Raw genomic sequence first — 181,341 nt, 5'->3', positions numbered from 1 at the left:
GGATAGTCAGCCCGTCCGGCGTTTGAGGACAAAGGGGGGTCTGGGGGCGCAGCCCCCAGGGATGGGAACGGGTAGGGGCGGCGGGGGCGAGAAACACCCCCGGGAATAAAACGGAGCCTCCCTCCTGTTCCCGTCCGGAGGACAGTGCACGGCATCAAAACAGCAGCAGGAGGCCCCACCGTGACCGCAGACGCGACCACAGACGAGATCCGAGGCGCCACACAGGGCACCGCCCCCACCCCCCTCTCCGTCCTGGACCTGGTCACAGTCGGCTCCGGCCACACCGCCACCCAAGCCCTCCAGACCAGCGTCGCCCTCTCCCGCCTCACGGAATCCCGCGGCTTCCACCGCTACTGGGTGGCCGAACACCACTCCATGCCCGGCGTAGCCTCCTCCTCACCCGCCGTGATCCTCGCCCACCTCGCCGCCCACACCCACCGCATCCGCCTCGGCTCCGGCGGAGTCATGCTCCCCAACCACGCCCCCCTGGTCATCGCGGAACAGTTCGGCACCCTGGAGGCCATGGCCCCGGGCCGCATCGACCTGGGCCTAGGCCGCGCCCCGGGCACGGACGGCGCCACCGCAGCGGCCCTCCGCCGCACGGACCGCCTCAACGAAGGCGCAGACGACTTCCCCCAGCAACTGGCGGAGCTGACCCGCTTCCTGGACGACGACTTCCCGTCCGGCCACCCCTACCACCGCATCCACGCGATCCCGGGCCCGATCCAGTCGACGACCCCGGGCGGAGTCCAGTCGCCCCACCGCCCGCCCATCTGGCTGCTCGGCTCCTCGGGCTTCAGCGCCCGCCTGGCCGGCGTCCTGGGCCTCCCCTTCGCCTTCGCGCACCACTTCTCCGCGCAGAACACCGTCCCGGCCCTGGACCTCTACCGCGAGTCCTTCCAGCCCTCCGAGGTCCTCGACGCCCCGTACGCCCTCATCGGCGTCTCGACCCTCGCGACGGACGACGAGAACGAGGCCCGCCGCCAGGTCCTGGCGATGGGCCTCAACATGGCGCGCCTGCGCTCCGGCCGACCGGGCCTGTTCCCGACCCCGGAGGAGGCGGAGGCCTACGAATTCAGCCCGATGGAACGGGAGTTCATCAGCTCCTGGATGACGAACATCATCCACGGCACGGCGGACGAGGTCCGCACAGGCCTGGACGACCTCCAGAAGCGCACAGGGGCGGACGAGTTGATGCTGACGGCCCACGCCCACCGGGGCGACCTGCGCCTGCGCTCGTACGAACTGATCGCGGACGCGTACGGCCTGCCCACGGCCTGACGCAGTCGTGTGTGGGGGAATGCAGTCGACGAAGTGACGGCCAACGGCCAACTCACCCCTGCCGACAGGCACTTCCCCCCATCAGCACCGAGATCCGATCCGCCGCCACCGGCCGCGAATACAGCCACCCCTGTCCCGTGTCGCACCCGATACGCCGCAACCGAGCCGCCTGCGCGGCCGTCTCCACGCACTCGGCGGTGACCGTCAGCCCCAGCCGGTGCGCGAGCTGGATCATCGCCTCGACGACGATCTCGTCGGCCGGATTCGGCGCGACGCCCTCGCCCTCGTACATGAACCCGCGAACGAAGGATCCGTCCAGTTTCAGTACTGACACGGGCAGCCGGCTGAGGTAGGCCAGGTTCGAGTACCCCGTGCCGAAGTCGTCGATCGCGATGCCGACACCCATGTCGCTGAGTGCCTGAAGCGCCTGCAAGGGTCGGCCGGCCGAACCCATGACCGCCGACTCCGTCAGCTCCAGCTGGAGCAGACGCGCGGGCAGGCCCGTCTCCGCGAGGATCTCCGCCACGTCCGCGACGAGATCCGAGTCCCAGACCTGACGTACCGCCACGTTCACGCTCACGAAGATCGGCGGCTCGTCCGGGCGTTCGAGCTGCCAGCGGCGGGCCTGACGGCAGGCCGTGGCGAGGACCCAGCGCCCCAGCTGCACGATCGAACCGTCCTCCTCGGCCAGTCCGATGAACCGGTTCGGCGTCAGTGTGCCGAACTGGGGGTGGTGCCAGCGCACCAGCGCCTCGACACCGTGCACCCGGCCGTCCTCCATGCCCACCAACGGCTGGTAGTCCAGGGCGAATTCACCCCGCTCGATGGCCGGCCGGAGCGTGGAGGACAGGGCCTGGCGGGTCATGCGGTGGGCGTTGCGCTCGGGGTCGAAGAGCGTCCAGCGGGACTTGCCGTCGGCCTTCGCCCAGTACAGCGTGGTGTCCGCGGCCTGCATCAGGCCCGTGGGGGTCGTGCCCGCCGCGTGCCGTTCCACGACACCGATCGAGGCGGATACGGACACCCGCTGACCGGCGAGGTCGAAGGGCAGCTGGAGCGCCTTCAGCACCGACTCGGCCAGATCCGCGAGTTGGTCGGTGCCCGTCGAGTCCTCGACGAGCAGCGCGAACTCGTCACCGCCCAGTCTCGCCACCAGCGGCGCGACGGCCCCCGGGTTCCCCCGGGCAAGCCCCGCTTCCTCCGCGCAGCGTGTGAGGCGTTCGGCCACGGCGGCGAGCAGCCGGTCGCCGACCCGATGGCCGAGGGTGTCGTTGACGGCCTTGAACCCGTCGAGGTCCAGGTAGCACAGCCCGATCCGGCCCGTCCCGCTCTGCTCGTACGACTCCGCCTCCAGCGCCGCCGACAGCCGCTCGAAGAACAGCGCGCGGTTGGGCAGCCGGGTCACCGGATCGTGCATCTGCAAGTGCCGCAGCCGCGCCTGGAGTTCACGGCGCGCACTGATGTCGGCGACGGACAGCAGGACACCCTGGCCCCCGTACGACTGGGTTCCCGACCCCGCGCCCTCCGGCGGCAGCGGTGCGACCGTGACCTGGGCCCAGAGGGAGTGCCCGTCGGGGTGTTTGAGACGGCGTGTGCAGCGCAGTCGTGCCTGCCGGCCGCGCAGGACCTCGCGGTACGCGTGCCACGCGCGCGTGTCCGACGCCAGGTCCACCAGATCGGCGGCCGCCCGCCCGGTCAGCGCTTCCGGGGCGATGCCCAGCAGCGTGCCCAGCGACTCGTTCGCCTCCGCGATCAGGCCCTCGCGGTCGACGACGGCCATCGCCAGCGGAGCCGCCGCGAACGCCGCACGCAGCAGGTTCGTACCCCCGGCCGCGCGGGAGGATGACGTAGAGGACGTGGTGAAGTTACTCAGTGTGACGGCCGGCCGGACGAGTTCTACCGCGGGCGCCGGCCCTTCGGACGTTCCGCTCACCGCTCGCTCCCGCAGTGCACTCGGTCTTCATATGGATCCCGTCGGGCGGCCGACCGGGCGGCAAACCGCCGCCCTGGCCAGGTCCGTGCAGGAAAGTGTCAGGGAAGTGCCAGGAAAGTGTGCCGATCATAGAGGCTGGCCCCAAGCCCTTCCAGCCACTGTCCAGTGTCCATGAACGACCGCCGGTTCTGACAGATCGTTTCTGCCCGCGCCTGGACGGGTTCCTTCGCCCTCGATCGGTTGTGACGTTCCGTGAGTGTTTCGGGGTGTCGCTCCACAACGGGTGAGTCCTCACATGCTTGTCAGCATGCCCGGTCGGCCCCCGTTCGACGCCCAATCACCCTTCTGGTGCAGACAAACAGGGCATATAAACACAAGATCACACAGGCTGGGTTGCGGTGTCCCCGAACCGCATCCGGAGGTCTGCGTGCTGCGTCAGCTCCCCCTCAAGGGGCTCACCCGTGACGCCCTGACGGGACTCAAGGGGCTCGCGTGCGACGGACCGCGCCCCCGGCTGCGCAGCACCGCCGCCGTCCTCACCACCATGACGGCCCTCGCCGCCACCTCCCTCGTCGCGGACCCCTCGGTCGCCGAACCCTTCTCGGCGCAGCCCTGCGCCCTGCAACGCACCGACGCCCACCACTCGGAGGGGCTGGACACCTGGAACGCGGCCTATCCACGCCCGTCCCGCGCCCTCGACGCCGTGATGGTCTTCCTCTCCTTCCCGGACGCGCCCCCGCGCACCACCCCCGCCGAACTGGCCGCCGACCACTTCCCGGCCACCAGCGACTTCTTCGCCCGTGCCTCGTACGGCCGATTCACGCTGCGCCCGCACCCGCTCCGGCGCTGGCTCCGGATGCCGAAGCCGTCCACCGCGTACGCCATACAGCGGGACTGGAGCGCCGCCCATCGCGCCGCCTATCTGCGCGACGCGCTCGCCACCGCCGACCGCGAGGTCGACTTCTCGCGCTACGACATCGTCTACTTCGTGGCCGACCCGGACGCGCCCGGCGTCGACTCCGACGCGACGAAGGTCGTCAACCTGGACGTCCCGCTGCGGGCCGACGGCAGGGACATCCGCCGCGTCGTCACCGTCTTCGAGAACCACCCGCCCGACCGGCTCGTCCTCGCCCACGAGACCGGCCATGTCTTCGACCTGCCCGACCTCTACCACCGGCCCATGGACGGCAAGGGCGACTGGGACACGTACGTCGGCGACTGGGACCTGATGGGCAGCCAGTTCGGACTGGCGCCGGATCTGTTCGCCTGGCACAAGTGGAAACTCGGGTGGCTGGAACCGCGCCAGGTGGTGTGCGTACGCGGGGGAGGTTCGACCCGGCTGACCCTGGAATCGCTGGGGGCGCATCCGGCTGCGACCGCGTACGCGGGTGCTGAAGGGGGCGCGGCGGGTGCGCCGGTCTTCGGACAGGGGGACGGGGTGAAACTGGCCGTCGTACGGACCGGGGTCGACCGGGCGCTCGCCTTCGAGGCGCGGGGGACGACCGGCAACGACAGCGCGACGTGCACACAGGGGGTGCTCGTCTACCGGGTGCAGAGCGGGGCCGAGTCGGGCGGCGGCCCGGTCGAGGTGGTCGACGCCCACCCGCGCACCGAGGCCTGCTGGGAGGACTCGGTCTACCCACCCCTCGCGGACGCACCCGTCGCCCTCGGCGAGAGCTTCACGGTGCCAGGCGAGAAGGTCCGCGTGGAGGTGGAGGGCCGTACGGCATCGGGGGCGTGGACGGTGGAGATCACGTCCGGCTGAGAGGTGTGGAAACGACGTTGGCTCAACATCGAAGGCCCCCCGCTTCGGCAGGAGGCCTTCGATCGTCTGTGCGCCGCCAGGGACTCGAACCCCGGACCCGCTGATTAAGAGTCAGCTGCTCTAACCAACTGAGCTAGCGGCGCCTGCTGACGTCGTAGACCTTAGCACCCTGATCGGCGGGAGGAAAAATCGATATCCGCAGGCCACCGGAGACGGCGGCACGGGCCGCTCGTACGGCCGCCCAGAGCAGGATCTCCGGCCCCGGGAGCCAGGGACGGCAGGTGTCGGGGGCGACGACCCAGCGGGATTCGGGGCGGGGCTCCGCCTCGGCGCCGTCGTGCACGAGCGCGGGGACGGTCACCGCGTCGCCGCGGCCGTGACAGAGGAGCGGCGGGACCGAGTGCCGGCGCCCGATGTCGAGGTCGTCCTCGTCGCCGTACTCGCCGGCGGAGCCCCACTCCTCCCACCGCAGAAGTGAGGGCAGTCGCTGGGCGGTCCCCAGTGCCGCGAACAGGAGGATCCGGCCCCGGTAGGCGGCCACCGGGCCCGAGCCGGGTCCCTCGTCCCAGAGGCGGTCGAGCATTCTGCGGCCGAAGACGGCGGGCGCGTTGACGACGTCGAACGCGGTGCCGCAGGGCAGGACGAGCGGGGCGGTGGGCCGCTCCCCCCAGAGCGAGAGCGTGCTGCGCGGATACGTTCCTGCGGAGGCGAGCCAGGCGGCGCCCTCCGAGGTGACTCCCGAGACGTCTGAGTAAGTGCTGCTCATGACGTCCAGGTCTACCGGCAGTGAGCGCACGATCTCCGAGGGTTGCCGGAAACCGGGACAGGAGGGGGCGAGCTGGAGTACCTTGCCCTCCTGAATATGCCGCACGGGCTTTCGAGGCCGAGCCGGTACGAGAGTGTCCGACCAGGTCGGAGGTCAGACGGGGTCGACGTGACCGTGACCGTGGCCACCGCCCGTACCGCCATTCGCGTTCTCCCCGCCGCCGCGCAGCAGCTCACGGCCGTACTCGACCATCTTCTTCGCGTAGTCCTCGGTCCACTCGGCGCGCTCCGCGATGTCGGCGGTCGTCAGCCGGTCGAAGCGGCGCGGGTCGGCGAGCTGGGCCGCCGCCATCGCCTGGTACTCGACCGCGCGGTCGGTCGCGGCGCGGAACGCCTGGGTCAGCTCCGTGGCGCGGGTCAGCAGCGCACGGGGGTCGTCGATCGACTCCAGGTCGAAGAAGTGCTCCGGGTCGTCGGCCACTTGCGTGGGCTCGAAGAGCAGGGGCGCGGGGCGTAGCCGCGGTTCGTTGCGACGCGGCGTGGGCTCCGCCATGTCTTCTCCTCCTCGTACGGTTCCGCACCGTTCGGACGTACCGCTCACGCACCAGCGCGTGTACGGCACACGGTCGACAGGCCCCGCCGGTCGAGCCGGGCCACCGTCCATTGTCCCCCGCCCGCGCAAGTGGGCCACGGCTCCACCCGACAGGGCACCTGACCTGCGGCTAGGGCTGCCAGGGCACCCGGTGCTCGGCGAGATGCGACAGCACCGCGTGGTTGGCCTCCCAGCCGTCCGGGGCTGTATCCGTCGGCCGCCTCCGGCGGCGTGCCGGACTCCGTCCGGCGGTTGGGCGGCGCGGTGGGCGGCGTCTGCCCGGTCCGTCGGCGGAGTGCGGGTCACGGCCGCCACGGCACTCGGTGCTCGGCAAGATGCGACAGCACCGCGTGGTTGGCCTCCCAACCGTCCGGGAACTTCACCGTCACCCCCAGCTGTACCGGTTCCGTCGACGGATGGTCGTCCAGGAGGTCGGTCACGCCCTCCCGGCACACCACCACGCACGCGTGCCGGTGTCTGGAGGCCAGGACGCAGAGGCGGCCCGTCTCCAGGTGGAAGGCGGTCGCGTCGGGGCGGCCCGAGAGGGGGTGCAGGACGACCGTCACGTCGAACTCCCGGCCCTGGAGCCGGTTCGCCGTGTCGACGGTGACGTCCGCGACGCCCAGCTCGGCGAGCGCCGCCCGGACCGCCGCCGCCTGGTCCCGGTGCGCGGTGCCGACCGCGATCCGGTCGGCGGTCAGGGGCGTCGGGTCCGGCCCGCGCTCCGAGGTGGCCGCGCCGCCCCGGTCCAGCATGCGGCGTACGACCATGGCGACCGCGCGGACCGCCTCCGGGTCCGTACGAGGGGTGTGCCGGGCGGGGAGTTCCAGCAGGCCCCAGCCTGTCTCGGCGGCCTCGTCGAGGACCCGGTCCGGGCCCGAGCCGTCCGACGGGACCGCGAAGGCGAGCCGCCGGTCGCCGTGGCCGGTGCCGCTGCGGAACGGGGTGTACGGGTAGAACGCGGCCGAGACGAGCGGCGCCGCCGAGGCCGGGAGCCGCCAGGACACCGGCAGCCGGTGCTGGGGCAGCTCGGGGTTGTGGGCCAGGAGAGTCGTCACCGCCGAGGCCGACGGGTCGTACGACAGGCCCGCCCACTGCTCCGCGCCGACGATCGAGAAGGGGTCCAACTGCCCCGGGTCACCCACGAACAGCGCCCGCTCGAACAGCCCCGCGACGGCGAGCAGCGCGTCCGAGCGCATCTGGTACGCCTCGTCCACGATCGCGTGCCGCCACGGCTCGTCGACCTTGACGTGGGCCCACTTGGCGGCCGTGGAGATGACCACGTCCAGGCCCGCCAGCTCGGCCGCCTTCGCGGACTTCCGTACGTTCGGCAGGTCGTCCAGCGCCTTGTCGTACGGGTCGGCGTCACTGCTGTGCAGGCGCCCCACCGGCAGCTCGGGGTTCTTCTCGGCGAGCCGCACGACGAGGTCGTCGACCTGGGCGTTCGTCTGCGCGATGACCATCAACGGCCGCCCCGCATCGGCCAGTTCGAGCGCCGCCCGAACCACGAGCGTCGACTTCCCGGCCCCGGGCGGCGAGTCGACGACGACCCCGCGGTGGGCGCCGTGCAGCGTGTCGCGAAGGATCGCGTCGGTGGCCCGGCCGGCGGCGGCCCCGGGGTCGAAGACGGCCTGCGGGGTACGGACGGCGCTCACAGGGTGCCTTCCTCGGGGGTGGGGTGACAGTGAGGGGCGAGACAGGGCCGACGGGTGCCGGGGGCGGAGGCCGTGCTCCGCGCGGGGACAGCGGCCGCCGGGACATCCACCTCGGCACAGCGCCCGACACGTCGCGCACCGGTGACCGAACCGCCCCTCCACGACCCGGCGTTCACAGCACGTCCTCCTCGGTCACCGCGTCGGGTTCCGGCACTGTTGTCGCCGGCCCCTCGCCCGGAGGGCCGCCGTGGGTCCACGGGGTCTGGTCCGCGTCGGGGAGCTTCGCGCCGCCCCGCTGTTCGTGTTCGAAGAGCGTGAAGCAGACCAGGTCCCCCTTCTCGGGGACCGACCCCGCCTCCGGCTCCTTGCCCCGGCCCATCTTGTCGACCACCCGCAGGACGATCACCGAACCCTCTGCCCCGGGACCGTCCTCGTGGCCCACGAACTCCGCCGCCTGTGGCTTGCCGCCCAGTGAGCGGAACACCTTCGCGCGCTCCCCGAGCTGCGGGCGGTCGTCCGTGCGGACGGTGACCAGTGGGCGCGGGCTCGGGCGCTTGCCCTCGCTGTACGTCATGACGACATCGGTGACCTCGCCCGCGAACGCCTCCCCGGACAGCCGCCGCCCCGCCATCACCAGCGGGTCGTCCAGGGCCTCCTGGGCCTCCAGACGGGCCTGTTCGCGCTCGCGCGTGGCCAGTTTGTTCGCCGCCGTCACCGCGTCGTCGCGGCGCGGCTGCGGGGGCTCGCCCGCGGTGACCCGGTCGCGGTGGCCGGTGAACGACCAGCGGTCGCGCGTCCACCGGTCGGCCGAGTGGGCACCCTCCGGCAGGGTCCGCAGCAGATCGAGGCCGCGCCACACCGCGTCCCAGGTGGGCCGCGTACGGCTCTCCACGAGGGCGTACAACTCCTGCTCGGCCGTGGTGAGTTCCCCCAGTCGGTCGTCCGCCGCCTCGCCGTCCTCGGCCGTGGCGTGTGCCGTCCGCGCGCGGTGGTAGCGCTCGATCGCGGGGGCCAGCAGCTTGTTGTCGAACGCCGGGTCCGTCGCCGGACCGGCCGGCGGGCACAGCAACTGCCCCTTCGCGTCCCGCGCCAACTCGGCCCGCAGCGCGGCCTCGGCGCCCGACTCGCCGTCCGGCGGGTCGATCCAGGCGAGCAACGCGCCCAGATGCTGGTCCTCCAGCGTGGACTGCCCGGTGGCCCAGTGCCGCGACAGCACGTCCGTCAGCGCCAGGAGGAGCGCGGAGCCGGGGACCCTGGCCCGCTCCCCGTAGTGCGTGAACCAGCGGCCGAGCAACGGCACCCGGGGCGGGGCGGGATGCGGCGTCTCCGGGTCCTGTTCCGCCGTACGCCGGAAACGCATCGAGCGCCCCAGCAGACGGACGAAGTCGATGCCGGCGCGGCTCGGGACGATCAACTGGGGTGCGTCCGCGCACAGTTCGACCTCGACCTTGACCCGTTTGCCGGTCTCCGGGTCGGTCTCGTTGCGCTCGGCCGCCTCCACGGCGTCGGCGTAGGAGTCGATGAACGGCAGGACCACGTCCGCCAGTTCGGCGAGGAACGCGAACCTGAGGTCGCGGTCGCGCGGCTGCGGTACGACGAGCAGACGCGGCGCGTTCCGGTCGTCGCCGACCAGCGCGCCCAGCGGGGCCCCGGCCTCACCGGCGGTGGTGAGCGGTACGAGGACCAGGGGCCGCTCTGAGAGGTGGCGGTGCCGGACGGTGGCTGCGGGCTGGGCGCGGCCGGTGCTGACGGCTTCCAGACGGGCGAGGGTGGCGATCAACGACATGCGGCTCCCTCCGGAGAAGGCAGTTCCGGAGAGGGCAGTTCCGGAGAAGGCAGGGACACGCTCTGGGTGTTCAGCGCCTCCGCGCGCAGGGCCGCCGCTCTGCGCAGCGCGGCCACCGTCGGGTCCGCCGGATCGCCGGAGTGGCCGTGGGCCGCCGCCAGGACGTCGTCGACCGTGGTCAGGGCGCCCAGTTCGGCCCGTACGGAACGGCCCAGGGACGTGACCGCGCCCTGCGCGCGTGAGCGGCCCCGGCAGTGGAAGGCCAGTTCGCACGCGGACAGGCACTCCGGCGCGTACTCCGCGGGGACCGACTCGACCGCGGCCGTCAGTTCGGCGGTGGGCAGGTCGGGGGCGAAGCAGGTGCCCTCGGGGAGCGTGTCGGCGATGTCCTCGATCCGGGTCAGCCGGGACAGCTGGCGGCCGGTCACCGCGCGCTGCTTGCGGACGTCCACCGCGGACGCCGCCGGGAGGTTGGAGAAGTCCTTCGGGCAGACCAGCAGCACGCGGTGGTTCACGGTCGGCTTCGGGACGGTGCCGTCCTGGGTGAGCCGGGCGGCGACCTCCTCCAGTGCCAGCACGTACACCGCGGCCTGGCGGGCCGCCGCGCCGACCTTCGCGGGGTCCGCCGAACCGTCCAGCATCGGGAAGGACTTGATCTCCACGACCGTCCAGCCGCCGTCCGGGTGCACGACCACCGCGTCCGGCTCCAGGAAGGCGGGGGAGCCCGCGACGTCCAGGGCGAGCATCGGATGGTCGAGAAGCGTCCAGCCACCGGTACCCCGGGCCCCTGCCTGTGCGGCGTCCCGCAGGGCCAGTGCCGTCCGCGCGGTGCGGCCCTCAGGGCCGGTCGCCGTGAGGTCGGGGACCTCGGCCTTCGTCGGCGGTACGGCGCCCGGGTCCAGCTTCTCGTGCACCAGCCGGAGCAGTTCCGCGCCGCCGTCGGCCTTCACCCGGGCCTCGAAGGTGTTGCCCCGCACCAGCGCGAACTGGGACTGCCCGAAGCCGGACGGCGCGCCCAGCGCGCTCGCCAGCGCCGTCTTGTTCACCCCCGCGCCGTCCAGGATCGCGCGCCGCTTGCACCCGGGGTTGGCGGCGAGGGCCGCGAGGGCACGCGCGTCCAGCGCCTTCGGCGGTACCTGGGGACCGCGCAGCTCAGCGAGCCGCTGCCGCAGCGCCGTCCCCGGCGTCCGCGGAAGCGGCACCGGGCTCGGCCCCTGGCCCGAAGACGGACTCGCGCTGCCTTGGAATTCGCTCACGCGGGGCAGTCTGGCATCCACCACTGACAATTGAGGCCCCTGCGCCGTGAGAGCGCGCTGAGCCGGGCGCGACGCGAGCCCTGATCCGTACCGTGATCCACACCTTCGCCCGGTCCGCGTTCCGCATGACGTACGGGGCGAGGAGGAACCCGAGGCCCATCACGGCGGCGCCCGCGACGGCGTCGAGGAGGTAGTGGTTCGCGGTGCCCATCACCACGATCGTGGTGATCAGCGGGTACGCGACGCCCAGGACCTTGGTGGTGCGCGTACCGCCGTACCGCCACAGCATCACCCCGCACCACAGCGACCAGCCGACGTGCAGGCTCGGCATCGCCGCGTACTGGTTCGTCATGCTGCCGAGCCCGCGCGGGGCGCTGGCCTGGCCGCCCCACCAGCCCCACGAGCTGTACTGGGCCATCGTGTCCACGAAGCCGTGGCCGGGGTCGAGGAGCCGGGGCGGGCAGGTGGGGAGCAGGGTGAAGCCGATCAGCCCGATGAAGGTCGAGGTCATCAGCCAGGTGCGGGCCGCCCGGTAGCGGACGGCACGGGACCGGAAGAGCCAGATCAGGATGGCGGGGGTGACGATGTAGTGCAGCGACGCGTACCAGAAGTCGGCGGGTATGCCGATCCAGGGTTCGCGGGTGAACAGGCGGTTGAGCGGGTGCTCGGCGTTCAGCCGGAGGTCCTTCTCGAACCTCAGGATCGCCAGGCCGTGCCCGACGGCGGTCGACTCGTCGCCCCTCACCAGCAGGCGTCCGGCGGAGTAGCACGCGTAGACCAGCAGGATCAGTGGCAGCTCGGTCCACCAGCGGAGCCGGGTGGGAGCGAGGCTCCCCGTCGATGCAGTATCGGTCCGCGGCATCCGATCTCTCTCCCACTCTCTGTCCCCGTCGAGCTGCGCCTCCGGTCGTCGGTGGCCTGCGGTTCGTCCGATTTTACGGTGTACGTGAACGCCCCATGCGGCGCCCCTGTCACACAGGACGCAAAGATCGACCCCCGGGTTGCCCCCGCACAGCGTGCGCGATGATGGAGGGGTTCCGCCTTGCTTTTCCGCCTTTCGGTACCCCTGATTCGCTTGATCGCCCCCTGACGTTCGCCTCTTGCCTCGTCCGCCACGCTCACCGTCTCCCCCCGGAAGGGTCTCTCATGGCACCGCGCATCCTGCTGGCCCGGCACGGACAGACGGAGTGGTCGCTGGCCGGCAAGCACACAGGCAGGACCGACGTCCCCCTCCTGGAGGAGGGCCGACGCGGCGCCAAACTGCTCGGCGAACGACTGCACCGGCCGCCCTTCGACGGCCTCTCCGGGGTCGAGGTGCGCACGAGTCCGCTGGCACGCGCGCGGGAGACGTGCGAGATAGCGGGGTTCGCTGAGCGGGCGTCCGAGTGGGACGCGCTGATGGAGTGGGACTACGGGACGTACGAGGGCATGACCCCGGCGGAGATCCAGGCCGTCCGGCCGGGGTGGCTGATCTGGCGGGACGGGGTCCCCGGGGGCGAGAGCCTGGAGGCGGTGACCGCGCGCGCGGACGAGGTGGTGGAGTGGGCGCGATCAATGGACCGAGACGTACTGGTGTTCGCCCACGGCCACATACTCCGCGCGATCGGCGCCCGCTGGCTGGACCTCCCACTCGACTTCGCATCCCGCATCAGACTCAACCCGACATCGCTGTCGGTACTGGGCTGGGCCTACGACGCCCCAGCAATCGAAACCTGGAACGACCTGGGCCACCTGTCCGTCTGAGCGGGCTGGGGCGGGGGTGGGTCGCGCAGCCCGGCGCTGGACGGGGTGCCGCTGCGCCCACCCGTGCCGCCCCTAGCGGCACGCATGCCCGCAGCTGGGTGGGTCGGGCGGGAGCCGTCAGGATGGGCACCGCCCAACGGCACGCGCGCCCGCAGCCAGCCGGATTGACGAACGCGGCCAAGCTGGGCGCGCCCAGCGGCACACGCGCCCGCAGCACGGTGCCTGCGAACTCCGCCCCGCTGGGGCGCGCCCCTCAGGGGCGCGGGGAACGGCGCGACGAGCCCCCACCGACCCGCAGCCGAACGACTCGGGATGGGCGGGCTTTTAGGGGCGCGGGGAACGGCGCGATCAGCCCCCACCGACCCGCAGCCGAACGACTCGGGATGGGCGGGCTTTTAGGGGCGCGGGGAACTGCGCGATCAACCCCCACCCACCCGCAGCCGAACGACTCGGCACGGACAGGTCTCCCAGGGGCGCGGGGAACTGCGCGACCACCCCCCACCCACCCCAGCCAAGTCGCTCAAGCCGTGCGCGGCGCGCTCGCGTGGCGTTCCAGGAACGTCGACACCCCTGCTGCCCGGCGATGGGGCAACAACACCCGAGCCGTCGCCGCCAGCATCGTCTGGATGCGCGACGACTGGACCTCGTCCAGCAGGTCCAGCACCCGCATCCCCGCCGCCGCCGCCTCGTCCGGGTGCCCCCCACGGGCGAGGTCATCCGTCAACTCGGCCGTGTACAACGCGATGTTCCGCGTGAAGTGCGGGTTCTGAAGGTGCGCCGCCCGCCGCGCGTGCCGAGCCGCCCGCGGCCAGTCACCCAACGTCGACCAGCACTGTGCCTCAAGACCCTCCAGCTCCGCCTCGCCATAGAAACTCATCCACTCGGGATCGGCCTCCGAAGGCCCCCGCTCGTACAACGCCTGGGCCCGCGCCAGCGCCTGCTCGCACCCCGCGCGATCGGCAAGCCCCGCCCACCCGCCCGCCTCGCGCAGCGCCAGCAGCGACATCAGCCGCGGCGAGCCCAGGGGCCGAGCCACGCGCTGAGCCGCCTGCGCCGCTCTGACCGCCTCGCGCGGACGCCCCGCATCGCGCGCGAGGAACGCCGTGTTGCAGAAGGCGTGCGCCTCCAGGGCCGCGTCCCCGGCCACCCGGGCCGTCGCCAGCGCCTCCGCGTAGTGCGAGCGCGCGTCGTCGAAGCGGCCCGAGTCGTGGGCCAGCCAGCCGACGGAGATGGCGAGTTCACCGGCGCCCGCGTGCAGCCGGTCGGCGGTGGTCTGCCGTACCGCGCCCGCGTCGAGCAGTTCGTAGGCCGCCCGCAGCGGAGCCGCCGCGCGCCGGTAGAGCCCGTCGGCGCCGTGCCGGTCGTCGAGCAGCCTGATCCGGCGTACGGCCTCTTCCAGGGCCCCCGCCTCACCGGCGCCGACGCGGCGCATGGGACGGCCCGCGGCCGAAGCCTCGTACGTGAGCCCGAAGGGGCTCAGGGAGGCGGCTGCCACAGTGGCACCGCCCGCCATGAATGCGCGACGCAGCACGTCGCTCTCCTCGTAGTTGTCGTGCGTTTCGTACGGGTACTGCGTGTCGTGTGTTTCTTGTGCGTCCTGCGTGTCATACGGCTCGTGCACCCCCGCCGTCTCATCGGTGCCGGACGTCGGGATCGCGACGTGCACAGGGGGCGCGTCCCCCGTTTCGCGCGCCCCACGCCCACGTACCGACGCGCGGGGCGCGAACCCCAGGTCGGCCAGTGTCCGACCGGGGAACATGTGCAGGAACACCCGCTCGTACGCGTAGTTGGGACAGCGGATCTCGCCCGCCTCGACCCGACCGATGTAACGCGCGTCACAGCTCACCCGCTCCCCGATCTCGCGGGCGGCCCGCCGTACCGCCGCGGCGAACTCGCCCGGAGAGCGCTGCCCGCGCAACTGCCGAAAGGCGAGGTTCGGCCGTGGCGGCCGGGGGAACTGCGACGAGGTCACCGTTGACGACGTCATGGCCGGGCCCTCTCTGCGAACCGTCGAACCGTGCCGGATTCCTGACGAGTTGGAACAGTTATCCATCGGACGCCCTGTTTCCGGCGGGCAAGAACGTACCCGCTGTGCACGACCCACCACGCGGGGTTTGGCTACAAACCGGATATCTCATCCACGATCTGCCATGAACTGCCATCCTTTGCGGCGGTCTTGTGCCGTAGCCGTTGACGTTCTGGCGCGTTGAACCTGGTGGACCGGGAGCCGCCCGAACTCCCGACCCACTCGCACTAGGAGGGGTTCCGTGGTGGAGGCCGGGATGGAGATCAGCAAGAGCACCGATCCGTGTACGCCGTTCAGAACGCGTACAGCACCCGCGTTGCCCGACTGCGATCTGGTGACGGTCCCGGCCCGGCAGGGGCTGGAAGCGGTCGACATCCTGCGCCGGGGTGCCGGCGACGCGGTCGGCCCCGTACTGCACGACGACGGCTGCGACACCCTCGCCTTCCTGGTGCCGCCGGGCACCGCCGCCGCCTGGGACGTCCCCGGAAGCACCTGCACGGAGACCAATGGGCGTGGCCTGAGCCTCGCGGTCCCCGATCCCGAACCCCCGGTCGAGGGCTCGGACTGGCTGCTCCCGCCCGGCGACGCGGACCTGGCCACCGACCCGGCGGTGCTGCGCGCGGCCCTCGGCGAGGCGGCCCGGCTCATCGAGGCCGCCGACAACCGCCACTGACCCGGCGGCCCCGATAATGGGGGAATGGGAAAGTCCAGAAACGCGCGGCGCGGACAGTCGGCCGCCGAGGCCGTCGTCGAGACGGTCGACGGCGGGCTCGCCGAGCTGATCCCCGACCGGGACCGGGCACGCGCCTGGACACTGCTCCTCGACGGCGCCCCGCAGTCCCATGTCGACCTCGATGACCCGGCGTACCTCTCCTTCGAGTACCAGCGCCGCCTCGGTCATGTGATCGACCTCGTCTCCCCGCCCGGCAAACCCGTGCAGGTCGTGCACCTCGGCGGCGGCGCCCTGACCCTCGCCCGGTACGTCGCCGCGACCCGCCCCCGGTCCACCCAGCAGGCCGTCGAGCGGGACGCGGCCCTCGTCCAACTGGTCCGCCGCGAGCTGCCGTTGGACCCCAACGCCCGCATCCGGGTGCGCTCCACCGACGCCCGCGAAGGACTGGCCAAGGTCCCCGACGGCTGGGCCGACCTCGTCATCGCGGACGTGTTCAGCGGCGCCCGCACCCCGGCCCATCTGACGTCGGTCGAGTTCCTGACGGACGTACGCAGGGTCGTGAACGACACCGGCTGTTACGCCGCGAACCTCGCCGACGGGCCGCCGCTCGCCCACCTGCGCGGCCAGATCGCCACCGCGGGAGTCGTCTTCGCCGAGCTCGCCCTGATCGCCGATCCGACCGTGCTGCGGGGGAAACGGTTCGGCAACGCGGTGCTCGTCGCCTCCGCGCACCCGCTGCCCATCGCCGAACTGACCCGCCGCGCCGCCTCCGACCCGCACCCCGCCCGCCTCGAACACGGGCGCGCCCTCACCGACTTCACCGGCGGCGCCGTACCGGTCACGGACGCGGCGGCCGTCGCCTCACCGGCACCACCACCGTCGGTGTTCCGCTGAGCCGGCCGGTCAGTAGGTGAGGATCTGGACGTGCGGTGGGCCGTCGTGCCAGGTGCAGAACACCGACACCCGGTCCGCGCCCGCGCTGAACTCCACCCGGATCCAGGTCTCCGTCTTGAACACCTGCATCGACCAGCCCGCTCCCGGCGTCGCCGACACGAGCGTCGCGTAGTCCGTCCCGAGGTCGAACACCGCCCGCCCGCCGTCGGTGTCGTACGCCTTCACCGTGGACGGGGTCTTCGACGCGGTCGCGCTCGGGGTGGGTGTGGGGGACCGACTGGGTTCCGGAGTCGCAGTCGGAGTTGGGGTCGGTGTCGGGCTCGTCGCCGTGGGCGGCGGCTTGGGCGTCTGCGCCGCCGACTCCTGCACGATCGACTTCTGCCGCACCGCGTCCGCCGCCGTGATGGGGAGCGCGCGGGGCGGGTCGTACGCCGTCCCCGCCATCACCGTGTGCACACCCCACCACGTCATCGTGGCCGCCGCGCCCGTGGCCAGCGTCCACGCCAGAAGGTGTACGAGTCCTCTGCGCATCGCCGGTCATACTGCCTCACGCGCCCCACCGCTGTCGCCCGTTGCCCTGTGCGAGCAGCTGCTGGGCAGTTATCCACAGGCCCCGACCCGGCTCGCCGGATTGGCGTACGGTGCGGCGCATGGCAAGTGTGCTCGTGGTCGAGGACGACCAGTTCGTGCGCTCCGCCCTCATCCGGCATCTGACCGATGCCGCGCACCTCGTGCGCAGTGTCGGCACCGCCCTTGAGGCGCTGCGCGAGGTCGCCCACTTCCGTTTCGACGTGGTGATCCTGGATCTCGGTCTGCCCGATCTCGACGGGTCCGAGGCCCTCAAGATGCTGCGCGGAATCACGGACGTGCCCGTGATCGTGGCCACAGCGCGCGACGAGGAGACGGAGATCGTCCGGCTGCTCAACGCGGGCGCGGACGACTACCTCACCAAACCGTTCTCGGTCGAACACCTGTCGGCCCGTATGGCCGCCGTACTGCGCCGCGCCCGCACAGCGCCCGCGGACACTCCTCCCTCCTCCGTGATCCGCGTCGGCGGCCTGGCCATCGACCCGCTGCGCCGACAGGCCGAACTGGACGGCGTACGACTGGACCTGACCCGCCGAGAGTTCGACCTGCTCGCCTTTCTCGCCGGCCGGCCCGGTGTCGTCGTCGCGCGCAGGGAGCTGCTCGCGGAGGTGTGGCAGCAGTCGTACGGCGACGACCAGACGATCGACGTCCATCTGTCTTGGCTGCGGCGGAAGTTGGGCGAGACGGCGGCCCAGCCCCGCTATCTGCACACCCTGCGGGGCGTCGGCGTGAAGCTGGCGCCGCCAGGAGCGGAGCCCCCGCTATGAGGTGGGCGCTGGTGAAGGTCTGTGTGGCGGTCACGACGATGGTCGTGGTGGCCTTCGCCGTGCCGCTCGGGCTGGTCATCCGGGAGATGGCCCGCGACCGTGCCTTCTCCAACGCCGAGCGGGAGGCCGCGGCCGTCGCCCCCGCCCTCTCCATCACCACCGACCGCGACCAGCTGGAACGGGTCGTCGCCTCCGCGGGGTCGGACGCGGGCCTGGCCGTGCACATCCCCGCGAGCGGGGGCACGGGCGCGGTCGATCTCGGGCGACAGCGCGCCACTGGCACCGACATCGAGGCCGTCCGGAGACTCGGCCGCGCCTCCACCACCGAGGTGTCCGGCGGGTCCACGCTGCTCCAGCCCGTCGCGATCGGCTCCGGCGCGATAGCCGTCGTCGAGGTGTACGTCCCCGAGGCCGAGGTCAGCAACGGCGTCGGCCTGGCCTGGGCGGTGCTAGCCGGTGTCGGGGCCGTCCTCGTCGTCGGTTCGGTGGCCGTCGCCGACCGGCTCGGCGTGCGCATGGTGCAGCCCGCCCAGCGCCTCGTCGAGGGCGCGCACGAACTGGGGGAGGGGAAGCTGGGCGCCAGAGTGCCCGAGGAAGGACCGGCCGAACTGCGCCTCGCGGCGGTCGCGTTCAACTCGATGGCCGACCAGGTCGTACAACTGCTGGCGAACGAAAGGGAGTTGGCGGCGGACCTCTCCCACCGCCTCCGCACGCCGCTGACCGTGCTGCGGCTGAACGCCGCCTCGCTGGGCGAGGGGCCCGCCGCCGACCACACGCGCGCCGCGGTCGCCCAGCTGGAGCACGAGGTCGACACGATCATCCGTACCGCCCGCGAGGCCAAACCGCAGACGACGGTCGCCGGACCGGGCGCGGGCTGTGACGCGGCCGAGGTCGTGCGCGAGCGGATGGCCTTCTGGTCGGCGCTTGCGGAGGACGAGGGGAGGAAGGTGAGGGTGGCCGGCGTCGACCGGCCGGTACGCATACCCGTGGCCCGCGCCGACCTGGCCGCCGCCCTCGACGCCCTCCTCGGCAACGTCTTCCGGCACACCCCGGAGGGCACCGCCTTCGCGGTCGACGTCCACAACGGCGACGACGCGGTGATTGTCCTGGTCTCGGACGCGGGCCCCGGCATCACCGACCCCGAGGCCGCCATGGCCAGGGGACGCGGCTCGGGCAGCGCCGGTTCGACCGGCCTGGGCCTGGACATCGTGCGCCGACTCGCGGAGTCGACGGGCGGAGACGTACGCATCGGCTCGTCGGTGCTCGGCGGCACGGAGATACGGATCTGGATCCAACTGGACGGCAGAGCGCCGGTACGCCGAGGACACCGGGACCGGAAATCGGGGACACCTTGGCGCCGCCGGCACTCCGGAACCTGATGTCTCGAGTTCGCTGTCGGGTGCGGGCCGGTGGGGGCTGGTCGCGCAGTTCCCCGCGCCCCTAAAAGCAAAAGCCCCGGCCCTGCGGGCCTGAAAAGCACGGGGCGTAGCCCCTGCTTTTCAGGGGCGCGGGGAACTGCGCGACCAGCCCCCACCGGGCCCGCACCCGACAACGAAACCGCCCAACCAGCGGAGCTGACCCGCCGGGGCACGGCACCCCCCCTCCAGTGCCGCGCCCCGACCCCCGGTCGACCCCCGTCAGCCGAGGTCGCTCACTCCGCGTTAGCCGGCGGCAGCGTCCCGCTCCGTGCCGCGCGGCCGTACCAGAGGGCGCTCGACTTCGGCGTACGGGCGAGGGTCGCGTAGTCGACGTACACCGCGCCGAAGCGCTTGCTGTAGCCGTAGGCCCATTCGAAGTTGTCTAGGAGGGACCACAGGTAGTAGCCGCGGACGTCCGCGCCCTCGGCGATCGCGCGGCGGACCGCGCGGAGATGGCCGTGGAGGTAGGCGATGCGCTCCGGGTCGTGGACGCGGCCGTCGGAGTCCGGCTTGTCGTCGTAGGCGGCGCCGTTCTCCGTGATGTAGATCGGCAGGCCCGGGGCCTCCTTCGTGTAGCGCATGATCAGGTCGTGCAGGCCGGTCGGGTCGATCGACCAGCCCATCTCCGTACGCTCGCCCGGCGACTGGTGGAAGAGGACCTCGTCCGCCCCCGGCCACGGCGAGAAGTCGCTCGCGCCGTGGCCGTCGGCGCGCGGGCCCGTCGGCTGCTCCTCGGCCGCCGAGACCAGCGTGGGCGTGTAGTAGTTGAGGCCCAGCGCGTCCAGCGGCTGGTTGATCAGCGCGAGGTCGCCGTCCAGGACGTACGACCAGTCCGTGATCGACGAGGTCGCGGCGAACAGGGTCTGCGGGTAGGCGCCGTGCAGCATCGGGCCGTGGAAGACACCGTTCGCGAGGTCGTCGATCTTCCGGACCGCCGCCAGGTCCTCCGGGGACGGTGAAAGCGGCCTCACCACCGACGAGTTGAGGCTCACCGCGACCGTGTTGCGGGCCGGCATCGCCGCGCGCAGGGCCGAAGTGCCCAGCCCGTGCGCCAGGTTGAGGTGATGGGCGGCCCGGAGGGAGGCCAGCGGCTCGGTACGGCCGGGGGCGTGCACACCCGAGCCGTAGCCCAGGAACGCGCTGCACCAGGGCTCGTTGAGCGTGATCCACTGCTCGACGCGGTCGCCCAGCGCCTCGCCCATGATCTGGGCGTAGTCGGCGAACCGCAGCGCGGTCTCCCGCTCCGGCCAGCCGCCCGCGTCCTCCAGCTCCTGCGGGAGGTCCCAGTGGTAGAGGGTGACCGCCGGCTTGATGCCGTGCGCGAGGAGTTCGTCGACCAGCCGCCGGTAGAAGTCCAGGCCGCGCTGGACCGCGGGCCCTCGTCCGGTCGGCTGGACCCGGGACCAGGAGACGGAGAAGCGGTACGCGGTCAGGCCGAGGTCGGCCATCAGCGCCACGTCGTCGCGGTAGCGGTGGTAGTGGTCGACAGCGATGTCACCGTGCTCGCCGCCGGCCGTCCTGCCCGGTGTATGGCTGAACGTGTCCCAGATCGAGGGGGTGCGGCCGTCCTCCCGCACCGCCCCCTCGATCTGGTACGCGGAAGTCGCTGCGCCCCAGAGGAAGGCGGGAGGAAAGGTCACCGGGGTAACGGGCTCAGTCATGGAAGCGCTCCCATAGGAGGTCGTGGAGACCGACGGGTAGGAGAAGAGGGAAGTGGGGGGAGAGTGCGAGGGGGCCGAGGCGGCGGTGACCCGGCCCCCAGAGAGTTCCCGTACGACAGTCGATGCGCGGGTCAGCCCTTCACCGCACCCTGCATGATCCCGCCCACGATCTGCTTGCCGAAGATCGCGAAGACGATCAGCAGCGGCAGCGTGCCGAGCAGCGCGCCCGCCATGATCAGTGACTGGTCGGGAGTGAAACCGCGCCCCAGACCCGCGACCGCCACCTGCACGGTCGGACTGCCGGTCTGGGTCAGGACCAGGAACGGCCACAGGAAGTCGTTCCACGTCTGGACGAACATCAGCATGCCCAGGACGGCCATCGCGGGCCGCGCCGCCGGGAACACCACGTGCCAGACCACACGCCAGCTGCTCGCGCCGTCCACCCGGGCCGCCTCGATGATCTCGTCCGGCAGCGCCTGGATCAGGTACTGCCGCATGAAGAACACCCCGAAGGCGTTCACCAGCGACGGCAGGATCACGGCCTGGAGCTGGTCGGTCCAGCCCAGCTCGGCGACCAGCATGTAGAGCGGGATGATCATGAGCTGGGGCGGCACCATCATCGTGCCGATCACGATCAGGATCAGCGCGCCCCGCCCTCTGAAGCGCAGCTTGGCGAAGGCGAACCCGGCGATCGTGGACAGGAACACGATGGTGACCGCCGAAGTCCCGGCCACCAGCGTGGTGTTGATCATCGCCTCGCCCATGTTGGCGTTTTCCCAGGCGAGTTCGAGCTTGTCGAAAAGACCACCGCCGAACCAGAACGGCGGCGGGGTCTGCGCGAGCCGGTTGTTGTCGCGCGAGGCGGCGATCGCCGTCCACACCAGGGGGAACAGCGAGCCGATGGTGAACAGGACGAGGATGATGTACGCGATCGGTCCGGCGTGCATGTGCCCGCCGGCGCGCCTGGCCTTGGGGCGCCGCTGCCCGGGGGACGTGTCGTCCGGGGCGGGCGGTTTCGTCAGTGTCGTCGTCACGGCCGGTTCTCCTTAGCTACTGGCGCGCAGCCGGCGCGAGATGACGTAGTTGATGACTCCGATCACGATGAGGATCAGGAACATCGTCCAGGCGATGGCGGAGGCCCGGCCCAGGTGCAGGTTGACCCAGCCCTGCTCGTACAGATACAGCCCGAGCGTCTGGAACTCGTGCTCGGGGCCGCCGGACGCCCCCTTGTTCGGGTCGAACAGCAGTGGCTCACCGAAGAGTTGGGTCGCACCGATGGTCGAGACGACCACGGTGAAGAGGATCGTGGGGCGCAGCGAGGGCAGCGTCACATGGATGAACTGCCGCCAGCGCGAGGCGCCGTCGAGGGCCGCGGACTCGTACAGGTCCTGCGGGATGGCCTGCATCGCGGCCAGGTAGATCAGCGTGTTGTAGCCGGTCCAGCGCCAGATGACGATGGTCGAGACGGCGAACTGCGAGGGCCACTTGTCGTTCTGCCAGTCGATGTTGTCGATACCGACGGCGTTCAGCGCCCAGTTGATCATGCCGTAGTCGCGGCCGAAGAGCAGCACGAAGACGAGGGAGGCGGCGGCGATCGACGTCGCGTACGGCGCGAGCATCGCGACCCGGTAGAAGGTCGAAGCCCGCAACTTGTAGTTGAGGATGTGGGCCAGGCCCATCGCCATCAGCAGCTGCGGGACCGTCGAGATGATGCCGATCGTCAGGGTGTTCTGCGCCGCGTTCCAGAAGAACTCGTCGTCGAACAGGCGGGTGTAGTTGCGCAGCCCCACCCACTCCATGTCGTTGGGCGCCGTCAGCTCCACCGAGTGCAGCGAGGCCCAGCCCGTGTAGATCAGCGGGAAGAGGCCGAAGGCGAGGAAGAGCAGGAAGAACGGCGAGACGAACGCGTACGGGCTCCAGCGCAGGTCCCGCTGCCAACGGCGCGAGAGCCGGTCCCGGCGGCGCTTGTCCACCTCGGGCGCGACGTCTGCGGGCGGACGGGCCGGGGCCGCGCCCCCCTCCTTCGCGGGGGGCGCGGCGGTGTCGTGCCGGGCGGTCATACCGGTCACTTCTCCAGGTTGTTGTCGATGGTCTTGGTGGCCGTTTCCCAGGCTTCCTTGGCCGACTTGCCCTTGGTCACCAGGATCACGCCGTTGTCGCTCAGACCCTGCATGATGATCTGGTCCTTCGGGCCGATGACCTGGACCGGAATCGCCTTGGCCGCCTCGCCGAAGATCGTGCCGATCGGGGCGTCACCCGTCATCTCGTTCTTCGCGCCGGTGACTTCGGGCAGGGTGTACGCGGCCGGCGTGCTCGGGAAGTTGCCCTGCACGCTGAAGAGCTTCGCCTGCTGCTCGGGGGCGGTCAGCCAGGTGATCAGCTTCGTCGCCTCCGCCACGTGCTTGCCGGACTTGGGGACGGTGAGGAAGGTGCCGCCCCAGTTGCCGGCCTTGGGCGGCACGGCCACGTCCCACTTGCCCGAGGACTCCGGCTTCGACTTGCCCTTGATGGTGCCGAGCATCCACGGCGGGCAGGAGATCGCGGCGAACTTGCTGTTGGCGATCGTCGTGTCCCAGGCGGGCTGGAACTGCGTCTGCTTGCCGAGCAGTCCTTCCGCGGCGGCCTTGGCGGTCAGGTCGAAGCCGGCCTTGATGGCCGGGTTCGTCTTGTAGATGACCTCGCCGGAGGAGTCGTAGAACTTCTCGCTCTCACTGCCGAGGACGGCGTTCAGCAGACCGCCGGGCGAGTCCATGAAAGTGGTGCCCGCGGGGGCCTTCTTCTGGTAGTCCCGGCCGACGTCGACGAACTTCTCCCAGCTGCCCGCCCACAGTTTGCCCACCTCGTCGCGGTCGGTGGGCAGACCGGCCTGCTCGAAGAGGTCCTTGCGGTAGCAGATGGCCATCGGGCCGACGTCGGTGCCGAGCCCGATCGTCTGACCGTCGTCGGTGGTGGCCTGCTTCCACTTCCAGTCCAGCCAGGTGCTCTCCTCCACGCCCGGGGCCTTGGACAGGTCCGTCAGTTTCGAGGCCTGGGTGTCCACGATCTCGGCGATGTTGGCCACTTCGACGGCCTGGACGTCCTGGAGGCCGCTGTTGGTGGCGAGGTGGTTGAGGAGCGGCGGGTAGTAGTTCTCGTTCCGCTCGATGACGTTCTCGGCGATCTTGATCTTCGGGTTGAGCTTCTCGTACTCGGCGTAGAGACCGGCCTCCTTGAAGCCCATGGTGCCGAAGAGACCAAGAGTGATGGTGGTCCTGTCGCCGGCGCCGTCGCCCGACGACGAACTGCCGTTGTCGTCGCCGCCGTCGTCGGCACAGCCGGCCAGCAGCCCGGCGCCCAGCGATGCTACGGCCGCGAGGACGACCGCCCTGTTGCGGGCGGATCGGGTACGTGCTCGCATTGCGTCCTCCTGTTGCCCTGACGTGCCGACCCCCCGGCCAACTGCATTGTTGGGCCCGTTAGTTCGTCTTGAATCGTCGCTGCGGCTCGGGCGGGGAACGTGCGGGATGTGTATGTGTCAGGTACCGTGGGAGCGCTCCCATCGGTGATGTGTTGAAGGTTCGTCGGTCCGGGCGGGGGTGTCAAGGGTGGTGACGGGAGGAGCTGTCTTCAGTTATCGGCCTGTTAACTAACTCGGCGGACCGGTACGGAGGAGACGCGGACCGGTGAAGATCGGCCAGTGCGGGGGTCGGGCTGATGTCCCGGCACCGCGCTGCCGACGGGGCGACCGGGTCCTCCCCGTCGGCACCGGCGGCCGCTCACGGACAGGACTGTTAGATTCCAGGCCAGGGCGATGACAGGGGAAGGGCGGAGCCAGATGGCAAGCCACGGAGCGCGGGGCCGCAGCGGTGGCCGGCCGACCTTGGAAGAGGTCGCCGCGCGCGCCGGAGTGGGCCGTGGCACGGTCTCCCGGGTGATCAACGGCTCCCCGAGGGTCAGTGACGCGACCCGCGCGGCGGTCGAGGCGGCGGTCGCGGAACTGGGCTACGTCCCGAACACGGCGGCCCGCGCCCTCGCGGCGAACCGCACGGACGCGATCGCACTCGTCGTCCCCGAGCCGGAGACCCGCTTCTTCGCCGAGCCGTACTTCTCGGACATGCTGCGTGGCGTCGGGGCCGCGATCTCGGACACGGAGATGCAGCTCCTGCTGATCTTCGCGGGCAGCGACAGGGAACGCCAGCGCCTGGCTCAATACCTGGCCGCGCACAGAGTGGACGGCGTCCTCCTGGTCTCGGTCCACGCGGACGACCCGCTCCCCGACCTGCTGGCCCAGTTGGAGATCCCGGCGGTGATCAGCGGCCCGAGGTCGGCGGCGGAGACGCTCACGTCGGTGGACTCGGACAACTACGGCGGCGGCCGCCAGGCAGCCGAACACCTCCTCTCCCGAGGCCGGCGCAGGATAGCCCACATCACGGGCCGCCTGGACGTGTACGGCGCCCAGCGCCGCGTCGACGGCTACCGCGAGGCCCTGGAGGCGGCGGGCCACGAGGTGGACGAGGACCTGATCGAACCGGGCGACTTCACCGAGGAGGGCGGCCGCCGTGCGATGACCCGCCTCCTGGCCCGCTGCCCCGACCTGGACGCGGTCTTCGCGGGCTCGGACGTGACGGCGGCGGGCGCCCGCCAGGTCCTGCGCGAACAGGGCCGCCGTATACCCGACGACGTTGCCCTCGTCGGCTACGACGACTCGGCCATAGCCCGCCACATGGACCCGCCCCTGACGAGCGTCCGCCAGCCGATCGTGGAAATGGGCCGCGCGATGATCGACCTCCTCCTGGAGGAGGTGGCGGACCGCCGCCCGACGGCGTCGCGGGTACTGGAGCGACGCAGGGTGGTGCTCCCTACGGAGCTGATGACGCGTACGTCGTCGTGAGAAGGAGGAAGAAAGTACGGGGTACGAAGAAGGGCTGACCCGCTTTCACGGGTCAGCCCTTGATCAATCAGGGTGAGTGACGGGACTTGAACCCGCGGCATCCTGGACCACAACCAGGTGCTCTACCAGCTGAGCTACACCCACCATGACCGGGTGAGGATTTCCGAGTGGTCTTCCTGACCGGCCGAGAAAAAGTGTACAGGGTCCGAAGGGGTGCTCGCGCCCGGCTTTCCCGGGGCTGTCGCAGGGGCTGTCGTACGGGTTACCGCGCCGCCGGCAGCACGTGCTTCGCCGCGATCGTGCGGGCCGTGTCCGAGTCCGGGCCGGGCTGCGGTACGAAGATCGCCTCGCGGTAGTAGCGCAGTTCGGCGATCGACTCGCGGATGTCGGCGAGGGCGCGGTGGTTGCCGTTCTTGGGCGGGCTGTTGAAGTACGCCCTGGGGAACCAGCGCCGGGCCAGCTCCTTCACCGAACTGACGTCCACGATCCGGTAGTGGAGGTACGCCTCCAGGGTGCCCATGTCGCGGAGCAGGAAGCCGCGGTCCGTGCCGACGGAGTTGCCGCACAGCGGGGCCTTGCCCGGCTCCTTGACGTGCTCGCGCACATACGCCAGGACCTGGGCCTCGGCGTCGGCCAGCGTCGTGCCGCCGGCCAGCTCGTCGAGGAGTCCGGACGCGGTGTGCATCTGGCGCACCACCTCCGGCATCGTCTCCAGCGCCGAGTCGGGCGGACGGATGACGATGTCCACCCCCTCGCCGAGTACGTTCAGCTCGGAGTCGGTGACCAGTGCGGCCACCTCGATGAGCGCGTCGTCGGACAACGAGAGACCGGTCATCTCGCAGTCGATCCACACCATGCGATCGTTCATGCGTCTCACCTTACGGGGAGGTGGCGCGGCCTGAACCCGGCGGTGCAGTGGGTTCGCCCCCGCCGCCCCTACCCGTCCCATCCTTCTGGGGGCTGCGCCCCCAGACCCCCCTTCGTCCTCAAACGCCGGACGGGCTGGATAGTCAGCCCGTCCGGCGTTTGAGGACAAGGCCCGTTCAGGGCCGTAGCGGGGGTCTGGGGGCGCAGCCCCCAGGGGACGGGAATGGGTAGGGGCGGCGGGGGCGAGAACACCCCGGTGAACGCCGGATGGGCCGGGGGACATCCCCCGGCCCACCCCACGTTCACACGTCACGCACCCTCTACGTCCCGCTCCGCTGCCCCGGCAGACTCGCCCGGCTCCCGACATACGGATCCCGCGCATGCTCCGCCGAGAGCCCGACCGCGGCCGCCGTACGACGCGCCTGGATCGGGACCGGACTGTCCGAGTGCGGGGCGCGGTCGTGGCCGTGCCCCGGGCCGTGCCCGTGACCCTGGCCGGCCGTGGTCGGCGTACCCATGCCACCGCCGGGGCCACCCTGCGCCCCACCCACCGCACCGTCCGGATCCTGCACCCGCTCCCCCTGCGGCCTGCGCGCCCGGTACGCCGCGCGGTACGCGGCCGGGGACGAGCCCAGCTGGCGGCGGAAGTGCCCACGCAGGGCCACCGGCGAACGGAAGCCGCAGCGGCCCGCGACCTCGTCCACCGAGTAGTCCGACGTCTCCAGCAGACGCTGAGCCTGCAACACCCGCTGCGTGATCAGCCACTGCAACGGCGCGCTGCCTGTCAGCGAGCGGAACCGGCGGTCGAACGTACGACGGCTCATGTACGCCCGCGCCGCCAGCGTCTCCACGTCGAACTGTTCGTGGAGGTGCTCCAGCGCCCAGGCGACGACCTCGGCGAGCGGGTCGGCGCCGATCTCCTCTGGTAAAGACCGATCGAGGTAGCGCTCCTGGCCGCCCGATCGGCGCGGCGGGACCACCAGTCGGCGGGCCAGCGCACCGGCCGCCTCGTTGCCGTGGTCCGTCCGCACTATGTGGAGACAGAGGTCGATGCCCGCCGCCGTACCCGCGCTTGTCAGTACGTCGCCGTCGTCCACGAAGAGTTCCCGTGGGTCGACGTGCACGGACGGGTAGCGCTTCGCCAGCGTCGGCGCGTACATCCAGTGTGTCGTCGCCGGGCGGCCGTCCAGCAGGCCCGCCGCCGCGAGGACGAACGCACCTGTGCACAGGCCTACGATCCGCGCACCCTCCTCGTGGGCCCGGCGCAGTGCGTCGAGCGCCTCCTCCGGTGGCGGCGCGGTGATCGAACGCCAGGCGGGCACGACGACCGTGCCTGCCCGTGCGATCGCCTCCAGGCCGTTCGGCGCGGTGAGTTCAAGCCCGCCGGTCGTCCGCAGCGGGCCCTCTTCTCCGGCGCACACCAGCAGTCGGTAGCGCGGCACTCCGGCGTCCTGGCGGTCGATCCCGAACACCGAAAGTGGTATGGAACTCTCGAAGATGGGGCCGCCGCTGAACAGCAGCACCGCGACGATCTCCTTGCGGCGTCGCCCGGAAAGTTTCCGGGCCGCGGCTTCCGGCGCGGCAGTGGAGTCGTGGCTCATACTGCTAAGCCCCCCTCGGTGGTCGCGGCTCCTCGGTTGTGTCGCTCCTGCACGTTTCCCCTCGGTCCTGCACGAGTCCCCCGCCGTAGACAGTCAAGATCGAATCTACTGTGTCGCATGATGCCGGGGTGACCAGTTCGGTACCCGGCGGATTGTCGACTTGGCAACTTGGCGTAAAGCATTCGATCACGAAGCGTTGCACTCGTGGGCCGCACAGGGAAGTGCGCCTCGTCGTAGTGGCCAATCCGCGTAGGGTGCGCGGGCCCGTCTGGACCCTTTCAGTGCAGGTGGAACAGGGGTTTGGGGGTTGTTCGGCCAAGGGATGTACGGTGGCCGGAAGTTGGCTGAAAAGCATCGGGCGCGTGCGCGAAAACAGGTCAGTCGACCGGTGTAGTTCCGCCGGAGTGGCGGCCGCCTCGCGGGGTACCCGAATGGGTTCGGCTGTGCCGCCCCCGGTGCGCGGCGCTCTCCTCGGCCGGCATCCGGGCCGCGACGCGCTCGGACTGCCGCAGCAGCACCCGGCACACCCCTGTCACGGCTGCCAGCCCCAGTGCCGTACCGGCCGCGCCGCCCAGCGAGGTGCCGTAGAGGACGAGCACCACGGGGACCAGGACGCAGCTGAAGGCCGCCCAGCGGACGAGGTCGCTCGAGGAGTCGTGCGTCGGTGAGTTCATGGCCGCTCCCTGTCTGGTTGCTCCCTGTGACGGTGGGTCACCGGGTTCAACGCTTGTTCGAGCGGTCGGTCACTGGCCGATCACTGGTCGATCACTGGCCAAGGGTGTCCGGAAGACGTGCGCGATCGTGATCGACGTAGGCGAGATGTACGCGAACCCTGTGGAAACAGCCTGTACGTGACAGCAACCATTGCGTTACGGGCACCCCCTCGTGCATGCTCCCTGGAACCCCGACCGGGGCCTGTGCGGGCTATGGGCTAAGGAGGCGTGCCGCCGTACTCTTGGGGGTATGGGGTTGGGAAGATGATTCCCGGACACAGCTCCGCCGCACTCTGTCGTCCCACATCACGTCGTCCCATCACGAGGATCAAAACGCCGAGACACCCATGGCCGGTCACGAATTCCTGGATCCCGCGGACCGCAAGCGCCCCGTCGCCGATCACACGGCGGCCGAGCCCTTGGCGGCGGAAGAATCACGTCAGTCCTGCGACCCCGCGTTCAAGCACGGTGTCGTCGTCGGTTTCGACGGCTCGACGTCGAGTGAGCGCGCCCTCGCGTACTCCATCGGTATGGCCCACCGTTCCGGTTCGGGCCTGATCATCGTGCACGTCGCCAACCGGCTGCCCACCACGGTGTGGGCCGGCTGCGAGCCACCCGTCTTCGTCGACGTGCCGGACCACCGGACCGAGGTCCTCGGGCTCGAACTCGCCTGCGCGGACTATCTGGCCGAAGTGCCCTGGATCCTCGTCGAGCGCGGCGGCGACATCTGCCACGAACTCGAAGAGGTGGGGCGGGAGTACGAGGCGGACGCGATCGTCGTCGGCTCGACCCACGGCATCGTCGGACGCATCTTCGGGTCGGTGGCGGGGCGGTTGGCCAAGCGTGCCCAGCGCCCGGTCGTCGTCATCCCGTGACTCCATGTCCGTGACTCCCCGTCCGCAACTCCACGTTCTCCCAGGTGGGATGCGCGAATCTACTCGTGCGTAGATGTGTTTGTGCGCTTGTGAAGGGCATATAGCGGTCACCGCACATGCTGTACGGGCACATGCACGAAGGGAGCCCGCCGTGGACAATGACGTCTCCGGGGGAAGCACCACCACGATCCTCGGCCAACTCGCGCTCGGACTCACCCTGTTGGCCTTCGGCCTCGGGCACACCGAGGTGATCGACGGCGTGACGGCCGCGGACGCGGTCTCGCTCGCCACCTACGTCGGCGGCCTCGCGCTCTTCGTCGCCGGGCTGCTCGCCTTCCGCGACCGTGACACGTTCACCGGTACGGCGTTCGCCGCGCTCGGGGCGTTCTGGTTCACGTGGGGCGTCGGCGCCGACTCCCAAGTCTCCGCCAACGCGGGTGGGTTGTTCCTGTTGCTGTTCGCGCTTGTCGCGTTGAGCCTGACGCTGGGGGCGTCCGCGTCGGCTCCGCTGGTCCGGGGTGCGTACGGGCTGTTGTTCGTGGCGATGTTGCTGCTTGCCGTCGCGCGGTTCGGGTCAAGTGACGGGCTGGCCAAGGTCGGTGGGTGGTTCGCTGCGGCGGGTGGGGTTGTTGCCTGGTACGCCGCGACTGCGGCGTTGGCTCACTGGCCGACTGTTCTTCCACGGCGTGCTGCCGGCCGGGGTGTGACGGCCACCGGTTAGCTGCGCAGGCTGGGGGTTTGGGCGGCCCCCGGCTATCTGGCGAACCCCCCGTGGTTGGTGGCAACACGGGGGGTTCGTTCTGGTTGTTCGGCCTCTGCGGGCCGGTGGGGGCTGGTCGCGCAGTTCCCCGCGCCCCTAAAGGCAGGCTCGTCGCGCCCTTGGAAGCAAGCTCCCCGCGCGGCCCGCAGCCAAAAACAGGCGTCTTACTCCACCGTTACCGACTTTGCGAGGTTCCTCGGCTTGTCGATGTCTCGGCCGAGGGCCAAGGCCGTGTGGTACGCGAGGAGTTGGAGGGGGATGCCCATCAGGATCGGGTCCAGTTCGTCCTCGTTCTTCGGGACGACGATCGTCTGGTCGGCCTTCTCCTGGTGCTGGTGGGCCACCGCCAGGATGGGGCCGCTGCGGGCCTTGATCTCCTCCAGGGCGGCGCGGTTCTTCTCCAGGAGGTCGTCGTTCGGGACGATCGCGACCGTGGGGAGGGCCGGCTCGATGAGGGCCAGCGGACCGTGCTTCAACTCCGAGGCGGGGTAGGCCTCGGCGTGGATGTACGAGACCTCCTTGAGCTTCAGGGAGGCCTCGCGGGCCACCGGATAGCCCCGTACACGGCCGATGAAGAGCATCGAGCGGGCCTCGGCGTACTGCTCGGCCAGCTTCTTGATCTCCTCCTCCTGGTCCAGGATCTCGGAGATCTGCGCGGGCAGCCTGCGCAGGCCCTCGATGATCCGCTTGCCGTCGCGGACGGAGAGGTCGCGGGTGCGGCCCAGGTGCAGGGCGAGGAGGGCGAAGGCGACCGTCGTGTTCGTGAAGCACTTCGTCGAGACGACGCAGACCTCGGGGCCCGCGTGGACGTACATGCCGCCGTCCGCCTCGCGGGCGATCGCCGAGCCGACCACGTTGACGATGCCCAGCACCCGCGCGCCCTTGCGCTTCAGCTCCTGTACGGCGGCCAGTACGTCGTACGTCTCACCGGACTGGGAGACGGCGACGTAGAGGGTGTCGGGGTCGACGACCGCGTTGCGGTACCGGAACTCGGAGGCCGGCTCGGCGTCGGCGGGGATGCGGGCCAGCTCCTCGATCATCTGGGCGCCGATCATGCCCGCGTGGTACGAGGTGCCGCAGCCGAGGATCTTCACGCGCCGCACGGCACGCGCCTCGCGGGCGTCCAGGTTGAGGCCGCCGAGGTGGACCGTGGAGAAGCGGTCGTCGATCCGGCCGCGCAGGACGCGGTCGACGGCGTCGGCCTGCTCGTGGATCTCCTTGTGCATGTAGGTGTCGTGGCCGCCCATGTCGTACGAGGCGGCCTCCCACTCCACGGTGGTGGGCTCCGCCGTGGTGCTGGTGCCCTCCGTTGTGTACGTGCGGAAGTCGTCGGCCTTCAGCGTGGCCATCTCGCCGTCGTCCAACGTCACTATCTGCCGCGTGTGGGTGACCAGCGCGGCGATGTCCGAGGCGACGAACATCTCCTTCTCGCCGATGCCCAGGACGACCGGCGAGCCGTTGCGGGCGACCACGATCCGGTCGGTGAAGTCGGCGTGCATGACGGCGATGCCGTACGTGCCCTCGACGATCCGCAGGGCCTGGCGGACCTTCTCCTCCAGGGTCTCCGCCTGGGAGCGGGCGATGAGGTGGGTGAGGACCTCGGTGTCCGTCTCGGAGAGGAACTCCACGCCGTCGGCTTCGAGCTTCTTGCGCAGGTCGGAGGCGTTGTCGATGATCCCGTTGTGGACCACGGCGACCTTGTTGTCGGCCGACATGTGCGGGTGCGCGTTGTGGTCGGAGGGGGCGCCGTGCGTGGCCCAGCGGGTGTGGGCGATGCCGGTGGTGCCGGCGAAGCGCTTGGGGACCTTGGCCTCCAGGTCCCGGACCCGGCCCTTGGCCTTGACCATCTTCAGGCCCGCCGCCTTCGGCGAGGTCACGACGATGCCCGCCGAGTCGTAGCCGCGGTACTCCAGGCGCTGCAGGCCTTCGAGGAGCAGCGGCGCCACGTCACGCCTGCCGATGTATCCGACAATTCCGCACATATATAAGAGTCCCTGTCCCTGTACGTGGATGATCTAGCCGTAGACGATGCGGCGCAGCTGGCGGAGGGTCAGCTCCGGTGGTGCGACCGCGCGGTATTTCAGGTCCGCCTCGATCCGGTCGAAGATCGTCGCGTTCACCAGTCCCTGGCCCTGGAGTTCGCGGTGGCGGCGACGGACATAATCCTCGGTCGTCTCGTCGAAGTAGGCGAGAACGTCCTGAATCACCCGTAGCGCCTCACCCCGTGAGAGGGGTGTGGTACGCGTCAGATGATCAACGAGTTCGTCGTGCACCCGATGATCCTGAGGTAAAGCGCTGGCAATCGCAAGAATCCTGCCCGATTTCGGGCAACGGTCTGTTGAAACTCTTATGGGACCCTGTTCGGGGCCTGTTCATCCTGTGTCCTGCGTACCGATGGCTGCCCAGAGCACCTTTTTCAGCCATGGACACTCCTCGCATGGGCGTACCGGAGCAGCTCGCCGCGCGCATGAGCATGGCCGAGCAGCACGAGTACCTTCGCGCCAAGTTCTCGCGGCGCACGATGATCAGAAGCGGCGCCGTCACCGTGGGCGCCGTCGCGGGCGGTGCGTTCGTGCCGGGCGCCGCCCAGGCCGCGACGCGGACCTCCGCACCGACCCAGACGTACAAGCAGCCCGAGAAGGTCGACGGCGCGCTCGTCGCCCCCTTCGGCCGTCACCTCGCCTGGGGCAACGACCCCCGCACGGAGATCACCGTCTCCTGGCAGGTCCCGGTCGCGGTGAAGAAGCCCTTCATCCGGATCGGCGCACACCCCTGGGACCTCTCCCACAAGATCGACGCCGAGATCCGCACCCTCTACACCCCGGCCGGCGTCGGTGTCAGCGCCGACCACACCCAGTACTACGTCCACGCCAAGCTGACCCACCTGCGCCCGGGCAAGACGTACTACTACGGTGTCGGCCACGCGGGCTTCGACCCGGCCGAGGCACACCTGCTCGGCACGCTCGGCACCTTCACCACCGCCCCCGCGCACAAGGAGCCGTTCACCTTCACGGCCTTCGGCGACGAGGGTGTCGGCTACCACGGCCTCGCCAACAACAGCCTGCTGCTCGGCCAGAACCCGGCCTTCCACCTGCACGCGGGCGACATCTGCTACGCCGACCCGGCCGGTGCGGGCAAGACCGCCGACACCGGCTTCGACTCGCGCGTCTGGGACCAGTTCCTCGCGCAGACCGAGTCGGTCGCCAAGTCCGTCCCGTGGATGCCGGCCTACGGCAACCACGACATGGAGGCCTGGTACTCGCCCAACGGCTACGGCGGCGAGGACGCCCGCTGGAACCTCCCCGACAACGGCCCGGACCCCGAGAACCTCCCGGGCGTCTACTCCTTCGTCTACGGCAACACGGCGGTCATCTCGCTGGACGCCAACGACATCTCCTTCGAGATCCCGGCCAATCTGGGGATCTCCGGCGGTACCCAGACCACATGGCTGGAGGGGCAGCTCAAGAAGTTCCGCGCCTCCAAGGACGTCGACTTCGTCGTGATCTTCTTCCACCACTGCGCGTACTGCACCTCCACCGCGCACGCCTCGGAGGGGGGCGTGCGCCAGGAGTGGGTGCCGCTGTTCGAGAAGTACACGGTCGACCTGGTCATCAACGGCCACAACCACCAGTACGAGCGCACCGACGTCATCAAGGCGGGCAAGGTCACCAAGAAGCTCCCGATCGGCGGGACTTCGTACCCGGAGACCGACGGTGTCGTCTACGTGACGGCGGGCGCGGCGGGCCGCAGCCTGTACGCGTTCACCGCCCCGCAGTCCTACGAGGGCCACGAGAACGAGGTCGACTCGGTGGCCTCCTTCATCAACACCAAGGACGGCAAGGTCAACGAGACGGTCACCTGGTCGCGCGTGCGCTACCTCGACTACTCGTTCCTGCGCGTCGACGTCACCCCCGCCTCCCGGGGCCGTCTCGCCACGCTGACGGTGCGCGGCATCGCGGAGACGGGCGAGGAGGTCGACCGCTTCACGGTTGCGCGCCGCGTAGGCTGAGCGTGCGCGTATGCCCCGAAGGCAGGGCGTACGAGTGAGTAAGTGAGTCCAACAGGCGGTTCTCCGGCGCGAGTTGCTACATGCGCCTGAGGACCGCCTGTTTGGCGAGGGCGAACTCCTCGTCCGTGAGTACGCCCGTCCGGTGCAGGTCGCCGAGTTCGCGGAGTCGGCGTAGCTGGGCGTCGTGGTCGTGTTCGGCGGGCAGTGTGTTGTCGGGTGCTGCTGGTGCCGCTGCGGCAAGTTCCTTCGGTGGTACGTCCGTTGCGGGCGCCGTCGGATGCGGCAGCCTGGCCTGGACGGCCGCCGCGACCAGTGCCATCAGCGGGTCCTTCTTGAACCCCCACAGCTCGACGGAGTTGGGGTCGTACTTCGGCGGGGCCTTGGTCGGCGCGTGCCGTACGCCGAAGCGCAGATAGCCGTTCTCCAGGCCCACCGCCGGATGCCACTCGACGGCCGCGATGTCGGCGACGGCCAGGGAACGGGGGCCGGCGGCGGCCTTCGCGTCCTCCGTCTTCCAGTTCCACTCCAGCCGGACGTGCTCACCGTCGAAGGTCGCGGTGCCGTCCCCGGCCGACACGGACACCGGTACGGCGGGCCCGGGCAGCAGATAGCGGTCGACGGCACCGGACGGCACCTCGTCGAGCAGCAGGGCGTTGCGGACCTCGTCCACGAAGTACTCGGCGACGCCGTACCGGTCGGACTCGACGTTCAGCAGATACGGGTCGTTGGGCTCCGCCAGCTTGCCGCCGGTCGCCTGGAGCAGCGGGTCGGCGCCGTCGCGCAGCCGGAGCCTCAACCGCCCCGACTTTCTGCCCTGTTCGAAGGAGACACCGGCCAACGAGTGGAGGGGGACGGCGAGTTCGCCCAGGGTCTTGCGGAGCAGGCTGACGTTCTTGTCGCGTCCAGGGGTGAGCCGGAGGGCGTCGCCGTCGAAGACCCACGTGCCGTCCTTCTGGATGATTTCCGCCATGACGGAGATTGTTCCCGATACGTAGAGCGACGGGCACCTCGGAGGACCGTACTCCGAGGTGCCCGTCTGTATGGGGGCGCGGCTGCCTGGGTGTTGCTACAGGCCCGCGATCGGGTTCTTCAGGTTGCCGACGAGCTGGAGCGCGCCGGCCGGGTCCGCGAGGTCCACCATCTGCTTGTTGTCGCGGAGTTGGAGCCGGTTGAGGCAGGACAGCGAGAACTCGGGCGCGAACATGTCGTACTGCTCGAACTTGTCGGCGAGTTCCGGGGTGGCCGCCTGATAGTCGCGGACCGTGTCGGCGACCGTCCGCCAGAAGTCGTCCTCCCCCAGGACACCCTCGGTGGCGAGGTTGGCGGCCAGGAAGCGGAAGAAGCAGTCGAAGACGTCCGTGAAGATGGACAGGAGCTTCTTCTCCTCCGGGACGTCCACGCGCAGCCGCTCGACCGTCGGCGGCAGTACCGCGTCCGGGTCCATGACGGCGATCTCCTCGGCGATGTCCTTGTAGATCGCGCGCCGGACCGTGCCGTCCTTGAGGACGAGGATGACGTTCTCGCCGTGCGGCATGTAGACGAGGTCGTAGGCGTAGAAGCTGTGCAGGAGCGGGGTGAAGTAGGCGCGGAGGTAACCGCGCAGCCACTCCTTCGGGGGCAGGCCCGACTGCTCGATGAGCGCGGAGGCGAAGGAGCGGCCCTCGTGGTCGACATGGACGAGCGATGCCATGGTGGCCAGCGATTCGCCGTCCCCGAGGGACGACACCGGGCTCTCGCGCCACAGCGCCGCCAGCATTTTGCGGTACGGCGAGTAGCGGTCGGTGGCGGCCTCGTACTCCAGATGGCGGTAGCCGACGGCCGCGCGCTCGCGGATGATCGACAGGCCCGTCGACTTCAACACCGGGTCGTTGTCGATGAGTTGGGCCAGCCAGTCGTTGATGGCCGGGGTCGCCTCCATGTAGGCGGCCGAAAGCCCGCGCATGAAGCCCATGTTGAGGACCGAGAGAGCCGTTTTTACGTAGTGCTTCTCGGGGTCGGACTTGTTGAAGAAGGTCCGGATGGACTGCTGGGCGAGATACTCGTCGTCGCCCTCGCCCAGGCAGACCAGGTTCTTCTGGGCGACCTCGGCGGCGAAGGTGACGGTGAGCTTGTTCCACCACTGCCAGGGGTGCACCGGGATGAAGAGGTACTGGGCTGGGTCGAGGCCCTGGTCGCTGAGCTTCGTACGGAAGCGGACGACCGTCTCCTGCCCCAACTCCGCGCGCAGGAAGGCCTCGTACTCGATGCCGACGCCCGCCGTGAACGCGGCGCGTGAGCGGTGCGCGGCCAGCCAGACCAGCCGGACCGGCGACGCGGTCTCGGGGGCGTACGAGAGGTACTCGTGCACACCGAAGCCGAGCCGCCCGTTGTTGGCGACGAAGCAGGGGTGGCCCTCGGTCATCCCGGTCTCGATCGCCTGGAAGCCGCTCTTGACGAGTTCGGCGACGGGGATCTGCGGCTTGGTGAGTTTGTAGCAGGTGCCGGAGAGGGTGGAGGAGATCTCCTCCAGATAGACGGGCAGGACCTCGTCGCTCAGGCCGAGTGATTTCTTCAGCTCGATGAAGAAGTCCAGGGCGGAGAGCGGGAGTTCGGCCCCGTCGCGGTGCCGGGAGATGGAGTCGGCGTCGACCTGCCAGTGGTCGAGGGCGTGACGTACGGCGGTGAAGCGGTAGCGGGTCAGGCCGTCGTCGCCGAGTACGGCGTAGCTGTCCTCCCGGCCCTTCTCGGGCTCGGGGGCGATGAGCCGCTCGTGGGCGAACTCGGCGAGGGCTTTGCGGATCAGGAGGCGGTTGGCCTGTGCCCAGCGCTCGGGGGACAGGTGCGCCACGGCGTCGGACAGGGTCATATCGCTACTCCTCGGGCTGCCAGGTACTGCTGACGCGTGCAGAAGCTCAAGAGGGCCTTTTTCTCCGGCTTCTGGATCTCGCGCTCGGGCACGAAGCCGACGGCCTCGTTCAGCGCGTGGACGGCCTTGTTGGTGACGTCGGGCTCGACGACGACCCGGCGGGTGCGCGGGTCGGCGAACAGCTCGTCCATCACGGCCGTGATGACGGCCCGGGTGAAGCCGTGCACGGGCGTGTCGGTCGCCGGTACCAGGAAGTGCATGCCGACGTCACCGGGCTGCGGCTCGTACAGGCCGACCAGTTCGCGGTGGACGGGGTCGTACTTCTCCATCAGGAAGGCGGGTACGCCGTCCCGGAGGCCGAGGAGAGCGTGGTGGTGCTCGTCGGCGGCGACGTCCATGTAGGCACGCTCGACGTCTTCGAGTTTCGCGTCCTGCATCATCCAGAAGGCCGCTTTGGGGTGGGTGATCCAGGAGTGCAGCAACTCGGCGTCCTGGAGCGGATCCAGTGGACGGAGAGACAGGGTCATGGAGGTCATACGGCGAACTCCTGGAAGGCGATGGTCTTCTCGACCGGGTAGTACTCGCTGCCGAGCAGCTCGCCGATGACGACGCTGTTGCGGTACGCGCCCATGCCCAGGTCGGGCGAGGTGATCGAGTGGGTGTGGACACCGGCGTTCTGGAGGAAGACCCCGCGTCCGGTCGTGTCGATCGCGTAGTTGCGGCCGATGTCGAAGTTGCCCTGGGTGTCGTAGCGCAGCCGGTCGCGCACCGGCTTCAGGAACTCCGGCTCGGCGTACTTGTATCCGGTGGCCAGGATCAGGCCCTGGGTGTCCAGGGTGTACTCCTTCTCCTGCTCCTCCTGACGCAGACCGAGCGTGTACGTCCCGCTCGTGTTCTCGTAACTCACGCTGTCGAGCGCGGAGTTGGTGAGGAGTCGAGTGGGGACGGGCCCGCCGAGGTTCTTCTGGTAGAGCAGGTCGAAGATCTCGTTGATCAGCTCGCCGTCGATCCCCTTGAACAGGCCCTTCTGGTCCTGGGTGAGGCGGTAACGGGTCCGCTCGGGCAGCGCGCGGAAGTAGTCGATGTACTCCGGGGAGGTCATCTCCAGCGTCAGCTTGGTGTATTCGAGCGGGAAGAAGCGGGGGGAGCGCGTCACCCAGTTGAGCCGGTAGCCGTGGACGTCGATCTCGGCGAGGAGGTCGTAGTAGATCTCGGCGGCCGACTGGCCGGAGCCGACGATCGTGATCGAGTCCTTCTTCTGGAGCTCCGCCTTGTTCTGCATGTAGCGGGAGTTGTGGAAGAAGTCGCCGCCGAGGCCCTGGACGGCGTCCGGGAAGTGAGGGGAGGTGCCGGTACCGAGGACGAGCCGGCGGGCGCGGTAGACATCGTCGGCGGTCGTCCTCACCACGTAGAGATCGTCCTCGTACGTGACTTCCGCGACCGTCGTGCTGAAACGCACGCTGCTCAGCTGATGGGCGGCCCAGCGGCAGTAGTCGTCGTACTCCACCCGCAGCGGATAGAAGTTCTCGCGGATGTAGAACGAGTACAGCCGGCCCTTGTCCTTCAGGTAGTTCAGGAAGGAGTACGGCGAGGTCGGGTCGGCCAGCGTGACCAGGTCCGACATGAACGGCGTCTGGAGGTGGGCGCCTTCGAGGAACATGCCGGCGTGCCACTCGAAGTCGGGCTTCGACTCCAGGAAGACACCGTCCAGTTCGTCGATGGGCTCGGTCAGGCAGGCGAGACCGAGGTTGAACGGGCCGAGCCCGATGCCTACGAAGTCGTAGGTCTTGGTCGGATTCTCAGGACGCGCGGTCAAGGGACTCTCCCAGGTACTGCTCGGCATGGCCGGCGATCAGATCGAGTACGGCGGCGATGTCGTCCGTCGTGGTCTCGGGGTTGAGCAGGGTGAACTTGAGGTAGTGGCGACCGCCGACCTTCGTCCCCGCGACCACGGCCGCACCGGAGGCGAACAGGGCCTTGCGGGCGTACAGGTTGGCGCGGTCGATCTCCGAGGGGTCGGTGACGGCGGCGGGGATGTAGCGGAAGACGAGGGTGGAGAGCGACGGTTCGACGACGACGTCGTAGCGAGGGTCGGAGGCCAGGATTTCCCAGCCCTCCTGGGCCAGGTCGCACACCTCGTCGAAGAGCTGGCCGATGCCGTCGGCGCCCATCACCCGCAGGGTCATCCACAGCTTGAGGGCGTCGAAGCGGCGGGTCGTCTGGAGGGACTTGTCGACCTGGTTGGGGATGCGCTCCTGCACCATGCGGCGCGGATTGAGGTACTCCGCGTGGTAGGTGGCGTGCCGGAGCGTGGCCGAGTCGCGGACCAGCAGGGCGCTCGAACTCACCGGCTGGAAGAAGGACTTGTGGTAGTCGACGGTGACCGAGTCGGCGCGCTCGATGCCGGTGAGGAGGTCACGGCGCCTGACCGAGGCGAGCAGTCCGCAGCCGTAGGCGGCGTCGACGTGCATCCAAGTGCCGTACTGGGAGCAGAGTTCGGCGATCTCGGGCAGCGGGTCGATGGACCCGAAGTCGGTCGTACCGGCGGTGGCGACGACGGCCATGGGGACCAGCCCGGCACGCTTGCAGCGCTCCAACTCGCGGGCGAGCGCCACGGTTTGCATCCGCTTGTCGTGGTCGACGGGGATGGAGACGACCGAGTCGGCGCTCAGCCCGAGGAGCTTCGCGGACTTCTTCACGCTGAAGTGGCTGACGTCGGAGGCGAAGATCCGCAGTTTGGCGAACGAGGCTGGATACTCCCACCCAGCCCGCCCTGGCTTCGCCTCCTCGCGGGCCAGCAGCAGGGCCTGGAGGTTGGACTGGCTGCCGCCGCTGGTGAAGACGCCGTCGGCGGCGGGGCCGAGGCCGATGCGCTCGTTCGTCCAGTCGATCAGTTTGCGCTCGATGAGGGTGCCGCCGGCCGACTGGTCCCAGGTGTCCAGGGAGGAGTTGACGGCGGAGAGGATCGCCTCGCCGAGCACCGCCGGTATGACGACCGGGCAGTTGAGGTGGGCGAGGTAGCGCGGGTGGTGGAAGTAGACCGCGTCGCGCAGATAGACCTCTTCGAGCTCGTCGAGGGCGGCGGCCTCGTCGAGCAGGGGCCGGTCCAGGTCGATCCGGTCGATGTGGGGGGCGAGGGCGTCGACCGTGACGCCGGTGAACGGACGGTCCGTGGTGGCGAGTTTGGCCGCCACCCGCTCGACTCCTTCGGTCACGGAGCGGCGGTACCGCTCCGCGGTCGTGTCATTGAGCAGGTGCGAGCGCATCGGGGGAGCCTCCGGGGGGACAGAGAGGGCGGGTGCAGGTTCGCCATGTCGAACGATTCCATCGCGTGGAACTTAGGTAAGCCTAACCTAAGTTGGATTTGGGTACGATCCTGCCCCACCCGTAACAGCTGTGATCTGGGCCTCTGCCGTCATTCGGACTGCTCGCGCAGCTGCTCCTCGCTGAGCCCGCGCCGCCAGTAACCGACGAAGGTGACGGCCCGACGGTCGATGCCACGCTCCCGAACGAGATGCCGGCGCAGCTCCTTCACGGCGGACGACTCACCCGCGATCCAGGCGTACGGCCGCTCGGCGGAGGGGAGTTGGGCGCCTCGGATCGCCTCCAGGGCCGAGGGCGCACCTGCGCCTCCGCCCGCGCCGCGCACGAGCCAGGTGATCTCGGCGTCGGCGGCGGTCACCAGATCCTGGATGTCCCCGGCGTGCCCGGCCTCCAGCCAGACCTGCGCCCGGGTGCCGGCGGGCAGCGATTCGAGGATCGCGGAGGCGGCCGGTACGGCGGTCTCGTCGGCCCAGATGACGACCAGATCGGTGCCGGTCGGTGGCCGGAACCGGATCGCGCGGTTGTCGGCGATCGCCGGTCCGAGCAGCAGGACGCGGTCACCGGCGCCGGCCCGTGAAGCCCAGAGGGAGGCCGGTCCGGCGGGGGCGGCGGCGCCCGGTTCGACGCCGTGCAGCACGAAGTCGATGTCGATCTCCGTCGTACGCCCGTGGGAGTCGGCGCGCAGCGCGCGGAGTGTGTACGAGCGCATCACGGCCCGTACGTCGTCGGGGAGTTCACGCCACCCCTGCCACCACCCGTCCCCCAGCTCGACGGGTACGGCGGGGGCGTCCTGCCCCGGATGCGGAAGAAAGAGGGAGAGGCTCTGGTCGCACCCGTCGGAGAGGAAGGCGGCGAGATCGTCCCCGGCGAAGGTGACGCGTACGAGGGAGGGCCCGAGGCGAGCGGTCCGCGCGACGTGGAGAGCGAAGAACCGGAAGGGGGCGGTGACGGTGGTCGTCATGCGAACTCCTGATGTGATGTCAGGGGACGCGATGACGCGCCCCGAAAGGGGCGCGGGGAACTGCGCGATCAGCCACGACGGGCCCGCAGTTCCCCACGACCGAGCACACGGTTTCAGGCGCCGGCGTCAGCTGACCTTCTTCGCGTTCTCGATGGCCTCCGCGAGGCTCGTGACCAGCGGCGTGCACTTCTCGTACGACAGAATCGGCTCGGCATTGCGCGCGATCACCTGATCCGCCTTCACCGCGGGCAACTGCTTCCAGGTGGCCTCGGTGATGTCGGCGGGCTGGATCGCCGCAGTCCGGCTGTCCATCATGATGATGTCGGCCTTGTACTTGTCGACGTTCTCCCAGCTCAGGCTCTCGTACCAGCCACCGCTCGCCTTGAGGACATCGGCCGAGGGCTCGACGAAGTTCACGCCGAGGGCCTTGAAGTACTCCAGGTCGATGGAGAGGTTGGAGCCGGAGACGTAGAAGATGTCCTGGCTCGCGGAACCGGCCAGCACCTTGATGTCCGGGTTGGCCTTGGCGGCCGCGCGCAGTCGGGCGGAGGCGTCCTCGAAGGCCTTCTTCGCGGCGGTCACCTTGGCGGAAGTGGTGTCCGCGCCAAGGGACTTGGCCAGCTCCAGCATGCGCTGCAGCGGCTTGTCCAGCTGGATGTCGACCACGGAGATACCGACGGTCGGGGCGCCGACGCCGAGGATCTTCTCCTTGGACTCCTCCGGGACGTACCAGAGGGTGCTCGCGTCGAACATCGTGGTGGCGAGGAGGTCCGGGGCGAGGGCCGCGTACTTCTCGATGTTGAACTGGCCCCACTCGTTGCCGAGGACGGTCACCTTGGTGACGTCGAGGTCGCCGGCCTGGACGTCGGCCTTGCCGTCCTTGGTCGTGGTCGGGCCGAACACGCCCTTGACCTCGACGCCGTAGTCGTGGAGCGCGGCGGCGACACCGATGAAGGCGACGATGCTGGAGGGCACCTTGTCGGCCTTGACGGTCGTGCCGCGGTCGTCCTTGAACGTCCAGGGACCGGCTGCGGGAGTCGCGACGGCCTTCGACGCGTCCGCGTCCGAGCCACTGCTTTTCGCGTCGTCGTCCCCACAGGCGGCGAGGACGGCCCCGAGGCCGAGGGCGCCGCCTGCGGCGAGCATGCCGCGGCGGGAGAAGTGGGTGGCACGGGCGTTGGACATGAGATGGCTGCTTTCGAACAGGGCGGTTCGGCCCGCCGGACAATTCGAAAGGTAGGTTAGCCTAACCTCAGCTGTTGTCCAGGGGGCGGTTCCGGGAAGTGGAACGCTCGGGGTGGCGTGTGCCCGCTTCTGTGGGTGGCCTGTGGATCGAAGGTGCACTGCTCGCCCGGGTGATTATTCATACGACGGGGAGGTTGCCCATGCCATGAAGTGAAGGAAGCGCGGGTGGTCGACGGCGGGCCGGCCGAACGCCCGCTGAACGGCCGCAAGGCCCGACCCGAACGGGGCCGAGCCTTGCGAGAGCATGTTGGGCGGTCACCGGCAGCGCGGTTTCCAGCCAGGATGACCAGGGCTACGACAGGACGACAGCGGCCCCCTTCTGGAAGACCGTGTTGCCGCCGTCGTCGTGCCAGTCGATCTCCACGCCGTCGACGAAGCCCGAACTCACGACGGTGCAGGCCGAGTTGCCGGCGGACACCCCACGGGCCGGGGAGGCCCCCAGCGAACCGTCGTCGTCGTTCCCGGCGGTGACGAGCAGACCGTCGGCGAAGACCTTGGCGGCGGTGTTCCGCACCTTCAGACCGGCATAACCGCCCCCGCCCGTACCGCCGTTGCGGCCGTCACGGGTCAGCCGACAGCCGCTGAGCTGGAGGATGCCCTTGCTGTCGGTGTTCTGCACGTTGATGCCGTCGTAGCCGTTGCGGTCGGTGGAGCAGCCGCTGAACTGGATGACCCCCTGCCAGGTCCGCAGCACGAAGCCCTCCTTGGCCGACCACTCGGCCCGGCAACTGGTGAACGTCGAGTTGCCGGCCCCCGCGATCCACCAGCCGGAGCCGTTCCCGCCGAGCACGTACACGTCGTGCAGGACGGAGTCCGTGGAGTTGTTGAGCGCGATGCCGTAGGTCCCCGGCCAGAGGACGGAGACCCGGTCGAAGTGCAGACAGAACGGCGCCTGCGGGCCCGTGGGCACGGCCTCGTTGTAGGTGGTGTTGATGCCGTGTCCGGTGACCTTCCGTACCTGTACGTCCCGCAGTTGGAGGTGCTGGACCTGCCCGACGGCCCGGATCCCGTCGACCTCGGCGCCGCCCGTAGGCAACGCGCTGCCGTCGATGGTCAGTTGAAGAATCCGCACCTCGACGGACTTGGTGGCGTAGCCGCCACGGAGCTGGTCGAGCACGAGCACAACGGCCTCACCGGTGAACCCCGGCAACGGCTTCAGCCCGAACGAGGGGTCGGCCGCGCCCCATTCGTTCTCGCCGCCGCCGTGGGTGCCCTGGAGGGTGACGTACGGCGGTATCCGCACCGGCGCGCTCGTACGGTACTGACCCGCCGGCAGATACACCGTGTTGCCGGGCTCGCAGGCGTCGAGGGCCGCCTGGATGGCGAGGGTGTCGTCGGTGCTGCCGTCACCGGTGGCACCGTAGCCGCGTACGTCGTGCCACCCCAGGCCGTTGACCTCGGGCACGTCTCCCTCCGCGGCGGTCGCGGTCGTCGCCCCGATTCCGGTGAGGGCGGTGGCGGTGACGCCGACCGCGGCTCCGCCGAGGAACAGTCTTCGGGTGCGGGGATCGCCGTGCCCCGCACCCGGAGTGCTCTGCGTGTTTCCCATGTGGTGAATCCCCCTGAAGCTCAGTCACGGATGAGTAGGTGTACTCATGCCGAGGCGGCCGCGCGCGGGCCATCGTGAACGCACTGCATCACACGACGCACCACTCGCACCGGAGATCATCATGAACGGCAACCGCCGCATCCTGCTCACCCTGGCCACGGACAACTGGCTCTCCCGCGCCTACCTGGCCGTGGTCGTCGCGGCGACGGGCTTCTTCCTCGTCGACACCTTCTTCGTCTCCCACGCCGACGCCTCGATGGCGGGCGCGGTCCCATGGCTCCTGACGGCCCCGCTGAGCCTCCTGTACACACTCCTCCCGGAGGGCACGCTGAACGGCACGAGCGACTGGGCGTTCCTGGCGCTCTATCTGGTGGGGATCGGGGTGGCGGCTGTGGTGAACGCGGCTTTCATGGGGTTTGCGCTGCGGAAGATCCGTCCTGCTTCGGGGCGTGCGACTGCTGGTGCGTGAGCGCTGAAACGGGGCGCGGTGGTGGAGAAAGGGCCTCACGGGGCCCTTTTCTTGTTGTTCGAGGCCAAGTGACGTGCGGGCTGAATGGCGGGAGATTTCAAGCCACTCATGCTCGTCACACACTGAGATCGGGGCTTTGCCTGCCGGGCTGCTGCGCGTCGACCGCGCGGGATTCGACGAGGTTGGGTCCTCCGAGATGGCGTTCAAGCTCGCAGGGGATCTACTGCGGTGTGTGGTCGCCGCTCAGGTGTATGACCCACCTCGGAGCTGATGATGTCGTTGCCCCCGTGTCCTGGTGCGAGGTTTTGTCCGGCAGGATGTAGAGGGTTGTTCCGTGTCCGTCTCGTGGGGTGAGGATGAGCGGATGACCGATCGCTGCTGTACGGAGATGGCCCGCCGCGTGGCGTGTAGGGGGATCGCGTGATCGTTCTCATCGGGGTGCCGCTTACTGTCTATCTCGTGCTGGTGACGTGGTTGTGCGTTGCCGTCGGGGATCGGACGTCGTGGCGGGTGGGGTGGCTGATGGCCGCCGGCGGGGTGTTTCTGCCGCTCGCCCTTTTCGTCGCCATGCTTGTCCCATGACCTGAGCTGACTCCTGAACCCCGGCCCATGAAACGGGACGAGCCGCGCCGCCGGTGAACTGCGGTGGCGCGGCCTTGCCGGTACCCGGGGCTATGCCTGGACGAACAACTCGTCCGCGTCGGTGGCCGTGAGCGACCGGTCGAACCACGTGCCGAGCGTTTCCAGGTCGGTGCAGTCGGTGATGCGTTCGCGGGCGGCTTCGGGGATGTCGATGCCGCGGAGGTCGAGGATGCGGAGGATGTCCTTGGCGCGGGCCTTGGCTTCGCCCTTGGCCCGTCCTTCGGCTTCGCCCCTGGCCCGTCCTTCGGCTTCGCCCCTGGCTTTGCCTTCGGCTTCGCCCTGTGTGAAGCCCTTGATGCGGTATTCCTCCACGATGGTGCCGCTGCCCGGAAAGCGGCTGGGACGCATGGCCACGAGGTTCCTCCAGAGTGCGCGGGCCGGGGTGTCACCCAGGCCGATTTCGGTGTATTCCGCCCAGTCGTCCAAGACATTGCCGCCGACATTGGCCAGCGCCGTCGCCAGTGCTTCCAGTATCGCAGGGAGGGCTGGGTCCTTGGCGTGGGCGAGTGCGGACAGGACCGCCAGGGGGATGTCCTGTTCCGCCTCGTCCGGGTCGATGATCGTGGGCAGGTTGTCGGGCCCCAGAACCAGGGGGAAGACCGCGATGCTGGTGTGGATCGGCAGGCCGATACGGATCGGGTTCGCGGCCCAGGACGCGGTGTTCTTGTCCCGGCAGAGCACCAGCAGGATCGGGGGCACCTTGTACTTGGCGTAGAGATACGCCAAGTAGTACGTCCAACTGCTGTGCTTGTCCTGGTCCGGCTTGCCCTGGGACTCGATGGCCAGCAGATAGCCGTCGTCGTTCGCCGTGCTGATCCGTAACAGGGTGTCCACACGACGTGCCAGTGGCTTGATCTCGGTGAGATCGGTGTCCAGGAACTGGGTCGACGTGGGTTTGGGGAAGGTAATGCCGGCCTTCGGGAGGGCCCGGGCAAACAGGTCCGGGTCCTCCCTGAAGATCTGGTGCATCGCCTCGTGCGGTGAGCTGACCATGCGAGGGAACGTAATGGGTTGAATGCGTTGCGGCGGTGACAAGGCGACGCGTTCAGCCGTACGAGTGACTTGCCCTTGGAATCCGCCAGAGGGATATGCACTTGAGTCGCCATAGTCCCGCGTAGCCCGCTTAGCGGCTGGATTTCGCCATATCAGCCACCGCGCTGTCCTCGAACTCCCTTGCGAAACTCCCCAGTTGCGATCACGCTTCTGCGTGTCGACGGGGGTCGGGGGTGGGAGCAGGAAGCGGAGGCTGGGGCGGGTATGGGTGCCACGGAGAAGGTCGCTGATGCGGCGGCGCAGGCGAGGGAAGTGGTCGCGGATGTCGTGCGGAGCGACGCCGCTCTGCTGGAGGACGATCTGGCCGAGTTTCTCGGCTCGCTGACCGCCCCGGCGGCGGTCGCCTCGCAGTCCGTGTACGAGGCCGCCCTGCGGCGCTCCCTCTACGAACCCGTCGCCGACGCCGTCGGATCCAAGGTCGGCCAGGAGGCGCTGCCCCCGACCGCCGGGGCGCCCGGCGGCAACCGGGCCCCGTTGCGACCCTCGATGGTCTACTGGGCCTACCGCAACTACCGGGGTTTCCCCGATGAGTTGGGGGACGGTGGCGCCGAGGCGGACCTGGCCCTCGTCCGGCGGGCCGCCGTCTCCGTACGGGTCATGCTCAAGGCCTTCGTCGCCATCGACGACATCCAGGATGGCAGCGACGTCCGCTACGGCGAACCCGCGCTCCACGTCACCCATGGCGTACCGCTCGCCCTCAACACCGGGTCCTGGCTGATCGCCGCCGTTCTGCGGCACGCGGACGATCCCGCCGTCGTGGACAGTCTCGTACGGGCCGTCGAGAGCGGCTTCACCGGGCAGGCCGTCGACCTGTCCACCCGTACGGCCGAGACCCGCGCCGAACTCATCGCCGCGCCCCTCGAAGAGCGCGTCGCCTACTGGGAGTCCCTCGCCGCCCTCAAGACCGGCACCCTCTTCCGGATGCCGCTGGACTCGGCGCTCGCCGGTCTGCGCGTCGTCGAGGACGAGCAGGACATCCTGGACGTCGCCATGCGCCAACTCGGCCTGGCCAGCCAGCTGTTCAACGACCTCACCGACTTCGTACCCGAGTTCGGCGGTGGCCGGATCCACGAGGACTACGACGGGCTCAGCAACCGGGTCTTCCTCGAACTGCTCGACTCCGAAGCACCCGTCCTGGCTGGGGAGCAGCTCAAGGCCTACGTTCTCGGTCATCCCAAGCTGGAGCCGACCCTCCTCGAACTCGCCGCCGAAGCCGTCCAGTTGAAGCGCGACGCCAAGGAGAGCGTGTACCGCGTGTGCCGTTCCGACCGCAGCGCCGCCTACTTCGACCTCACCATCGAACGCAAGGGCCACCTCATCGACCGTCTCCACGAGACGCTCCAGCAGCGGAGCGGTACGTGACGGCCGCCACCGTCGTTGAGCGGCTGCGCGCCAGTACCCGCGACTGGCACGACGCCCTGGAGGCCACCCCCTTCGCGAGCGCGATGACCGCCGGGACCCTTCCCGTCGAGCGGTACGTCGGCCAACTCGCCGCCTATCGGGTGGTGTTGGAGGCGCTTGAGGGCGAACTCGGTCGTGTCCCGGATCCCTCCTCCGATGCCGGCGACGCCGTGTGGTCACCGGACCTCGTCAAACTCCCGCTCATCGAGCGCGACTTGGCCTACTTCGCCGGCCTCGGGACCGTCCCCGGCCCCTGGGCGGCCGAGGAAGCGGACGCCTTCGTCGCCGATATCCGGCAGCGCGCCGCCGACTCCGACCTCCCCGCCCTCCTCGGGTACCTGTACGTGATGGAGGGCTCCACGCTCGGCGCTCTCTTCCTCCACCCGTACGTCACCGCCGCCTACCGCCTCCCCGGCACCGACGGCGTCGCCTACTACACGAGCGGCGACCGTGACCGGTGGGCCCGCTTCACATCCCGTATGAACCAGGCTTTCGCCGCCCCGGAGGCGCAGGAGCAGGTCATCGCGGCGGCCCGGATCGCCTACCGGCACACCGCCGCGATCACCGGGGCGCTGTCCGTCGGGCTCAGCCCGCCATCTCCAGCCCCAGCCCCAACTCCCTCGCGATAAGCATCCGTTGCACCTCGCTCGTGCCCTCCCCGATCTCCAGGATCTTCGAGTCGCGCCACATCCGGGCCACCGGGTACTCGTTCATGAAGCCGTAGCCGCCGTGGATCTGCGTCGCCTCGCGGGCGTTGTCCACGGCGATCGTGGACGAGTACAGCTTCGCCAGCGCCGCTTCCTTCTTGAACGGTTCGCCCGATACGAGGCGTGAGGCCGCGTCCCGCCAGGCCAGGCGGGACGTGTGGGCCTTCATCTCCATGTCCGCGATCTTGAACTGGATCGCCTGGTTCGCGCCGATCGGGCGCCCGAACGCGTGCCGTTCCTTCGCGTACTTCACCGACTCGTCGACGCAGCCCTGGGCAAGTCCGGTCGCCAGGGCCGCGATCGCGATCCGCCCCTCGTCGAGGATGCGCAGGAACTGGGCGTACCCGCGCCCCTCCTCGCCGATCAGGTTCGCCGCCGGGACCCGTACGTCCGCGAAGGACAGCTCCCGGGTGTCCGACGCGTTCCAGCCGACCTTCGAGTACGGTGCCGCCACCGTGAACCCGGCCGTGCCCGACGGCACGAGGATCGCGGAGATGTGCGGCCTGCCGTCCGGCTTGCGGCCTGTCACCGCCGTCACCGTCACGAAGCCCGTGATGTCCGTGCCCGAGTTGGTGATGAAGCACTTCGTGCCGTTGATCACCCATTCGTCGGTGTCGGGGTCCAGGCGGGCCGTCGTCCGGGTCGCGCCCGCGTCCGAGCCGCCGTCCGGTTCCGTCAGGCCGAACGCGCCCAGGATCTCCCCGGCGCAGAGGCGCGGCAGCCACTCCCGCTTCTGCTCCTCCGTGCCGAACAGATGGATGGGCATCGCGCCCAGCGACACCCCCGCCTCCAGGGTGATCGCCACCGACGAGTCCACCCGCGCCAGCTCCTCCAGCGCGATGCCAAGCGCCAGATAGTCGCCGCCCATACCGCCGTACTCCTCGGGGAACGGCAGCCCGAACAGGCCCATCCGGCCCATCTCACGGACGATCTCGTACGGGAACTCGTGCCGCTCGTAGAAGTCGCCGATCTTCGGAGCCACGACATCGTGCGCGAACTGCTCGACCGTACGGCGGAGTTCTTCCAGTTCGGGGGAGAGCTTGTGGTCCATGGTCGTTCACTGCTCCTGGGATTCCGTGGGGTCCGTGGGTTGCAGGGATTCCGTGGATTCCTCGGGATCCTTGTGGGACAGGGCTCGTACGGTGCGGGACGGGCTCGGGCGGCCCAGCTGGTCGGCCATCCAGGTGCTCGTGGCGACGAGACCGGCGAGGTCGACCCCGGTCTCGATGCCGAGGCCCTGGAGCATCCACACCAGGTCCTCGGTGGCCAGGTTGCCGGTCGCTGACTTCGCGAACGGGCAGCCGCCGAGGCCGCCCGCGGAGGCGTCCACGGTGGTGACGCCGTGCTGGAGGGCGGCCAGGGTGTTGGCGAGCGCCTGCCCGTAGGTGTCGTGGAAGTGCACGCCGAGCACGTTCGTCGGCACGCGCTGTTCGTTGAGGGAGGAGAGCAGCTCCAGGACATGGCCGGGGGTGGCGACGCCGATCGTGTCGCCGAGGCTCAGCTCGTCGCAGCCCATGTCCAGCAGCGCCCCGCACACCCGTACGACCTGGTGGATCGGGACCGCCCCCTCCCAGGGGTCGCCGAAGCACATGGACACATAGCCGCGTACGTGCGCGCCCTCGTCCTTCGCCCGCCGCACCACCGGCTCGAACACCGCGAGCGACTCGTCGAGCGTGCGGTTGAGGTTGGCCTTCGCGAAGGACTCCGTGGCACTGGCGAAGACGGCTACCTGCCGTGCGCCGAGCGCCAGCGCGCGGTCCAGGCCGCGTCCGTTCGGGACGAGCACCGGCAGCCGTACGGGGAGATCGCTGATCTGGGGGAACAGGTCTTCCGCATCCGCGAGTTGGGGCACCCACTTGGGGTGGACGAAGCTCGTCGCCTCGATCGTCGTCAGGCCCGCGTCGGCCAGGCGTCGGATGAACTCCGCCTTCACCGCCGTCGGAACGGTCGTCTTCTCGTTCTGGAGGCCGTCCCGTGCGCCGACCTCGTGGATTCTGACCCGCGCGGGCAGATCCGGGGCCGGTACGACCATGGGGAGCGTCATTTCTCCTCCTCCGCAGGGGTGATCACGGCGAGCACCTGGTCCATGGCGACCGTCGTCCCAGGAGTGACGTCCAGTTCGGCGACCGTGCCCGCGTGCGGGGCGGCGATGACGTGCTCCATCTTCATCGCCTCGACCACCAGCAGGCTCTGCCCGGCCGTCACCTCGTCGCCGACGGCGACCTTCACGACCGTCACCGTCCCCGGCATGGGCGCCGTGAGCGAGTCGGCGCCGGAGTGCGCGGAGCCGGTCAGGGCGGCGGCCACCGGATCGTGGTCGCGCACCTGCCACGCGTCACCGTCCCGGCCCAGCCAGTCGCCGGCGCGGTGGAAGGTGTGGCGGACGCCGTCCAGGACCACGGACACCCGGTCGTCGGTGACGGTGTGGGTGCCGTGGGGGGCGTACTCCACGGGGTCCTGCACCCGCAGCCAGAACGCCGGCGGCTTCGGCGTACCACCCAGCCGCCAACCGCTGGGCACGGAGAAGGGATCCGTCCAGACACCCTCCCCCTGCTTCGGCCGCAGTGCCTCCATCCGTACGGCCGCCGCCGCCTCGTACACCTCCTCCGGTACCCCGTCCGGTACGAGGGAGTCCACCTCGCGCTCGACCAGCCCCGTGTCCAATTCGCCCGCCACGACCGCCGGATGGGCGAGGAGCCGGCGCAGGAACCCCGCGTTGGTCGGCACGCCCAGCGTGACCGTCTCCGCGAGGGCGGCGCGGAGCTTCCGGAGCGCGGTAGGACGATCCGGACCGTATGCGATCACCTTGGACAGCATCGGGTCGTACAGCGAACCGACCTCCGCGCCCTCGGTCAGCCCCGAGTCGGTGCGTACGCCGTCACCGGAGGGTTCGCGCAGGGCGAGCACCGTGCCGCCGGACGGCAGGAAGCCGCGGGAGGGGTCCTCCGCGCAGACCCGGGCCTCCACGGCGTGCCCGGTCAGCCGTACGTCCTCCTGTCCGAAGGACAGTGGCTCGCCCGCCGCGACCCGCAGCTGCCACTCCACCAGGTCGAGGCCCGTGACCAGTTCCGTCACCGGGTGCTCCACCTGGAGGCGGGTGTTCATCTCCATGAAGTAGTACGAGGCGGGGTCGCTGCCCGGGACGATGAACTCGACCGTCCCCGCGCCGACGTAGCCGCAGGAGCGGGCCGCCTGGACGGCCGCCTCGCCCATGGACGCGCGCGTGCCCTCGTCGAGGAGGACGGAGGGCGCCTCCTCGATGATCTTCTGGTGCCGCCGCTGGAGCGAGCACTCGCGCTCGCCCAGGTGTACGACGTTCCCGTGGCCGTCGGCCAGGACCTGGATCTCGATGTGCCGGGGCCGGTCCACCCACCGTTCGACGAGGAGCGTGTCGTCGCCGAAGGAGGCGCGGGCCTCGCGGCGGGCGGCGGCGATCTCCTCCGCCAGCGCGCCCGCCTCCCGCACCAGCCGCATGCCCTTCCCGCCCCCGCCCGCGCTGGGCTTGAGGAGCACCGGCATGCCGATCTCCCGTGCCGCGTCGGCCAGTTCGGCGTCGGTGAGGCCGCTGCCGCTCGACCCGGGGACCACCGGGACCCCGGCCGCGCGGACCGTCTCCTTGGCGCTGATCTTGTCGCCCATCAGGGAGATCGCGTCGGCGGGCGGCCCGATGAAGACGAGCCCGGCGTCGACGCACGCGCGCGCGAAGGCCGCGTTCTCCGCGAGGAAGCCGTACCCCGGGTGCACGGCCTGGGCGCCGGTGCGGGCGGCGGCTTCGAGGAGGCGGGGGACGGACAGATAGCTCTCCGCCGCTGCCGCCGGTCCGATCCGTACCGCCGTGTCGGCCTCCCGGACGTGCCGCGCGTCGGCGTCCGCGTCGGAGAAGACGGCCACCGAACGCACACCCAGCGCGCGCAGGGTGCGGACGACCCGGACCGCGATCTCGCCCCGGTTGGCGACAAGCACTGTGTCAAACATGGTCAGAGATCCCCTCACGTCTCACATCCGGAAGACGCCGAACTGGGGGTCGCCCAGTGGCGCGTTGGCGCAGGCGGTGAGCGCGAGCCCCAGTACCTGGCGGGTTTCGAGGGGGTCGATGACGCCGTCGTCCCAGAGCCGGGCCGTCGCGTAGTAGGCGCTGCCCTGGCGCTCGTACTGCGCGCGGATCGGGTCCTTGAAGGCTTCCTCCGCCTCGGTCGGCCAGGACTCGCCCCGCCCCTCCAACTGGTCCCGCTTGACGGTCGCGAGGACGGACGCGGCCTGCTCGCCGCCCATGACCGAGATCTTGGCGCCGGGCCACATCCACAGGAAGCGCGGTGAATACGCCCGGCCGCACATCGAGTAGTTCCCGGCCCCGTACGACCCGCCGACCACCACGGTCAGCTTGGGCACGCGCGCGCACGCCACGGCCGTGACCATCTTGGCGCCGTGCTTGGCGATGCCGCCCGCTTCGTACGACCGCCCCACCATGAACCCGGAGATGTTCTGGAGGAAGAGAAGCGGGATGCCGCGCTGGTCGCAGAGTTCGATGAAGTGGGCGCCCTTCTGGGCGGATTCGGAGAACAGGATGCCGTTGTTGGCGATCACCCCGACCGGGTGGCCGTGGATGTGCGCGAACCCGGTGACGAGGGTCTGCCCGAACTCGGCCTTGAACTCCGCGAACCGGGAACCGTCGACCACGCGCGCGATGATCTCCCGTACGTCATAGGGGGTGCGGGAGTCGACGGGCACGGCGCCGTACAGCCCGTGCGGGTCCACCTTGGGTTCGACGGACTGCCGGACGTCCCAGGGCAGCGCCCCGCGCGCGGGAAGGGTCGCGGCGATGTTCCGCACGATCCTGAGCGCGTGCGCGTCGTCCTCGGCGAGATGGTCCGTAACGCCCGACACGCGCGCGTGGACGTCTCCTCCGCCCAGTTCCTCGGCGGTCACGACCTCGCCGGTGGCGGCCTTCACCAATGGGGGCCCGCCAAGGAAGATCGTCCCCTGATTGCGGACGATGACGGCCTCGTCGCTCATCGCCGGGACGTAGGCCCCACCGGCCGTGCACGATCCGAGCACGGCGGCGATCTGCGGAATGCCGGCGCCGGACATCCGGGCCTGGTTGAAGAAGATCCGCCCGAAGTGGTCACGGTCGGGGAAGACCTCGTCCTGCATGGGGAGGAAGGCCCCGCCGGAGTCCACCAGGTAGATGCACGGGAGGCGGTTGTCGAGGGCGACCTCCTGCGCGCGGAGGTGCTTCTTGACGGTCATCGGGTAGTACGTGCCGCCTTTGACGGTGGCGTCGTTGGCGACGATCACGCACTCGCGCCCGCTGACCCGCCCGATACCGGCGATCACCCCGGCGGCCGGTGCCTGGCCCTCGTACATCCCGTCGGCGGCGAGCGGCGCCAGCTCCAGGAAGGGCGACCCGGGATCGAGGAGGCCGTCGATCCGGTCCCGCGGAAGCAGCTTCCCGCGCGCGGTGTGCCGGGCCCGGGCCTTCTCGCCCCCGCCGAGCCGGGCCACGGCCAGCTTGCCGTGCAGCTCCTCGACCAGCGCACGGTGAGCCGCCTCGTTGGCCCGCCAGGCCTCCGACGCGGGGTCCGCCGCGCTGTGCAGCTCCGGTGCCTCCTGCATCCTGCGGTCCCCTCACCCAGTGGTCGGCCAGTTAATGAGCGTTAACGCATTTCCTCCAGGTTAACGACCGCTAACCTCCGTGTCTAGAATCATTTGCATGGCCATCAGAACCGACGCCCCGACCCGTCGCGAGCAGATCCTCAAGGAGGCCGCCCGGCTCTTCGCCGAGCGCGGTTTCCATGGTGTGGGCGTGGACGAGATAGGGGCCGCGGTGGGCATCAGCGGCCCCGGTCTCTACCGCCACTTCCCGGGCAAGGACGCGATGCTCGCCGAACTGCTGGTGGGCATCAGCGGCCAGCTCCTGACGGGCGGCAAACGGCGGGTGGCGGAGTCCGACGGGGACCCCGAGGCGCTCCTCGACTCCCTCATCGAGGGTCATATCGACTTCGCCCTGGACGACCGCCCCCTGATCACCCTCCACGACCGCGAACTGGACCGCCTGCGCGACAGCGACCGCAAGCTGGTGCGCCAGCTCCAGCGGCAGTACGTCGAGCTGTGGGTGGAGGTCGTGCGGGAGGTGTACCCGGAGCTGACCGAACCGACGGCCCGCTCGGCGGTCCACTCGGTCTTCGGCCTCCTGAACTCGACCCCGCACCTGGGCCGCCCGGGAGCCCTCCCGGGCCGGGGTGTCACGGCGGCACTGCTGCACCGGATGGCCAGGGGGGCGTTCGCGGCGGCGGAGGGGGCGAGGGCGGCGGCGGAGTGACGAGCGTTACGGCCCGACTCCTCTGGACGGGGCTTCGTACTCGCGGGTACGGTTGATCTGAGCAAGCGCTTAGCCGTTTGGAACCGCAGCCATCAATTGAGCAACCCCTACGGCGGGCAACCACATACGCGAGAGCGGCGCCGGCTTAGGCGCAGAGAGGTGTCGGCGGTGCGCCGTACTGTGTTCAACGAGGATCACGAGGCGTTCCGGGAGACCCTTCGCGCCTTCATCGAGGCCGAGGTCGTGCCCGTCTACGACGAGTGGTTCGCCGCGGGCCAGGCGCCGCGCGAGTTCTACTACAAGCTCGCCGAACTGGGCGTCTTCGGCATCCGCGTCGACGAGGAGTACGGCGGCGCCGGAATCGACTCGTACAAGTTCGAGGCCGTCCTGTACGAGGAGACCGCGCGCGCGGGTGTGTCCTTCGGCGGCTCCGGCGTGCACGTGCTGCTCGGTCTGCCGTACATCAAGCTGCTCGCCAACGACGAGCAGAAGAAGCGCTTCCTGCCGAAGTTCGTCTCCGGCGAGGAGATGTGGGCGATCGCGATGACCGAGCCGGGCACCGGCTCCGACCTCGCGGGCATGAAGAGCACCGCCAAGCTCTCCGAGGACGGCACGCACTACGTCCTCAACGGCTCCAAGACCTTCATCACCGGTGGAGTCCACGCCGACCGCATGATCGTCTGCGCCCGTACGGACGCGCCCAGCGCCGAGGACCGCCGCCACGGCATCTCCCTCTTCGTGGTCGACACCAAGGCCGAGGGCTACTCCGTCGGCCGCAAGCTGGACAAGCTCGGCCTGAAGACCTCCGACACCGCCGAGCTGGCGTTCGTCGACGTCAAGGTGCCCGTCGAGGACCTCCTCGGCGAGGAGAACAAGGGCTTCTACTACCTCGGCCACAACCTCGCCTCGGAGCGCTGGGGCATCGCCTACGGCGCGTACGCGCAGGCCAAGGCCGCCGTCCGGTTCGCCACCCAGTACGTGCGGGAGCGTGTCGTCTTCGGCAAGCCCGTCGCGCACTTCCAGAACACCAAGTTCGAGCTGGCCGCCTGTCAGGCCGAGGTGGACGCGGCCGAGGCCGTCGCCGACCGTGCGACCGAGGCCCTGGACCTGGGCGAGCTGACCCCGGCCGAGGCCGCCAGCGCCAAGCTGTTCTGCACCGAGGTCGCCCACCGCGTGATCGACCGCTGCCTCCAGCTGCACGGCGGCTACGGCTTCATGAACGAGTACCCGATCGCCCGCCTGTACGCCGACAACCGCGTCAACCGCATCTACGGCGGCACCAGCGAGATCATGAAGTCGATCATCGCGAAGGACATGGGCCTGTAAGGACATAGTCCCGCAGGACACGGACCCGTAAGGTTCCGGAAATTACTTGCCAGTAGAAATGACTGCATGAGTCAGGCACTTCAGTCTCTCCTCGATCTGCTCGACCTTGAGCAGATCGAGGAGAACATCTTCCGCGGCCGGTCCCGGCCCGCCATCGTCCCCCGCGTCTTCGGCGGGCAGGTGGCGGCCCAGGCACTCGTCGCCGCCGGGCGTACGGTCCCCGCCGACCGTCCCGCCCACTCGCTCCACTCGTACTTCCTGCGCCCCGGCGACCCCGGCGTACCGATCGTCTACACCGTCGACCGCATCCGCGACGGCCGTTCCTTCACCACCCGCAGGGTTGTCGCGATCCAGCACGGGCAGCCGATCTTCCATCTCTCCGCGAGCTTCCAGCAGCACGAGGACGGCCTCGACCACCAGGCCCCGATGCCCGCCGCCCCCGACCCGGCGACCCTTCCCACGGCCGAGGAACAGCTTCCCCGGTACGCCCATCTGGACCCGGCGGTCGTCGAGAAGTTCCTGGAGTCCCGCGAGGCCGTCGACATCCGCTACGTCGACGACCCGCCCTACGGCAGGTTCGGCGAGCCCCGTGAACCGCGCTCACAGGTCTGGTTCCGTACGAACGGCAAGCTGGGTGGTGCGGTGGACGAACCACTGCTCCACGTCTGCCTCGCCACCTACGTCTCCGACTACACGCTGCTCGACTCGATCCTGCTGGCGCACGGCCGCGGCGGCTGGGCGGTGAACGACGTGGTAGGCGCCTCGCTGGACCACGCGATGTGGTTCCACCGCCCGTTCCGCGCCGACGAATGGCTGCTGTACGACCAGGAGTCACCGTCCGCGTCCGGCGGCCGTGGCCTCGGCCAGGGCCGCATCTACACGCAGGACGGGCAGCTGGCGATCACGGTCATCCAGGAGGGCGTGATCCGGGTCCCACGCACCTCCTGACTAGCCGTTTCTACTCGCTGTCGCTGTCGGTTTCGTTCTCGCCGAGCAGCCCGGCCTCGCCCAGCAGGAACGCTGTCAGCGGGTCGTAGAAGCGCGGGCTCGTCACATGGTCGTCGAGCGGAACGGCCACCTGGAGGGTGCCTTCCGACTCGGCCAGGAACAGCGCGGGGTCGTTGCAGTCGGCGTACCCGACGGAGTCGATGCCGTGCTGTCCGGCGTACCCCGCCCAGCCGTGGTCGGCGACGACCAGGTCGGGCAGCGGACGGCCCTCGCGCTCAAGTCCCGTAAGGATCGCGCGCATCGGCTCGCCGGAGTGGGTGTGCCACAGCGTGGCCCCGTGCTCCAGCACCGCGACGCCCGCGAACTGGAAGACGTACCCCTCGTCCGTCGTCAGACCGTCCGGGATGACGACGATCTCGCAGCCGGCGGCCCGCAGCGCGTCGGCCGTGGCGCGGTGCACGTCGAGCAGGCCGCCCGGGTGGCCGGTGGCGAACAGCACCCGCTGTCGGCTGTCGGCCGCCTTGCGCAGCCGGGCCGCGAGCCGTTCAAGGGCGGCGACCGTCAGCTCGGGGTCGATGGTGTCCTGGCCGTACCGGTGTTCGGGATCGTCGTTCACACCGACGCGCTCGGCCATCACCGCGAGCACGTCCTGCTCGTCGGTCCAGCGGTCGCCCAGCTCCAGCCCGAGCCAGTAGTGCCGTTCGCCGTTCGCCAGCTTGCGGTAATGGGAGAGGTTGTTCTCGCGGGGCGTGGCGACATCACCCGCGATACGGGTTTTCACAAGATGATCGACAAGCTCGGCGCGGCTGGGAATCCCGGGTATCGGCATGCCTCCCATTGTGAGGCAGACAACAGCCCGCGTGCCCGGCGTCCCGATCGCTGGGACGCAGGTCACGCCACGTCAGTAGTGCCTCAGTACTGCTTCAGCGCGAACCACAATTCCATGCGTACGTCGGGATCGTCGAGGTCCGTGCCGAGGAGGGCCGTGCAGCGCGCGATCCGCTGCCGGACGGTGTTGCGGTGCACGGCCAGCGCGACCGCCGTACGGTCCCAACTCCCGTGCAGGGAGAGCCAGGTGCGCAATGTCTCGACCAGCGCCGGGGCCGCGGCGATCGGCGCGAGGAGGATACCGGCGTGGGCCGCCGCGTCGGCTTCGGGGACGAGGTCCGACAGCGCGGCCCGCTCGCCGTGGCGGATCAGGGGGCTGCGGGTGGCTCGGGCGCGGGCGAGCGCGCGGGCCGCCTGGGTGTCGGCGGCCGGCCAGTCGCGCGGCCCGGCCGGGGCGCTCACCCCGCAGGTCCAACCGGGCTGCGGAGTGACCTCGTGACCGGCGGGCAGCAGGACCCGTACGACATCCCCGTCGACGTCGACCAGCGGCGAGCCGAGCGCTGTACCGAGCGCCGAGGCGGTCACCGGATCGGGGGCCGCTGCTTCGGGCTGCGCGTGTACGACCGTCCAGCGGTCGTCGGGGCCCAGCAGCGGGGCCACGGTCTCCGGGGTCGCCCCCAGCAGCAGCCGTACGAGGGCCGAGGAGCGGGCGGCGCCGGTGCCGCTCTGGTGTTCGCCGGTGAGGAGGGCGAGGAGTACGGCGGCCACGGAGACGATCGTGTGGTCGCCGGACGTACGTTCGGGTGCCGCGACGGCGAGCACGAAGCCCTGGCCGGTGCCGAGGGCGTAGGCGGCGAGATGGGTGCCGGCGGTGGGGTCGGTGTCCGTGGCGGAGGCGGGCCCACGGGCGGGCCGGACCACGGCCGCGAGCCCGGCCAGGGACGGGTCCGCGCCGGTCTCCCGCCCCGCCGCCGCGATCTGCGCTCCGTCCGGCCCGTACAGCACCGCCCGGCCGCCCACCCGCTGGGCCAGCTGGCGCAGGACGGAGGGCACCGGGTCCGGGCGGGACGCGGCGGCGGCCAGGCTCTGCTGGGCCTCCGTCACGCGGCGGAGTTCGGCCAGCCGGGCCTGCGCCATGAGCTGCCAGACGGCGCGGGCCACGCCCGAGAAGGTCGTCCGTGGCGGGACCTCGACGAGCGGCAGCTCGTACGCGTCGCAGGCCTCGACCAGCGCCCGCGGCACGCTGTCGTGCACCGGCGCGACGCCGAACCCGAGCGCGGCGCCACCGGCCGCCACGATCCTGGCCACGTAATCGTCGAAGTACGTCCCCGAGCCGGCCGCCTCCGGGATGTGCACCCCGGCCGTCAGCAGCAGCTCACCGCCGAGCAGATACGGGTACGGGTCCGCCATCTCCGACGCGTGCGCCCAGTGGATCGCCGGGTCGGGGGCGGTCGGGCCGGCGATCTGGCGCAGGGCGAGGTCGTCGCGGGCGAGGAGGGCGGAGAGGGGGACGGGGGTGGTGGGCGGTGCGGGTACGGAGGGGTCCGGCAGGGTGGACATGGTGGATGTTCCATCCGTACGAGAGGGTGGGAGTGGATGAAACGTACACTTCCTGGCTCTGTCCCGGCCACCTAGTCTGGCGCCAGCGGCTTGCCGGCGACGCCCGGCGCGGAGAGAAGGCAGAACGGTATGACCAGCAGCCACCAGACGCCCCGTGGCCCCGTCGACTCGTCCCGCATCCCGAGATTCGCCGGTCCCGCGACCTTCGCGCGGCTGCCGCGCCTCGACGAGGTCGGCGGGCGCGCGGATGTCGCCGTGGTCGGGGTGCCCTTCGACTCGGGGGTCTCGTACCGGCCGGGCGCGCGCTTCGGCGGCAACGCGATCCGCGAGGCGTCGCGGCTGCTGCGCCCGTACAACCCGGCGCAGGACGCGTCCCCGTTCGCGCTGGCGCAGGTGGCGGACGCCGGGGACATCGCCGCCAACCCGTTCAACATCAACGAGGCCGTGGAGACGGTGGAGGCGGCGGCGGACGAGTTGCTGGGGACGGGCGCGCGCCTGATGACCCTGGGCGGCGACCACACGATCGCGCTGCCGTTGCTGAGGTCGGTGGCGAAGAAGCACGGCCCGGTCGCGCTGCTCCACTTCGACGCCCATCTCGACACCTGGGACACCTACTTCGGGGCCGAGTACACACACGGGACGCCGTTCCGGCGGGCGGTGGAGGAGGGCATCCTGGACACCTCCGCCCTCTCGCACGTCGGCACGCGCGGCCCGCTGTACGGCAAGCAGGACCTGGACGACGACGCGAAGATGGGCTTCGGCATCGTGACGTCGGCGGACGTGATGCGGCGGGGCGTGGACGAGGTAGCGGACCAGCTGCGCCAGCGCATCGGGGACCGCCCGCTGTACATCTCCATCGACATCGACTGCCTCGATCCGGCGTTCGCACCCGGCACGGGTACGCCGGAGGCGGGCGGTATGACGTCGAGGGAGCTGCTGGAGATCCTGCGGGGCCTGGCGTCCTGCAACCTGGTCTCGGCGGACGTGGTGGAGGTGGCCCCCGCGTACGATCACGCCGAGATCACGTCGGTCGCGGCGTCGCACACGGCGTACGAGCTGACGACGATCATGTCCCGCCAGATTGCCCGACAGAACGCACAGGCCCGCGGGGACAAGGGCGAGAACGAGGACGGCGTAGCGAAATGACCCACGACCACGACCTGGTGCTGAAGCCGACCGCCGCTCAGACGGAGGCCGCGCTCAATCCGCCCCCCGGCCGCAACGGCGGAGACCTGGTCGTGGAGACGCTGGCCGGCCTCGGCACGACGACGGTCTTCGGCCTGCCCGGCCAGCACGCCCTGGGCATGTTCGACGCGCTGCGCCGCTCGGACCTGCGGTACATCGGTCTACGGGTGGAGAACAACGCGGGTTTCGCGGCGGACGCGTACGGGAGGATCACGGGAGAGGCGGCGCCGCTGCTGCTGTCGACGGGCCCGGGCGCGCTGACGTCACTGGCGGCGTTGCAAGAGGCCGCGGCGGCATCGGCCCCGGTGCTCGCGATCAGCAGCCAGATCCCAACTGCCGGGCTGGGCGGGGGCCGACACGGCTACCTCCACGAACTCCCGGACCAGCAGGCGTCGTTCAGGGGTGTGGTGAAGTCGGTTCACACGGTGCGTACGCAGTCCCAGATCCCGTCGGCGATCGAGGCGGCCTGGAAGTCGGCGCTGACGGTCCCGCACGGCCCGGTGTGGGTGGAGATCCCGCAGGACGTGTTGTTGTCGGAGACAGCGATCCCGGTGGTGACGGGCGGAGACGCGTTCCCCGAGGAACTTCCCCCGCGCCCCGAACTGACGGCCCTGGCAGCCCACTTGCTGTCCAACGCCGAGCGCCCGGCGATCATCGCGGGCGGCGGAGTCGTACGGGCGGACGCGTCGGGCAAGTTGAGGGCGCTGGCGGAGCGACTCCAGGCGCCGGTGGTGACGACGTACGGCGGAAAGGGCGCGTTCCCGTGGACGCACCCGCTGTCGCTCCAGTCCTGGATCGAGGACCGGCACACGACGGACTTCCTTGAGGACGCCGACGTGTTGCTGGTGGTGGGCTCGGGGTTGGGTGAACTGTCCTCGAACTACCACACGTTCAAGCCGCGCGGCCGGGTCATCCAAGTCGAGGCGGACCTGGGCAAGTTGGAGTCCAATCACCCGGCGCTGGGGATTCACGCGGATGCGCGGTTGGCGTTGCAGGCGCTGCTGGAGACGGTGGTGGTGGCACGGGAGGACGAGTCGGCGGGGGCGGCGGCAGGGGAGCGGGTTCGGGGGGTGCTGGATCGGGTGGGTGAGCGGATCGCCGCTCAGGAACTCACCCTGGAGCAGGGCTTGTTGGCGTCGATCAGGGCGGCGTTGCCGTCTCGGTCCGCTTCGTTTTGGGACATGACGATTCTGTCGTACTGGGCCTGGGCGGGTTTCGACCCGCGCGGTGCGAACACGATGCACTCGGCGCAGGGCGCGGGTGGGCTGGGCTATGCCTTCCCGGCGGCGCTGGGAGCTGCGGTGGCGGATCCGACGTATCCGGTGCTGGCGGTTTCGGGGGATGGGGGTGCGTTGTACGGGATCGCGGAGTTGGCGACGGCTCGGCAGTACGACCTGAATGTGACGTGGCTGATCGTGGATGACGGTGGCTACGGCATTCTGCGCGAGTACATGACGGACGCGTTCGGGGAGGCGACGGGGACGGAGTTGTCGCGGCCGGATTATGTGGCGTTGGCGGAGTCGTTCGGGGTGCCGGGGGTGCGGACGTCGGTGGAGACGCTGGAGACGGACCTCGCGAAGGCGTTGGGGGAGGCGGGGCCTTCGGTGGTGGTGCTTCCGGCGGTGTTGCGGATGTTCGCGGCGACGCATTTGGGTGGCTGACGGCGCTCTGCGGGGCAGGCGGTCATCCGGTGCCGGGGATCACCTGGTTCCTGCGGCGCCCGTCGCGACGAGGTCCAACAGGTTGTCGTGGATCTCGGTGAACCGGGCCCGTACCGCTTCCGCGGCCTTGGCGACGTCGGATGTGGCCGGGTCGTGAGGCCGTTCGAGCAGCAGGTGGACGGTGTCGGCGAGGGCGGTGTCGGGATCGTCGATGGTGAACGGGCCCGCGTCATCGGCGTTGCTCATGACGGTGACGAACCCGACCAGCACGGCGTGCAGGGCGTACATCTGCCGGGGCAGCGGGAGATCGTCGCGCACGATCCCGTGGTCGCGGAGGATCGTCAGGACCGCGTTGCCCATCGCGCTCGTGGTGGCCTCGGTGAAGCGCTGCTGGTCGGCGGGGCGGTGGAGCAGCTGGCGCATGGCGCTGTCGTCGCTCTGGAGCCACCGTAGCCACGGGTTGCTGAGTGTCGTACGGATGAGCAGCGGAGCGAGACGGCGGGGCAGGACGGACTGCGGGTCCTGGGCGATCCGGTCGTTGACGGTCTCGATCCAGGTCAGCACCTCACGTGCGGCCAGCCCCACGAACAGGTCTTCCTTGGTCTCCCAGTACAGGTAGACCGTGCCCTTGCCCACGGCCGCGGCTGCGGCGATCTCGGCGATGGTCACCTTGCGGACGCCGTGTTCGAGGGCCAGCTCGCGGGCGCTGTCGAGGATTCTGGCCGCCTTGACGGAGTCGTGTTCGATCAGCCGGCTCACCGTCGTGTTTCCTCCCGTTCGCTCTTCGCAGCATGATGTCACGGAGATTCTGAGGGGTTCAGGGAGGTGAGCAGGCCAGTCCGGTCAGGTCACGACAGGCCGATGTCGACCGTCTTCATCCGGGAAGCCTTGCTGCGGTGCTCCAGCTTCGAGATGACCGTACGGCCGACCGTCGTCCCCACCACGTGGTCGAAGAGGGACCGGATCTGGTACTCGGTGTGGTCGGCGGGGACGAAGAGCTTGCGCATGGCGATGCCGGTCTCCTGGTGGAACTCGATGAAGGGGCGGAGTTTCTCCTCCCAGGCCCGCAGCGCCCGCGGCACGTCTGAGGGATACCGCTCCAGCATCGCGCCCAGCATGTCGGCCCCGGCGAGGCCGCTGGAGGCTCCCATCCCGGAGTAGAGGGTCAGGCACCAGGCCGAGTCGCCGACGAGCACCACCCTGCCCTGGTGCCAGGTGTCGAGCCGTACCTGCTCGGCGGTGTCGAACAGGTGGTCCGGGGCCTGCTCGAACTGGTCGAGCAGCCAGCCGAGCGTCGAGCCGGTGGGCTCCGGTCCGAACACCGCCCGCAGCGAGTCGATGGCGGGCTGGGTGAACTCGCCGTCCACATCGTCGGTGCGGTAGTTGAACAGCACCGTCGGTGGCCGGTCGGCGAAGGCGAACACCCATGCGGACCGGCCCAGTTCGGACATGACGATGCCGTCCGTGCCCCGGAAACCGGGGACCGAGCTGGGCAGGGCGCAGGCCGCGAGCATGTAGCCGAGCCGGTGGATATGGCCGTCGTCGGGCCCGAAGGCCAGCCGCCGCACGGTCGAGCGCAGACCGTCGGCCCCGACCACGAGGTCGAACCGTTCGGTGGTCACCGTCCCCGAGGCCCGGTCCTCGATGTCGACGTGCACGCCGTCCTCGTCCTGGCGCAGCGCCACAGGCACGGACGAGTAGCGGATCTCGACGTCCTCGGGCAGGGCGTCGAACGCGGCCTGCTCGACATCACCGCGCACGACCGGGCGTGACTCGCCGGCCACGGCCTCGGCGAAGCCCATGCCGCGCCGTCGCCGGCCCGCGCGATCGACGTTGTAGTAGGCGATGTCCTCCGAGAACCGGTCCGGCACCTCGATGCCCAGACGCTCGGCCGCGGTGATCCCGGTGCCGAAGAGAGTGAGGAAGTACCCGCCGCGGCGCCGTTCGGCCGCCTTCTCCAGGACGGTGACGTCCCATCCCGCCTTGTGGAGCCGCAGCGCGGAGGCGGTTCCGCTGACGCCGAGTCCGACTATGAGGGCTCGCTGGCGCGGAGCGGTGTTCGGGCTGGTGCTTGAGGTGGTGTTCGTCTTCATGCCCCCAGACTATACTCACTGACCAGATTGGTCATTTGGTCAGTCGTTGATCGGCTGTCTGATCAGTCACTGCTTGAGCCACTGCTTGGCCGTCCGGTCGGTCATCTGATCGGTCGCGACCAACACGAAGAACGGAGTTCCCGCCATGTCAACCGTTTTCGTCCACGGCTTCCCCGAGACGCAGGACGTCTGGGAGCCGCTGCTCGTCGAGCTGGAACGCGTCGCTCCCGCCCGCCCCGCCCCGATTCGCCTCTCCCCGCCCGGTTTCGGGGCACCCTTGCCGACAGGGTTCGGCGCGACCGTCGGTGACTACCGGGACTGGCTCATCGGCGAGTTGGAGCGTTTCGCCGAGCCCGTCGACCTGGTCGGGCACGACTGGGGCGGCGCACACGCCCTCAACGCGGTGATGACCCGCCCGGACCTCGTACGCAGCTGGGTCAGCGATGTGATCGGCCTGTTCGACCCGGACTACGTGTGGCACGACTTCGCCCAGAGCCAGCAGACGCCGGAGAACACGGGCCCGGCCTCCGCCGTACCGCTCGGCCCAGACCCCGAGATGCGGGCCGCGATGCTCGTACAGCTCGGCATGAGCGAGCCGGTGGCGAAGCGGGTCGCGTTGGGCCAGGACGAGGCGATGGGCCGAGCGGCGTACGCCCTCTACCGATCGGCCGCCCAGCCGGTGATGGCCGAACTGGGCCGCGACCTCGAACGCGCGGCGCAACGCCCGGGCCTGGCCCTGCTCGCCACCGAGGACCACCTGGTCGGCACGGACGAACAACGCTCCCGCACGGCACGCCGGGCCGGCGCCCGTACGGTGACACTCGACGGCCTGGGTCACTGGTGGATGACTCAGGACCCGGTACGGGGCGCCCAGGTACTCACCGATTTCTGGAACTCGTTGGACCGCTGACGTGCGGCTCTCATGAGAAACTGCGCCGCATGGGCGGCATGGGCGGAGGAGCTTCGGACGACCAGGCTTGCCGGGATTTCCTGGAGGCGCTCCGAGTAGGCGACCTCTGCACCGGAACCGTGACTGAGGCCGCGCGGTCCGGCGGCGGGGTGACGGTGACTCTGGACGGTTTCCCCGCGCGTCCGTTGGGGACGGTCGGGCCGCTGGACCTGTCCTGGCGCCGCTTCCCGGCTGCGGAGGTGGAGGTGGGCCAACGGATCAGGGCGGAGGTGCTGGCCGTCGATCCGAACGAGGGCCGAGTCGAACTGTCCATGGCAGCCGCCGAGAACCCGGAACTCTGGGCGTTCCTCAGCTCACTTCGCTACGGCGAGATCCTCACGGGCATGATCGCGTCGATCGAACGTTATGGGGTCTTCGTCGCCCTGGACGAGGGCCCAGACCACTCGGTGTTCCCCGGCGTCGGGTTCATCAGCTTCCCCGAACTGTCCTGGCGGCGCTTCGAATCGGCCTCGGAGGTCGTCGAGGTCGGACAGCGGGTCTCGTGCGAGTTCCTCCAGTTCGACACGTGGAACGGCGAGGCCAGACTGTCCCTGCGGGCGACGGAGCAGGACCCGTTCCAGACATTCGCCGACGCCATCCCGGTGGGCCGGACCCTGGAAGGACGGGTCACCAGGCTGATCCCGTTCGGAGCGTTCGTCCAGGTCGCCGACGGGATAGAGGGCCTGGTCCCTCTCCGGGAACTCGCATGGACACCGGTGGCAGCTCCGGAGGAGGCCGTCGGGGTGGGCGACGCGGTCAAGGTGACGGTCACAGAGCTCGACCGAGCCCGACGCAGGCTGACCCTTTCTCGGCGACAGGTCTCTCCTGACCTCGGATGACTCTCGTGTCGTTCGCTCGTGTCGTTCGGTGGTGAGGAGAGGCGGTTGCTCGTCAGAGCGTCAGGTCAGCGGGCGGGCGGTGACTGTGAGGGCGTCGTCAGCGCCAGTTCCGCCCACGTCGCCTTTCCGATGCCGTGCAGTCGGGGGCAGCAGCCCCAGCGTTCTGCGAGGGCCTGTACGAGGGTGAGGCCGCGGCCTCCTTCGTCGTCGGGGCTGGTTTGTCGGGGCGTGGGGCGGCGGTTGTTCGCGTCGGCGACCTCCAGGCGCAGGCGTCCGTCGTACGTGGCGAACCGGATGCCGATCTCGCGGCCGGGTGGGGTGGAGGCGTGGCGGAGGGAGTTGGTGACCAGCTCCGAGAGCAACAGCTCGGCGGTTTCAGCGACTTCGTCGTCGATCTTCCAGTCGGTGAGTTGGGTGCGGAGGAGTTCGCGGGCGTGGGGGGCGCTGCGGGGGGTGTGGGGGAGTTGCCAGGTGGCCTCCGACATGCCGGTTGCGGGTCACTGAGGCGCGGTGTGGGTCGGCATGAAGACCTCCGAGGCTCGGGGCGAGAGAGGACTCGAATCCTCTCTAGAGATGGCGTTCGATGCCGAGGGCGTGGCCGTCGAGGTGAACGAGATGGTACTGGACTCGGCCGCGTATGTGCTGGAGTACGGCTTTGAGGCCTGAAGGTGAACGCCGCGACTGCCCAATAGCGCTGGGCGGCGCCTTCGATCGCCTCCGTGCCGCAGCCCTCGGCGCGATGGAATCCGAGTCCCGGATCATTGAGATCGCCGAAGGGCTGACCGACTCATAAGGAAGAGCAGCACATGTCGTCGCAGCGGACCACTTGGTTCAAGAGCAGCTACAGCGGCCAGAACGGCGAATGCATAGAAGTCCGTCTCCGGACGGCCGGTATCGACGTCCGTGACTCGAAGAACCTGCCTGGCCCTGTCGTTGTAGTCGGGGTGGTGGCATGGCTGTCGTTTCTCGCTGGGATGGAACGGGGTGCGGCCGGGATCTTGTAGCCCCGGTTGAAGCACGGGCTTGTCACTCGACGGAGCAATACCGGGTGCTGTCGCGAAAGGATGTGGTTGCCCTGGCTGCGACGGCGGGTACGTACCGGCGTGCCCTCAGCTTGGGAAGCTGCGGCACTTTGGGGCTGGTTGGAGCGCTGACCTGGGCGAACGGCTGGGCTGCGGTCTCTGCGGGTTGGTCTGCTTTCACCCTGGTTTCCCGCTGTTCCCTGTTGGATCTGGTGCGGTTGTGGTGCGGGCTTCCGAGCGTCGTCTTCTGGGGGCCACCACTCCCAGACCAACTGCAATGATGGCTGGCGCAAGGCTCAACAGGTCGGACATGACCACGACCGGGAATGAGGCGTCCAAGGCTCGGGGGAGCTTGCCCAGTGCTGCCACACCGATGACAAGGGGTACCCACACCCTGAAGAAGCGGAAGCGGAGGGGATCTGCTCCCAGACGTAACCGTTCTTGCTCCACGAGGCGCCAGTATCCAGCGGCTACGACAAGTAGGGCTCCTATGCCCACGACGCCCCAGGTCAGTGCTGGCACGATTCCCCCACTACGCCGCACGTGCCGCGAAGCTCATCGCGGGCCCTCCACCCGATGGTGACACGCGATGCCCCTGCCTGTGGCCAATGCCTCGCCTTTCAGGTCAGCGCAGCGCTTGGAGTCAGTCGCGCCAACTGTGCTCAAGGACACAGGAGTTGGGCGCTGTCGAGTCCGGTTTCCCACCTCTGGGTGCCCTGCCTTCCGACATCATGGGACGCGTGTTTCAGCCCAGCACGTGGAGTTTGTATGGCAACCGGAACGACAAGCGCCCTCAGCAGCAACGGCCCTGGCGCGCCGGACCACGGAACTTCAGACTCCGCACCCTCTGAGCCTGCCCGGCCGACACTTCAAGCCTCGGCAGATCACCGCCGCAGTGGGCTGAGGCAGAGCTTGGAGGCAACGTCCATAGCGACCGCTTTGATAGGGGCGGTCGGTGGGCTGCTTGCCGCACTGATCACAGGAATGTTCACTCTCGCCGGGGCCGATCCTCACCAGCCTGAAGCACCTCCCAAAATCAGCCTCGACTCCTGGACTGAGCGGCCTGGTACCGGCCCGTCAAGCAAGATCTACGAGTTCTCAGGAACTGTGACCCAGGTCCCGCAGGGCATGGTGGTTCACGTCATCGCCGAGGCACCGCAACCGGACGTCGAAGCGATATCTCCTTCGGGAAGGTCTTATGAGTGGCTGGTCTCTCCTAGGGCAGACATCCTTCAGAACGGTCAGTGGAAGGTCACTTGGACCGTCAAGAACCCACCGGAAAGTGCGCGCTGGAGGGCCGTTCTCGTCAACCCCGAAATCCAGCAGCCCACGTCATGCAGCGACTGCATGATCGATATCCCGTCGTACCTCGATGATCTCAAGACTGAAGGCGTCTACTCCCAACGCGTGCTGGTAGCGGCGCGGTCAGGGCAGCTAAGCAAGAGTGAAAAATAACGGCTCGGAGCAGATATCGCTTTCGGCTGGCAAGCTGGGGCTCAGGACCAGCTAAGTCGCCAAGAGTCGGCCGATGCCGCCACCTCGGCTTGGGAAGCTGCGTCCTTCTATGGTCGGTTGAGGCGCCGACCTGGACAAGCAGTTGGTATCCAGCCTCATCAGACTCGGCGATCTTCACCATGATTCCCTGCTGCTCCCGCTCGTTCTGGTGTGATTGTGATGCGATGTGCTCAAGACTTGAGGATGGATTTCGGCTCGGTGACGTCGCTCCAGACACGGTCGCTCCGTGGGTTGTCTTTACCCTGAGCGGCCTCCTGGTCCGTATCCTTCACTACACAATCACCAGGAACAGAGTCCACATGATCCCGGCCACAACCGGCATGAGATACGCCAGGAGGAGTTTGGACTCCAAACCTGGCGAACTCGCGTAAGAGACTGATTCTGCATAGTCGGACATTCGGGACTTGGCGCGATCTTCCAATCGTTGGGCGAACTGCAGTTGCCGGTGAGCCATGTAGCACCAAGCGGCTGACGTGGTAAGGCCGAACGTCGCGAGCGCGCGCAGTACTGCCAGCATTTCGCTGGTGCGGTTGGTGTCGCTTGACGCCAGTAGGGCTGAGTAGGCGACAACGAGGAGTGACTCGGCCAACAGGAAGATGTTGCCGATCTGGAACACCATTCCGCCTTCGTGTATGAGCTGTTCCCATAGGCGAGTTTCTTCGACTCGTCTCTGCTCGTCATTCCCTGAGGCCGACATGCGCTGGGTTTGCCCACCTCGGCGAGGAATAGTCTCCTCCATATATGGTCATGCTGCGCCTCTTGCTCTGCCAGCATCAATCGCCTAGTCAACGTCCCCTCAGACTGGCTGGGGCTTGCACCCTGACTCGGTGTCAAGCGTGCATGGCGGCTGTAAGTGCCGTTGATGCCAGTTTGTCCCGCCGGACATGCCGCGTGGACGTTTCGAAGGGGCCCGGCGGGTCCGTCGGTCATCGTCCTCGTACTCGGACCTCGCCTACTCTTTGGTCCATTCCCGACACTCGGTGATGCGCACCTTTGAATCCCGGCAGTGCTTTTGCTCTGCCCGAGGGCGATGAGGCTCCTTGACATTGGCCAGCCCCGCTCGACCCCGTCACTCGATCGCATGCTCAACCAGAGGTCGGCGGCTCACCGGGGAGGTCGGTACCGAGTTCGCGCGCCGGGTACATCTGCAGACTGCTCAGCCGGTGTGGTGGTTCGGTCTCGGTCGTTGCCTCGATGCGTAGGTCGGCGAGGTGTGCGCGAAGGTACAGCGGTTCGGTCTCTACGTCGGTGAGGCCCTCGCGCAGTCGCGCGGCGAGTGTGTTGAACAGGTGGGTCACCCAGTCCGTCGGTACGAGGCTCAGGTAGCGATCGTCGAAGTGTCGGCGCAGTTCCTCCTCGTCGGGGGGTGTCCATCCCGGGGTGCCGGCTGCCGCGAAGCGCGACATCACCCACCGCACGTGCGTCAGGGCGTGGCTCGCCGGGTTCTCGGCCTCGATGCGTTCCTTGAGTGCGGTCCAGCTCGGCAGCCCGTGTTCGCGGGCGATGGCCAGCTGGGCTTCGTGAAGTGTCGCGAACTCCCCTGTGGAGAGGCGGCGTTTCGCCTCGATCTTCAGGTGGCGGAGGCTGGGCCGGTCGGGGAGACGGCGCGGTTGATCGGACAAGGCAGTCCTTCCTCGGCGCCCGCGGGTCCGCGACATCGGGCTGGAAGATCTGCCAGTGATCTTCATACGCAACCGGTGAGCTTGCAGCTCTGCCCGCGGACCCAGAGGCGGCCGGGAAACCACCAGGGCACGACCGTACACCGCCATCCCGGGGCCGCGGCAACGGATTTCGCACTGTCCCACGGCACTGAATAGGGAGAACGCCCCGTGCGTCACGGGGCGTTCAGGGTATGGCGTACGTCCGTCCGTTGGCGGGCCGTCTACCAGATCGCCTCGACCCACTCCGGGTGGTCGATGAACGGGTTCCGGTTGCCCTGGTAGTTGGTGTAGATGAGGTCGTTGCGGCGCTCCTCGAAGGCGTTGGGCGGGTCCGCCTCGTTCCATGCCTTGAGGACGGCGAGCTTGCCCATGTACGGGTTGCTGCCGTTGCCCACCTTCTCGTTGGGCTCCAGGTCCGCCCAGCCGTCGTCGCCCTCGTAGCGCACGGTCATGTAGAGGATCATGCGGGCCACGTCGCCCCTGTCCGCGGCGCGCGGGGCGAAGGAGTCGGAGTCGACGGTGCTGCCGCCGCCGTTGGTGACGGTGCTGCCGCCGTTGTCGAAGTCCAGGTTGCCGCGGGTGCTGTTGACCTGGACGTCGCAGGCGCGCAGGTGGTGCAGGTCCGTGCCGGGGCCGATCGCCTCGCCGAAGTCGCCGTGGGACTTGGCCCAGGTGTGCTCGCGGTTCCAGTCGCCGACGTCGCCGCCGTTGAGGGACTTGCTGCGCGAGACGCCGCTGTACAGCAGGATCACGTTGCTGCTGTTGTTCGGGTCCTGGTCGGTCACCTTCAGCGCGTTCCAGACGGCGGAGTACGAGATCTTCGTCTGGCTGCTGATGATCGTGTGCAGCGAGGACTTGAGGCTCGTGCCGGTCTTGCCGATCGCGTTCTTGTAGTACGTCGAGTCGTACGCGGTCGTCGTCGCGCCGGCCGGGGTCGCCGTCATCGTGGGGATGGCGAGGGCGGCCAGAACCGTCGATGTGGCGAGCGCCACGGCCTTCCAACGGCGGGTGCGTATCTGCGTCGCGGGCATCGGGGGTGTCCGTTCTACGCGTGTCGAATGAGCGAGACATCCGGGAGCGTGACATGGACATGCGTTTCAGGCAATGAACTGCGCGTGTCCGTTGCGTGACTTAAAGCGGCAACTCGGTTGATTCCGGCCCGATTTGACGCGCGTAGAGCCGTAGAGCAAGGAAAAAAGGGGTGGCCCCTGACCGGAACTCCGGTCAGGGGCCACATGGTTCACCCGGCGTCATTCGGTCGGTCTCAGCTGACGTCCGACGCGTCCAGGCGGTAGATCGACGACGTGGATTGAGTGCTCGTCTGCGTGCTGCCCGACTCGCTCTCCTCCGTCGACGAGTTCGACGTCGAGTTCGACGACGTGCTGTACTCGCTCTCCTTCACCGCCGTGCCGTGCTCCTGCACCCACGCCGTGACCTCCGAGCTGAGGCTGGAGCCGCCCATGCCGCCCCCTCCGCCCATGCCGCCGCCGAGCTGGATGTAGTGCAACTCGCCCTTTTTCACCAGCTCCTTGAGCTTGGCCAGGGTCATCGCCTTGTCGGTGCCGGTCCAGCCCCACATGGAGATCACCGGCTCGCCGCTGCTCATGATCAGCTGTGCCGCACCCTGCGAATTGGACACCGCCAGCAGCCACTTGGCGCCGTCCTGGTGCTTCTTCAGGTAGGTGATCAGCTCGGTGCTGGCGCCGCCACCCATGCCGCCGCCCATGCCTCCGCCGCCACCGCCCATACCGCCGGGCTGTCCGCCCTGCTGCTGGCCGCCGGCCTCGCCGGTCTCCCCGCCGGTGCCGCTCGTGCCGCCCGGAGGCGTACCCATACCGCCGCCCTGCTGACCGGTGCCGCCGGGCGCCCCGCTGGGCATCCCGCCACTGGGCGGCGTACCCATCTGACCGCCCTGCTGACCACCCTCGGCCTGGCCGCCACCCTGCTGCTGACCGTTCTGCTGGCCCTGGCCGCCACCGCCGGGGAAGCCGCCGCCCGCACGATTGCCACCGCCCCCGCCGCCACCCGGACCACCCATACCGCCACCCGTCGACGGGCCCGCCGTCGGGTTCGTACCGCCCATGCCGCCGCCCGTCGCCGACGTCTCCGCGAAGGAGTACGCGGCCGGGCCGGCCACCGCCGCGACGATTGCCGCGACCACCGAGGCGGCCAACAATTGCACGCGCCGCCCGGTGCGGAAGACCAGCAGGCCCGTGATCGCCAACGCCATCAGCACCGCGATCGTCGGCCACAGCCACGCGTTCCAGTCGGACGTCCGGCGGAGGAGGACTATCGACCAGACCCCCGTGATGCCGAGCGCCAGCGGGAGCACCCACACCCAGCGCTTGTCGGTGCGGAACGCGCGCAGCAGCAGCACTCCGCCGCCACCGCACAGCGCCGCGATGCCGGGCGCGAGGGCGGTTGTGTAATACGGGTGCATCGTGCCCTCGGCCATGGCGAAGGTCAGGTAGTGGAGCAGCGTCCAGCCGCCCCACATCAGCAGTGCGGCGCGAGTCGCGTCTGTACGCGGGGCCTTGCCGATCAACACCAGGCCGCCCACCAGCGCGATGCCCGCGAAGGGGATCAGCCACGAGATCTGGCCGCCCAGGATCTCGTTGAACATCCGGCCGATGCCCGCGGTCCCGGAGAAGCCGCCGCCTCCGCCCCCGCCGCCCCCGCCGTTGCCCTCGCCGCCGAAGACGCGGCCGAGGCCGTTGTAGCCCATGATCAGGTTCCAGGCGCTGCCGTCCGTCGAACCGCCGATGTACGGACGTTCGTCGGCCGGGACCAGGGAGACCGCCGTCGCCCACCAGAAGCTGGCCACCGCGAGCGCGACGCCCGCGAGGAGCAGGTTCACGATCCGCTTCACGAGGCCCAGGTTGGCCGCGAAGAGGTACACCGCGAAGACGGCCGGGAGGGCGATGTAGCCCTGGAGCATCTTCGTGTTGAAGGCGAGACCGAAGCACACCGCCGAGCCGAGCAGCGGCAGCAGCCTGCCGTCACGCGTGGCGCGCAGGGCGAGGGCCGCGCCCGCCACCATCAGGCAGACCAGCAGCGTGTCGGGGTTGTTGTCCCGGTTGATGGCCACGGTGATCGGGGTGAGGGCCAGGACGAGTGCGGCCACGGTCGCCGCCGCGTGTCCGAACACCCGCTTCACGGAGGAGTGCAGGATCCAGATGGTGCCGAGCGCGGACGCGATCAGCGGCGCCATCATCTGCCAGGTGCCGAAGCCGAACACCCGGCAGGACAGGCCCATGACCATGAGGACGAAGGGCGGCTTGTCGACGGTGAGGAAGTTCCCCGCGTCGAGCGAGCCGAAGAACCACGCCTTCCAGCTCTGTGTGCCGCTCAGCACGGCCGCGCTGTAGAAGCTGTTGAGGCCGGAGGAGGAGAGGTTCCAGGAGTACAGGACTCCGGCCAGCACCATGATCGCGAGCAGCGCGGGCAGCGACCAGCGCGGCGCCTTCTCGAGAGTGCCGGGCGTGCCTGGCGCGGTGGGGGCCGGTGGAGCCGCGGGGGCCGCGGGATCGGCGGCCGCGGGGGTCTCCGGGGCGTGGGGGTGTGGGTCGGTGGCAGATGTCACCAGCGAATCGTCTGGACGGGGGGTGGGTGAGGGCTGTGGCGCACCTGGGGGCCACCTGTGAATACGGGCAACAGTGCGTTACGTGCGGTGCATGCTTTACCCAAAGGAAATCGGGCAGGCGTACAACCATTCGTACGTGCATGTGAGTCAAAGGAGACCAGCGTGCCGGGGGGCCGCTGACGTCTTTCACGGGGATGGGGAACCTCCATGACTCACCACATAGCCAGATCCGCGACATCCAGATCCGCGCGTGCCCGCGCACTCGGTGTCGTCGTCGGCGCCGCCACCGCGATCTCGCTGCTGGCCACCGCGACACCCGCCAACGCGGCCACTGCGGCGGTCAGTTGTACGTCCGCCAAGCCCGCCCTCGCCACCAAGCTGAAGCGGGACATCACCTCCGCCCTCGCCGGGCGCCAGGGTTCGATCGGCGTCGGCGTCTTCGACCGCTCCACCAAGACCACCTGCGTCTACCGGGCGCAGACCGCCTTCGACTCCGCCAGTGTCGTCAAGGTGACCGTCCTCGCGACCCTGCTCTGGGACGCCCAGAAGACCGGCCGCGCCCTGACCGCCACGGAGAAGAGCCGCGCCACGGCCATGATCACCAAGTCGGACAACGCCGCCACCACCAAGCTGTGGAGCCAGCTCGGCGTGACGAAGATCAAGGGCTTCCTCGCCGCCGCCGACATGACCCAGACCAGGCCCGGCGCCAACGGCTACTGGGGGCTCACCCAGATCACCGCCCGCGACGAACAGAAGCTTCTCGCGCTCACGACCATCCACAACGCGGTCCTGACCGACAACTCCCGTGCGTACATCCTGAAGTTGATGAACCAGGTCATCGCGTCCCAGCGCTGGGGTACGCCGAAGGGCGTGCCCTCCGGAGTCTCCGTGCACGTCAAGAACGGCTGGCTGCAGCGCGCCTCGCACGGCTGGCGGGTGCACAGCGTCGGCTCGTTCAAGGGCGGCGGCCACGACTACATGATCTCGGTGCTCACGCACGGCAACAGCACCTGGAACTACGGCATCACGACCATCGAACGCGTCGCCAAGGTCGTTCACAGGGACCTCGCAGCGAGCTGATCACAGAGCCGATCACAGAGCTGATCACAGGCCGACTTCACCGCAGCGCCTCCCGGCCGTCACCGACCCGACCTACGGTGACGGCCATGCGCCTGCGACCTCAGCGATCTCTGCGAACCGTACTCACCACCGTCACCGCCGGCCTGGCGGCGGCCACCTGCCTGACCGCCGCCGGACCGGCGAACGCCAACTCGTACATCAGTAACGCCTGTTCGCCCACCGTCTCGATCGACCGCTTCTCCGACGCCCTCGACAAGACGACGTACGACGGCACCTTCGTCGGCAACTTCTCCGCGCTCGCCGTCGACCGGAACGGCGACCTCGCCGCCCTCTCCGACCGCTCGTCCCTCTTCACCCTCGACCGGAAGACCCTGAGCCCGACGAGCGTCGTCCCCCTCGCCGACGAGACCGGCGCCGCGCTCGACTCCGAGGGTCTGGTCGTCGACCGGGACGGCACCCGGCTCGTCTCCTCCGAGACAGAACCCTCCGTACGCCGCTACTCCCGCGACGGCCGCATCCTCAACCGGCTCCCGGTGCCGGCCGCGCTCCAGGTCGCCCCGGCCGGTCGCGCCACCACCAACCAGACCTTCGAGGGGCTCACCCTCCTCCCCGGCGGCCGTACGCTCCTCGCCTCCATGGAGTACGCGATCTCCGGCGACTCCACGGGCATCGTCCGCTGGCAGACGTGGGAGCGGAAGGGCGCCCACTTCGTCCTCGGCGCCCAGTACGCCTACCGCACCGACACCGGCCTGGGCGTCCCCGAGGTCGCGGCCACCCCCGACGGACGCCTCCTCGTCCTGGAGCGCGGTTTCACCTCCGGCGTCGGCAACACCGTCCGCCTCTACCTGGCCGACCCGCGCCGCGCCAGCGACACGAGCGGCGTCGAGAACCTCACCGGGCAGGACGGCGTACGCCTGGTCAAGAAGACCCTCCTCGCCGACATCGTGAACTGCCCGTCACTGGGAGCGACCGCCAAGCAGCCCCAGCCCAACCCCCTCCTCGACAACATCGAGGGCATGGTCGTCACCGGCCGTACCCACGGCGGCCTGCGCGTCCTCCTGGTCAGCGACGACAACCAGAACGCCGTACAGACGACCCGTTTCTACTTCCTGCGGGTCCGTACGGCATAAGCCGTGTTTGTTGCGGAGGGATGAAATCCGCTTCCGCCCGCGTTGGTGCCTACCGGCGGAGTATGGACGTGTGGATCTACGAAAGGCACCGGAGTGACAGACCAGCGGGGGCGGGAGCCGGTAGCAGAGGGATGGGCGCGGCGGCTGGTCGGATACGCCTGGCGGTATCCGAAGGACGTCGTGCTCTCCCTGGGCGCCTCCCTCGGCGGTATGGCCCTCATGGCGATCGTCCCGCTGATCACCAAGGTGATCATCGACGACGTCATCGGTGACAAGACCCGCTCGATGGCCCCCTGGGCGGGCGCGCTCGTCGTCGCCGCCGTCCTCGTCTACGTCTTCACCTACATCCGCCGCTACTACGGCGGCCGGCTCGCCCTCGACGTCCAGCACGATCTGCGGACGGAGATGTTCGGGACGATCACCCGGCTCGACGGGCGCCGCCAGGACGAGCTGTCGACCGGGCAGATCGTCGGGCGGGCCACCAGTGACCTCCAGCTGATCCAGAGCCTCTTCTACATGCTCCCGATGACCATCGGGAACCTGCTCCTCTTCCTGATGTCCCTCGCGATCATGGCCTGGCTGTCGATCCCGCTGACCCTGGTCGCCCTCGCCGTCGCCCCCGCGCTGTGGATCATCGCCAAGCGCAGCCGTACGAAGCTCCACCCGGCCACCTGGTACGCGCAGGCCCAGGCCGCCGCCGTCGCCGGTGTCGTCGACGGCGCCGTGACCGGCGTACGCGTGGTGAAGGGGTTCGGGCAGGAGGACCAGGAGACCGGGAAGCTCCGGGAGGTCGGGCGGCGGCTCTTCGCGGGGCGGCTGCGGACGATCCGCTTCAACTCCGTCTACACCCCGGCCCTCCAGGCCGTGCCCGTGCTCGGGCAGGTCGCGATGCTCGCCGTGGGCGGCTGGCTGGCCGTGGGCGGGCACATCACGCTCGGTACGTTCGTCGCGTTCTCCACCTATCTCGCCCAGCTCGTCGGGCCGGTGCGCATGCTCGCCATGGTGCTGACCGTCGGGCAGCAGGCGCGGGCCGGCACCGAACGCGTCCTCGAACTGATCGACACCAAGCCCTCCATCTCCGACGGCCACAAGGACCTGCCCGCCGACGCCCCGGCCACCGTCGAGTTCGACGACGTGTCCTTCGGGTACGACCCCGAGCGCCCGGTCCTCGACGGGCTCAGCCTGGAGATCCGGGCCGGCGAGACCCTCGCCGTCGTCGGGTCGTCGGGCTCCGGCAAGTCGACCGTCTCCCTCCTCCTCCCGCGCTTCTACGACGTGACGCGCGGCGCGGTCCTCGTCGGCGGCCACGATGTCCGCGAGCTGACCAGCGACTCGCTGCGGGCCGCGATCGGGCTCGTCCCCGAGGACTCCTTCCTCTTCTCCGACACCGTCCGCAACAACATCGCGTACGGCCGTCCGGACGCCACCGAGGAGCAGATCCTCACCGCCGCGCGCGCCGCACAGGCCGACCGGTTCATCGCCGAGCTGCCCCACGGCTACGACACCAAGGTCGGCGAGCACGGCCTCACCCTCTCCGGCGGCCAGCGCCAGCGCGTCGCACTGGCCCGCGCGATCCTCACCGACCCCCGCCTCCTCGTCCTCGACGACGCCACCTCCGCCGTGGACGCCCGCGTGGAGCACGAGATCCACGAGGCCCTGAAGCACGTCATGGAGGGCCGGACGACCCTCCTCATCGCCCACCGCCGCTCCACCCTCGGCCTCGCCGACCGCATCGCCGTCCTCGACGCCGGACGCCTCGCCGACATCGGCACCCACGAGGAACTCCAGGCCCGTTCCGCCCTGTACCGGCGGCTGCTCACCGACCCGGACGAGCTGGGCGGAGTCTCGCCAGGCCGCGCGCTTCCCTCCCTGCCGCCCGAGGACACCTCCGTACGGGACGAGCTGGACGCCGAGTTCGACGCCGAGCGTGGGGTCACCCCCAGGCTGTGGAGCGGTGACCGGGAGCGCAAGGACACGGCGTTCGACGGGATGCCGGCCACGCCCGAACTCCTCGCCCAGGTCGAGGCGTTGCCCCCGGCCGACGGCACCCCGGCCATCGACGAGGCCCGCGCGGTCACACCCGAGGACTCGTACGGGCTGAGGCGGCTGCTGCGTGGCTTCGGCATGCCGTTGCTGGTGAGCCTCGGGCTCGTCGCCATGGACGCGGGCATGGGCCTGCTCCTGCCGATCCTGATCCGGCACGGCATCGACTCGGGCGTCTCCCAACTCGCCCTGGGCGCCGTGTGGGTGGCCTCAGCGCTCGCCCTGGTCTCCGTCGTAGTCCAGTGGGCGGCGCAGATCGGCGAGATGCGGATGACGGGCCGTACCGGCGAACGCGTGCTGTACGCCCTCCGGTTGAAGATCTTCGCCCAGCTGCAACGCCTCGGACTCGACTACTACGAACGGGAGTTGACCGGGCGGATCATGACGAGGATGACGACCGACGTCGACGCCCTCTCCACGTTCCTCCAGACGGGCCTGGTCACCGCGTTCGTCTCCGTCGTCACCTTCTTCGGCATCATGGTCGTCCTGGTCGTGATCGACGTACAGCTGGCCCTCGTCGTGTTCGTGACCATCCCGGTGCTGGTCGTCGGCACGTTCTACTTCCGCCGGGCCAGCGTCAAGGCGTACGAACTCGCCCGTGAGCGTGTGTCGTTGGTCAACGCCGACCTCCAGGAGTCGGTGTCCGGGCTGCGGATCGTGCAGGCCTTCCGGCGTGAGCGGGCGGGTGGCGAGCGGTTCGCCGAGGGCAGCGACAGCTACCGCCGGGCGCGTGTCCGGGGCCAGTGGCTGATCTCCGTGTACTTCCCCTTCGTACAGCTGCTGGCCTCGGTCGCGGCTGCGGCGGTGCTGATCGTCGGCGCGGGGCGGATCGAGAACGGCACGCTGACGACGGGTGCGCTGGTCGCGTACCTGCTCTACATCGACCTGTTCTTCGCCCCCGTGCAGCAGCTCTCGCAGGTCTTCGACGGGTACCAGCAGGCGACGGTGTCGCTGGGCCGCATCCAGGAACTCCTCCAGGAGCGGACCTCCACCGAGGCCGCCGAGGAGCCGCTGGAGGTGCTGTCCCTGCGCGGTGACATCGCCTTCGAGGGCGTGGACTTCGCGTACGGCGACGACGAAGAGGCCCTGAGCGAGGTCCAGTTGACGATTCCGGCGGGGCAGACCGTCGCCTTCGTCGGGGAGACGGGCGCGGGCAAGTCGACGCTCGTGAAGCTGGTCGCCCGCTTCTACGACCCGACCGGCGGCCGGGTCACCGTAGACGGCACCGATCTGCGCGACCTCGACATCACCTCGTACCGGCATCGCCTCGGGGTCGTGCCGCAGGAGGCGTACCTGTTCCAGGGGACCGTGCGGGACGCCATCGCGTACGGGCGTCCGGACGCCACCGACGCCCAGGTGGAGGCGGCGGCGCGCGCGGTCGGCGCCCACGAGATGATCGCCACCCTCGACGGCGGCTACCTCCACGAGGTCGCCGAACGCGGACGCAACCTCTCGGCGGGCCAACGCCAGCTGATCGCACTGGCCCGCGCCGAACTGGTCGACCCGGACATCCTCCTCCTCGACGAGGCGACGGCGGCACTGGACCTGGCCACCGAGGCCCAGGTCAACCAGGCCACCGACCGCTTGGCAGGCCGCCGTACAACCCTGGTGGTAGCCCACCGCCTGACCACGGCGGCCCGCGCCGACCGAGTCGTGGTCATGTCCGACGGCCGGGTGGCGGAGGACGGCACCCACGAAGAACTCCTCCAACTCGACGGCCAATACGCCGAGTTGTGGCGAACCTTCGTGGGAGCACCGGAGCAGGAGGAACCGGTCACGTCGCCATCCCGCTGACTGAACACTGAACGCCCCGCAGGGGCGCGGGGAACTGCGCGACCAGCCACAGCGGACCGGCAGCCGAAAGACCACGCAACCGTTCGACACACCCTCTGCGTCCGTACATCAGTACGGTAGAGCGCGGCGGCGACGGGAGAGGCGACGGTGACTGGTGGTTCTGTACGGCGACGGATGGCCCTCGGCTTGGCCGTGCTGACCGCGGCCGGCATGCTCGCCCTGGCCAGCCCCGGAACCGCCGAAGCGGCAGCGCCCTGCTCCGGCCGCAAGGCACGCACACTCACCTTCTCCACCGGCGAGGTACACATATACCGGCGCAGCGGCTACGTCTGCGCAGTCACCCTCTCCAAGCGCCCCGGCGTCCGCCAGTGGATGTCGGTGAGCGTGAAGGCGCGCGGCGGACGCCCGGTCGTCGACGAGGGCGTGTTCTCGAAACGGGCCGGCCCGGTCACCGTGCACGCGGGACGGCGGCAGGTGTGGGTGAAGGGGACGGTTGGGCGAGGATCGGTCAGTTCTGGCTGGATTCGGTGTTGAGCCCCTCCCGACACTCTGCTCGCACCCTATTTACCGATCCCCTGCCCGAGGGATTTCCCTATCTCCCCTGGTGCGTCCGGCAGTTGCTCCGATAGCTTCCGGCGCACAGATGTTTCATAGGGGAGGGTGCATGCGCAAGGCGCTCAGATGGCTGCTGGCGCTCACCGTGCTCATAGGCACGTTGAGTACGGCCGGAGCGGCGACCGCCGCTCAGCCGGAGGCCACCGGCACCACGCGAACGACCAGTACCGCGGACATCAAGGACCAGCTCCTCGCGATCCCGGGCATGAGCCTGATCCAGGAGAAGCCGTACACCGGCTACCGGTACTTCGTCCTCAACTACACCCAGCCGATCGACCACCGGCACCCGTCCAAGGGCACGTTCCAGCAGCGGATCACCGTCCTGCACAAGGACGTCTCGCGCCCGACGGTCTTCTTCACCAGCGGGTACTTCGTCAACACGAACCCCAGTCGCAGCGAGCCGACGCGGATCGTCGACGGCAACCAGGTCTCCCTGGAGTACCGCTTCTTCACGCCGTCCCGGCCCGACCCGGCCAACTGGTCCAAGCTGGACATCTGGCAGGCGGCCAGCGACCAGCACCGCGTCTTCACGGCGCTGAAGAAGATCTACACCAAGAAGTGGCTGTCCACGGGCGGTTCGAAGGGCGGTATGACCGCCACGTACTACGAGCGCTTCTACCCGCGTGACATGGACGGCGTCGTCGCGTACGTCGCCCCCAACGACGTGGTGAACAACGAGGACTCGGCCTACGACCGGTTCTTCGCCACCGTCGGCACCAAGGAGTGCCGCGACCGGCTGAACGGCGTGCAGCGCGAGGCGCTCGTCCGTCGGGAGCCGCTGGAGAAGCGGTACGCGGAGGTCGCCGCCGCCGAGGGCTTCACCTTCGACACCATCGGCAGCCTGGACCGCGCGTACGAGGCCGTAGTCCTCGACTACGTCTGGGGCTTCTGGCAGTACAGCCTGCTCGCCGACTGCGAGTCCATCCCGGCGGACGCGAAGAACGCGACCGACGACGACATCTGGACCTCGATCGACACGATCTCCGGGTTCTCCTTCTACACCGACCAGGGCCTGGAGCCGTACACGCCGTACTACTACCAGGCGGGCACCCAACTCGGCGCGCCCACCATCAAGTTCCCGCACATCGAGAAGAAGTACATTCGCTACGGCTACCAGCCGCCGCGCAACTTCGTCCCCCGGGACATCTCGATGAAGTTCCAGCCGCGGGCGATGCGTGACGTCGACAACTGGGTCAAGCACCGCGCGAACCAGATGCTGTTCGTGTACGGGCAGAACGACCCGTGGGGCGCCGAGCAGTTCCGCCTGGGCAAGGGCGCGAAGGACTCGTACGTCTTCACCGCCCCCGGCCTGAACCACGGCGCGAACGTCGCGGCTCTGGTCCCCGAGCAGAAGGCGTTCGCCACGGCCCGCATCCTGGAGTGGGCCGGCGTCGCCTCGACCGCCGTCCAGTCGAACCCGTCGGTGGCCAAGCCGCTGGCGACGTACGACGCCAGGCTCGACAAGCGGAACATCGAGCGCGAGCCCACGCTGCGGCCGTAACGGCTGTGGAAAGCATGGGTAGTTGAATGCGACACGGGCTCGACGGCGGCTGCCGTCGAGCCCGTGCTCGTGTCAGCCGCCGATCGCCGCCGGCGGCCGACCCGCCATCAGCAGATTGACCAGGGCCAGCAACAGGTCCCGGCTGTCCAGCCGCTCCCGGAGGTCACCCATGACGACCGGGACCCCCGGGTCCAGGTCGAGCGCGTCCCGTACCTCCTCCACCGTGCGGTCCCGCATCCCGTGGAAGCAGTTGACGCCGACCACGAACGGAACGCCACGGCTCTCGAAGAAGTCGATCGACGCGAAACTGCTCTCCAGCCGCCGGGTGTCCGCGAGGACGACCGCGCCGAGCGCCCCGTGCACCAGGTCGTTCCACATGAACCAGAAGCGTTCCTGGCCGGGCGTCCCGAACAGATAGAGGACCAGCTGGCTGCTCACCGTGATCCGGCCGAAGTCCAGCGCCACGGTGGTCGTGGTCTTCCGCTCCACCCCGTCGAGGTCGTCGACCCCGAGCCCCGCGACGGTCAGCTGCTCCTCGGTGTGCAGCGGCGGGATCTCGCTCACGGAGCCGACCATGGTGGTCTTGCCGACGCCGAAGCCGCCCGCGATCAGTATTTTCACCGCGGCGGGCGCGGTGGGCGTCCCGGCCGCGGACGCCTGTGACCCGGCCTGTTCGTCAGAGTCTGAGTAGGGCATCCTTCACCGCCTGAAGAAGAGTCATGTCCGGTTCCTGGCCGACGGCCACCGCGAGCGGCGGCCGGGCAGTCACCCGGTCCAGCGTGATGAGGTCGCCGACGAGGATCTTCGTAACCGCCACGGGCAGATTCAGCTCGGCGGCGACCTCGGCGAGCGCCACCGGCGTACGGCACTGCCGCAGGATCACCCGGTGCTCGGGTTGCAGCCCCCGGTCGGCGGGCCGCTCGGCCGGCGAGACGGTGGCGATCACCGTGATGAGGGTGAGGTCGTCACGTACCGAGGCCGTACGCCCATGGGTGATCGTGTACGGCCGGACGAGACTCTCCTCGGCATCGTCGTCGTCCGGCGACGCGTCCGCCCAGTGGCTCACTCACGCCCCCCGCCCTCCAGGCGCTGGACCCGCACCTCGGTCCCCAGCCGCTGCCCGACCTGCTGTACGAGGGTGTCCATCGCCACGGCCATGATCTCGGCGTCGACCTCCTGGTCCGCCACGACCGCGAGGTGGGTGCCCCGCCCGGCCGAGCTGATGAACAGCCAGATGTCGTCCAGCTCGATGATGACCTGGTGGACGGCACCGCCGCCGAAGACCTCACCGACACCGCGGGCCAGGCTCTGCTGACCGGTGGCGATGGCGGCCAGGCGTTCCGCGTCGACCCGGGCGATGCTGTTGGACTGGCTCACCACCAGCCCGTCGTCGGACAGCACGATGGCGTTCCGGGTGCCCGGAACCTGGTCGACCAGACGGTCGAGCAGCCAGTCGAGGTCGGAGTTGGTGGCAGTGGTTCGCAGAGTCATCGTCCGTCTTCCTTCCGGGCCCGGTCGGGTCCCGGTGAGGGGTGCGTGGGCTGGTGGTCGGTCTGGTATGCGGGCTGGTTGTCCGCGTCGGGCCTGAGCCGCGAGGCCCGGGACTGGCGCTGGAAGGCACCGACGGTGGCGCCGGACCTGGCTCCCTTCCGCCGGGGCAGGGGCGGCACGGAAGCGCCGGCGGGGTCGGTGCGCGGCTGTTCGGCGGCGGGGTACGAGGGATACGAGGGAGGCGGCTCCCGGAGTTCGGTGACGAGGCTCGCCTGCCGGACGCGCCGGGGGAGGGGGTTCTGACTGCCGTTGGACGCCTGGGCGGGGGCCTGCGAGGGGCGGGCCGACGGCGCCGCCGACCCGGACGCCGACCCGGACGGTGCCGACGGTGCGATCCAGGGGCCGATCAGCGGACGGGCGTACCCCTCCTGCTCACCGGCGTGCGCACCGCGCGTCCGGGGTGCGGGGCGGGCGGGGGAGTCCGCCGGTCCGGGGCGGTCGGGGGCTCCGCGGGGCGTGAGCTGGTCCGGGAAGGGGGCTGTCGGGGTGCCGGGATGGTCGGAGGTTCCGTGGAGTGGGAAGGGGGCTGCCGAGGTGCCGGGGCGGTCGGAGGTTCCGCGGGGCGTGAGCTGGTCCGGGGAGGGGGCCGCCGGGGTGCCGGGACGGTCGTGGGTTCCGCGGAGCGTGAGTGGGTCCGGGAAGGGGGCCGCCGACGGTGCGGGCGCGTCCGTCTGCCCGGGATACGCGGGCGCGCCGTGGAGCGTGAGCGGGTCCGAGGCAGCCGGGTGTGTAGGGCGGGCGGTCGACGCGCGGAGCGCTGGGCGGTCCGGGACCGGTGCCGACGGTGAGGCCGGGAGCGAGGCGGGCCGCGCCGGGATCTGCTGGCCGCCCGTGATCAGCTCCGCGGGGACCAGCACGACGACCCGGGTGCCCCCGAACGACGAGGGCCGCAGCTCCACCTGGAGGCCCAGGTTGGCGGCGAGCCGGGCCACGACGTACAGGCCGAGCCGGGCGTCGTCGGCGCGGGACATCACGTCCATCCGGGGCGGGCTGGCCATCAGCTCGTTCGCCTCGGCGTACTGCTCCGGGTCCATGCCCATGCCGCGGTCCTCGATCTCGATCGCGATCCCGCGCCCCACCTGGGAGGCGGTCACCTCGACCGGGGTCGGCGGCCGGGAGAACGACACCGCGTTCTCCATCAGCTCCGCGAGGAGATGGACCATCGGACCGACGGCACGCTCCGTCAGCCAGGTCTCGCCGTCTGTGTCGATCCGGATGCGCCGGTAGTCCTGCACCTCGCCCTGGGCCGAGCGCAGGATGTCCAGCAGCAGAACGGGCCGGCGCCAGCGTCGCTGCGGGGTGCCGCTGCCGAGGATGACCAGGTTCTCCTCGTAGCGGCGCAGCCGGGCCGCCAGGTGGTCGAGGTCGAACAGGCCTTCGAGGACCTCGGGGTCCTCGTGCCGCCGCTGCATCTCGCCGAGACGTTTCAGCTGCATGCCGATCAGCAACTGGGTGCGCCGGGCGATGCGTTGCAGCAGCCGCTCGAAGCCGCGGTACAGCTCGATCTCCCGCACGGCGGTGTCCAGGGACGAGGTGCGGGCCTGGTTGAGGGCCTGGCCGAGCTGGCCGAGTTCGTCGTCGCCGTGCCGGATCTCGGGCAGTTCGGCGTCGGTGTCGACCTTCTCGCCGTTGCGCAGCCGCTCCACGATGTCGGGCAGCCGCTCCTGGAGCCGGAGGGCCTCGGCGCGCAGCCCGAAGATCCGGCGGCGCAGCATGCCGGTGAGGCGCAGCGAGATGAACAGCATCAGCAGCACGGCCGCCGTGCTCACCGCGCTGTTGACCATCATGTCGGTCATCAGACCGCCGAGTTCGTCCTCGGTGGCGGCGACGAGGTCGTCGGAGTAGTCGTTGCTCGCCTTCATCAGCGCGGGGGTCATCCCGGCGAGGCTCCGCTGCCACTCCTTGCCCTGTGCGGCGGAGACGGCGGTCCGGCCGCTGTTGTCGGCGTCCTCGGTGTTCAACAGGCGCTGCTCGACCGAGGTCTTGCGCTTCCAGTCGGCGCCGGACAGCACGGCCCGGTAGGCCTTGGCCCGGTCGGCGGGCAGCTGCGGGACGACCTTGTCGCTGTAGATGTGCTGCTCGCTGCCGATCGTCTCGGCCAGCTGGAAGCGCTCCTCGGCGGTGAGCCGGCCGCTCGCCGCTCCGGCGGCGATGATCGCGTCCTCGCGCGAGAGCATCTCCAGGCCCCACTGCGCGTCGAGCGCCGGCCGGACGAGGACCGACGTCTCACCGAAGCCGACGTTGCTGAAGTCCTCCAGCAGATGCATGCTCGACGCGATCACGCTCGTGTAGGCGTCGAAGGTCTGCTGCCGGCCGGTGGACCGCCGGTCCACGGCGTCCCGGTAGTCGGGCAGTTTCTTCAGACCGAGGGTGACCTCCTGGAAGGCCTCGGTGAGAGAGGACGGGGCGGTGCCGACCGCTTCGAGGCTCTGTACGGACTTGTCGGTGCGCGTGCGCTGCCGGGTCAGCTCGGTCCGGCCGGCCTTGGGGTCCGCGAGCGCCGCCGTGCTCAGCCGCCGCTCCGCCTGGAGGTTGAAGAAGACGGTGACGAGCGGGGTGCCGAAGCGTTTCCCCTCCTCGTTGCGGTCATGGACGGTCCGCCAGTCGCCGTAGAGCTGGGCCGAGTTCATCGCGCCCAGGGCCACCAGGGCGAGACAGGGCACCAGGGCCAGGACGAGCAGGATCGTCCGGAGCGACAACTGGCGCTTCGGAGCCGCCTGAGCCTTCGGAGCCCGGTCCTGCTGCTGTTGTGCCGTGCGTGCGTGGAGTGCCACAGAGGTTCCCGGCATGTGAGTGGTGGCGGACTGTCCGAAAAGAAGGGGTCCGCGCCATGACAGGGGGAGCCTATCGATTCACGAATTCACCACAACAGTTGTTCCAGTGAATGGGAGCGACTCGTTATTCGCCCGACATTCGCCCAACCTTGCCCGAAAAAATGGAATCTCTCACACCGCTTTCGCGCAGCCCACCGGCCGTTCCCCGCCCAGTTGCACGTAAAGGGCGGTGGAGGCAGGGCAGTTGACGCGTTTCACCACGGCCTCGGTCACCTTGTACTCCGGCTTCTTCTCGCCGGTCCCGTCGCACGCCGTCTCGCGCACCTCCCCCTGCCCGGCGCCGTACACGCAGTCGCCGACGATCGTGCGCGGGCCTCCGCCGCCGCCCGGGTCGCCGGGGTGCGGGGCCTGGAGGTTGCGCATGCAGGAGTAGCCCTGCGGGACGGTCCCGTCGCCGTCCTCGTCGGCGGCGGGCCGCTGTTCGCTGATGTGCAGCACGAAGTCGGTCGTCGCCGGGCATGCAGGACCGGCGCTCACCTTGCCGTCGTACCGGGCCACGACCCGGGCCGCCGCCCGCTCACTGGTGCAGGGCACCTCGGTGAAGCTGGTGGTGCCGAAGGAGCTGCACTCGTCGACGGAGAGGAAGACGGTGCCGTATCCGGTGGGCCGGGGCGGCACCGGCCGCTGGTCGACCGCCGTACCGTCGGCGGCACCGGAGGTCCCCGCCGCGGAGTCGTCCGACGCGCCACCATCCGACGCCAGTTGGCACCCCGTCCCCATGAACAGCGCGACCACAGCCAGCAGCGCGCAGGCGAACACCCGCACGCGCACCACTCCCACAGAACGCCTCTTGCGCATCGCATCCCCCCGAGTACCCCCGCTCAGCGTGGCCCTCACCGTGTGGGCCACGCCAGATGTCCAGAGGATTTGCGCCTATTGGGGGTGGTGCGCCGGTTGTGCGGCGTACGGCGTGTACGCCGCATTGCTTCCCGTTCCCGAGCGGGTTCGGCGAGATCAACTACGGTTCGGCTGCGGGCTGAAGGGGGGTGGTGCGTTGTCGGCTGCGGGCCCGGCGGGGGCTGGTCGCGCAGTTCCCCGCGCCCCTGAAAACCGTCGGCGCCCCTCTGGACGAGGGGCGCCGACCACCCACCTAGGGGCGCGGGGAACTGCGCGACCAGCCCCCACGGCGCCGCAGTGCACCGACAACCGTCAGTACGACAGCCCGTGGCCGATCGGATACAGCACCCGCGTCGGATCCTCCGCGTCCAGCACCGGCACCGGCAGCTTGCCGCGCGGTCGGACCCGCCCCGCGATCACCCTTGCGGCGGCCCGGAGTTCGACGTCGGTCCAGGAGTACGAGGCCAGATAGGCCTGTACAGCGGGCAGTTGGGCCACGTCGTAGGGGTTGCGGACGGCGACACACACCACCGGCCGCCCGGTGGCGAGGAGTTGGGCGACCAGGGTCCGCTGGCTGCTCGTGGCACTGACGTTGTACGTCCCGACGACCACCGCGTCCACCTCCCCGGCGGCGGCGACGGCTCGCGCGATGACGGCGGCGGAGGGTGCGGTGCCGGTCGAGAGGGCGGTCGCGGTGAAGCCCAGCTCGGTGAGGGCGCCCGCGAGAACGGTGGTCGGCGGGCCGGTCGTACCGGACGGCGAGGCGGGATCGGCCCCGACGACGAGCACGTTCTTCTGCGTGACCCTCGAAAGGGGCAGCAGCTTCCGCTCGTTGACGAGAAGGGTGGTGGTCCGCTCGGCGATCCGGTCGGCGGCGCCGAGATGGCCGGTGACCCCGACGGCCCGGTCGACGCCGGCGTGGGTGACGTACGGCCGGTCGAGCAGCCCGAGCCGGTTCTTGAGCCGCAGGACGCGCAGGATCGACGCGTCGAGCCGCGCCTCGGTCAACTCGCCCTGCCGTACGGCCGTGAGGACGGCGTTCCAGGCGATGTCGAGCGAGGGCGGGTTCAGGAGTTGATCGACCCCGGCCTTGAGCGCCAGCACCGGAACCCGGTCGTCCCCGTACTTCTCCCGTACGCCCTGCATGCCCAGCGAGTCCGTCACCACGACCCCGTCGTAACCGAGTTCCTCGCGGAGGATGCCGGTGAGGATCGGGCGGGAGAGGGTCGCGGGGTCGCCGGAGGCGTCGAGGGCCGGGACCATGATGTGCGCGGTCATGATCGAGTCGATGCCGGCGCGGATCGCGGCGCGGAACGGCGGAGCGTCGATGGTGTTCCACTGTTCGCGCGTGTGCTCGATGACGGGGAAGCCGTAGTGGCTGTCGACGGCGGTGTCCCCGTGCCCCGGGAAGTGCTTGGCGGTGGCGGCGACGGAGGCCCGCTGGTACCCGGTGACCTGTGCGGCGACCAGCCCCGCGACGGCGTTCGGATCGGCGCCGAACGACCGTACGCCGATCACCGGATTGGCCGGGTTGACGTTCACGTCGGCGACGGGCGCGTAGTCCTGGCGGATGCCGAGGGCGCGCAGTTCGGCGCCGCTGATGCTGCCCGCCGTACGGGCGTCGGTGCGCGAGGCGTTCGCGCCGAGGGCCATGGCGCCGGGGAGGAGGGTGGCGGGCTTGCCGACGCGGCCGACGATCCCGTGCTCCTGGTCGGTGGAGATGAGCACGGGCAGTCCGCGGGGAAGGCCGAGCGAGGCCTGCTGGATCCCGTTGCTGAGGTCGGCGATCTGATGCGGATCGCGGGTGTTGTGCGCCCAGGAGAAGTAGATGATCCCGCCGACCCGGTACCTGGCGATCAGCTCGGCGGCCGTCCGGACGCCGATCTCCTTGAGGTTGGCGTCGATGTCGGCCTGGTCGGGCGCGGTGGCGGAGTGTCCGTACACCCGCATGACGAACAGCTGACCGACCTTCTCCTCCAGGGTCATCCCGGCGACGATCCGCCGGAGCCGCGCGTCACTGTCGTACGGCTGTGCCTCACCCCCGAGGGCGAGCGCGGCGCCGGTGCCGGCGGTCGCGGCGAGAAGAGCACGTCTGGTGGTGCCGGAGTCGCGCACGGGGGCGCTCCTTCCCTCGTGAAGGAAACTTCCGAGAAGTCACGAATAACCGGGAAGTTTCTTCCAGTCAAGGGTGCGCACACTAACGGGAGATGGCCGCTTTTCCCCGGAAAGGGGCCGTCACCGGCGCATCGGAGGGGGGCGCGCCGGTGACGGCTCGCTGCCGGCCGCAGGCGGCTGGAGAGGGTAGGTCAGCGATCGCAGCCAGCAGCGAGGCCGACACCGCGCCACGGTGACTCATCCGGCAGTCGTGTCGGTTGGACGGGGGCGGGGCGAGGTGGGTTCCCGGAATCCGGCCGAAATCGGAAAGTTGGTACGGGGGTGGACGGCGGGGCGGGTGCGATACCCACGCGGGGCGATTCGTAACCGGACCGACACGCCGGAATCCCGCCAACCCTCTTACATTCCTGGCTAGTTGGGCGATGATCCCACCAATGCCCTGCGTGTTCTCACCGCAGCAGCGCCTGTCGGGGGACCGGCCCAGGGGAAGCCGAGACACAGGAGGCAAGGGATGACAACGAAGACAGGACCTCAGAGATACCCGGGCGCCAGCCGGGCGAACTGGTACCAGGACGACTATCCGGGCGACCCGATGCAGGTCAACGTCGTCGTCCTGCACACCACCGAGGGGCGCAGCCTGCCCACGTACAGCGGTGGTTCGATCGCGCCGAACCTGACGGCGGTGCCGGACCTCACCGCGAAGAAGCTGAAGTGGTACCAGCACTTCGACATAGAGACCTCGTCCCGGGCCCTCGCCAACAAGCGCGGCGGTGTCGAGACCAACACGCTCAACGTCACCCAGGTGGAGCTGGTCGGCACCTGCGACCCCAAGACGCACAAGAAGTGGACGACGGCGGGCCAGGCGCACATCTACTGGCCCGAGGCCCCCGACTGGGCGCTGAAGTCGGTCGCGCTGTTCCTGGCCTGGATGCACGAGGAGCACGGCGTGGCACTGGCCGGCCCGAAGCTGTGGCCGGACTACCCGACCTCGTACGCCGACGCCGGCGGCCAGCGGCTGTCCTTCACGGAGTGGAAGGCCTTCAAGGGCGTCTGCGGACACATGCACGTCCCGGAGAACGACCACGGCGACCCGGGCGGGATCGACTTCTCCGCGATCGTCAAGTACGCCAAGGCCGAACTGGACGTCGACGACGAGGACACCCCGACGCCGACCGTGCCCAAGCCGGTCGTGGTGCCCGCCTACCCGGGCCGCAAGTACTTCAAGGAGGGCGCCGTGAACGACCACGTCCTCAAGCTCGGCAAGCAGCTCGTCAAGCGCGGCTTCGGCGACCACTACAAGGTCGGCCCGAGCCGCAGCTGGGGCGAGGCCGACCGCCTCAACGTCCGCGACTTCCAGAAGTCCCGCAAGGAACTCCGCGGCGACGCGGACGGCTACCCGGGCCCACTGACGTGGCGCCTGCTGTTCTCGTGACTTGTAGGGGGCGCGGGGAACTGCGCGACAAGCCACGACGGCGCGGCAGCGACCCGACAACCCCTCACGTACGGCCCTTCCTGCGGAGCAAACCGTTCATGGTCCATTTCGCGGACGTTCCGACGCGCGAGCCCCGGGCCGGGCCAGCATAGGGACCATGGCCGTCGTACAGATCCCCGGTTCCAAGTCCATCACCGCGCGAGCCCTCTTCCTCGCCGCCGCAGCCGACGGAGTCACCACCCTCGTACGCCCCCTGCGCTCCGACGACACCGAGGGCTTCGCCGAGGGCCTGGTCGGCCTCGGCTACCGGGTCGGCCGGACCCCGGGCGCCTGGCAGATCGACGGCCGCCCGCAGGGCCCGGCGGCCGGCGAGGCGGACGTCTACTGCCGCGACGGCGCCACGACCGCCCGCTTCCTCCCGACCCTCGCCGCCGCCGGCCACGGCACCTACCGCTTCGACGCCTCCCCCCAGATGCGCCGCCGCCCCCTGGCCCCCCTCACCCGCGCCCTGCGCGACCTGGGCGTGGACCTGCGGCACGAGGAGGCGGAGGGCCACCATCCGCTGACCGTCGCGGCGGCGGGCGTGGAGGGCGGGGACGTCACCCTGGACGCGGGCGAGTCGTCCCAGTACCTCACCGCGCTCCTGCTCCTCGGCCCCCTGACCCGCAAGGGCCTGCGCATCCACGTCACGGACCTCGTCTCGGCGCCGTACGTGGAGATCACCGTCGCGATGATGCGGGCGTTCGGAGTGGAGGTCCGCAGGGAGGGCAAGGGCGAGGTGTTCGTGGTCCCGCCCGGCGGCTACCGGGCCACGACCTACGCCGTCGAGCCCGACGCCTCCACCGCCAGCTACTTCTTCGCGGCGGCGGCCCTCACCGGCGGCGAGGTGACCGTCCCCGGTCTCGGCACCGGCGCGCTCCAGGGCGACCTGGCCTTCGTCGACGTACTGCGCCGGATGGGCGCGCGGGTGGAGACCACCGCCGACCGTACGACCGTCACCGGCACGGGCGAACTGCGCGGCCTGACGGTCAACATGCGGGACATCTCCGACACCATGCCGACCCTGGCGGCCCTCGCCCCCTTCGCCTCCGGCCCCGTACGCATCGAGGACGTGGCCAACACGCGAGTGAAGGAGTGCGACCGCCTGGAGGCCTGCGCGGAGAACCTCCGGCGGCTGGGGGTACGGGTGGAGACCGGGCCGGACTGGATCGAGATCCACCCCTGTCCGCCCGGTACGGCTCCCGCCCAGGGCACGGACATCAAGACGTACGGCGACCACCGCATCGTCATGTCCTTCGCGGTGACCGCCCTGCGCACCCCCGGGCTCACCTTCGACGACCCGGGCTGCGTACGGAAGACGTTCCCCGGCTTCCACGAGGCGTTCGCGGAACTGAGCACCGGGCTGCCCCGCTAGGGCCCTGCCCGGGGTCGCCCCTGGGGTCTTCCCCGAGGCGTACCCCGAGGCGCGGCGGCCCGTGCTGTCCCTAATGTCCCCGACGAGGGATGCGGAGAGCGCCCGGCAGGGGGCCGGGCGACACGCCTCCCGAACGAGGGAGATGATCGCTGTGGGACCGAACGACGTCGAGATCGTCCGGGTGTTCGCCCGGAACACGACCAGCCCGAACGCCGACCCGACCCTGGACCCGGACAAGAACGCCGAGATCGCCCTGGAGGCGGAGGCGGGCGACGCCATCTTCCGGATCGGGGCGCCGTACGAGGTCGAGGTCGTCGTCAAGGACCTCTTCGACGGCACGAACATTCCGACGACGACGGCCAACGTGGTCAGCGGGCTGCTCAGCAAGGCCCCCTGGGACAAGCAGGCGGCCGTGTTCGTCTTCGGCATCGCCGCGGCCGAACTGGCCAAGCACCGGGGGCACCAGTGCGAGGTCTACGCCTCCGTGTACATGGGGCTGCAGGACCCGGACGCGAGCTTCGCGACCAGCCCGCGCTTCCTCATCCAGCGCTGACGCGTAGTCCAGCGCTGACGCGTCATCCGTTGCCGACCGGGCCGGGCGGGAGTCTCGTCGCCAGCCCGACCCGGGAGGAGATGCCGAGCTTCGTGTAGGCATGGCCCAGGTGGTACTCGACCGTCTTCACGCTGAGCAGCAGTTCCCGGGCGACCTGGCGGTTGGTGAGACCGGAGGCGGCGAGCCGGGCGACGGCCAGTTCCTGCGAGGTCAGCACGGGGCCGCGGTCGGGTGGCGACGGGGGACCACCTGCCGCGCGGGCCGTTCCGCAGGCGGCGAGTTCGCGGGCGCAGCGCTCCAGGAGGGGAACCGCACCGAGTCCCGTCAGGGTCTTGTGCGCGGCCTGGAGCGCCTGCGCGGCGGCGGCCCTGCGACCGGTCCGGCGCAGCAGTTCGCCCGACGCGAGCTGGAGCCGGGCCCGTTCGTACGGCGCGGTGACCCGGGCGGCGTGCGCGAGTCCGGTGCCGAACATGTCCTCGGCGGCCCCGGGTTCGTGCCGGGCCGCGAGCAGCTCGCCCCGGATCCGGCAGCCGGTGGCGAGGGCGGCCGCGTGTCCACGGTCGGCGGCCAGCGTCTCGAAGACGGTCAGCGCGTGGTCCGCCTCGTCGAGGCGCCCGAGCCCGATGAGCGCCTCGGCCAGCAGATCGCGCCACGGCCCGGTCATCGGCTCACAGAGCCCCTCGGCGGCGTCCGCCTCCAGAAGCGGCAGCAACTCCGCCGCGGCGGCGTCCGGTTGCCCCCGCAGGAGGGCGAGGAAGGCACGAGCCCGCCGGGACTCGATCATGATCATCCCCGGCGTGACCGGTATGTCGGGCACCTGGCGCAGATGCCACTCCGCCCGGTCGTGGTCCCCGCGGGCGGCGAGGACCCACGCGGCCGCCGCGTGCACCGTCGGGTGCAGTTCGTTGCCGGTGTCGTCGGTGAGGGACGCGGCCGAGTCCAGGAGCTGTGCGGCCTCCTCCCAGGCGCCCAGCGCGTACTGCGTGAGGCCCAGCTGGAACATCGCGATGATCCGCAGCATCATCGGCCCGTCCCGGCAGATGAACACCGCTTCCCGCAAGTCCCGTTCGGCGCCCGCCAGTTCGCCCGACCACAGCCGCAGCAGACCGCGTCCGCAGAGCAGATCCACGTCGGCGGCGGTGACGAGGGAGGCGTCGGGCAGCTCCGCGACCACGGCGAGCCCGCGCCCGATGTCACCGCTGAGACCGTAACCGGTCATCCGGACGTAGCGCAGCATCGTGCTGGAGGCCCGCCGGGCACACAGTCGCAGGGACCGTCCGGCCCATTCTGCGGCGTCCAGGCCCTGGTTGAGGGACAGCGCCATGAAGCTGAGCATTCCGGCGATGTACGAGGCCGGCTCCGGGTCCGTCGTGGGGTCACAGTCGTTCCAGGCCTCGCGCAGCAGGGGCTCGGCCTGCCTGAGGTCGCCGTCGAAGGGCAGCATCATCGCCCGCGCGTACCGATGCGCGGCCGAACAGGCGTCCCCCGGCAGCTCGTCGAACACCGCCTGCGCCTCGTCGCGCCGCCCCTCCCACAGCAGCGCCTCGATCGCCTCGACGCCGTACCGCTCGCGGTCCCGCTCCGTACGGGCCAGCCTGCCGGCGTCGCGCAGCAGCGGGGCGGCGCTGCCCCAGCGCCGGGCGGCGGCCTCGGTCCGGGCGGCGTCGGCGAGCTGTCCGGCCAGCGCCTCGTCCGGGCCCTGCGCGGCGTGCACCAGGTGCTGGAGGCTGCCGTACGCCGAGTCCGACTGCCCGGCGGCGGCCCGGTGCAGCGCGTGCCGTCGTACGGGCCCGAGCGTTCGGTAGACGGTGGCGCGCAGCATGGGATGGGGAAAGGACACGCGGGGGCCGCCCGGCTCCGGTGTCTCGTCGAGCAGCCCGGCGCCGACCGCCTCGTCCAGCGCGGGCAGCGGATCCTTCAGCTCCGCGAGCCGGGCGGCCCTGTGCAGCGGGCAGGACATGCCGAGCACGCTCGCGGCGGCGGTCAGGGCCTGCGCCTCGGCGGTGCGGTCCGCCAGCCGCTGTTCGATCAGCCGCGCGTACCCGAGCGGCGCGGGCAGCGGGAACGCCGTGGACATCAGCCGGGCGGCCGGCACCTGTTCAAGCAGCGCTTTCACGTGCAGCGGGTTGCCGTCGGTGTGATCGAGCAGCCGTACGACAGCGGTAGGCGGCAGCGAACCGCCGCGGGCGGCGGCGAGCTCACCGACCTCACCCGCACTCAGCCCGCTCAACGACACCCGCAACGTCCCCTCACCGGTGAGCAGCCGCCGCAACCCCTCGGGCAGCGCCGGATCATCGGCCTCCCGCACGACGACGACCGTGAGCACCCGGTCGGCGCGCAGCCGGCGCAGGGCGAAGGCCAGCGCCTGGAGGGACGAGGAGTCCGCCCAGTGCGCGTCGTCCACGACGAGGATCAACGGCCCGGCGGTACGGGTCTGGAGTTCACCGAGTACGTCGAGCAGCCGGGCGCCGGCCGTCGGCGCGTCGGCTGCCGGGGGCCGGGGGAGGACCTGCTCGTCCTTCTCGGCGGGGGAGAGGAGCTGGTCGAGCAGCCCGAGCGGAAGCCCGGTCTCGTTCTCCTCCCCGCAAGCCCTGAGCACCTCGGCGTCAGGATGCGCGGCGACGAAACGCCCGATCAGCGCGGTCTTCCCGATCCCGGCGGGCCCGTCGACCAGCACGATCCGGGACGCCCCGGCGACAACGTGCGCCAACTGCCCGTCCAGAGCCGAGAGATGACTGCCCCGCCCGACGAACGGACTGCCCTGATCCCCCATACCGGCCACTCCCCCAAGCTGCCGCCGCGGGCCCCGTCGCCCTCTGCCACCCTCGCGTACGGGGGAGCACCGCTCAAGGGGCCACCTGGACCAATCCGGGGCGCCGCGGACATGGAGAACACGGTCGGGCAGCAGACGTACCCCACACGGAGGACTCCGACGCGTGCCCCTGCCCGGCGCCCGAGGACCAGGCCACTCAGCGCCGACTGCCCACCCACTCGCCCCCGCCGCCCCTACCCGTTCCCATCCCTGGGGGCTGCGCCCCCAGACCCCCTTTGTCCTCAAACGCCGGACGGGCTGACTATCCAGCCCGTCCGGCGTTTGAGGACAAGGCCCGTTCAGGGCCGTAGCGGGGGTTCGGGGGCGGCAGCCCCCGAGGATGGGAACGGGTAGGGGCGGCGGGGGCGAAAAAAGGTCCCGGAGCACACCACGACACGCTGCACCGGTGTCTGGCCCGGCCGAGGTGGACCAGGCAGCTCAGGCCGACTCGTTGAGCAGCCGCGCGAGGTGGTCATGGCCGGCGCCCAGCAGCCCCTCCAGCGGCACGACCCCCTCGTACCACCGCTTCTCGTACTCCCAGCACAGCCACCCGTCCCACCCATGCCGGGAGAGAACCTCGACACACTCGGCGAGCGGCAGAACACCCGCGCCCAGCGCCAGCGGGGTGGTGTCCTCGGCCGAGGCGATGTCCTTGACCTGGACGTATCCGAGATGCGGGGCGAGCGCCGCGTAGCTCTCCGAGGGCTGCTCCCCGCCGAGCCAGGTGTGCATGACGTCCCAGAGCGAGCCCACCTGCCGATGACCGACCGGACCCAGGACGCGGATCGCGGCGGCGCCCGTGCGATGCGAGTCGTGGGTCTCCAGGAGGATGCGTACGCCGAGATCGGCCGCGTACTCGGCGGCCGTGCCGAGTCTGCGGGCCGCCGCCGCGTCGGCCTCCTCGGGGGTCTGTTCGGTGCCGCCGCCCGGGAACACCCGGACGAAGGGGGCGCCGATGTCACGGGCGAGTTCGAGGAGCGTGCGGAGATCGGCCAGCACGGGCTCGTCGTCACCGGGGGCCGCGACCCGGACGTACCCGGCGAGACCGAGGATCTCGACGCCGGACGCCTTGAACTCGGCGGCCACATCGGCCCGTTCGGCCAGGGTGAGCCCGAGGTTGACGGGCTCTTCGGGGTGGGTGCGCAGCTCGACGCCGTGGTAGCCGTGGGCGGTCGCGAGCCGCAGGACATCGGGGAGGGGGAGACCGGGGACGCCGAGGGTGGAGAACGCCAGTTTCATGTCCACGGACCCTACCCGTCGCTCCGCCACTTCACCGGTCTGTCGTCCCGTGCAGGTCGAGGCGCCAGTCCTGGCCCACCAGATCCTTGCCGAAGGAACGGTGGGGCTTCTCGGTGGTGAGGACGAAGCCGTGGCGCTGGTAGACGTGGCGGGCGGCGGTGAGTACGTCGTTGGTCCACAGGACGACATCGCGGTAGCCGACCTCGCGGGCGAAGCCGACGACGGCCGCGACGAGCCGGTCGCCGATACCGAGTCCGCGCGCGTCCGGCTCGACGAGCAGCAGCCGCAGCCGGGCCGTCCCGGGCGCCTCGTCCCGTACGCACATCACGCACCCGACCGGCCGCCCGTCCAGCTCGGCGATCCACACCCGCTCCAGATGCGGGTCGTGGTCCTCGGCGAAGTCGGCGACGATCCGGGCGACCAGACCCTCGTAGTCGGTGTTGAAGCCGTACTCGGACGCGTACAGCGCCGCGTTGCGCTGCACGATCCAGCCGAGGTCGCCGGGGACGGGCTCGCGCAGCAGGACGTCCTCGCGGCGCGGCGGCCGGCCGTCGGAGAGGAGCGAGCGGACCGTGTGCAGTGCCTCCGCGAGCCGGGGCCGGTCGGCGGCGGGCACGGTGGCCAGCAGCGAGGCGATGGCCTCCGTGGAGCGCTCGTTCAGCAGGTTGGCGGTCTCGCGCCCGCTCACGGTGAGCGTCACGCGCCGCCGCCGGGGATCACGCTCCGAGGGAGCCCGCTCGATCAGCCCGTTCTCCTCGAACTTGTTGAGGATCCGGCTCAAGTACCCGGCGTCCAGGGTGAGTTCGGCACGGAGATCGGCGGCGTCGGTACGGGTGGAGTGCGCGAGTTCGTACAGGACGCGGGCCTCGGTGAGGGTGTACGGGGCGTAGAGGCTGCTGCTGTAGTCGAGCGCGCCGATGACGTTCGTGTAGAAGCGGTTGAAGGAGCGGATGTCCTGGACGGTCATGGACCACCTCGCGGGCGACGGGATAATCGATATCTGACTCAGTCAGAGATATTGCCGCTTCGAGGGTAGGGCGCGGGCGAGGTGTTCCTCAAGGCCCGGCAACGGAGCGGCAATGCCCGTCTTCGGCATCCCACGGCTTGGCCAACCCCATGCCACTCGTTGCTCACTTGTTCATCCGCCGCCCCTGACGCCTCTCGCCGCCCGAGGCGAAGAGTGAAAGGCCTGACCGGCCCAACAGGCTCAACAGGCTCAAGAAGGGGCAATCATGGCCGAGTTGACCCGTCGTAGACTCCTTGGCTCCGCCGCAGGCACGCTCGGCGGCGCCGCGGCACTCTCCCTCCTCCCGCCCAGCGTCCAGCAGGCCGTCGCGGCCGGACCGCCGCGGCACGGCTCGCTCGACGACATCGAGCACGTAGTGATGCTCATGCAGGAAAACAGGTCCTTCGACCACTACTTCGGCACCCTGTCGGGCGTACGGGGCTTCGCCGACCCGCACGCGCTGAAGCTCCCGAACGGCCGCTCGGTCTTCTACCAGCCGGACACCGTGAACCCGAAGGGCTACCTGCTCCCCTTCCACCTCGACACCCACACGTCGAGCGCGCAGGCGATCCCGTCCACGAGCCACGCCTGGTCGGTGCAGCACCAGGCGTGGAACGGCGGCAGGATGGACCAGTGGCTGCCGGCCCACCGCAAGGCGGACGGCGTCAACGGCCCCTACGTGATGGGCTATTACACGCGCGAGGACATCCCGTTCCAGTTCGCGCTCGCCGAGACGTTCACGATCTGCGACAACTACTACTGCTCGGTGTTCGGCCCGACCTGGCCGAACCGCCTGATGTGGATGACGGGGACGATCGACCCCGGCGGCAAGCAGGGCGGCCCGATCACCAGCAACGTGGCACCAACTCCGTACCGCTGGACGACGTACGCCGAGCGCCTCCAGGCGGCGGGCGTCAGCTGGAAGGTGTACCAGCAGGACGACGACTACGGCTGCAACATGCTGGAGCAGTTCGCCACGTTCAAGCAGGCGGCGCCGGGGTCGGAGCTGTACGAGCGGGGCGTACGTCCGCAGCCGGAGGGCACGTTCGAGGACGACGCCCGCAACGACCGTCTCCCGACGGTGAGTTGGATCATGCCGACGAGCTTCCAGTCGGAGCACCCCGACTATCTCCCGGCGGCGGGCGCGGACTTCGTGGCGTCGAAGATCGAGGCGATAGCGTCGAACCCGAAGGTATGGAGGAAGACGGCCTTCATCCTCAACTACGACGAGAACGACGGCCTGTTCGACCACGTGGCCCCGCCGACCCCGCCGGAGGGCACGGCGAACGAGTTCATCGGCGGCCTGCCGATCGGCGGCGGCTTCCGCGTCCCCGCGATCATCATCTCGCCCTGGACGGTGGGCGGTTGGGTGGCCTCGGAAGCCTTCGACCACACCTCGGCGCTCCAGTTCCTGGAGCGCTTCACGGGAGTCGAGGAACCGAACATCACCGACTGGCGCCGCGAGACCTTCGGCGACTTCACCTCGGCCTTCCGCTTCCGCGACTCCCGCCCCCGCCCGCCGCGCCTGCCGCACGACACGGCGGAGCAGCTGGAACGGGCGAAGGAGGAGGTGGCAACGTTGCCGAAGCCGACGCTTCCCGGGGCCGCGCAGTCGTTCCCGAGGCAGGAACGGGGGCACCGGCCGCACGTGTGAGGTGAGTTGAGGTGAGGTGACGGGCGGGGCGTCCGAGTCGTCGTCGGGGCGCCCCGTCCCACTTCGGCGAGAGTGGGGCGAAGGCGGTCCGGCGGAGTCACGTGGCCGTGCGGGTTCGCCGGGCCGTGGTGATCCGGACGAGGTGTTCGGTCTGGGCGTCGACGGCCTGGGGTCCGTTGCCGGTCAGCAGAGTGTGCTCGTCGTCCCAGACGACCTTGGCGGCGGCGGGGTTCAGGGTGAGGCCGACGTCGTACCCGGCCGCGTCCAGGGCGACATCGACGTAGTAGGGCAGACGGGTGGCTTCGCCGGGCACCTTGGGGTACTGCACCTCCAGCATCATCCGCTCGCCGTGGCGGGGGACCGTGGTGACGCGTGCGCCCTTGTACAGGTGCTGTTCGTCGGTGGTGACGGCGCCTTCGTCGTCGACGCGGTAGCGGGCGGAGGTCAGCGCGACGGGCGCGTGGCAGATGAGGGAGACCGGCACGGCACTCTCCCGGAGGGTGCCCAGCAGCTCGCCCATCCACGGGTTGTCGTGGAAGTCGACCATCGGCGCGTGTCCGCCGGGCATGTGGACGAACGCGAGGTCGTCGAGGGAGAAGTCGTCGCCCGAGTCGCGGTGCCGGCGGATCAGTTCGGGGATCGAGTGGTACTTGCGCTCCGGCAGGGATGCGAAGCCCGCGACGACCTCGTCCCTGATGGAGGCGGCCTCACGGTCGGTCCTGGGCAGGGCCTCGGAGACCGGGATACGTCCGAGATGCCGCCGGGCGAGGGCCAGTTCGGCGTTACGGCGTTCCAGCAGGGCGGGGTTCTTGGCGCGCAGCGTCTCGGGTCCGGAGTGCTTCGCCGCGCTCTGGATGGTCGTACGAGCGGTGGCACTGCCCAGGCTGCCGGCCGCGTGGAAGTTGAGGGCGAGGCCGTTGATGTCGAGCTGGGGCGGGTTGCCGTCGGGAGTGGCGAGGACGAAGTCGTAGTCGTTCTCGAACTCGGCCATGACCGCGGCGAGTTCAACCAGGAAGAAGCCGGTGGGGAGACCTGGGTGGCCGGCCGGCCTGCTCAGCGGCAGGGTCCGGGCGGAGGACAGGACGAACAGGGCCTGGGGGCGGGGCTCGACGGGACTGGACACCAGGGTTCCTTTTCCTTGTGGTCGGTGTGGGTCGGCGTGGGTCGGGGGTCAGGCGGGTACGCCGGAGCCGCGCTTGATGAGGGCGTCGAAGGAGCGGGCGGGCAGGAGCCGGCTGAGCAGGATCAGGGGGCGGGCGCCGAAGCCGACGCGGTAGCGGATGTGCGGACGGCGGCTCGTGGCGGCCTTGACCACCGCGTCCGCGATCACGGAAGGGGGAGAGGTCATCCGGGCCCCGTCCCGGGAGCTGCTCGCCAGGGACTTGGCCATGGCCTCGGCCTGCTCGGCGTACGGTCCGTGACCGGAGGTGACGCGCAGCTTGTCGGCCGCGATGGCACCCCACTCGGTGTGGATCGAACCGGGCTCGACGAGGACGACGTCGACGCCGAACCGCTTCAGTTCGAGGCGGAGCGCGTCGCTGAGCCCTTCCACGGCGAACTTGCTGGCGTGGTACCAGACCCCCATCGGCGTGGCGAAACGCCCGCCCATGGAGCTGATGTTGACGATCGTGCCGCTGCGCCGGGTGCGCATGTGGGGCAGCACGAGCTGGGTGAGGTGGGCCAGACCGAAGAGGTTGACGTCGATCTGGGCCCGTGCCTCGTCCAGGGGTACGTCCTCCAGGGCGCCGTAGGAGCCGTAGCCGGCGTTGTTGACCAGGACGTCGATACGCCCCTCGTCCTCGATGATCCTGTCGATCGCGGCCTTCGCCGAGGCGTCGTCGGTGACGTCCAGGGCCAGGGTGCGTACGCCGGCGGCGGTGAGGGCGCCCATCCGGTCGACGCGCCGCGCGGCGCCGTAGACGACGAACCCGGCCTTCTGCAGCCGGAGTGCGGTGGCTTCACCGATACCGGAGGAGGCGCCGGTGACCAGTGCGACTTTGTTCGACATGAGAGTTCCCTTGTTCGTGGCAGGCCCGCTGTGCGGGCCGTCGGCCGGGTCGGCTTCGCGTTGCCACAAACATAAGAGACCGCCGGTCTAAAAACAAGAGACCGCCGGTCTGAAATTCGAAGACTGCTGGAGGCTGCAAGAGACTGCCAGTCTGTAGACTCCGGACATGACCACGTTCCAGCGGGCGAGGAGTGAGGAACAGCGCCTGGCGCGCAGGCAGACGATCCTGCAGACCGCCGCGGCGATGCTCGTCGAGATGCCGGTCTCCGCGATGAGCCTCAATGAGCTGAGCCGCCGTGTCGGGCTCGCCAAGTCCAACGTGCTGCGCTACTTCGAATCGCGCGAAGCCGTGCTGCTCGACCTGCTCGACCAGAGCGCCCGCGACTTCCTGACGGAAGCGGGCGGACAACTCCGCTCACTGGTCGACGAGCGCGACCCTCTGGACGTCAGGACCGAGGCGGTGGCATCCGGGCTGGCCGCGTCCTTCGCCGCCCGGCCGATGCTGTGCGAACTGCTCAGCGCGCAGGCCGGCGTACTGGAGCACAACATCTCCGTCGAGGTCGCGACCCGATACAAGGAGGGTGCCCGCGACAGCCTGCTGGGCCTGGCCGGGTTGCTTCGCGACCTCTTCCCCGAGCTGGACCGACCACGTTCCGAGCAGGGCGCCAACCTGATCATCGTCCTGATCAGCGGCCTGTGGACCCACACCCACCCCGCGCCCGCGGTACGCGCGGTCTACGACGCCGACCCGAGCTTCGCGTTCATGGACTCGACTTTCGCGGACGCCCTGCACCAGGCGTTGTACGTACTGCTCACGGGCCTGCTGGCCCGTAGCTGACTGCCCCCGGTGGCCCGGTGGCCCGGTGGCCCGGTGGCCCGGTGGCCCGGAGGCCCGGAGGTCCGGAGGTCCGGAGGGTTCGGTGGGTTCGGTGGGTTCGGAAGGCGGGCCTCAGGCCCAGAACTCGTTGCTGCGGTCGATGTCCTCAAGGCACTCGTCGAGGTCGGTGATCCTGTCCCCGACGACCCGGAAGACGATGGAGGCGATCTCGTCGATCCGCCTGCCCTGGCGCTCGGCGGTGAAGCGGTGCACGGAGACCGCGTGCCCGCGCCCGTCGACAAGGACGTTCAGCAGTACGGCGCGCAGGGTGCCGTCCGTCTCCTCGGCGAGCCGCCGGTACAGCTCGATGATCGCGTCCTGCCCCTTGAAGTCCCCGGAGAGCGGGTGACTGCCAGGAACGTGCTGAGCGGCGTCCGCCGCGAGCAGGGTCCGCATGGTGTCCATGTCCCCGCGCGAGAAGGCGTCGTAACCTTTGCGCACGAGGGCTGCGTGCGGGTGCTCAGCCATGGTGATCGCCACCTTTCGGTGTGTGGGCGATGTCCGACTGACGGGGACCATTCTCCTCGGGTTGGGGGTGGTGTGCAGGTCAGGGTCGGAACCCGCCCCGGAGGGGGGAACCAGGGCAAGGCCGGGCGCGGCTTGCGGCACACGGAATCTCGCCCTGGACGACTATCCGTTCGTTCGGTCCGGGCGCGTGGATCAGCGAGTACGGAACATGTTCAAGCTGATCCGTCCGCACAGGGGTAATTCGGCGGCACGGGAACTCTGCGAACGCGCACGGCTGGTGACTCCCTGCGGCAAGTGCATGCCGGCCGACCAGCTCAGTTGGGGAATCGGTCGAGACACACTAGAGCGATTCGTGCAGCGCCGCTACAGTTGCCGGGTGGCTGAATCCGAGCGGACAACGGACACCAGCGACCTCGGTGAAAACGCACTGGTCGCGGCAGAATACGTGAGTCTACGTTCTGAAATCGTCAAACTCATCGAGCTGCAAGCGCAGTTGGTTTCCCTCACGGTGATCTCAGTGGGTGCCGTGCTCGGCGTCGCGGTCCAGGTCAACAACGCCAGTCTTGCCTTCGTCTATCCAGTACTGGCGCTCATACTGGGCATAGCCTGGCTCAACCATGCGCTCGCCATCCACCGATGCGCCAGATATCTCTCCCAGGATTTCGAACCACGCTGGGGCGACGGCGTGTTGGGGTGGGAGAGGTTTGTCCGCAGGAACCCACTGAGGTTCGGCATGTTCGGTTACTGGGGCATACGGTCGGTATTCATGGGTAGCTCGGTGGTGGCCACCATGATTGGCTGGAGCATGATCGAGGCGGATGCCCTGCAGTTGACCATCGGGGTCATCTCTACTCTTGTGACCGTTGCTACATTGGTCATGTTTGTGATCTGGCGAGAGGATTCACCTCAGGATCTGCTCGCCCAAGAGATCGATGTAACCGGTCTGGACACCCCAGTCACACGTGACGATCTGGAACTCGACAATGGTTGAGAATTGATGTGATCGGCTACTACGTTCACCACCTCGGTTCCGGGCATGTGAATCGCGCTGCCGCGATCGCCGCAAGAACCGAGACCACCGTGGCCGCGTTCTCGACCAGCCCGCCGCCGGTGGATTGGGCGGGCCCGTGGATCGGCCTTCCCGACGACGCCACCGTCCCGGACCAGTTGCTGTCCGACGTCACCGCAGGTGGCACGTTGCACTGGGCTCCCCGGCGGCATGAGGGTCTTCGAGCCCGGATGGGGATTCTGGGCGACCACCTTGCCCGTGGCGAAATTCGGCTCATGGTCGTCGATGTCTCGGTAGAAGTTTCCATGTTTGCTCGGTTGTACGGAATTCCCGTCATCGTGGTGGGCCAACCCGGCGATCGAAGCGACAGGCCGCATCGAGTGGCCTACGACATGGCCGAGCGACTGCTCGCCCCGTGGCCCGAGTTCGTCGCATCGAACTGGCCCAAGAGATGGCAGGAGAAGACCGTCCATCTGGGCGCCTTCTCCCGCTTCGACGACAGGGCTGCTGTGCGGACGGGGAGTGGTCGCCGGATCGTGGTGATGTGGGGTTCCGGAGGTTTGGACATCGGGATCGATGACATTCGCCGTGCCGCCAAGGCCAACCCCGACTGGCAGTGGGACGTCCTCGGCCCAGCTGTCACCCGCGCCGATCTGCCAAACCTTGTCTGGCATGGCTGGGTGGACGACGTCTGGTCGCGCCTCGGCGCAGCCGACATCGTCGTTACCCACGCGGGCCAGAACGCGATCGCCGAAGTCGCCGCCGCCCGGCGTCCAGCCATCGTGGTCCCGCAGAATCGCCCCCACGACGAGCAGCACGCCACCGCTGCCGCGCTTCACGACAGCGGAATCGGAGTTGTCGCCACAACGTGGCCGCAGCCGGAGGAGTGGCCGAGCCTGCTGGATCGAGCAATTGCCGTGGGAGGCGCCGGGTGGAGCCGGTGGTCACCCGGTGACGGCGCCCAGCGGGCGGCCACCGTGCTCGACGAACTGGCCGCGTAGCTTTGGAATGGTCGGCCGTACGAGGCCGACCCCGGCTTCCTCGGCCAGGGCACCGACCCTGCCGACCCCGAGGTCGAGAGGTCGCGAAGTCCGGCCGAGCGCCGAAAGGCCGGCCAGGGAAACAGCGTCAGAGGGCGGGTGGCAGCCAGGCTGGTTCCAACTTGTCGGCTGTCAGCGAGGCTGTCTCGCGGAGTTGGCCGGCCTCGGCTCCGGGGGAACAGTCCGCCATCCTGATCGGTCGGCAAGCGTGATCCCTTAATGCAGATGCCCCTGACTCCGGGGAGTTGTAGCGTCAGGCGCCGTGAGTACGGACATCTATGGCGCTATCGAGTTCCGCCATCCCGGGGTCGGCACGGACTATTACGAGGGCGAGCCCTGGGTCTGCGCAATGGATCTTTGGCCTCTGTACGACGAGACCGACTACGCGTCCTTCGGATGCCTCTTCGGGGTGCGCAACTACGCGGGTTACCGGCCGCTGGCCGCGGAACGTGGCCTGCCCGACGACTTGTCGAGCGGACTGCGCGAGCGACTCCAGCCCTGGGTGGCAGACGGTCACATGTCAGATGCCACCTGGGTCATCTGGGCCGAGATCGCGGGTCTGGATCCCGCAACTGCTCCAAAGCACTACACCGGCCGGCTCACTTGGTCGTCCCTGGCCAAGCCGTCAATTCTCCACCAGCAACTCGTCCCGGCTGAATGGCCCCCTGAGCTGATCGCCACGGTGGGGCCACGACCGGAACAACTCGAAGGAAGCGACCACTACGGCGAGTGGACCAGCGGAGACCTGCTCTGCCGGTACGAGTCGTTGGCAGCCGGTTCCGTCCTGGGGCCCAGGTCTCACTGGCCGCATGTGTTTGCCGTCATGAAGGCTCTGGCGGATCGCTTCGGTGAGGACGCCGTTCGACTTGTCGCGGCCTTCGACTGACCGAAAGCTCGTGACGGTGCGCAGTAGCACCGCAAGCGCCCTTGAGTGTCTCGTGGCAGTGGAGCGTGCAGTCGGGGTCTGTCGGTTTTCGAAGTCGCCGACGCGGATTTCAGGCTCGGCCGCACCCCTGTCCGATGTCCGAGCGAGCTACGCACCCTCGCTCTCACCGCGCAGGGAATGGATCATGCTCTGCAGGATCCGGAACGCGTCCGACTGCTCGGGCTCGGTCAGGCCGGACAGCATTCCGGCCTCGACGGACCGGACGGCCGCGCTCGCCTTCTCCAGGCTTCGTCGGCCGCGCGGTGTGAGCCGCGTGGGAAGCACCTTCCCGACGGGTGCCTCCGCGGGCCTGGTCACGTAGCCGTCTCGTTCCAGGGCCTGGAGCAGCACGTTCATCGTCTGCCGTGTCACGAACGCGCCCCGCGCCAGCTCGGAGTTCGACAAGCCCGGCCGCTGCGCCAGCAGTTCGAGGCAGGAGTAGTGCGTCACGCTCATCCCGAGTGGCCGCAGCACCTCCTCCATGGCCGTGCGGAGGGCGCTCGACGCTTCTTTCAGCAGGTAGCCCAGTGACGTCTCCAGGTCGACGCCGACACCTTCTTGACTCATGTCAGTATTCTGACATAGCTTGCGGCGTGTCAGTAAACTGACATGAAGAGAAGGAGTGTCATCATGCCCGCCACCGGTCCCGACTTCATCTCGCTCCAAGTGCGCGACCTCGACGATTCGCAGGCGTTCTACGAGCGGTACCTGGGCCTCGTCCGCTCGCCGGCCGGACCTCCGCACGCCGTCGTCTTCGAGACGAAGCCGATCGCGTTCGCACTCCGTGACGTCATCCCCGGCACCGACCTGGCGTCCGTCGCCCAGCCCGGCATCGGTGCCGCGATCTGGCTCCACGCCACCGACGTCCAGGCCATCCACGACGCGCTCGTCGCCGACGGCCACACCATCGCCTCCGCACCGATCGACGGCCCCTTCGGCCGGACCTTCACCTTCGCCGACCCCGACGGCTACCAGGTCACACTCCACGACCGAGCTTGATCGACCCAACGCCACCGGACGATCATCGGCGGTTGGGCCTGCGACAGGTCGACGCGCTTCACGGTGGGCGCGCGATGAACCGTCCGACGAGCGAGGCGCCGGAAGCACGGCTCGGGTCCGGGCGCCCACCCGGACAGTCCGGAAGCCGGAAGAGAGCGGAGGGGGTCTCAGGCCCAGAACTCGTTGGCCCGGTCGATGTCCTCGACACACTCGTCGAGGTCGGTGACCTTGTCCCCGACGATCCGGAACACGATGGCGCCGGGCTCGTCGATCCGCCTGCCCTGACGCTCGGCGGTGAAGCGGTGCACGGAGACCGCGTGCCCCCGGCCGTCGACGAGGATGTTCATCAGCACGACACGCATACTCCCGGCCGTCTCCTCGGCGAGCCGACGGTACATGTCGATGATCGCGTCCTGCCCCTTGAAGTCCCCGGAGAGGGGATGACTTCCGGGTACGTGCTGGGTACAGTCCGCCGCCATCAGTCCGCGCAGTGTGTCCATGTCCCCGCGCGAGAAGGCGTCGTAACCCTTGCGTACGAGGGCTGCGTGCGGGTGCTCAGTCATGGTGATCGCCACCTTTCGGTGTGTGGGCGATGTCCGACTGACGGGGACCATTCTCCTCGGGTTGGGGGTGGTGCGCAGGTCATCCCTCACGAACGGCCGGCGGTGCACCGTACAGAGGAGCGACGAATTCCGCGAGATCGCGGAGATACGACAGACCTGGGCGCCCCGAGAGCTGCCTCTCGCCGACGACCGCGAACCCCGAACGGGCCAGCACGGCCCGCGATGCCGCGTTGTCGAGCGTGGTCGCGGCACGCAGGGTGGCCAGCCCGTAGCGATTGGCGGCGAGACCGCACAGCTCCCGTACGGCCCAGGTGGCCAGCCCCCGGCCCGCGGCGCGCTCCGCGATCCGGTACCCGAGATCGGCACCGCCGTCCGCCACATCCACGAGATTGATCCGCCCCAGCACCTCACCCTCGGCGCCGACGAGCACGTGGAAGTAACAGACCCCGGCCTCCTGCTCGGCGAGCAGCGCACGATGCCGCTCGTCGAACCGGGCGAAGTAGTCGTCCCCTCGGTCGGGGATGGACGCGGCGAAATAGCCCCGGTTCTCCTGCTCGAAGGCGAGCAGCGCGGGGGCGTGACCGGGTCGGAGCAACTGGATCTCGGGCATGGACACGCTCAGGAATATAGGCACCCTGACCACCAGCCGGCCTTCGCTTTTTTTCCCGGCACTCCCTCCAGCGCCGACCGCCACCATCCAGCCGGTCCGGCGTCTGGGGACGAGGGAGTTCGGCCCGCCTTTTCCCGCTCACCCGGGCGGGCCGCGCTTCAGGACGGGCTTGGGCATTCCGGCCGGTCCGGCGTCTGGGGACGAGGGAGTTCGGCCCGCCTTTTCCCGCTCACCCGGGCGGGCCGCGCTTCAGGACGGGCTTGGGCATTCCGGCCGGTCCGGCGTCTGGGGACGAGGGAGTTCGGCCCGCCTCTTCCCGCCCGCCCGCGGGGGCCGCACTTCAGGACCGGCCAGCACCCTCCAGCCCGTCCGGCGTCTGAGGGCGAGCGAGTTCAGCCCACCTCTTCCCACCCACCCCCCACCGCACTTCAGCACCGGCCGCCACCCCCCCAGCCCGTCCGGCGTTTGAGGACGAGCGCGTTCAGCGCGAAAGGGGGGTCTGGGGGCGCAGCCCCCAGGGATGGGACGGGTAGGGGCGGCGGGGGCGAAAAACCCACCCCTTACCCCCGAGGCACCCCCGAAGACCCCCGAACCATCAACTCCCCCCGAACCGTCGCGATCCCCCCAGGCGGCGGCTCCTCCCGCCCCATCGCGATCCGCCCCGCCCGAGCCCCCGCCTCCGACAACGGCAACCGCACCGTCGTCAACGAAGGCACCGCATCCACACTGAACGGCAGATCATCGAACCCGGCGACGGACACGTCGTCCGGAATCCGCCGCCCCGACTCCCGCAGCGCCGCACACGCCCCGATCGCGACGGAGTCGTTCGCGGCGACGACAGCCGTGAGCGACGGATCCCGCCGCAACAGCTCCAGCGTGGCCTCGTACCCCGACCGACGGTCGTACCGCCCATGAACAGTCCACCGGGGATCTTCAGCAATCCCATGACCGGCCAGCGCCGCCCGATGCCCCTCCAGCCGATGCCGAGTCGTCGTCCGCTCCTCCGGCCCCGCGATGTACCCCAGCCGCCGATGCCCGAGCCCGATCAGGTGCTCAGTCAGCTCCTGACCACCACCCCGGTTGTCGAACGTCAGCGCGATCGCCGACGTGTCCGGCGCCGGCGGACGCCCGCACAGCACCACCTTCGTGCCCGCCTCCTCCAGCCGCCGCAGCTTCGCCGAGACCGCCGCGAGATGCGGCGGGTTCTCCACCGCGCCCCCGGTCAGCACGACCGCCGCCGCACGCTGCCGCTGCAGCAAGGTCAGATACGTCAGCTCACGCTCCGGCGAGCCGCCTGTGTTGCACACCACAGCCAGCCGCTCGCCACCCGCGCGCCCGCCGGGGCCCGACACCTCCGACTGGATCGCGCTCGCCATGATCCCGAAGAAGGGGTCGGCGATGTCGTTGACCAGAATCCCGACCAGGTCGGACGTGGCCGCGGCGAGCGCGCTCGCGGGCCCGTTGAGCACGTAGTCCAGCTCGTCCACGGCCCGCAGCACCCGCTCACGGGTGGTTGCGGCCACGGGATAGTTCCCGTTCAGTACGCGCGACACCGTCGCGGGCGAGACCTGCGCGCGGGCCGCCACGTCCGCCAGGGTCACCGTCATCTCGTCGTCCTCCGGTCGCGCATCTTGTCGTCTATCGCGTCGCTGTGAGTTGTCGTATTTTGCGTCTTCGCGTCCATACAGATGCAGACCCTATGACCTTCGAAGGACCGCCGACGGACCTTCGGTGGAGCCTCGACCGGCCGTCGAGGAACCTGCGGCCCCCGACTGTTCGCACCCCCGAACAATTCGGCCTCTCTGTGCTCTTGTCCAGACCGCTGCACAGAGGCTAGCTTCTCCCTAGATAGAAAGCGCTTGCTGTAACGCTTGCCAGTTGGGCTGCCGGGGGCGGCTCTCCCACCGGGCGTACGCGGCGCGTCGGCGCGTACAACCGCGTAACCCCGCCCCCTGTGGCACCTACGAAGGGAAAGACGTGACACGCAAGACGGTGCGTATCGCCATGAACGGCGTGACCGGGCGCATGGGCTACCGCCAGCACCTGGTCCGCTCGATTCTCGCACTGCGCGAGCAGGGTGGTCTAGACCTTGGTGACGGAACAGTGCTGTGGCCGGAACCGATCCTGGTCGGCCGCCGCGAGCACGTACTCAAGGGCCTCGCCGAGCAGCACGGCCTGGACCCCGAGAACGTCTCCACGGACGTCGACGCGGTCCTCGCCGACCCGACCGTCGACATCTACTTCGACGCCCAGGTCACCTCCGCCCGCGAGGAGTCGATCAAGAAGGCGATCGCCGCGGGCAAGCACATCTACACGGAGAAGCCCACCGCCACCGGCCTCGACGGCGCCCTGGAGCTGGCCCGCCTGGCGAACGCGGCCGGTGTCCGCCACGGCGTCGTCCAGGACAAGCTGTTCCTCCCGGGCCTGCTGAAGCTCAAGCGCCTCATCGACGGCGGCTTCTTCGGCCGCATCCTCTCCATCCGGGGCGAGTTCGGCTACTGGGTCTTCGAGGGCGACTGGCAGAGCGCCCAGCGCCCCAGCTGGAACTACCGCTCCGAGGACGGCGGCGGCATCGTCGTCGACATGTTCCCGCACTGGGAGTACGTCCTCCACGAGCTGTTCGGCCGGGTCAAGTCCGTCCAGGCGCTCACCGCCACCCACATCCCGCAGCGCTGGGACGAGAACGACAAGCCGTACGACGCCACAGCCGACGACGCCGCCTACGGCATCTTCGAACTCGAAGGCGGCGCGATCGCCCAGATCAACTCCTCCTGGACGGTACGGGTCAACCGCGACGAACTCGTCGAGTTCCAGGTCGACGGGACCGAGGGCTCGGCCGTCGCCGGTCTGCGCAACTGCCGTGTCCAGCACCGCAGTTCCACGCCCAAGCCGGTCTGGAACCCCGACATCCCGGCCACCTACTCCTTCCGCGACCAGTGGCAGGAGATCCCGGACAACGCCGAGTTCGACAACGGCTTCAAGGCCCAGTGGGAGCTGTTCCTCAAGCACGTCTACGCCGACGCCCCTTACCAGTGGGACCTGCTGGCCGGCGCCCGTGGTGTCCAGCTCGCCGAACTGGGCCTGAAGTCCTCGGCGGAGGGCGTCCGTCTCGACGTACCGGAGATCGCGCTGTGACCATCCAACTCCCGGACGCCAGCGGTGCGTTGAGCGCGTACGAACCGCGCTCCACCCCGCTCGCCCTCACCCCCGGCACCCCCTTCACCTCTCGTACGGTCTACTCGGCGGCCCACGTCGTCGCCGACCCGTACGCCGACGTGTCCCCGGACTCCCCGGCCGCCGTCGACTGGGACGCGACCCTCGCCTTCCGCCGCCACCTCTGGTCCCACGGCCTCGGCGTCGCGGAGGCCATGGACACCGCCCAGCGCGGCATGGGCCTGGACTGGGCGGGCGCGGCCGAGCTGATCCGCCGGTCCGCCGCCGAGGCGAAGACGGTCGGCGGGCTCATCGCCTGTGGCGTCGGGACCGACCAACTCACCACCCCCGGCGCCTCCTTGGCGGACATCCGCAAGGCGTACGAGGAGCAGCTCGCCCTCGTCGAGGAGGCGGGCGCCAAGACGATCCTGATGGCGTCCCGGGCTCTCGCCGCCGCTGCGAAGGGGCCCGAGGACTACCTCGACATCTACGGCCACCTGCTCCGCCAGTCCGCCGAGCCGGTGATCCTGCACTGGCTCGGCCCGATGTTCGACCCGGCCCTGGAGGGCTACTGGGGGTCGAGCGACCTCGACGCGGCCACCGACACCTTCCTGGACGTCATCGCCGCCCACCCCGACAAGGTCGACGGCATCAAGGTGTCGCTGCTCGACGCCCAGCGCGAGATCGACATCCGCCGCCGCCTCCCGCAGGGCGTGCGCTGCTACACGGGCGACGACTTCAACTACCCCGAGCTGATCGCGGGCGACGAGAAGGGCTTCAGTCACGCCCTGCTGGGGATCTTCGACCCGTTGGGGCCGTTGGCGGCGGAGGCGGTGCACGTCCTCGACACCGGGAACACGGCCGGCTTCCGCGAACTCCTCGACCCCACGGTCGAGTTGTCCCGCCATCTCTTCCAGACGCCGACCCGCTTCTACAAGACGGGGGTCGTGTTCCTGGCCTGGCTCGCGGGCCACCAGTCGCACTTCACCATGGTCGGCGGATTGCAGTCCGCCCGCTCCCTCCCGCACTTCGCCCGCGCCTATCAACTCGCCGACGGACTGGGCCTGTTCCCCGACCCGAAGCTGGCGGAGGAGCGGATGAAGAACCTGCTGTCCCTGTACGGAGTGACCCAGTGAGCACCGACGACCTCGCCCGCTTCAGCATCAACCAGATGACGGTCAAGCAGCTGTCGATGCCCGAACTGGTCGACGCCTGCGGTCAGTTGGGCATCGGCAACGTCGGCCTGTGGCGGGAGCCCGTCCAGTCGTACGGTCTGGAGGCGACGGCCAAGCTGGTCCGCGACGCGGGTCTGACCGTCACCACCCTCTGCCGCGGCGGCTTCTTCACGGCCATCGACCCGGAGGAGCGGGCCAGGGCGCTGGACGACAACCGCCGCGCCGTCGACGAGGCGGCGACGCTCGGCACGGACACCCTGGTTCTGGTCTCGGGCGGCCTCCCGGCCGGCTCCAAGGACCTGTACGGCGCCCGCGAGCGCATCGCGGACGCCCTGGCGGTCCTGGGCCCCTACGCCGAGACCCATGGCGTGAAGCTGGCCATCGAGCCCCTCCATCCGATGTTCGCCTCGGACCGCTGCGTCGTCTCGACGCTCACCCAGGCCCTCGACCTCGCGGAGCGCTTCCCCGCCCACCAGGTCGGCGTCACGGTGGACACGTACCACATCTGGTGGGACGACAACGCGCCCGCGCAGATCGCCCGCGCCGGCGCCGGTGGCCGTATCCACACCTTCCAACTCGCCGACTGGACAACCCCGTTGCCCGAGGGTGTCCTCAACGGCCGGGGTCAGATCGGCGACGGCTCGATCGACATGCGGGAGTGGAGGACGTACGTCGAGGCGGCCGGTTACACCGGTGCCATCGAGGTCGAGCTGTTCAACGACGCGCTGTGGGCCCGGGACGGGCGCGAGGTGCTCGCGGAGACCGCGGCGCGGTTCGTGGAGCACGCGGCGTAATGCATACGGCCGTCCGCGCCCGGTGAACAGGCGGATCACCGGGCACGGACGGTTCCCTCCCCTAATAACGACTTCAGGCGCGGATCTCGATGCCGTGGGAGCGGTCGTCGGTGAGGATCTCCATCAGGGCGCGGTGTTCGGTGCGCAGCCGGTCGACCTTGCCGGTGACCTTGTTGCGGACCTCCAGCTCACAGCTGGTGATCTTGGTGTTGAGGCAGTGCTTGATGCCCCCGGGCGGGTTGTAGTAGTTGAGCCCGACGAACTGCTCCTTCGTGGCGAGGAAGCGGCCGTTGACCGTCACGGTGTCGTCGCCCGTGCTGAAGTCCCAGTGGAAATAGCCGAATTGGGCCTTTGCGGTCAACGCCCGCCGCATCGAGACGAGTTGGTACTCGCGGTCGTCGTGCCGCAGGACGAGGAAGGTCGCCAGCGGGGTCCGTACCGGGCCGATCTTCGCCCGCGCTGTGACGATCTCCAGGAAGCTGTCGGGGGCGTCGTCGAACCCGGCGACCTGCCCGAAGGCGTAGTAATCCGTGTGCTGACTGCCCCAGTTGTGGTTCTGGCTGCCCGTCCAGCCGTCCACCTCGACCGTCTCGCCGTCGACCGTCAGTGAACCGTCGAAGCGGGCCAGCGGCATCCCGACCAGGCTCTTGGCCTTGGGGAAGCCGCCCGCGTACATCTTCTGCGGCAGCAGGAACAGCGGCGGCTCGGTGCCCTCGTACGTCAGGTCCCAGCCGATGCCGCCGTTCGGTCCCGTCGCCTCGCCCTTGAGCCGGCCCGGTTCCAGGACCCGGTCGGCGACGCGCGCGCCGAACACCCCGCGCCGGAAGTCGCATTCGGCGATCGGGTGCTCCTCCTTGGCGACCACGTGCCGGCCCGTCACCCCGTCGAAGTACACCGCCCACAGCTCACCGATGGCCGCCTCCGGCATCCCGGCCGGGCTGAAGACGGTGTAGCGGATCCAGAAGGCGCGCGGCTCGGTGGGATGGTTTCCGCGCTGGTAGAAGCTCTCGTAGTGGCCCTGCGGGCGGGCCGGGTCGTACTGGACCGTGTTGAGCGGCAGGGTGTGCGGATCGTCCTGGCGCGTCACCATCAGAGGCTCCAAATGCGTTGTCGTGGACGGAGGTTGGGGTTCTTCTTGGCGAGGCGCACTAATGAACGGGATGGCGTGGGCGGCGGTCGTGGAGTGTCATCACCATGCCGTAGCGGGGGCGCAGGGTGATCGTCGCGTGGTCGACGACCCGGTGGGACGGGACGTGCCGGAACTCGTAGCGCTGCAGCAGCGCGGCGAGCAGCAGGTGCGCCTCCATGAGCGCGAAGTGCTTGCCGATGCAGAGGTGCGGGCCCGCGCCGAAGGGCATGTAGGCGAACCGGTGCCGTTTCGGACCGGAGTTCTCCCGGGCCCGGAAGCGGCCAGGGTCGAAGCGTTCCGCGTCCGGCCAGTGCGCCGGATGGCGGTGGATGTTGTGCAGGTTGACCAGGACGCGCGAGCCCGCCGGCATCCGGTGGCCGCCCAACTCGGTGTCCTTGAGGGTCAGTCGGGGCACGATCGGCGCCGACGGATACATCCGCAGCGACTCCTCGAAGACCTGGAGCGTGTACGGCATGGCGCGCAGGTCCTCGACGGTGGGCAGACGTCCGCCGAGGGCGTCGTCGACCTCGCGCTGCACGGCCGTCAGGACGTCACGGTGGCGGGAGAGGAGGTAGAAGGTCCAGCTGAGGGTGACCGCGGTCGTCTCGTGACCGGCGGCGAAGGTGGTGATCACCTCGTCGCGCAGCTGGCGGTCGTCCATGCCCTTGCCGGTGTCCTCGTCCCGGGCGGCGAGGAGCATGTCCAGCAGATCGTCGGACCGGACGTCCGCGCTCTCCGACTCCGCCTCGGCCCGGCGTTCGCGGATGATGCGGCGGATCAGCGCGTCGATGCCGTCCATGACCTCCCGGAACCGCCGGTTGCGCGGGGTCGGCCAGTGCGTGGGCGGGCTGAAGGGGTTCTGGAGGCGGTCGAAGGCGAAGTTGATCGCCACGTCCACGGCGTCCGGCCCGAGTTCGCCGGAGCCCTCGGTGATATCGGTGCTGAACATGCACCGGCTGACGATGTCGAGCGTCACCCGCATCAGCTCGGTGTGCAGATCGACGGCGTCCCCGGTGCGGTAGGTGGCCGCCATGTGGGTCAGCTGGTCCTCGACCGAGGCGGACATCGTACGGAACATCGAGGCGAGGGCCTGTTTGCTGTAGATCGGCTGCATCATGCGCCGGTTGGTCATCCAGCTCTCGTGGTCGCTGCTGGTCAGCAGGCCCTCGCCGAGCACCAGGCGCAGCGGGTTGTCGGGGCCGAGCTTGCCGTAGGCGGCGCTGTCGGTCAGCACCTCGCCGGCCAGCTCCGGGCTGGACACCCCGTGCACGGAGACCGGCCCGAGCCGGTACCGGACGAGGTCACCACCCTCGCGCCAGCCTTCGCGCATCGCGGCGAGGATGTCCCGCCGGAAGGCCGGCACACTGCCGAGCAGGGGCAGTCCGCGCACCTCGGGAGCGAGTTGGTACTTCACCTGCTGGTTCACGTGGCCGCTCATTTGCTGCCCAGGGCGCAGACCCAGCCCAGCGAACGGCGGGGCTCGGCGACGAACCGGGTGTCCTTGAAACCGGCGACATCGAGCAGCGCCACGAGTTCGGCGCCGGACAGGATGCGCAGCCCGTCCTGCTCGGACCGCTCGGTGAAGCGCCGCCCGAACAGCCGCTGGGTGAGCGTCGGTACGGTCGCTGCCTCCCGGCTCATCTCCAGAGTGATCGCCAACTGCCCACCGGGCTTGAGGACTCGGTACGCCTCGGCGAGTCCACGCAGCGGGTCCGGCCAGAAGTAGAACGTCTCGATCGCGCTGACCCGGTCGAACACACCGTCCTCGTACGGCAGTTGCCCCACATCCCCCTGCCGGATCGCCACCCGGCCCTGCCCGACGGCGGCGGCGTTGCGCCGTACGGCCTGCCGGACCATGGTGGCCGAGTAGTCGAGCCCCGCGACGAACCCCAACTCGGCCCGCCGGGCGAGCAGTTCGACGGCCATCCCGCTGCCGCAGCCGAGGTCGAGCACATGATGGGTGCGGCGGACGTCCAGATGCTCCGCCGACCACCGGGTGAGCCCGCGGTGCTGCACGGTCATCAGATGCCCGACCAGGGCACCCGGCGTACCTGCCGGGCGCCGGAAGTTCTCCTGCAGCAGACGGTAGGGACCTCTGGTCAGTGTGTTCGTGCCGGGCATGGGGCTCCCCCTCGTTTCTCTCGGTCTCCACCAGGTTTTACGATCTCTCGCCGTGACGTCCCTCGCGAGGATTTGCGGGGAATTGGGGGCGAGTGTCAGAGATACGCGAGTGTCAGTGCTCGCGCCGCACGTTCCGGTCCAGCCGGTCGAGGTACCGGCGCAGCACCACCCGCCCCGCTCCACCGAACGGCAGCGTCGGAGCGGCCGACCGATGCCAGGGCAGAGACAGGCCCCCACCCACCCCACCCCCGACCAACTGCCGTGCCACATAAGCCCCGTGGGCGATGGACAGCGCCAGCCCGTGCCCGCAGCACCCCCCGATGAACCACATCCCGGGAACTCCGGCGAGCGGCCCGACAACGGGCAGATCGTCGAGGGTGACGCCGATCCGGCCGGTCCACCGATGCGTGACGGCGGTGTCCGCGAGCAGCGGATGCAGGCCGCGCATGCGCTCGGCGAGCCACCGCCAGGTCGCAAGGCGGGCCCTGTCGTCCTTCCGTGCCCCGGCAGTGCCAGGAGGCCGCCCCGGCAGCGAGGCCCGTCCGCCCCCCACCACCAGCCGCCCGTCAGGCGTCAGCCGGAAGTACGGTGCCAGCCGCCCCGCATCGACCAGCGCCGCCCCCGACGCCTCCCCGAGCACCTCGCGCACCGTCGGCTTCAACGGCTCGGTGGCGATGGCGTGCACCTCGAGCGGGGCGACCGTGCCGACCGGGAGCCCGAGGGCACCGGCCCCGCCGTTGACCGCGAACACCCCGGCGCCCGTACGGAGTTCACCGCGCGGAAAGACCAGCCGGGTGCCGCCGCTGCCGGTGCCGGACCGGCCGACGACCGGTGAACGCCCGTACAGCCGGGCGCCGTTGGCCACGCAGGCCCGCGCGAGCGCGGCGGTGAGAAGCGCGGGGTCGAGGGTGGCCGTCTGCCGGTACAACAGCCCCGCCTGGCACGGCACGTCGATGCGCTCGCGCACTCCGGCCGCTGACAGCGGCGGTACGTCCAGGCCGAGGGCGCGACAGGCCGCCGACTGTCCGGACAGCCGGGCAAGTCCCTCCGGTGAGCGGGCGACGACCAGTTGTTCGCCGGTGCGCACGGGCACGTCGAGGGTGCGGCACAGCTCCAGGGCGTCGGCCACCGCGTCCTCGCTGGCCCGGTGCATACGACGGGCCGTGTCCGGGCCGAAGCGGCGGATCGCGCTGTCGACGGGCGGGCCTGCCCGGGGCCCGAGGAGCCCGGTGCCGTGGCCGCTGGCACCGGCCGCCGGATGGCCCGCGTCGACGACGGCGACATCGGTGCCGGGTGCGTACCGCAGCAGGTGGTACGCGGTGGAGAGGCCGGCCAGACCGGCACCGACGACGGTGAAGTCGGCGCTCACCAGGCCTCGTACGGAAGGGAGTTGATGATCCTCGGGACGCCCGCCCCGCCACGGCGGAGCCACCACCACAGGCACCCCCGGGTACGACCGCCGCTCACCCATGTCGCGCCCCGCTCCGCCCATGGAAGCCCCGGTCGTACCAGAGCAGCGGATGCCCGGTGCCGGTGTGGGCGGCGATGACCTCGCCGACGACCAGGTGGTGGTCGCCGTACGCCCGTACGTCCGTCACCGCGCACACGGACCAGGCGAGGGCGTCGGCGCGGACGGGCACCCCATGGACGTACTCCGCCTGTTCCTCGCCGAAGCGTTCGGCGGCGGTGGCGAGGGGGTCGGCGCAGCGCTCGGCCCAGGGGCGGTGCCGTTCGTCGAGGACGTGCAGGGCGAAGGAGCCGTGGTCGCGGAGGGCGGCGAGGGTGCGGGAGGCGTTGGCCAGACAGAGGGACATCAGGGCCGGTGCCGCCGAGACGGCCGCCGCCGAGGAGACCGTCGCGCAGGCCGGGCGCCCGTCGGCACCCCGGGTGGTCACGACGCACACGCCGGACGCCAACTTGGCGTACATGTCGAGGCATTGGGTGACACCGGGCCGCGTCGCCAGGGACGGCAAGGAGGACAGGGACGACACCGGGTCAGCCATGCCGGGACGCGGTGAGGTCCAGGGGGCTCATCGGGGTCACCCGGCCCATGAGCCCTTCGAGGATGCGCAGGATGTTGTCCCGCAGCGTGCTCTCGGCGACGGGGTCGAGGATCTCCGCGAGGGAGGGGATGCCGAGGTCGAAACCGGACCGGAAGGTGACCACCGTGCCCTCCTCCTCCCGCTCCTCGCACACCCAGGAGCCCTGGAAGACCTCGAAGTCGCCCTTGATCTGGTCGAACTCGACGGTCAGCGTCTCCGGGACGAACCGGTCGCGTTCGCTCCACCGCATCAGCCCGTTGCGGAAGATGACACTCCAGTCCGACCTGAGCGACCCGTCGGCCTCCGGCGGATGGACCACGACCTCGTCCACCTTGTCGGTCAGCTCGGGATAGCGCCGGAAGTCACAGATCAGTTCGTACGCCTGACGGGCCGTGCGCTCCTCGACGACCACCTGGACGATTACTTCGCGCATGCGAGATGTACTCCTTTTCTGATGGCTGCCGGGATGATCAGAGTGCGTTGGTCTCCCGTCCGAGCCGCCATAACGCACTCGGCCGCACTCCACCCTGAAAGGCGATGTACTCGGGCAGCACGACATGCGGCGCCCATTTCTCCTTGTATTCGAGCTGCGCGGCGGCCGGATAGACCCGCTCACCACGCTCGCCGAGAAAACGCACGACACGCGCCACCATGCCACTTGCACCTGGTGCCTCAAGGGATGGCTCAAGCCCGACGAAGGGAGTGAATCCGAAATGCAGCCACTCGCCGCCCTCCCCGCGGAATCGCTCGATGGCGGTCGAGTTGAGGAGTTCCATGGTGCCGGGCGGGGCGTCGGCGCGACGGCGACTGAGATCGTGCAGCCAGCCCGGGCGGCTGCCGAAGGCGGGGGAGTAGCTGATGTACCCCACGACGCGTCCGTCGACGGTACCGGTGAAGACCCTCTGATGTTTCTGCTCGGGTCCGTCACGTTCCCCGACGAGAAACCGGAGTTCCTTGGCGTGCTTCCCCTTCCCCAGCAGCCATTCGCGGTCGATGAGATCAAGCACGTCCGAAGATTCCCCGGGCGGGACCTGGGCGACCTCCACCCCCGCCCGCCGGGCCCGGGAGATCTTGTTCCGCAGCCGCACGAACGGCGACCCCCGCAGGGTGAACCGCGCCAGATCGACGGCGTACGAGGCCCCGATCTGGTTCACGGTGAACCCGTGGTCCGCGTACAACTGAGCGTCATCGGCCTGGAGTTGTACGGCGATGACGCGCCGCTGCCCGCCCGCCGCCCGGTCGAGAAAGGCGTCCAGCAGCCCGGCACGGTCACCGGGGGCGGCGAAGGGGCCGCCGAGCTGCAGCAGATGCCGTCCCGCCGGACGAAAGGCGCAGACGCCGTCGTACCGGTCGTCGACAAAGAACTCGTTCCCGCTGTTGAGGGCGAGAAAAGCACTGGGATTGTCGGCGTGCGCCGACACCAGATCAAACGCGGACGGCATCGCTCCCCTTCCCGTCGTAGGCCCGCTGGAATGCTGCGAAGTCCGGATGGGTGCACGGCTCGAAGGGCACCCCGAAGGGTTTGAGGGAGTTCCCGAAGAGGGCCCGGTCGCCCATGAGATGGATCGGCAAAGCGAGCAACGTCCATTCCGCGCCCACCAGCCAGCTCCACAGCCCCGCGAAAACGGCCCAGGTGACCAATGAGTGCATGAGGTTGTAGGCGACGTAGTACCCGCGCCCGACCCGCCCGTCCGGACTTCTTCGATAGGCGATGGCGCCCGGGATGTACCCGATGAGATCGATGACGAGAAACAGGGAGACGAAAAGCCACCAGCGGATCTCGGAAAGATGCGTCAGGGCGGCGGCGGAGGAAACGGCGAGAGCGACCGACCACTCAAGCCGGGCGAGCCGAGACGTGGTTCTGGTGTAGAAGAGATTCCTGGCATCCACAAAAGCCCCCGTACACCCGGAGTGAGACATTCTCACCTGTCTTACGGCCCGGGTGCGGGGCGTCCCTCGCGGGAATATCGGACCGGGGTCAGTTCCCCGGCGGAGGCCCGTAGAACTCGGCGGGATCGCCCCCGAGGGCGGCCTTCACGAAGCGGCTGGGGTCGTCGACCAGGACCTCGATGGTGCCGGCCTGTACGCCGTCGAGGCTGGCTCGGGCGACGTCGGCCGGGTCGATCATGGGAGCGTCGCGTCCCGCCATCATGTCGGTGTCCGCGGCGCCCAGATGCACACCCTGGACAAGGGTCCGCTGACCGGCGAGCTCAAGGCGTACGCCGTTGGTCATGTTCCACTCCGCGGCCTTGGCCACGGCGTAGGACCCCGTCCCCTCGGTGGCGACCCACGACAGCACGGACAGGATGTTCACGACCGCTCCTCCACCGCCCGCGGCGAGGGCCGGCGCGAAGGCGCGAATGACCCGGAGCGTGCCGAAGAGGTGGGTCTCCAGGTCCTCCCGGATGGTGTCCAGGTCGTCGGTCATGAGGTTGGCCCCGGTCGCGATGCCGGCGTTGTTGACCAGCAACGTGACGTCCTGTGCCGCCTCGGCGGCGTTCACGATCGACTTCTTGTCCAGCAGGTCCAGGTACAGCGGCGTGACCCGCGGGTCGGTCGGGTCGATCAGCTCCGGGCGCCGGGCGGTGGCGTAGACCTTCCTGGCTCCCCGGGCCAGCAGTTGATCGACGAAGCGTCGACCGATCCCGCGATTGGCTCCTGTCACGAGCGCGGTGGAACCGGCGATGTCCATGTTCGTTCCTTTCGGCGGGCGGTGGGAGATCGCGTCCGCCCGGTGCCGCCTACGCTAAAACCTGACGTCAACGTGAAGGGCAAGTCGTGACGGGCGACAGCGCGAGCAGCACGAGCAGCGGGAGGGGCCGGATGCGTATCGGTGGACTGGCCCAGAAGGCCGGAGTCAGCACGCGTGCCCTGCGCTACTACGAGGAGCAGGGCCTTCTGTGTCCCCAGCGCACGGCCAGTGGTCAGCGCGTCTACCCGGAGTCGGCCGTGGACCGCGTGGGGCTCATCCAGGAGCTCTACACGGCCGGACTCGGCAGCCGTCTGATCGCGACCCTGCTGCCCGCCATCGACGCCCAGCACGTCGGCCCCGAGTTGCTGGAGCGGCTGCTCGACGAACGTGCCCGTATCGGGGCCAAGGTCACCGAACTGCAGGCGGCAGGCCGTCGACTCGACCTGCTGATCACTCTCGCCACGAGTCCGGGCGCACAGTCGTGCCCGGCCTCACTGGACCAGGCGCCCACCAGGGACTCCGCCCCATCCTGAAGGCGATGAAAAAACTTTGGTCCGCCGTACAACCCTCCCCCCACCTCGCCGGTCGTACATGGCATCAGGACTTCTGGAGGGGGATCTGGGGGGATCGCTGGGGTTCTGATGTGGAGGGGAAGCCGAGGGGGCCCGGTCGACGGACCGGGCCCCCTCGAAGCTGTTTCCGGCCCTGCCCCGTATCCCGTTCCGGTGGCGCACGACCCGGCGGTCCGAGGAGACTGGAGCGGCGGAGGCAAAGGAGGCGTCAGCCATGTCACTCGCCCGCGTCCACAACTTCACGATCTCGCTCGACGGCTTCGGCACCGGTGAGGGCCTGAGCCGTGACGCGCCGTTCGGCCACGCCGGCGAGAGGCTGCATCAGTGGATGTTCACCACCCGGTTCTGGCACGAGATGACCGGCCAGGCCGGCGGAACCGGCGGCATCGACGACGCCTTCGCACAGCAGTTCGCGCCCGGTATCGGCGCCGAGATCATGGGCGCCGGGAAGTTCGGCCCGCCCGGCTGGCACGAGGACCCGGACTGGAAGGGCTGGTGGGGGCCCAACCCGCCCTTCCACACGCCGACTTTCATCCTCACCCACCACACTCGCCCGCCGATCGAGATGGAGGGCGGTACGACCTTCCACTTCCTCGACACGTCACCCGCCGAGGCGCTCGAAACGGCCCGCAAGGCCGCGGACGACCAGGACGTACGCATCGGCGGCGGCCCCACCGTCGTCCGTGACTTCCTCGCCGCCGGACTCGTCGACCATCTGCACGTCGTGGTGGTCCCGGTGCTGCTGGGCCGGGGCGTACGCCTCTGGGACGGCCTGGAGGACATCGAGAAGGACTACGCGGTCGAGGCCACGTCCTCGCCCACCGGGGTCACACATGTGACCTTCACCCGAGCGGCCCGCTGAAGCGCCGCACACGACACCGGCCTCGGCTCAGAAGAAGACCCCGCACCGCAGCAGCACATTCGCGTACGGCCGTGCCTCCCCCGTCCGTACGACCAGCCGCGCCCCCGCCGACAGCTCCTTCAGCCGCTCGTGCGGGACGAGGGTGAGATCGCCGTCGGGAAAGTGCCCGTCCAGCAGCTTCGCGGCCCCCGGATTCGCTCCCCGCACCTCCGCCGCCGCTGTCGCGCCCTCCACCACCAGCTCGGTCAGCAACCCGTCGAGCACCTCCGCGAACGACGGCACCCCGGCCCGGAAGGCCAGGTCGACGACGCGCGGCCCGACCGGGATCGGCATACCGGCATCACACACCAGCACCCCGTCCCCGTGCCCCAACTCGGCGAGCGCGCCCGCGAGATGACGGTTCAGGATCCCGCCGCGCTTCACAGGGCATCGACCTCCTCCGACGTAGGGAAGGAGTCCTGGGCCCCGGCCCGTGTCACCGCGACCGCGCCCACCCGGGCCGCGTACGCCGCCGCCTCCGCCAACGACTCGCCCGCGCCCAGCCGCCAGGCCAGCGCAGCCGTGAACGCGTCGCCCGCCCCCGTCGTGTCCACGGCCTCCACCGGCACCGACGGCACCCGCACCCGCTCCCCGGCCCGTACGGCGACCAGCGCGCCCTCCGCGCCGAGCGTGATGACGACCGAGCGCGGCCCGAGCGCGAGCAGCGTCTTCGCCCAGGCCTCCGGCGAGTCGCCCAACTCGGCGTCCGCACCGGCGATCACCCGGGCCTCGTGCTCGTTCACGATCAACGGGTCGCAGGCGGCGAGCACTTCACGCGGCAACGGGCGGGGCGGTGACGGGTTCAGCACGAACCGGCCCTCGGGCGACAGGTTCCGTACGACCTCCACCACCGACTCCAGCGGAATCTCCAGCTGCGCCGACACCACCCGCGAGGCCTGGAACAGGCTCCCGGCGGCCCGGACGTCCTCGGCCACCAGCCGCCCGTTGGCCCCCGGCGACACCACGATGCTGTTGTCGCCGGACGGATCCACCGTGATCAGCGCGACCCCCGTCGGCGCCCCGCCGACCAGCACCCCCACCGTGTCGACCCCGGCGCCCCGCAGCGAGTCCAGCAGCAGCCGGCCGTGACCGTCGTGGCCGACCCGCGCCAGGAGTGCCGTACGGGCCCCCAACCGGGCCGCCGCGACCGCCTGGTTGGCGCCCTTGCCGCCCGGGTGGACCACCAGATCGGAACCGAGCACCGTCTCACCGGCCGCGGGCCGCCGTTCGACCACGGTCACCAGGTCGGCGTTGGCCGATCCCACGACCAGCAGGTCGTAGTCGTACATGAACTGTCTCCCCATACACATCAGTTGTACCGGCCGACAGGCCGGGCCGCCTCGAAATGAGGCGCCCGGCCGTTCCTACTCCACCCGTTCGAGGTGTGGCTCAGCCACTGAACTCGGCTACTGAACCCAGTCGCCGTACTCAGCCGCCGAACTCCGCCACGTTCTCCTTCGTGACGACCTTCACCGGCACCATCACCGTCTTCTCGACGGACTTGTCCTCGGCGACCCGCAGCGCGTTCTCCACCGCGATCCGCCCGAGTTCCTTGGGCTGCTGGGCCACCGACGCGTACAGCGAACCGTCCGCGACCGCCTTCAGCCCGTCGGGCGTGCCGTCGAAGCCGATCACCGACACCGACTTGCCCGCCTTGCTGCCGAGCGCCTTGATCGCGCCGAGCGCCATCTCGTCGTTCTCGGCGAAGACACCGTTGATGTCGGGGTTGGCCTGGAGCAGGTTGGTCATGACGTCGAGGCCCTTGGTGCGGTCCCAGTCGGCGGGCTGCTTGGCGACCACCTTGATGCCGGGGTAGGCCTTCAGACCCTCGGTGAAGCCGGCGCCGCGCTCCCGGCTGGCGGACGTGCCCGCCTGGCCCTGGAGGACGACGATCGTGCCCGTACCGCCCAGCTTCTCGGCGAGCGCCTTCGCGGCCAGCCTGCCGCCGGCGGTGTTGTCGGAGGCGACGAGGGTGTCCGTCTCCGCGCCGTTGACCGACCGGTCCACGGCGACGAGCGGGATGCCGGACTTGTTGACCGACCGCGCCGCCGGTCCCGTCGCGTCCGAGTCCACAGGGTTGACGATGATCGCCCCGAGACCCGAACTGGTGAAATTCTCCAGCTGGTTGGCCTGCTGCGAGGCGTCGTTCTGGGCGTCCGTGACGGTCAGGTCCACGCCCAGCTTCTTGGCCTCGGCCTGCGCACCGGCCCGGATCTGCACGAAGAAGGGGTTGTTCAGCGTCGACAGCGACAGACCCACCTTCTGGGTCGACGCGGACGACGAACCGCTGTGCAGCAGCGACGTGGCGCCCACGATCGCCGCCGCGACCACGGCGGCCAGCAGATACGTCATCGCCTGCCTGCGTCGGCCCGCACCACCGGAGGCGCCCGCCACCGGAGTCGCCCCGCTCTTCCGCCGCACCGTGTCGAACAGCACCGCCAGCGCGATCACGACCCCGATGACGACCTGCTGCCAGAAGGCGGACACGGAGAGGAGGTTGAGGCCGTTCCGCAGCACCGCCAGGATCAGCGCACCGATCAGCGTCCCGGACGCCTTGCCGGTACCACCCGCCAGCGAAGCCCCGCCGATGACCACGGCCGCGATGGCGTCCAGCTCGTACCCCTGCGCGGCCTGCGGCTGCGCCGACGACAGCCGTGACGCGAGCACGATGCCCGCAGCGGCCGCGAACAGCCCGGACAGCGCGTAGATCGCCAGCTTCTGCTTCTTCACCCGCAGCCCGGAGAGCCGGGCCGCCTCCTCGTTGCCGCCGATCGCGTACATGGAACGCCCCAGGTACGTACGGGCGAGGATGAACGCCGTGACGAGCCCCATGGCCACCATCACCAGCACGGGCACCGGCAGCCAGCCGCCCAGCGTGTCACCGAGGTGCGAGACCGACTCGGGGAACGCGATCGGCGACCCCTGCGAGATCACCAGCGACAGCCCGCGCCCCACCGACAGCATGGCGAGCGTCGCGATGAACGGCGGCAGTTTGCCGTACGAGATCAGGAAGCCGTTGACCAGGCCGCACGCGATGCCGGTGAGGACGGCGAGAACGACCGCTATCGCGACCGGTACGCCCTCCGAAGTCGCCGCCCAGGCAAGGACGGTGGCCGACAGCGCGGCGACGGAACCGACCGACAGGTCGATGCCCGCCGAGACGATCACGAAGGTGACGCCGAAGGCGAGGACGGCCGTCACGGCCGCCTGGACACCCACGTTGAGCAGGTTGTCCGTCGTCAGGAAGTCGCCGGACAGCGCCGACATCGCGATGACGAGGACGATGAGCGCGGTGAGCGCGCCGTTGTCGAGCAGCAGGCGACGCAGGCCGCTCGTGGCGCCACTCGCGCCCGCGTTGCTCTTGAGCGTGTCAGTGGCCACGGGAGCCCTCCACAGCGGTAGTTCCAGTAGTTCCAAAAGAAGTGGGTGCGCTGACGGCGAGCGCCATCACGGAGTCCTGGGTGGCCTCGGCGGCCGTGAGCTCACCGGCGATCCGGCCCTGCGCCATCACCAGCACCCGGTCGCTCATCCCGAGCACCTCGGGCAGATCGCTGGAGATCATCAGTACGGCGGCACCGGCGGCCGTCAGCTCGTTGATCAGCTGGTAGATCTCGACCTTGGCGCCGACGTCGATCCCGCGCGTCGGCTCGTCGAGGATCAGCACCCTGGTGTTCGCGAGCAGCCACTTGCCGATGACGACCTTCTGCTGGTTGCCGCCGGAGAGCGTGCGCACATGCTGGCCGAGCCCGGCCATCCGTACGCCCAGCTGCTCGGCGACCTTCGCGGCGGCGACCCGCTGCCCCTTGAGGTCGACAAGGCCGCCCTTGGTCGCGGCCCGCAGGGTGACCAGGCCGAGGTTCTCCTCGACGGAGGCGTCGAGCACCAGCCCCTGCCCCTTGCGGTCCTCGGGCACGAGCCCGATCCCGGCGGCCATGGCGGCCCCGACATCGCTTCCGCGCACGGCGGCACCCGCGACGGACACGGACCCCGTGTCGTACGGATCGGCGCCGAACACCGCTCGCGCGACCTCCGTACGCCCGGCCCCGACCAGCCCCGCGATGCCGACGACCTCACCGGCCCGCACCTCGAAGCCGATGTCGTGGAAGACCCCGTCCCGGGTGAGCCCGTCCACCTTGAGAAGGGCGTCCCCGGCATCGGCACGCTCCCGCGGGTACTGCTGTTCGATGGACCGCCCGACCATCAGCCGTACGAGCTCGTCCTCGGGCGTGTTGGCAGGCACCTGCCCGACGCTCTTGCCGTCCCGGAGCACCGTCACCCGGTCCCCCAGAGCGGCGATCTCCTCCAGGTGATGGGTGATGAAGACGATCCCGACGCCGTCCTCGCGCAGCGTCCGCACGATCGCGAACAGCTTCTCGACCTCCTCGGAGGTGAGAACGGCGGTCGGCTCGTCCATGATCAGCACGCGCGCGTCCAGGCTCAGGGCCTTCGCGATCTCGACCATCTGGAGCCGCGCGATCCCGAGTTCACGCACGCGCGCGCGTGGAGACACGTTCACGCCGACCCGCTCCAGCAGTACGGCGGCCTCGGCCTCCATCCGCTTGCGGTCGATCATCCCGTAGCGGCGCGGCTGCCGCCCCAGGAAGATGTTCTCGGCGACCGTCAGATCGGGGACGAGGTTGAACTCCTGGTAGATGGTGGCGATCCCGAGCCGCTCGGAATCCTGCGCCCCGTGGATACGGGTCTCCTCGCCGTCGACAAGGATGCGGCCGGCATCGGGGCGGTAGGCGCCGGAGAGCATCTTGATGAGGGTGCTCTTGCCCGCGCCGTTCTCACCGAGCAGTACGTGCACCTCGCCCCGGCGCAGATCGAAGTCGACGCCATCGAGCGCGACCACACCGGGGAAGGACTTCCGTATGCCTTCGATGCGCAGCAACTCGTCCGGGTTGCTCACGACTGGCTCCTGTTCGTAGCGGAGGGCTGTGCGGAGGGCTGTACTGACGAGGTCGGCGGCGGCTCACCGCACGACCGCCGTACGACGAGGTGCGCGGCCAGCGTCACGGACTGCGGGGGCCGCCCCTCGATCACGTCGACCAGCGCCCGGACGGCGGCCCGCCCCAGCTCACCGGTCGGCTGCGCGATGGCCGTGACCGGCGGATCGGTGTGCACGAACCACGGGATGTCGTCGAAGGCCGCGAGCGCGATGTCCTCGGGAACACGCATCCCACGCGCGCGTACGGCGTCCAGCGCGCCCAGCGCCATCAGGTTGTCGGCCGCGAAGACGACCTCGGGCGGCTCGGCCAGGTCGAGGAAGGCGTCGGTCACCCGGCGCCCGCTCTCGGCCTGGAAGTCGCCCTGCCCGATGTAGGCCTCGGGCAGCGGCAGTCCGTACTCGGCCAGGGCCTCCCTGAAGGCCTCGACGCGCTCGCTGCCGGTGGTGGTGGCCGCCGGGCCCGCGATGATCGCGAGCCGCCGGTGCCCGAGCCCGTGCAGGTGCGAGACGAGATCCCGTACCGCGGGCCGCCCGTCCGCCCGTACGACCGGCACGTCCACGCCCGGGATCCAGCGGTCCACGAAGACCATCGGGGTCCCCGCGCGCGCGGCGTCCAGCATCAGCGGGGAGCCGCCGTCGGTGGGGGAGACGAGGAGGCCGTCGATCCGGCGGTCGAGCAGGGTCCGTACGTGGTGGTCCTGGAGGTCGGGGCGTTCGTCGGCGTTCCCGATGATCACGCTGTACCCCAGCGCGCGGGCCTCCTCCTCGACCGAGCGGGCCAGTTCGGTGAAGTAGGGGTTCATCACGTCGCTGATGACCAGGCCGAGGGTGCGGGTCTGGTCGGTGCGCAGGGAGCGGGCGACGGCGTTCGGGCGGTAGCCCAGCGCCTCGACGGCGGCCAGCACGCGCGTGCGTGCGTCGACGCTGACCGACGGGTGGTCGTTCAGGACCCGCGACACCGTGGCGACGGACACGCCCGCCTCGGCAGCGACGTCCTTGATGCTCGCCATCGCCGCTCCACCTCCTTGTGGATCGTTCTGGTGAATCGTCGTGGAATCGATTACATCCACGTGTGCGACTGATTGGAATCGATTACACGGAGGTTAATCAAGACCCTGGCCGCATCCCGAGACCGGATTGTGATGCTCGCGCGTCAGCTTCTGAGAGTCCTCGACAGCCCGGCGGCTTCGCGGTGTGCCCGCCGGACGACCACGCCGTCGTCCCCGGCCCCGCCTCACTCCTGGTCCACCGGCACGACGAACGGCTCAACCACATGCAGAACGCGCTCGTCCGCGGCGAGTCGACGCGGACCGAAGACGGCTGGCTGCTGGTGCCGGGCAGGGTGCTGGAGCCGATGGGGCTCGGGACGGCCGACCGACTCGATACGGGTCCTGCGCCGCACCCAGCAGGCCACGGACCGGTATCTGCACCGCCGCGATATGCCACGGCCGTCGTGGAGTGGGACCGCTTCCGCGCGCTCGAGCGGTCCGCCCGGCGGAGCGGCCCGGCCTGATCCCCGGCCGTTGTCACACCCCACCGGTACCGTCGGATCATGGCTCAACAGGCGGGGAACCCGACGGGCGAACGGCGACTCGCCGTACTCGAAGGTGTGCTCGAACGCATCACGTACGCCAACGAGGAGAACGGCTACACGGTCGCCCGCGTCGACACCGGCCGGGGCGCTGGCGACCTCCTCACGGTCGTGGGCGCGCTGCTCGGCGCCCAGGCCGGCGAGTCCCTGCGCATGGAGGGCCGTTGGGGCTCGCATCCGCAGTACGGCAAGCAGTTCACCGTCGAGAACTACACGACCGTCCTGCCCGCCACCATCCAGGGCATCCGCCGCTATCTGGGCTCGGGCCTGGTCAAGGGCATCGGGCCGGTCTTCGCCGACCGGATCACCCAGCACTTCGGCCTGGACACCCTCCGGATCATCGAGGAGGAGCCCAAGCGGCTCGTCGAGGTGCCGGGCCTGGGCCCCAAGCGCACGAGGAAGATCGCCGACGCCTGGGAGGAGCAGAAGGCGATCAAGGAGGTCATGCTCTTCCTCCAGAGCGTCGAGGTGTCCACATCCATCGCCGTGCGCATCTACAAGAAGTACGGCGACGCCTCGATCTCGGTCGTGAAGAACCAGCCCTACCGCCTCGCCTCCGACGTCTGGGGCATCGGCTTCCTCACCGCCGACAAGATCGCCCAGTCCGTCGGCATCCCGCACGACAGCCCCGAGCGCGTCAAGGCGGGCCTCCAGTACGCCCTTTCGCAGGCCACCGACCAGGGCAACTGCTACCTCCCCGAGGAACGCCTGATCGCGGACGCGGTGAAGCTCCTCCAGGTCGACACGGGCCTTGTCATCGAGTGCCTCGCCGAACTCGCGGCACCCCCGGAGGAGGGCGAGGACCCCGGTGTCGTACGGGAGAAGGTCCCCGGCCCCGACGGCGACGCGGAACCGGTCACCGCCGTCTACCTGGTCCCCTTCCACCGCGCCGAACTCTCCCTCTCCGCCCAGCTGTTGCGCCTCCTGCGCACCGGCCAGGACCGGATGCCCGCCTTCCACGACGTGGCCTGGGACAAGGCCCTGGTGTGGCTCCAGGGGCGTACGGGGGCCGAGCTCGCCCCCGAGCAGGAGGCGGCCGTCCGGCTCGCGCTGACCGAGAAGGTCGCCGTCCTCACCGGCGGACCCGGCTGCGGCAAGTCCTTCACGGTCCGCTCGATCGTGGAGCTGGCGCGCGCCAAGAAGGCCAAGGTCGTCCTCGCCGCCCCTACCGGCCGCGCCGCCAAGCGCCTCGCCGAACTCACCGGCGCCGAGGCCTCCACCGTCCACCGCCTCCTGGAGCTGAAGCCCGGCGGAGACGCGGCCTACGACAAGGACCGCCCGCTCGACGCCGACCTGGTGGTCGTGGACGAGGCCTCGATGCTGGACCTGCTCCTCGCCAACAAGCTGGTGAAGGCGGTACCGCCGGGAGCGCATCTGCTCTTCGTCGGAGACGTGGACCAACTCCCCAGTGTCGGCGCGGGGGAGGTGCTCCGCGACCTGCTGGCCGACGGCAGCCCGGTCCCCGCCGTCCGGCTCACCAAGGTCTTCCGGCAGGCCCAGCAGTCGGGCGTCGTGACGAACGCGCACCGGATCAACTCCGGGCAGCATCCCGTCACCGACGGCATGAAGGACTTCTTCCTCTTCGTCGAGGACGACACCGAGGAGGCCGGCCGCCTCACCGTGGATGTGGCCGCACGGCGAATTCCGGCCAAGTTCGGCCTCGATCCCCGGCGGGACATCCAGGTGCTCGCACCGATGCACCGGGGTCCGGCGGGCGCCGGCAACCTCAACGGGCTGCTCCAGCAGGCGATCACACCGGGCCGCCCGGACCTCCCCGAGAAGCGGTTCGGCGGCCGGGTCTTCCGGATCGGCGACAAGGTCACGCAGATCCGCAACAACTACGACAAGGGCCAGAACGGCGTCTTCAACGGCACGGTCGGCGTGGTCACCTCTCTCGACGAGGTCGAACAGCGGCTCACCGTACTGACGGACGAGGACGAGGAGGTGCCGTACGACTTCGACGAGCTGGACGAACTCGCCCACGCCTACGCCGTGACCATCCACCGCTCCCAGGGCAGCGAGTACCCGGCGGTGGTCGTCCCGGTCACCACAGGCGCGTGGATGATGCTCCAGCGCAACCTTCTGTATACGGCCGTCACCCGGGCGAAGAAGCTCGTCGTCCTGGTCGGTTCGCGCAAGGCGATCGGCCAGGCGGTGCGTACGGTTTCGGCGGGAAGGCGTTGCACGGCACTGGATTTCAGACTGCGGTCATAGGGGTAACGGGAACGGTGCGGGACCGGCGTCGGAGTGATCGCGAAAAATGATCGATCAAATGAGTCACAAAGGTCACACAGCACTTCCGGAACCAGGGCGAAGGGGGGCAGGATGAGTAGGTTGGCGGCACTGAGTGCCGCCAATAGGCCCAATGGTCGACCCCGAGTGCACTCTCCTGCGCCAAATGGGGGATGGTAGAGACAGTCAGGGCACCTCGAAGAAGAGGCACAACGTCGGTGAGGGATGACGTGAGCGAGCACACCAATAACGCTGTAGTACTGCGGTTCGGCGACGGCGAGTACACCTACCCGGTGATCGACAGCACCGTCGGCGACAAGGGCTTCGACATCGGGAAGCTCCGCGCTCAGACCGGTCTGGTGACTCTGGACAGCGGCTACGGCAACACCGCCGCCTATAAATCCGCGATCACCTACCTCGACGGTGAGCAGGGCATCCTGCGGTACCGCGGCTACCCGATCGAGCAGCTGGCCGAGCGCTCCACCTTCCTCGAGGTGGCGTTCCTGCTCATCAACGGCGAGCTGCCGACCGTGGACGAGCTCTCCGTGTTCAAGAACGAGATCACGCAGCACACCCTGCTGCACGAGGACGTCAAGAACTTCTACCGCGGCTTCCCCCGTGACGCGCACCCGATGGCGATGCTGTCGTCGGTCGTCTCGGCGCTGTCGACCTTCTACCAGGACAGCCACAACCCGTTCGACGAGAAGCAGCGCAACCTCTCGACGATCCGGCTGCTCGCCAAGCTTCCGACGATCGCCGCGTACGCGTACAAGAAGTCGATCGGTCACCCCTTCGTCTATCCGCGCAACGACCTCGGTTACGTCGAGAACTTCCTCCGTATGACGTTCTCGGTGCCGGCGCAGGAGTACGACCTCGACCCGGTCGTCGTCTCCGCCCTCGACAAGCTGCTCATCCTGCACGCCGACCACGAGCAGAACTGTTCGACGTCGACGGTCCGTCTGGTCGGCTCCTCCCAGGCGAACATGTTCGCCTCGATCTCCGCCGGTATCTCCGCGCTCTGGGGCCCGCTGCACGGCGGCGCCAACCAGTCCGTCCTGGAGATGCTGGAGGGCATCCAGGCCAACGGCGGCGATGTCGACTCCTTCATCCGCAAGGTGAAGAACAAGGAGGACGGCGTCCGCCTGATGGGCTTCGGCCACCGGGTGTACAAGTCCTTCGACCCGCGCGCGAAGATCATCAAGGCTGCGGCGCACGACGTCCTCTCGGCCCTCGGCAAGTCCGACGAGCTGCTGGACATCGCGCTGAAGCTGGAGGAGCACGCGCTCTCCGACGACTACTTCGTCTCGCGCAACCTCTACCCGAACGTCGACTTCTACACGGGCCTCATCTACCGCGCGATGGGCTTCCCGACGGAGATGTTCACGGTCCTGTTCGCCCTCGGCCGCCTCCCGGGCTGGATCGCCCAGTGGCACGAGATGATCAAGGAGCCCGGCTCACGCATCGGGCGCCCGCGCCAGATCTACACGGGCGTGGTGGAACGGGACTTCGTCCCGGTCGAACAGCGCTGATGAACGCCGGTGGTTGGGCCGACCCAGGGGCGCGGGGAACTGCGCGATCGGCCCCCACCGGCCCGCAGCCGAGAACGACCTGTAGTACCCCGGCTTGATCCGCGAAGCGCAAAGCGGAAGGCGCCCTGCCGACGGTCCCCCCACGGGCCGGCGTACAGGGCGCCTTCCCATGTCCCGGTGCGGATTCCCCCCACGGGATCCGGCCGGGCGTTCGAGAGGACAGCGCCTGAATTCGCTATCACTGGTGTCACGGATGTGCAGGCCGCCGAAGCAACCGTTGTTGTGCGCACCGCCGGGTGGGCGGTGGGTTGAGCAGAACGAGCAAAACTCGTCGCACTCCTGCTGTGTGCGGTCTGCCGGGACGCGCACGCTGGGGTGGGCCGCTCAAGCTTCCCGGTGTACGTGTCCCGGCAACGCATCTCCGAGGACGTCCCCCAAGACATCCTCAGACGTCAGCCAACGCCCCCCAAGACGCTGTCTGACATCGCCAACTTAGACCTTCGAACCCCTTCGATGGTTACGTTCACAGCACTGTGATCTGCGTCTCCCGCATCAGTCCCCTGAATACGCCAGATCCCGGTTGTCGCGACCGGGACCCAAGCGTAAGGATGATGCGCGAGCCTTGTGAAGAGCTTATGTGAGGCTCGCGTTGGACTCCATAGCCACTTTGACAACGACTTGGGCATACTCACGGTAACTTCGGGCAGAACGCGCTTGCCCTCAGCGGAACGTACGCAGTCGGAGGCTGTTCGTCACCACGAACACCGACGAGAACGCCATCGCCGCCCCCGCGATCATCGGATTGAGCAGTCCGGCGGCGGCCAACGGCAGCGCGGCCACGTTGTAGCCGAAGGCCCACACCAGGTTGCCCTTGATGGTCGCGAGCGTCTTCCGGGACAGTCGGATGGCGTCGGCGGCCACCCGCAGATCCCCGCGCACGAGCGTCAGATCGCTCGCCTCGATCGCCGCGTCCGTGCCCGTACCCATCGCCAGACCCAGATCGGCGGTCGCCAGCGCCGCCGCGTCGTTGACCCCGTCGCCGACCATCGCGACGGCCCGCCCCTCGGCCTGCAGCCGCCGTACGACATCGACCTTCTCCTCGGGCAGCACCTCGGAGATCACCTGCTCGATCCCGACGGCCGCCGCGACGGCCTCCGCCACCGCCCGGTTGTCCCCGGTCAGCAGCACAGGCGCGAGCCCCAGCGCGCGCAGCTCGCGCACGGCCTCGGCGCTGGTCTCCTTGACCGCGTCGGCGACGGTGAGCACACCGCGCGCCACCCCGTCCCAGGCCACCACGACGGCCGTACGTCCACTGCTCTCGGCCTCGGCCTTCGCGCGGGCCAATTCCTCCGGAAGCGGCTCCGACAGCCCGTCCACGAGCCGCCCCACGGCCACCTCATGGCCGTCCACGCGCCCGCGTACGCCCCGTCCGGGCACGTTCTCGAACGACTCGGCCGCCGGCAGCGCCCCGACGCGCTCCTCCGCCCCCGCCGCGATGGCCCGCGCGACCGGATGCTCGGAGGCGTGTTCGAGGGCGCCCGCGAGCCGCAGCACCTGCTTCTCGTCGGCGCCCTCGGCGACGTACACCTCCTGGAGGGTCATACGTCCCGTCGTCACCGTCCCCGTCTTGTCCAGGACGATCGTGTCGACGCGGCGCGTGGACTCCAGAACCTCGGGGCCCTTGATGAGGATGCCGAGCTGCGCCCCGCGCCCGGTGCCGACCATGAGCGCGGTCGGGGTGGCGAGCCCCAGCGCACAGGGGCAGGCGATGATCAGCACGGCGACGGCGGCGGTGAACGCGGCCGTGGTGTCGCCGGTGACGCCGAGCCAGGTGCCGAACGTACCGAGCGCGATCAGCAGCACCACCGGCACGAAGATCCCGGAGATCCGGTCGGCGAGCCGCTGCACCTCGGCCTTGCCGTTCTGCGCGTCCTCCACCAGCCGGGCCATCCGCGCGAGTTGGGTGTCCACGCCGACCCGGGTGGCCTCGACGACCAGTCGGCCCCCGGCGTTCACGGTCGCACCGGTGACGGCGTCCCCGGCACCGACATCGACCGGTACGGACTCTCCGGTCAGCATCGACGCGTCGACCGCCGAGACACCCTCGACGACGGTGCCGTCGGTGGCGACCTTCTCCCCGGGCCGTACGACGAACCGGTCGCCGATCGCCAACTCGCCCACGGGAACGCGCACTTCACGCCCGCCGCGCAGCACGGAGACGTCCTTGGCGCCGAGTTCCATGAGCGCCCGCAGGGCAGCGCCCGAGCGCCGCTTGGCGCGGGCTTCCAGATACCGCCCGAGGAGGATGAACGCGACGACTCCGGCGGCGACTTCGAGATAGATCTCGGAGGTGCCACCGGCGCCGGCCCGGGAGGCGGTGAACGAGAAACTCTCCCGCACCCCCATCCCCTCCATGCCGTCCATCCCGGGCATCGCGGCTCTGCCCGCATCGCCCCAGAACAGTGCCCACAGGGACCAGCCGAAAGCGGCGAGCGTACCGACCGACACCAGGGTGTCCATGGTGGCCGCACCGTGCCGCGCGTTGGTGAACGCGGCCCGGTGGAGCGGCAGTCCGCCCCAGACGACGACCGGCGAGGCGAGCGTCAGCGCGAGCCAGCGCCAGTTGTCGAACTGGAACGCGGGAATCATGGACATCAGGACGACGGGCGCGGCGAGCAGCACGGATACGAGGAGCCGCTGCCGGAGGGCGTCCAGCTCGGGGTCGTGATCGTGATCGGCCGCCGTGCTCTCCTGGACGACGACCGGTGGGGGCGGCTCCTCGGCCGTGTACCCCGTCTTCACGACGGTGGCGATCAGATCGTCGACCCCGACCCCGTCGGTGTACGAGACCTTGGCCTTCTCCGTCGCGTAGTTGACCGTCGCGAGGACGCCCTCCATACGGTTGAGCTTCTTCTCGACACGGGCCGCGCACGAGGTGCAGGTCATCCCGCCGATGGTCAGCTCGACCTCGTGGGGCGTGGCTATCGGGGTCTCGGTGCTGGTGCCGGTACTGGTCATGGTCGCCGCGTCCGTCCGTACGGTCAGACCCGGCCGGCCAACTCGAAGCCCGCCTCGTCCACCGCGGCGCGCACGGCGGCCTCGTCGAGCGGGGCCTCGGACACGACGGTGACCTCACCGGTGGCGGCGACGGCCTTCACGGAGGTCACCCCGGCCAGCTCCGAGATCTCGCTCGACACCGAGCCCTCGCAGTGCCCGCAGCTCATTCCGGTCACCTGGTAGACGGCGGTGACGGAACCCGGGGTGTCGGTCTGAGCGGTCATGTCGTTGCTCCTCTGCGAAGTGTCTTAGAGGGCGTCAGCGTGGCGTACGAGCCCTGTGGCCCCCTGTGAGTCCCACCCTACTATACCCCTGGGGGGTACTTCACTCGTGACAGTGGCAAGATCTCCGGTACGAGGGACGGCGACTGCGAAGGCGAGGGGCCCATGCGTGCGGTGGTGTTCGAGCGGTACGGGGAGCCGGCCGAGGTGCGGGAGGTGCCGGACCCGGTGCCCGCGCCGCACGGGGTCGTGGTGCGCGTCGAGGCCACCGGGCTGTGCCGCAGCGACTGGCACGGCTGGATGGGCCACGACTCCGACATCGCGCTGCCGCACGTGCCGGGCCATGAACTCGCGGGCGTCGTCGAGGCGGTCGGCGCCGGAGTGACCGGCTGGCGTTCCGGCGACCGGGCGACGGTCCCCTTCGTCTGCGCCTGCGGGAGCTGCCCGTCCTGCGCGGCCGGGGACCAGCAGGTGTGCGAGCGGCAGACCCAGCCGGGGTTCACGCACTGGGGTTCGTTCGCGGAGTTCGTGGCGCTGGACCACGCCGATGTGAACCTGGTGGCTGTACCGGAGGGCATGTCCTACGCCACGGCGGCCTCGCTGGGCTGCCGGTTCGCGACGGCGTACCGGGCGGTGGTGCAGCAGGGCCGGGTGGCGGCGGGGGAGTGGGTCGCGGTGCACGGGTGCGGCGGGGTGGGACTGTCGGCGGTGATGATCGCGGCGGCGGCCGGGGCGCGGGTGGTCGCGGTGGACGTCTCACCAGGGGCCCTGGAGCTGGCGCGGAAGTTCGGTGCGGTGGAGTGCGTGAACGCGGCGACGACGGGCGACACGGCGGCGGCGGTACGTGAACTGACCGCCGGCGGCGCCCACTTGTCCCTGGACGCACTCGGCTCACCGGTCACCTGCGCGTCCTCGGTGAACGGCCTGCGCCGCCGGGGCCGCCACGTCCAGGTGGGCCTGCTCCCGTCGACCGACGGCACGACGCCGGTCCCGATGGCTCGCGCGATCGGTCTGGAACTGGAACTCCTGGGGAGCCACGGCATGGCGGCCCACACCTACCCGCCGATGCTGGAGCTGGTCCGGGCGGGAGTGTTGCGTCCGGACCTGTTGGTCACGTCCACGATCCCGCTGACGGAGTCCCCGGAGGCACTGGCGGAGATGGGCACGGCGTCGGGGGCGGGGGTGACGGTAATAGAGCCGTGGCGCTGACGGGGCTTTTCCTCGCCCCCGCCGCCCCTACCCGTTCCCATCCCTGGGGGCTGCGCCCCCAGACCCCCCTACGGCCCTGAAGGGGCCTTGTCCTCAAACGCCGGACGGGCTGAAATGCCTGGGCTGGGCTGAAAGATCAAGCCCCAACGGCCACACCTCCAGCCCCGGCGGCTACCTTCCAGCCCCGACGGCTCTCCTCCAGCCTCGGCCGACACCACCCAGCCCGTCCGGCATCATCCAGCCCCTCCGGCGTTTGAGGACGAGCGCGTTCAGCGCGACCTTCCCCACCCACCCGCCCCGCCGCACTTCAGCACTGGCCGGGGCTTGATCTTTCAGCCCGTCCGGCGTTTGAGGACAAGGGGGGGTCTGGGGGCGCAGCCCCCAGAAGGATGGGACGGGTAGGGGCGGCGGGGGCGAGAAAAGCCTGCCTCTACCTGCTCCCCGCCCACTCACGATCAAGCATCGCCATCACCACCGCATCAGCCCACTCCCCACCCCGCAACTCCACCTCCCGCCGAACCCCCTCCACCACAAACCCCACCTTCTCGTACACCCGCAGAGCCCGGCGGTTGTCCCCCCACGCCTCCAACTCGATCCGATGCAAACCGAGTTGCTCGAACCCGTACCCCACGATCAGCCGCGTCGCCTCGGTACCGAGCCCACGCCCACGCCCCCGGGGGCCGAGCAGCGTACGGAACGTACAGCTGCGGGCAGCCCGGTCCCACTCGTACAGGACGACCTCACCCACGAGTTCGCCACTGGCCCTGTCGGTGACGGCGAGGTCGAGACGGTCGGTCTGCGCGGACCGGGACCCGTACCAGGAACGCAGCCGCTCCATGGTGATCTCGGTGCCGGGCTCGAAGGTGAAGCGGATCACCTCGGGGTCCTCGATGATCTCGGCCATCACCTCGGCATCGGCCTCGCCGAACGGCCGCAACACGGTCTTCTCGCCGATGAGGACGGGCTTGACGGAGAAGTCCGGAGAGTTGTTCATGCCGGGCACTGTGCCCCACCCGCGAGTGGGGCACAGCTGAATATTCCGACCGTGCCTCGGCTGCCTCGGAGGCCTCAGTCGTCTCTTCGGCCCCGGTTCCCCGGCCGCGCCGCGACCCACGCCCGCACCGTGTCCGCGTACCAGAAGGGCTTCCCGCTCTCCACATGGTCGGGCGGCGGCAGCAGACCGTGCTTGCGGTACGAGCGGACGGTGTCCGGCTGGACGCGGATGTGCGCGGCGATCTCTTTGTACGACCAGAGCCGTCGGTCGGTCATCGGTGCACCTCCCTGCGCGCGTCACGGGGTCGGCCAGGGTCGGCCGTCGGGGGAGCCGGACGCAGCGCTTGGCGATCACAAGGCCTTTGCCCGGTGAACGGCGTGCGGTGACCCTGAGTAAGCGTCTGTTGACGCGACGTGACCCATAACCCGCGTACACGCGACATGCGTGACGGAAGGGGAGCGTTTGTGACACAAGTGAAGCAAAGGCGCAAGCCTGCGGCCCGGAGTGGCGCGTTGACCTGTGGGGCGCACGCCGATAGGCGGCGCCCCACAGGGGTGCGGGGAACTGCGCGCCCAGCCCCCACCGGGCGTGCGGACGAACGAACCGCCCACCCAGCGGAGCTACGCCCCGCAGGACCGAAGAAACGCCCGAGTCCGCTGCGCGATAGGCAGCGGCTTGTCCGGCTCGCACGGATACATGTCCTGCTCCACGATCGCGAACAACTCCACGTCCAGCTTCTGCGCAGCAGCCAGCACCGGACCCAACTCCGGTACCCCGGCCGGGGGTTCGCACATCACGCCACGAGCCACCGCCGGCCCGAACGGCACCTCGTTCGCCCGTACGTCCGCCAGGATCTCGGGGTCGACCTGCTTGAGGTGGAGGTAGCCGATCCGCTCGCCGTAGGTCTCGATCAGCTTGACGCTGTCGCCGCCGCAGTAGGCGTAGTGGCCCGTGTCCAGGCACAGCGAGACGAGCGAGGAGTCGGTGCCGTCGAGGAAACGTGTGACGTTCGCCTCGCTGTCGATGTGGGTGTCGGCGTGCGGGTGGACGACGATCTGGAGGCCGTACCGCTCCCGCACCTCGTGACCGAGCCGCTCGGTCAGCGAGGTCAGGTTGCGCCACTGCTCGGGCGTCAGCGTGTCCGGCTCCAGCACCTCACCGGTCTTGTCGTCCCGCCAGAAGGACGGGATGACCACCAGGTGGGACGCGCCCATGGCCTGGGCGAGCACCGCGTTGTCCGCGACGTGCGCCCAGGTCTTCTCCCAGACGGACTCGCCGTGGTGCAGCCCGGTGAAGACCGTACCGGCGGACACCTTCAGGCCGCGCTTGGCCGTCTCCTCGGTGAGGACGGCGGGGTCGGTCGGCAGGTACCCGTACGGGCCCAGCTCGATCCACTCGTAGCCGGACTGTGAGACCTCGTCGAGGAAGCGCTGCCAGGGAACCTGCTTGGGGTCGTCCGGGAACCACACGCCCCAGGAGTCGGGCGCCGAGCCGATCCTGATGCGCGTCAGCGGGGAACCCGACGGACCAGACGAGGACGAAGGGGACTGAGGCGACAACGTAGTCATGGGCGCCAGCTTCAGCCGATCCCGGGACGCGTGTCAAGGTCTGGTCCGAATGTCCGGACAAAGTATTGACAGGGCTCCGGGAGGCGGGCTAGACCTGACTGCGAGCCGCTGTGCCGCGAAGAGATGTGAAGAGAAAACCGAAGGGAAGTCGATGGCGTACGACCTGATCACCATGGGGCGGATCGGAGTGGACCTGTATCCACTGCAGACCGGTGTGCCACTCGCCCAGGTGACGTCCTTCGGGAAGTTCCTCGGCGGATCGGCGACGAACGTCGCGGTCGCCGCGTCCCGCCTCGGGCGGAGCACCGCGGTGATCACACGGACCGGCGACGACGCCTTCGGCCGGTATCTGCACGACGCCCTGCGCGACTTCGGCGTCGACGACCGCTGGGTCACGTCGGTCCCCGGCCTCAACACCCCGGTCACGTTCTGCGAGGTGTTCCCGCCGGACGACTTCCCGCTGTACTTCTACCGCCAGCCCAAGGCGCCGGATCTTGAGATCGACGCCCACGAGCTGGACCTGGACGCGGTCGGCGAGGCGAAGATCTTCTGGGTCACGGGCACCGGCCTGAGCGAGGAGCCCAGCCGCACGGCGACCCTGGCCGCCCTCACCCACCGCGCCAAGTCCGGTACGACGGTCTTCGACCTCGACTGGCGCCCCATGTTCTGGAAGAACCCCGAGGAAGCCCGGCCCTTCTACGTCGAGGCCCTCCGCCACACCACCGTCGCCGTCGGCAACCTGGACGAGGTCGAGGTGGCGACCGGCGTACGCGAGCCGCACGCCGCCGCCCGCGCCCTCCTCGACGCCGGAGTCGAACTGGCGGTCGTCAAGCAGGGCCCGAAGGGTGTTCTCGCGGTCAACAGCAAGGGCGAGAGCGCCGAGGTGCCCCCGCTCCCGGTGACCGTCCTCAACGGCCTCGGCGCCGGCGACGCCTTCGGCGGCTCCCTCTGCCACGGCCTCCTCGAAGGCTGGGACCTGGAACGCATCATGCGCCACGCCAACGCGGCCGGCGCGATCGTCGCCTCCCGCCTGGAGTGCTCGTCGGCGATGCCCACCCCGACCGAGGTCGAGGCGGCACTGGCGGCGGGGGCGGTGCTGTGAGCGCCACCGCACCGACCGGCAGCAACGGCACCAACCCCGTTGCCCCCGTTGCCCCCCTTCCCCCTCTTGCCCCCGTCGACATCTCCGCCCTCGCCACCACCCGCGCCCGTCACCCCGAGGCCATCGCGGAGGCCGCCGCCCGTCGGACCCGGCGCCCCCTCCTCGGTGACTCCGGCCGGCTGATGATCGTCGCCGCCGACCACCCGGCCCGTGGCGCCCTCGGGGTCGGCAACCGCAAGCTGGCCATGGCCAACCGTGCCGACCTGCTCGAACGCCTGTACCTGGCACTCTCCCGCCCCGGTGTCGACGGTGTCCTCGCGACCGCCGACATCCTGGACGACCTGCTCCTCCTCGGCGCCCTCGACGGCAAGGTCGTCATGGGGTCGATGAACCGCGGCGGCCTCTCCGGCGCCAGTTTCGAACTCGACGACCGCTTCACCGGCCACCGCCCCGAGGACATGACCCGCCTCGGCTTCGACGCGGGCAAGCTGCTCGTACGCATCGACTACGACGACCCGGGCTCCCTCACCACCCTGGAGTCCACGGCCCACGCGATCGACGCGATGGCGGAACGCCGACTCCCGCTGTTCGTCGAGCCGTTCATCAGCAGGCGCGGCCCCGAGGGCAAGGTCCGCAACGACCTCTCCGCCGAGGCCGTCACCAAGTCCATCGCCATCGCGTCGGGCCTGGGCGGCAGTTCGGCGTACACCTGGCTGAAGGTCCCCGTCACCGAGAACCCGGACGACATGGCCGAGGTCATGCAGACCTCCACCCTGCCCGCCGTGCTCCTCGGCGGCGAGGTCGGGGACGACCAGGAGGGCGCGTACGAGAAGTGGCGCGGCGCGCTCCAACTCCCCACCGTCCAGGGCCTGGTGGTCGGCCGCTCGCTGCTGTACCCGGCGGACGGCGATGTGTCCGCGGCCGTGGACACCGCCGTCGGACTGCTGTGAGGCATGTGATGACCGAGCTGTACGTCGGGCGCGGCACCTCCGCGAACGCGCAGTACGCCGTCGACATCGACCCCAAGCGGGCCGGCTGGACCCACAGCAGCCTGCGCATCGTCGAGTTGCCGCCCGGCGGTACGCATATGTTCACCACCGGTGACAGCGAGTGGATCATACTGCCGCTCAACGGCGGCTGTACGGTGCAAGTAGAGGACGGCACGGCGCACGACGAGTTCCAACTCCTGGGCAGGGAAAGCGTGTTCGCGTCGGTCACCGACTTCGCGTACGCACCCCGCGACGCCCGGGTACAGATCGCCTCCGGCGCGGGAGGCCGCTTCGCCCTGGCAGGAGCGAAGTGCGGGCGACGACTCCCCGCTCGCTACGGCCCCGCGCCGGAGGTCCCGGTCGAAGAACGCGGCAGCGGCAACCGGTTGCGGCACGTCCGCAACTTCGCCTCCGCCGACGCCTTCGACTGCGACAAGCTGATCGCCGTCGAGGTCATCACGCCCGGCGGCAACTGGTCCTCGTACCCGCCGCACAAGCACGACGAGCAAGTACCAGGCGTGGAAGCCGAGTTGGAGGAGATCTACTACTTCGAGATCGACGGCCCGAACGGTTTCGGCTATCAGCGCGTATCCCCTTCCCGTGAGGGCGGATCCGACGTCCTCGCGGAGGTCCGCTCCGGCGACGCCGTCCTCGTACCCGACGGATGGCACGGCCCGTCCATCGCCCAGCCCGGTCACGACATGTACTACCTCAACGTCATGGCGGGGCCGGGTGGGACGAGGGAGTGGCGGATCTGCTTCCACCCGGACCATACGGAGGGATACCGATGACGGTGCAGACCTCGACGACGAGGCTCACGGTCGCGCAGGCGCTCGTACGCTTCCTGGCCGCCCAGTACACCGAACGGGACGGCGTCCGCCGCCGGTTGATCGAGTCGACCTGGGGCATCTTCGGCCACGGGAACGTCGCCGGCCTCGGCCAGGCGCTCATCGAGTACGGCGCCGACATGCCGTTCCACCAGGGCCGCAACGAACAGTCCATGGTGCACGCGGCAGTCGGCTACGCGCGTCAGTCCAACCGCCTCTCCACGCACGCCGTGACGACGTCGATCGGCCCCGGCGCGACCAACCTGGTCACCGGCGCCGCGCTCGCCACGATCAACCACCTCCCGGTCCTGCTCCTCCCCGGCGACACCTTCGCGACCCGCCCGGCGGACCCGGTCCTCCAGCAGCTCGAAGTCCCGTACGCCGGTGACGTGTCGGTCAATGACTGCCTTCGCCCGGTGTCGCGCTACTTCGACCGAGTGACGCGCCCCGAAGCGCTGATCCCGGCCGCGCTGCAGGCAATGCGCGTACTGACGGACCCCGTCGAGACAGGTGCCGTAACTCTCGCTCTCCCGCAGGACGTTCAGGCCGAGGCGTACGACTGGCCGGACGAGTTCTTCGCCGACCGCGTGTGGCACGTACGCCGTCCGGCCGCCGACCCCGACGAACTGACGGAGGCGGTACGGCAGATCCGTACCGCCCGCCGTCCCCTGATCGTCGCGGGCGGCGGGGTCCACCACAGCCGCGCGGAGGAGGCGCTGGCGGAGTTCGCCGCGGCGACCCGTATCCCCGTCGCCTCCACCCAGGCAGGCAAGGGCTCCCTCCACTACCTCCACCCCCAGGACGTGGGCGGCATCGGCCACACGGGCACGGCGACGGCGGACGAACTCGCGCGCCTGGCAGACCTGGTGATAGGCGTGGGCACCCGCTACACGGACTTCACCACGGCCTCGAACACCCTGTTTGCGGCGCCGGACGTCCGCTTCCTGAACCTCAACATCGCCCCGTACGACGGCCACAAGCTGTCCGCCACCCCGCTGATCGCGGACGCCCGCAGCGGTCTGCAACAGCTGACGGAGGCGCTGGCGCTGCACGAGCACCGGGTAGCGGACGGGTACGTGAGCGAGTACACGGAGGACAAGGACCGCTGGGAACAGCGAGTCGACGCCGCCTACGAGGCCGACGAACCGGACGTACGACCGACGCAGTCGCAGGTGCTGGGCGCTCTGGACGAGATCGCCGACGAGTCGGACGTGATCATCAACGCGGCCGGCTCACTCCCCGGTGACCTGCACAAACTCTGGCGCGCCCGGTCGCGGGACCAGTACCACCTGGAATACGGCTACTCCTGCATGGGGTACGAGATTCCGGCCGCGATCGGTGTGAAGCTGGCGGCGCCCGAGCGTTCCGTATGGGCGCTGGTGGGCGACGGCACGTACCTGATGATGCCGACGGAGATCGTGACGGCCGTACAGGAGGGGATCGCGATCAAGCTCCTCCTGATCCAGAACCACGGCTACGCGTCCATCGGCGGACTGTCGGAGTCGGTGGGCGGCGAGCGCTTCGGCACCGCCTACCGCTACCAGTCGGACGACGGTACGTACACGGGTGCTCCGCTGCCCGTGGACCTGGCCGCCAACGTGGCGAGCCTGGGCATGCGCGTCCTACGCGCGAAGACGGTACGGGAGCTGCGGGCGGCGCTCGCCGAGGCCCGTGCCGCCGACACTCCCACTTGTGTCTACGTCGAGACGGAAACGGCAGACACAGTGTCGGGCCCGCCTCCGGCGCAGGCCTGGTGGGATGTTCCTGTGGCCGAGACCGCGACCCGCCCGTCGGCGGTCAAGGCACGTGAGCTGTACGAACGGCACGTCTCTACCCGACGCCGCCATCTGTGAAGGAGAACCTGGGCATGACGAAGATCGTCAACCACTGGATCGGCGGCAAGACCGTCGAGGGCGCGTCGGGCACGTACGGGCCGGTCACCGACCCCGCGACCGGCGCGGTCACCACGAACGTAGCCTTCGCGACCGTCGACGAGGTCGACGCCGCGGTAGCTGCGGCCAAGGACGCGTACGCGACGTGGGGCAAGTCGTCCCTCGCGAAGAGGAGCACCATCCTCTTCAAGTTCCGCGCGCTGCTGGACGCGAACCGCGACGCGATCGCCGAGCTGATCACGGCGGAGCACGGCAAGGTGCACAGCGACGCGCTGGGCGAGGTCGCGCGCGGCCTGGAGATCGTCGAGTTGGCCTGCGGTATCACCGTCCAGCTGAAGGGCGAGCTGTCGACGGAGGTGGCGAGCCGCGTAGACGTCTCGTCGATCCGCCAGCCCCTCGGCGTCGTCGCGGGCATCACGCCGTTCAACTTCCCGGCGATGGTCCCGATGTGGATGTTCCCGCTGGCCATCGCGTGCGGCAACACCTTCGTCCTGAAGCCGTCGGAGAAGGACCCGTCGGCGGCGATGAAGCTGGCCGAACTGCTGGCCGAGGCGGGCCTGCCGGACGGCGTCTTCAACGTCGTCCACGGCGACAAGGTGGCGGTGGACCGCCTCCTGGAGCACCCCGACGTCAAGGCGGTCTCCTTCGTCGGCTCCACTCCCATCGCCCGCTACATCCACACCACGGCCTCGGCGAACGGCAAGCGCGTCCAGGCCCTGGGCGGAGCCAAGAACCACATGCTGGTCCTGCCCGACGCGGACCTGGACGCGGCGGCAGACGCCGCCGTCTCGGCCGCCTACGGCTCGGCGGGCGAGCGCTGCATGGCGATCTCGGCGGTGGTGGCGGTAGGCGCGATCGGCGACGAGCTGGTCGAGAAGATCCGCGAGCGCGCCGAGAAGATCAAGATCGGCCCCGGCAACGACCCGACGTCGGAGATGGGCCCGCTCATCACGAAGGTCCACCGCGACAAGGTGGCGTCGTACGTCACCGGCGCGGCTGCGGAAGGCTCCGAGGTCGTCCTGGACGGCTCCGGCTTCACGGTCGAGGGCTTCGAGGACGGCCACTGGATCGGCATCTCCCTCCTCGACAAGGTCCCGACGACGGCGAAGGCCTACCAGGACGAGATCTTCGGCCCGGTACTGACGGTCCTGCGCGTGGACACGTACGAGGAGGGCCTGGCGCTGATCAACGCCTCCCCCTTCGGCAACGGCACCGCGATCTTCACCCGGGACGGCGGCGCGGCCCGCCGCTTCCAACTGGAGGTCGAGGCCGGCATGGTCGGCGTCAACGTCCCGATCCCGGTCCCGGTGGGCTACCACTCCTTCGGCGGCTGGAAGGACTCGTTGTTCGGCGACCACCACATCTACGGCAACGACGGCACCCACTTCTACACCCGGGGCAAGGTGGTCACGACCCGCTGGCCCGACCCGGCGGACGGCCCGTCGGGCGTGGACCTGGGCTTCCCGCGCAACCACTGAGCAAGTCCCCGCTGTACGCCGGTGCCCCGTCTCCCTCCGGAGGCGGGGCACCGGCGTACACGCACGTCATCAGCCCTGCTGCCCGAACTCCCAGCTCACCACCGCGCACACCCCGTCGTCCTTCCCGCCCGCACTCCTGTACGTGGCAAGGGCGACCTCGTTGTCCGTGTCGACCAGGACCCACATCCCGTAGCAGCCGAGTTCGCGGCCCAGGCCGGCCAGTCGCCGGACCAGGGTCTGGCCGATCCCCCTGCGCCGGTACGGCTCGGCCACGCCCAGTTCGTACAGCAGCATCTCCGTGCCCTTGTCCGGGTGGATCGTCTCGATGCCGCTCACAAAGCCGACGGGGGCGGTTTCGGCCAGTTCGTAGGCCAGATACAGGTGATGGCCTGCGGACGTCAGGAAGCGTTCCGCCCACTCCGTGCGGACCGGGTGGTCGAAGAGGTGTTCGGCGGCGGCCACCTCGGCGACCGTCTGAGCGCGGCGAATCTCCACAGACCCAGTTTTCATGGGCCTGTTCGTACCACGGTTGGTGTACGCCGTCGCGTGCCGTACGCCCGCAGGATGGCGGGAGGTTCCGACCGGCGGTGGCCGTGGATGTCAGTGGCGGCCCGTACCGTTGACGCATGGATCTTCGAATGCCCGGACTGCGAGGAGCGCGGCCCCGGCGGCCACGACGGCTGATCGCCGTCGCGGCCGCCGCCGTCGTCCTGCTCGCCGGTGCCGGTACGTGGACGGCCGTCGCCTCCGACGACGCGCCCGCGGTGCACCGCGCCGACCGGGTCATGGACGTCGGCGGCGGGGTGCGCATCGACACGTCGTACTTCACGGCGGGGTCGAGCAAGGACCGCCGCCCCGCCGTCCTGCTCGCGCACGGTTTCGGCGGCAGCAAGGACGACCTGCGCGACCAGGCCCAGGACCTCGCCCGCGACGGGTACGCGGTACTGACCTGGTCCGCGCGTGGCTTCGGCAGAAGCACCGGCAAGATCGGGCTGAACGACCCGAAGGCCGAGGTCGCCGACGTCTCGAAGCTCATCGACTGGCTGGCCGCGCGGCCGGAGGTCCAGCTCGACAAGAAGGGCGACCCGCGCGTAGGCATGGCCGGCGGGTCCTACGGCGGCGCGATCTCCCTCCTCGCCGCCGGGTACGACCAGCGGGTCGACGCCATCGCGCCCGCGATCACCTACTGGAACCTCTCGGACGCCCTCTTCCCGAACGGCGTCTTCAAGAAGCTGTGGGCCGGCATCTTCTTCAACACCGGCGGCGGCTGCGCCAAGTTCGAGACGCAGCTCTGCGAGATGTACCAGCGGGTCGCCGAGTCCGGGCAGCCCGACGCCGCAGCGGTGAAGCTCCTCGACGAACGCAGCCCCGAAGCCGTCGGCGACCGCATCAAGGTGCCCACGCTGCTGATCCAGGGCCAGACCGACTCCCTCTTCCCGCTCGGCCAGGCCGACGCCGCCGCCAAGGCGATCAAGGCCAACGGCGCACCCGTGGACGTCGACTGGATCTCCGGCGGCCACGACGGCGGCGACATGGAGACCTCCCGCGTCCAGTCCCGGGTCGAGTCCTGGTTCGACCGGTACCTCAAGGACGACAAGGGCGCCGACACCGGCTCCGCGTTCCGCGTCACCCGCACCCTCGGCTCCGGCTCCGGTGACGGCGAGACCCGCCTCGCCGGTACGACGGACGACACCTATCCGGGCCTGGAGAGCGCCCCGAAGTCGATCGCCCTCACCGGCCGCGAGCAGGCCTTCGAGAACCCGGCCGGCGCCAGCCCGCCCGCCGTGTCGGCCCTGCCCGGCCTCGGCGCCGCCGGCGGCGGCCTCTCCCAGCTGTCCTCGCTCGGCGTCAGCATCTCCCTCGACTTCCCCGGCCAGTACGCCGCGTTCGAGTCGAAGCCCGTCACGGACGACCTCCAGATCACCGGCTCGCCCACGGCCACGCTCCATGTGAAGTCGACCAGCGACGACGCCGTCCTCTTCGCCAAGGTGTACGACGTGGGCGCGGACGGTCGCTCCCAGGTGCTGCCCTCCCAGCTCGTCGAGCCCATCCGGGTCGAGGGCGCCAAGGCCGGCAAGGACGTGAAGCTCACCCTCCCGGCCATCGACCACGAACTGGACGACGGCCACCGCCTCCGCCTGGTCCTCGCCTCCACCGACCTCGGCTACGCCTCCCCGCTGACCCCGGCGACGTACACCGTCTCCCTGAAGGGCGACCTGGAGGTGCCCACGCCGCTCGGCCGGGCCGACCGTACGGACGTCCTGCCCGCCTGGGTCTGGTACCTGCCGATCGCCGGCGCCCTGATCGCCGCGCTCCTGCTGGTCACCGGCCGCCGCCGGATCGTCACCCCGGCCCCCGACCCCGCGCTCGCCGAGGTCCCGCTCCAGATCACCGACCTGAGCAAGAAGTACAAGAACGGCGACCGCTACAGCGTCCGCGATCTCACCTTCACCGTGGAGAAGGGCCAGGTCCTGGGCCTGCTCGGGCCGAACGGCGCGGGCAAGACCACGACCCTGCGCATGCTGATGGGCCTGATCCAGCCGGACGGCGGCCAGATCCGCGTCTTCGGCCACGCGATCGTGCCGGGCGCCCCGGTGCTCTCCCGCGTCGGCGCCTTCGTCGAGGGCGCGGGCTTCCTCCCGCACCTGTCCGGCCGGGAGAACCTGGAGCTGTACTGGGCGGCCACCGGCCGCCCGACCGAGGACGCCCACCTGGACGAGGCCCTGGAGATCGCCGGCCTCGGCGACGCCCTGGCCCGCGCGGTCCGCACCTACTCCCAGGGCATGCGCCAGCGCCTCGCCATCGCCCAGGCCATGCTCGGCCTGCCCGACCTCCTCATCCTCGACGAACCGACCAACGGCCTCGACCCGCCGCAGATCCGCGAGATGCGCGAGGTGATGATCCGGTACGCGGAGGCGGGCCGTACGGTCATCGTCTCCAGCCACCTCCTCGCGGAGGTCGAACAGACCTGCACGCACCTGGTCGTCATGGACCACGGCAAGCTCGTCCAGGCGGGCCCCGTCAGCGAGATCGTCGGCTCCGGCGACACGCTGCTGGTCGGCACGTCCGAGCCCGTGGACGAGCCCCTCGTCGAGAAGATCGCCGCCCTGCCCGGCGTCGACTCGGCCGTACGCGCCGACGGCGGCCTGGTGGTCCGCCTCGACACGGACGGCAACGCCCGCAGGCTGGTCGCCGAACTCGTCCGGCTGGAGGTCCCCGTGGAGTCGGTCGGCCCGCACCGCCGCCTCGAAGACGCCTTCCTCACCCTGATCGGAGAGTCCGCATGAGCACGCTGGCCGAGCGTGCCGAGCACGCAGAACCCGCACAGCCCGTAGACCCCGCGGAACCGGTGGAGGTCGCCGACGGCTACCGCGCGGGCCGCACCCTGCCCCTCCGGGTCGAGCTGGTCCGGCAGTTGAAGCGCCGCCGCACGATGGTCATGGGCGGCATCCTGTTCGCCCTGCCCCTCGTGCTGCTGATCGCCTTCCAGGTCGGCGGCACGCCCGGCGAGGGCAGCAACCGGGTGAACCTGATGGACACGGCCACCGCGTCCGGCGCGAACTTCGCCGCGGTGAACCTGTTCGCCGCGGCGGGCTTCCTGCTCGTCATCCCCGTCGCGCTGTTCTGCGGCGACACGGTCGCCTCGGAGGCCAGCTGGTCCTCCCTGCGCTACCTCCTCGCCGCTCCCGTGCCGCGCGCCCGGCTGCTGTGGTCCAAGCTCGCCGTCGGACTCAGCCTCAGCCTGGCGGCGCTCGTGCTGCTGCCGGTCGTCGCACTCGTCGTCGGCTCACTGGCGTACGGCTGGGGCCCGCTGGAGCTGCCCACCGGCGGTGAGATCGGGCAGGGCGACGCCGCGCAGGCCCTGCTGATCACCGTCGCGTACATCTTCGTGTCCCAACTGGTCACCGCTGGACTGGCGTTCTGGCTCTCCACGAGGACCGACGCCCCGCTCGGCGCGGTCGGCGGCGCGGTCGGCCTCACCATCGTCGGCAACGTCCTGGACTCGGTGACCGCCCTCGGCGACTGGCGCGACTTCCTGCCCGCGCACTGGCAGTACGCCTGGCTGGACGTCGTCCAACCGAAGCCCGACTACACCGACATGATCCAGGGCGTCTCCATCTCGGTAACGTACGCCTTGGTCCTGTTCGCCCTGGCCTTCCGGGGTTTCGCCCGCAAGGACGTCGTCTCCTAGGTCACCGGAGGATCACCTACCGGTCTCGGCGGCCGCCTCTCGTGGCCACTTCGAGATCCATCCGCAACGCCCCGTACCGCACATTCCGGCCCCCTCCGCCGTCACAGTCACAGAAGTTGACGTCGGCCGACGTCAACCGACGGAGGGGGCACGGCAGATGGAGCGGAACCGAACACGGAAACTGCGTAGTGCGCTGATCGCGCTGACGGCCGCGAGCGGTCTGCTGCTCACCGGCTGCAGCGGGGGTGTCGGCGAGAGCAGCAGCGACAGCGGCCAGAGCGGCAAACAGGACTCCGGCGGCGGCTCGGGGGGCTACGCGCCCTCCGTGCCCGACGGCTCCGGCGAACTGCAGGACGGCGACGGGAGCGCACGCGAAGGCACCACGGAAGGGGAGACGGAGGGCGAGACGGACGGCGAGTTCGCCCCGTCCCCCGACTACCTCTCCACCTTCGCCCTCGACGTCGACACCGCCTCGTACGGCTACGCGCGCCGCACCCTCGCCGACGGCCGGCTGCCCGACCCGTCGACGGTCCGGCCGGAGGAGTTCGTCAACAGCTTCCGGCAGGACTACGAACGCCCCGACGGCAACGGCTTCTCGGTCACCGTCGACGGCGCCCGCACCGACCGCGAGGACTGGTCGCTGGTCCGCGTGGGCCTGGCCACCCGCACCGCCGAGGACGAAGGCGAACGCCCGCCCGCCGCCCTCACGTTCGTCATCGACATCTCCGGCTCGATGGCCGAGCCCGGCCGCCTCGACCTCGCCAAGGACTCCCTCGGCGTGATGACGGACCGACTGCGCGACGACGACTCCGTCGCGATCGTCACCTTCAGCGACGAGGCCGAGACGGTCCTGCCGATGACCCGCCTCGACGAAAACCGGGACCAAGTCCACGACGCGATCAACGACTTGGAGCCCACTGAGTCGACCAACCTCGGCGCAGGCGTGCGCACGGGTTACGCCACAGCGGTGAAGGGCCTCCGAGAGAACGCCACCAACCGGGTCGTCCTGGTCTCGGACGCACTGGCCAACACAGGCGACACGGACGCCGACTCGATCCTCGACCGCATCTCCGACGCCCGCCGCGAACACGGCATCACCCTCTTCGGCGTGGGCGTCGGCAGCGACTACGGCGACGCCCTGATGGAACAGCTCGCCGACAAGGGCGACGGCCACACCACCTACGTCTCGAACGAGACCGACGCCCGCAAGGTGTTCTGCGAGCAGCTCCCGCGCAACATCGACCTCACGGCCCGAGACGCCAAGGCCCAGGTCGCCTTCGACCCGGAGACCGTCGCCGAGTTCCGGCTGATCGGCTACGACAACCGCCGCGTCGCCGACGACGACTTCCGCGACGACAGCGTGGACGGGGGCGAGGTGGGCCCCGGCCACACGGTCACCGCGTTGTACGCCGTCCGCACCAAGCAGTCCGCCTCGGGCCACCTCGCCACGGCAACGGTCCGCTGGCAGGACCCCGAAACCCGCGAACCCCACGAGGAATCGGGCCAGTTGGAGTCGAACACGCTGAACGAGGAACTCTGGGACGCCCCGTCCCGCTTCCAGGTGACAGCGGTGGCCGCGTACTTCGCCGACGCCCTACGCAGGGGCGACGACCGCTGGACCACCCTCCCCGCAGCCCCGACCCTGGGCGAACTGGCGGAGAGGGCCCACGACTTGGCAAACACGACAGAGGACAAGGCGGTACACCAACTGGCCGAGGCAATAGACCAGGCGAGGCAATACAAGGACTAGGTGGCGCGAAGCGCCCCTTTTAGGGGCGCGGGGAACTGCGCGACCAGCCCCCACCTGCCGGCAGCCAAAGAACCCCCCGCCCATCCATGCCACGCACGCTAGCCACACACAGACGGAACAGCCCGCCCAAGCCCCACCAAATGCAACCCATCCAACCCGTACCCCCGCGCGGAGCGCCCCGCAGCAACCACAAGCCGCACCTCACACCCACCCCCCGACGACCGAACCCCCTCCGTCTCCGCCAACGCCCCGAGCAACTCCGAAGTGATCCGATCCAGCACAGGCCGAACCTCCGTGACCAGATCAGGCCGCTCGACAGGCCGCAGCTCAGGATGCGCGTCCCAACGCGCGTACAACCCCCGCTGAACCACCTTGTTCGCCTCGATCTGATCCCGGAACACGGCAGCGACCGCCGCCGGATCGAGCCCGAGCCCCACGGCCCGCGACGACACGTCGTCGAGGATCTGCTGCTCCCGCACCGGATCGTCGATCGGCTTGTCGGTGCCGTACTTGGCGGCGGCGACCTTGTCGGCGACCAGCAGCCGCTCGGCGAACAGGTCGGTCAGCGGGGCAAGGGAGAGTACGGGGGAGGAGGCAACGGCAGTTGCCTGTACCGGAGTCGAGGTCTGAGCGACGGCAGGCACCGCACCGCACACGCCGAAGACCGCCGACGCGCATACAGCGACAAGAACGGAACGCATGGGATTCCTTTCAGTGGGGGGTGACAACAAAATATCTGTTCCTGCGCAACCCATTGAACTTCCGCTACGCCCAAGTAACTTGACTCGAACTCAGGAGGACCAAGACCACCACCGGGAGTCGGCGACATGGGCGTACGCAAGGACCTGAAGCAGGCGAAGCGCCGCACCGATCTGGCGGCCCGCCACCGGATCGAGCTGGTCCGCGACGAGCGGACCGGCACCGTCCGCGAGGCGAGTGCCGCCCCGATGGTGGCAGCCCCCACCACGGGCAGCACCGCCGACCTGCCCTACACGAATGCCGCCGAGGCCCCCGACGCGGTGATCCTGCGCCGCCGAGCGGACGACGGCACCTGGAGTCCGGTCACAGCCGCCGCCTTCGCCGCCGAAGTCACCGCCGCCGCAAAGGGGTTGATCGCGGCGGGCCTCGAACAGGGCGGCCGGGTCGCGGTGATGTCCCGTACCCGCTACGAGTGGACGGTCCTGGACTTCGCGATCTGGGCGGCCGGCGGCCAGACCGTCCCTGTCTACGCCACCTCGTCCGCAGCCCAAGTCGACTGGATCGTAAGGGACTCGGGGGCCCGCCTGGTGGTGACGGAAACGCCGGACAACACGGCCACCGTCACCACCGGCACGGCCGACCACCCCGAACCCCCGCGCGTCCTCACCCTGGACGAGGGCGCGATGGCCCAACTCACCGCTCTGGGCCGGGACTTGCCGGACGAGGAGGTCACCAAGCGGCGCGCCGCCCTGACCCCCGACACCACCGCCACCATCTGCTACACCTCCGGCACCACCGGCCGGCCGAAGGGCTGCGTCCTCACCCACGCCAACCTGCACAACGAGGCCGCGAACGTCGTCGAGCTGCTGCACCCGATCTTCAAGGAGGTCACCGGCCAGACCGCGTCCACCCTCCTCTTCCTCCCCCTCGCCCACATCATGGGCCGGGCCCTTCAGATCGGCTGTCTGATGGCCCGTATCGAGATCGGCCACTTCCCGAGCATCAAGCCCGACGAACTCCGCCCGGTACTGCGGGAGTTCAGACCGACCTTCCTGGTCGGCGTCCCGTACCTCTTCGAGCGCATCCACGCCACCGGCCGCGCGACCGCCGAGAAGATGGGCCGCGCCGCCTCCTTCGACCGCGCCCACCGCATCGGCGTCCGCTTCGCCGAGGCGTACCTGGAGAAGTTCCTCGCGGCAGCCGGCAGAGCCGCCAAGGGCCCCGGACCGTCCCTCTACGCGGCCTGGGCCCTGTACGACCTGCTCGTGTACCGCCGTATCCGCAAGGAGCTGGGCGGACGCATGCGGTACGCCATCAGCGGCGGCTCCCCACTCGACCGCGACCTCAGCCTCTTCTTCTACGCCGCCGGAATCATCGTCTACGAGGGCTACGGCCTGACCGAGACGACTTCCGCCGCGACCCTCGTCCCGCCCCTGGCCCCCCGTCCCGGCACGGTCGGCCTCCCCGTCCCCGGCACCGCCGTCCGGATCGCCGACGACGGCGAGGTCCTCGTCAAGGGCGGGGTCGTCTTCGGCGCCTACTGGAACAACCCGGCGGCGACGGAAGCGGTATTGAGCGGCGACGACTGGTTCGCGACCGGCGACCTCGGCGCCCTCGACGACGACGGCTACCTCACCATCACCGGCCGCAAGAAGGACATCATCGTCACCTCCGGCGGCAAGAACGTCGCCCCGTCCGTCCTGGAGGACCGGCTGCGCAGCCGCGCCCCGGTCGGCCAGTGCATGGTCGTCGGCGACAACCGCCCCTTCGTCGCCGCCCTGATCACCCTCGCCCCCGACTCCGTCGCCCACTGGCTCGCCGTACGGGGGATGCCCGCCGACACTCCGATGTCCGAGGTGATCCAGGACCCCCGGATGCGCGCCGATGTCCAGCGGGCCGTGGACCACGCCAACGCGGCGGTCTCCCGGGCCGAGTCGATCCGCGCCTTCACCCTGGTCGAGGGCGAGTTCACCGAGGACAACGGCCAGCTGACCCCGTCCCTCAAGGTCAAACGGCACGCGGTACGGGAGGCGTACGCGGCCGAGATCGAGGCGCTGTACAGCAAGTGACGCACGTAGCCCCGTAGAACGCCGAACGGCGGGTCACCGGAGCTCCGGTGACCCGCCGCCGCAACCGAGCGGGGAGGCTCAGCTGTTGCCGGCGCCGTTGCCGGACAGCACGGGGATGTCGCTGAGGATGTGCGACAGGGGCTCGTCGCCCTTGGCCTGCGTCGAGTTCTCGACACACTGCTGGTTCTGCGGGGACGACAGAACGTTGATGTCCTGGACGGCGATCGGCACCGCGCCGAGGACGGAACCGGCGTTGATCTTCGCCGGGAGGCCGATGCACGGCTTGTTCAGCGATCCCTGGACCAGCGAGAGCTGCGGGCTCATGTCACCGAACGTGGCCGAGTTGCCGAACTCCTGCTCGGCGCCGTTGCCGCTGATGGACGTAGTGCCACCGTCGTTGGCGATCGCCAGGGCCTGGGGTGCTGCCGTGGCCGAGAGACCGGCGACGGAGGCGGCGAGGGCCGCGGTTGCCCACAGCTTCTTCATGTTCATTCCCTTCGAAAAGCGGACTCCGGTGAGGAGCTGCGTGATCGTCAACGGCCGAGCCCCGGCCGGGGTTGCGGTGATTGCCCCGATTGGCCCAGCGATTGAGGTGTACGAGTCGAGATTCAGGGGCACGCCAGCCGGTTTCCGCGCACCGGTACGTCCTTCCCGAACACCGGTGGATCGTCGGGCCGCGGATCCGTGCCCTCCGCGATCAGCGGCCGGTCCTCGCGCACCTTGGCGAACATCGCCTTCGCCCTCGTGTCGTGCCAGCGCAGCGTCGAACCGATGCCGTCCATCGGCGGGTTGAACCCGGCGACCGGCACGGTGGCGAACTCGGTCCGCGTGGCAGGCACCTTGCTCAGTACTGATGCGAGCGTGACGAGCGCCTTCGCGCCGTCCTTCCCGAAACCCTGCTCGACCTTGGCAGGGCCGAGCAGCGTCCGGGCGACCCGGCCCATGAGGACAGGGTCGGTCAGCACCTTCCGGGCGGTCAGTTGCTCCAGCGCCGCGACCAGGAACCGCTGCTGGCGCTGGATCCGCCCCAGGTCGGCACTGCGGTCGACCTTCCGCGAGCGGACGTACTGCAAGGACTGCCCACCCTTGAGCAGATGCCGTCCCGGCGCCAGGTTCAGCTTGGTCTTGGGGTCCTTGAGCCGCCGCGCGGTGCACACCTCGACCCCGCCGACCTGGTCGACGGCGTCGATGAACCGCCGGAAGTCGAGCTGTAGGTACTGCTCGACACTCACCCCGGTCGCCGCCTCCACCGTACGTTCGACGAGGCCCGCGCCACCCTCCGCGTACGCGCCGTTGAGCTTCGCGGGATGCGCGGGGCGCTGCCGTCCGGACGGTGTGGCCCGGTACGCGGGAATCGTGGCGAAGGAGTCGCGCGGCAGACCGATCACGCTGACGCGGTCGCGCCCCGCGGACACATGGATGAGCATCATCACGTCCGCGCAGTTGCAGGGAACGCCGCCCGCGTGGAACTTGCGGCGCTCCTTCTCGGTGATGGTGCTGCGGCCGTCCGTACCCAGCAGCAGGATGTCGGTGCCCGCGGCGGGGACGGCGCCGCCCATGAGTCTCAACCGGGACTCGTGGGGAGCACCGCAGCCGATGGCGGTCGCCGCGCACAGCACCGCGACTCCACAGAGCCGGGACAGCCGGGAAAGACGGGAAAACCGGAACAAAGGGTGTCTCGTCGTCACCTGACGCAACGTAGGCCAGCGGGCCGCCGAGAATTCGACGGCCCGCTGGTGAGAACTCGAAGAGAGCCCGGACGTACGCCCGACTCAGTCGTCTCAGTTGTTGCCCACGCCGTTGCCGGACAGGATCGGGATGTCGCTGAGGATGTGCGACAGGGGCTCGTCGCCCTTGGCCTGCGTCGAGTTCTCGACACACTGCTGGTTCTGCGGAGCCGAGAGAACGTTGATGTCCTGGACGGCGATCGGCACGGCGCCGGCGATGGAACCGGCGTTGAGCTTGGCAGGCAGGCCGATGCAGGGCTTGTTGAGAGAGCCCTGGATGAGCGCCATCTGGGGGCTCATGTTTCCGTACGTGGCCGAGTTGCCGTACTTCTGGATGGCGCCGTTGCCACTGGTGGACGTCGTGCCACCGTCGTTCGCGATCGCCATCGCCGGGGTCGCCACCGCAGCGGAGGCACCGACGACGGAAGCGGCGATCGCCGCAGCAGCCATAACCTTCTTGATCACTTGCAAGTCCCTTCTGAAGAAACCCCGTCCACCGGAGCCGTTCTGATCAACTGCCCTTCGACGCGCATGGTTGCTGCCATTCACTCTGATGGCCCACAACGGCCAACCGGGTGAAGCGGCGAAACCAATCCCCGTCCATCCGGTTGAAGCGGGAGCAGGAACGTGTGTCTCTGCCAGGAAAGGAAAGCGAAATGCTGAAGAAGGCAATGGCCGCGGCGGCGGTAGCCGCATCCGTCGTCGGAGTCTCGGCGGCGACCGCCCCCCAGGCGCTTGCCACAGCGGACGACGGCGGCACCACGTCCGTCAGCGGGAACGGGGCGGTCTCGAAGTTCGGCAACTCTCTGACCAAGGGCGACATGAGCCCCCAGATGAGCCTCGCGCAGGGCACGCTGAACAAGCTCTGTGTCGGTCTGCCCGTCAAGGTCAACGCCGGTTCCATCGCCGGCGCGGTGCCGATCGCCGTCCAGGACATCCCGATCCTGTCGGCTCCGCAGAACCAGCAGTGCGCCGAGAACTCGACGCAGGCCAAGGGCGACGAGCCGCTGGCGCACGTCCTCAGTGACATTCCGGTCCTGTCCGGCAACGGCATCGCCAACAGCTGATCTGTCGCCGTCGGCTGACCGGTCGTCAACAGTCGTCCGGTCGCCCGCGGAAGCAACCCGAGCAGCCCTCGCACCAGGTGCGGGGGCTGTCCGCGTTTCCGCGCCTTCCCGGGGCCCGGATTTCTTCAGCCTTTCGTGTGGACCGTGTTTTCCGCTGTGCCGGGGCGTTCGAGTGAATTACCCGCCGGATCACGTTCCGTAGTTTCTTCGGCTGTCTATCTCTCGTTTTACAACTGCCGGTCATGGTGCGAGCCGTTCATGTGTGCTCGCTCGGTTTCGGCCGACATAGGGGCATGACCGCAGAGAAGGGAAACTTCATGAAGAAGAGCGTTGCTGTCATCGCCGGCGCGATCATGGCGCTCGGAATGGCCTCCCCGGCGTTCGCGGACGCCGAGGCCGAGGGCTTCGCCGCCCACTCCCCGGGTGTGCTTTCCGGCAACGTCGTTCAGGTTCCCGTTCACATTCCGATCAACGTGTGCGGTAACTCGATCAACGTCATCGCGCTGCTGAACCCGGCGTTCGGCAACACCTGCATCAACGACTGAGGTCGTCGCACCTGCCGTTCGGCGGTGTCTGGGCCGGTCTTGGATTGCCTCTCGGTGCCAAGGCCGGCTTTTTCTCACCTCTCCCATTAGAAGGATAATCAGAATGCGACCGACTCTGAGCAGGGGGATGGTCGTGGCGGCCGCCGCGACGAGCCTCTTGACCCTGTACGGCATTCCGGCCCTCGCAGACGTGGACACCTGCGGCGCCTCCTGCAGCAACACCGCGACTGCACACGGAGCTCCGCACGACGACCCCACGAAGACCAACGGCCACGACCAAGAGGACGAAAACGGCCACGGCCACGACGACTCGAACACCCCCGACGGCTACGGCGACACCCCACCGACGAAGCCGCCCACCCAGCCGCCGACGAAGCCTCCGACGAAGCCTCCGACGAAGCCCCCGACGAAGCCTCCGACCAAGCCGCCCACGAAGCCGCCCACGAAGCCCCCGACGAAGCCGCCCACGAAGCCTCCGACGAAGCCTCCGACGAAGCCTCCGACCAAGCCGCCCACGAAGCCGCCCACGAAGCCCCCGACGAAGCCCCCCACGAAGCCCCCCACGAAGCCCCCGACGAAGCCTCCGACGAAGCCTCCGACGAAGCCTCCGACGAAGCCGCCCACGAAGCCGCCCACCAAGCCGCCCACCAAGCCGCCGACGAAGCCTCCGACCAAGCCCCCCACACACCCGCCGACGACAACAACACCCCCCATCACCACCCCGCCGACGAAGCCGCCCCACCTGCCGCCGACCGGCAGTCGGGAGGAGCTGCTCGCGGCCTCGGCGGTCAGTGTCGCGATGATCGCGGGTGGATTCGTCCTGTACAGACGAGGCCGACGCGGCGGCCCCGGCGCCCACGAGTGAGACACGGCTAGGCCCCCGGCAACCTGAACGAGCCCCGCGCGCCCCGAAAGGGGGCGCGGGGCTCGTTCAGGGGCGCGGGGAACTGCGCGACCAGCCCCCACCGGGCCCGCAGCAAACCACCGCGCCCGCCAGCGGAGCGCCGCGCCCCCACCGGGCCCGCAGCAAACCACCCCGCCCACCAGCGGAGCGCCGCGCCCGCAGCAAAAGACACACCGCGCCCACCCAGCGAAGACCGGCCACAGCAGCCGAACCGCCTACCCAGCGGCGCGCGAGCGCACGTCAACGCGCCGCCCAGGCGCCGGCACCCTCACGCCACCAACCCCCACCCCCACTCCCGCCCGCAACCGCCGCCGCACCCCCCGCACAAGCGTCTCCGCCGTGAACGTAGCCCCATGCACGAACCGCATCGCCGGTCCGAAGCCCGACGCCGTCACCAGCCCCGCCAGGAACAGGCCGGGGTACGAGGACTCGAAGTGCCGCCCGACCGCCGGTGACCCGTCCGCCAACGCGCCCAACCCATCAGCCAGTTGCGCGTCCAGCAGACCCAGCCGATCGGTCGTCGCCCTGAACCCCGTCGCCGCGATGACGTGTTCGGTCTCCAGGGACCGCCGCTCGCCGGACCGGCTCACCGTGTCCAGCCGTACGCCACCCGCCCCGCCCGCCAACTCCCGTGCCTCCGCGACCTCCTGGCCGAGCAGCACCTCCACCGCCGGTTCGACGCGGGCGCGTACCCACCACGCGCCCGCCGGACCCAGCGCCGTCGCGGCGATTCGCGCGCGGGTCGGTTCGGGGAGCCGGTGGAAGAGGCCGGGGCGTTCGGCGTAGAACCAGTTGCGCCAGCCGCAGCCCAGGCCGCTCTGCGGGGCACGGGCCGAGCGCCACCAGGGGCGCTCCCACGCGGGCGGCACATCGTTCCAGGCCAGGTGCTCCGCCCGCGCCAACACCCTTACCCGCGTGCCCTGTTCGGCGAGCAGCGCCGCCGTCTCCAGGGCCGCCTGGCCGCCGCCGATCACCGTGACGTCCCGGCCCCGGAAGCGGTCGAGTTCGCTGTGGTGGCTGCTGTGGGACACCAGGTCGGGGCCGAGGTCGCGCACCGCCGCCGGGATCTCCACGAAGGGCAGCACACCGACCGCCAGGGCGACCGTCCGCGCGCGTACCGTCTCGCCGTCCTCCGTCACCGCCTCGAAGCCCCCGCCCTCGCCCCCGCCCCCGGCGACGGGCGCCACCCGCGTCACCGTCCGCTCGTCGACCTCGGGGACGGCGTTGCGGGCGAACCACTGACCGTACGCGGCGAACATCTCCAGCGGGATCGGCTCCCCGTGCCGCGCCTCGACGCCCCGGGCGGCGCAGTACGTGTCCAGGCGCCAGCGGCCGTCGGGGTCGGACAGGTTCGACGCCCACGGCTCCGACTTGAGGTACATGCCCCGGGGCATGTGGTCCCGCCAGGACGCCATGGGCCGGCCGAACACGCGCAGTCGGAGCCCGGCGCCCGCGGCGTGGGAGGCGATGGACAGGCCGTACGGGCCCGCGCCCACCACCAGCAGGTCGTACATCAGCAACTGCTCGCTTTCTCGTCGTCGGTCAGAGAGTCGGTCGGAGAGCCGTCGGGCAGGAGCCCCGGCGGACTCGCCGCCTGGCGGACCACGCGGGCCCGCGTGTCGTCCGGCCCGGCCCGCTCGCACAGCCGGCGCAGCCGGGACGGCAGCCGGCGGCCGACGTGCCGCGCCCACAGGGCCCACATCGCCCAGCCGGGCGCGAGGTCGTCCGGGGCGTGCCAGGCCAGTTCGCGGCCGGCCGGCGCCGGACGCAGCGCGCTGAGCGGCGCGTAGTTCTCGACCACGAACGCCCGCCCCGGCCGGGCCGCCCCCTCCGGCATCGGACGGTGGGTCAGATCGAGGTGCTGGGCGCGTACGACGTCGAGCCCGGCCGTGTCGGTGAAGAGCCGGAACTGGGCGCCGGGCCGCGGGTTGAAGTCGAGCAGGTGGTAGCCGCCGGTGGTGGTGCAGCGGCGGTAGTCGAGGTCGAAGATGCCCCGGTAGCCCAGTTCGGCGATCAGGCGTTCGGTGAGTGCGCGAACCGGCGCGTTCGGGGTCCAGTGGCCCACCGCGGTCAGTCCGGCGCCGCGCGGCCAGGCGTGCAGCTTGCGCCCTGGGCCGCCGCCGCGCACGGTCCCGGTGCGGTCGGCGTACCCGTGGCAGAACCAGTCGAGGTCGGGTCCCGGCGGCAGGAACTCCTGGAGCAGCAGCCGGCTCCCCGCCTCCTCGGTGCGCAGAAACAGCTCCCGCGCCTGCCGCGCCGAGCGCACGACGACCGTGGAGCGCAGCCCGCTGCCCGCCGGGAGCAGCCAGGGCCGGCTCCACTTCGCCATCGTCGGCAGGCCGAGCCGCCAGGCCGCGGCGGCGGCCTCGGCCGCGCTGTCCGGGATTAGCGTCAGCGGGTGCGGCACGCCCACGGCCGCGCACACGGCGGCCAGTTCGGCCTTGTCGGCCACCCGTTCGGCCAGCGCGCCGGGCTGCTGCGGCAGCAGATAGGCGGGCGCCAGCTCGGCCCGCGCCCGGCCCACCGCGACGGCGCTCGCGTCGTCGAGCGGGATGAGCACGGCGGGCCGCGCGACCTGGGCGGCCACCCGCAGCAGGACGCGGGCGATGTCGGCAGGGGCGGCGCCGGGCGGCGGCGGGGGATGCAACTGTCGTACGAAACGGGATCTGCGTACGGGACTTCCGCTCACGTCGGCGATCAGGTGGACGTCGACGCCCGCCCGGCCGAGGGAGCGTACGGCGCCGAGAGTTCCGTGGTGAAAGGGATTCCGGTCGGTCCGCACCAGGACGGCGGGGACGCGGGTGTCGAGCAACGACACGGACATATGTTTTCGGGTTTCCTTCGGGTCGGTTCACTCGAAAGTCTTAGCGCGGTGGCGGAATTCGTATTTGTATGACTGAGTGTCAGTAGGTGAAGAAGCAGGAAAAGGAGCAGGAATGGCCGCACACAAGCGACGGGCCCGATCCGGACGGCTGGCGTTCATGGCGGCGGCGGTCGCCGCGTCGGCTGTCCTGACGGCGGGTCCGGGTCACGCCGTGGGCGCGGGGGTGGCCGATCCTCCCGTGCCCGTACCACCCACCGGGACGGTGGCCCCGGTCCCGCCCGTGGCCCCCGAACCCCCGGTGCCGCCCGAGCCACCCGAGCCACCCGAGCCACCGAAACCCGAACCCCCCGAGCCGCCGGAGGCACCGAAGCTGCCCGCGTTCGGCGCGTTCGGCGCGTTCGGCGCGTACGTCGACTACGACGGCGCCCGTGGCACGGCCAGGATCGCCGAGCTGAGCCGCTGGCTGGGCGGCGCCGATCTCACCGTCGGGCACACCTACCTGCCGGGTGACCTGTGGAGCAACATCGAGGGGCTGCCCGGGTTCCTCGACGTGTGGGCGGACTGGCGGCGGGCCGAGGAGGACCGGCTGTTCGTCCTCAACGTGCCCATGCAGGAGCGCAACGAGGCGGGCGTCTCCGACCGCGGGGTCCGCAGGCTGCTGCGGCGCGGCGCGGCCGGTCTCTACGATCACCACTTCCGCGCCCTCGCCGAGCGGCTGGTCGCGCTGAAGATCCCGGACACCGTGATCGTGCTCGGCTGGGAGATGAACGGCATTACCTACACCTCTCGCTGCGGCCCTGACCCGGAGGCCTGGAAGAAGTACTGGAACAGGATCGTCACCACCATGCGGTCGGTGCCGGGCCAGAAATTCCGGTTCGATTTCAATCCGACCCGGGGCCGTGACGCCATTCCCTGGACGCAGTGTTATCCGGGGGACGACACGGTCGACATCATCGGTATGGACTCGTACGACCAGCCGCGCGGGATCTCATTCGACGAGCAGATCAGCGAGCCCTACGGACTTCAGGCGCACGTGGATTTCGCCAAGGCCCACGGAAAGCCCATTTCGTATCCGGAATGGGGACTGTTCCGCAACGGCGACAACCCGGAGTACATGCGGCGCATGCTCGCGTGGATGGACGAGCACAAGCCGCTGTACAACACGCTGACCGACTACTGTCCGCACGGCGTGTGGCAGTGCGGCAGCAATCCCCAGGCGTCCGAGGTGTACCGCCAGATCCTGACGGGCCGTAAGGACCCGGAGCCGACGGTGCCGACGCCCGACCCGACCCCGGAGCCGCCGAAGCCCACGGACCCGGTGACCCCGCCCGTGCCGCTGCCGCCGGACAACTGCTCGCCGCTGGAACTGGGCGACTGGGTTGAGTACTGGCTCGGCGGGAAGCTGTGCCTGAAGTTCGACTGGTGGTCGCGCAACCGGTGACCGCCCGGTGGCGGCGGGTCGTTCACGATCCGCCGCCACCGTTCCCGTTCTCCCCTCCACCGCCGCTTCCCTCGCGGTCCCGCAGCCGGCGCAGGAGTTCCTTGCCCCGGCTGCGGGCGGCGACATCGCACACGACCGCCGACATCAGCGGCGCCGTCAGCCGCCGGGCCAGCAACAGCCGCTGGTTGACGACGGGTTCGGGGCGCCAGTGGTGCTTGTACGGCTCGTCCCCGCGCAGCAGGCTCAGCGTGTCGTGCCCGCCCGCCCCGGTGTGCTGGGCGCAGGCGTCGAGCAGCATCACGGCGACGTCCGCCTTCCGTTTCCGCAGGCCCGGATGGGCGCCGTACAGATAGCCGCCCGCGAGGCGTCCCGACAGCAGGGTCAGATCGACGGCGACCACACTGTCGTCGAGGCGGAACTCGGTGACCACGGCGTCCCCGGAGCGGACCATCGGCCCGACCGAGCGGGCGAGGTGTTCGCGGAACCGGGGCTGGAGGTGTTCCGACGTCACCTTCCTTCCCTGCCACTGGAGTTGGTGCAGTTCGAGCAGCCGGGCCAGGGCCGCGTCGACGTCGTCGGGCTGGACGACGTGCCGCTCGACGCCGAGCGCGGTCAGCTTGCGCAGCTTGGCGCGGACCCGCTGGGCCTTCGAGGAGGGGAGCCGGGAGACCAGGCCGTCCATCGAGACGGCGGGGAGTTCCAGGCACACGGAGTCCCTGACCTGGCGTCGGGGGCCACGCCAGCGCTCGTACACACGTTCCGCCGCGCCGCCCGGACGGACCTCGCGGAGGTCGATCAGCGCGGTGCGGGCGGCGTCGGAGAGGCCCTCGGCGAGCGCGGCGGCGGCCTCGTCGGCGGTGTCGTCGTCGAGGAGGACGTCACCGTAGTCGGAGATCGCGCCGCCGAGCGGTACGAGGGCGGGCAGCGGGCGGTGTACGCGCATCAGCGGGGCGGCGGCGAGGAGTTCGCCCTCCGGATCGCGGACCACGACGATCCGCAGCCGGCCCGGAACGCCGTACGACAGCCACCACGAGTGCAGCCAGGCATGGCTCTGGAACGGGGTCGCCGCGCCGCACCGCTTGTACAACCGGCCCCAGGCCGGGGCGAGTTCGGCGAAGGCGGTCTCGTCGCTGACGACTTCGGCGCGCAGGTCGCCCGTGGTCGTGACCGTCACAGCTGTCCGTGCGCGTCGGCGGCGACTGCCGGGCCCGGTACGGAGGCCGAGGGCGCCGGTTCCTCCGTACCGCGCCGGGGCCGCACCAGCAGCACCAGGCCGCCGAGCAGTCCGCCCGCGCTCGCGCCGACCAGCCCGGTCACCGCGGCCGAGGCCGAGGACGGCTCGGTCGGCTTCACCGCGCGCGAGAACTGGAGCAGCTCCACGTGGGTGGAGCCCTTGGTGTCGTTGGCGTGCCGGGTGAGGGAGCGGGCCACGGCGTTGGCCATGTCGGCGGCGAGGTCGCGGCGTGAGGAGGTGGCGGACACGGCGACCATGGGCGCGTCCGGCGAGGTCGCCGTCTGCACGCTCTTCCGCAGCGTCGACACCGGTACGCCCGCCCACACCTGGGCGTCCGCGAGCACCGCGAGCTGCGTGGCGACCCGCCCGTACGCCTGCGCGAAGCCGAGCGCGGACGCGGGGTCGGACTTCTCGGTCGGTACGGCGACGACGTAGCTCGTTGCCGTGTAGGTGGGGGAGGTGAAGGTGCCGTACGCGCCGCCGAGGACGCCGCCGAGCACGGCGCCGGCCGCGAGGAGAGTCCACGGCGGGAGGACGCGGGTGCGGGCGAGGTGGGTTCTGCTGGGGTTCTCGGTCATGAGGTCGGGGCTCCCTGGGGTGACGGGGACGGTGTCATGGAAGGGGTGGCGGTGGCCGCGTACACGTCCATGAGCTGCGCGGCGCTGCGGGTGATGTCGTAGTGGTGGGCGGCGGCGGGGGGTGTACGGTCCCGCGGGCCCAGCGCGCGGGCCTCGGCGAGGGCGCGCGCGAAGGAGTCCGCGCCGCCGGGTACGCGCCGGGCGCCCTCGGCGGACTCCGGGGGCAGGTCCTCGATCGCCGGGCAGGAGACGTACCGGACGGGCAGCCCGGCGGCCAGCCCCTCCACGACCGCGAGCCCGAAGGCCTCTTCCGGGCAGGGGGAGGCGAGCAGGTCCATCGCGGCGGTGAGGGAGGGCAGGTCGGGGCCGGGGGTGCCGTCCGGCACGTACGGTCGCTCGCCGGTGAACAGCACCCGGTCGGCGACGCCCGCCTCGTGCGCGCTGCGCCGGAGGGCCTGCTCCTCGGGGCCGCCGCCGACGAGCAACAGCCAGTAGTCGTCGGGGAGTTGGGCGAGCGCGTCGATGAGGTCGCCGAAGCGCTTGCCCGGTGCGAGCCGTCCGATGCCGCCGACGACGTACGCGCCCTCGGGCAGCCCGAGCCGCTCGCGGGTGCGGTGCCGGGCGACCGGGTCGAAGCGGAACCGGGCCAGGTCGATGCCGTTGGGGACGACCTCGATCCGGGGTGCGGGCACGCCCCAGCGGCGCAGCCGGGCGGCGACCGTGGGGGAGACGGCGACGGTCGCGCGGCCGAGGCGCTCACTGGCGAGATACAGCGCGCGGACCCCGGCGGTCAGCGGCCGTCCCTCCATCTGCGAGTCGCCGAGGGAGTGTTCGGTGGCGACGATCGCCCGTACGCCCGCGAGCCGCGCGGCGATCCTGCCGTACACGCAGGCCCGGTAGAGGTGGGTGTGCACGAGGTCGTAGCGGCCCGAGCGGATGACGTCGACCAGGCGGGGCAGGGCGGCGAGATCCCGGTTGCCGGCCATGCCGAGGTGGACGACCCGGACGCCGTCGGCGACCAGACCGTCGGCGACCGAGCCCGGGTTGGTGAGCGTGACGACATCGCAGTCGACCGGCAAGTGCCGCAGCAGCAGCCGCAGTTGCTGCTCGGCGCCGCCGACCCCGAGCCCGGTGATGACATGCAGGGCCTTCACCGCGCTCACACCCCCTCGACGGGCCGGCGCCGCAGCCGGTGCAGCCGGTACTTGAGATGCAGGCGTACGGCGGTGTCGTTCTCGCCGATGTGGACGCGGGGGAGGACATGGACGCCGTTGAGCTGCCCGGGGTCGATGGCGACGCCGTACCCGTAACCGGCCGCCTTCACGGCGTCGACGGCCCGCTGGTCGACGGTCCCGTACGGATAGCAGAACCCGTCGACCGGAGCACCGCTCAACTCCGAGAGCACCGCTCTGCTTTCGGCGACCTCGGCGCGCAGCAGCTCGTCGTCCGCCTTCGTCAGGTCGACGTGCGTCAGCCCGTGCGACCCGATCTCGATCCCGGCTTCGGCGACGGCCCGGATGCCGTCCGCCGTGAGCAGCGGCTTGCGCGGGCCCAGCGGGTCCCAGGCGTTCTCCCCGCCGAGCCGTCCCGGCAGCACGAAGAGGGTCGCGCCGCAGTCCCAACGCTCAAGCACCGGAAGGGCGTTGGTGAGGAAGTCGGCGTACCCGTCGTCGAAGGTCAGCCCGACCAGCGCGCGCCCCTCGCCCCGGGCACGGGCGGCGAGCAGCTCGGCCACGCCCACGCCCCGCAGCCCGCGCCGGTGCAGCCAGCGCAGCTGGGCGTCGAGGCGGTCGGGCGTGACCGTGATGCGGTACGGGTCGTCCGAGCAGTCGCCCACCGAGTGGTACATCGCTACCCAAGGGACGGGCAGGGCGCTTTTTCGGCGCCGGTCAGCGGACGCGGTCGCGTCGGCGGGGGCGGGCGTGGGTGCGGGTGCGCTTGCGGGCATGCGGGAGCCTTCGGGTGAGGGAGCGTACGGAACGGAGGGCGAGGACGAAGCTCTGCACGGCCTGGGCCCGCATGAGCCGGCCCAGCAGGAAGAAGACGACGGTCACGGTCGCCGTACCGGCGGCGAGCCCCGCCACCGGCGCGTCGATCCGGCTGGTCACGAACGCCCCCGCGGCCGTCGCGCACACCGCCGCGCGCACCGGCTTGCTCAGTTCGACCACCACCCGCCGGGTCCGGATCGGCACACTGCGCGGACCCATCCCGTACAGCAGCAGGGCCGCCGACAGCGTGATCCCGGCCGCGTTGGCGGCGGCGATCCCGCTCACGCCCCAGGGACCGACCGACCACGCGCCGATCCAGGAGGTCGCCACGATGCCCGCGGCCATCGCGGCCAGCGGGTACCAGGTGGGCCGGTTCGAGGAGAAGTACGAGCGGACGAGCGCGCCCACCAGCGTGTGCCCGAGCAGCCCGACCGCGTACACGCGCATCACGGTGGCCGTCGCCTCGGTGTCCCGGGCGGTGAACGCGCCCCGCTGGAAGAGGAGTTCGATGACCTGCGGCGCACAGGCGACCACCGCCGCCGCGCCGAGCAGCACCACCCAGGCGGCCAGCGCGAGGTCCCGCTCCACCCGGTCGCGGGCCCGCTCGGTGTCGCCCTCCGCGATCGCCTGCGCGACCACAGGGAAGGTGACCGTGCACAGCATCAGCGACAGCGTCATCGGGATCTGCGCGACCTTCTGCGCGTAGTTCAGATGCGAGATCGCCCCGGCGGGCAGCGTGGACGCGAGGAAACGCTCGATGAGCACCTGCGACTGCCGGGTCAGCGCGAAGAGCAGCACAGGTGCGACGAGCGCGAACGCCATCGGCGCCCCGGACGTCTCCTCCACCACGATCTCTTCCGCTACCGCCGACCGACGGCGCCGCAACTGCCGCAGCACGGAAGGCAGTTGGGTGACGACCATCAGGGCGCCGCCCACCGCCACCCCGACCGCAGCCGAGCGCACCCCCCAGCGCCCGCCCAGCACGAACATCGACGTGATGATGCCGACGTTGTAGGCCACGTAGATCGCCGCCGGTGCCAGGAACCGCCGGTGCGCGCGCAGGGCCGCGCTGCAGTACCCGGCGAGCCCGAAGCTGAACACGCAGGTCGCGGTGAGGCGGGTGCAGTCCACGGCGAGCGACGGGTCGGGCAGGCCCGGGGCGAGCGCCTCGACCAGGTAGGGAGCGGTGGCGATCAGCAGCGCGCCGACCCCCGCGCATGCCAGCGCCAGCCGGGGCAGCGTCGACGCGACCAGCGCCCGTACCGGATCACCGGGGGCACCCTGGGCGCGGCGGGCCAGCGCCATGCTGAACGCCGGAATCAGGACGAAGGCCAGCCCGTCCTCGATGAGCAGCGTCGCCGCGAACTCCGGCACGGTCCACGCGACCAGGAAGGCGTCCGTGTCACTCCCGGCCCCGAACAGCCGGGCCAGCGACTGGTCCCGGACCAGTCCGAGCAGCGCGCCCGCGACCGAGAGGACGGCGGTGATGAGCGTGGCCTTGGCGAGGAACTTGCGGGAGACGGGGGCGAGTTCGGCAGCCCCGGTACCTGTTCCGGCAGCGGCACCACCCCCCTCGTCCCCCTCCTCGCCGCTTCCCTTCGCGGACGGCGAAGCGGCGGCGCGTGCCGCGGGCAGCGTCACCCTGGTCTCTCCCTCGGGCCGAGGAGGCGTCACGTTCATCACGCCGAGGCCTTGGCCGCGGGCACGGGATCGCCGCCGACGAGGGCCCACCAGGCGACGAGCCCGAAGGCGAGGGCGGTCAGCACGGTCGCGGGCCCGCCGATGTCGGCGTACAGGAAGTCGATCAACTGCCAGATCAGCAGCCCGCAGGCGACGAGAGCACAGTCGAGTCCGCTCGTACGGCTTCTGTGCACCCGTACGAGTCCTCGCAAGCCGCAGACCAGCAGAGCAAGCCAGCTGCCGCCGAGGGCGAGGAGCCCGATGAGCCCCTGCTCGCTCAGCACCAGCAGATACATGTTGTGCGGGGACAGCAGCGGCTGTTTGCGGTACGCGGCGCCCGCGCCCTCCGTGTCGCTGCCCGAGGACAGGGCCAACGAGGCGTGTCCGTCGCGGTGTTCGGGGAAGCCCTTCAACCCGACGCCGGTGAGCGGGTGTTCGCTCCACATGTCGGTCGCCGCCGCCCACATCGTGTACCGGTCGGTGACCGACTGGTCGGGGGCGTCGGCGACTTGGGTGATGCTGCTGATCCGCTCCTGGAGCATCGTCGTACCCACACCGAGGCCGCCGACCAGGATCACCGCCGAGGCGGTCACCACCGCGCCCACCTTCAGCGCGCGCCGCATCCCGGCCAGCACCAGCTGGATCGCGCAGGCCGCCGCGGTGGCGATCCAGGCGCCCCGGCTGAAGGAGACGGCGAGCGGGGCGAACAGCACCAGCGCGCAGCCGGTGGCGACGGCACGCTGACGAGCGGCGGTCGACCCGAGGGCCAGCCCCACCGCGCACATCAGCCCGAACGACACCACGGTCGCCATGCCCATCACATCGGCGGGCCCGAAGGTACCGACCGCCCGGATCTCCTCGCCCTGGTAGGAGGCACCGGTCCCGGTCGCGTACTGGTGCACCCCGACCGCCCCCTGGAACAGGGCGAAGGCGACGAACGCCCAGGCCAGCACCCGGAAGTCGCGCCGGTCGCGGACCAGCAGCACCACGGACGCCGGGACCAGCACGAAGATCTGGAGATAGCGCCCGAGGCCTCCGATCCCGGCCGCCGGCGAGGACGCCCCGACGGCCGCGACCGCGAGCCCGACCACGGGCATCCCGAGCACCACGGCGGCCGTACGGGACAGGGGGCGCCGCCGCTCCCGTACGAGCCGGATCGCACAGTAGAGGACCACGAGCCCGGAGACGGCGTCGGCCGGGGTCGCCCCGCTGTCGGCGCCCTGCGCGGCGGGCAGTGCGAGCAGGGCGATCACCAGCATGACCGGAAGGAGCGGGGCGAAGGAGGCGAAGGGCACTCGGTACGGCAACGTCAGCGTGGGGCTGTGGCTCACCGCTCTCAACTTCCTGTCGGTCGGACGAGCGCGGCGGCGGTGCGCAGCAGGATGCAGATGTCCTGCCACAGCGACCAGTTGTCGATGTAGGCGTTGTCGAACCGGCAGCGGTCCTCGATCGAGGTGTCACCGCGCAGCCCGTGGATCTGGGCGAGCCCGGTGATCCCGGTCTGCATCCGGTGGCGGGCCGCGTAGCCGGGGTAGGTCTGGCTGAACTTCCCGACGAAGTACGGGCGTTCGGGCCGTGGCCCGACCAGGCTCATGTCGCCCCAGAGGACGTTCCACAGCTGGAGCAGCTCGTCCAGCGAGGTCCGGCGCAGGAAGCGGCAGAACCAGTTCATGCGCCGCTCGTCGGCGACGCTCCAGCGGGTCGCCGCCTCCATCTCGTCGACCGGGCGGTGGGTGCGGAACTTGAGGAGGGTGAAGGGCCGCCCGTCCATGCCGATGCGCTCCTGCCGGAAGACCACCCCCGGCCCGCCGGTCAGCCGCAGCACGACCGCGCAGAGCAGCAGCATCGGCGAGACCAGCAGGAGGAGGGTTCCCGAGACAACTACGTCGAGCAGCCGCTTGCCGATGCTGCCCGGCCGGTCCGGCACCATCGCGAGCCGCCGGCAGGAGAACCCGGCGAGCCGTTCGGCGCTCTCGTACGAGGGCGACTCGGCGTCGATCTCCCACACCGTGCAGCCCGACTCGGCCAACGCCCGCAGCAGCGGCCCCTGTTCGGCCCGTACGGAGGGATGGACGGCGAGCACGGCCCGGACGCCGTTCTGGATCAGCGCCCGCTCGACCTCCTCGCCGGTGGTCAGTACGGGCAGGCCCGCGCCGCCGTCCGGGTGGTCGGTGACGAGCCCCACCGGCCGTACCCCGCACGCCGGGTGGCGCAGGAAGGCGGCGGCCACGCGCCGGGCGGTGCCGGCCGGGCCGATGACGAGGGCCGTGTGCGGGCGGCGCAGCCGAGCCCGGCGCCGCACCCGGTGGACGGTCCCGCGGCCCAGCGCACTCGCCGTCGCCTGTACCGCGCAGCCCAGCACGAGGGTGCGCGCGGACAGCGCGTCGGCGGGCGCGTACGCCCCGACCAGGGCGGCGAGAGCCAGCCAGCCCATCGCGATCCGGCCGCAGACGGCGGGCAGTTCGTCGAGGAACGCGGGCACGGACTCGGGCCGGTACAGCGAGGCACGCGTGTTCAGCACGACCACACCGAGCAGCAGCGCGCCGACGAGGAGGGGGTGGCGCAGGGGCTCGGTCAGCGCCAGGACGCCGAGCAGGGCGGCGCTGCTGTCGACGGCGAGCAGCGGCAGCGGGGAGGCCGGCCGGGGCGCGGGACGCCGGCCGGCCGGGAATCTGAAGCCGCCGGCCGACCCGCGGGGCGGGATGACCGAGACGGCGGACGCAGATACGGCGGACACGGTCGAGAATCCGTGCTCCCGCGGCCCTCCGCCGGGGGAGGGGACGGTACTTTCCGCAGTCACGAGTGGATGGACTCCCTGTACTCGGCGCGCACGGGCGGCACGTCGTGCGCGGTGATCAGCTCGCGGTACACGCCCGCGACGGCCTCGGCGGTGTGCCGTACGTCGTGCGCGGACAGGACGTGCCGACGCCCCAGTTGGCCCAGCGACTCACGCAGCGGCGGGTCGAGCAGCAGTTCGGTGACGGCTCCGGCCAGCGCGGCGGGGTTCTCGGCCGGCACCAGACAGCGCGGTGCGAGAGCGGTGGGCAGACTCTCGCGCCCGCCGTCCACATCGGTGACGACCACCGGCCGTCCGCAGGACATCGCCTCCAGCGGCGCCAGCGCCATGCCCTCCCAGCGCGAGGGCAGGACGACCAGATCGGCGGCCCGGTACCAGGGGACGGCATCGGCGACGGCCCCCGCGAACAGCACGGAGTCCGGGGCGAGCGCCCGCAGCCGCCCGGCGTCGGGCCCGTCCCCGACGAGCACGAGCCGCGCCCCCGGCACCCGCTCGGCGATCTCGCCCCAGGCCCGGAGCAGCACGTCCTGCCCCTTCTGCCGGCACAGCCGCCCCACGCACACGACCAGCGGAGCGCCCGGATCGATGTCGGCGAGCAGGGGAATCCCGGCCCGTACGGGGTTCTGGGCCGTCGGCCGGAAGTGCTCGGTGTCGATCCCGTTCGGGATGACCCGCCACTGCCCGGTGATCCCGGCGCGCACCCCGGTGGCCCGTTCGGCGTCGCTCACGCACACCACGCGGGAGGCCCAACGAGCCCCCCACCGTTCCCACTTGAGCGCCAGTGCCGCGGTGGACCCGCCGACCGCCTCGAACGACCAGGCGTGCGGCTGGAACACCGTCGCCGTCCGCCCCCGTACCGCCAGCCGGGCGGCGAGCCCGGCCTTCGCGCTGTGCGCGTGCACGACATCCGGCCGCACCGCCCCGATCAGCCGCCCGAGCCGCCGCACCTCCCCGGCGAGCGAGGGCCCCGGGGCGCGCGTCGCGTGCCAGGGGCGTACGCCGGCGCCGAGCGCCCGCAGTCGCGCCGGGAGTTCACCGCCGTCCGGGCAGGCGACCGTGACGTCGAGACCGGCGGCGAGCTGGGCCCGCGCCAGGTCCGTCACGACCCGGGCCACCCCGCCGTCCACCGGCTGGGTGATGTGCAGGACCCGTGGCCGGGCGTCGGGTGCTGACAGTTGCATGCGCGGTTTCCTCGCTCACGGGTGGCGGCGTTGGACGCGCCTCGGCTACTGCCGGGCGTCGACGGCCACGAAAAGTGCGCCGGCCCACGCCGCGTCCCGCTGGGAAACGAGCCGGAAGGCCAGCTGGTCACCACCGCGCCGCAGCGCCGTACCCAGTTCGAACACGTCGGAGTCGTAGCCGAGGGTGTTGGCGTACGCCGGAACGCGCTCCGAGGCGGCGCCGTCGATCGTGGAATTCAGCACGTCGTCGCGGGGGTTGGCCGCGTCCCCGAGCGCGGTCGTGCGCCCCGCGACGGACACCGTCAGGGAGTCGCCGGGGCTGCCGCGGTCCCCGTTGTAGGCGACCAGGCCCGCCCGCCCGTTCGCGCCCACCGGGAACGGGAGTTCGGCCAACCGGACCAACGGATCGTCACCCTCCCGGGACTCCAGCGCGTCGAACCCGTCCCACACGGCGAGGTGCCGCAGCGGCTCAGCCGCCTTCTCGTACGCCACGACCAGCGTCCAGCCGCCCCAGGCCCCGGCAGCCGACTTCCCCATGGCCGCATTGATCTGCGCGACCGTGTACAGCCCCGAACCGCTCTCCCGGACCAGCTTCGTGACATCGGCGGAGGCCTGGAACGCGTCGGCGCCGCGCGCCACCCGGTGCCCGACGACCGAGTCCGCGAGCAGCTCCTTGTACTCGCCGCCGGGCTCGGCGATCAGCACCCGCCCGTTGTCCTGCGGCGGCTTCTGCTCACCGACCTTGAGATTGCCGCCCCAGTACAGCCGCGCGTAGGAGACCCGCCCGCCCTGCGGCACCCGGACCTCCGCACGGCTGGAGTTGTACGTGTTCGGGTCGCTGTCGACATCGACGTAGAACATGTCGAAGTCACCGTTGACCGCCGCCTTCGCGCCGCCCGTTCCGCTCGCGAGCGGCTCGCCCCTGCGGACGCCCGCGCAGGTCCCGAGCGTGGCGCGGCAGCTGATGGACGCGTTGGCCGCGCGGACGATCCCGCCGTGCTGGAGGGCGCGGTAGCGCGGGGCGAACGCGAGGCGCGCGGCCTCCTTGCCGGGCTCGGCCGTCGCCGTACCTCCCGGAGTGCAGATCGCGGCGAGGGCAAAGACGCCCACCATCGCACGGCGCAGCGGAAGACCCGGGGAAATACGCATGACCGGCGTTGCCCTTTCGGAGAAAAGGTCGTGGACCGACGGACAGAAAATGTGGACATCACTTATGTGCCGCATCCGCCCCCGGTCTGTTTCACGCGGCGGATTCCGGGTGGCGGTCGACCTTTTGGGTGGCTTTGGAGCGGCTGGCGGAAGGTGAGTCACTCTAGCCGCTATGCGTATTTATTGGTGATTCATGGCGACTGTGTCGGAATCGTGTGCCCGGGCGGTCCGAGAGATCACCCCATTGGCGGCACAACCCGGGCGCGCGCCGCGCGTTGACACAGCGCCGGGCATCCCCGCCCGGATGTTTGTGACAACTCCCAAGGAGCACTTCTCCATGTCGCGTATCGCGAAGGGCCTCGCCCTTTCCTCCGTTGCCGTCGCCGCTGTGGCGGGTACCGCCGGTGTCGCCGCTGCCGACAGCGAGGCGCACGGCGTCGCTGCCCACTCCCCGGGCGTCCTGTCGGGCAACGTCCTGCAGGTTCCGGTCCACGTGCCGGTCAACGTCTGCGGCAACACCATCAACGTCATCGGTCTGCTGAACCCGGCGTTCGGCAACACCTGCGTCAACGACTGACGTAAGTCGGCGCGGACCCTTCTGCCGGCCGCTCTCCCTTCCGGGGAGAGCGGCCGGTTCGCGTTCCGGGAGTTCGCTCGGAGGCCTTTGCTCCGAATGGCGGCGGCGACGGCCGGACCGGTTGCAGGCGGCAGCGGTGGATCTGACGGTGGACACATCCGTCCGGTATTTCACCGCACCACAGCACACCGAAAGGAACCTCCATGCGCGCTCTGCCCGCACGGCGTATCGCGTCCGCCGCTCTCTGCGCCACCCTCCTGATCGGAATAGGCGCACCGGCCGCCCTGGCGGACGACGGCGACGCGGCCCGCGAGCGCGGCCACTCGGCTTCCCAGGCTCCCGTCCCCAACGCCGACGCGCTCCTCACGCAGGTCAAGGCGCTGGGCGACCTGGGCGGCGTACTCAAGCCGGTCACCGATCTGCTGAACGCCGTGCTCAAGGCGGACAACGGCCAACTGCCGCTGGACGAGGCGACGAAGCTGGTCGACGCGGTGAAGGCGGCCATCGCGGCGGCCACGGCGGCGGCCCCGGCCCCGGTACCGGTGACCCCGCCGGTGGACCTGCCGGCGACCCCGGAGGTCCCGGCGACTCCGGCGCTGCCGACCGCTCCCGCCCTTCCCACGACTCCGGCGCTGCCGACCACTCCTGCCCTGCCGACGACCCCGGCGCTGCCGATCTACTCCACGCTTCCCGCGCCCCTCACGGACGACAAGGCGGTCAAGGGTCCGTTCGACATCAAGGGTGACGCGCTCACGGCGTTGCAGAAGGCGGTCGACACGCTGCTCACGGCGGTCACGTCCGGCGATGTCGCGAACGTCGTTCCGGCCGTCACCGGTGTGGTGACGAGCCTCGTCGGTCTCGTCGCCGCCACGCTGCTCGGCAGCGGACTGCCGGCGCCCGACCTGGCCGGACTGCCGCCGCTGCCCAAGCTGCCGGCGGAGGTGCCGCCACTGCCGGTCCCGGTACCGCCCCTGCGGCTGCCGGCCAACTAGGGGTCTCGTCCCGGCCGTCGCGTCGACCTCACCGGTCGGCGCGGCGGCCGTTCTTCTGCCCGGGCGCCAATTCCTTTTGTGCGTCAATCCAATTTCTGCATACAGGGTTTCCGCCGCGACCGGGGCTCGTTAGACACGGCGACAGAATTCCCGAAGAAAGGAACATGATGAAGTCCCTGAAGGCTGCCGCTGTTGTTGCCGGGTCCCTGGTCATCGCCGGAGCTGCCGCCCCCGCGTTCGCCTACGACACCGCCGACCTCACGCCCACCAGCCTCAACGGCGCCGTCAACACGCTCACCAAGGGCCCCATCGACGTGGACCAGGTGCAGCCCCTCCAGCACCAGTCGAACGCGCTCGACACCGAGAACAAGGACTCGGTGCTCAGCACGGTGAAGGGCGCGACGACCGCCCTCAACTCGAACGGCGGGCTGCTCGGCGGCCTCCCCCTCCAGGGCTGACGCGAGTCTTGAAAGGACCGATTCCGGCGCGCGGAATCGGTCCTTCGCGCTGTTCGAGCCCCGTCCCTCTTTCGTGTGGATACCGGCGGGAAATCCCCCGGTCGAGTGAGAACGCGGCCGGCCGCGCCAATTCCCGTCGATAGGGTTCCGCGGTGACCTCAACCTCAAGCGAAACGCGCCCTTTCCGCATCGCCGACCTGGGCACGCTCGTCGTCATGGCCTGGAGCGGTGACGCCCCCGACGGCGACATGCCCTACCTCCTCGCCTACTCCCTCGGGGACGGCGAGGGCGGCCCGGAGGCCTCGGCCGTCGCCGTCGAGCAGCTTCTCGCCAACACCGGTCTGCCGGTCGGCGGCGACATCGTCGACGGCTCGACCCGGCCGAGCCTGCCGGTCAGCCTGCTCGTCGAGGCCGGTTCGGCCGTCGTCAACATGCCGCAGCTCAACGCCCAGTGCACCCCGCCCCCGGAGTGGCTCACCGCGGTCGGCGAACGGGGCTTCGCCTACCTGGTGTTCACCACCCGCCCTTGGCCCGAGGCCCAGCCCGGAAAGGCCGTCGAGCCGGAGGCCCTGGCCGCCTTCGCGGGCGCCGAGGAGACCCTCACCGCCGCGGCCCACGTCATCCTCCCGGCCCGCAGCCTGCGCGGCTGACGACCGAGGGAGAGAGCGGCGGACGGGGGGCCGCTCTCCGGGCTGATCTGACGACTAATGCACCACTCGGGGGAATCTTGAGCTGATGCGGTTCTCAGGATCGTTACGCGGTACGGACGAACTCCCCCGATTCCTGCAAAGGACCGTACTTGCCATGAAGTCGACCACTCGAACCCTTGCCGCCGCCGTCCTCACCGGCGTGGCGGCGGCGGTGGGCGCCGCGGCCCCCGCCGTCGCGGCCGACACGGTCCCCGTACCCGTACCGCTGGACGGCGTCGAGAAGTCCCTCAACGTGAACCTGCCCAAGGTCGGCGGTGAACTGCCGCTGCTGATGCCGGGCGTGCCCGAGGGTCCGCGCTATGTCGAGGGCCAGATGATCCCGGCCAGCGCGCTGCCGCAGGTGCCGCTCGGCGCCGCGCTGCCCGGTCTGACGGCCGAGACTCCGCTGCCGCAGGTGGTCGGCAAGGGCTTCGACGAGGCCTCCGTCGGCGTCCCCGCGGCCGACTTGCGGACCCTGACCCCCGGCCTGTCCGTGGAGACCCCGCTGACCGCGCCCAACCCCGAGGTGTTCGGCCTGCCGACGCTCCGCGAGCCGCAGGCCGCCGTACTCACCCCGCTGCTGCAGACGGCCCCGACGGGCGCCCTGGGACTCGGCTCGCTGTAGTCCACGGCCTGACGAACGGACGTGCTGGGCCACCGGGCGGTCGCATCACCGAACGAACGGAACCAGGAGAGAGGCGAGAGTCTTGTTCGTCAGCAGAGTGCCGCGGGGCCCGGCGGGTCCCCCCGCCCGTTCCGGAACGCGGCGGGACGCGCTGCGTGCCCTGTGCGTGTCGGCCCTCGCCCTGGCCGTGGTCCCGGTCGTCGCCGCCGCGTGGCCCCGACGGGAGCCCGGCGGTGACGAGGCGTCGCACTTCGACGAGACGTACCGGGGCCGCCGGCTGCGGGGCATGAGGGCCGACGCCGACCACATGACGCACGCCATGCGCATGCCCGGCGGCGGGCGGTGGCACGTCACCGTGGACGGGCGGCCCCTGCATCTGATGCGGCGCGCGGACGGGACGTATCTGAGCATGGTCGACCACTACCGCTCGTACCCCACGCCCCTGGAGGCGGCCCGCGCCGCCGTCGACGAGCTGGGACCCGGGCGGCGGTTGACGGTCGAGGGCGGGGGCGGTCGTGGCGTACACGCGTAAGGACGTCAGCACGCTGACGCGGAGCGAGCGGCGGCGGTTCGTCGGGGCGCTGATGGAGATCAAACGGCGGGGCGAGTACGACGAGTTCGTGCGCACACACATCGAGTACTACGTCTCCGACGGCGAGGACGGGCTGCGTACGGCCCACATGGCGCCCTCCTTCCTGCCCTGGCACCGGCGGTTCCTGCTGGACCTGGAGGAGGCCCTCCAGCGCGTGGACCCGTCGGTGACGCTGCCGTACTGGGACTGGACCCGGGACCGTGCGACGGCCGGCGCGCCCTGGACCGAGGATCTGCTCGGCGGGACCGGGCGGGCCTCCGACCAGCGGGTCATGAGCGGGCCGTTCGCCTACGACCACGGCGACTGGACCATCAGGGAGAGCGTCACCGACGGCGAGTTCCTCACCCGGGACCTCGGCCGCGTCCGTCAGCCGCTCACGCTGCCGACCCGGCAGGACCTGGACGTGGCCCTCGACGATCCCGTCTACGACGTGTCGCCGTGGAACTCGACGTCCGCGAAGGGGTTCCGCAACAAGCTCGAAGGGTGGGGGAGCGGGCGCGGCCCCGGCTCCTGGCGCAACCACAACCGCGTCCACCGGTGGGTCGGCGGGCACATGGTCGGTGGTGCGTCCGTCAACGACCCGGTGTTCTGGCTGCACCACGCCTTCGTCGACCTGTGCTGGTCCCGCTGGCAGCGCCGGCACGGTGCCGGTGCGCGCTATCTGCCCGACCGGGCGCCGAAGCCGGGCGACGCGCAGCGCGGCCGGGTCGTCGCCCGGCACGAGTCGCTGCCGCCGTGGGACGTGACGCCGGATCAGCTGGAGGACCACAGCCGGATCTATCGGTACGCCTGACGGATCATCAAAGGTTCCGGTGTACGCGGAAGAGCCCCGACGGTGGGACCGTCGGGGCTCTTCCGGTGCTTGCGTACGACGGGTCAGCTGCCGTAGCCGCCGGGGCCGGGGTTGCCCTTGTGGTCGTCGTCGCTGACGTTGACGCAGGTGTTGCCGAAGGCCGGGTTCAGCAGACCGATCACGCTGATCGAGTTCCCGCACACGTTGACGGGCACGTGGACCGGGACCTGCAGGACGTTGCCGGACAGGACGCCGGGCGAGCCGACGGCCTCGGCCTGGGCACCCGCGTCGGCCGTGGCCATACCGGCACCGCCGAGCACCACGGCACCGGTGCCGAGAGCGGCGACGGCAGCCTTCGCGATGCGAGACATCACGTTCTCCTTTGATTCGATGAGTGCGAGCGCTCGACTCGCGCCCGCACTTCCCCTACAACGCGCCCGCTCACGCCTGGTAACGGCGTCGGGCCGGGCGTCACCCTTTTCGAAGCGCACGGGTTAACCTCAGGCATGGCATCCGACCAGGCCGACCAGAGCAAGCGGCAGCAGACCCAGAACGTGTTGCGGACCTTCGTAGGGGCGGACGGCCGTCTCGCGCGGCTCCCCGAGCACTTCGAGACCGGCGTGGAGTATCCCGAGCGGCTCGTCGACGAGCGGCTCCGCGTGTGGTGCGAGGTGGACGCCGACGCAGCCTGACCGCTCCAACACCCTTGGCCCGCTTCCCGGATGACGGGGGAGCGGGCCTTTGTGCGCCCGAACGGTATCGGGTCCATAACTGTCGTGGACCCGTTCGCGAATGCTGTGTGAAGGTCTCCAAGTGAGCGTAAGCGGAACCTTTTTGACGCTCTCTTGACTGCTAAGATCATCCCACTTTCAGTAGGCTGAGGCGTGCCGCGCGCACGGGGGACAGTCTCTAAGGGCCCCATCGCGAAGGAGTGGCTGAGTTGGTCCGCCGGTAAGGTTCGCCACCGGGCTGGGCCCGTGTTCCAGGCCGGACCCAACGGACTGCAACTGCTCCTGTCGCAAGGCGACTTGAAGAGAGTCTCATGACGTCATTGATCCAGGATCCACTGCTGTGGATCTTGCTCGTGGTCCTGGTCGCTGCGGTCGTCGCAGTGATGCGGGCCCGCAGAACCAACATGGCCCTCCGCAGGAAGACCAACGACCTGCAGAGCGCCCGCGAAGCCGCGCAGAGCGACCGCGACCGCCTCTATGCGGAATACACCCAGCTGAACGCGCAGCACGCGGGCGACCTCGCCGCGGTGCGCAAGGATGCGGAGGAAGACACCAAGGCCGTCCTGAAGTCCGCGATGCGGACGCTCCAGGTCCTCGCCGACGAACAGCAGCTCATCATCGAGAAGTCGCAGCGCCGCTACGGCGACGACGAACAGGTCCTCGGCGACCTGATGATGATCGACCACACCAACAGCCAGTTCGGCCGCCGCGCCCAGGGCATCGCGGTGCTCTGCGGCGGCTGGCTCGGCCGGCGCGAGTCCACCGCCTCCGTGTACGACGTGGCCCGCAGTGCCCAGGGCCGCATCAAGCACTTCGACCGCGTCACCATCAACACCCAGGTGAACGTCTCGGTGGCCAGCCGGGCCGTCGAGCCCGTCGCGGTCGTCCTCGCCGAACTGCTCGCCAACGCCACCAACTACAGCGCGCCCGGCACCCGCGTCGACATCAACATCCAGGCCGTACCCACCGGTGTCTGCCTGATCGTCGACGACGCCGGCCTCGGTATGAACACGGAGGAGAAGGCGCGGGCCACCGTGCTGCTCTCCCCGCAGGCACCGGTCGACATCACGAGCCTCGGCGACCCGCCGAAGTTCGGCTTCGCCGTGTCCGGGATGCTCGCCACCAGGTACGGCTTCAAGGTCTCGGTCGATTCGGTGTCCCCCTACGGCGGCGTACGGGCGGTGATTCTCTTGCCAGAGAACCTGTTGACGACGGACGTTCCCGAGCCCGAGGGCGGTGCTGCCAAGACAGCCGAACCCCAGGCGCCCGAGGCTCCTTCGGTCGCCCCGCAGCGGCTGACCCCGGTGGCCACGCCCGGCGGACCGCCGCGTCCGATCGGGACGACGGCCGGTGGCCTGCCCAAGCGGCGGCGGCGCGGCAGCCCGGTCGCGGTGGTGCCCTCGCCGCCGGAGCCGGCCGAGCCGGAGTTCAACACAGAGGTGACGGCTTCACGTATCGGTGCGTTCCAGCGCGGAACGCTGCTTGGGCGGGATACGACCACCATGGAAGGACCACAGGACCAGTGAATCCCGATCTGTCGTGGGTGCTGAA

The 181,341-nt window shown here is 70.2% G+C and carries 163 protein-coding genes and 2 tRNA genes (1 of these 165 running past the window's edge); 70 read left to right on the top strand and 95 right to left on the bottom strand.

Annotated features, from left to right (window positions below):
• Nucleotides 1-180 precede the first annotated feature (180 nt).
• Nucleotides 181-1,281 carry an LLM class flavin-dependent oxidoreductase gene (locus tag ACFYXF_RS29305; RefSeq protein ID WP_389353902.1) on the top strand — a complete coding sequence of 367 codons (1,101 nt, stop codon included), beginning with the start codon at nucleotides 181-183 and terminating at the stop codon, nucleotides 1,279-1,281.
• A 52-nt stretch (nucleotides 1,282-1,333) separates the two neighbouring features.
• Here the strand turns inward: ACFYXF_RS29305 and ACFYXF_RS29300 are convergent, their stop codons facing one another.
• The gene (locus ACFYXF_RS29300; RefSeq protein WP_389353900.1) at nucleotides 1,334-3,211 is read right to left on the bottom strand and encodes a putative bifunctional diguanylate cyclase/phosphodiesterase; all 1,878 of its coding nucleotides are present in this window, start codon (nucleotides 3,209-3,211) and stop codon (nucleotides 1,334-1,336) included.
• Between the two features lie 427 nt (nucleotides 3,212-3,638).
• On the opposite strand from ACFYXF_RS29300, the gene ACFYXF_RS29295 reads away from it, so the two are divergent.
• Complete coding sequence (locus ACFYXF_RS29295; protein ID WP_389353898.1) at nucleotides 3,639-4,976, top strand: M6 family metalloprotease domain-containing protein; 1,338 nt, start codon at nucleotides 3,639-3,641, stop codon at nucleotides 4,974-4,976.
• 69 nt (nucleotides 4,977-5,045) lie between these two features.
• Here the strand turns inward: ACFYXF_RS29295 and ACFYXF_RS29290 are convergent.
• The 7 genes from ACFYXF_RS29290 to ACFYXF_RS29260 form a co-directional block, all read right to left on the bottom strand.
• Nucleotides 5,046-5,119: transfer RNA gene (locus ACFYXF_RS29290), tRNA-Lys, on the bottom strand.
• Nucleotides 5,110-5,742, bottom strand: a complete 633-nt coding sequence (locus ACFYXF_RS29285; RefSeq protein ID WP_389353896.1) for a hypothetical protein — start codon at nucleotides 5,740-5,742, stop codon at nucleotides 5,110-5,112. The genes ACFYXF_RS29290 and ACFYXF_RS29285 overlap by 10 nt, the downstream gene beginning before the upstream one ends.
• 153 nt (nucleotides 5,743-5,895) lie before the next feature.
• A complete protein-coding gene (locus tag ACFYXF_RS29280; protein WP_389353895.1) occupies nucleotides 5,896-6,294 on the bottom strand; it encodes a hypothetical protein in 399 nt (132 codons plus the stop codon).
• 341 nt (nucleotides 6,295-6,635) lie between these two features.
• Nucleotides 6,636-7,988, bottom strand: a complete 1,353-nt coding sequence (locus tag ACFYXF_RS29275) for an AAA domain-containing protein (protein ID WP_389353893.1) — start codon at nucleotides 7,986-7,988, stop codon at nucleotides 6,636-6,638.
• Between the two features lie 172 nt (nucleotides 7,989-8,160).
• A complete protein-coding gene (locus ACFYXF_RS29270) occupies nucleotides 8,161-9,774 on the bottom strand; it encodes a hypothetical protein (protein WP_389353891.1) in 1,614 nt (537 codons plus the stop codon).
• Nucleotides 9,765-10,976 (bottom strand): hypothetical protein, encoded by a 1,212-nt coding sequence (locus ACFYXF_RS29265; protein WP_389353889.1) that lies wholly within the window; start codon nucleotides 10,974-10,976, stop codon nucleotides 9,765-9,767. Before ACFYXF_RS29265 ends, ACFYXF_RS29270 begins: the two co-directional genes overlap by 10 nt.
• On the bottom strand, nucleotides 10,927-11,892 hold the full coding sequence (locus tag ACFYXF_RS29260) for a phosphatase PAP2 family protein (RefSeq protein ID WP_389353887.1): 966 nt from the start codon (nucleotides 11,890-11,892) through the stop codon (nucleotides 10,927-10,929). Before ACFYXF_RS29260 ends, ACFYXF_RS29265 begins: the two co-directional genes overlap by 50 nt.
• Before the next feature lie 284 nt (nucleotides 11,893-12,176).
• On the opposite strand from ACFYXF_RS29260, the gene ACFYXF_RS29255 reads away from it, so the two are divergent.
• Entirely contained in the window at nucleotides 12,177-12,773 is a 597-nt protein-coding gene (locus tag ACFYXF_RS29255; RefSeq protein WP_389353885.1) for a histidine phosphatase family protein, read from the top strand.
• Nucleotides 12,774-13,293: 520 nt separating this feature from the next.
• Here ACFYXF_RS29255 and ACFYXF_RS29250 read toward each other — a convergent pair.
• Entirely contained in the window at nucleotides 13,294-14,760 is a 1,467-nt protein-coding gene (locus ACFYXF_RS29250; protein WP_389353883.1) for a hypothetical protein, read from the bottom strand.
• Between the two features lie 280 nt (nucleotides 14,761-15,040).
• Here ACFYXF_RS29250 and ACFYXF_RS29245 point away from each other — a divergent pair, with 280 nt between their 5' ends.
• Together ACFYXF_RS29245 and ACFYXF_RS29240 are read left to right on the top strand one after the other, a co-directional pair.
• The gene (locus ACFYXF_RS29245; protein ID WP_389353881.1) at nucleotides 15,041-15,472 is read left to right on the top strand and encodes a hypothetical protein; all 432 of its coding nucleotides are present in this window, start codon (nucleotides 15,041-15,043) and stop codon (nucleotides 15,470-15,472) included.
• Between the two features lie 24 nt (nucleotides 15,473-15,496).
• Complete coding sequence (locus ACFYXF_RS29240) at nucleotides 15,497-16,366, top strand: spermidine synthase (RefSeq protein ID WP_389353879.1); 870 nt, start codon at nucleotides 15,497-15,499, stop codon at nucleotides 16,364-16,366.
• A gap of 9 nt (nucleotides 16,367-16,375) precedes the next feature.
• On the opposite strand, the gene ACFYXF_RS29235 is transcribed toward ACFYXF_RS29240, so the two are convergent.
• Complete coding sequence (locus ACFYXF_RS29235; protein ID WP_389353877.1) at nucleotides 16,376-16,897, bottom strand: hypothetical protein; 522 nt, start codon at nucleotides 16,895-16,897, stop codon at nucleotides 16,376-16,378.
• A gap of 119 nt (nucleotides 16,898-17,016) precedes the next feature.
• On the opposite strand from ACFYXF_RS29235, the gene ACFYXF_RS29230 reads away from it, so the two are divergent.
• Nucleotides 17,017-17,721, top strand: a complete 705-nt coding sequence (locus tag ACFYXF_RS29230; protein ID WP_389353875.1) for a response regulator transcription factor — start codon at nucleotides 17,017-17,019, stop codon at nucleotides 17,719-17,721.
• Nucleotides 17,718-19,100, top strand: a complete 1,383-nt coding sequence (locus tag ACFYXF_RS29225) for a sensor histidine kinase (protein ID WP_389353873.1) — start codon at nucleotides 17,718-17,720, stop codon at nucleotides 19,098-19,100. The genes ACFYXF_RS29230 and ACFYXF_RS29225 overlap by 4 nt, the downstream gene beginning before the upstream one ends.
• Nucleotides 19,101-19,372: 272 nt before the next feature.
• Here the strand turns inward: ACFYXF_RS29225 and ACFYXF_RS29220 are convergent, their stop codons facing one another.
• The 4 genes from ACFYXF_RS29220 to ACFYXF_RS29205 form a co-directional block, all read right to left on the bottom strand.
• The gene (locus ACFYXF_RS29220) at nucleotides 19,373-20,800 is read right to left on the bottom strand and encodes a GH1 family beta-glucosidase (RefSeq protein ID WP_389353871.1); all 1,428 of its coding nucleotides are present in this window, start codon (nucleotides 20,798-20,800) and stop codon (nucleotides 19,373-19,375) included.
• A 131-nt stretch (nucleotides 20,801-20,931) separates the two neighbouring features.
• A complete protein-coding gene (locus tag ACFYXF_RS29215; RefSeq protein WP_389353869.1) occupies nucleotides 20,932-21,834 on the bottom strand; it encodes a carbohydrate ABC transporter permease in 903 nt (300 codons plus the stop codon).
• A 12-nt stretch (nucleotides 21,835-21,846) separates the two neighbouring features.
• Nucleotides 21,847-22,860, bottom strand: a complete 1,014-nt coding sequence (locus ACFYXF_RS29210; protein WP_389353941.1) for a carbohydrate ABC transporter permease — start codon at nucleotides 22,858-22,860, stop codon at nucleotides 21,847-21,849.
• A gap of 5 nt (nucleotides 22,861-22,865) precedes the next feature.
• On the bottom strand, nucleotides 22,866-24,197 hold the full coding sequence (locus tag ACFYXF_RS29205) for an ABC transporter substrate-binding protein (protein ID WP_389353867.1): 1,332 nt from the start codon (nucleotides 24,195-24,197) through the stop codon (nucleotides 22,866-22,868).
• Nucleotides 24,198-24,614: 417 nt separating this feature from the next.
• Between ACFYXF_RS29205 and ACFYXF_RS29200 the strand changes: the two genes are divergently transcribed.
• Nucleotides 24,615-25,670: a LacI family DNA-binding transcriptional regulator gene (locus tag ACFYXF_RS29200; RefSeq protein ID WP_389353865.1), complete on the top strand. Its 1,056-nt coding sequence runs from the start codon at nucleotides 24,615-24,617 to the stop codon at nucleotides 25,668-25,670.
• 71 nt (nucleotides 25,671-25,741) lie between these two features.
• On the opposite strand, the gene ACFYXF_RS29195 is transcribed toward ACFYXF_RS29200, so the two are convergent.
• The 4 genes from ACFYXF_RS29195 to ACFYXF_RS29180 form a co-directional block, all read right to left on the bottom strand.
• A tRNA-His gene (locus ACFYXF_RS29195) sits at nucleotides 25,742-25,814 on the bottom strand.
• Nucleotides 25,815-25,932: 118 nt separating this feature from the next.
• Nucleotides 25,933-26,538, bottom strand: a complete 606-nt coding sequence (orn, locus tag ACFYXF_RS29190) for an oligoribonuclease (protein WP_389353863.1) — start codon at nucleotides 26,536-26,538, stop codon at nucleotides 25,933-25,935.
• A 319-nt stretch (nucleotides 26,539-26,857) separates the two neighbouring features.
• Entirely contained in the window at nucleotides 26,858-28,138 is a 1,281-nt protein-coding gene (locus ACFYXF_RS29185; RefSeq protein WP_389353861.1) for a helix-turn-helix domain-containing protein, read from the bottom strand.
• A 377-nt stretch (nucleotides 28,139-28,515) separates the two neighbouring features.
• On the bottom strand, nucleotides 28,516-28,812 hold the full coding sequence (locus ACFYXF_RS29180) for a hypothetical protein (protein ID WP_389353859.1): 297 nt from the start codon (nucleotides 28,810-28,812) through the stop codon (nucleotides 28,516-28,518).
• 386 nt (nucleotides 28,813-29,198) lie between these two features.
• Between ACFYXF_RS29180 and ACFYXF_RS29175 the strand changes: the two genes are divergently transcribed.
• Both ACFYXF_RS29175 and ACFYXF_RS29170 read left to right on the top strand, forming a co-directional pair.
• The gene (locus ACFYXF_RS29175; protein WP_105974383.1) at nucleotides 29,199-29,726 is read left to right on the top strand and encodes a universal stress protein; all 528 of its coding nucleotides are present in this window, start codon (nucleotides 29,199-29,201) and stop codon (nucleotides 29,724-29,726) included.
• A gap of 151 nt (nucleotides 29,727-29,877) precedes the next feature.
• Nucleotides 29,878-30,447 (top strand): GPR1/FUN34/YaaH family transporter, encoded by a 570-nt coding sequence (locus tag ACFYXF_RS29170; RefSeq protein ID WP_389353856.1) that lies wholly within the window; start codon nucleotides 29,878-29,880, stop codon nucleotides 30,445-30,447.
• A 203-nt stretch (nucleotides 30,448-30,650) separates the two neighbouring features.
• On the opposite strand, the gene glmS is transcribed toward ACFYXF_RS29170, so the two are convergent.
• Both glmS and ACFYXF_RS29160 read right to left on the bottom strand, forming a co-directional pair.
• Complete coding sequence (gene glmS, locus ACFYXF_RS29165; protein WP_389353854.1) at nucleotides 30,651-32,468, bottom strand: glutamine--fructose-6-phosphate transaminase (isomerizing); 1,818 nt, start codon at nucleotides 32,466-32,468, stop codon at nucleotides 30,651-30,653.
• A 33-nt stretch (nucleotides 32,469-32,501) separates the two neighbouring features.
• Nucleotides 32,502-32,759, bottom strand: a complete 258-nt coding sequence (locus ACFYXF_RS29160; RefSeq protein WP_164313127.1) for a hypothetical protein — start codon at nucleotides 32,757-32,759, stop codon at nucleotides 32,502-32,504.
• A gap of 164 nt (nucleotides 32,760-32,923) precedes the next feature.
• On the opposite strand from ACFYXF_RS29160, the gene ACFYXF_RS29155 reads away from it, so the two are divergent.
• The gene (locus ACFYXF_RS29155; protein ID WP_389353851.1) at nucleotides 32,924-34,495 is read left to right on the top strand and encodes a purple acid phosphatase family protein; all 1,572 of its coding nucleotides are present in this window, start codon (nucleotides 32,924-32,926) and stop codon (nucleotides 34,493-34,495) included.
• 76 nt (nucleotides 34,496-34,571) lie between these two features.
• On the opposite strand, the gene ACFYXF_RS29150 is transcribed toward ACFYXF_RS29155, so the two are convergent.
• From ACFYXF_RS29150 to ACFYXF_RS29115, 8 genes are all read right to left on the bottom strand, one after another.
• Nucleotides 34,572-35,465, bottom strand: a complete 894-nt coding sequence (locus ACFYXF_RS29150; RefSeq protein WP_389353849.1) for a DUF4429 domain-containing protein — start codon at nucleotides 35,463-35,465, stop codon at nucleotides 34,572-34,574.
• A gap of 96 nt (nucleotides 35,466-35,561) precedes the next feature.
• Nucleotides 35,562-37,340: an IucA/IucC family protein gene (locus ACFYXF_RS29145; protein WP_389353847.1), complete on the bottom strand. Its 1,779-nt coding sequence runs from the start codon at nucleotides 37,338-37,340 to the stop codon at nucleotides 35,562-35,564.
• Nucleotides 37,337-37,867, bottom strand: a complete 531-nt coding sequence (locus ACFYXF_RS29140; protein ID WP_389353939.1) for a GNAT family N-acetyltransferase — start codon at nucleotides 37,865-37,867, stop codon at nucleotides 37,337-37,339. Before ACFYXF_RS29140 ends, ACFYXF_RS29145 begins: the two co-directional genes overlap by 4 nt.
• A gap of 5 nt (nucleotides 37,868-37,872) precedes the next feature.
• The gene (locus ACFYXF_RS29135; protein ID WP_389353845.1) at nucleotides 37,873-39,156 is read right to left on the bottom strand and encodes a lysine N(6)-hydroxylase/L-ornithine N(5)-oxygenase family protein; all 1,284 of its coding nucleotides are present in this window, start codon (nucleotides 39,154-39,156) and stop codon (nucleotides 37,873-37,875) included.
• Nucleotides 39,140-40,606 carry a lysine decarboxylase DesA gene (gene desA / locus ACFYXF_RS29130; protein ID WP_389353843.1) on the bottom strand — a complete coding sequence of 489 codons (1,467 nt, stop codon included), beginning with the start codon at nucleotides 40,604-40,606 and terminating at the stop codon, nucleotides 39,140-39,142. Before desA ends, ACFYXF_RS29135 begins: the two co-directional genes overlap by 17 nt.
• 149 nt (nucleotides 40,607-40,755) lie before the next feature.
• Complete coding sequence (locus ACFYXF_RS29125) at nucleotides 40,756-41,625, bottom strand: siderophore-interacting protein (RefSeq protein ID WP_389353841.1); 870 nt, start codon at nucleotides 41,623-41,625, stop codon at nucleotides 40,756-40,758.
• A 126-nt stretch (nucleotides 41,626-41,751) separates the two neighbouring features.
• Nucleotides 41,752-42,810 carry an ABC transporter substrate-binding protein gene (locus tag ACFYXF_RS29120; RefSeq protein WP_389353839.1) on the bottom strand — a complete coding sequence of 353 codons (1,059 nt, stop codon included), beginning with the start codon at nucleotides 42,808-42,810 and terminating at the stop codon, nucleotides 41,752-41,754.
• Between the two features lie 352 nt (nucleotides 42,811-43,162).
• Nucleotides 43,163-44,419: a glycosyl hydrolase family 28-related protein gene (locus ACFYXF_RS29115; protein WP_389353837.1), complete on the bottom strand. Its 1,257-nt coding sequence runs from the start codon at nucleotides 44,417-44,419 to the stop codon at nucleotides 43,163-43,165.
• Between the two features lie 121 nt (nucleotides 44,420-44,540).
• On the opposite strand from ACFYXF_RS29115, the gene ACFYXF_RS29110 reads away from it, so the two are divergent.
• Together ACFYXF_RS29110 and ACFYXF_RS29105 are read left to right on the top strand one after the other, a co-directional pair.
• Entirely contained in the window at nucleotides 44,541-44,888 is a 348-nt protein-coding gene (locus tag ACFYXF_RS29110) for an SCO4225 family membrane protein (RefSeq protein WP_389353835.1), read from the top strand.
• Nucleotides 44,889-45,308: 420 nt separating this feature from the next.
• Nucleotides 45,309-45,470, top strand: a complete 162-nt coding sequence (locus tag ACFYXF_RS29105; protein ID WP_389353833.1) for a hypothetical protein — start codon at nucleotides 45,309-45,311, stop codon at nucleotides 45,468-45,470.
• Nucleotides 45,471-45,560: 90 nt separating this feature from the next.
• Here ACFYXF_RS29105 and ACFYXF_RS29100 read toward each other — a convergent pair whose 3' ends face one another.
• The gene (locus ACFYXF_RS29100) at nucleotides 45,561-46,523 is read right to left on the bottom strand and encodes a hypothetical protein (RefSeq protein ID WP_389353831.1); all 963 of its coding nucleotides are present in this window, start codon (nucleotides 46,521-46,523) and stop codon (nucleotides 45,561-45,563) included.
• 264 nt (nucleotides 46,524-46,787) lie between these two features.
• Here ACFYXF_RS29100 and ACFYXF_RS29095 point away from each other — a divergent pair, with 264 nt between their 5' ends.
• Together ACFYXF_RS29095 and ACFYXF_RS29090 are read left to right on the top strand one after the other, a co-directional pair.
• Nucleotides 46,788-47,945, top strand: coding sequence for a polyprenyl synthetase family protein (locus tag ACFYXF_RS29095; RefSeq protein ID WP_389353830.1), 1,158 nt, complete (start codon nucleotides 46,788-46,790; stop codon nucleotides 47,943-47,945).
• Nucleotides 47,942-48,613, top strand: a complete 672-nt coding sequence (locus ACFYXF_RS29090; protein ID WP_389353828.1) for a biliverdin-producing heme oxygenase — start codon at nucleotides 47,942-47,944, stop codon at nucleotides 48,611-48,613. Before ACFYXF_RS29095 ends, ACFYXF_RS29090 begins: the two co-directional genes overlap by 4 nt.
• Here ACFYXF_RS29090 and ACFYXF_RS29085 read toward each other — a convergent pair.
• From ACFYXF_RS29085 to ACFYXF_RS29070, 4 genes are read right to left on the bottom strand one after another with little or no spacing between them, the layout of a single operon-like run.
• Complete coding sequence (locus ACFYXF_RS29085) at nucleotides 48,570-49,742, bottom strand: acyl-CoA dehydrogenase family protein (RefSeq protein WP_389353827.1); 1,173 nt, start codon at nucleotides 49,740-49,742, stop codon at nucleotides 48,570-48,572. The genes ACFYXF_RS29090 and ACFYXF_RS29085 overlap by 44 nt on opposite strands.
• Nucleotides 49,743-49,748: 6 nt before the next feature.
• Nucleotides 49,749-50,735: a hydroxymethylglutaryl-CoA lyase gene (locus tag ACFYXF_RS29080; protein WP_389353825.1), complete on the bottom strand. Its 987-nt coding sequence runs from the start codon at nucleotides 50,733-50,735 to the stop codon at nucleotides 49,749-49,751.
• Nucleotides 50,732-52,666 (bottom strand): acetyl/propionyl/methylcrotonyl-CoA carboxylase subunit alpha, encoded by a 1,935-nt coding sequence (locus ACFYXF_RS29075; protein WP_389353824.1) that lies wholly within the window; start codon nucleotides 52,664-52,666, stop codon nucleotides 50,732-50,734. The genes ACFYXF_RS29080 and ACFYXF_RS29075 overlap by 4 nt, the downstream gene beginning before the upstream one ends.
• A 21-nt stretch (nucleotides 52,667-52,687) precedes the next feature.
• Nucleotides 52,688-54,304, bottom strand: coding sequence for a carboxyl transferase domain-containing protein (locus ACFYXF_RS29070; RefSeq protein ID WP_389353822.1), 1,617 nt, complete (start codon nucleotides 54,302-54,304; stop codon nucleotides 52,688-52,690).
• A gap of 97 nt (nucleotides 54,305-54,401) precedes the next feature.
• Between ACFYXF_RS29070 and ACFYXF_RS29065 the strand changes: the two genes are divergently transcribed.
• The 3 genes from ACFYXF_RS29065 to tesB all read left to right on the top strand — a co-directional run bounded on the left by ACFYXF_RS29065 (nucleotide 54,402) and on the right by tesB (nucleotide 57,284).
• Nucleotides 54,402-55,010 (top strand): TetR/AcrR family transcriptional regulator, encoded by a 609-nt coding sequence (locus ACFYXF_RS29065; protein WP_389353820.1) that lies wholly within the window; start codon nucleotides 54,402-54,404, stop codon nucleotides 55,008-55,010.
• Between the two features lie 168 nt (nucleotides 55,011-55,178).
• A complete protein-coding gene (locus tag ACFYXF_RS29060; RefSeq protein WP_389353818.1) occupies nucleotides 55,179-56,336 on the top strand; it encodes an acyl-CoA dehydrogenase family protein in 1,158 nt (385 codons plus the stop codon).
• 66 nt (nucleotides 56,337-56,402) lie between these two features.
• A complete protein-coding gene (gene tesB, locus ACFYXF_RS29055) occupies nucleotides 56,403-57,284 on the top strand; it encodes an acyl-CoA thioesterase II (RefSeq protein ID WP_389353816.1) in 882 nt (293 codons plus the stop codon).
• A gap of 10 nt (nucleotides 57,285-57,294) precedes the next feature.
• Here tesB and ACFYXF_RS29050 read toward each other — a convergent pair whose 3' ends face one another.
• Both ACFYXF_RS29050 and ACFYXF_RS29045 read right to left on the bottom strand, forming a co-directional pair.
• Nucleotides 57,295-58,113 carry a phosphatase gene (locus ACFYXF_RS29050; RefSeq protein WP_389353814.1) on the bottom strand — a complete coding sequence of 273 codons (819 nt, stop codon included), beginning with the start codon at nucleotides 58,111-58,113 and terminating at the stop codon, nucleotides 57,295-57,297.
• A gap of 83 nt (nucleotides 58,114-58,196) precedes the next feature.
• Entirely contained in the window at nucleotides 58,197-59,672 is a 1,476-nt protein-coding gene (locus ACFYXF_RS29045) for a helix-turn-helix domain-containing protein (RefSeq protein ID WP_389353812.1), read from the bottom strand.
• Between the two features lie 129 nt (nucleotides 59,673-59,801).
• Between ACFYXF_RS29045 and speB the strand changes: the two genes are divergently transcribed.
• Both speB and ACFYXF_RS29035 read left to right on the top strand, forming a co-directional pair.
• Nucleotides 59,802-60,818: an agmatinase gene (gene speB, locus ACFYXF_RS29040; RefSeq protein ID WP_389353810.1), complete on the top strand. Its 1,017-nt coding sequence runs from the start codon at nucleotides 59,802-59,804 to the stop codon at nucleotides 60,816-60,818.
• Nucleotides 60,815-62,518 (top strand): thiamine pyrophosphate-binding protein, encoded by a 1,704-nt coding sequence (locus ACFYXF_RS29035; RefSeq protein ID WP_389353808.1) that lies wholly within the window; start codon nucleotides 60,815-60,817, stop codon nucleotides 62,516-62,518. The genes speB and ACFYXF_RS29035 overlap by 4 nt, the downstream gene beginning before the upstream one ends.
• 39 nt (nucleotides 62,519-62,557) lie before the next feature.
• On the opposite strand, the gene ACFYXF_RS29030 is transcribed toward ACFYXF_RS29035, so the two are convergent.
• Nucleotides 62,558-63,277 carry a TetR/AcrR family transcriptional regulator gene (locus tag ACFYXF_RS29030; protein WP_389353807.1) on the bottom strand — a complete coding sequence of 240 codons (720 nt, stop codon included), beginning with the start codon at nucleotides 63,275-63,277 and terminating at the stop codon, nucleotides 62,558-62,560.
• 89 nt (nucleotides 63,278-63,366) lie between these two features.
• Nucleotides 63,367-64,611 (bottom strand): FAD-dependent monooxygenase, encoded by a 1,245-nt coding sequence (locus tag ACFYXF_RS29025; protein ID WP_389353805.1) that lies wholly within the window; start codon nucleotides 64,609-64,611, stop codon nucleotides 63,367-63,369.
• Nucleotides 64,612-64,756: 145 nt separating this feature from the next.
• On the opposite strand from ACFYXF_RS29025, the gene ACFYXF_RS29020 reads away from it, so the two are divergent.
• Both ACFYXF_RS29020 and ACFYXF_RS29015 read left to right on the top strand, forming a co-directional pair.
• Nucleotides 64,757-65,521, top strand: coding sequence for an alpha/beta fold hydrolase (locus ACFYXF_RS29020; protein ID WP_389353803.1), 765 nt, complete (start codon nucleotides 64,757-64,759; stop codon nucleotides 65,519-65,521).
• A 119-nt stretch (nucleotides 65,522-65,640) separates the two neighbouring features.
• Complete coding sequence (locus ACFYXF_RS29015; protein WP_389353801.1) at nucleotides 65,641-66,399, top strand: S1 RNA-binding domain-containing protein; 759 nt, start codon at nucleotides 65,641-65,643, stop codon at nucleotides 66,397-66,399.
• Between the two features lie 65 nt (nucleotides 66,400-66,464).
• On the opposite strand, the gene ACFYXF_RS29010 is transcribed toward ACFYXF_RS29015, so the two are convergent.
• A complete protein-coding gene (locus tag ACFYXF_RS29010; RefSeq protein WP_389353799.1) occupies nucleotides 66,465-66,884 on the bottom strand; it encodes an ATP-binding protein in 420 nt (139 codons plus the stop codon).
• Nucleotides 66,885-66,921: 37 nt separating this feature from the next.
• Between ACFYXF_RS29010 and ACFYXF_RS29005 the strand changes: the two genes are divergently transcribed.
• The 3 genes from ACFYXF_RS29005 to ACFYXF_RS28995 all read left to right on the top strand — a co-directional run bounded on the left by ACFYXF_RS29005 (nucleotide 66,922) and on the right by ACFYXF_RS28995 (nucleotide 68,876).
• Entirely contained in the window at nucleotides 66,922-67,065 is a 144-nt protein-coding gene (locus ACFYXF_RS29005) for a hypothetical protein (RefSeq protein WP_389353797.1), read from the top strand.
• A gap of 140 nt (nucleotides 67,066-67,205) precedes the next feature.
• On the top strand, nucleotides 67,206-67,403 hold the full coding sequence (locus tag ACFYXF_RS29000) for a DUF397 domain-containing protein (protein ID WP_389353795.1): 198 nt from the start codon (nucleotides 67,206-67,208) through the stop codon (nucleotides 67,401-67,403).
• A gap of 786 nt (nucleotides 67,404-68,189) precedes the next feature.
• Complete coding sequence (locus ACFYXF_RS28995; protein WP_389353794.1) at nucleotides 68,190-68,876, top strand: hypothetical protein; 687 nt, start codon at nucleotides 68,190-68,192, stop codon at nucleotides 68,874-68,876.
• A gap of 331 nt (nucleotides 68,877-69,207) precedes the next feature.
• Here the strand turns inward: ACFYXF_RS28995 and ACFYXF_RS28990 are convergent, their stop codons facing one another.
• The 4 genes from ACFYXF_RS28990 to ACFYXF_RS28975 all read right to left on the bottom strand — a co-directional run bounded on the left by ACFYXF_RS28990 (nucleotide 69,208) and on the right by ACFYXF_RS28975 (nucleotide 74,180).
• Nucleotides 69,208-69,555 (bottom strand): hypothetical protein, encoded by a 348-nt coding sequence (locus ACFYXF_RS28990; RefSeq protein WP_389353792.1) that lies wholly within the window; start codon nucleotides 69,553-69,555, stop codon nucleotides 69,208-69,210.
• 466 nt (nucleotides 69,556-70,021) lie between these two features.
• Complete coding sequence (locus ACFYXF_RS28985; protein ID WP_389353790.1) at nucleotides 70,022-70,558, bottom strand: hypothetical protein; 537 nt, start codon at nucleotides 70,556-70,558, stop codon at nucleotides 70,022-70,024.
• A gap of 260 nt (nucleotides 70,559-70,818) precedes the next feature.
• On the bottom strand, nucleotides 70,819-71,628 hold the full coding sequence (locus ACFYXF_RS28980) for an endonuclease I family protein (RefSeq protein WP_389353788.1): 810 nt from the start codon (nucleotides 71,626-71,628) through the stop codon (nucleotides 70,819-70,821).
• A gap of 233 nt (nucleotides 71,629-71,861) precedes the next feature.
• Nucleotides 71,862-74,180: an ArnT family glycosyltransferase gene (locus ACFYXF_RS28975; protein ID WP_389353786.1), complete on the bottom strand. Its 2,319-nt coding sequence runs from the start codon at nucleotides 74,178-74,180 to the stop codon at nucleotides 71,862-71,864.
• Nucleotides 74,181-74,387: 207 nt separating this feature from the next.
• Here ACFYXF_RS28975 and ACFYXF_RS28970 point away from each other — a divergent pair, with 207 nt between their 5' ends.
• The 5 genes from ACFYXF_RS28970 (at nucleotide 74,388) to ACFYXF_RS28950 (ending at nucleotide 82,343) form a co-directional block, all read left to right on the top strand.
• The gene (locus ACFYXF_RS28970; RefSeq protein ID WP_389353784.1) at nucleotides 74,388-75,260 is read left to right on the top strand and encodes a serine hydrolase; all 873 of its coding nucleotides are present in this window, start codon (nucleotides 74,388-74,390) and stop codon (nucleotides 75,258-75,260) included.
• An 86-nt stretch (nucleotides 75,261-75,346) separates the two neighbouring features.
• Complete coding sequence (locus tag ACFYXF_RS28965; protein ID WP_389353782.1) at nucleotides 75,347-76,390, top strand: esterase-like activity of phytase family protein; 1,044 nt, start codon at nucleotides 75,347-75,349, stop codon at nucleotides 76,388-76,390.
• Nucleotides 76,391-76,483: 93 nt separating this feature from the next.
• A complete protein-coding gene (locus ACFYXF_RS28960) occupies nucleotides 76,484-80,227 on the top strand; it encodes an ABC transporter ATP-binding protein (protein ID WP_389353780.1) in 3,744 nt (1,247 codons plus the stop codon).
• 174 nt (nucleotides 80,228-80,401) lie between these two features.
• The gene (locus ACFYXF_RS28955; protein ID WP_389353937.1) at nucleotides 80,402-80,761 is read left to right on the top strand and encodes a hypothetical protein; all 360 of its coding nucleotides are present in this window, start codon (nucleotides 80,402-80,404) and stop codon (nucleotides 80,759-80,761) included.
• Nucleotides 80,762-80,891: 130 nt separating this feature from the next.
• Nucleotides 80,892-82,343: a S28 family serine protease gene (locus ACFYXF_RS28950; RefSeq protein ID WP_389353778.1), complete on the top strand. Its 1,452-nt coding sequence runs from the start codon at nucleotides 80,892-80,894 to the stop codon at nucleotides 82,341-82,343.
• A gap of 72 nt (nucleotides 82,344-82,415) precedes the next feature.
• Here the strand turns inward: ACFYXF_RS28950 and ACFYXF_RS28945 are convergent, their stop codons facing one another.
• The 6 genes from ACFYXF_RS28945 to ACFYXF_RS28920 form a co-directional block, all read right to left on the bottom strand.
• Entirely contained in the window at nucleotides 82,416-83,039 is a 624-nt protein-coding gene (locus tag ACFYXF_RS28945; protein WP_389353776.1) for an ATP/GTP-binding protein, read from the bottom strand.
• The gene (locus ACFYXF_RS28940) at nucleotides 83,020-83,409 is read right to left on the bottom strand and encodes a DUF742 domain-containing protein (RefSeq protein WP_389353774.1); all 390 of its coding nucleotides are present in this window, start codon (nucleotides 83,407-83,409) and stop codon (nucleotides 83,020-83,022) included. The genes ACFYXF_RS28945 and ACFYXF_RS28940 overlap by 20 nt, the downstream gene beginning before the upstream one ends.
• On the bottom strand, nucleotides 83,406-83,834 hold the full coding sequence (locus ACFYXF_RS28935; RefSeq protein ID WP_389353772.1) for a roadblock/LC7 domain-containing protein: 429 nt from the start codon (nucleotides 83,832-83,834) through the stop codon (nucleotides 83,406-83,408). The genes ACFYXF_RS28940 and ACFYXF_RS28935 overlap by 4 nt, the downstream gene beginning before the upstream one ends.
• On the bottom strand, nucleotides 83,831-86,668 hold the full coding sequence (locus tag ACFYXF_RS28930; protein ID WP_389353770.1) for a nitrate- and nitrite sensing domain-containing protein: 2,838 nt from the start codon (nucleotides 86,666-86,668) through the stop codon (nucleotides 83,831-83,833). The genes ACFYXF_RS28935 and ACFYXF_RS28930 overlap by 4 nt, the downstream gene beginning before the upstream one ends.
• A 171-nt stretch (nucleotides 86,669-86,839) precedes the next feature.
• Nucleotides 86,840-87,526: a hypothetical protein gene (locus ACFYXF_RS28925; RefSeq protein ID WP_389353768.1), complete on the bottom strand. Its 687-nt coding sequence runs from the start codon at nucleotides 87,524-87,526 to the stop codon at nucleotides 86,840-86,842.
• Between the two features lie 351 nt (nucleotides 87,527-87,877).
• Nucleotides 87,878-89,680 (bottom strand): glycoside hydrolase family 3 protein, encoded by a 1,803-nt coding sequence (locus ACFYXF_RS28920; RefSeq protein WP_389353766.1) that lies wholly within the window; start codon nucleotides 89,678-89,680, stop codon nucleotides 87,878-87,880.
• A 511-nt stretch (nucleotides 89,681-90,191) separates the two neighbouring features.
• Between ACFYXF_RS28920 and ACFYXF_RS28915 the strand changes: the two genes are divergently transcribed.
• The 3 genes from ACFYXF_RS28915 (at nucleotide 90,192) to ACFYXF_RS28905 (ending at nucleotide 93,079) form a co-directional block, all read left to right on the top strand.
• Nucleotides 90,192-91,112: a peptidoglycan-binding protein gene (locus tag ACFYXF_RS28915; protein ID WP_389353764.1), complete on the top strand. Its 921-nt coding sequence runs from the start codon at nucleotides 90,192-90,194 to the stop codon at nucleotides 91,110-91,112.
• A gap of 157 nt (nucleotides 91,113-91,269) precedes the next feature.
• Entirely contained in the window at nucleotides 91,270-92,526 is a 1,257-nt protein-coding gene (aroA, locus tag ACFYXF_RS28910) for a 3-phosphoshikimate 1-carboxyvinyltransferase (RefSeq protein ID WP_389353762.1), read from the top strand.
• Between the two features lie 151 nt (nucleotides 92,527-92,677).
• Nucleotides 92,678-93,079: a hypothetical protein gene (locus tag ACFYXF_RS28905; protein ID WP_389353760.1), complete on the top strand. Its 402-nt coding sequence runs from the start codon at nucleotides 92,678-92,680 to the stop codon at nucleotides 93,077-93,079.
• A gap of 22 nt (nucleotides 93,080-93,101) precedes the next feature.
• On the opposite strand, the gene ACFYXF_RS28900 is transcribed toward ACFYXF_RS28905, so the two are convergent.
• The 3 genes from ACFYXF_RS28900 to ACFYXF_RS28890 form a co-directional block, all read right to left on the bottom strand.
• Entirely contained in the window at nucleotides 93,102-95,852 is a 2,751-nt protein-coding gene (locus tag ACFYXF_RS28900) for an AAA family ATPase (RefSeq protein WP_389353758.1), read from the bottom strand.
• A gap of 477 nt (nucleotides 95,853-96,329) precedes the next feature.
• Nucleotides 96,330-97,130 (bottom strand): sugar phosphate isomerase/epimerase family protein, encoded by an 801-nt coding sequence (locus ACFYXF_RS28895; RefSeq protein WP_389353756.1) that lies wholly within the window; start codon nucleotides 97,128-97,130, stop codon nucleotides 96,330-96,332.
• 31 nt (nucleotides 97,131-97,161) lie between these two features.
• The gene (locus ACFYXF_RS28890) at nucleotides 97,162-98,097 is read right to left on the bottom strand and encodes a GNAT family N-acetyltransferase (protein WP_389353754.1); all 936 of its coding nucleotides are present in this window, start codon (nucleotides 98,095-98,097) and stop codon (nucleotides 97,162-97,164) included.
• A 265-nt stretch (nucleotides 98,098-98,362) separates the two neighbouring features.
• Here ACFYXF_RS28890 and ACFYXF_RS28885 point away from each other — a divergent pair, with 265 nt between their 5' ends.
• Entirely contained in the window at nucleotides 98,363-99,790 is a 1,428-nt protein-coding gene (locus ACFYXF_RS28885; RefSeq protein WP_389353752.1) for an alkaline phosphatase family protein, read from the top strand.
• Between the two features lie 97 nt (nucleotides 99,791-99,887).
• Here the strand turns inward: ACFYXF_RS28885 and ACFYXF_RS28880 are convergent, their stop codons facing one another.
• Together ACFYXF_RS28880 and ACFYXF_RS28875 are read right to left on the bottom strand one after the other, a co-directional pair.
• Entirely contained in the window at nucleotides 99,888-100,913 is a 1,026-nt protein-coding gene (locus ACFYXF_RS28880) for a hypothetical protein (protein ID WP_389353750.1), read from the bottom strand.
• A gap of 48 nt (nucleotides 100,914-100,961) precedes the next feature.
• Nucleotides 100,962-101,798 (bottom strand): oxidoreductase, encoded by an 837-nt coding sequence (locus ACFYXF_RS28875; protein WP_389353748.1) that lies wholly within the window; start codon nucleotides 101,796-101,798, stop codon nucleotides 100,962-100,964.
• Between the two features lie 166 nt (nucleotides 101,799-101,964).
• Between ACFYXF_RS28875 and ACFYXF_RS28870 the strand changes: the two genes are divergently transcribed.
• Nucleotides 101,965-102,636 carry a TetR family transcriptional regulator gene (locus ACFYXF_RS28870; protein ID WP_389353746.1) on the top strand — a complete coding sequence of 224 codons (672 nt, stop codon included), beginning with the start codon at nucleotides 101,965-101,967 and terminating at the stop codon, nucleotides 102,634-102,636.
• Nucleotides 102,637-102,747: 111 nt separating this feature from the next.
• On the opposite strand, the gene ACFYXF_RS28865 is transcribed toward ACFYXF_RS28870, so the two are convergent.
• Nucleotides 102,748-103,143: a nuclear transport factor 2 family protein gene (locus ACFYXF_RS28865; protein ID WP_389353744.1), complete on the bottom strand. Its 396-nt coding sequence runs from the start codon at nucleotides 103,141-103,143 to the stop codon at nucleotides 102,748-102,750.
• A 208-nt stretch (nucleotides 103,144-103,351) separates the two neighbouring features.
• On the opposite strand from ACFYXF_RS28865, the gene ACFYXF_RS28860 reads away from it, so the two are divergent.
• The 3 genes from ACFYXF_RS28860 (at nucleotide 103,352) to ACFYXF_RS28850 (ending at nucleotide 106,078) form a co-directional block, all read left to right on the top strand.
• Entirely contained in the window at nucleotides 103,352-104,134 is a 783-nt protein-coding gene (locus ACFYXF_RS28860) for a hypothetical protein (RefSeq protein ID WP_389353742.1), read from the top strand.
• Nucleotides 104,135-104,142: 8 nt separating this feature from the next.
• Nucleotides 104,143-105,153, top strand: coding sequence for a glycosyltransferase (locus ACFYXF_RS28855; RefSeq protein WP_389353740.1), 1,011 nt, complete (start codon nucleotides 104,143-104,145; stop codon nucleotides 105,151-105,153).
• A gap of 301 nt (nucleotides 105,154-105,454) precedes the next feature.
• Nucleotides 105,455-106,078, top strand: a complete 624-nt coding sequence (locus ACFYXF_RS28850; protein WP_389353738.1) for a hypothetical protein — start codon at nucleotides 105,455-105,457, stop codon at nucleotides 106,076-106,078.
• Between the two features lie 147 nt (nucleotides 106,079-106,225).
• On the opposite strand, the gene ACFYXF_RS28845 is transcribed toward ACFYXF_RS28850, so the two are convergent.
• Nucleotides 106,226-106,684, bottom strand: a complete 459-nt coding sequence (locus tag ACFYXF_RS28845) for a MarR family winged helix-turn-helix transcriptional regulator (protein ID WP_389353736.1) — start codon at nucleotides 106,682-106,684, stop codon at nucleotides 106,226-106,228.
• Nucleotides 106,685-106,747: 63 nt separating this feature from the next.
• Here ACFYXF_RS28845 and ACFYXF_RS28840 point away from each other — a divergent pair, with 63 nt between their 5' ends.
• Nucleotides 106,748-107,116: a VOC family protein gene (locus tag ACFYXF_RS28840; protein ID WP_389353734.1), complete on the top strand. Its 369-nt coding sequence runs from the start codon at nucleotides 106,748-106,750 to the stop codon at nucleotides 107,114-107,116.
• Between the two features lie 167 nt (nucleotides 107,117-107,283).
• On the opposite strand, the gene ACFYXF_RS28835 is transcribed toward ACFYXF_RS28840, so the two are convergent.
• From ACFYXF_RS28835 to ACFYXF_RS28825, 3 genes are all read right to left on the bottom strand, one after another.
• Nucleotides 107,284-107,679, bottom strand: a complete 396-nt coding sequence (locus ACFYXF_RS28835) for a nuclear transport factor 2 family protein (RefSeq protein ID WP_389353732.1) — start codon at nucleotides 107,677-107,679, stop codon at nucleotides 107,284-107,286.
• 79 nt (nucleotides 107,680-107,758) lie between these two features.
• Nucleotides 107,759-108,289: a GNAT family N-acetyltransferase gene (locus ACFYXF_RS28830; protein ID WP_389353935.1), complete on the bottom strand. Its 531-nt coding sequence runs from the start codon at nucleotides 108,287-108,289 to the stop codon at nucleotides 107,759-107,761.
• Nucleotides 108,290-108,849: 560 nt separating this feature from the next.
• A complete protein-coding gene (locus tag ACFYXF_RS28825; protein WP_389353730.1) occupies nucleotides 108,850-109,896 on the bottom strand; it encodes a LacI family DNA-binding transcriptional regulator in 1,047 nt (348 codons plus the stop codon).
• A 370-nt stretch (nucleotides 109,897-110,266) separates the two neighbouring features.
• Here ACFYXF_RS28825 and ACFYXF_RS28820 point away from each other — a divergent pair, with 370 nt between their 5' ends.
• The 3 genes from ACFYXF_RS28820 to ACFYXF_RS28810 are packed head-to-tail and all read left to right on the top strand — an operon-like array spanning nucleotide 110,267 to nucleotide 113,411.
• Complete coding sequence (locus tag ACFYXF_RS28820) at nucleotides 110,267-111,424, top strand: Gfo/Idh/MocA family protein (RefSeq protein ID WP_389353728.1); 1,158 nt, start codon at nucleotides 110,267-110,269, stop codon at nucleotides 111,422-111,424.
• Nucleotides 111,421-112,578 carry a dihydrodipicolinate synthase family protein gene (locus tag ACFYXF_RS28815; RefSeq protein ID WP_389353726.1) on the top strand — a complete coding sequence of 386 codons (1,158 nt, stop codon included), beginning with the start codon at nucleotides 111,421-111,423 and terminating at the stop codon, nucleotides 112,576-112,578. Before ACFYXF_RS28820 ends, ACFYXF_RS28815 begins: the two co-directional genes overlap by 4 nt.
• 35 nt (nucleotides 112,579-112,613) lie before the next feature.
• The gene (locus ACFYXF_RS28810; protein ID WP_389353933.1) at nucleotides 112,614-113,411 is read left to right on the top strand and encodes a sugar phosphate isomerase/epimerase family protein; all 798 of its coding nucleotides are present in this window, start codon (nucleotides 112,614-112,616) and stop codon (nucleotides 113,409-113,411) included.
• Between the two features lie 73 nt (nucleotides 113,412-113,484).
• On the opposite strand, the gene ACFYXF_RS28805 is transcribed toward ACFYXF_RS28810, so the two are convergent.
• The 9 genes from ACFYXF_RS28805 to ACFYXF_RS28765 all read right to left on the bottom strand — a co-directional run bounded on the left by ACFYXF_RS28805 (nucleotide 113,485) and on the right by ACFYXF_RS28765 (nucleotide 121,395).
• Nucleotides 113,485-114,501 carry a hypothetical protein gene (locus ACFYXF_RS28805; protein WP_389353724.1) on the bottom strand — a complete coding sequence of 339 codons (1,017 nt, stop codon included), beginning with the start codon at nucleotides 114,499-114,501 and terminating at the stop codon, nucleotides 113,485-113,487.
• A 58-nt stretch (nucleotides 114,502-114,559) separates the two neighbouring features.
• On the bottom strand, nucleotides 114,560-115,966 hold the full coding sequence (locus ACFYXF_RS28800) for a cytochrome P450 (RefSeq protein ID WP_389353722.1): 1,407 nt from the start codon (nucleotides 115,964-115,966) through the stop codon (nucleotides 114,560-114,562).
• Nucleotides 115,967-115,974: 8 nt separating this feature from the next.
• Nucleotides 115,975-116,661, bottom strand: a complete 687-nt coding sequence (locus ACFYXF_RS28795) for a class I SAM-dependent methyltransferase (RefSeq protein WP_389353720.1) — start codon at nucleotides 116,659-116,661, stop codon at nucleotides 115,975-115,977.
• A gap of 112 nt (nucleotides 116,662-116,773) precedes the next feature.
• Nucleotides 116,774-118,132, bottom strand: coding sequence for an NAD(P)/FAD-dependent oxidoreductase (locus ACFYXF_RS28790; RefSeq protein WP_389353718.1), 1,359 nt, complete (start codon nucleotides 118,130-118,132; stop codon nucleotides 116,774-116,776).
• Nucleotides 118,125-118,664 carry a flavin reductase family protein gene (locus tag ACFYXF_RS28785; protein ID WP_389353716.1) on the bottom strand — a complete coding sequence of 180 codons (540 nt, stop codon included), beginning with the start codon at nucleotides 118,662-118,664 and terminating at the stop codon, nucleotides 118,125-118,127. Before ACFYXF_RS28785 ends, ACFYXF_RS28790 begins: the two co-directional genes overlap by 8 nt.
• A complete protein-coding gene (locus ACFYXF_RS28780; protein ID WP_389353714.1) occupies nucleotides 118,657-119,136 on the bottom strand; it encodes an SRPBCC family protein in 480 nt (159 codons plus the stop codon). Before ACFYXF_RS28780 ends, ACFYXF_RS28785 begins: the two co-directional genes overlap by 8 nt.
• 37 nt (nucleotides 119,137-119,173) lie before the next feature.
• Nucleotides 119,174-120,145: a bifunctional lysylphosphatidylglycerol flippase/synthetase MprF gene (locus ACFYXF_RS28775; RefSeq protein WP_389353712.1), complete on the bottom strand. Its 972-nt coding sequence runs from the start codon at nucleotides 120,143-120,145 to the stop codon at nucleotides 119,174-119,176.
• Nucleotides 120,129-120,593, bottom strand: coding sequence for a hypothetical protein (locus ACFYXF_RS28770; protein WP_389353710.1), 465 nt, complete (start codon nucleotides 120,591-120,593; stop codon nucleotides 120,129-120,131). Before ACFYXF_RS28770 ends, ACFYXF_RS28775 begins: the two co-directional genes overlap by 17 nt.
• 88 nt (nucleotides 120,594-120,681) lie before the next feature.
• Nucleotides 120,682-121,395 (bottom strand): SDR family oxidoreductase, encoded by a 714-nt coding sequence (locus ACFYXF_RS28765; RefSeq protein WP_389353708.1) that lies wholly within the window; start codon nucleotides 121,393-121,395, stop codon nucleotides 120,682-120,684.
• 131 nt (nucleotides 121,396-121,526) lie between these two features.
• Here ACFYXF_RS28765 and ACFYXF_RS28760 point away from each other — a divergent pair, with 131 nt between their 5' ends.
• Nucleotides 121,527-121,928: a MerR family transcriptional regulator gene (locus tag ACFYXF_RS28760; protein WP_389353706.1), complete on the top strand. Its 402-nt coding sequence runs from the start codon at nucleotides 121,527-121,529 to the stop codon at nucleotides 121,926-121,928.
• 253 nt (nucleotides 121,929-122,181) lie between these two features.
• A complete protein-coding gene (locus ACFYXF_RS28755; protein ID WP_389353704.1) occupies nucleotides 122,182-122,829 on the top strand; it encodes a dihydrofolate reductase family protein in 648 nt (215 codons plus the stop codon).
• Nucleotides 122,830-122,856: 27 nt separating this feature from the next.
• Here the strand turns inward: ACFYXF_RS28755 and rbsD are convergent, their stop codons facing one another.
• From rbsD to ACFYXF_RS28730, 5 genes are all read right to left on the bottom strand, one after another.
• Entirely contained in the window at nucleotides 122,857-123,252 is a 396-nt protein-coding gene (rbsD, locus tag ACFYXF_RS28750) for a D-ribose pyranase (RefSeq protein WP_389353702.1), read from the bottom strand.
• Nucleotides 123,249-124,157, bottom strand: coding sequence for a ribokinase (locus ACFYXF_RS28745; RefSeq protein ID WP_389353931.1), 909 nt, complete (start codon nucleotides 124,155-124,157; stop codon nucleotides 123,249-123,251). Before ACFYXF_RS28745 ends, rbsD begins: the two co-directional genes overlap by 4 nt.
• A gap of 139 nt (nucleotides 124,158-124,296) precedes the next feature.
• Nucleotides 124,297-126,249, bottom strand: a complete 1,953-nt coding sequence (locus ACFYXF_RS28740; protein WP_389353700.1) for a substrate-binding domain-containing protein — start codon at nucleotides 126,247-126,249, stop codon at nucleotides 124,297-124,299.
• On the bottom strand, nucleotides 126,239-127,780 hold the full coding sequence (locus ACFYXF_RS28735; protein WP_389353698.1) for a sugar ABC transporter ATP-binding protein: 1,542 nt from the start codon (nucleotides 127,778-127,780) through the stop codon (nucleotides 126,239-126,241). Before ACFYXF_RS28735 ends, ACFYXF_RS28740 begins: the two co-directional genes overlap by 11 nt.
• Complete coding sequence (locus ACFYXF_RS28730; protein WP_389353696.1) at nucleotides 127,777-128,829, bottom strand: LacI family DNA-binding transcriptional regulator; 1,053 nt, start codon at nucleotides 128,827-128,829, stop codon at nucleotides 127,777-127,779. The genes ACFYXF_RS28735 and ACFYXF_RS28730 overlap by 4 nt, the downstream gene beginning before the upstream one ends.
• Nucleotides 128,830-129,011: 182 nt before the next feature.
• Here ACFYXF_RS28730 and ACFYXF_RS28725 point away from each other — a divergent pair, with 182 nt between their 5' ends.
• From ACFYXF_RS28725 to ACFYXF_RS28715, 3 genes are all read left to right on the top strand, one after another.
• On the top strand, nucleotides 129,012-129,332 hold the full coding sequence (locus ACFYXF_RS28725) for a hypothetical protein (RefSeq protein WP_389353694.1): 321 nt from the start codon (nucleotides 129,012-129,014) through the stop codon (nucleotides 129,330-129,332).
• A gap of 39 nt (nucleotides 129,333-129,371) precedes the next feature.
• Nucleotides 129,372-131,624, top strand: a complete 2,253-nt coding sequence (locus ACFYXF_RS28720) for an ATP-dependent RecD-like DNA helicase (protein ID WP_389353692.1) — start codon at nucleotides 129,372-129,374, stop codon at nucleotides 131,622-131,624.
• A gap of 248 nt (nucleotides 131,625-131,872) precedes the next feature.
• Nucleotides 131,873-133,171 carry a citrate synthase gene (locus tag ACFYXF_RS28715; RefSeq protein WP_389353690.1) on the top strand — a complete coding sequence of 433 codons (1,299 nt, stop codon included), beginning with the start codon at nucleotides 131,873-131,875 and terminating at the stop codon, nucleotides 133,169-133,171.
• 720 nt (nucleotides 133,172-133,891) lie between these two features.
• On the opposite strand, the gene ACFYXF_RS28710 is transcribed toward ACFYXF_RS28715, so the two are convergent.
• Both ACFYXF_RS28710 and ACFYXF_RS28705 read right to left on the bottom strand, forming a co-directional pair.
• On the bottom strand, nucleotides 133,892-136,189 hold the full coding sequence (locus ACFYXF_RS28710; RefSeq protein WP_389353688.1) for a heavy metal translocating P-type ATPase: 2,298 nt from the start codon (nucleotides 136,187-136,189) through the stop codon (nucleotides 133,892-133,894).
• Between the two features lie 23 nt (nucleotides 136,190-136,212).
• Nucleotides 136,213-136,452 carry a heavy-metal-associated domain-containing protein gene (locus tag ACFYXF_RS28705; RefSeq protein ID WP_389353686.1) on the bottom strand — a complete coding sequence of 80 codons (240 nt, stop codon included), beginning with the start codon at nucleotides 136,450-136,452 and terminating at the stop codon, nucleotides 136,213-136,215.
• 162 nt (nucleotides 136,453-136,614) lie between these two features.
• Here ACFYXF_RS28705 and ACFYXF_RS28700 point away from each other — a divergent pair, with 162 nt between their 5' ends.
• Nucleotides 136,615-137,658: a zinc-dependent alcohol dehydrogenase family protein gene (locus tag ACFYXF_RS28700; RefSeq protein WP_389353684.1), complete on the top strand. Its 1,044-nt coding sequence runs from the start codon at nucleotides 136,615-136,617 to the stop codon at nucleotides 137,656-137,658.
• Between the two features lie 430 nt (nucleotides 137,659-138,088).
• Here the strand turns inward: ACFYXF_RS28700 and ACFYXF_RS28695 are convergent, their stop codons facing one another.
• The 3 genes from ACFYXF_RS28695 to ACFYXF_RS28685 all read right to left on the bottom strand — a co-directional run bounded on the left by ACFYXF_RS28695 (nucleotide 138,089) and on the right by ACFYXF_RS28685 (nucleotide 140,220).
• Nucleotides 138,089-138,652, bottom strand: coding sequence for a GNAT family N-acetyltransferase (locus tag ACFYXF_RS28695; RefSeq protein WP_389353682.1), 564 nt, complete (start codon nucleotides 138,650-138,652; stop codon nucleotides 138,089-138,091).
• A 74-nt stretch (nucleotides 138,653-138,726) separates the two neighbouring features.
• Nucleotides 138,727-138,927: an AlpA family transcriptional regulator gene (locus ACFYXF_RS28690; protein WP_019056510.1), complete on the bottom strand. Its 201-nt coding sequence runs from the start codon at nucleotides 138,925-138,927 to the stop codon at nucleotides 138,727-138,729.
• Between the two features lie 345 nt (nucleotides 138,928-139,272).
• Nucleotides 139,273-140,220 carry a sugar phosphate isomerase/epimerase family protein gene (locus ACFYXF_RS28685; protein ID WP_389353680.1) on the bottom strand — a complete coding sequence of 316 codons (948 nt, stop codon included), beginning with the start codon at nucleotides 140,218-140,220 and terminating at the stop codon, nucleotides 139,273-139,275.
• Nucleotides 140,221-140,371: 151 nt separating this feature from the next.
• Here ACFYXF_RS28685 and iolC point away from each other — a divergent pair, with 151 nt between their 5' ends.
• The 5 genes from iolC to mmsA all read left to right on the top strand — a co-directional run bounded on the left by iolC (nucleotide 140,372) and on the right by mmsA (nucleotide 146,508).
• Nucleotides 140,372-141,322: a 5-dehydro-2-deoxygluconokinase gene (gene iolC, locus ACFYXF_RS28680; protein ID WP_389353678.1), complete on the top strand. Its 951-nt coding sequence runs from the start codon at nucleotides 140,372-140,374 to the stop codon at nucleotides 141,320-141,322.
• A gap of 80 nt (nucleotides 141,323-141,402) precedes the next feature.
• Entirely contained in the window at nucleotides 141,403-142,272 is an 870-nt protein-coding gene (locus ACFYXF_RS28675; protein WP_389353929.1) for a deoxyribose-phosphate aldolase, read from the top strand.
• Between the two features lie 8 nt (nucleotides 142,273-142,280).
• Complete coding sequence (gene iolB / locus ACFYXF_RS28670) at nucleotides 142,281-143,102, top strand: 5-deoxy-glucuronate isomerase (protein WP_389353676.1); 822 nt, start codon at nucleotides 142,281-142,283, stop codon at nucleotides 143,100-143,102.
• Nucleotides 143,099-144,991 carry a 3D-(3,5/4)-trihydroxycyclohexane-1,2-dione acylhydrolase (decyclizing) gene (gene iolD / locus ACFYXF_RS28665; protein WP_389353674.1) on the top strand — a complete coding sequence of 631 codons (1,893 nt, stop codon included), beginning with the start codon at nucleotides 143,099-143,101 and terminating at the stop codon, nucleotides 144,989-144,991. The genes iolB and iolD overlap by 4 nt, the downstream gene beginning before the upstream one ends.
• 14 nt (nucleotides 144,992-145,005) lie before the next feature.
• Nucleotides 145,006-146,508, top strand: coding sequence for a CoA-acylating methylmalonate-semialdehyde dehydrogenase (mmsA, locus tag ACFYXF_RS28660; protein WP_389353672.1), 1,503 nt, complete (start codon nucleotides 145,006-145,008; stop codon nucleotides 146,506-146,508).
• Nucleotides 146,509-146,577: 69 nt separating this feature from the next.
• On the opposite strand, the gene ACFYXF_RS28655 is transcribed toward mmsA, so the two are convergent.
• On the bottom strand, nucleotides 146,578-147,018 hold the full coding sequence (locus ACFYXF_RS28655) for a GNAT family N-acetyltransferase (RefSeq protein ID WP_389353670.1): 441 nt from the start codon (nucleotides 147,016-147,018) through the stop codon (nucleotides 146,578-146,580).
• A 116-nt stretch (nucleotides 147,019-147,134) separates the two neighbouring features.
• Here ACFYXF_RS28655 and ACFYXF_RS28650 point away from each other — a divergent pair, with 116 nt between their 5' ends.
• The 3 genes from ACFYXF_RS28650 (at nucleotide 147,135) to ACFYXF_RS28640 (ending at nucleotide 152,450) form a co-directional block, all read left to right on the top strand.
• A complete protein-coding gene (locus ACFYXF_RS28650; RefSeq protein ID WP_389353668.1) occupies nucleotides 147,135-149,795 on the top strand; it encodes an alpha/beta fold hydrolase in 2,661 nt (886 codons plus the stop codon).
• A complete protein-coding gene (locus tag ACFYXF_RS28645) occupies nucleotides 149,792-150,700 on the top strand; it encodes an ABC transporter permease (RefSeq protein ID WP_389353666.1) in 909 nt (302 codons plus the stop codon). Before ACFYXF_RS28650 ends, ACFYXF_RS28645 begins: the two co-directional genes overlap by 4 nt.
• A 157-nt stretch (nucleotides 150,701-150,857) precedes the next feature.
• Complete coding sequence (locus ACFYXF_RS28640) at nucleotides 150,858-152,450, top strand: von Willebrand factor type A domain-containing protein (protein ID WP_389353664.1); 1,593 nt, start codon at nucleotides 150,858-150,860, stop codon at nucleotides 152,448-152,450.
• 98 nt (nucleotides 152,451-152,548) lie between these two features.
• Here the strand turns inward: ACFYXF_RS28640 and aroQ are convergent, their stop codons facing one another.
• Nucleotides 152,549-153,151 carry a gamma subclass chorismate mutase AroQ gene (gene aroQ / locus ACFYXF_RS28635; protein WP_389353662.1) on the bottom strand — a complete coding sequence of 201 codons (603 nt, stop codon included), beginning with the start codon at nucleotides 153,149-153,151 and terminating at the stop codon, nucleotides 152,549-152,551.
• Between the two features lie 126 nt (nucleotides 153,152-153,277).
• Between aroQ and ACFYXF_RS28630 the strand changes: the two genes are divergently transcribed.
• Nucleotides 153,278-155,218 carry an AMP-dependent synthetase/ligase gene (locus ACFYXF_RS28630; protein ID WP_389353660.1) on the top strand — a complete coding sequence of 647 codons (1,941 nt, stop codon included), beginning with the start codon at nucleotides 153,278-153,280 and terminating at the stop codon, nucleotides 155,216-155,218.
• Between the two features lie 78 nt (nucleotides 155,219-155,296).
• Here ACFYXF_RS28630 and ACFYXF_RS28625 read toward each other — a convergent pair whose 3' ends face one another.
• From ACFYXF_RS28625 to ACFYXF_RS28615, 3 genes are all read right to left on the bottom strand, one after another.
• Complete coding sequence (locus tag ACFYXF_RS28625; RefSeq protein ID WP_389353658.1) at nucleotides 155,297-155,704, bottom strand: rodlin; 408 nt, start codon at nucleotides 155,702-155,704, stop codon at nucleotides 155,297-155,299.
• Nucleotides 155,705-155,826: 122 nt separating this feature from the next.
• On the bottom strand, nucleotides 155,827-156,906 hold the full coding sequence (locus tag ACFYXF_RS28620) for an LCP family protein (protein ID WP_389353656.1): 1,080 nt from the start codon (nucleotides 156,904-156,906) through the stop codon (nucleotides 155,827-155,829).
• Nucleotides 156,907-156,999: 93 nt separating this feature from the next.
• Nucleotides 157,000-157,410, bottom strand: a complete 411-nt coding sequence (locus tag ACFYXF_RS28615) for a rodlin (RefSeq protein WP_389353654.1) — start codon at nucleotides 157,408-157,410, stop codon at nucleotides 157,000-157,002.
• Nucleotides 157,411-157,601: 191 nt separating this feature from the next.
• Between ACFYXF_RS28615 and ACFYXF_RS28610 the strand changes: the two genes are divergently transcribed.
• Together ACFYXF_RS28610 and ACFYXF_RS28605 are read left to right on the top strand one after the other, a co-directional pair.
• Nucleotides 157,602-158,012, top strand: a complete 411-nt coding sequence (locus ACFYXF_RS28610; protein WP_389353652.1) for a rodlin — start codon at nucleotides 157,602-157,604, stop codon at nucleotides 158,010-158,012.
• Between the two features lie 293 nt (nucleotides 158,013-158,305).
• A complete protein-coding gene (locus ACFYXF_RS28605) occupies nucleotides 158,306-158,557 on the top strand; it encodes a chaplin (RefSeq protein ID WP_389353650.1) in 252 nt (83 codons plus the stop codon).
• A gap of 327 nt (nucleotides 158,558-158,884) precedes the next feature.
• On the opposite strand, the gene ACFYXF_RS28600 is transcribed toward ACFYXF_RS28605, so the two are convergent.
• From ACFYXF_RS28600 to ACFYXF_RS28590, 3 genes are all read right to left on the bottom strand, one after another.
• Nucleotides 158,885-159,427 (bottom strand): hypothetical protein, encoded by a 543-nt coding sequence (locus ACFYXF_RS28600; protein ID WP_389353648.1) that lies wholly within the window; start codon nucleotides 159,425-159,427, stop codon nucleotides 158,885-158,887.
• A 249-nt stretch (nucleotides 159,428-159,676) separates the two neighbouring features.
• Entirely contained in the window at nucleotides 159,677-160,975 is a 1,299-nt protein-coding gene (locus ACFYXF_RS28595; protein WP_389353646.1) for an NAD(P)-binding domain-containing protein, read from the bottom strand.
• A complete protein-coding gene (locus tag ACFYXF_RS28590) occupies nucleotides 160,975-162,279 on the bottom strand; it encodes an ATP-grasp domain-containing protein (RefSeq protein ID WP_389353927.1) in 1,305 nt (434 codons plus the stop codon). Before ACFYXF_RS28590 ends, ACFYXF_RS28595 begins: the two co-directional genes overlap by 1 nt.
• A 118-nt stretch (nucleotides 162,280-162,397) precedes the next feature.
• Between ACFYXF_RS28590 and ACFYXF_RS28585 the strand changes: the two genes are divergently transcribed.
• A complete protein-coding gene (locus ACFYXF_RS28585) occupies nucleotides 162,398-163,726 on the top strand; it encodes a glycoside hydrolase family 26 protein (RefSeq protein ID WP_389353644.1) in 1,329 nt (442 codons plus the stop codon).
• Between the two features lie 22 nt (nucleotides 163,727-163,748).
• Here the strand turns inward: ACFYXF_RS28585 and ACFYXF_RS28580 are convergent, their stop codons facing one another.
• The 9 genes from ACFYXF_RS28580 to ACFYXF_RS28540 all read right to left on the bottom strand — a co-directional run bounded on the left by ACFYXF_RS28580 (nucleotide 163,749) and on the right by ACFYXF_RS28540 (nucleotide 174,333).
• Complete coding sequence (locus ACFYXF_RS28580) at nucleotides 163,749-164,900, bottom strand: GNAT family N-acetyltransferase (RefSeq protein ID WP_389353642.1); 1,152 nt, start codon at nucleotides 164,898-164,900, stop codon at nucleotides 163,749-163,751.
• Nucleotides 164,897-165,538, bottom strand: coding sequence for a lipopolysaccharide biosynthesis protein (locus ACFYXF_RS28575; protein WP_389353641.1), 642 nt, complete (start codon nucleotides 165,536-165,538; stop codon nucleotides 164,897-164,899). Before ACFYXF_RS28575 ends, ACFYXF_RS28580 begins: the two co-directional genes overlap by 4 nt.
• Nucleotides 165,535-166,692: a glycosyltransferase gene (locus tag ACFYXF_RS28570; protein ID WP_389353925.1), complete on the bottom strand. Its 1,158-nt coding sequence runs from the start codon at nucleotides 166,690-166,692 to the stop codon at nucleotides 165,535-165,537. The genes ACFYXF_RS28575 and ACFYXF_RS28570 overlap by 4 nt, the downstream gene beginning before the upstream one ends.
• A gap of 5 nt (nucleotides 166,693-166,697) precedes the next feature.
• A complete protein-coding gene (locus ACFYXF_RS28565) occupies nucleotides 166,698-167,387 on the bottom strand; it encodes a polysaccharide deacetylase family protein (RefSeq protein ID WP_389353638.1) in 690 nt (229 codons plus the stop codon).
• A gap of 40 nt (nucleotides 167,388-167,427) precedes the next feature.
• Nucleotides 167,428-169,206 carry a murein biosynthesis integral membrane protein MurJ gene (gene murJ, locus ACFYXF_RS28560; RefSeq protein ID WP_389353636.1) on the bottom strand — a complete coding sequence of 593 codons (1,779 nt, stop codon included), beginning with the start codon at nucleotides 169,204-169,206 and terminating at the stop codon, nucleotides 167,428-167,430.
• Nucleotides 169,206-170,465 (bottom strand): O-antigen ligase family protein, encoded by a 1,260-nt coding sequence (locus tag ACFYXF_RS28555; protein ID WP_389353923.1) that lies wholly within the window; start codon nucleotides 170,463-170,465, stop codon nucleotides 169,206-169,208. The genes murJ and ACFYXF_RS28555 overlap by 1 nt, the downstream gene beginning before the upstream one ends.
• A 77-nt stretch (nucleotides 170,466-170,542) precedes the next feature.
• Nucleotides 170,543-172,006 carry an exopolysaccharide biosynthesis polyprenyl glycosylphosphotransferase gene (locus ACFYXF_RS28550; RefSeq protein WP_389353634.1) on the bottom strand — a complete coding sequence of 488 codons (1,464 nt, stop codon included), beginning with the start codon at nucleotides 172,004-172,006 and terminating at the stop codon, nucleotides 170,543-170,545.
• Nucleotides 172,003-173,184 carry a glycosyltransferase gene (locus ACFYXF_RS28545; RefSeq protein WP_389353632.1) on the bottom strand — a complete coding sequence of 394 codons (1,182 nt, stop codon included), beginning with the start codon at nucleotides 173,182-173,184 and terminating at the stop codon, nucleotides 172,003-172,005. Before ACFYXF_RS28545 ends, ACFYXF_RS28550 begins: the two co-directional genes overlap by 4 nt.
• 45 nt (nucleotides 173,185-173,229) lie before the next feature.
• On the bottom strand, nucleotides 173,230-174,333 hold the full coding sequence (locus ACFYXF_RS28540) for a DUF3344 domain-containing protein (protein ID WP_389353630.1): 1,104 nt from the start codon (nucleotides 174,331-174,333) through the stop codon (nucleotides 173,230-173,232).
• 337 nt (nucleotides 174,334-174,670) lie between these two features.
• On the opposite strand from ACFYXF_RS28540, the gene chpG reads away from it, so the two are divergent.
• The 7 genes from chpG (at nucleotide 174,671) to ACFYXF_RS28505 (ending at nucleotide 179,059) form a co-directional block, all read left to right on the top strand.
• Entirely contained in the window at nucleotides 174,671-174,910 is a 240-nt protein-coding gene (gene chpG / locus ACFYXF_RS28535; RefSeq protein ID WP_389353628.1) for a chaplin ChpG, read from the top strand.
• A 203-nt stretch (nucleotides 174,911-175,113) separates the two neighbouring features.
• The gene (locus tag ACFYXF_RS28530; RefSeq protein ID WP_389353626.1) at nucleotides 175,114-175,902 is read left to right on the top strand and encodes a hypothetical protein; all 789 of its coding nucleotides are present in this window, start codon (nucleotides 175,114-175,116) and stop codon (nucleotides 175,900-175,902) included.
• A gap of 167 nt (nucleotides 175,903-176,069) precedes the next feature.
• On the top strand, nucleotides 176,070-176,360 hold the full coding sequence (locus ACFYXF_RS28525; protein WP_389353922.1) for a hypothetical protein: 291 nt from the start codon (nucleotides 176,070-176,072) through the stop codon (nucleotides 176,358-176,360).
• Nucleotides 176,361-176,512: 152 nt separating this feature from the next.
• Nucleotides 176,513-177,010 (top strand): DUF5949 family protein, encoded by a 498-nt coding sequence (locus ACFYXF_RS28520; RefSeq protein ID WP_389353624.1) that lies wholly within the window; start codon nucleotides 176,513-176,515, stop codon nucleotides 177,008-177,010.
• A 154-nt stretch (nucleotides 177,011-177,164) separates the two neighbouring features.
• Nucleotides 177,165-177,674 carry a hypothetical protein gene (locus ACFYXF_RS28515; RefSeq protein WP_389353622.1) on the top strand — a complete coding sequence of 170 codons (510 nt, stop codon included), beginning with the start codon at nucleotides 177,165-177,167 and terminating at the stop codon, nucleotides 177,672-177,674.
• Between the two features lie 82 nt (nucleotides 177,675-177,756).
• Complete coding sequence (locus ACFYXF_RS28510) at nucleotides 177,757-178,206, top strand: tyrosinase family oxidase copper chaperone (RefSeq protein WP_389353620.1); 450 nt, start codon at nucleotides 177,757-177,759, stop codon at nucleotides 178,204-178,206.
• Nucleotides 178,190-179,059 carry a tyrosinase family protein gene (locus ACFYXF_RS28505; protein WP_389353618.1) on the top strand — a complete coding sequence of 290 codons (870 nt, stop codon included), beginning with the start codon at nucleotides 178,190-178,192 and terminating at the stop codon, nucleotides 179,057-179,059. Before ACFYXF_RS28510 ends, ACFYXF_RS28505 begins: the two co-directional genes overlap by 17 nt.
• An 83-nt stretch (nucleotides 179,060-179,142) precedes the next feature.
• Here ACFYXF_RS28505 and ACFYXF_RS28500 read toward each other — a convergent pair whose 3' ends face one another.
• On the bottom strand, nucleotides 179,143-179,430 hold the full coding sequence (locus ACFYXF_RS28500) for a chaplin (protein WP_235478566.1): 288 nt from the start codon (nucleotides 179,428-179,430) through the stop codon (nucleotides 179,143-179,145).
• A gap of 135 nt (nucleotides 179,431-179,565) precedes the next feature.
• Here ACFYXF_RS28500 and ACFYXF_RS28495 point away from each other — a divergent pair, with 135 nt between their 5' ends.
• From ACFYXF_RS28495 to ACFYXF_RS28485, 3 genes are all read left to right on the top strand, one after another.
• Nucleotides 179,566-179,751, top strand: coding sequence for a hypothetical protein (locus ACFYXF_RS28495; protein ID WP_369036110.1), 186 nt, complete (start codon nucleotides 179,566-179,568; stop codon nucleotides 179,749-179,751).
• A 350-nt stretch (nucleotides 179,752-180,101) separates the two neighbouring features.
• Entirely contained in the window at nucleotides 180,102-181,316 is a 1,215-nt protein-coding gene (locus tag ACFYXF_RS28490; protein WP_389353616.1) for an ATP-binding protein, read from the top strand.
• Nucleotides 181,313-181,341, top strand: partial view of a roadblock/LC7 domain-containing protein gene (locus tag ACFYXF_RS28485; RefSeq protein WP_105973205.1) — the beginning only. 373 nt of this gene lie beyond the right edge of the window; 29 of the gene's 402 nt are visible here — the first part of the coding sequence; it begins with the start codon at nucleotides 181,313-181,315; the stop codon falls past the right edge of the window. Before ACFYXF_RS28490 ends, ACFYXF_RS28485 begins: the two co-directional genes overlap by 4 nt.

The sequence above is a fragment of the Streptomyces sp. NPDC002680 genome (assembly GCF_042889145.1).
GTDB classification, from domain to species: Bacteria; Actinomycetota; Actinomycetes; order Streptomycetales; family Streptomycetaceae; genus Streptomyces; species Streptomyces adonidis.
This window is presented reverse-complemented; position numbering and strand designations above follow the sequence as displayed.

Excerpts from the sequence above, each read along its gene's own strand:
- ACFYXF_RS29285 (WP_389353896.1), bottom strand. The coding sequence starts at position 5,742 with ATGAGCAGCACTTACTCAGACGTCTCGGGAGTCACCTCGGAGGGCGCC.
- ACFYXF_RS29280 (WP_389353895.1), bottom strand. The coding sequence starts at position 6,294 with ATGGCGGAGCCCACGCCGCGTCGCAACGAACCGCGGCTACGCCCCGCG.
- ACFYXF_RS29270 (WP_389353891.1), bottom strand. The coding sequence starts at position 9,774 with ATGTCGTTGATCGCCACCCTCGCCCGTCTGGAAGCCGTCAGCACCGGC.
- ACFYXF_RS29260 (WP_389353887.1), bottom strand. The coding sequence starts at position 11,892 with ATGCCGCGGACCGATACTGCATCGACGGGGAGCCTCGCTCCCACCCGG.
- ACFYXF_RS29255 (WP_389353885.1), top strand. The coding sequence starts at position 12,177 with ATGGCACCGCGCATCCTGCTGGCCCGGCACGGACAGACGGAGTGGTCG.
- ACFYXF_RS29250 (WP_389353883.1), bottom strand. The coding sequence starts at position 14,760 with ATGACGTCGTCAACGGTGACCTCGTCGCAGTTCCCCCGGCCGCCACGG.
- ACFYXF_RS29240 (WP_389353879.1), top strand. The coding sequence starts at position 15,497 with ATGGGAAAGTCCAGAAACGCGCGGCGCGGACAGTCGGCCGCCGAGGCC.
- ACFYXF_RS29235 (WP_389353877.1), bottom strand. The coding sequence starts at position 16,897 with ATGCGCAGAGGACTCGTACACCTTCTGGCGTGGACGCTGGCCACGGGC.
- ACFYXF_RS29230 (WP_389353875.1), top strand. The coding sequence starts at position 17,017 with ATGGCAAGTGTGCTCGTGGTCGAGGACGACCAGTTCGTGCGCTCCGCC.
- ACFYXF_RS29225 (WP_389353873.1), top strand. The coding sequence starts at position 17,718 with ATGAGGTGGGCGCTGGTGAAGGTCTGTGTGGCGGTCACGACGATGGTC.
- ACFYXF_RS29220 (WP_389353871.1), bottom strand. The coding sequence starts at position 20,800 with ATGACTGAGCCCGTTACCCCGGTGACCTTTCCTCCCGCCTTCCTCTGG.
- ACFYXF_RS29210 (WP_389353941.1), bottom strand. The coding sequence starts at position 22,860 with ATGACCGCCCGGCACGACACCGCCGCGCCCCCCGCGAAGGAGGGGGGC.
- ACFYXF_RS29205 (WP_389353867.1), bottom strand. The coding sequence starts at position 24,197 with ATGCGAGCACGTACCCGATCCGCCCGCAACAGGGCGGTCGTCCTCGCG.
- ACFYXF_RS29200 (WP_389353865.1), top strand. The coding sequence starts at position 24,615 with ATGGCAAGCCACGGAGCGCGGGGCCGCAGCGGTGGCCGGCCGACCTTG.
- orn (WP_389353863.1), bottom strand. The coding sequence starts at position 26,538 with ATGAACGATCGCATGGTGTGGATCGACTGCGAGATGACCGGTCTCTCG.
- ACFYXF_RS29185 (WP_389353861.1), bottom strand. The coding sequence starts at position 28,138 with ATGAGCCACGACTCCACTGCCGCGCCGGAAGCCGCGGCCCGGAAACTT.
- ACFYXF_RS29180 (WP_389353859.1), bottom strand. The coding sequence starts at position 28,812 with ATGAACTCACCGACGCACGACTCCTCGAGCGACCTCGTCCGCTGGGCG.
- ACFYXF_RS29175 (WP_105974383.1), top strand. The coding sequence starts at position 29,199 with ATGGCCGGTCACGAATTCCTGGATCCCGCGGACCGCAAGCGCCCCGTC.
- glmS (WP_389353854.1), bottom strand. The coding sequence starts at position 32,468 with ATGTGCGGAATTGTCGGATACATCGGCAGGCGTGACGTGGCGCCGCTG.
- ACFYXF_RS29155 (WP_389353851.1), top strand. The coding sequence starts at position 32,924 with ATGGGCGTACCGGAGCAGCTCGCCGCGCGCATGAGCATGGCCGAGCAG.
- ACFYXF_RS29150 (WP_389353849.1), bottom strand. The coding sequence starts at position 35,465 with ATGGCGGAAATCATCCAGAAGGACGGCACGTGGGTCTTCGACGGCGAC.
- ACFYXF_RS29145 (WP_389353847.1), bottom strand. The coding sequence starts at position 37,340 with ATGACCCTGTCCGACGCCGTGGCGCACCTGTCCCCCGAGCGCTGGGCA.
- ACFYXF_RS29140 (WP_389353939.1), bottom strand. The coding sequence starts at position 37,867 with ATGACCCTGTCTCTCCGTCCACTGGATCCGCTCCAGGACGCCGAGTTG.
- desA (WP_389353843.1), bottom strand. The coding sequence starts at position 40,606 with ATGCGCTCGCACCTGCTCAATGACACGACCGCGGAGCGGTACCGCCGC.
- ACFYXF_RS29125 (WP_389353841.1), bottom strand. The coding sequence starts at position 41,625 with ATGACGACCACCGTCACCGCCCCCTTCCGGTTCTTCGCTCTCCACGTC.
- ACFYXF_RS29120 (WP_389353839.1), bottom strand. The coding sequence starts at position 42,810 with ATGTCCAACGCCCGTGCCACCCACTTCTCCCGCCGCGGCATGCTCGCC.
- ACFYXF_RS29115 (WP_389353837.1), bottom strand. The coding sequence starts at position 44,419 with ATGGGAAACACGCAGAGCACTCCGGGTGCGGGGCACGGCGATCCCCGC.
- ACFYXF_RS29110 (WP_389353835.1), top strand. The coding sequence starts at position 44,541 with ATGAACGGCAACCGCCGCATCCTGCTCACCCTGGCCACGGACAACTGG.
- ACFYXF_RS29100 (WP_389353831.1), bottom strand. The coding sequence starts at position 46,523 with ATGGTCAGCTCACCGCACGAGGCGATGCACCAGATCTTCAGGGAGGAC.
- ACFYXF_RS29095 (WP_389353830.1), top strand. The coding sequence starts at position 46,788 with ATGGGTGCCACGGAGAAGGTCGCTGATGCGGCGGCGCAGGCGAGGGAA.
- ACFYXF_RS29085 (WP_389353827.1), bottom strand. The coding sequence starts at position 49,742 with ATGGACCACAAGCTCTCCCCCGAACTGGAAGAACTCCGCCGTACGGTC.
- ACFYXF_RS29080 (WP_389353825.1), bottom strand. The coding sequence starts at position 50,735 with ATGACGCTCCCCATGGTCGTACCGGCCCCGGATCTGCCCGCGCGGGTC.
- ACFYXF_RS29075 (WP_389353824.1), bottom strand. The coding sequence starts at position 52,666 with ATGTTTGACACAGTGCTTGTCGCCAACCGGGGCGAGATCGCGGTCCGG.
- ACFYXF_RS29070 (WP_389353822.1), bottom strand. The coding sequence starts at position 54,304 with ATGCAGGAGGCACCGGAGCTGCACAGCGCGGCGGACCCCGCGTCGGAG.
- ACFYXF_RS29065 (WP_389353820.1), top strand. The coding sequence starts at position 54,402 with ATGGCCATCAGAACCGACGCCCCGACCCGTCGCGAGCAGATCCTCAAG.
- tesB (WP_389353816.1), top strand. The coding sequence starts at position 56,403 with ATGAGTCAGGCACTTCAGTCTCTCCTCGATCTGCTCGACCTTGAGCAG.
- ACFYXF_RS29050 (WP_389353814.1), bottom strand. The coding sequence starts at position 58,113 with ATGCCGATACCCGGGATTCCCAGCCGCGCCGAGCTTGTCGATCATCTT.
- ACFYXF_RS29045 (WP_389353812.1), bottom strand. The coding sequence starts at position 59,672 with ATGTCCACCCTGCCGGACCCCTCCGTACCCGCACCGCCCACCACCCCC.
- speB (WP_389353810.1), top strand. The coding sequence starts at position 59,802 with ATGACCAGCAGCCACCAGACGCCCCGTGGCCCCGTCGACTCGTCCCGC.
- ACFYXF_RS29035 (WP_389353808.1), top strand. The coding sequence starts at position 60,815 with ATGACCCACGACCACGACCTGGTGCTGAAGCCGACCGCCGCTCAGACG.
- ACFYXF_RS29025 (WP_389353805.1), bottom strand. The coding sequence starts at position 64,611 with ATGAAGACGAACACCACCTCAAGCACCAGCCCGAACACCGCTCCGCGC.
- ACFYXF_RS29020 (WP_389353803.1), top strand. The coding sequence starts at position 64,757 with ATGTCAACCGTTTTCGTCCACGGCTTCCCCGAGACGCAGGACGTCTGG.
- ACFYXF_RS29010 (WP_389353799.1), bottom strand. The coding sequence starts at position 66,884 with ATGTCGGAGGCCACCTGGCAACTCCCCCACACCCCCCGCAGCGCCCCC.
- ACFYXF_RS29005 (WP_389353797.1), top strand. The coding sequence starts at position 66,922 with ATGAAGACCTCCGAGGCTCGGGGCGAGAGAGGACTCGAATCCTCTCTA.
- ACFYXF_RS29000 (WP_389353795.1), top strand. The coding sequence starts at position 67,206 with ATGTCGTCGCAGCGGACCACTTGGTTCAAGAGCAGCTACAGCGGCCAG.
- ACFYXF_RS28995 (WP_389353794.1), top strand. The coding sequence starts at position 68,190 with ATGGCAACCGGAACGACAAGCGCCCTCAGCAGCAACGGCCCTGGCGCG.
- ACFYXF_RS28990 (WP_389353792.1), bottom strand. The coding sequence starts at position 69,555 with ATGGTGTTCCAGATCGGCAACATCTTCCTGTTGGCCGAGTCACTCCTC.
- ACFYXF_RS28980 (WP_389353788.1), bottom strand. The coding sequence starts at position 71,628 with ATGCCCGCGACGCAGATACGCACCCGCCGTTGGAAGGCCGTGGCGCTC.
- ACFYXF_RS28970 (WP_389353784.1), top strand. The coding sequence starts at position 74,388 with ATGACTCACCACATAGCCAGATCCGCGACATCCAGATCCGCGCGTGCC.
- ACFYXF_RS28965 (WP_389353782.1), top strand. The coding sequence starts at position 75,347 with ATGCGCCTGCGACCTCAGCGATCTCTGCGAACCGTACTCACCACCGTC.
- ACFYXF_RS28955 (WP_389353937.1), top strand. The coding sequence starts at position 80,402 with ATGGCCCTCGGCTTGGCCGTGCTGACCGCGGCCGGCATGCTCGCCCTG.
- ACFYXF_RS28950 (WP_389353778.1), top strand. The coding sequence starts at position 80,892 with ATGCGCAAGGCGCTCAGATGGCTGCTGGCGCTCACCGTGCTCATAGGC.
- ACFYXF_RS28945 (WP_389353776.1), bottom strand. The coding sequence starts at position 83,039 with ATGCCCTACTCAGACTCTGACGAACAGGCCGGGTCACAGGCGTCCGCG.
- ACFYXF_RS28935 (WP_389353772.1), bottom strand. The coding sequence starts at position 83,834 with ATGACTCTGCGAACCACTGCCACCAACTCCGACCTCGACTGGCTGCTC.
- ACFYXF_RS28925 (WP_389353768.1), bottom strand. The coding sequence starts at position 87,526 with ATGCGCAAGAGGCGTTCTGTGGGAGTGGTGCGCGTGCGGGTGTTCGCC.
- ACFYXF_RS28915 (WP_389353764.1), top strand. The coding sequence starts at position 90,192 with ATGACAACGAAGACAGGACCTCAGAGATACCCGGGCGCCAGCCGGGCG.
- aroA (WP_389353762.1), top strand. The coding sequence starts at position 91,270 with ATGGCCGTCGTACAGATCCCCGGTTCCAAGTCCATCACCGCGCGAGCC.
- ACFYXF_RS28900 (WP_389353758.1), bottom strand. The coding sequence starts at position 95,852 with ATGGGGGATCAGGGCAGTCCGTTCGTCGGGCGGGGCAGTCATCTCTCG.
- ACFYXF_RS28895 (WP_389353756.1), bottom strand. The coding sequence starts at position 97,130 with ATGAAACTGGCGTTCTCCACCCTCGGCGTCCCCGGTCTCCCCCTCCCC.
- ACFYXF_RS28890 (WP_389353754.1), bottom strand. The coding sequence starts at position 98,097 with ATGACCGTCCAGGACATCCGCTCCTTCAACCGCTTCTACACGAACGTC.
- ACFYXF_RS28885 (WP_389353752.1), top strand. The coding sequence starts at position 98,363 with ATGGCCGAGTTGACCCGTCGTAGACTCCTTGGCTCCGCCGCAGGCACG.
- ACFYXF_RS28875 (WP_389353748.1), bottom strand. The coding sequence starts at position 101,798 with ATGTCGAACAAAGTCGCACTGGTCACCGGCGCCTCCTCCGGTATCGGT.
- ACFYXF_RS28870 (WP_389353746.1), top strand. The coding sequence starts at position 101,965 with ATGACCACGTTCCAGCGGGCGAGGAGTGAGGAACAGCGCCTGGCGCGC.
- ACFYXF_RS28865 (WP_389353744.1), bottom strand. The coding sequence starts at position 103,143 with ATGGCTGAGCACCCGCACGCAGCCCTCGTGCGCAAAGGTTACGACGCC.
- ACFYXF_RS28860 (WP_389353742.1), top strand. The coding sequence starts at position 103,352 with ATGTTCAAGCTGATCCGTCCGCACAGGGGTAATTCGGCGGCACGGGAA.
- ACFYXF_RS28845 (WP_389353736.1), bottom strand. The coding sequence starts at position 106,684 with ATGAGTCAAGAAGGTGTCGGCGTCGACCTGGAGACGTCACTGGGCTAC.
- ACFYXF_RS28840 (WP_389353734.1), top strand. The coding sequence starts at position 106,748 with ATGCCCGCCACCGGTCCCGACTTCATCTCGCTCCAAGTGCGCGACCTC.
- ACFYXF_RS28835 (WP_389353732.1), bottom strand. The coding sequence starts at position 107,679 with ATGACTGAGCACCCGCACGCAGCCCTCGTACGCAAGGGTTACGACGCC.
- ACFYXF_RS28830 (WP_389353935.1), bottom strand. The coding sequence starts at position 108,289 with ATGCCCGAGATCCAGTTGCTCCGACCCGGTCACGCCCCCGCGCTGCTC.
- ACFYXF_RS28825 (WP_389353730.1), bottom strand. The coding sequence starts at position 109,896 with ATGACGGTGACCCTGGCGGACGTGGCGGCCCGCGCGCAGGTCTCGCCC.
- ACFYXF_RS28810 (WP_389353933.1), top strand. The coding sequence starts at position 112,614 with ATGACGGTCAAGCAGCTGTCGATGCCCGAACTGGTCGACGCCTGCGGT.
- ACFYXF_RS28805 (WP_389353724.1), bottom strand. The coding sequence starts at position 114,501 with ATGGTGACGCGCCAGGACGATCCGCACACCCTGCCGCTCAACACGGTC.
- ACFYXF_RS28795 (WP_389353720.1), bottom strand. The coding sequence starts at position 116,661 with ATGCCCGGCACGAACACACTGACCAGAGGTCCCTACCGTCTGCTGCAG.
- ACFYXF_RS28790 (WP_389353718.1), bottom strand. The coding sequence starts at position 118,132 with ATGGGTGAGCGGCGGTCGTACCCGGGGGTGCCTGTGGTGGTGGCTCCG.
- ACFYXF_RS28785 (WP_389353716.1), bottom strand. The coding sequence starts at position 118,664 with ATGGCTGACCCGGTGTCGTCCCTGTCCTCCTTGCCGTCCCTGGCGACG.
- ACFYXF_RS28780 (WP_389353714.1), bottom strand. The coding sequence starts at position 119,136 with ATGCGCGAAGTAATCGTCCAGGTGGTCGTCGAGGAGCGCACGGCCCGT.
- ACFYXF_RS28775 (WP_389353712.1), bottom strand. The coding sequence starts at position 120,145 with ATGCCGTCCGCGTTTGATCTGGTGTCGGCGCACGCCGACAATCCCAGT.
- ACFYXF_RS28765 (WP_389353708.1), bottom strand. The coding sequence starts at position 121,395 with ATGGACATCGCCGGTTCCACCGCGCTCGTGACAGGAGCCAATCGCGGG.
- ACFYXF_RS28760 (WP_389353706.1), top strand. The coding sequence starts at position 121,527 with ATGCGTATCGGTGGACTGGCCCAGAAGGCCGGAGTCAGCACGCGTGCC.
- ACFYXF_RS28755 (WP_389353704.1), top strand. The coding sequence starts at position 122,182 with ATGTCACTCGCCCGCGTCCACAACTTCACGATCTCGCTCGACGGCTTC.
- ACFYXF_RS28745 (WP_389353931.1), bottom strand. The coding sequence starts at position 124,157 with ATGTACGACTACGACCTGCTGGTCGTGGGATCGGCCAACGCCGACCTG.
- ACFYXF_RS28730 (WP_389353696.1), bottom strand. The coding sequence starts at position 128,829 with ATGGCGAGCATCAAGGACGTCGCTGCCGAGGCGGGCGTGTCCGTCGCC.
- ACFYXF_RS28720 (WP_389353692.1), top strand. The coding sequence starts at position 129,372 with ATGGCTCAACAGGCGGGGAACCCGACGGGCGAACGGCGACTCGCCGTA.
- ACFYXF_RS28710 (WP_389353688.1), bottom strand. The coding sequence starts at position 136,189 with ATGACCAGTACCGGCACCAGCACCGAGACCCCGATAGCCACGCCCCAC.
- ACFYXF_RS28705 (WP_389353686.1), bottom strand. The coding sequence starts at position 136,452 with ATGACCGCTCAGACCGACACCCCGGGTTCCGTCACCGCCGTCTACCAG.
- ACFYXF_RS28700 (WP_389353684.1), top strand. The coding sequence starts at position 136,615 with ATGCGTGCGGTGGTGTTCGAGCGGTACGGGGAGCCGGCCGAGGTGCGG.
- ACFYXF_RS28695 (WP_389353682.1), bottom strand. The coding sequence starts at position 138,652 with ATGAACAACTCTCCGGACTTCTCCGTCAAGCCCGTCCTCATCGGCGAG.
- ACFYXF_RS28690 (WP_019056510.1), bottom strand. The coding sequence starts at position 138,927 with ATGACCGACCGACGGCTCTGGTCGTACAAAGAGATCGCCGCGCACATC.
- ACFYXF_RS28685 (WP_389353680.1), bottom strand. The coding sequence starts at position 140,220 with ATGACTACGTTGTCGCCTCAGTCCCCTTCGTCCTCGTCTGGTCCGTCG.
- iolC (WP_389353678.1), top strand. The coding sequence starts at position 140,372 with ATGGCGTACGACCTGATCACCATGGGGCGGATCGGAGTGGACCTGTAT.
- iolB (WP_389353676.1), top strand. The coding sequence starts at position 142,281 with ATGACCGAGCTGTACGTCGGGCGCGGCACCTCCGCGAACGCGCAGTAC.
- iolD (WP_389353674.1), top strand. The coding sequence starts at position 143,099 with ATGACGGTGCAGACCTCGACGACGAGGCTCACGGTCGCGCAGGCGCTC.
- mmsA (WP_389353672.1), top strand. The coding sequence starts at position 145,006 with ATGACGAAGATCGTCAACCACTGGATCGGCGGCAAGACCGTCGAGGGC.
- ACFYXF_RS28655 (WP_389353670.1), bottom strand. The coding sequence starts at position 147,018 with ATGAAAACTGGGTCTGTGGAGATTCGCCGCGCTCAGACGGTCGCCGAG.
- ACFYXF_RS28650 (WP_389353668.1), top strand. The coding sequence starts at position 147,135 with ATGGATCTTCGAATGCCCGGACTGCGAGGAGCGCGGCCCCGGCGGCCA.
- ACFYXF_RS28645 (WP_389353666.1), top strand. The coding sequence starts at position 149,792 with ATGAGCACGCTGGCCGAGCGTGCCGAGCACGCAGAACCCGCACAGCCC.
- ACFYXF_RS28640 (WP_389353664.1), top strand. The coding sequence starts at position 150,858 with ATGGAGCGGAACCGAACACGGAAACTGCGTAGTGCGCTGATCGCGCTG.
- aroQ (WP_389353662.1), bottom strand. The coding sequence starts at position 153,151 with ATGCGTTCCGTTCTTGTCGCTGTATGCGCGTCGGCGGTCTTCGGCGTG.
- ACFYXF_RS28630 (WP_389353660.1), top strand. The coding sequence starts at position 153,278 with ATGGGCGTACGCAAGGACCTGAAGCAGGCGAAGCGCCGCACCGATCTG.
- ACFYXF_RS28625 (WP_389353658.1), bottom strand. The coding sequence starts at position 155,704 with ATGAAGAAGCTGTGGGCAACCGCGGCCCTCGCCGCCTCCGTCGCCGGT.
- ACFYXF_RS28610 (WP_389353652.1), top strand. The coding sequence starts at position 157,602 with ATGCTGAAGAAGGCAATGGCCGCGGCGGCGGTAGCCGCATCCGTCGTC.
- ACFYXF_RS28605 (WP_389353650.1), top strand. The coding sequence starts at position 158,306 with ATGACCGCAGAGAAGGGAAACTTCATGAAGAAGAGCGTTGCTGTCATC.
- ACFYXF_RS28595 (WP_389353646.1), bottom strand. The coding sequence starts at position 160,975 with ATGTACGACCTGCTGGTGGTGGGCGCGGGCCCGTACGGCCTGTCCATC.
- ACFYXF_RS28585 (WP_389353644.1), top strand. The coding sequence starts at position 162,398 with ATGGCCGCACACAAGCGACGGGCCCGATCCGGACGGCTGGCGTTCATG.
- ACFYXF_RS28575 (WP_389353641.1), bottom strand. The coding sequence starts at position 165,538 with ATGACCGAGAACCCCAGCAGAACCCACCTCGCCCGCACCCGCGTCCTC.
- ACFYXF_RS28565 (WP_389353638.1), bottom strand. The coding sequence starts at position 167,387 with ATGTACCACTCGGTGGGCGACTGCTCGGACGACCCGTACCGCATCACG.
- murJ (WP_389353636.1), bottom strand. The coding sequence starts at position 169,206 with ATGAACGTGACGCCTCCTCGGCCCGAGGGAGAGACCAGGGTGACGCTG.
- ACFYXF_RS28555 (WP_389353923.1), bottom strand. The coding sequence starts at position 170,465 with ATGCTGGTGATCGCCCTGCTCGCACTGCCCGCCGCGCAGGGCGCCGAC.
- ACFYXF_RS28545 (WP_389353632.1), bottom strand. The coding sequence starts at position 173,184 with ATGCAACTGTCAGCACCCGACGCCCGGCCACGGGTCCTGCACATCACC.
- ACFYXF_RS28540 (WP_389353630.1), bottom strand. The coding sequence starts at position 174,333 with ATGCGTATTTCCCCGGGTCTTCCGCTGCGCCGTGCGATGGTGGGCGTC.
- chpG (WP_389353628.1), top strand. The coding sequence starts at position 174,671 with ATGTCGCGTATCGCGAAGGGCCTCGCCCTTTCCTCCGTTGCCGTCGCC.
- ACFYXF_RS28530 (WP_389353626.1), top strand. The coding sequence starts at position 175,114 with ATGCGCGCTCTGCCCGCACGGCGTATCGCGTCCGCCGCTCTCTGCGCC.
- ACFYXF_RS28525 (WP_389353922.1), top strand. The coding sequence starts at position 176,070 with ATGAAGTCCCTGAAGGCTGCCGCTGTTGTTGCCGGGTCCCTGGTCATC.
- ACFYXF_RS28515 (WP_389353622.1), top strand. The coding sequence starts at position 177,165 with ATGAAGTCGACCACTCGAACCCTTGCCGCCGCCGTCCTCACCGGCGTG.
- ACFYXF_RS28500 (WP_235478566.1), bottom strand. The coding sequence starts at position 179,430 with ATGTCTCGCATCGCGAAGGCTGCCGTCGCCGCTCTCGGCACCGGTGCC.
- ACFYXF_RS28495 (WP_369036110.1), top strand. The coding sequence starts at position 179,566 with ATGGCATCCGACCAGGCCGACCAGAGCAAGCGGCAGCAGACCCAGAAC.
- ACFYXF_RS28490 (WP_389353616.1), top strand. The coding sequence starts at position 180,102 with ATGACGTCATTGATCCAGGATCCACTGCTGTGGATCTTGCTCGTGGTC.